The sequence below is a fragment of the Blastochloris viridis genome, assembly GCF_001402875.1.
Classification (GTDB): domain Bacteria; phylum Pseudomonadota; class Alphaproteobacteria; order Rhizobiales; family Xanthobacteraceae; genus Blastochloris; species Blastochloris viridis.
In genome coordinates this window covers 3,088,120-3,314,611 of the sequence record NZ_CP012946.1, presented here as the reverse complement: position 1 = coordinate 3,314,611, position 226,492 = coordinate 3,088,120, and the positions used below count along the sequence as shown (strand labels likewise).

197 protein-coding genes, 2 tRNA genes, 5 pseudogenes and 2 other annotated features (2 of these 206 running past the window's edge) are annotated in these 226,492 nt (G+C 67.3%); of the genes and pseudogenes, 82 read left to right on the top strand and 122 right to left on the bottom strand.

Annotated elements, in window-relative coordinates:
- The 6 genes from BVIR_RS14425 to BVIR_RS14400 form a co-directional block, all read right to left on the bottom strand.
- Window positions 1–1,660: the 5' portion of a ligase-associated DNA damage response DEXH box helicase gene (locus BVIR_RS14425; RefSeq protein WP_055038277.1), read on the bottom strand. The gene continues 848 nt to the left of window position 1, outside the view; only the first 1,660 of its 2,508 coding nucleotides appear in the window; its start codon is at window positions 1,658–1,660; the stop codon falls past the left edge of the window.
- 58 nt (window positions 1,661–1,718) lie between these two features.
- The gene (gene frdD, locus BVIR_RS14420) at window positions 1,719–2,084 is read right to left on the bottom strand and encodes a fumarate reductase subunit FrdD (RefSeq protein WP_197604373.1); all 366 of its coding nucleotides are present in this window, start codon (window positions 2,082–2,084) and stop codon (window positions 1,719–1,721) included.
- A complete protein-coding gene (locus tag BVIR_RS14415; RefSeq protein ID WP_055038276.1) occupies window positions 2,081–2,533 on the bottom strand; it encodes a fumarate reductase subunit C in 453 nt (150 codons plus the stop codon). Before BVIR_RS14415 ends, frdD begins: the two co-directional genes overlap by 4 nt.
- Window positions 2,533–3,279, bottom strand: coding sequence for a succinate dehydrogenase/fumarate reductase iron-sulfur subunit (locus BVIR_RS14410; protein ID WP_055038924.1), 747 nt, complete (start codon window positions 3,277–3,279; stop codon window positions 2,533–2,535). Before BVIR_RS14410 ends, BVIR_RS14415 begins: the two co-directional genes overlap by 1 nt.
- Before the next feature lie 7 nt (window positions 3,280–3,286).
- Window positions 3,287–5,053: a fumarate reductase (quinol) flavoprotein subunit gene (gene frdA / locus BVIR_RS14405; RefSeq protein WP_055038275.1), complete on the bottom strand. Its 1,767-nt coding sequence runs from the start codon at window positions 5,051–5,053 to the stop codon at window positions 3,287–3,289.
- Between the two features lie 286 nt (window positions 5,054–5,339).
- Window positions 5,340–6,371 carry a patatin-like phospholipase family protein gene (locus BVIR_RS14400; protein WP_055038274.1) on the bottom strand — a complete coding sequence of 344 codons (1,032 nt, stop codon included), beginning with the start codon at window positions 6,369–6,371 and terminating at the stop codon, window positions 5,340–5,342.
- A gap of 137 nt (window positions 6,372–6,508) precedes the next feature.
- On the opposite strand from BVIR_RS14400, the gene aroQ reads away from it, so the two are divergent.
- Complete coding sequence (gene aroQ / locus BVIR_RS14395; protein WP_055038273.1) at window positions 6,509–6,970, top strand: type II 3-dehydroquinate dehydratase; 462 nt, start codon at window positions 6,509–6,511, stop codon at window positions 6,968–6,970.
- On the top strand, window positions 6,967–7,947 hold the full coding sequence (locus BVIR_RS14390) for an ABC transporter substrate-binding protein (protein ID WP_055038272.1): 981 nt from the start codon (window positions 6,967–6,969) through the stop codon (window positions 7,945–7,947). The genes aroQ and BVIR_RS14390 overlap by 4 nt, the downstream gene beginning before the upstream one ends.
- 168 nt (window positions 7,948–8,115) lie before the next feature.
- On the opposite strand, the gene BVIR_RS14385 is transcribed toward BVIR_RS14390, so the two are convergent.
- From BVIR_RS14385 to BVIR_RS14375, 3 genes are all read right to left on the bottom strand, one after another.
- Window positions 8,116–9,966 carry a [FeFe] hydrogenase, group A gene (locus tag BVIR_RS14385; RefSeq protein WP_082417183.1) on the bottom strand — a complete coding sequence of 617 codons (1,851 nt, stop codon included), beginning with the start codon at window positions 9,964–9,966 and terminating at the stop codon, window positions 8,116–8,118.
- Complete coding sequence (locus BVIR_RS14380; protein ID WP_236823617.1) at window positions 9,963–11,882, bottom strand: FAD-dependent oxidoreductase; 1,920 nt, start codon at window positions 11,880–11,882, stop codon at window positions 9,963–9,965. Before BVIR_RS14380 ends, BVIR_RS14385 begins: the two co-directional genes overlap by 4 nt.
- 256 nt (window positions 11,883–12,138) lie before the next feature.
- Window positions 12,139–12,960, bottom strand: a complete 822-nt coding sequence (locus BVIR_RS14375; protein ID WP_055038270.1) for a hypothetical protein — start codon at window positions 12,958–12,960, stop codon at window positions 12,139–12,141.
- Between the two features lie 152 nt (window positions 12,961–13,112).
- On the opposite strand from BVIR_RS14375, the gene BVIR_RS14370 reads away from it, so the two are divergent.
- Complete coding sequence (locus BVIR_RS14370) at window positions 13,113–13,835, top strand: type 1 glutamine amidotransferase (RefSeq protein WP_055038269.1); 723 nt, start codon at window positions 13,113–13,115, stop codon at window positions 13,833–13,835.
- Between the two features lie 145 nt (window positions 13,836–13,980).
- Here BVIR_RS14370 and olsB read toward each other — a convergent pair whose 3' ends face one another.
- The 3 genes from olsB to BVIR_RS14360 form a co-directional block, all read right to left on the bottom strand.
- Window positions 13,981–14,895, bottom strand: coding sequence for a l-ornithine N(alpha)-acyltransferase (olsB, locus tag BVIR_RS14365; RefSeq protein WP_236823616.1), 915 nt, complete (start codon window positions 14,893–14,895; stop codon window positions 13,981–13,983).
- A 302-nt stretch (window positions 14,896–15,197) separates the two neighbouring features.
- Entirely contained in the window at window positions 15,198–15,413 is a 216-nt protein-coding gene (locus BVIR_RS17070) for a hypothetical protein (protein ID WP_145911948.1), read from the bottom strand.
- 306 nt (window positions 15,414–15,719) lie between these two features.
- Window positions 15,720–17,681, bottom strand: a complete 1,962-nt coding sequence (locus tag BVIR_RS14360) for a response regulator (protein ID WP_055038267.1) — start codon at window positions 17,679–17,681, stop codon at window positions 15,720–15,722.
- 168 nt (window positions 17,682–17,849) lie between these two features.
- Between BVIR_RS14360 and BVIR_RS16970 the strand changes: the two genes are divergently transcribed.
- Window positions 17,850–17,996 carry a GrpB family protein gene (locus tag BVIR_RS16970; protein ID WP_169788617.1) on the top strand — a complete coding sequence of 49 codons (147 nt, stop codon included), beginning with the start codon at window positions 17,850–17,852 and terminating at the stop codon, window positions 17,994–17,996.
- 28 nt (window positions 17,997–18,024) lie between these two features.
- Here the strand turns inward: BVIR_RS16970 and BVIR_RS14355 are convergent.
- Window positions 18,025–19,560, bottom strand: a pseudogene (locus BVIR_RS14355) (YifB family Mg chelatase-like AAA ATPase); the annotation flags it as partial.
- Between the two features lie 398 nt (window positions 19,561–19,958).
- On the opposite strand from BVIR_RS14355, the gene BVIR_RS14350 reads away from it, so the two are divergent.
- A complete protein-coding gene (locus BVIR_RS14350; RefSeq protein ID WP_055038266.1) occupies window positions 19,959–20,501 on the top strand; it encodes an outer membrane protein in 543 nt (180 codons plus the stop codon).
- Between the two features lie 234 nt (window positions 20,502–20,735).
- Here the strand turns inward: BVIR_RS14350 and gshB are convergent, their stop codons facing one another.
- The 3 genes from gshB to rsmI all read right to left on the bottom strand — a co-directional run bounded on the left by gshB (window position 20,736) and on the right by rsmI (window position 23,128).
- Entirely contained in the window at window positions 20,736–21,677 is a 942-nt protein-coding gene (gene gshB / locus BVIR_RS14345; protein WP_055038265.1) for a glutathione synthase, read from the bottom strand.
- A gap of 4 nt (window positions 21,678–21,681) precedes the next feature.
- Window positions 21,682–22,032 (bottom strand): YraN family protein, encoded by a 351-nt coding sequence (locus BVIR_RS14340; protein ID WP_417852060.1) that lies wholly within the window; start codon window positions 22,030–22,032, stop codon window positions 21,682–21,684.
- Window positions 22,033–22,219: 187 nt separating this feature from the next.
- Entirely contained in the window at window positions 22,220–23,128 is a 909-nt protein-coding gene (rsmI, locus tag BVIR_RS14335; protein ID WP_055038921.1) for a 16S rRNA (cytidine(1402)-2'-O)-methyltransferase, read from the bottom strand.
- Between the two features lie 119 nt (window positions 23,129–23,247).
- On the opposite strand from rsmI, the gene BVIR_RS14330 reads away from it, so the two are divergent.
- Window positions 23,248–24,453, top strand: a complete 1,206-nt coding sequence (locus tag BVIR_RS14330; RefSeq protein WP_055038264.1) for a penicillin-binding protein activator — start codon at window positions 23,248–23,250, stop codon at window positions 24,451–24,453.
- Between the two features lie 21 nt (window positions 24,454–24,474).
- Here BVIR_RS14330 and hemW read toward each other — a convergent pair whose 3' ends face one another.
- Genes hemW through rph form a run of 3 tightly spaced genes read right to left on the bottom strand, consistent with a single transcriptional unit; the run spans window position 24,475 to window position 26,988 of the window.
- Complete coding sequence (gene hemW, locus BVIR_RS14325) at window positions 24,475–25,635, bottom strand: radical SAM family heme chaperone HemW (RefSeq protein ID WP_055038263.1); 1,161 nt, start codon at window positions 25,633–25,635, stop codon at window positions 24,475–24,477.
- Window positions 25,622–26,272 (bottom strand): RdgB/HAM1 family non-canonical purine NTP pyrophosphatase, encoded by a 651-nt coding sequence (rdgB, locus tag BVIR_RS14320; protein ID WP_055038262.1) that lies wholly within the window; start codon window positions 26,270–26,272, stop codon window positions 25,622–25,624. Before rdgB ends, hemW begins: the two co-directional genes overlap by 14 nt.
- A 2-nt stretch (window positions 26,273–26,274) precedes the next feature.
- Complete coding sequence (rph, locus tag BVIR_RS14315; protein WP_055038261.1) at window positions 26,275–26,988, bottom strand: ribonuclease PH; 714 nt, start codon at window positions 26,986–26,988, stop codon at window positions 26,275–26,277.
- 151 nt (window positions 26,989–27,139) lie between these two features.
- Here rph and hrcA point away from each other — a divergent pair, with 151 nt between their 5' ends.
- A complete protein-coding gene (gene hrcA, locus BVIR_RS14310; protein ID WP_055038260.1) occupies window positions 27,140–28,240 on the top strand; it encodes a heat-inducible transcriptional repressor HrcA in 1,101 nt (366 codons plus the stop codon).
- 65 nt (window positions 28,241–28,305) lie between these two features.
- Complete coding sequence (gene grpE, locus BVIR_RS14305) at window positions 28,306–28,938, top strand: nucleotide exchange factor GrpE (RefSeq protein WP_055038259.1); 633 nt, start codon at window positions 28,306–28,308, stop codon at window positions 28,936–28,938.
- A gap of 286 nt (window positions 28,939–29,224) precedes the next feature.
- Here the strand turns inward: grpE and BVIR_RS14300 are convergent, their stop codons facing one another.
- On the bottom strand, window positions 29,225–30,154 hold the full coding sequence (locus BVIR_RS14300) for a hypothetical protein (RefSeq protein WP_055038258.1): 930 nt from the start codon (window positions 30,152–30,154) through the stop codon (window positions 29,225–29,227).
- A 72-nt stretch (window positions 30,155–30,226) separates the two neighbouring features.
- On the opposite strand from BVIR_RS14300, the gene BVIR_RS14295 reads away from it, so the two are divergent.
- Entirely contained in the window at window positions 30,227–30,637 is a 411-nt protein-coding gene (locus BVIR_RS14295; RefSeq protein WP_236823615.1) for a VOC family protein, read from the top strand.
- 154 nt (window positions 30,638–30,791) lie between these two features.
- Here the strand turns inward: BVIR_RS14295 and lepB are convergent, their stop codons facing one another.
- Window positions 30,792–31,502 (bottom strand): signal peptidase I, encoded by a 711-nt coding sequence (lepB, locus tag BVIR_RS14290; RefSeq protein WP_055038257.1) that lies wholly within the window; start codon window positions 31,500–31,502, stop codon window positions 30,792–30,794.
- Between the two features lie 635 nt (window positions 31,503–32,137).
- Here lepB and dnaK point away from each other — a divergent pair.
- The 7 genes from dnaK to BVIR_RS14255 all read left to right on the top strand — a co-directional run bounded on the left by dnaK (window position 32,138) and on the right by BVIR_RS14255 (window position 38,828).
- Window positions 32,138–34,051, top strand: coding sequence for a molecular chaperone DnaK (dnaK, locus tag BVIR_RS14285; RefSeq protein ID WP_055038256.1), 1,914 nt, complete (start codon window positions 32,138–32,140; stop codon window positions 34,049–34,051).
- Window positions 34,052–34,206: 155 nt separating this feature from the next.
- Window positions 34,207–35,340, top strand: a complete 1,134-nt coding sequence (dnaJ, locus tag BVIR_RS14280) for a molecular chaperone DnaJ (RefSeq protein WP_055038255.1) — start codon at window positions 34,207–34,209, stop codon at window positions 35,338–35,340.
- 87 nt (window positions 35,341–35,427) lie between these two features.
- On the top strand, window positions 35,428–36,024 hold the full coding sequence (locus tag BVIR_RS14275; protein ID WP_055038254.1) for a class I SAM-dependent methyltransferase: 597 nt from the start codon (window positions 35,428–35,430) through the stop codon (window positions 36,022–36,024).
- A 113-nt stretch (window positions 36,025–36,137) separates the two neighbouring features.
- Window positions 36,138–36,842, top strand: coding sequence for an orotidine-5'-phosphate decarboxylase (gene pyrF, locus BVIR_RS14270; RefSeq protein ID WP_055038253.1), 705 nt, complete (start codon window positions 36,138–36,140; stop codon window positions 36,840–36,842).
- A 152-nt stretch (window positions 36,843–36,994) separates the two neighbouring features.
- Window positions 36,995–37,297, top strand: coding sequence for a DUF1330 domain-containing protein (locus tag BVIR_RS14265; RefSeq protein WP_055038919.1), 303 nt, complete (start codon window positions 36,995–36,997; stop codon window positions 37,295–37,297).
- Window positions 37,298–37,376: 79 nt separating this feature from the next.
- Window positions 37,377–38,192, top strand: coding sequence for a 4-hydroxy-tetrahydrodipicolinate reductase (dapB, locus tag BVIR_RS14260; protein ID WP_055038252.1), 816 nt, complete (start codon window positions 37,377–37,379; stop codon window positions 38,190–38,192).
- A 12-nt stretch (window positions 38,193–38,204) separates the two neighbouring features.
- The gene (locus BVIR_RS14255; RefSeq protein ID WP_055038251.1) at window positions 38,205–38,828 is read left to right on the top strand and encodes a 2,3-bisphosphoglycerate-dependent phosphoglycerate mutase; all 624 of its coding nucleotides are present in this window, start codon (window positions 38,205–38,207) and stop codon (window positions 38,826–38,828) included.
- Window positions 38,829–38,902: 74 nt separating this feature from the next.
- Here BVIR_RS14255 and BVIR_RS14250 read toward each other — a convergent pair whose 3' ends face one another.
- Window positions 38,903–40,045, bottom strand: a complete 1,143-nt coding sequence (locus BVIR_RS14250; protein WP_082417068.1) for an ISAs1 family transposase — start codon at window positions 40,043–40,045, stop codon at window positions 38,903–38,905.
- 425 nt (window positions 40,046–40,470) lie between these two features.
- Here BVIR_RS14250 and BVIR_RS14245 point away from each other — a divergent pair, with 425 nt between their 5' ends.
- Window positions 40,471–42,048, top strand: coding sequence for a 2-isopropylmalate synthase (locus BVIR_RS14245; protein ID WP_055038250.1), 1,578 nt, complete (start codon window positions 40,471–40,473; stop codon window positions 42,046–42,048).
- Between the two features lie 284 nt (window positions 42,049–42,332).
- On the opposite strand, the gene BVIR_RS14240 is transcribed toward BVIR_RS14245, so the two are convergent.
- A complete protein-coding gene (locus tag BVIR_RS14240; RefSeq protein ID WP_156415953.1) occupies window positions 42,333–43,346 on the bottom strand; it encodes a hypothetical protein in 1,014 nt (337 codons plus the stop codon).
- Between the two features lie 28 nt (window positions 43,347–43,374).
- Between BVIR_RS14240 and BVIR_RS14235 the strand changes: the two genes are divergently transcribed.
- On the top strand, window positions 43,375–43,629 hold the full coding sequence (locus BVIR_RS14235) for a hypothetical protein (RefSeq protein ID WP_055038248.1): 255 nt from the start codon (window positions 43,375–43,377) through the stop codon (window positions 43,627–43,629).
- Window positions 43,630–43,678: 49 nt separating this feature from the next.
- Here the strand turns inward: BVIR_RS14235 and BVIR_RS14230 are convergent, their stop codons facing one another.
- Window positions 43,679–44,641 (bottom strand): alpha/beta hydrolase, encoded by a 963-nt coding sequence (locus BVIR_RS14230; RefSeq protein ID WP_055038247.1) that lies wholly within the window; start codon window positions 44,639–44,641, stop codon window positions 43,679–43,681.
- A gap of 141 nt (window positions 44,642–44,782) precedes the next feature.
- On the opposite strand from BVIR_RS14230, the gene BVIR_RS14225 reads away from it, so the two are divergent.
- The gene (locus tag BVIR_RS14225) at window positions 44,783–45,238 is read left to right on the top strand and encodes a secondary thiamine-phosphate synthase enzyme YjbQ (protein WP_055038246.1); all 456 of its coding nucleotides are present in this window, start codon (window positions 44,783–44,785) and stop codon (window positions 45,236–45,238) included.
- Between the two features lie 16 nt (window positions 45,239–45,254).
- On the opposite strand, the gene BVIR_RS14220 is transcribed toward BVIR_RS14225, so the two are convergent.
- From BVIR_RS14220 to BVIR_RS14210, 3 genes are all read right to left on the bottom strand, one after another.
- Window positions 45,255–45,626: a hypothetical protein gene (locus BVIR_RS14220; protein WP_055038245.1), complete on the bottom strand. Its 372-nt coding sequence runs from the start codon at window positions 45,624–45,626 to the stop codon at window positions 45,255–45,257.
- 341 nt (window positions 45,627–45,967) lie between these two features.
- Entirely contained in the window at window positions 45,968–46,291 is a 324-nt protein-coding gene (locus BVIR_RS14215; RefSeq protein WP_055038244.1) for a hypothetical protein, read from the bottom strand.
- Window positions 46,292–46,300: 9 nt separating this feature from the next.
- A complete protein-coding gene (locus tag BVIR_RS14210) occupies window positions 46,301–46,603 on the bottom strand; it encodes a hypothetical protein (RefSeq protein ID WP_055038243.1) in 303 nt (100 codons plus the stop codon).
- A gap of 322 nt (window positions 46,604–46,925) precedes the next feature.
- On the opposite strand from BVIR_RS14210, the gene BVIR_RS14205 reads away from it, so the two are divergent.
- Window positions 46,926–47,750 carry a DeoR/GlpR family DNA-binding transcription regulator gene (locus BVIR_RS14205; protein ID WP_082417172.1) on the top strand — a complete coding sequence of 275 codons (825 nt, stop codon included), beginning with the start codon at window positions 46,926–46,928 and terminating at the stop codon, window positions 47,748–47,750.
- Window positions 47,751–47,982: 232 nt separating this feature from the next.
- On the opposite strand, the gene BVIR_RS14200 is transcribed toward BVIR_RS14205, so the two are convergent.
- The 7 genes from BVIR_RS14200 to BVIR_RS14170 form a co-directional block, all read right to left on the bottom strand.
- The gene (locus BVIR_RS14200; RefSeq protein WP_055038242.1) at window positions 47,983–48,447 is read right to left on the bottom strand and encodes an Lrp/AsnC family transcriptional regulator; all 465 of its coding nucleotides are present in this window, start codon (window positions 48,445–48,447) and stop codon (window positions 47,983–47,985) included.
- 473 nt (window positions 48,448–48,920) lie between these two features.
- On the bottom strand, window positions 48,921–50,414 hold the full coding sequence (locus tag BVIR_RS14195; protein ID WP_055038241.1) for a DegQ family serine endoprotease: 1,494 nt from the start codon (window positions 50,412–50,414) through the stop codon (window positions 48,921–48,923).
- Window positions 50,415–50,692: 278 nt separating this feature from the next.
- Entirely contained in the window at window positions 50,693–50,878 is a 186-nt protein-coding gene (locus BVIR_RS14190) for a DUF2065 domain-containing protein (protein ID WP_055038240.1), read from the bottom strand.
- 49 nt (window positions 50,879–50,927) lie between these two features.
- Window positions 50,928–51,824: a protease modulator HflC gene (gene hflC / locus BVIR_RS14185; protein WP_055038239.1), complete on the bottom strand. Its 897-nt coding sequence runs from the start codon at window positions 51,822–51,824 to the stop codon at window positions 50,928–50,930.
- Entirely contained in the window at window positions 51,821–52,936 is a 1,116-nt protein-coding gene (gene hflK, locus BVIR_RS14180) for an FtsH protease activity modulator HflK (protein ID WP_055038238.1), read from the bottom strand. The genes hflC and hflK overlap by 4 nt, the downstream gene beginning before the upstream one ends.
- Window positions 52,937–53,193: 257 nt before the next feature.
- Window positions 53,194–53,415: a ribbon-helix-helix domain-containing protein gene (locus BVIR_RS14175; RefSeq protein WP_055038237.1), complete on the bottom strand. Its 222-nt coding sequence runs from the start codon at window positions 53,413–53,415 to the stop codon at window positions 53,194–53,196.
- A gap of 1 nt (window position 53,416) precedes the next feature.
- Entirely contained in the window at window positions 53,417–53,623 is a 207-nt protein-coding gene (locus BVIR_RS14170) for a DUF4169 family protein (RefSeq protein ID WP_055038236.1), read from the bottom strand.
- Window positions 53,624–54,021: 398 nt separating this feature from the next.
- Here BVIR_RS14170 and fumC point away from each other — a divergent pair, with 398 nt between their 5' ends.
- Window positions 54,022–55,422: a class II fumarate hydratase gene (gene fumC, locus BVIR_RS14165; RefSeq protein WP_055038235.1), complete on the top strand. Its 1,401-nt coding sequence runs from the start codon at window positions 54,022–54,024 to the stop codon at window positions 55,420–55,422.
- Window positions 55,423–55,598: 176 nt separating this feature from the next.
- On the top strand, window positions 55,599–56,243 hold the full coding sequence (locus BVIR_RS14160; RefSeq protein WP_055038234.1) for a TetR/AcrR family transcriptional regulator: 645 nt from the start codon (window positions 55,599–55,601) through the stop codon (window positions 56,241–56,243).
- Between the two features lie 97 nt (window positions 56,244–56,340).
- Here BVIR_RS14160 and BVIR_RS14155 read toward each other — a convergent pair whose 3' ends face one another.
- Both BVIR_RS14155 and traF read right to left on the bottom strand, forming a co-directional pair.
- Complete coding sequence (locus BVIR_RS14155) at window positions 56,341–56,988, bottom strand: cytochrome c biogenesis CcdA family protein (RefSeq protein WP_055038233.1); 648 nt, start codon at window positions 56,986–56,988, stop codon at window positions 56,341–56,343.
- 7 nt (window positions 56,989–56,995) lie between these two features.
- Window positions 56,996–57,391: a conjugal transfer protein TraF gene (gene traF, locus BVIR_RS14150; RefSeq protein ID WP_169788616.1), complete on the bottom strand. Its 396-nt coding sequence runs from the start codon at window positions 57,389–57,391 to the stop codon at window positions 56,996–56,998.
- A 417-nt stretch (window positions 57,392–57,808) separates the two neighbouring features.
- Here traF and BVIR_RS14145 point away from each other — a divergent pair, with 417 nt between their 5' ends.
- The 3 genes from BVIR_RS14145 to BVIR_RS14135 all read left to right on the top strand — a co-directional run bounded on the left by BVIR_RS14145 (window position 57,809) and on the right by BVIR_RS14135 (window position 60,634).
- Window positions 57,809–59,131 carry an ABC1 kinase family protein gene (locus BVIR_RS14145; RefSeq protein ID WP_055038231.1) on the top strand — a complete coding sequence of 441 codons (1,323 nt, stop codon included), beginning with the start codon at window positions 57,809–57,811 and terminating at the stop codon, window positions 59,129–59,131.
- A gap of 116 nt (window positions 59,132–59,247) precedes the next feature.
- Window positions 59,248–59,877, top strand: a complete 630-nt coding sequence (locus tag BVIR_RS14140) for a class I SAM-dependent methyltransferase (protein WP_055038917.1) — start codon at window positions 59,248–59,250, stop codon at window positions 59,875–59,877.
- Between the two features lie 244 nt (window positions 59,878–60,121).
- Window positions 60,122–60,634: a DUF2852 domain-containing protein gene (locus tag BVIR_RS14135; protein ID WP_055038230.1), complete on the top strand. Its 513-nt coding sequence runs from the start codon at window positions 60,122–60,124 to the stop codon at window positions 60,632–60,634.
- A gap of 129 nt (window positions 60,635–60,763) precedes the next feature.
- On the opposite strand, the gene BVIR_RS14130 is transcribed toward BVIR_RS14135, so the two are convergent.
- Both BVIR_RS14130 and BVIR_RS14125 read right to left on the bottom strand, forming a co-directional pair.
- The gene (locus BVIR_RS14130) at window positions 60,764–61,135 is read right to left on the bottom strand and encodes a type II toxin-antitoxin system RelE/ParE family toxin (protein ID WP_055038229.1); all 372 of its coding nucleotides are present in this window, start codon (window positions 61,133–61,135) and stop codon (window positions 60,764–60,766) included.
- A complete protein-coding gene (locus tag BVIR_RS14125) occupies window positions 61,122–61,412 on the bottom strand; it encodes a ribbon-helix-helix domain-containing protein (protein WP_055038916.1) in 291 nt (96 codons plus the stop codon). The genes BVIR_RS14130 and BVIR_RS14125 overlap by 14 nt, the downstream gene beginning before the upstream one ends.
- Before the next feature lie 432 nt (window positions 61,413–61,844).
- On the opposite strand from BVIR_RS14125, the gene tolQ reads away from it, so the two are divergent.
- The 4 genes from tolQ (at window position 61,845) to tolB (ending at window position 65,466) form a co-directional block, all read left to right on the top strand.
- Complete coding sequence (gene tolQ, locus BVIR_RS14120; protein ID WP_055038228.1) at window positions 61,845–62,540, top strand: protein TolQ; 696 nt, start codon at window positions 61,845–61,847, stop codon at window positions 62,538–62,540.
- Between the two features lie 82 nt (window positions 62,541–62,622).
- A complete protein-coding gene (gene tolR / locus BVIR_RS14115) occupies window positions 62,623–63,084 on the top strand; it encodes a protein TolR (protein WP_055038227.1) in 462 nt (153 codons plus the stop codon).
- Entirely contained in the window at window positions 63,084–64,109 is a 1,026-nt protein-coding gene (locus BVIR_RS14110; protein ID WP_055038226.1) for a cell envelope integrity TolA family protein, read from the top strand. Before tolR ends, BVIR_RS14110 begins: the two co-directional genes overlap by 1 nt.
- 25 nt (window positions 64,110–64,134) lie before the next feature.
- Window positions 64,135–65,466: a Tol-Pal system beta propeller repeat protein TolB gene (gene tolB, locus BVIR_RS14105; RefSeq protein WP_055038225.1), complete on the top strand. Its 1,332-nt coding sequence runs from the start codon at window positions 64,135–64,137 to the stop codon at window positions 65,464–65,466.
- A gap of 30 nt (window positions 65,467–65,496) precedes the next feature.
- Here tolB and BVIR_RS14100 read toward each other — a convergent pair whose 3' ends face one another.
- The 7 genes from BVIR_RS14100 to BVIR_RS14070 form a co-directional block, all read right to left on the bottom strand.
- Window positions 65,497–66,039, bottom strand: coding sequence for a gamma-glutamylcyclotransferase family protein (locus tag BVIR_RS14100; RefSeq protein WP_055038915.1), 543 nt, complete (start codon window positions 66,037–66,039; stop codon window positions 65,497–65,499).
- Window positions 66,040–66,089: 50 nt separating this feature from the next.
- On the bottom strand, window positions 66,090–66,731 hold the full coding sequence (gene anfO / locus BVIR_RS14095) for a Fe-only nitrogenase accessory protein AnfO (protein ID WP_055038224.1): 642 nt from the start codon (window positions 66,729–66,731) through the stop codon (window positions 66,090–66,092).
- A 36-nt stretch (window positions 66,732–66,767) separates the two neighbouring features.
- On the bottom strand, window positions 66,768–68,210 hold the full coding sequence (gene anfK / locus BVIR_RS14090) for a Fe-only nitrogenase subunit beta (RefSeq protein WP_417852035.1): 1,443 nt from the start codon (window positions 68,208–68,210) through the stop codon (window positions 66,768–66,770).
- An 11-nt stretch (window positions 68,211–68,221) separates the two neighbouring features.
- A complete protein-coding gene (anfG, locus tag BVIR_RS14085) occupies window positions 68,222–68,638 on the bottom strand; it encodes a Fe-only nitrogenase subunit delta (RefSeq protein ID WP_055038222.1) in 417 nt (138 codons plus the stop codon).
- A 24-nt stretch (window positions 68,639–68,662) separates the two neighbouring features.
- Entirely contained in the window at window positions 68,663–70,231 is a 1,569-nt protein-coding gene (gene anfD / locus BVIR_RS14080; RefSeq protein WP_055038221.1) for a nitrogenase iron-iron protein, alpha chain, read from the bottom strand.
- A 66-nt stretch (window positions 70,232–70,297) separates the two neighbouring features.
- Window positions 70,298–71,125 (bottom strand): nitrogenase iron protein, encoded by an 828-nt coding sequence (gene nifH / locus BVIR_RS14075; RefSeq protein ID WP_055038220.1) that lies wholly within the window; start codon window positions 71,123–71,125, stop codon window positions 70,298–70,300.
- 955 nt (window positions 71,126–72,080) lie between these two features.
- Window positions 72,081–73,691: a sigma-54 interaction domain-containing protein gene (locus tag BVIR_RS14070; protein WP_055038219.1), complete on the bottom strand. Its 1,611-nt coding sequence runs from the start codon at window positions 73,689–73,691 to the stop codon at window positions 72,081–72,083.
- Window positions 73,692–73,917: 226 nt separating this feature from the next.
- On the opposite strand from BVIR_RS14070, the gene BVIR_RS14065 reads away from it, so the two are divergent.
- Window positions 73,918–74,565, top strand: a complete 648-nt coding sequence (locus BVIR_RS14065; protein WP_055038218.1) for a pyridoxamine 5'-phosphate oxidase family protein — start codon at window positions 73,918–73,920, stop codon at window positions 74,563–74,565.
- Window positions 74,566–74,766: 201 nt separating this feature from the next.
- Here the strand turns inward: BVIR_RS14065 and BVIR_RS14060 are convergent, their stop codons facing one another.
- The 5 genes from BVIR_RS14060 to BVIR_RS14040 form a co-directional block, all read right to left on the bottom strand.
- Window positions 74,767–75,867 (bottom strand): alkene reductase, encoded by a 1,101-nt coding sequence (locus tag BVIR_RS14060; protein ID WP_055038217.1) that lies wholly within the window; start codon window positions 75,865–75,867, stop codon window positions 74,767–74,769.
- Between the two features lie 153 nt (window positions 75,868–76,020).
- Window positions 76,021–76,422, bottom strand: a complete 402-nt coding sequence (locus BVIR_RS14055; RefSeq protein ID WP_055038216.1) for a PTS sugar transporter subunit IIA — start codon at window positions 76,420–76,422, stop codon at window positions 76,021–76,023.
- Between the two features lie 73 nt (window positions 76,423–76,495).
- Window positions 76,496–77,041, bottom strand: coding sequence for an HPr kinase/phosphorylase (locus tag BVIR_RS14050; protein ID WP_082417170.1), 546 nt, complete (start codon window positions 77,039–77,041; stop codon window positions 76,496–76,498).
- A 15-nt stretch (window positions 77,042–77,056) separates the two neighbouring features.
- Entirely contained in the window at window positions 77,057–78,862 is a 1,806-nt protein-coding gene (locus BVIR_RS14045; protein ID WP_055038215.1) for a sensor histidine kinase, read from the bottom strand.
- A 49-nt stretch (window positions 78,863–78,911) separates the two neighbouring features.
- Window positions 78,912–79,613, bottom strand: coding sequence for a response regulator transcription factor (locus BVIR_RS14040; RefSeq protein ID WP_055038214.1), 702 nt, complete (start codon window positions 79,611–79,613; stop codon window positions 78,912–78,914).
- A 246-nt stretch (window positions 79,614–79,859) separates the two neighbouring features.
- Here BVIR_RS14040 and BVIR_RS14035 point away from each other — a divergent pair, with 246 nt between their 5' ends.
- Window positions 79,860–80,645, top strand: a complete 786-nt coding sequence (locus BVIR_RS14035; protein WP_082417168.1) for a HugZ family pyridoxamine 5'-phosphate oxidase — start codon at window positions 79,860–79,862, stop codon at window positions 80,643–80,645.
- Between the two features lie 97 nt (window positions 80,646–80,742).
- Here the strand turns inward: BVIR_RS14035 and BVIR_RS14030 are convergent, their stop codons facing one another.
- A complete protein-coding gene (locus BVIR_RS14030) occupies window positions 80,743–81,717 on the bottom strand; it encodes a threonine dehydratase (protein ID WP_055038912.1) in 975 nt (324 codons plus the stop codon).
- A gap of 223 nt (window positions 81,718–81,940) precedes the next feature.
- Window positions 81,941–83,287 carry an oxygen-independent coproporphyrinogen III oxidase gene (gene hemN / locus BVIR_RS14025; protein WP_055038213.1) on the bottom strand — a complete coding sequence of 449 codons (1,347 nt, stop codon included), beginning with the start codon at window positions 83,285–83,287 and terminating at the stop codon, window positions 81,941–81,943.
- A gap of 338 nt (window positions 83,288–83,625) precedes the next feature.
- Here hemN and ccoN point away from each other — a divergent pair, with 338 nt between their 5' ends.
- From ccoN to ccoP, 4 genes are read left to right on the top strand one after another with little or no spacing between them, the layout of a single operon-like run.
- Window positions 83,626–85,278: a cytochrome-c oxidase, cbb3-type subunit I gene (gene ccoN, locus BVIR_RS14020; protein WP_055038212.1), complete on the top strand. Its 1,653-nt coding sequence runs from the start codon at window positions 83,626–83,628 to the stop codon at window positions 85,276–85,278.
- Window positions 85,279–85,288: 10 nt separating this feature from the next.
- A complete protein-coding gene (gene ccoO, locus BVIR_RS14015) occupies window positions 85,289–86,026 on the top strand; it encodes a cytochrome-c oxidase, cbb3-type subunit II (RefSeq protein WP_055038211.1) in 738 nt (245 codons plus the stop codon).
- Between the two features lie 5 nt (window positions 86,027–86,031).
- Window positions 86,032–86,184 carry a CcoQ/FixQ family Cbb3-type cytochrome c oxidase assembly chaperone gene (locus tag BVIR_RS14010; protein WP_055038911.1) on the top strand — a complete coding sequence of 51 codons (153 nt, stop codon included), beginning with the start codon at window positions 86,032–86,034 and terminating at the stop codon, window positions 86,182–86,184.
- A 4-nt stretch (window positions 86,185–86,188) separates the two neighbouring features.
- A complete protein-coding gene (gene ccoP / locus BVIR_RS14005) occupies window positions 86,189–87,085 on the top strand; it encodes a cytochrome-c oxidase, cbb3-type subunit III (RefSeq protein WP_055038210.1) in 897 nt (298 codons plus the stop codon).
- 253 nt (window positions 87,086–87,338) lie between these two features.
- On the opposite strand, the gene BVIR_RS14000 is transcribed toward ccoP, so the two are convergent.
- Window positions 87,339–87,992, bottom strand: a complete 654-nt coding sequence (locus tag BVIR_RS14000) for a DUF4142 domain-containing protein (RefSeq protein ID WP_169788615.1) — start codon at window positions 87,990–87,992, stop codon at window positions 87,339–87,341.
- Window positions 87,993–88,225: 233 nt separating this feature from the next.
- On the opposite strand from BVIR_RS14000, the gene ccoG reads away from it, so the two are divergent.
- The 4 genes from ccoG (at window position 88,226) to ccoS (ending at window position 92,837) form a co-directional block, all read left to right on the top strand.
- On the top strand, window positions 88,226–89,677 hold the full coding sequence (gene ccoG, locus BVIR_RS13995) for a cytochrome c oxidase accessory protein CcoG (RefSeq protein ID WP_055038208.1): 1,452 nt from the start codon (window positions 88,226–88,228) through the stop codon (window positions 89,675–89,677).
- A 59-nt stretch (window positions 89,678–89,736) separates the two neighbouring features.
- Window positions 89,737–90,285 (top strand): FixH family protein, encoded by a 549-nt coding sequence (locus BVIR_RS13990; RefSeq protein ID WP_055038207.1) that lies wholly within the window; start codon window positions 89,737–89,739, stop codon window positions 90,283–90,285.
- Between the two features lie 114 nt (window positions 90,286–90,399).
- A complete protein-coding gene (locus BVIR_RS13985; protein ID WP_055038206.1) occupies window positions 90,400–92,634 on the top strand; it encodes a heavy metal translocating P-type ATPase in 2,235 nt (744 codons plus the stop codon).
- Window positions 92,634–92,837, top strand: coding sequence for a cbb3-type cytochrome oxidase assembly protein CcoS (ccoS, locus tag BVIR_RS13980; protein WP_055038205.1), 204 nt, complete (start codon window positions 92,634–92,636; stop codon window positions 92,835–92,837). The genes BVIR_RS13985 and ccoS overlap by 1 nt, the downstream gene beginning before the upstream one ends.
- An 8-nt stretch (window positions 92,838–92,845) precedes the next feature.
- On the opposite strand, the gene BVIR_RS13975 is transcribed toward ccoS, so the two are convergent.
- Window positions 92,846–93,619, bottom strand: a complete 774-nt coding sequence (locus BVIR_RS13975) for an SDR family NAD(P)-dependent oxidoreductase (protein ID WP_055038204.1) — start codon at window positions 93,617–93,619, stop codon at window positions 92,846–92,848.
- Window positions 93,620–93,908: 289 nt separating this feature from the next.
- Here BVIR_RS13975 and BVIR_RS13970 point away from each other — a divergent pair, with 289 nt between their 5' ends.
- The 3 genes from BVIR_RS13970 (at window position 93,909) to BVIR_RS13960 (ending at window position 98,128) form a co-directional block, all read left to right on the top strand.
- Window positions 93,909–95,267 carry an alpha,alpha-trehalose-phosphate synthase (UDP-forming) gene (locus BVIR_RS13970; RefSeq protein WP_055038203.1) on the top strand — a complete coding sequence of 453 codons (1,359 nt, stop codon included), beginning with the start codon at window positions 93,909–93,911 and terminating at the stop codon, window positions 95,265–95,267.
- 228 nt (window positions 95,268–95,495) lie between these two features.
- On the top strand, window positions 95,496–96,320 hold the full coding sequence (gene otsB / locus BVIR_RS13965) for a trehalose-phosphatase (RefSeq protein ID WP_082417164.1): 825 nt from the start codon (window positions 95,496–95,498) through the stop codon (window positions 96,318–96,320).
- On the top strand, window positions 96,317–98,128 hold the full coding sequence (locus BVIR_RS13960; RefSeq protein ID WP_055038202.1) for a glycoside hydrolase family 15 protein: 1,812 nt from the start codon (window positions 96,317–96,319) through the stop codon (window positions 98,126–98,128). Before otsB ends, BVIR_RS13960 begins: the two co-directional genes overlap by 4 nt.
- 613 nt (window positions 98,129–98,741) lie before the next feature.
- Here the strand turns inward: BVIR_RS13960 and BVIR_RS13955 are convergent.
- Both BVIR_RS13955 and glk read right to left on the bottom strand, forming a co-directional pair.
- The gene (locus BVIR_RS13955; protein WP_210165873.1) at window positions 98,742–99,035 is read right to left on the bottom strand and encodes an SWIB/MDM2 domain-containing protein; all 294 of its coding nucleotides are present in this window, start codon (window positions 99,033–99,035) and stop codon (window positions 98,742–98,744) included.
- Window positions 99,036–99,220: 185 nt separating this feature from the next.
- On the bottom strand, window positions 99,221–100,195 hold the full coding sequence (gene glk / locus BVIR_RS13950; protein ID WP_055038201.1) for a glucokinase: 975 nt from the start codon (window positions 100,193–100,195) through the stop codon (window positions 99,221–99,223).
- 505 nt (window positions 100,196–100,700) lie between these two features.
- Here glk and BVIR_RS13945 point away from each other — a divergent pair.
- The gene (locus BVIR_RS13945) at window positions 100,701–100,970 is read left to right on the top strand and encodes an SEL1-like repeat protein (protein ID WP_055038200.1); all 270 of its coding nucleotides are present in this window, start codon (window positions 100,701–100,703) and stop codon (window positions 100,968–100,970) included.
- 128 nt (window positions 100,971–101,098) lie between these two features.
- Here the strand turns inward: BVIR_RS13945 and BVIR_RS13940 are convergent, their stop codons facing one another.
- Window positions 101,099–102,283 (bottom strand): ISAs1 family transposase, encoded by a 1,185-nt coding sequence (locus tag BVIR_RS13940; protein WP_055038199.1) that lies wholly within the window; start codon window positions 102,281–102,283, stop codon window positions 101,099–101,101.
- 139 nt (window positions 102,284–102,422) lie between these two features.
- On the opposite strand from BVIR_RS13940, the gene BVIR_RS13935 reads away from it, so the two are divergent.
- Window positions 102,423–102,516: transfer RNA gene (locus BVIR_RS13935), tRNA-Ser, on the top strand.
- A gap of 260 nt (window positions 102,517–102,776) precedes the next feature.
- Here BVIR_RS13935 and BVIR_RS16965 read toward each other — a convergent pair.
- Together BVIR_RS16965 and BVIR_RS13930 are read right to left on the bottom strand one after the other, a co-directional pair.
- Complete coding sequence (locus BVIR_RS16965) at window positions 102,777–103,148, bottom strand: hypothetical protein (protein ID WP_145911951.1); 372 nt, start codon at window positions 103,146–103,148, stop codon at window positions 102,777–102,779.
- A gap of 564 nt (window positions 103,149–103,712) precedes the next feature.
- A complete protein-coding gene (locus BVIR_RS13930; protein ID WP_055038198.1) occupies window positions 103,713–104,300 on the bottom strand; it encodes a TetR family transcriptional regulator in 588 nt (195 codons plus the stop codon).
- A gap of 382 nt (window positions 104,301–104,682) precedes the next feature.
- On the opposite strand from BVIR_RS13930, the gene BVIR_RS13925 reads away from it, so the two are divergent.
- From BVIR_RS13925 to car, 4 genes are read left to right on the top strand one after another with little or no spacing between them, the layout of a single operon-like run.
- Window positions 104,683–105,306, top strand: coding sequence for an isochorismatase family protein (locus BVIR_RS13925; RefSeq protein WP_055038197.1), 624 nt, complete (start codon window positions 104,683–104,685; stop codon window positions 105,304–105,306).
- The gene (locus BVIR_RS13920) at window positions 105,303–107,333 is read left to right on the top strand and encodes an anthranilate synthase family protein (RefSeq protein ID WP_082417162.1); all 2,031 of its coding nucleotides are present in this window, start codon (window positions 105,303–105,305) and stop codon (window positions 107,331–107,333) included. The genes BVIR_RS13925 and BVIR_RS13920 overlap by 4 nt, the downstream gene beginning before the upstream one ends.
- Complete coding sequence (locus tag BVIR_RS13915) at window positions 107,314–108,783, top strand: MFS transporter (RefSeq protein WP_055038196.1); 1,470 nt, start codon at window positions 107,314–107,316, stop codon at window positions 108,781–108,783. Before BVIR_RS13920 ends, BVIR_RS13915 begins: the two co-directional genes overlap by 20 nt.
- Window positions 108,674–112,327, top strand: a complete 3,654-nt coding sequence (gene car, locus BVIR_RS13910) for a carboxylic acid reductase (RefSeq protein ID WP_335338129.1) — start codon at window positions 108,674–108,676, stop codon at window positions 112,325–112,327. The genes BVIR_RS13915 and car overlap by 110 nt, the downstream gene beginning before the upstream one ends.
- Before the next feature lie 72 nt (window positions 112,328–112,399).
- Here the strand turns inward: car and BVIR_RS13905 are convergent.
- Window positions 112,400–113,631, bottom strand: a protein-coding gene (locus tag BVIR_RS13905) for an IS3 family transposase (protein ID WP_145911952.1) whose coding sequence is annotated in 2 segments (ribosomal slippage) — window positions 112,400–113,340 and window positions 113,340–113,631 — 1,233 coding nt in all. Because the reading frame shifts where the segments join, the coding sequence is not laid out codon by codon here.
- Window positions 113,231–113,347, bottom strand: a sequence feature (AL1L pseudoknot). Its footprint overlaps the gene before it by 117 nt.
- On the bottom strand, window positions 113,597–114,205 hold the full coding sequence (locus tag BVIR_RS13895; RefSeq protein WP_055038193.1) for a helix-turn-helix domain-containing protein: 609 nt from the start codon (window positions 114,203–114,205) through the stop codon (window positions 113,597–113,599). Before BVIR_RS13895 ends, BVIR_RS13905 begins: the two co-directional genes overlap by 35 nt.
- 73 nt (window positions 114,206–114,278) lie before the next feature.
- Between BVIR_RS13895 and BVIR_RS13890 the strand changes: the two are divergent.
- Window positions 114,279–114,572 (top strand): annotated as a pseudogene (locus BVIR_RS13890) (DUF3363 domain-containing protein); the annotation flags it as partial.
- A 6-nt stretch (window positions 114,573–114,578) separates the two neighbouring features.
- Here BVIR_RS13890 and BVIR_RS13885 read toward each other — a convergent pair.
- Window positions 114,579–114,947, bottom strand: coding sequence for a type II toxin-antitoxin system RelE/ParE family toxin (locus BVIR_RS13885; RefSeq protein WP_055038192.1), 369 nt, complete (start codon window positions 114,945–114,947; stop codon window positions 114,579–114,581).
- Between the two features lie 4 nt (window positions 114,948–114,951).
- A complete protein-coding gene (locus BVIR_RS13880; protein ID WP_055038191.1) occupies window positions 114,952–115,245 on the bottom strand; it encodes a type II toxin-antitoxin system ParD family antitoxin in 294 nt (97 codons plus the stop codon).
- Between the two features lie 195 nt (window positions 115,246–115,440).
- Here BVIR_RS13880 and BVIR_RS13875 point away from each other — a divergent pair, with 195 nt between their 5' ends.
- From BVIR_RS13875 to BVIR_RS16530, 3 genes and pseudogenes are all read left to right on the top strand, one after another.
- Entirely contained in the window at window positions 115,441–115,791 is a 351-nt protein-coding gene (locus tag BVIR_RS13875; RefSeq protein ID WP_055038190.1) for a transposase, read from the top strand.
- The gene (locus BVIR_RS13870; RefSeq protein WP_145911953.1) at window positions 115,791–116,588 is read left to right on the top strand and encodes an IS3 family transposase; all 798 of its coding nucleotides are present in this window, start codon (window positions 115,791–115,793) and stop codon (window positions 116,586–116,588) included. Before BVIR_RS13875 ends, BVIR_RS13870 begins: the two co-directional genes overlap by 1 nt.
- A gap of 167 nt (window positions 116,589–116,755) precedes the next feature.
- Window positions 116,756–116,971: pseudogene (locus BVIR_RS16530) on the top strand (transposase); the annotation flags it as partial.
- A gap of 84 nt (window positions 116,972–117,055) precedes the next feature.
- On the opposite strand, the gene BVIR_RS13865 reads toward BVIR_RS16530, so the two are convergent.
- From BVIR_RS13865 to BVIR_RS13800, 14 genes are all read right to left on the bottom strand, one after another.
- Window positions 117,056–118,429 (bottom strand): aminotransferase family protein, encoded by a 1,374-nt coding sequence (locus BVIR_RS13865; RefSeq protein ID WP_055038908.1) that lies wholly within the window; start codon window positions 118,427–118,429, stop codon window positions 117,056–117,058.
- 83 nt (window positions 118,430–118,512) lie between these two features.
- On the bottom strand, window positions 118,513–119,943 hold the full coding sequence (locus BVIR_RS13860; RefSeq protein WP_055038188.1) for a KamA family radical SAM protein: 1,431 nt from the start codon (window positions 119,941–119,943) through the stop codon (window positions 118,513–118,515).
- A 286-nt stretch (window positions 119,944–120,229) separates the two neighbouring features.
- Window positions 120,230–121,000, bottom strand: coding sequence for an acyl-CoA dehydratase activase (locus tag BVIR_RS13855; protein ID WP_055038187.1), 771 nt, complete (start codon window positions 120,998–121,000; stop codon window positions 120,230–120,232).
- A 13-nt stretch (window positions 121,001–121,013) separates the two neighbouring features.
- The gene (locus BVIR_RS13850) at window positions 121,014–122,231 is read right to left on the bottom strand and encodes a 2-hydroxyacyl-CoA dehydratase subunit D (protein ID WP_055038186.1); all 1,218 of its coding nucleotides are present in this window, start codon (window positions 122,229–122,231) and stop codon (window positions 121,014–121,016) included.
- Between the two features lie 9 nt (window positions 122,232–122,240).
- Window positions 122,241–123,371 (bottom strand): 2-hydroxyacyl-CoA dehydratase subunit D, encoded by a 1,131-nt coding sequence (locus BVIR_RS13845; protein WP_055038185.1) that lies wholly within the window; start codon window positions 123,369–123,371, stop codon window positions 122,241–122,243.
- The gene (locus BVIR_RS13840) at window positions 123,368–132,661 is read right to left on the bottom strand and encodes a non-ribosomal peptide synthetase (protein WP_082417160.1); all 9,294 of its coding nucleotides are present in this window, start codon (window positions 132,659–132,661) and stop codon (window positions 123,368–123,370) included. Before BVIR_RS13840 ends, BVIR_RS13845 begins: the two co-directional genes overlap by 4 nt.
- Window positions 132,645–135,857 (bottom strand): non-ribosomal peptide synthetase, encoded by a 3,213-nt coding sequence (locus tag BVIR_RS13835; RefSeq protein WP_055038183.1) that lies wholly within the window; start codon window positions 135,855–135,857, stop codon window positions 132,645–132,647. The genes BVIR_RS13840 and BVIR_RS13835 overlap by 17 nt, the downstream gene beginning before the upstream one ends.
- Entirely contained in the window at window positions 135,854–139,159 is a 3,306-nt protein-coding gene (locus BVIR_RS13830) for a non-ribosomal peptide synthetase (RefSeq protein WP_055038182.1), read from the bottom strand. Before BVIR_RS13830 ends, BVIR_RS13835 begins: the two co-directional genes overlap by 4 nt.
- A 12-nt stretch (window positions 139,160–139,171) precedes the next feature.
- A complete protein-coding gene (locus tag BVIR_RS13825; protein WP_236823614.1) occupies window positions 139,172–140,302 on the bottom strand; it encodes an acyl-CoA dehydrogenase family protein in 1,131 nt (376 codons plus the stop codon).
- Between the two features lie 23 nt (window positions 140,303–140,325).
- Window positions 140,326–142,143: an asparagine synthase (glutamine-hydrolyzing) gene (gene asnB / locus BVIR_RS13820; RefSeq protein ID WP_236823613.1), complete on the bottom strand. Its 1,818-nt coding sequence runs from the start codon at window positions 142,141–142,143 to the stop codon at window positions 140,326–140,328.
- Window positions 142,107–143,138: an adenine nucleotide alpha hydrolase family protein gene (locus BVIR_RS13815; protein WP_055038179.1), complete on the bottom strand. Its 1,032-nt coding sequence runs from the start codon at window positions 143,136–143,138 to the stop codon at window positions 142,107–142,109. The genes asnB and BVIR_RS13815 overlap by 37 nt, the downstream gene beginning before the upstream one ends.
- Complete coding sequence (locus tag BVIR_RS13810; RefSeq protein WP_055038178.1) at window positions 143,138–144,706, bottom strand: class I adenylate-forming enzyme family protein; 1,569 nt, start codon at window positions 144,704–144,706, stop codon at window positions 143,138–143,140. The genes BVIR_RS13815 and BVIR_RS13810 overlap by 1 nt, the downstream gene beginning before the upstream one ends.
- Window positions 144,699–144,971 (bottom strand): acyl carrier protein, encoded by a 273-nt coding sequence (locus BVIR_RS13805; protein ID WP_055038177.1) that lies wholly within the window; start codon window positions 144,969–144,971, stop codon window positions 144,699–144,701. Before BVIR_RS13805 ends, BVIR_RS13810 begins: the two co-directional genes overlap by 8 nt.
- Before the next feature lie 169 nt (window positions 144,972–145,140).
- Window positions 145,141–145,614, bottom strand: coding sequence for a hypothetical protein (locus BVIR_RS13800; RefSeq protein ID WP_145911954.1), 474 nt, complete (start codon window positions 145,612–145,614; stop codon window positions 145,141–145,143).
- A 528-nt stretch (window positions 145,615–146,142) separates the two neighbouring features.
- On the opposite strand from BVIR_RS13800, the gene BVIR_RS13795 reads away from it, so the two are divergent.
- The gene (locus BVIR_RS13795) at window positions 146,143–146,838 is read left to right on the top strand and encodes a 4'-phosphopantetheinyl transferase family protein (RefSeq protein WP_055038175.1); all 696 of its coding nucleotides are present in this window, start codon (window positions 146,143–146,145) and stop codon (window positions 146,836–146,838) included.
- A 142-nt stretch (window positions 146,839–146,980) separates the two neighbouring features.
- Here BVIR_RS13795 and BVIR_RS13790 read toward each other — a convergent pair.
- Window positions 146,981–148,212, bottom strand: a protein-coding gene (locus BVIR_RS13790; protein ID WP_145911955.1) for an IS3 family transposase whose coding sequence is annotated in 2 segments (ribosomal slippage) — window positions 146,981–147,921 and window positions 147,921–148,212 — 1,233 coding nt in all. Because the reading frame shifts where the segments join, the coding sequence is not laid out codon by codon here.
- Window positions 147,812–147,928, bottom strand: a sequence feature (AL1L pseudoknot). It overlaps the preceding gene by 117 nt.
- On the opposite strand from BVIR_RS13790, the gene BVIR_RS17090 reads away from it, so the two are divergent.
- Window positions 148,190–148,528 (top strand): hypothetical protein, encoded by a 339-nt coding sequence (locus tag BVIR_RS17090; RefSeq protein WP_179944853.1) that lies wholly within the window; start codon window positions 148,190–148,192, stop codon window positions 148,526–148,528. The genes BVIR_RS13790 and BVIR_RS17090 overlap by 23 nt on opposite strands.
- 129 nt (window positions 148,529–148,657) lie before the next feature.
- On the opposite strand, the gene BVIR_RS13780 is transcribed toward BVIR_RS17090, so the two are convergent.
- From BVIR_RS13780 to BVIR_RS13770, 3 genes are all read right to left on the bottom strand, one after another.
- Window positions 148,658–149,950, bottom strand: coding sequence for a DUF4062 domain-containing protein (locus BVIR_RS13780; RefSeq protein WP_055038174.1), 1,293 nt, complete (start codon window positions 149,948–149,950; stop codon window positions 148,658–148,660).
- A gap of 322 nt (window positions 149,951–150,272) precedes the next feature.
- Entirely contained in the window at window positions 150,273–150,491 is a 219-nt protein-coding gene (locus BVIR_RS13775; RefSeq protein WP_055038173.1) for a conjugal transfer protein TraD, read from the bottom strand.
- A gap of 1 nt (window position 150,492) precedes the next feature.
- Window positions 150,493–150,867, bottom strand: a complete 375-nt coding sequence (locus BVIR_RS13770; protein ID WP_055038172.1) for a conjugal transfer protein TraD — start codon at window positions 150,865–150,867, stop codon at window positions 150,493–150,495.
- A gap of 171 nt (window positions 150,868–151,038) precedes the next feature.
- Between BVIR_RS13770 and traA the strand changes: the two are divergent.
- Together traA and BVIR_RS13760 are read left to right on the top strand one after the other, a co-directional pair.
- Window positions 151,039–153,395: pseudogene (traA, locus tag BVIR_RS13765) on the top strand (Ti-type conjugative transfer relaxase TraA); the annotation flags it as partial.
- 322 nt (window positions 153,396–153,717) lie between these two features.
- Window positions 153,718–154,776, top strand: coding sequence for an IS630 family transposase (locus BVIR_RS13760; protein WP_055038171.1), 1,059 nt, complete (start codon window positions 153,718–153,720; stop codon window positions 154,774–154,776).
- A 227-nt stretch (window positions 154,777–155,003) separates the two neighbouring features.
- Here BVIR_RS13760 and BVIR_RS13755 read toward each other — a convergent pair whose 3' ends face one another.
- Window positions 155,004–156,080: a helix-turn-helix domain-containing protein gene (locus BVIR_RS13755; RefSeq protein WP_055038170.1), complete on the bottom strand. Its 1,077-nt coding sequence runs from the start codon at window positions 156,078–156,080 to the stop codon at window positions 155,004–155,006.
- Between the two features lie 365 nt (window positions 156,081–156,445).
- A tRNA-Ser gene (locus BVIR_RS13750) sits at window positions 156,446–156,535 on the bottom strand.
- An 88-nt stretch (window positions 156,536–156,623) separates the two neighbouring features.
- On the opposite strand from BVIR_RS13750, the gene BVIR_RS17425 reads away from it, so the two are divergent.
- Window positions 156,624–157,004, top strand: a complete 381-nt coding sequence (locus BVIR_RS17425; RefSeq protein ID WP_055038169.1) for a hypothetical protein — start codon at window positions 156,624–156,626, stop codon at window positions 157,002–157,004.
- A gap of 414 nt (window positions 157,005–157,418) precedes the next feature.
- Here BVIR_RS17425 and BVIR_RS13740 read toward each other — a convergent pair whose 3' ends face one another.
- Window positions 157,419–160,250 carry a [protein-PII] uridylyltransferase gene (locus BVIR_RS13740; protein ID WP_082417155.1) on the bottom strand — a complete coding sequence of 944 codons (2,832 nt, stop codon included), beginning with the start codon at window positions 160,248–160,250 and terminating at the stop codon, window positions 157,419–157,421.
- 274 nt (window positions 160,251–160,524) lie between these two features.
- On the opposite strand from BVIR_RS13740, the gene BVIR_RS13735 reads away from it, so the two are divergent.
- Window positions 160,525–161,304: a hypothetical protein gene (locus BVIR_RS13735; RefSeq protein ID WP_145911956.1), complete on the top strand. Its 780-nt coding sequence runs from the start codon at window positions 160,525–160,527 to the stop codon at window positions 161,302–161,304.
- Here BVIR_RS13735 and mutS read toward each other — a convergent pair.
- Window positions 161,279–163,993, bottom strand: a complete 2,715-nt coding sequence (gene mutS, locus BVIR_RS13730; protein WP_055038166.1) for a DNA mismatch repair protein MutS — start codon at window positions 163,991–163,993, stop codon at window positions 161,279–161,281. The genes BVIR_RS13735 and mutS overlap by 26 nt on opposite strands.
- A gap of 235 nt (window positions 163,994–164,228) precedes the next feature.
- Here mutS and BVIR_RS13725 point away from each other — a divergent pair, with 235 nt between their 5' ends.
- Both BVIR_RS13725 and BVIR_RS17060 read left to right on the top strand, forming a co-directional pair.
- Entirely contained in the window at window positions 164,229–166,508 is a 2,280-nt protein-coding gene (locus BVIR_RS13725) for an NADP-dependent malic enzyme (protein WP_055038165.1), read from the top strand.
- Window positions 166,509–166,739: 231 nt separating this feature from the next.
- Complete coding sequence (locus BVIR_RS17060) at window positions 166,740–166,904, top strand: hypothetical protein (RefSeq protein ID WP_169788614.1); 165 nt, start codon at window positions 166,740–166,742, stop codon at window positions 166,902–166,904.
- Between the two features lie 214 nt (window positions 166,905–167,118).
- Here BVIR_RS17060 and BVIR_RS13720 read toward each other — a convergent pair whose 3' ends face one another.
- Complete coding sequence (locus BVIR_RS13720) at window positions 167,119–167,334, bottom strand: hypothetical protein (RefSeq protein ID WP_055038164.1); 216 nt, start codon at window positions 167,332–167,334, stop codon at window positions 167,119–167,121.
- Window positions 167,331–167,744: a TetR family transcriptional regulator gene (locus BVIR_RS13715; protein WP_055038163.1), complete on the bottom strand. Its 414-nt coding sequence runs from the start codon at window positions 167,742–167,744 to the stop codon at window positions 167,331–167,333. Before BVIR_RS13715 ends, BVIR_RS13720 begins: the two co-directional genes overlap by 4 nt.
- Window positions 167,745–168,005: 261 nt before the next feature.
- Here BVIR_RS13715 and BVIR_RS17440 point away from each other — a divergent pair.
- From BVIR_RS17440 to BVIR_RS13700, 3 genes and pseudogenes are all read left to right on the top strand, one after another.
- Window positions 168,006–168,227, top strand: a pseudogene (locus tag BVIR_RS17440) (efflux RND transporter permease subunit); the annotation flags it as partial.
- Window positions 168,228–168,256: 29 nt separating this feature from the next.
- Entirely contained in the window at window positions 168,257–169,102 is an 846-nt protein-coding gene (locus tag BVIR_RS13705) for a universal stress protein (protein ID WP_169788613.1), read from the top strand.
- A 45-nt stretch (window positions 169,103–169,147) separates the two neighbouring features.
- On the top strand, window positions 169,148–169,450 hold the full coding sequence (locus BVIR_RS13700; protein ID WP_055038160.1) for a DUF3861 domain-containing protein: 303 nt from the start codon (window positions 169,148–169,150) through the stop codon (window positions 169,448–169,450).
- Between the two features lie 166 nt (window positions 169,451–169,616).
- On the opposite strand, the gene BVIR_RS13695 is transcribed toward BVIR_RS13700, so the two are convergent.
- The 4 genes from BVIR_RS13695 to BVIR_RS13680 all read right to left on the bottom strand — a co-directional run bounded on the left by BVIR_RS13695 (window position 169,617) and on the right by BVIR_RS13680 (window position 172,793).
- Window positions 169,617–170,240, bottom strand: a complete 624-nt coding sequence (locus BVIR_RS13695; RefSeq protein ID WP_055038159.1) for a TetR family transcriptional regulator — start codon at window positions 170,238–170,240, stop codon at window positions 169,617–169,619.
- A gap of 408 nt (window positions 170,241–170,648) precedes the next feature.
- Window positions 170,649–171,317 carry an outer membrane protein gene (locus BVIR_RS13690; protein WP_055038158.1) on the bottom strand — a complete coding sequence of 223 codons (669 nt, stop codon included), beginning with the start codon at window positions 171,315–171,317 and terminating at the stop codon, window positions 170,649–170,651.
- 511 nt (window positions 171,318–171,828) lie between these two features.
- Entirely contained in the window at window positions 171,829–172,305 is a 477-nt protein-coding gene (locus BVIR_RS13685) for a phasin (RefSeq protein WP_082417153.1), read from the bottom strand.
- Window positions 172,306–172,418: 113 nt separating this feature from the next.
- Window positions 172,419–172,793, bottom strand: a complete 375-nt coding sequence (locus tag BVIR_RS13680) for a phasin (RefSeq protein WP_055038157.1) — start codon at window positions 172,791–172,793, stop codon at window positions 172,419–172,421.
- 259 nt (window positions 172,794–173,052) lie between these two features.
- Here BVIR_RS13680 and BVIR_RS13675 point away from each other — a divergent pair, with 259 nt between their 5' ends.
- The 3 genes from BVIR_RS13675 (at window position 173,053) to bfr (ending at window position 177,631) form a co-directional block, all read left to right on the top strand.
- Window positions 173,053–176,271, top strand: coding sequence for a sensor histidine kinase (locus BVIR_RS13675; protein WP_055038156.1), 3,219 nt, complete (start codon window positions 173,053–173,055; stop codon window positions 176,269–176,271).
- Between the two features lie 322 nt (window positions 176,272–176,593).
- Window positions 176,594–177,004 carry a (2Fe-2S)-binding protein gene (locus tag BVIR_RS17350; protein WP_055038155.1) on the top strand — a complete coding sequence of 137 codons (411 nt, stop codon included), beginning with the start codon at window positions 176,594–176,596 and terminating at the stop codon, window positions 177,002–177,004.
- A gap of 147 nt (window positions 177,005–177,151) precedes the next feature.
- Window positions 177,152–177,631, top strand: a complete 480-nt coding sequence (bfr, locus tag BVIR_RS13665; protein WP_055038154.1) for a bacterioferritin — start codon at window positions 177,152–177,154, stop codon at window positions 177,629–177,631.
- 682 nt (window positions 177,632–178,313) lie between these two features.
- Here bfr and BVIR_RS13660 read toward each other — a convergent pair.
- The 4 genes from BVIR_RS13660 to aroA form a co-directional block, all read right to left on the bottom strand.
- The gene (locus BVIR_RS13660; protein ID WP_236823612.1) at window positions 178,314–179,213 is read right to left on the bottom strand and encodes a DMT family transporter; all 900 of its coding nucleotides are present in this window, start codon (window positions 179,211–179,213) and stop codon (window positions 178,314–178,316) included.
- A gap of 166 nt (window positions 179,214–179,379) precedes the next feature.
- The gene (gene rpsA, locus BVIR_RS13655) at window positions 179,380–181,080 is read right to left on the bottom strand and encodes a 30S ribosomal protein S1 (protein WP_055038153.1); all 1,701 of its coding nucleotides are present in this window, start codon (window positions 181,078–181,080) and stop codon (window positions 179,380–179,382) included.
- 217 nt (window positions 181,081–181,297) lie between these two features.
- On the bottom strand, window positions 181,298–181,942 hold the full coding sequence (cmk, locus tag BVIR_RS13650) for a (d)CMP kinase (RefSeq protein ID WP_055038152.1): 645 nt from the start codon (window positions 181,940–181,942) through the stop codon (window positions 181,298–181,300).
- Window positions 181,942–183,285, bottom strand: coding sequence for a 3-phosphoshikimate 1-carboxyvinyltransferase (gene aroA, locus BVIR_RS13645; protein WP_055038151.1), 1,344 nt, complete (start codon window positions 183,283–183,285; stop codon window positions 181,942–181,944). The genes cmk and aroA overlap by 1 nt, the downstream gene beginning before the upstream one ends.
- Before the next feature lie 152 nt (window positions 183,286–183,437).
- Between aroA and BVIR_RS13640 the strand changes: the two genes are divergently transcribed.
- The 5 genes from BVIR_RS13640 (at window position 183,438) to yihA (ending at window position 187,352) form a co-directional block, all read left to right on the top strand.
- Window positions 183,438–183,845: a TIGR02300 family protein gene (locus BVIR_RS13640; RefSeq protein WP_055038150.1), complete on the top strand. Its 408-nt coding sequence runs from the start codon at window positions 183,438–183,440 to the stop codon at window positions 183,843–183,845.
- 323 nt (window positions 183,846–184,168) lie between these two features.
- Entirely contained in the window at window positions 184,169–184,303 is a 135-nt protein-coding gene (rpmH, locus tag BVIR_RS13635) for a 50S ribosomal protein L34 (RefSeq protein ID WP_055038149.1), read from the top strand.
- 39 nt (window positions 184,304–184,342) lie between these two features.
- A complete protein-coding gene (rnpA, locus tag BVIR_RS16520; protein WP_082417151.1) occupies window positions 184,343–184,729 on the top strand; it encodes a ribonuclease P protein component in 387 nt (128 codons plus the stop codon).
- Window positions 184,719–186,518, top strand: coding sequence for a membrane protein insertase YidC (gene yidC / locus BVIR_RS13625; protein WP_055038147.1), 1,800 nt, complete (start codon window positions 184,719–184,721; stop codon window positions 186,516–186,518). The genes rnpA and yidC overlap by 11 nt, the downstream gene beginning before the upstream one ends.
- Before the next feature lie 177 nt (window positions 186,519–186,695).
- Window positions 186,696–187,352: a ribosome biogenesis GTP-binding protein YihA/YsxC gene (yihA, locus tag BVIR_RS13620; RefSeq protein WP_055038905.1), complete on the top strand. Its 657-nt coding sequence runs from the start codon at window positions 186,696–186,698 to the stop codon at window positions 187,350–187,352.
- 52 nt (window positions 187,353–187,404) lie between these two features.
- Here yihA and BVIR_RS13615 read toward each other — a convergent pair whose 3' ends face one another.
- On the bottom strand, window positions 187,405–187,881 hold the full coding sequence (locus BVIR_RS13615) for a hypothetical protein (protein ID WP_417852034.1): 477 nt from the start codon (window positions 187,879–187,881) through the stop codon (window positions 187,405–187,407).
- A gap of 170 nt (window positions 187,882–188,051) precedes the next feature.
- Here BVIR_RS13615 and BVIR_RS13610 point away from each other — a divergent pair, with 170 nt between their 5' ends.
- Window positions 188,052–188,549 carry a MarR family winged helix-turn-helix transcriptional regulator gene (locus tag BVIR_RS13610; RefSeq protein WP_236823611.1) on the top strand — a complete coding sequence of 166 codons (498 nt, stop codon included), beginning with the start codon at window positions 188,052–188,054 and terminating at the stop codon, window positions 188,547–188,549.
- 98 nt (window positions 188,550–188,647) lie between these two features.
- Here BVIR_RS13610 and BVIR_RS13605 read toward each other — a convergent pair whose 3' ends face one another.
- On the bottom strand, window positions 188,648–189,202 hold the full coding sequence (locus tag BVIR_RS13605) for a TIGR00645 family protein (protein ID WP_055038146.1): 555 nt from the start codon (window positions 189,200–189,202) through the stop codon (window positions 188,648–188,650).
- Window positions 189,203–189,356: 154 nt separating this feature from the next.
- On the opposite strand from BVIR_RS13605, the gene BVIR_RS13600 reads away from it, so the two are divergent.
- Together BVIR_RS13600 and BVIR_RS13595 are read left to right on the top strand one after the other, a co-directional pair.
- Complete coding sequence (locus BVIR_RS13600) at window positions 189,357–189,869, top strand: tyrosine phosphatase family protein (protein ID WP_055038145.1); 513 nt, start codon at window positions 189,357–189,359, stop codon at window positions 189,867–189,869.
- A gap of 63 nt (window positions 189,870–189,932) precedes the next feature.
- Entirely contained in the window at window positions 189,933–190,910 is a 978-nt protein-coding gene (locus BVIR_RS13595; protein WP_055038144.1) for an NUDIX hydrolase, read from the top strand.
- A 147-nt stretch (window positions 190,911–191,057) separates the two neighbouring features.
- On the opposite strand, the gene BVIR_RS13590 is transcribed toward BVIR_RS13595, so the two are convergent.
- The 5 genes from BVIR_RS13590 to BVIR_RS13570 all read right to left on the bottom strand — a co-directional run bounded on the left by BVIR_RS13590 (window position 191,058) and on the right by BVIR_RS13570 (window position 196,547).
- The gene (locus tag BVIR_RS13590) at window positions 191,058–192,377 is read right to left on the bottom strand and encodes a glucose-6-phosphate isomerase (RefSeq protein WP_055038143.1); all 1,320 of its coding nucleotides are present in this window, start codon (window positions 192,375–192,377) and stop codon (window positions 191,058–191,060) included.
- A gap of 263 nt (window positions 192,378–192,640) precedes the next feature.
- Window positions 192,641–193,450 (bottom strand): ABC transporter permease, encoded by an 810-nt coding sequence (locus BVIR_RS13585; protein WP_055038142.1) that lies wholly within the window; start codon window positions 193,448–193,450, stop codon window positions 192,641–192,643.
- Window positions 193,447–194,367, bottom strand: a complete 921-nt coding sequence (locus BVIR_RS13580; RefSeq protein ID WP_055038902.1) for an ABC transporter permease — start codon at window positions 194,365–194,367, stop codon at window positions 193,447–193,449. Before BVIR_RS13580 ends, BVIR_RS13585 begins: the two co-directional genes overlap by 4 nt.
- A 115-nt stretch (window positions 194,368–194,482) precedes the next feature.
- Window positions 194,483–195,364 carry a DMT family transporter gene (locus tag BVIR_RS13575; protein WP_055038141.1) on the bottom strand — a complete coding sequence of 294 codons (882 nt, stop codon included), beginning with the start codon at window positions 195,362–195,364 and terminating at the stop codon, window positions 194,483–194,485.
- A 16-nt stretch (window positions 195,365–195,380) separates the two neighbouring features.
- Window positions 195,381–196,547, bottom strand: coding sequence for an ABC transporter ATP-binding protein (locus tag BVIR_RS13570; RefSeq protein ID WP_055038140.1), 1,167 nt, complete (start codon window positions 196,545–196,547; stop codon window positions 195,381–195,383).
- 244 nt (window positions 196,548–196,791) lie between these two features.
- Between BVIR_RS13570 and BVIR_RS13565 the strand changes: the two genes are divergently transcribed.
- Window positions 196,792–198,189, top strand: coding sequence for a glutamine synthetase family protein (locus BVIR_RS13565; protein ID WP_055038139.1), 1,398 nt, complete (start codon window positions 196,792–196,794; stop codon window positions 198,187–198,189).
- A 6-nt stretch (window positions 198,190–198,195) separates the two neighbouring features.
- Window positions 198,196–198,657, top strand: coding sequence for a GNAT family acetyltransferase (locus BVIR_RS13560; RefSeq protein WP_055038138.1), 462 nt, complete (start codon window positions 198,196–198,198; stop codon window positions 198,655–198,657).
- Here BVIR_RS13560 and BVIR_RS13555 read toward each other — a convergent pair.
- Window positions 198,620–199,174: a response regulator gene (locus BVIR_RS13555; RefSeq protein WP_055038137.1), complete on the bottom strand. Its 555-nt coding sequence runs from the start codon at window positions 199,172–199,174 to the stop codon at window positions 198,620–198,622. The two genes, BVIR_RS13560 and BVIR_RS13555, sit on opposite strands and share 38 nt — an antisense overlap.
- A 197-nt stretch (window positions 199,175–199,371) precedes the next feature.
- Between BVIR_RS13555 and BVIR_RS13550 the strand changes: the two genes are divergently transcribed.
- Window positions 199,372–200,742 carry a glutamate--cysteine ligase gene (locus BVIR_RS13550; RefSeq protein ID WP_055038136.1) on the top strand — a complete coding sequence of 457 codons (1,371 nt, stop codon included), beginning with the start codon at window positions 199,372–199,374 and terminating at the stop codon, window positions 200,740–200,742.
- Window positions 200,739–201,650: a DMT family transporter gene (locus BVIR_RS13545; protein WP_236823610.1), complete on the top strand. Its 912-nt coding sequence runs from the start codon at window positions 200,739–200,741 to the stop codon at window positions 201,648–201,650. Before BVIR_RS13550 ends, BVIR_RS13545 begins: the two co-directional genes overlap by 4 nt.
- Before the next feature lie 45 nt (window positions 201,651–201,695).
- On the opposite strand, the gene BVIR_RS13540 is transcribed toward BVIR_RS13545, so the two are convergent.
- Window positions 201,696–202,577 (bottom strand): LysR substrate-binding domain-containing protein, encoded by an 882-nt coding sequence (locus BVIR_RS13540; protein WP_055038135.1) that lies wholly within the window; start codon window positions 202,575–202,577, stop codon window positions 201,696–201,698.
- A gap of 253 nt (window positions 202,578–202,830) precedes the next feature.
- Here BVIR_RS13540 and BVIR_RS13535 point away from each other — a divergent pair, with 253 nt between their 5' ends.
- Window positions 202,831–203,121, top strand: a complete 291-nt coding sequence (locus BVIR_RS13535) for a DUF1127 domain-containing protein (protein ID WP_055038134.1) — start codon at window positions 202,831–202,833, stop codon at window positions 203,119–203,121.
- 191 nt (window positions 203,122–203,312) lie between these two features.
- On the opposite strand, the gene BVIR_RS13530 is transcribed toward BVIR_RS13535, so the two are convergent.
- The 8 genes from BVIR_RS13530 to BVIR_RS13495 form a co-directional block, all read right to left on the bottom strand.
- Complete coding sequence (locus BVIR_RS13530) at window positions 203,313–204,122, bottom strand: DUF937 domain-containing protein (RefSeq protein WP_055038133.1); 810 nt, start codon at window positions 204,120–204,122, stop codon at window positions 203,313–203,315.
- Window positions 204,123–204,313: 191 nt separating this feature from the next.
- Window positions 204,314–205,942 (bottom strand): ABC transporter ATP-binding protein, encoded by a 1,629-nt coding sequence (locus BVIR_RS13525; RefSeq protein ID WP_055038132.1) that lies wholly within the window; start codon window positions 205,940–205,942, stop codon window positions 204,314–204,316.
- Window positions 205,939–206,421: a type II toxin-antitoxin system VapC family toxin gene (locus BVIR_RS13520; protein ID WP_082417149.1), complete on the bottom strand. Its 483-nt coding sequence runs from the start codon at window positions 206,419–206,421 to the stop codon at window positions 205,939–205,941. The genes BVIR_RS13525 and BVIR_RS13520 overlap by 4 nt, the downstream gene beginning before the upstream one ends.
- Window positions 206,414–206,653: a hypothetical protein gene (locus BVIR_RS13515; RefSeq protein WP_055038130.1), complete on the bottom strand. Its 240-nt coding sequence runs from the start codon at window positions 206,651–206,653 to the stop codon at window positions 206,414–206,416. The genes BVIR_RS13520 and BVIR_RS13515 overlap by 8 nt, the downstream gene beginning before the upstream one ends.
- A gap of 38 nt (window positions 206,654–206,691) precedes the next feature.
- The gene (locus tag BVIR_RS13510) at window positions 206,692–207,861 is read right to left on the bottom strand and encodes an ABC transporter permease (protein ID WP_055038129.1); all 1,170 of its coding nucleotides are present in this window, start codon (window positions 207,859–207,861) and stop codon (window positions 206,692–206,694) included.
- Window positions 207,861–208,976, bottom strand: a complete 1,116-nt coding sequence (locus BVIR_RS13505) for a microcin C ABC transporter permease YejB (protein WP_055038900.1) — start codon at window positions 208,974–208,976, stop codon at window positions 207,861–207,863. Before BVIR_RS13505 ends, BVIR_RS13510 begins: the two co-directional genes overlap by 1 nt.
- A 59-nt stretch (window positions 208,977–209,035) precedes the next feature.
- Window positions 209,036–210,898: an extracellular solute-binding protein gene (locus BVIR_RS13500; protein WP_055038899.1), complete on the bottom strand. Its 1,863-nt coding sequence runs from the start codon at window positions 210,896–210,898 to the stop codon at window positions 209,036–209,038.
- Between the two features lie 23 nt (window positions 210,899–210,921).
- Complete coding sequence (locus BVIR_RS13495) at window positions 210,922–212,820, bottom strand: extracellular solute-binding protein (protein WP_417852033.1); 1,899 nt, start codon at window positions 212,818–212,820, stop codon at window positions 210,922–210,924.
- A 389-nt stretch (window positions 212,821–213,209) separates the two neighbouring features.
- Between BVIR_RS13495 and BVIR_RS13490 the strand changes: the two genes are divergently transcribed.
- Window positions 213,210–213,971 (top strand): 3-deoxy-manno-octulosonate cytidylyltransferase, encoded by a 762-nt coding sequence (locus BVIR_RS13490; RefSeq protein ID WP_055038128.1) that lies wholly within the window; start codon window positions 213,210–213,212, stop codon window positions 213,969–213,971.
- Window positions 213,971–214,843: a prephenate dehydratase gene (locus tag BVIR_RS13485; protein ID WP_055038127.1), complete on the top strand. Its 873-nt coding sequence runs from the start codon at window positions 213,971–213,973 to the stop codon at window positions 214,841–214,843. The genes BVIR_RS13490 and BVIR_RS13485 overlap by 1 nt, the downstream gene beginning before the upstream one ends.
- A 538-nt stretch (window positions 214,844–215,381) precedes the next feature.
- On the opposite strand, the gene BVIR_RS13480 is transcribed toward BVIR_RS13485, so the two are convergent.
- The 3 genes from BVIR_RS13480 to BVIR_RS13470 all read right to left on the bottom strand — a co-directional run bounded on the left by BVIR_RS13480 (window position 215,382) and on the right by BVIR_RS13470 (window position 218,052).
- Window positions 215,382–216,251: a C40 family peptidase gene (locus BVIR_RS13480; protein ID WP_055038126.1), complete on the bottom strand. Its 870-nt coding sequence runs from the start codon at window positions 216,249–216,251 to the stop codon at window positions 215,382–215,384.
- Window positions 216,248–216,598, bottom strand: a complete 351-nt coding sequence (locus tag BVIR_RS13475; RefSeq protein WP_055038125.1) for a MarR family transcriptional regulator — start codon at window positions 216,596–216,598, stop codon at window positions 216,248–216,250. The genes BVIR_RS13480 and BVIR_RS13475 overlap by 4 nt, the downstream gene beginning before the upstream one ends.
- A gap of 74 nt (window positions 216,599–216,672) precedes the next feature.
- Window positions 216,673–218,052 carry a leucyl aminopeptidase family protein gene (locus BVIR_RS13470; protein ID WP_055038124.1) on the bottom strand — a complete coding sequence of 460 codons (1,380 nt, stop codon included), beginning with the start codon at window positions 218,050–218,052 and terminating at the stop codon, window positions 216,673–216,675.
- 288 nt (window positions 218,053–218,340) lie between these two features.
- Between BVIR_RS13470 and BVIR_RS13465 the strand changes: the two genes are divergently transcribed.
- Entirely contained in the window at window positions 218,341–219,216 is an 876-nt protein-coding gene (locus BVIR_RS13465; protein ID WP_082417147.1) for a tetratricopeptide repeat protein, read from the top strand.
- Between the two features lie 250 nt (window positions 219,217–219,466).
- Here BVIR_RS13465 and BVIR_RS13460 read toward each other — a convergent pair whose 3' ends face one another.
- The 7 genes in view from BVIR_RS13460 to cpaB are tightly spaced (at most 17 nt apart) and all read right to left on the bottom strand, a layout consistent with a single transcriptional unit that may run on beyond the window.
- Window positions 219,467–220,447, bottom strand: a complete 981-nt coding sequence (locus BVIR_RS13460; RefSeq protein WP_055038123.1) for a type II secretion system F family protein — start codon at window positions 220,445–220,447, stop codon at window positions 219,467–219,469.
- A gap of 8 nt (window positions 220,448–220,455) precedes the next feature.
- Window positions 220,456–221,439, bottom strand: coding sequence for a type II secretion system F family protein (locus BVIR_RS13455; RefSeq protein WP_055038122.1), 984 nt, complete (start codon window positions 221,437–221,439; stop codon window positions 220,456–220,458).
- A 3-nt stretch (window positions 221,440–221,442) separates the two neighbouring features.
- Window positions 221,443–222,927, bottom strand: coding sequence for a TadA family conjugal transfer-associated ATPase (locus BVIR_RS13450; protein ID WP_055038121.1), 1,485 nt, complete (start codon window positions 222,925–222,927; stop codon window positions 221,443–221,445).
- Between the two features lie 7 nt (window positions 222,928–222,934).
- The gene (locus tag BVIR_RS13445) at window positions 222,935–224,212 is read right to left on the bottom strand and encodes a CpaE/TadZ family protein (protein ID WP_055038120.1); all 1,278 of its coding nucleotides are present in this window, start codon (window positions 224,210–224,212) and stop codon (window positions 222,935–222,937) included.
- A complete protein-coding gene (locus tag BVIR_RS13440) occupies window positions 224,209–224,952 on the bottom strand; it encodes a CpaD family pilus assembly protein (RefSeq protein WP_055038119.1) in 744 nt (247 codons plus the stop codon). Before BVIR_RS13440 ends, BVIR_RS13445 begins: the two co-directional genes overlap by 4 nt.
- 17 nt (window positions 224,953–224,969) lie before the next feature.
- A complete protein-coding gene (locus tag BVIR_RS13435) occupies window positions 224,970–226,463 on the bottom strand; it encodes a type II and III secretion system protein family protein (RefSeq protein ID WP_055038118.1) in 1,494 nt (497 codons plus the stop codon).
- Window positions 226,464–226,478: 15 nt separating this feature from the next.
- Window positions 226,479–226,492 carry the 3' portion of a Flp pilus assembly protein CpaB gene (gene cpaB / locus BVIR_RS13430; protein WP_055038117.1) on the bottom strand. Its footprint extends 745 nt past the window's final position, so 14 of the gene's 759 nt are visible here — the last part of the coding sequence; the start codon falls outside the window, past its right edge; its stop codon occupies window positions 226,479–226,481.

Genomic DNA, 226,492 nt, shown 5'->3' with positions numbered 1-226,492 from the left:
CATAGACCTGATCCTCGACGATGGCCTCGAACGCGACAATTTCGCCGGCGAACACGAAGGAATCGCCCGCGGTCAGCGTCTCGACGAAGCTCTCCTCGACCGTGCCCAGCGCCCGGCCGCCGCGGCCAAGCGGCCCGGTGGAGCCCTCGGCGCGGCGGCGGCCGCGCACCAGCCGCACCGTCAGCAGGTCCGATTCGACGATGGTGCCGATATTGAGCCGGTACTGCTGGGCAAAGCGCGGGTTGGCGATGCGCCACAGGCCATCCTTGCGCTGGCGCAGCTTGGCGAACCGCTCATAGCTCTTCAGCGCGTAGCCACCGGTGGCGGCAAAGCTGAGGGTGGCGTCGAAGTCGGCGCGGGAGAGATCGGCGTAGGGCGCAGCCCGGGTCACCTCGGCAAACAGGCCGTCGGCGGAAAACGGCGCCGCGCACGCCGTGCCGAGAATGTGCTGGGCCAGCACGTCGAGCCCGCCGCGGCGGGGCAGCTCGGTATCCTGGGCGCCGGCGGCGACCGCCTCCTGGGCGGCGCGGCATTCCAGCACCTCGAAGCGGTTGGCCGGCACCAGGACGGCCTTCGACGGCTCATCGAGCCGGTGGTTGGCGCGGCCGATGCGCTGGATCAGCCGCGAGGCGCCCTTGGGCGCGCCGACATTGATGACAAGGTCGATGTCGCCCCAATCGATGCCGAGGTCGAGCGAGGAGGTCGCCACCACCGCCTTGAGCCGGCCGTCGGCCATCGCCGCCTCGACCTTGCGGCGCTGGGCGACGTCGAGCGAGCCGTGATGCAGCGCGATTGGCAGATTGTCGTCATTGGCTTCCCACAGCAGCTGGAACACCAACTCGGCCTGCATGCGGGTGTTGACGAACACCAGCGTGGTGCGGTGACGCCTGATCAGGTGGTAGACCTCGCCGACGGCGTGGCGCGCCGAATGCCCGGCCCACGGCAGCCGCTCGGCGGTGTCGAGCATCAAAACCTGCGGCGAAGCGCCGGGCGGCGCCTCCACCAGGTCGGCCAGTTCGCTGGCGGCGGTCTGCGGCACCAGGTAGCGGCGCAGCGCCTCCGGCCACGCCACCGTGGCCGACAGCCCGATGGTCTGCAGCCTTGGCGCCAGCGCGTGGAGCCGGGCGAGCCCGAGCGCCAGCAACTCGCCGCGCTTGGAGATCACCAGGGCGTGCAGCTCGTCCAGCACCACGCGTTTCAGCGTGGCGAACAGGTACGGCGCATCCGCGGTGGAGAGCAGCAGCGCCAGCTGCTCCGGGGTGGTGAGCAGGATGTCGGGCGGGTCGCGACGCTGCCGCTGGCGCTTGGAGGACGGGGTGTCGCCGGTCCGGGTCTCGATGCGGATCGGCAGGCCGATCTCGGCAACCGGGGTTTCGAGATTGCGGGCGATATCGACCGCGAGCGCCTTCAACGGCGAGATGTAGAGGGTATGGAGCCCACGCTGCGTCTCGGGCGGGCCGGCTGCCAGCTCGGCCAGGCTGGGCAGAAAGCCCGCCAGGGTCTTGCCGGCGCCGGTCGGCGCGATCAACAGCGTCGAGCGGCCGGCCCGCGCCTTGTCCATCAGCGCGAGCTGATGCGGGCGCGGCGCCCAGCCGCGCCCGGCGAACCAGCGCCGGAACGGCTCGGGCAACCGATCGTCGGTCGGGGTGACGGGTTCCACGCCGAAGGCCTAAAGCGGTTTTGCCGCCGGCGCGATCAGGGTTTGCGCGTGCTCCGCCTCAGCCGATGCTGAACACCAGCACGGCGCAGGCCACGGTCGCCACCGCGGCGATACCGCGCAGCACGATCTGCGCGGTATGGGCGCTGGCGAGGCCGACATGGTGCGCGCTCGCCGCCATGCGGTGCACGCCGTGCCACAGTAGCAGCGCGATCACCAAGAAGATCACCGCCTTGCCAAACGGCGCCGCGGCAAAGGCGTGCATGGCGGCATAGCTCATGGTGTCGGCCGCAACGCCGGTACCGGTCGGCACCAGGATCCCGGTGATGACGATCAAGGCGACGCCGACCAGCGCGGCCAGCGTGCCGCCGCCGCCGAACAGCAGCCAGAAGATCGGCTCCTGCGAACGCTTCAGCGGCTTGGTCATGACGCGCCTCCCGCCGGGACGAGCATGCGGACGATATCGGCCAGCCACGGCGGCAACAGCCCGGCGATCCAGCCATAGACGAACAGTGAAATTGCCGCCGCCGCGGCAACGCCGATCACCACCACCGCGAGGTCGGGCACCACCCGGCCGCCAAACCGCAGCGTCGGCGCGGTCTTGGGCAGCACCATGAACCACGTCACCGTGTGCAGCAGCGCGAACGCTGCCGCCACGACGTGGAACGCGATCATGGCCGGCGTCGCCAGCATCGCGCGCCAGCCGTCATAGGCGGCCTCGCCCAAGCTCAACGTATAGAGCCCCCACAGCAGCACCAGCGCGTAGAGGAAGAAGAACACCGCGGAGGCTTCGCGCACCATGTAGACGAGATAGAACGGGTTCCGCAGCCACCACGTCGCCGGCATCGCCCGGCGATAGGTTTTCACCTCGGTCATCACCGGCCTCCCACAAGGCGCTTCAGCCCAATATAGTCGAGCGCCGAATTGACCTTGTTCTCGTTGATGGCGTGCATCGGGTCGACGCCCTTGGGGCAGACCTCGGAGCAGTATCCGACCACGGTGCACTCCCACACCCCGATGTCGGCGTTGGCGACGTCGGCGCGCACCGACCAGCCGACGTCGCGCGAGTCGAGATTGTAGCGCTGCAGCAGCGACAGCGCCGCCGGGCCGACGAACTGATCGTTCAGCCCGAACTGCGGGCAGGCGGCGTAGCAGAGTAGGCAGTTGATGCACTGCGAGTACTGGTAATAGGCCTCAAGCTGCGCCGGGGTCTGGCGGAAGGTGCCTTCCGACAGCGGCTTGTCCTGCTTCGCCACGATGTAGGGCTTGATCATGGCCAGCTTGTCGAGGAAGCCGGTTTGGTCGATGGCGAGGTCGCGCTGGATGGGGAAGTTGTCGAGCGGCGCCACCTTCACCGGCCCGGGGTAGAGGTCGCGCAGGAAGGTCTCGCACGACAGCTTCGGGGTGTCGTTGATCATCATGCCGCACGAGCCGCACACCGCCATGCGGCACGACCAGCGGAAGGTGAGCGAGCCGTCGAGATGGTCCTTGATGTATTGCAGCCCTTGCAGCACCGACATGTCGGGTGTGAACGGCACGTCATAGCTCTGCCGGCGCGGCTCTTGGTCGGTCTCGGGGTTGAAGCGCACGGCTTCGATGCGGATAGTGCGGGTGTCGGTCATGGCCATCTCACGTCAGCTCGGCTTTGCTGCCGGCGCCGCCATAGACGCGCGCGCCCGGCCGCGACTTGGTGATCGTCACCGGCGCCGACTTGATCGACGGCGTGCCGTCACCGCCGGATTTGGCGATGGTGTGGACGAGGTAGCGCTTGTCGTCCCGCGTCGGCAGATCGAGCCGCTGGTGGGCGCCGCGCGATTCCTTGCGCCACAGCGCCGAGTGCGCCATCGCCTCGGCGACCTCCAGCATCGCGCCCAGTTCGACGGCGGCGAGCCACTCGGTGTTGAAGGCGCGGTTGGTGTCGTCGAGCTTGACGCCGCGGCGGTAGCGCTGGCGCAATTCGGCGAGCTTGGCGCAGGCCGCCTTGAGCCCGTTCACGGTGCGGAAAAGCCCGACCCCCGCCTCCATCGCGTCCATCATTTCGTCGCGCAGCGTGACGGTGCGCTCGCCGCGCTCGCTGTCGATCAGTCGGACCAGCCGGGTGGCGGTGGCGTCGGCCTGGCGGGCGGTGCGCTCCGCGCTCGCCGGCCGCACCGACCTCGCATGCTGGGCGGCGCGTACACCGGCCACCTTGCCGAACACCAAAAGCTCGGCCAGCGAGTTGGAACCGAGCCGGTTGGCGCCATGGATGCCGACGCTGGCGCATTCGCCGGCGGCGTAGAGGCCGGCGACCGCGGTCTCGGTGTGAACGTTGGTGGCGATGCCGCCCATGGTGTAGTGCACCGCCGGCCGCACCGGGATCGGTTGCTTGACCGGGTCGACGCCGGCGAAGGTGCGCGCCGCTTCCGTGATCAGCGGCAGGCGCTCCAGGATCTTCTTCTCGCCGAGGTGGCGCAGATCGAGGTTCACCGCGCTGCCGTACGGCGTCTGGATGGTATTGCCCTTGTTGTCCTCGTGCCAGAACGCCTGCGACAGGCGGTCGCGGGGCCCGAGCTCCATCGCCTTCGCCCGCGGCCAGGGGTCGAGCGGGCCGAGGCCATAGTCCTGCAGATAGCGGTAGCCGTCCTTGTTGGTGAGGATGGCGCCCTCGCCGCGGCAGGCCTCGCTCATCAGGATGCCGGTACCGGGCAGGCAGGTCGGATGCCACTGCACGAATTCCATGTCGCGCAGCACCGCACCCTTGCGGAACGCCAGCCCCATGCCCTCGCCGGTGACGATGCCGGCATTGGTGTTCTGGCGGAACACCCGGCCGGCGCCGCCGGTGGCGAGAATGACGGCGTTGCAGGCAAACAGCACCATCTCGCCGGTGGCGATCTCGATGGCGAGAACGCCGCGCACACGGCCGTCCTCGACCAGGAGGTCGGCGCAGAAATACTCGTCAAATCGCTTGATCGAGGGGTATTTGTACGAGGTCTGGAACAGCGTGTGCAGGATGTGAAAGCCGCTCTTGTCGGCGGCGAACCAGGTGCGCTGCACCGTCATGCCGCCGAAGAAGCGGACATTGACGCTGCCGTCGGGCTTGCGGCTCCACGGACAGCCCCAGCGCTCCAGCTGCACCATCTCCTCGGTGCAGTGCCGGACGAAATACTCCACCGCGTCCTGGTCGCACAGCCAGTCGCCGCCGGCGACGGTGTCGTGGAAATGCTGCTCGAGGCTGTCGTCCTCGCGCACCACGCCGGCGGAGCCGCCTTCGGCGGCCACGGTGTGGCTGCGCATCGGCAGCACCTTGGAAACCAGCGCGATGGAGAGGGCCGGGTCGGCCTCGGTGGCGGCGATGGCAGCGCGCAGGCCGGCACCGCCGCCGCCGATCACCACGACGTCAGTTGAGATGATTTGCATGGTCTCCGCCTGGTCGCATCGTCAGTAAACGGCACGGCGCATCTTGGTTCCGCATCTTGGTCGCAGCGTTGTTTCCAGGAGCCGGTATTTGCGGAAATTCGCTAAGGTCCAATGGTTTGGTTCCGAAGATATGCGGGCCGGAGAACGGTCTGGCATAGCCGGCAACCAATTCTGCATTATCGAGCTTAAATGGTGATGCCGATGGTGCGGGTTTGGCAAGGCGGGGTTGCCCCAGCTGGCTGTGGCGCGGAGCCATCCTATGGCAGCCGTTGTGAGCGCATCGCGGTCACGCCTTGATCGCGACATCGAGCAGCGCCGCGACGCGGCGCTTGACCTCGTCCTTCACCGGTTCTGCCGCGCGCAGGATGGCGTGGGTCTGCAAAAAGTCGATCAGGCCGAACACGTCGACGTTCGGCCTCACCAGAATGTCGGGCGGGTGGCGGCGCAGCTTTTCCGCCGCGATCACCGCCTGCATGATCTGGGCGGCGGCGAACGTCGCCTCCAGCGCCGCCGGCATGGCGCCGACATCGCCGGTCGGCCGGCCGGTGACGTCGACCGCCAGCACGTAGCGCGCCCGGCCGGCGACGGCGGACACCGGCACCGGATCGGTGGCGGCGCCGTCGATGAAGATGCGGCCGCTGATCTCGAGCGGCCGCACCAGGCCCGGCACCGCGGCCGAGGCCGCGACCGTCGGCAGCAGCGGCCCTTCGGTGAACGACACCGCGGCGCGGGCGTAAAAATCGGTCGCCACCACCGCCAGCGGAATCGTCAGCTCGGCGAAATCGCTCTTCAGCCCGTCCGGCAGGAACGCGGCGAACAGCGTCTCGCCATTGACCAGCACCGGATTGCCGAGCCCGGCCGAGAGCAGATCGACGAAGCGCCCGACCCGGGCGGCGATCAGCTTTTGCAGCATGCCGCCGCGGTCGCGGAAGCTGTGGACGAGATGGTGGCGGATGTCCTTGGCCGGGATGCCGGAGGCGTAGGCCGAGCCGATCAGCGCGCCGATCGAGGTGCCGGCGATCATAGCCGGCACCACGCCGAGCTCGTCCAGCGCCTCCAGCACGGCAAGGTGGGCGAGGCCGCGCGCGCCGCCGCCGCCGAGCACCAGCGCTAGCGATTGGGGGTCGTTCGCCGGCTCCAGCCTGGGCTGGGCGGGCGGGGCGGCGGCGGTGGGCTTGGGCAGATCGGCGATCGGCTCGGCCGCCGGCAACACGGCGGTGCCGCGGCGCCGGCCGGCCCGCGCCGCCTTGGCCGGCTCGCGACCGGGGGGCGTGGTGCCCGGCGGGGTATTGCCGGGCGGGGTTTTGCCGGAGGTCATGGAGCAACTCGGGGATGATGGTCAGGCACTATAGACCAGTTCGTGCCGCCGAGCTTCAGCGGATCGCCGGGATGGACTTCTGCCCGCGGCCGGCCAATGCTGGCCCGTTAGCCCTGTCAGCCAATTGCGATCGCACCATGACCCCGTCCGTCCTCATCCTCAATGGGCCGAACCTCAACCTGCTGGGCACCCGGCAGCCGGAGGTCTATGGCCGGGCGACGCTCGCCGACATCGAACGCGACTGCCGGGCCAAGGCGGACACGCTCGGCCTTGCCGTCGATTTCCGCCAGTCGAACGGCGAAGGGACCCTGATCGACTGGATCCACGCCGCGCGCGGCACGCATGCCGGCATCGTCCTCAACGCCGGCGCCTACACCCACACCTCGATCGCCATCATGGACGCCATTTCCAGCGTCGAGCTGCCGGTGATCGAGGTCCACCTGTCGAACATCCACCGGCGCGAGCCGTTCCGCCACCAATCCTACATCTCCAAGGTGGCGGTGGGCATGATCTGCGGCTTCGGGCCGTTCGGCTACCAGATCGCGCTCGAGGCCATCGCCAACCACCTCGGCATCGCCACGCCGCGAGGCACGGCATGACCGCATCGCGCGCCTTCACCCGCCGCGCCGCGCTCGCCGCGCTGGGTGGCCTCGCCGCCGCCCCGCTCGCCGCCGCCGCGGCGCCGGGCCTGTCGATCCTGGCGGCGCCGAGCACCGCCTCGATCCTGATCGCGCGGGCGGTCGAAAGCGCCGCCCTGGCGACCGCGGGCGCCTCGTTTGCGGTGTGGCGCAGCCCCGACCAGCTGCGCGCCGCGCTGGTGTCGGGCGAGGCGACGGCGGTCAGTTTGCCGACCAACGTTGCCGCCAACCTCGACAGCCGCGGCTTGAAGCTGAAGCTGGTGTCGGTGATCAGCGCCGGCCACATGCACGTGCTCAGTGTCGACCCGGCGGTCAATCGCCTTGCCGACCTCAAGGGCAAGCACGTCCAGCTCTATTTCCGCAATGATATGCCGGATGTGTCGCTGCGCTGGCTGTTGAAGACGGCCGGGCTGGTGCCGGACCAGGACGTGACGCTCGATTATGCCGGCTCGGCCACGGAGGCAACGCAGCTGGTGCTGGCCGGCCGCGCCTCGACCGTGCTGCTCAACGAGCCGATCGCGAGCGCGGCGCTGCTGGCAGCGGCGAAAGCCGGCCTCAAGCTGCGGCGGGCGTTCACGCTGCAATCGGCCTGGGCCGAGCAGACCGGCAGCGCGGCCTTTCTGCCGATGGCCGGGCTGGCGGTGACGGCATCGTTTGCCGACCAAGCACCCGATGCGGTGCGGGCGCTGCACCGGGCCACGGCCGACGCGGTCGCGTGGGTGAAGGCCGAGCCGGCGGCAGCCGCGGCGCTGGCTGAGGCGCGCATGGGCTTTCCTGCCGCCGCGACCAAACTGGCGTTGGCGCAAGGCGATGCCACCGTCATCGCTGCGCGTGAGGCGCGGCCGGCGATCGAGGCGTTCCTGTCGGCGCTGGCCGAGCTGTCGCCGGCCTTGATCGGCGGCCAGCTTCCGGGGGACGGGTTTTATTTCGAGGGGTAAGCTTCGCGCTGGTCGTCCTCGACAAGCCGAGCGCTCGGCTTGTCGAGGACTCATGATCCGCGATGCGGACAATTCGATTGAACGGGCGCCGATAGGCCATCGGCGTCGTGGATCATGGGTCCCGGGTTCTCGCTGCGCGAGCCCCGGGACGACAAAGAACGCGCCCCCTCAATACACCTTTCCCGTCATCTTGATGTCGGCCCAGATCTCACGGACGGTCTGGTTCATCTCGATCCTGCGGTCGCTGTACCAGGTGTGCAGCAGCTCGTGGGCCTTGTGCGAGTTCGGGCTGCCGAGGAAATCGCGATAGAGCGCCTGCACCTGCTTGTTGTGATGGGACTGGCGCACCGCGCGCTTGCGGTCGATGCCGAACAGCGTCTCGCGGCGCTTCAGCGCGTGCGGCAGGTATTGCTTCTTGGAGCGCAGCGAGCCGCCGCCGTCGACGCAGCCGCCGGGGCAGGCCATCACTTCGATGAAGTCGAAATCGGCGCTACCGCTGCGCACCGCCTCGACGATCTGTCGCGTCGGCTTGAGGCCATGGCACATCGCCACCTTCACCTCGCCGACATCGCCGCCGAGGTCGACGGTGGCGGTGCGCACGCCGTCGAAACCGCGCAACTGCTCCAGCTCGACGCTCGGCAGCTCGCGGCCGTTGACGACGTAGTACATCGTCCGCACCGCCGCCTCCATCACCCCGCCGGTGGTGCCGAAGATGGCGCCGGCGCCGGTGTATTCGCTCATATAGGGGTTGTCGAACGCCGACGGCTCCAGCGTCTTGAGGTCGATGCCCTCGCGCCGGAGCAGGCGCGAGAACTCACGGGTGGTCAGCACCACGTCGACCTCAGCAATGCCGTCGTGGCGGAGCTGGCGGCGGGCGATCTCGTCCTTCTTTGCGGTGCACGGCATGATCGAGATGACGCGGATGCGTCTGGGATCGATGCCCATCTTCTCGGGCAGATAGGTCTTGGCCAGCGCGCCGACGCATTGCTGCGGCGACTTGGTGGTCGAGAGCAGCGGCAGGATGTCCGGGTAATGCCGCTCGGCGAAATTGATCCAGGCCGGGCAGCACGACGAGAAGGTCGGGCGCTTCTTCTCGGCGAGGCGTTGCAGCAGCTCGGTGCCTTCCTCCATGATGACGAGGTCGGCGCCGAAATTGGTATCGAGCACGATGTCGGCGCCGAGCTTGCGCAGCGCGGTGATGATCTGGCCCTCGACATTGGTGCCGGGCGGCAGGCCGAACTCCTCGCCGAAGCCGACCCGCACCGCCGGCGCGAACTCGGCGACGGTGACCAGTTCGGGATCGTACATCATCTCCAGCGCGCGGTCGGTTTCGTCGCGCTCGCCCAGCGCGCCGGTCGGGCACACCAAGACGCACTGGCCGCAACTGACGCAGGCCGAGTTCTTCTGCGTCAGGCCGTGGCGCAGCCCGACCGCAGTGTCGAGCCCGGTGCCGATCTGGATCAGCGCGTCGACGCCCTGGCCGTCGCGGCACACCGCGATGCAGCGCTGGCAGCGGATGCAGCGCTTCATGTTGCGGATCAAGGCGGGCGAGGAATCATCGATCGGCCGCATCGCCACCCGCGCCGGGTCATGAAAGCGGTTTTGGCGCAGGCCGACGAACTGGGCGACGTCCTGCAGGTCGCAGCGGCCGTGGCGGATGCAGGTGGCGCAGTCCTGGTCGTGATCGGCGAGCAGCAGCTCGACCTGCAGGCGCTGCTTCTCGCGCACCTCCGGCGTGCGGGTCCAGATCTCGAGCCCGACCTGCATCGGCGTGGTGCAGGAGGTGACGAGGTGGGTCTTGCCGCTGCCCTGGGTTTGGATCTCGACCAGGCACACCCGGCAGGTGCCGGGGGTGTGGTCGATATCGGCGAGTTCGCACAGCGTCGGGATATAGACGCCGTGGCGACGGGCACAGGCCAGGATCGATTCGTCGGAGCGGCCGGTGATCGGCGCGCCGTTGATGGTGGCCTCGAAATAGGTCACCTCCGCCGCGGCAACGGTGTGGGTGGCCATGGTCATGCTCCCTCCGGGATCGGCTGCTCGGTGATCACCGAGTAAATGCGGTAGCAGCGCATGCAGCGCTTGGCCTCGCGATAGGCCTCCTCGGCGCAGATGGTCTGCTCGACCTCCTCGAACATCCCTGTTCGCACATTGGGGTCGAGCTCAGGGTGGTGGACGCGGTACTGCGGCTTCACCGGCACCTCGACGGCGTCGTCGGCCAGCATCCTGTTGTCGTTGAGCAGCCGTCGCATCCGCGAGCGCGGACGGAAGCGCACGTAGCCGAGCCGGATCCAGTCGTCGATGCTGCGCGTCGCCTTGAGGCCGGCGGCCATGGCGTGGATCAGCGTCGAGGGGCCGGACGAGCAGTCGCCGCCGGCGAACACGCCGGGCCGCGAGGTGGCAAGATCCACCGGATCGACCGCGACGCAATTCCAGCGGTCGAGGCTGATGCCGTCCTCCGGGCGCAGCGCGTCCTTCTTGATCTGCTGGCCGATGGCGGCGATCAGCGTGGTGCAGGGCAGGATGGTCTCGGTGTCCGGCTCCGGCTCGACGTTGCGCCGGCCGCGGCCGTCCGGCGCGGTGCGCCGCATCCGGATCAGCTCCACCCCGGCGATGCGGCGGTCCTCGACCAGGATGCGCATCGGGGTGGCGAGGTAGTGGAAGCGAATGCCCTCGGCCAGCGCCGCCTCGATCTCGTCGGCATCGGCGGGCATGTCCTCGCGGGTTCGGCGATAGACGATGTGGACGGTGTCGGCGCCCATGCGCAGCGCCGAGCGCGCGCAGTCCATCGCCACGTTGCCGCCGCCGACCACCACCACGTCGCCGGACAGCGTGATGGTGCGGGTGCCGGCGACGTGGTCGTGCACGTCGAGCAGGAAATCGATGCCGGATTCGTAGCCGGCTACAGTTGGGTCCTCGCCGGCGACTCCGAGCCGGCTGCCCTGCTGGCAGCCCAGCGCCAGGAACACCGCGCGGTAGCCGCGCGCGAACAGATCGTCGATCGAGACGTCGCGCCCAAGCTCGTGGTTGAACAGGAAGCGGCCGCCGAGCGCGGCGATGATGTCGGTCTCCGATCGCAGCACGTCCTTGGGCAGGCGGTAGCTCGGGATGCCGATGGCGGCCATGCCGCCGGCTTCGCCCATCGCTTCCAGAATGTCGACGCGATAGCCGTGCAGGAGCAGGTGGTAGGCGCACGACAGCCCCGCCGGCCCGGCGCCGACCACTGCCACCCGCATGTCCTGGCTCAGGGGATGGGCGATCAGCTCGCGGCCGAAGGTGAGCGCCTGACCACTCTTCTGCTGGTCGGCAACGTAGCGCTTCAGCGTCTTGATGCCGACCGCCTCGTCGACCATCTTGCGCCGGCACGCCATCTCGCAGAACCTGACGCAGACGCGGCCGCAGGTCGCCGCCATCGGGTATTTCTGCAAGATCACGCCGAGCGAATGCTCCGGCTTGCCGTCGCGGATGAAGTCGATGTAGCGCGGCACGTTGATGCGCGAGGGGCAGGCCTCGATGCACGGCGCGGTCAGGTAGGTCAGGCCATTGGGCTCGCGCTGCGGGCCGCGCTTGAGTTCGCCGTCGACGACATCGCGAAAATGGCGCAGTGCCGCCAGCAGCGGCTTGGCGCAGGTCTGGCCGAGGCCGCACATCGAGGTCGCGGTCATCTGCTCGGCCAGCGTCGCGATCTCGTCGAGCGACAGCCTGGCCTTGCCGCCGTGGCGGATGGTGTCGAGCGCATCGCGCACCAGCACGGTGCCCATCCGGCACGGCGTGCATTTTCCGCAACTCTGGTCGGCGGCCTCCGCCATCTGCCGCCACAGCGCGTCGATCAGGCCGACGCCGGTGTCGAAGATGAAGAAGCCCCGGTCGCCGAAGAAGGCGCGAATGCGGTTGTCGTCGTCGAACACGTCGAAATTGGTCAGCGTCGGCGGCACGGGACGGTCCGCGGACGCCAACATTCCCGGGCGGTTGTCGTACACGACACCGTCCCAGACTCCATATGCGATCTCGGTCATGGATCCTCGCGCAAGTGTTCAGCGCGGGGCTTCGGGCGCTGGTTGGGTGGGCGGCCGGTTGGCCGCGGCCACCTTTCAGTGCGACGCGTTGAAACAATCCTAACCTTCGGGCCTGGGTCCACCGCGAGCTATGCGTTGCAGCCTCAATCGTGGAGATACGGACCTTGCGCCGCGCTCAGCCACCGGAAATTCCGTCCGGTGTAAAGGGCAGGTCCAGCATCCGCCATTGCGGATATTTGCCAGGCGGCAGCACGGCGTAAGGCTGGCAGCGGCGCAGCGCGTCCTGGGCCGCGCGCATCAAGGCCGGCCCGAACCTGGACGCGGTGCCCGCGATCAGCGCCGGCTCGCCGGCGAGCGCGCCGTTGCGCTTGAACGACACCCGCATCATCACCCGAAGCTTGGTGTCGCCGGCAATGCCGGGCGGAGCCGCCCAGCATTTCTGCACCGACGCCTTCAACGCGGCGATCTCGTCCGGCGTAAGCTTGGCCTTTTCGGTGGCAGCCGCGTCGAAATCGCCGGGCCGGTTGAGCTGCGCCATCTGCGTCATCATCTCCGCGTCGAACGGCTCCGGCACCTCCGCGGCAGATGGCTCGGCGGTGGGCACCTCGCCGGCGGGCGGAGCGGCGGCGCCTCCGGCCGGTGACGCCTGTGGCGGCTGTCCCGCATCCGGTGGGGTGCCGCCGGGCTTATCTTCGCCGGCGTCCGCGGCCGGGGCGGGCGGGGTCTTGCCGTCATCCTTGGCGCCGGGGCGAGCGTCGGGCGGGGTGTCGCGCTTGGGCGTTTCATCCGGCGCCGGATCGTCCTTCGGCGGCTCAACCTTGGCGGGCTCCATTTTGGGCGCCGCGGTCTGGTCCGGCGGCGCAGCATCGGACGGCACCAGCTCGACCTCGATGCCCGCTTCCGGCTCGACCGCGAACGGCGCCGGCCCGGCGAACACGATGGCGGCGGTCGCGATAACCAGATGAGCGGCCGCGGAAATCGCGAGGCCCTTGCGCATGACGGCCCTGTCGGTTGCAGCAGGGGTGTTTACGCGATCCGCCCGGCGCCGCCAATGGCGCGCGGCGCCGATGGCGGGCGATGCGGCGTTGGCATTGGACAGCCGCGCCCCGACGTGTCATCGAACGGTGTCTGTCCGGGTATGAGGCCTCCATGCGCTTTTTGGTTTTCCAACACCTCGACGTCGAGCACCCCGGCACGTTTCGCGAGCTGTGGCGCGAGGCCGGCATCGAATGGGATGCCGTCGAACTCGATGTCGGCGAGCCGATCCCGGCGCTGGAGCGCTATGACGCGCTGATCGTGATGGGCGGGCCGATGGACGTCTGGCAGGAGGCCGAACATCCCTGGCTGAAGCCGGAGAAAGCTGCCATCCGCCGCTGGGTGCGCGACCTCGGCCGGCCCTATCTCGGCGTCTGCCTCGGCCACCAATTGCTTGCCGAGGCGCTCGGCGGCACGGTCGGCCGTGCCAAGGCGCCGGAGGTCGGGCTGGGCACCGTCGAGCTGACCGCGTCCGGGGCCGCCGACCCATTGTTCGCCGGCTTTGCCAACCCGGTCGAGACCTTCCAGTGGCACGGCGCGGAGGTGACGCGGGTGCCGGAGGGCGGCGAGGTGCTGGCTGCGAACGGGCTGTGCGCCGTGCAGGCGCTCAAGTTCGGCCGGGCGGCCTATGGCGTGCAGTATCACGTCGAAATCGGCGAGGACACCGTGTCGGACTGGGAGGACATCCCGGAGTATGCGGCCTCACTCGAGGCGGCGCTCGGCAAGGAGGGCGTCGACAAGCTCGCGGTCGACACCATGGCGCGGCTGCCGCAGTTTGCGCTCGCCGCCCGCCGCTTCAACGACAATTTCCTGCAGGTGGTCGCGGCGAGCCGCTGACGCGCCGCCGCCGGTCCGAGACCCATCGCGCCACGTCACGCCGCGGCGAGCGGGGTCTGCCGGTTGCGCCGATAATCCGTGATCGAAACCAGGATTGTCGGCGACCCGGACGACGAAGCTCCGGCCGGATCGGCCGGAGCTCGTATTATGCCGGCTGGCGGTTGGCGGTCGGGCCGAAATGCTCGATGTAGCGCGGGCTGATTGCGGTGCGCGGCAGGATGATCAGCACGTCGGTGGTGCCGAACTGATGATCGACCACCGCGCCGTCGCCGACATAGCCGCCGAGCCGCAGATAGCCCTTCACCAGCGGCGGCAGCGCGTGCAGCGCCGCTTTGGCGTCGATCGCCTCTTTCGGCATGCGGTTCATCTCGACGTAACGGCTGGGCAGCGCGCGCGCCTGCCATTCCTCCGGCGGCCGGGCGAAATGGTGCAGGAACGACAGCTGCAGCGCCTGCGCGTCGGGATTGGTGCCCTCCAGCGAGGCGCAGCCGATCAGCGCGTCGATATTGTTGCGCACCACGTAGCGCCAGATGCCCTGCCACAGCAGTTCGACCGTGCGCTTGTTGCGGTAGGGCTTGAGCACGCACGAGCGGCCAAGCTCCAGGAAATTGAGCGTGGGGTGGCGGCCGATCAGGCTGCCGATGTCGAATTCGCCCGCGGTGTAGAACCCGCCATGGCGCATGGCGATGCTCTGGCGCAGCAGCCGATAGGTGCCGACCACCTTGGGCTGCGGCCGGCCGAACACGTTCACGGTGGCGTCGTGGTCGAACACCAGCAGGTGGTCGCACAGCGCGTCGAAGCCGTCGACGTCCCGGCGCGACAGCTTGGCCGCAGCGTCCGGAACCGCCGACATCTCGTCGTAGAACACCTTGTAGCGCAGCCGTTGGGCGCGCCGCACGTCGGCCGATTTACGGGCGAGGCGCACCTCCAGCGGTCCGATCCGGCCGAGCACGTCGGAATCGGACGGCTGCTGGCGGGTGTCGCGATGGCGAAACCCGCTATAGGCGCGCAACAAGGGAATGAAACCGCCGGCATGTTGGCCGGGCATGAATTTCGCCATGATTGCCTTCGGGCTCATTCCGTGAGCTCGCTTTGGCATGCCGTTTTCCCCCACCCGGTCCGCCGCCGTTCGCGTCGGTCGACCAGCCATCATCGGCACGGTCACGGAGACGACGAATCATCGGAAGAAATGCCAGTAAAGCATTTCGATGCGACGGTTAGAGCATAGGTGTCGGACAGTTCCGTGACAACTGCCGCCGCGCCCAACCAACAGCCTTGTGTGGGCGTAGAAGCAAGATTGTGTCGAGCGCGGCCCGGCGCCGGCCGGCGCAAATCTGTCACAGGTGTTTTGGCCGGCCGCCGTCAGGTTCCCGCAATAGGCGCTCGCAAAACTGCAGACAAAGCGCTGAATTTTTTTGGCATCGGCGCGCAGCCGCGCCGCATGCCGCTTAATTCCGCGTCAAAAATCGCGTAGTCGCCGGTGCGCCGGTTCGGTTGTGCTGGTGGCGCCTCGGCGCGGCCGGGGACGTCGGGGCGCGGCGGCGCCAACGCGGCGGCAAATTTGCGTGGATTTTGCATTGCACATCGTCGCCGTCTCCGGCGGCGATACTGCCGCGCGGGCAAGGACCACTGTGCGTGGTTTTCCTGGCGATGGCAAAAAGGCCGGGGAACACCGCGCCCGAATGAGTGTTCGTCTTTCGGTTCTTCACCTTTGGTCGGTGCCGGTCTTTCGTCTGCACGGCGGCGGCTGCGGATGGTCCACGCCCGCCGGATACGAAATCCGACCGATCAGGCCGGAAACCTGAATCCGGTCAACGAAACCTTCTGATCTGGGCTCTCGACAAACCCGCTTCCGACCCACGACGCGAGGCTGACCCGGCCGGCTCACGCCGCTGCGCGCTGTTCGCGGCTCGCCTCGGCCAGCGCCGCCTTCAGCTTGTCGGGGTCGAGCGGCTTGGTCAGAAAGCCGTCCATGCCGGCGGCCTGCGCGTCGGCTCGGTCCTCGGCGAAGGCATTGGCCGTGAGTGCGACGATGCGCACGCGGCCGGCCTCGCCCAGCGCCCGAATCCGCGTGGTTGCTTCCAGTCCGTCGACGTTCGGTAGGGACACGTCCATCAGCACCAGGTCGAACGGCGTACCGCTGGCGTGGGCTTCGCCGACCGCGGCGATGGCCGCCTCGCCGTCGCCGACCACCTGCACCCGGTGGCCAAGCTTGACCAGCAGGGTGCGGGTCAGGAATGCGTTGATCTCATTGTCCTCGGCTACCAGCACCGACAGCGGGCCGATCGCCTCGGCCCGGCCCGCGGTCTTGCTGTCGTCGTCCGCCGCCATCAATGCCGGCGCCAGCGCCGCCGGCAGGTTCGGCAACAGCCGCTCGGCGAGCGAGGTCGGCCGCACCGGCTTGACCAGATAGCCATCGAAGCCGGCCGCCTGCAGGTCGGCGAGTTCGGGCCGCTCCAGCGGCGTGACCAGCACGATGCGGCGCGGCGCGCGCGGGCGGGCTGCGGTGCCGAGCGCCTTGGCCTCGCCGAGGCCGAGGCCGCGGTCGACGATCACCGCGTCCCAGTCCCGATCCGACAGCACCGCCGCGGCGACCGTGGCGTCGGCGGCAACCACCACCGTGGCGCCCCAGGCGGCCAGCCGCGTCTTCAGCACTGGCGCCAGCACCGGCGAGGCGGTGGCCAGGAGATAGACCTTGCCGGCGAGGTCGGGCCGTGCGGACGGGTCGGCCTCGGCCGCCGCCGGCAGCGCCGCCACGAACGAGAATATCGAGCCCTGGCCCGCCTCGCTTTCCAGAGAGATCGAGCCGCCCATGCCGCGCACGATGCGCTCGGCGATGGCGAGGCCGAGGCCTGCGCCGCCGTGGCGGCGACTGGCGCGGGACTCGGCCTGTTCGAACTCGGCGAAGATGCGGGCGCGGTCCGCGGCGACGATGCCGGGGCCGGTGTCGGCGACCTTGAAGGCCAGCCGGCCATCGGCGGCGGCGGCGAGCGCGACGCTCACGCCGCCGCTCTCGGTGAACTTCACGGCGTTGCCGATCAGGTTGAGCAGCACCTGGCGCAGCCGCGCCGGATCGCCCAGCACGCGCCGCGGCACGTTGTCGTCGAGGTCGGCGACCAGCTCGATGCCTTTCATCTGGGCTCGCGGCGCCATCAGCTCGACCGTCTCCAGCACCAGTCGCGCCGGGTTGAACGAAATGAGCTGCAGGTCGAGCCGGCCGGCCTCGATCTTGGAGAAGTCGAGGATCTCCTCGATCAGTCCGAGCAGCGCCTCGCCGGAGGTTTTTACCGCCGAGGCATAGGTCTGCTGCTCCGGCGTCAGCGGCGTTTCGAGCAGAAGGTCGGTCATGCCGAGGATGCCGTTGAGCGGCGTGCGGACCTCGTGGCTGACGATGGCAAGAAAGCGGGTCTTGGCCTGGCTGGCCGCCTCGGCGCGCTCACGGGCGTCGGCGAGCTGGGCCAGCACCATGTCCGGCGTCGTCGGCGGCTGTGTGTCGGCCAACATCACCGAGGTGCCGGCTCGCAGCGACTGCTCGGCCACCACCAAGCGTTGGGTGAGGCTTCCAATGGCGCGGTCGCGCGCCGCGAGGCGCTGGTTGAACTTCATGCGCACGATCGCCAGCGCGCCGCCGAGCCCGACCGCCACCGCCACCGCCATCAGCCCGGCGGCGATCGCCACCCCGGTGCCGGCGGAGCCGCTCTCGGCCGCGCCGGCCGGTGCCGCCATCGCGACGATCGCCCACGCGCCGGCGGCGGCCGGTACCGCAAGCCGCCGGGCGCTGCATCCAGCCATGCGGCCGAACCGGCCGGCCGGTTCAAGGCGCGTGAGGGTCGTCAGACGTCGCATGAGGCTTCTCCGTAGCGTCGCGATGCAGCCTCGCCGATCAACCTTGCGCGGACGTATCGACCAGGCCGGGATACGCCCTGCCGCTGCCGTTGACTTAACGTCTTAGTTAGCGAAAGGTTGGCGTGCCGCTGACGCCGACGCGCGAAAAACCGTCGATGGGCGATAAGCTTGATCACCGACCCGGACCGCACCGCCGCCGATGCCGCGCTGAAACGGCGGCTGGCAGCGGATCATCCGGGCAACCGCATCGCCTACGGCCGCGGCAAGGCTGCATTCATCGAGGAGACCATGCGGCGGATCCGGTCGCCCCGGTAGCGCCGGCCTGGGTTGGCGTTTTGCCCAGGGCCGCCTGCATCGCGCCGTCCGCCGGCGGCCGGTAGGACAGCGCCTCGGCGAGGTGAAGGCGGCCGACGGTGTCGGCGCCGTCGAGGTCGGCGATGGTGCGGGCGACCTTCAGCACCCGGTGGTAGGCGCGCGCCGACAGCCGCAGCACGTCGGCCGCCTCGCGCAGCAGCGCGACGCCGGCGCCGTCGAGGCGGGCGATGTCCTCCAGCACCGCGCCGTTCGCCTCGGCATTGGTGAGGAGCTGCGGCAGGCCGAGCGCGGCGAAGCGCTCGATCTGCCGCGTCCGGGCGGCGGCGACGCGGGCGGCGACCTCCTTCGAGCCCTCGGCGGCCGGCGGCAGCACCAGATCGGCGGCGGAGACGGCGGACACCTGGATGGTGAGGTCGATGCGGTCGAGCAGCGGCCCGGACAGCCGGCTCTGGTAGTCGGCTTTGCAGCGCTCATTGGCGCCGCGCCGGCAGGTGTAGCCGGGGGTGTCCGCCTCGCCGCAACGGCACGGGTTCATCGCCGCCACCAGCATGAAGCGGGCGGGATAGGTGACGCGGTGGTTGGCTCTCGCAATCACCACCTCGCCGGTCTCGATCGGCTGGCGCAGCGAATCGAGCACCTGCGGCTGGAACTCCGGCAGTTCGTCGAGGAACAGCACGCCCTTGTGGGCGAGCGACACCTCGCCCGGGCGGGCGCGCAGACCGCCGCCGACCAGCGCCGCCATCGAGGCGGAGTGGTGCGGCGCCCGGAATGGCCGGCGGTCGGTGAGCGCGCCGCCCTGAAGCTCGCCGGCAACGCTCATCACCATCGATACCTCGAGCAGCTCGGCCGGGGCGAGCGGCGGCAGGATCGAGGGCAGGCGCTGCGCCAGCATCGACTTGCCGGCGCCGGGCGGGCCGACCATCAGGAGGTTGTGGCCGCCGGCGGCGGCGATCTCCAGCGCGCGCTTGGCACTCTCCTGGCCCTTGATGTCGGCGAGGTCCGGCAGCGGTGCGCCGGCGGTCATCACCTGCGGCGCCGGGCGCGACAGCACCTGGGTGCCCTTGAAGTGGTTGGCAAGCTGGATCAGCGACGATGGCGCCAGGATGTCCATGTCGGGGCTGGCCCAGGCCGCCTCCGGCCCGCTCGGGCCGGGGCAGATCAGGCCGCGGCCGCTGGCATTGGCGGCGATCGCCGCCGGCAGCACCCCGGCGACTGGCGCGATGCGGCCATCGAGCGCCAGTTCCCCCACCACCGAATAGCCGTTGAGGGCGTCGGACGGGATGGCGCCGATCGCCGCCATCAAGGCGAGCGCGATCGGCAGATCGTAGTGCGAGCCTTCCTTGGGCAGGTCGGCCGGCGCCAGATTGACGGTGATGCGGCGGGCCGGCAAGGCGAGGCCGGAGGCGATCAGCGCGGCGCGCACCCGCTCGCGCGCCTCCGACACCGCCTTGTCGGCGAGGCCGACAAGGTGGAACGCCGGCAGGCCCGGCGCGACCTGGACCTGGACATCGACCGGCAGGGCCTCGACGCCCTGGAACGCCACCGTCGCCACACGCTGGACCATGCCCGCCCCCGCATCTGCTATGCAAGGTAGCGTGCGGCCGAGCCGGGAGGCAACAATCACCGCCGCCGCAGCGGCTGGCACCCGCCGCGGCATCGCGGTTAATAATGAGTTTCCGCAAAGTCCAGCAGCGGCGGGCGATACGGTCTAGGGGCTTGAAACCGGCGGATTTGCCGAGCACTATCCAGTCGCTAACCGAAACCTCAGAGTGTCTAAGGGATTTGCGCACTGACGATGGCCGCGAATCGTCGTAATAAATTCAACTTGGCGCTGTTGCCAATTCGCAGTTCCGCCCTCACGGCATCGTTGAACCCGCACCAAGCGCGAAAACTCGACGGAAGAGGGGGTGTGCCGGTATGATTAGAGCGGGGTTCGCAGCGGCCTTGATCCTGGTCGCAGCGATGGACGTTGGATTCGCCATCGAGGTGCAGGAACGCCCGCCTGCCGAGGCGAGCGAGGCGTCGGCGCCGGAGATGGTGACGAAGCCGACCGGGTGGACGTTCCAGGGCGGCAGCAGCGCCGGCTATGATTTCCAGTTCGGCGCCCTCCTCCTTGGCATCGAGGGCGATTCCTATTTCGCCCACGCCGGCATCGACCACAACATCTGGGACGGCCAGACCTATCGCGGCGAGTTCGGCGGCGGTTGGGGCACCGTGCGCGGCCGCGCCGGCCATACCCTGGGCGGGGTGCTGCTCTACGGCACCGGCGGTGTCGCGATCGAGGATTCCGCGATCGAGGCCAGCGACGCGGCCGCCGGCAAGACGCGGGCCGGCTGGGTGGTGGGCGGCGGCGCCGAGCGGTCGTTCACGACCAACCTGTCGGCCCGGATCGAATTCCTGCGGCTCGATTTCGGCAGCTTCCGCGACGTCGGCGGGGCATCGCAGCCCAATCTCGACAAGAGCGCCGTCGACATGCTGCGGGTCGGCTTCAACTACCGCTTCTGATACGGTTCCTGGTTGATCAGTTCGGAATCGCCGTTGGCCAGGGCCGCGTCTTTTCCCTCTCCCCTTGCGGGAGAGGGTGGCGAGGATCAGCGAAGCGAAATCCGAGCCCGGTGAGGGGTATTTCAGCCTCCTCGGCGCGGGCACCCCTTGTAACTTGAACCGTCCGCGTTCGGGTAGAGTCCCCGGCTCGTGTGGCCGGTGGCAACCGGCAAATCGCCCTGCGAAGGCGGGCGCTCAGCGCCGCTTTGCCTCGATCGCATCCCAAGCCCCAGCGGCGAGATCGGGCCCGCCAAGCGCCTTGATGGCGCGGATGCCAGTCGGCGACGTGACGTTGATTTCAGTGAGATAGCCGTCGATCACGTCGATGCCGACCACGATGAGGCCGCGCGCTTTCAGCGCCGGGCCGATGGTTGCGCAGATCTCGCGCTCGCGCGGGGTGAGGTCGGTCGCCACCGCGGCGCCACCGCGCACCATGTTGGAGCGGATGTCGTCGACCTGCGGCACCCGGTTGACCGCGCCCGCCGCCTCGCCGTCGATCAGGATGATGCGCTTGTCGCCCTCGGCCACCTTGGGCAGGAACGCTTGCGTCACCCACGGCTCGCGGAAGGTGGCCGAGAACAGGTCGAAGAACGAGCCGAAATTGGCGTCCTGCGCATGGAGCCGGAACACCGCCGCGCCGCCGTGGCCGTAGAGCGGCTTCATCACCACGTCGCCGTGCCGGGCGCGGAACGCCTGGATCTCGTCGCGATCGCGGCTGATCAGGGTCGGCGGCATCAGCTCGGGAAACTCGGTGACGAACAGCTTCTCGGGCGCGTTGCGCACGGCCGCCGGATCGTTGACCACCAGCGTTTTGGGGTGGATGCGCTCGAGGAAATGGGTTGAGCTGATGTAAGCAAGGTCGAACGGCGGGTCCTGCCGCATCAGGATGACGTCGAAGGTCGAAAGATCGACGCGCTCGGCCGTACCCAGCGTGAAATGCTCGCCCTGGACATCCTTGACGGCGAGCGGCTGGACCGCGGCGAACACCTTGCCGCCCGCCATCGCCAGCCGGTCGGGCGTATAGTAGCCGAGCGCATGGCCGCGGGCCTGCGCCTCCAGCAGCAGCGCAAACGTGGAATCGCCGCGGATGTTGATCCGCTCGATCGGGTCCATCTGCACGGCAACGCGAAGAGTCATGGCTTTATCCATCGATATCGAATGCGGCGGGGATGTGCCGCGGCAGCGAGCGCGGTGCCACCAGCACCACGTCGAACCGCACGTCGAGCCCGTTGAGATCCGGCCGCGCCGCCAGCCAGGCCGAGGCGGCGTCAATGATGCGGCGGCGCTGGCGCGGCGTAACCGCATAGGCGGCATCATCCAGCGCGCCGCGCCCCTTGACCTCGACGAAGATCACGGTCGAGCGGTTGCGCGCGACGATGTCGATCTCGCCAAACGGCGAGCGCCAGCGCCGCGCCAGGATGCGGTAGCCCTTGCCGACCAGCAGCGCCGCCGCGACGCTTTCGGCCGACAGGCCGAAGCCGTGCGCGGCCAGCCTAGCCGGCGCCGGCTCGCCCGGCGCGGAGCTCTCGCGCCGACCGGCGTCGGGCTTGCCAACCTCGCCGGGGCCGACCAGCCGGCGGCCGCCGGAGGCCACCGCTTGGTCGGCCGTGAGCTGCGCCTTGATGTCGCCGGGCTTCACCAGGGTGCGGGCGGGGGTGACTGGGGACGGCCGCTTGCGCTCAGCCATGGTGGGGCTCGCGGGTCAGTTCGAGCGCGCGCTGATAGACTTGCCGCCTGGGCAGGCCGAGCGCACCCGCCACCTCGGCGACGGCGTCCTTCAGCGAGGCGGCGGCCAGCGCCGTCGCCAGCGCGGCGTCGATGTCGCTGTCGGCCGGGGCCGCCACCGGCAGCGGCGGGCCGACCACCACCACGATCTCGCCCTTGGGCTCAAGGCCCGCGATTGCCTCGGCCAGCTCGGCCAGCGTGCCGCGGCGGACGTCCTCGTGCAGCTTGGTCAGCTCCCGGCACACCGCCGCCGGGCGGCTCGGGCCGAGCGTCTCGGCCATGTCCTTCAAGCTGTCGGCGAGGCGGGGGCCGGTCTCGAACACCACCAGGCTCGCCGGCACCGCGGCGAGCTCGGCCAGCCGGCCGCGCCGCGCCGCCGATTTCGGCGGCAGGAAGCCCTCGAACAGGAAGCGGTCGGTCGGCAGGCCCGACACCACCATCGCCGCGAGCAGGGCGGAGGGGCCGGGCAGCGCCTCGACGGTGTGGCCGGCCGCGACCACCTCGCGCACCAGCTTGTAGCCGGGGTCCGACACCAGCGGGGTGCCGGCATCCGAGATCAGCGCCACCGCCGCGCCTTCGGCCAGCCGGGCGAGCAGGCGCGGGCGCATCTCGGCGGCGTTGTGCTCATGATACGGCAGCAGCGGGACCCGGATGTCGTAGCGGGCGAGCAGGCGGCTCGAGATGCGGGTGTCCTCGCAGGCGATCAGGTCGGCGCCGGCCAGCGTTTCCAGCGCGCGCAGCGTGATGTCGCCGAGATTGCCGATCGGGGTCGCCACCACGTGCAGGCCGGCCCGCGCCTTGGGGGCGTGAATTGAGGTGTTGCCGATCAGAAACGATCGCGCCTGATCGTGGGGGTTCGCCATCGGATACCGCTTGTCCACAGCCGACGCCCCCTTTACGGATGGGACGTAACCGTCGTTTTGACAGAATTCCGTGGTGATCGCACGCTTAACCGTCGGCGCCACCAACGCGGAGCAAGGGAATGTGCATCGCGACCCGTGCCAAGCAAAGGCAGGTCTCGCGCCGCGGCGCGCTGCAGTTGGCGGGCGCTGGCGCAACCCTCGGCCTCGCCGCTTCGCTCGGGGCGTGCCAGAGCAGCACCGTGTTCAGCGACGCGCCGGCGCCGCCGCCGGAGGCCAAGCCGGCGTCGACCGCGATCGGCAGCGGCTCGGTTCGCGTCGGCCTGATCCTGCCGCTGACGGCCAGCGGCAATGCCGGCGCAGCGGCGCAATCGCTGCGCAACGCCGCCGAGTTGGCGCTGGCCGAGTTCAACGCCCCCGATATCTCGCTCATCGTCAAGGATGACGGCGGTTCCGCCCAGGGCGGCCAGAGCTCGGCCGAGCAGGCGCTGGCCGAGGGCTGCGAGATCCTGCTCGGGCCGCTGTTCGCGGTGGCGGTGCGGCCGGCCGGCCAGGTGGCGCGGCAGCGCGGCGTGCCGGTGATCGCGTTTTCCACCGACGCCCAGGTCGCCACCCGCGGCGTGTTCCTGCTCAGCTTTCTGCCGGCCTCCGATGTCGACCGCATCGTCAGCTATGCGGCGGAGCAGCGCCGCAAGTCGTTCGTCGCCCTGCTGCCGGACAATGCCTACGGCCAGGTGGTCGAGGCCGAGTTCCAGCAGGCGGTGGCCCAGAGCGGCGGGCGGGTGCTCGGCTTGGCGCGCTATCACGCCGGCCAGACCCAGAGTGCGGTCGCGCAGGTCGCGGCGGTGGCGCGGCAGGCCGACTGCGTGTTCTTGCCCGACAACCGCGACGCCGCGCTCGCCGTGATCAACCAGCTCAAGGCGGCCGGGGTCGATACCGCCAAGACCGTGCCGATCGGCACCGGCCTGTGGGACGATCCCGGCGTCCATCGCGACGCGGCGTTCAACGGCGCCTGGTACGCCGCTCCGGACAATGCCGGCTTCCGCGGCTTTGCCCAGCGCTACCATGCCAAGTTCGGCAGCGAGCCGGTGCGGACGGCGTCGTTGTCCTATGACGCGGTGTCGCTGGTGGCGGCGCTGGTCAAGACTCAGGGCTCGCAGCGCTTTTCGGAAGGCGTGCTGACCAATCCGTCCGGCTTCTCGGGGGTGGACGGCATTTTCCGGTTCCGGTCGGACGGTACCTGCGAGCGCGGGCTCGCCGTGCACCAGATCGGCGCCGGCACCTCGCGCATCATCTCGCCTTCGCCCAAGGCGTTCGTCACGACCTGAGCCGCCCGGCAGCGGGGCGGCTTACGCGGCGAGGTCCGCTACCACGGCATCGAGGATCGGAAACCCCGCCTGGGTGACGCGCAGGCGGCGGTCGCCGATAGTCTCGACGAAGCCGAACTCGATGAGCTGGGCGATTCGCTCCGGATCGATGCGGCGGTCGGCCATGTCCGAATAGCGGCCGAGGTCGATGCCCTCGGCGAGCCGGAGCCCCATCAGCAGGAACTCGTCGCCGATCTCCTCCCGGCTCAGCACGTCGTCGACCACGGTGCCGGTCGCACCGGCCTCGACCCGCTGAAGCCAGGCCTCGGGGTTCCGCTCGGCGGCGAGCGCCCGCCGCCGACCGCCGACCGCCAGCCGGCCGTGGGCGCCGGGGCCGATGCCAGCATATTCGCCCGAGTGCCAATAGATCAGATTGTGCCGGCTCTCCGCCCCTCGCCGGGCGTGGTTGGACACCTCATAGGCCGGCAGACCGGCATCGCGCGTCACCGCCTGGGTGAGGTCGAACAGTTCGCGGGCAAGGTCGGCGTCGGGCGGCACGATCTTGCCGGCCGCATTGAGGGCGAAGAACGGCGTGCCCTCCTCGATGGTGAGCTGGTAGAGCGACAGGTGCTCGGTGCCGAGCGCGAGCGCGCTGGTGAGTTCCTGCTGCCAAAGGTGCGGGGTCTGGCCCGGCCGGGCGTAGATCAGGTCGAACGACACCCGCCCGAACACGCCCTGGGCGATCTCGAGCGCCGCCAGCGCCTCCTTCGCGGTGTGCATGCGGCCGAGCGCCCTAAGGTCGGCGTCGTTCAGCGCCTGCACGCCGAGCGAGGCGCGGTTGACGCCAGCGTCGCGGTAGCCGCGGAACCGGGTCGCCTCGACCGAAGTCGGGTTGGCCTCGATGGTGATCTCGATGTCGTCGTCGAACGACCACTGCTCGGCGATCGCTTCGAGCAGCGCCGCCACCGTGGCCGGCTGCAACAGCGAGGGTGTGCCGCCGCCGATGAAAATCGACCGCACCGTGCGCGGGCCGATGCGCTGGGCGGTGGCGGCAATCTCGCGGGTGAAGGCGCGGGCGAACCGCGCCTCGTCGATATCGTCGTGGCGGACGAAGCTGTTGAAGTCGCAATAGGGACATTTGGCCAGGCAAAACGGCCAGTGCAGATACACGCCGAAGCCCGGACCTGCATCATTCTCGGACAAATGACGCCTCCGCCAGTTTCAGGAAGGCGCGGGCACGGTGCGACAGGCCACGGCCGGCCGTCCAATCGACGCCGTGCTTTTCCTCGGCGCTCATTTCGCCGAATGTCCGCGTCTCGCCATCGGGAAGAAAGATCGGATCATAACCGAACCCGAGTTCGCCGCGCGGCGGCCACACGATGGCGCCGTCGATGGCGCCCTCGACCGCCACCACCTCGCCGTCGGGCCAGGCCAGGCAGAGCGCGGCGACGAAGCGGGCGATGCGCGCCTGCGGCGTCAGCGCGTTGCGGGCGGCAAGCTCGGCCTCGATTCTCGCCATCGCCGGCATGAAGTCCTTGCCCGCGCCCGCCCAGCGCGCCGAGAACACGCCGGGGGCGCCGTGCAGCGCCCACACCGCGAGCCCGGAATCGTCGGCCAAAGCCGGCAAGTTCGCGGCGACCGCGGCCGCCTGGGCCTTGATGCGGGCGTTCTCGGCAAAGGTGGTGCCGGTCTCGGCCGGTTCGGCAAGGCCGAGGTCGGCCGCCGAGACCGGCTCGATCTTGAACGGGGCGAGCAGTTCGCCGATCTCGCGCAGCTTGCCGGCATTGTGGGTGGCGACGACGAGGCGGCCCTCGCAGCGGCGCGCGGGGTGATGACCCATGATCAGGCCACCGCCTGCTTCTGCAACGCCACCAGTTCGCCGATCCCGGTGCGGGCCAGCGCCATCAGCGCCAGCAATTCGGCCTCGGAGAAAGGCTCCTTCTCGGCGGTGCCCTGGATCTCGACGATGCCGCCGGCGCCGGTCAGCACGAAATTGGCGTCGGTGTGGGCGTTGGAATCCTCAAGATAGTCGAGGTCGAGCACCGGCACGCCGTCATGGATACCGCACGACACCGCGGCGACGTGGTCCTTGAGCGGGATACGCGAAATCATGCTCCGCGCCTTCATCCAATTGAAGCAGTCGTGCAGCGCCACCCAGGCGCCGGTGATGGCCGCGGTGCGGGTGCCGCCGTCGGCCTGCAGCACGTCGCAATCGATGGTGATCTGGCGCTCGCCCATCAAAGGCAGGTCGACCACCGCGCGCAGCGCGCGGCCGACCAGACGCTGGATTTCCTGGGTGCGGCCGGAAGGCCGCCCGGTCGAGGCCTCGCGCCGGGTGCGCTCGTGGGTGGCTCGGGGCAGCATGCCGTATTCGGCGGTGATCCAGCCGCGGCCCTGGCCTTTCAGCCACATTGGCATCTTGTCCTCAAGCGTCGCCGCAACCAGGACGTGAGTTTCGCCGAACTTCACCAGGCAGGAGCCCTCGGCGTAACGCGCAACGCCGCGCTCAAGGGACACCGGGCGCATCTGGTCGGGGGCGCGGCGGGACGGACGCATGGAACGACTCCTGGGCTAAGATCGTGTTCTTCTAAGCAGGATTTTCCGACTGCGCCACCGCGCACGGCGCTCGCCGGAGGCACCGACCGCGCCAGCGGCCTTGCGGCGAGCGCCCGCGGACGACACATTAGGGGCGAAGGAGTTCAGTCCCTTGTCGATCGAACGTCCCGTCGTCGTGCCACACGCCACCTTGTCGCAGCTCGATCAGCGCTCGCGCGAAATCTTCAAACAGATCGTCGAGAGCTACCTTGCCACCGGCGAGCCGGTCGGCTCGCGCAACATTGCGCGGCTGATCACGACCCCGCTGTCGCCGGCCTCGGTGCGCAACGTCATGGCCGACCTCGAACACGCCGGCCTGGTTTACGCCCCGCACATCTCCGCCGGGCGGCTGCCGACCGAAACCGGCCTGCGGTTCTTCGTCGATGCCCTGCTCGAGGTTGGCGACCTTTCGGCCGAGGAGCGCTCCTCGATCGAGGCGCAGGTGGCCGGCGAGGGCCGCACCATGGCCGGCATCCTCGCCGAGGCCTCGACGCTGCTGTCGGGGCTGTCGCGCGGCGCCGGCGTGGTGCTGGTGGCCAAGTCCGACACCCGTATCAAGCACATCGAGTTCGTCGGGCTCGACCCCACCAAGGCGCTGCTGGTGCTGGTGGCCGATGACGGCCAGGTCGAAAACCGGGTGGTGATGCTGCCGCCCGGCCTGCCGGCGTCGGCGCTGGTCGAGGCCTCGAACTTCCTGTCCGCCCGCATCCGCGGCCGCACCCTGGCCGAAGCCCGCGCCGACATTGCGAGCGGGCTGGCGGCCGGCCAAGCCGAGCTCGACCAGCTGACGCAGCGTCTGGTGCAGGCCGGCCTCGCCTCCTGGTCCGGCGGCGCGGCGGGCGAGCGCCAGCTGATCGTGCGTGGACAGGCCAACCTGTTGGAAAACCTTAAGGCGCTGGAGGATCTGGAGCGCATCCGCAGCCTTTTCGACGACCTTGAGGCCAAGCGCGGCGTGATCGACCTTCTCAACCGCGCCGAGGTGGCCGAGGGCGTGCGCATCTTCATCGGCTCGGAGAACAAGCTGTTCTCGCTGTCGGGGTCATCCACCATCGCCGCGCCCTACCGCAACGCCGAGGGTCAAATCGTCGGCGTGATCGGCGTGATCGGGCCGACCCGGCTCAACTACGCCCGCATCATCCCGATGGTCGACTATACCGCCAAGGTGGTCAGCCGGCTGATGGGTGCGTCGATGCCGGACCCGACGCTGGCTTGATTTTTCACGATTCTCCGCCGATATCCCGGCGGGAATTGGTTAATTTCAGAGACAGGATCGCCGTTATGACGACGTCCGGACACCCGTTGAATCCCGAGCAGGCTGCCGAGACCGCCGCGGACGCCGCGCCGGCGGACCGCGCGGCCCCGGCGGATGCGACTCAAGCGAGCGCACCCCAGCCGAACCTGGAGGCCCTGGCCGCGGAGGCGGCCGACCTGCGCGACAAGCTGCTGCGCACCCTGGCCGAGATGGAGAACCTGCGCCGGCGCACCGAGCGCGAGGTCGCCGACGCCAAGAGCTATGCCATCGCCGCGTTCGCCCGTGACGTGCTCAACGTCGCCGACAACATGGAGCGCGCGCTGGCCGCGGTGCCGGCGGATGCGGTGTCGGGCGATGCCGCGTTGACGACCTTGGTGGAGGGCGTCGAACTCACCGAGCGCGAACTGGCCAAGACGCTGGAGAAGCACGGCGTGCGCCGGGTGGAGGCGGCCGGCGGCAAGTTCGACCCCAATCTGCACCAGGCCATGTTCGAAATTCCCAACCCCGACGTGCCGACCGGCACCGTGGTGCAGGTGGTGCAGACCGGCTACGTGCTCGGCGAGCGCATCCTGCGGCCGGCGCTGGTCGGCGTCGCCAAGGGCGGCCCCAAGGTGGCGCCCGAGGCGCCGCCGCCGAGCGAGCCTTCGGATCGGGGCTGAGAGACCGTTTGGAAACTCGGACGGCAGGCCGCGTTGTGGCGCGAACTGCCGGACGCCAGGAGGAAAGCAAGACCGATATCGGGGCGTACCTACGAGCTTTTTGACGCCGCGACCGGCGTTCGCCCCGCAACCCGAAGGGCCGGGCCGCTTTCGGGCGCCCGGTTCGTCGCCGATCTCGACCGTACTCCCCGGTACGCTCTTCGATCGGCTCCTGCCGGAGCGCCCGAAATCGGCTCCGGCGCGGCCCCGTCGGAGTTTCCAAACGGTCCTTTGAGACCAATCCGGGTCAGTTGAGTTCGATGCCGTCGCGCAGCGCGCGCAGGCGCGGCATCACCGCGTCGAACTCGGCCTCCGGCGTCACCGCGACGACGCGGACATAGCTGCCGCGCTCGACCCGGATCCACTGCACCAGCTTGACCGGGTTGCCGGTGGCCGCATCGACGCCGCTGGCGCGGATCTCGTGGCCCGGCACGCCGCGCACCCGCTGCGGCTCCGAACGGTCGACCCGCAGCTTCTTGACGGTCGGCATCCCGCCAACCAGACGGCGGGCGAACATGTCCATCTTTTCGCTGTCGGGGACGCCGCCGGCGCGGCCGACCACGATCAGGGTCTCCTTGCCGCCATTGTCATCGCCGCTGCCGGCCGAAAGATAGAGCGTGGTGCCGCCCAGCGTCCGCACCGGCTTGAAGCCGGCCAGCTCGCCGACCTGGAACGGCAGCGCGGCGACCTGCTGTTCGATCGGCGCCGGGGTTCTGAAGACAAGTGACAGCAGCGCCTCGCGCATCGCCTCCACCGGATAGGCTTCCCCGTTCGCGGTCGGCACCTCGGCCGTCGCCATCACCGCGCTCATCGGGCCGCGCGCGATCAGGATCCACTTGTTGACGGTCTCCGCCCCCACCGACTGCCGCCCCGACAGCAGCAGCGCCGGGCCGTTCGCCAGCGTCGACGTCGCGCGCGTTACCTCCGTCAGGCCCTTGGCGGTCAGCGACTCGTCGGTCATTTCCTGCGTCAGCACGCCATATGCCTCGCGCGGCAGATCGATGATCAGAATGCGCGCCCGCTTCTGGCTGTCCTGGAAGGCGGCGATGCCCGGCACCTGGGTCATGCCGGCGGGCGGCACCAGGCCGGCGGCGGTGCCCGGCGGAAACACCGGGCCCGCGGCGGCGGCCGGCCCCGCGAACACGGCGACAAGGGCGGCGACGGCGAGCGGACGCATGGGGTGTCTCCTCAGAATCGAGTTGGAATTGGCCGGACAGTCGTTCGAATCGTCATGACGCCGTCGAGGCGAATGGCCTACCTTCAGTATGAACCGATGGAGGCAGCGATGTGGACCCACGGCCATTTTTACTGGAACGAGCTGATGACGCGCGATCCCGATACCGTGCGGGCATTCTACGAGGCGACCGTCGGCTGGCGGTTCGCCGAGCATAACCTGACCGACGGTTCGCTCTATTGGGTGGCGTTCGCCGGCGACACGCCGGTGGCGGGCGTCTTCGCCATGTCGGGACCCGACTTCGAGGGCGTGCCGGATAACTGGATGCCTTATCTCGCGGTCGATGACGTCGAGGCGCGCCTCGAGGCGGCGGTCGCCGCCGGCGCGACGGTGATCCGGCCGGCGTTCACGGTGCCGGCGGTGGGCCGCTTTGCCATCCTGCGCCAGCCGGGCGGCGGCGCGATCGGCTGGATGACGCCGGCCTGATGCGACGGCGGTTGTCGGGCTCCGGTTGCTCCGTTCGGGGCCCGGAAACCACCTCGCCGAAATTCCCTCGATCAGGGACGAGTTGTCGGGGCCGGCAGCCGGAATACGGGGTTCCGACCGCACCGGCGGACCCCGCGTCACGCCGGATTTTGGCTCATTCGACCGACTGCAGCCAGCGCGGCGGCGGGCAGCGCAGGCCGGGCTCCGGCTCGCAGGCGCTGATCGAGTACATCACCGCCTCGACCCGGCCGATCAGGTTCTCGAACGGCACGGTACCGACTTCGGCGAACCGGCTGTCCTCGGAATTGTCGCGGTTGTCGCCCATCGCGAAGAAATGGCCGGCCGGCACCGTCATCTCCGCCATGTCGTTGCCGGGGCCGGAATCGGTGCGCTTCAGGATCGGGTGGCTGCGGCCGGCCGGCAGCTGCTCGCGATACTGCGCCACCCGCACCACCCAGCCCTCCGGCGCCCGGTAGAAGAACGGGCCCTCCGGCGCCCGTGCCGCCGGGGTGTCGTTGACGATCAGCAGGCCATGTTCGATGCGAACACGGTCCCCCGGCAGCGCCACCACCCGCTTCAACAGGTCCACGTCGGTGGTGGGGTGGCGGAACACCACGACGTCGCCGCGCGACGGCAGGCTGCCGAACAGCCGGCCGTCGGGTAACGGCAACCGCGGCAGCAGGGCGCCACCCGGCAGCGAGAACCGGCTGTAGCCATAGGCGGCCTTGTTCACGGCGATGCGGTCGCCGATCTCGATGGTCGGCACCATGCTCTCGGTCGGCACGTGATAGCTGGCGAGGGCGAACGACCGCAGCACCAGAAAGGCGGTGAGCGCACCGAGGACGGCCTTGATCTGGTTGCGCACGGAACGCCCCGAGGAATCTCTGCCGCCTTGAAGCAGAGGATTGTGACCCGACCGGGACCATATCGCCGGAGGGAAGATTTGCCAGAACCACGCGAAGGCGGGTTGCGGCAACGGCACCGGTTGACGTGGTGTGCGGCGATCGGCCGCGGCGGCGCCGATGTCGAAACCGCCTGGCCCTCGGTTGCCGCCCGCCGTTCGGCATTGCTGTCTTCAGCCAGCGCGATCGGCCCGCTGCCCGAGCAGGTTACCGGCGTTTCGGCTTGCCGTATTGTCAAGAAAATCCACTGCGCGAGACCCGGCCGGCGATCATCGACTCGGTGCGCGGCTGGCGGATGGCAAATGCCGGCCCGGAGGCCCGGCGAGGCGCTCCGCGACAACCTCCGCTCGATCACCACGCTGCACCCGAAGCCGTTCAATGGACGGTCGTGCCGTACCTCGGTGTGGCCGTCTCTGCTGCCCGGCTGAGAACGCGCCCCTTGTGGGGTGGAACCCCGCTCCTTATATAGCCGCCGAACCCTTGAGGGGCCGCGCTTTGGTCGGCCGCGGGGGCACGCAACGCCACTCCGCGACTTAAAGCCAATATCCGGGTGCTCTAAAGGCCCGGCCGGTCCGCTGCAGAAGGAAGGTTTACCGCAATGTCGAAAGTCATCGGCATCGATCTCGGCACCACCAATTCTTGCGTCGCCGTCATGGAAGGCAAGACGCCGAAGGTGATTGAAAACGCCGAGGGCGCCCGCACCACGCCCTCGATCGTCGCCTTCACCGACGATGGCGAGCGTTTGGTCGGCCAGCCCGCCAAGCGCCAGGGCGTCACCAATCCGGAGCGGACCTTCTTCGCGGTCAAGCGCCTGATCGGTCGCCGCTACGACGATCCGATGGTCGAGAAGGACAAGAAGCTCGTCCCCTACAAGATCGTGCGCGCCGGAAACGGCGACGCCTGGGTCGAGGCCGACGGCAAGGCCTATTCGCCCTCGCAGATCTCGGCCTTCACGCTGCAGAAGATGAAGGAAACCGCCGAGGCCTATCTCGGCGCCACGGTCGACAAGGCGGTGATCACCGTCCCGGCCTACTTCAACGACGCCCAGCGCCAGGCCACCAAGGACGCCGGCAAGATCGCCGGCCTCGAAGTGCTGCGCATCATCAACGAGCCGACCGCGGCCGCGCTCGCTTACGGCCTGGAGAAGAAGGGCAACGGTGTCATCGCGGTCTACGACCTCGGCGGCGGCACCTTCGACATCTCGATCCTCGAGATCGGCGACGGCGTGTTCGAGGTGAAGTCGACCAACGGCGACACCTTCCTCGGCGGCGAAGACTTCGACATGCGGCTGGTCAACTACCTGGCCGACGAATTCCAGAAAGAGCAGGGCATCGATCTGCGCGGCGACAAGCTGGCGCTGCAGCGTCTGAAGGAGGCGGCGGAGAAGGCCAAGATCGAACTCTCCTCGACCACCCAGACCGAGATCAACCTGCCGTTCATCACCGCCGACAAGAGCGGGCCGAAGCACCTTGCGCTCAAGCTCACCCGCGCCAAGTTCGAGGCGCTGGTCGACGACCTCGTCCAGAAGACCGTCGAGCCGTGCCGCAAGGCGCTGAAGGACGCCGGCCTCACCGCCGGCGAGATCGACGAGGTGGTGCTGGTCGGCGGCATGACGCGCATGCCCAAGGTCCAGGAGATCGTGAAGCAGTTCTTCGGCAAGGAGCCGCACAAGGGCGTCAACCCCGACGAGGTGGTGGCGATCGGCGCGGCGATCCAGGCCGGCGTGCTGCAGGGCGACGTCCGCGACGTGCTGCTGCTCGACGTCACCCCGCTGTCGCTCGGCATCGAGACGCTGGGCGGCGTGTTCACCCGCCTGATCGACCGCAACACCACCATCCCGACCAAGAAGAGCCAGGTGTTCTCGACCGCCGAGGACAATCAGGGCGCGGTCACCATCCGCGTCTTCCAGGGCGAGCGCGAGATGGCGGCCGACAACAAGATGCTCGGCCAGTTCGACCTGATGGGCATTCCGCCGGCACCGCGCGGCATCCCGCAGATCGAGGTGACGTTCGACATCGACGCCAACGGCATCGTCAATGTCTCGGCCAAGGACAAGGGCACCGGCAAGGAGCAGCAGATCCGCATCCAGGCCTCGGGCGGCCTGTCGGAGGCCGACATCGAGCGCATGGTCAAGGACGCCGAGGCCCATGCCGACGACGACAAGAAGCGCCGCGAGGTGGTCGAGGCCAAGAACCAGGCCGAGGCTCTGGTCCACTCGACCGAAAAGTCGCTGGCCGACTACGGCGCCAAGGTGTCGGAAGCCGACCGCAAGGTGATCGAGGACGCCCTGGCGGATCTGAAGACCGCACTCAAGGACGACGATGCCGAGACCATCAAGGCCAAGGCCAATACCCTCGCCCAGGTGTCGATGAAGCTTGGCGAGGCGATGTATGCCGCCAGCCAGGGCGGTGAGGCTGGGGCCGGCGAAGGCGGTGCCAAGCAGGACGACGTGGTGGATGCGGAGTTCACCGAGGTCGACGACGACAAGAAGAACAACAAGAAGTCGGCCTGACGCGCGGAGCAGACCATGGCCCTCACCCGGCGAGACCAACAGAAGTCTCCGGGTGGGGGCTTTTCCCTTTCCTGTCCGGTCCGATCCTGTCTGGTTCAGGCCCCGACGGCGGCCGATTGCGCCGCCGGAGCCGGGAGCACCCGCACATAACCGCCATGTCCAAACGCGACTATTACGAAATTCTCGGCGTTGCGCGCGAGGCCAGCGAGGGCGACCTCAAATCGGCCTTCCGCAAGCTCGCGATGAAGTGGCACCCGGACCGCAACCCGGGGGACGATCAGGCCGAGCACCGCTTCAAGGAGCTCAACGAGGCCTACGACGTCCTCAAGGATGAGCAGAAGCGCGCCGCCTACGACCGGTTCGGCCACGCCGCCTTCGAGCACGGCATGGGCGGACCCGGCCCGGCCGGGTTCGGCGCCGATTTCGCCAATACCTTCGCCGATATCTTCGACGATCTGTTCGGGGTGGGCGGCAGGGCACGCTCGCGCGCCTCCGGCCGCGAGCGTGGTGCCGACCTCCGCTACAACATGGAGATCTCGCTCACCGAGGCTTACAAGGGCAAATCGGCCCAGATCCGCATCCCGACCACGGTGTCGTGCGAGGCCTGCTCCGGCTCGGGCGCCAAGCCGGGAACCAGCCCGACGCCCTGCCGCGCCTGCGGCGGCGCCGGCCGCATCCGCCACCAGCAGGGCTTCTTCACGCTGGAGCGCACCTGCCCGACCTGCCAGGGCCGCGGCACGGTGATCGACGACCCCTGCCAGGTCTGCGGCGGCGCCGGCCGCATCACCCGCGACCGCACGCTCGGCGTAAACATCCCGCCCGGCGTCGAGGACGGCACCCGCATCCGCCTCTCCGGCGAGGGCGAGGCCGGCGTACGCGGCGGGCCGAGCGGCGATCTCTACATCTTCCTGTCGATTCAGCCCCACGCCTTCTTCCAGCGTGAGGGCTCGGACCTGTATTGCCGGGTGCCGATCTCGATGGTGACCGCGGCACTGGGGGGCGAGTTCCAGGTGCCGACCATCGACGGCGGCAAGACCAAGGTGAAGGTGCCGGAGGGCACCCAGTCCGGCAAGCGCTTCCGCCTGGCGGGGAAGGGCATGCCGGTGCTGCGCTCGAAAGCCTATGGCGACATGTACGTCCAGGTGGTGATCGAGACGCCGCAGAAACTCTCGAAGCGGCAACGCGAACTGCTACAGGAGTTCGACAAGGCGTCATCCAAGGAGAACCATCCTGAATCCGCAGGCTTTTTCGCCAAGGTTCGGGAATTCTTTGACGGGATGCGCGAGTGATGCGACGTTTGGTCGAACCCCGCCTTGACCGGCCTGTTACCGCAGTTTAAGCCTGTTCCACCTCGCCGGGCCGTCCGGAAACCGGTTATGCTCCAGAAAACGCTCCAACAGAAGAAGCCGCTGCGCCTCGACGATGAGCTGCGCTTTCTGCAGTCGTGGTTCCAGCGGCCATTGACCACCGGTGCCGTCGCGCCGTCAGGGCGCGCGTTGGCCAAGGCCATGGCCGAACAGGTCGATCTGGCCCGGCCTGGGCCCGTGGTCGAACTTGGTCCCGGCACCGGCGCAGTTACCGAAGCGCTGATCGCCCGCGGCCTCGACCCCAGCCGTCTGGTCCTGGTCGAGTTCAACACCGAATTCAGCCACCTGATGTCGCGCCGCTATCCCACCGCCACGGTGGTGCATGGCGACGCCTACACCTTGACGCGGACGCTGCGGCATCAACTGGCCGAGCCGGCCGCCGCGGTGGTGTCGTCGCTGCCGCTGTTCACCAAGCCGTTGCTGCACCGCCTGACCCTGCTCAACGCCGCGTTCCGGCTGATGCAGCCCGGCGCGCCGTTCATCCAGTTCACTTACGCGGTGGTGCCGCCGATCCCCAAGGACGCCGGCGACTACACCGCCACCGTAACCCGGCGTATCTGGCTGAACGTGCCGCCGGCGCGGGTCTGGGTTTACCGCCGAGCTTGAGCTAAAAGCGGAAGCGGTCGCGTATCAGCGTCCAGCCGGCGCGACCGACGGCACCGCGTGGTGCCCGACCGCCGACATCGGTCCGCCGTCGAGCCTCAAGGGATCTGCGCTTCATGATCGTACCGGCCCGCGAACGCCTGATCGTTGCGCTCGACGTTCCGAGCGTCGCCGAAGCTGAGCATTTGGTCGAGACGCTCGCCGAATCGGCGGTGTTCTACAAGATCGGGCTTGAGCTCGCGATCGCCGGCGGCATCGACTTCGCCGGCGAGCTGATCGCCGCCGGCTACCAGGTGTTCCTCGATCTCAAGCTGCACGACATCGCCAACACGGTGGAGCGCGCCACCCGTAAAGCCGCCGAGCTCGGGGTGTCGTTCCTCACCGTTCATGCCTATCCGCAGACCATGCGCGCCGCGGTCGCCGGGCGAGGCGATTCGGAGCTGAAGATTCTCGGCGTCAGTGTTCTCACCTCGTGGGACCAGAGCGACCTCGCCGCCGCCGGTGTCGAGGCCTCGGTCGCCGCCACCGTCGCCCGCCGTGCCGCCCAGGCCAAGGAAGCCGGCGTCGACGGCCTGGTGTGCTCGGCCGAGGAGGTCGCGGCGGTGCGCGCCGTGGTCGGGCGCGACATGGCGCTGGTGACGCCGGGCATTCGCCCGACCGGCTCCGCCGTCGGCGACCAGAAGCGGGTGATGGGTCCGGGCGCGGCGATCCGGGCCGGCGCCGACTTCCTCGTCGTCGGCCGGCCGATCATCGCAGCGCCCGATCCCAAGCGCGCCGCCGACCTTATCGTCGGCGAGATCGCCGCGGCCGCCGCGATCTGAAGGCAGAAACCGTCGTCGCCCCGGCCGCAGCGAAGCGGAGAGCCGGGGCCGTGCGCAGGTTCTACTCTGTCCTGCTCCCGGTCCGGCTCGCGCGGCGGATGCGACGCATGCCGCCGCGTGGCCGGGACGACGATGCTCAATCGGAGGTGACGATGGCCAAGGGTTACTGGATCGCGCGGGTCGCGGTGAATGAGCAGGCGCTTTACGACGAGTACCGCCGGCGCAACGCCGTAGCGTTCGCCAAATTCGGCGGACGCTTCATCGTCCGCGGCGGCCCGTTCGAGGGGCTGGGCAGCTCCAAGCCCCACAACGTGGTGCTGGAATTCCCGAGCTTTGAAGCGGCGAAGGCCTGCTACGCCTCCACGGAATACCAGGACGCCAAGCAATACCTGTTGCGCGGCTGCGAGGTCGATCTGGTGATCATCGAGGGCTATGACGGGGCGCAGCCGGCCTGACGGTTTGGCCGCCGGTCCGGGACCTTGACTCATCAGGACGCCGCGCGACAGTGCCAAGCGTCAACCCTGGAGGATTTGGATGGCCGATCTGCGGCTGGTGGTGGTGGGTGCCGGCGGGCGCATGGGGCGCGCTCTGGTGCGGGCGATTTCGGAGGCGCGCGGCGTCATGCTGGTTGGCGCGATCGAGCGGGCCGGGGCGCCGACGCTCGGGCGCGACGCCGGTGTGCTGGCCGGGCTGCCGGCGCTGGGCGTGCCGGTGCTGGACGATCCCGCCGCCGCCTTCGCCAAGGCGGACGGCGTGCTCGACTTCACCACGCCCGCGGTGAGCCTTGCCTACGCCGCCCTCGCGGCGAAATCCGGCCTCGTCCACGTCATCGGCACCACCGGCTTCTCGGCGGAGGAGGCGGCACAACTCGAACCGGCGTCCCGCAGCGCGGTGCTGGTCAAGTCCGGCAACATGAGCCTCGGCGTCAACCTGCTCGCCGCGCTGGTGAAGCGTGCCGCGGCGACGCTGGGGCCCGAGTTCGACATCGAGATCGTCGAGATGCACCACCGCATGAAGGTGGACGCCCCCTCCGGCACCGCGCTGCTGCTGGGCGAGGCGGCGGCCGCGGGCCGCGGCACCGCGCTCAACGACCACGCCGCCCGCGGCCGCGACGGCATGACCGGCGCACGGCGCGAGGGTGACATCGGCTTTGCTTCGCTGCGCGGCGGCACCGTGGTGGGCGACCACGACGTGGTGTTCGCAGGTCCGTTCGAGCGCATCGTCCTCGGCCACAAGGCCGAAGACCGCATGATCTTCGCCCGCGGCGCGCTCAAGGCCGCGCAATGGGGCTTCGGCAAGGCGCCGGGCCTTTATTCCATGGCCGACGTGCTCGGCCTCACGGATATCTGAGAAGGACCTTCCATGAGCGAGCGCCTCCTCGTGCTCTGCCGTCACGGCCAGAGCGAGTGGAACCTGAAGAACCTGTTCACCGGCTGGAAAGACCCCGGCCTGACCGAACTCGGCGTCGCCGAGGCCAAGACCGCCGGCCAGAAGCTGAAAGCGCTCGGCCTTCAGTTCGACATCGCCTTCACCTCGGCGCTCAGCCGCGCCCAGGAGACGCTGCGCCTGGCCCTCGACGAGATCGGCCAGCCGAACCTCGAGACCATCCGCGACTGGCGTCTCAACGAGCGCGACTACGGCGATCTCACCGGCCTCAACAAGGACGATGCCCGCAAGAAGTGGGGCGAGGAGCAGGTTCACGTCTGGCGCCGGTCCTACGACGTGCCCCCGCCCGGCGGCGAAAGCCTGAAGGATACCGTCGCCCGCACCCTGCCATACTACGTGCAGGACATCCTGCCGCAGGTGCTGCAGGGCAAGCGCGTCTTGGTTTCCGCCCATGGCAACTCGCTGCGCGCGCTGGTGATGGTGCTGGAGCGGCTCACGCCGGAAGGCATCCTGAAGCGCGAACTCGCCACCGGCGTGCCGATCGTCTACCGCCTTAAGGCCGACTCCACGGTCGAGAGCGTGCACGATCTGGCCGGCTGACGCCGGGACGTGGCCGTCCCGTCGTCGCGGGGCGGCCGATCGTTCCCTTCGCCCCAGGGCAATCGGGTGAAAAATCACGCTGCCAGGAGACTTGCGAGGAAGTCGTCGTCCCAGGCGGCGACTTTTCGCTTGAGGCGGAGAGAATCCTTGCCCGGGGCCTTGCGGATGAGATTGAGGGCCATGTGCTTGAGGGTGGTGAAATTGGCGGGGGCGTGATCGGTGCGGACGCGGCAGTCGTCATCGCGGAACACCATGTCCATGATCCAATGCAGGCTGTTCTCCACCGCCCAATGGCTGCGGATGACGGGTCCGAGCTGGTCGGCCGGGGACGCCAGCGAGGCGATGTAGAAGCGGGTCTCCTGCTCGCACTTGGCGCCGATCTCGCGCATGCTTTCGACCATGACGACACTGGTCAGGCCGGGCCAATCGTGACGGTCTCGGAGCCAAGCCACGTCGTGCATCACCGTGGTGGTGCGGGTCTCGATGCGGCCGTGATCGCCATCGACGCTGTGATGGCGGCTGATCGCTGTGTCCTTGAAACCATTGGCTTTCTGCTCGGCGGCGAACAGCTCGACGTCCTCTCGCAAGCTGCCCTGGTTGCCTTTCAGGGCCAGCACATAGTCGGCCTTCTGGGCGAGGATTTGCGCGGCGATGGCGCGCTGGCAGCCCATGGCGTCGATGGTGACGATGGCGCCCTCGATCGACAGCAGAGCGAGCAGTTGGGGGATGGCGACGATCTCGTTCGACTTGTCGGCCACCTTGACCTGGCCGAGCACCAGGCGCTGGCGCGCCGCGAAGGCGGACACCATGTGGACCGCCGCCTTGGCGTCCCTCTTAGCCGAGCGGCGCAGCGTCTTGCCGTCGATGGCGATCACGTCTGCGGGCGCCCCGGTCACCGCCGCCACCCAGGCGACGAAGCAACGCTGGAACTGCGCAGCATCGAGGGTGGCGAGGATGTCGCCGAGGTGGTCGTGCGAGGGGGTGCCATGGAGAAACGTGCGGAACCGGCGCAGCAGGTCGAGCTTCGTCTCGCCGAACCTTGCGATGTCGACGAAGGTCTCGGCGCCGGCCAGCACCGCCAGCAGGCACAGCAGCAGCACCTCCTCCAGCGAGTACATCACCTTGCCGCGCTGGCGCGGGTCGGGCATGTCCTTGAAATAGTCCAGGAAAACAAGAGCTTCCCCAAGCGCGGCAAAGTCCGGTTCCGCTGGCTCCATCGCCCATCCTCCGCATCCGAATCGGAGGAACCGACAGATTCAGCACTTCAGGCCTTTGTCACCCCTTTCTTCACCCGATCGCCCTGCCCTTCGCCCTTCGCGGCCTTGCCAGCGATTGGCGCATTCGCTAAAAGCGATCATTCGTGGTTTGCGGCGCCGACCCGATCGGCAGCCGATGGCGCGAGACCAGAGGGCATTTTGGTGATTCGCTCGACGACGAGCCACACCTGGAACCGGACCGCGATTGCGGACGTCCGGCATGCTCTGCTGCTCGGCGGGCTCCTGCTCCTTAGCTGCCCCTGAGGGCCGGCCGGGCTTTGCCTGGGCGCTCAGGGGATTTCGAGCACCTCTCGGAACCAAGCAAGACTGGACCTTTAGACGCGCCGAGGCCTCGCGCCCGCGCTCTGCACCATAAGGATGCCCCGATGACCGCCAACCCGCAGTCCGACGCCGCGACCGAGTCCACCGCCAAAGACCGCGTCATCATCTTCGACACCACGCTGCGCGACGGCGAGCAGTGCCCCGGCGCCACCATGACGCTGGAGGAGAAGCTGCAGGTCGCCGACCTCCTGGACGAGATGGGCGTCGACGTCATCGAGGCCGGCTTCCCGATCGCCTCCAACGGCGATTTCGAGGCGGTGTCGCTGGTCGCCGCGCGCATGAAGAACGCCTCGGTCTGCGGCCTCGCCCGCGCCGCCTTCAAGGACATCGACCGCGCCGCCGAGGCGCTGAAAGGCGCGCGCCGGCCGCGCATCCACACCTTCATCTCGACCTCGCCGGTCCATATGAAGTGGAAGCTGCAGAAGACCCCGGACGAGGTGCATGAGCTGGTGGTCGCCCAGGTGTCGCGCGCCCGCAACCACGTCGAAGACGTCGAATGGAGCTGCGAGGACGGCACCCGCACCGAGCACGACTTTTTGTGCAAGGTGGTCGAGAGCGCCATCAGGGCCGGCGCCACCACCATCAATATTCCCGACACCGTCGGCTATACGACGCCGGAGGAGTATTTCGCCCTGATCAAGATGGTGCGCGAGCGCGTGCCGAACTCCGACAAGGCGATCTTCTCGGTGCACTGCCACGACGACCTCGGCATGGCGGTGGCCAACTCGCTGGCCGGCCTCCGCGCCGGTGCCCGCCAGATCGAATGCACCGTCAACGGCATCGGCGAGCGCGCCGGCAACGCCGCCATGGAAGAGGTGGTGATGGCGATCCAGACCCGCGGGGACGTCCTTCCGTTCGCGAGTGGCATCAAGACCGAGATGTTGACGCGCGCCTCCAAGCTGGTGTCGGCGGTGACCTCGTTCCCGGTGCAGTACAACAAGGCGGTGGTCGGCCGGAACGCCTTCGCCCACGAGAGCGGCATCCACCAGGACGGCATGCTCAAGCACACCCAGACCTATGAGATCATGACGCCGGAGAGCGTCGGCGTGAAGCAGACCTCGCTGGTGATGGGCAAGCACTCCGGCCGCAACGCCTTCCGCGAGAAGCTGAAGCAGCTCGGCTATCAACTGGGCGACAACGAGTTCGAAGACGCCTTCAACCGCTTCAAGGATCTCGCCGACCGCAAGAAGGTGGTCTACGACGAGGACATCGAGGCGTTGGTCGACCAGGAGATCGCCACCGCGCAGGACCGCATCAAGCTGGTGTCGCTGTCGGTGATCGCCGGCACCCACGGGCCGCAGCGTGCCACCATGCGGCTCGAAGTCGACGGCGCGCGCGTGCTGGAGGAGGCCGAGGGCAACGGGCCGGTGGATGCGGTGTTCAACGCCATCAAGGCATTGGTGCCGCACGATGCCAAGCTCGAACTCTACCAGGTCCACGCCGTCACCGAGGGCACCGACGCCCAGGCCGAGGTTTCGGTCCGGCTCTCGGAAGGCGGCAAGACGGTGACCGGCCGCGGCGCCGACCCCGACACGCTGGTGGCGTCGGCCAAGGCCTACCTCTCGGCGCTGAACAAGCTGATCTTGAAGCGCGAGCAGCTGCACTCGACCGCTGCGGAATGATGTGGCGGGCGGCCGATCCGGCCAAAGTTCGGTAATCCGGTCGCCGGAAATCCTGGCCTCGGCCAGGGATTTTCGGCGACGCTCTTGCCGGATCGCGACGCGATCGGCCGCAACCCGGATGATTTTTCGAAATCTGCGCTCATTCCAACGGCCGGCTGCCGCCGCCGTTGGAATGATGTTCCGGAACCGCGAAGTCCGCCTGAGAAGTGCGCGACCCAAACGAAAAGCCCGGCACCACCATGCCGGGCTTTTCGCTGTTTGGCTCGCCGCAGTCGCGGCGTCCGTCAGTTCCAGAACACTTCGGTTTCCGGGCGCAGCAGCGGGCTCGAATTGTCCTCCGCCGGGCGGGCGGCATCGGCCGGCCGCGGGCGCGCGGCCCGCGGCCGCGCCGGCGGCACCGGAACCCGGGTCGCCGGCATGATCGGCTCGATCACCGAGCTCTCCGCCAGCGGCTCCGGCTGGGCAGCCTCGGCCGCCGGCATGGCGGCGCCGGCCGGCTCGGCCGCGCCGGGAGAGCTGACGGCCGGCGCGGGCGGCGCCGCGGCTTCGGCCGCCGGTGCAGCGGCCGGCTCGGGTGGCGGCGGGGCGGCTACCGGCGCCGCGGCTTCGGGCACCGCGGCTTCGGGCGTTGCTGCCGGCACGGACGCGGGAGCCTCAGCCTTGGGTGCGGAGGCTGGGTCGTCCGCCGGAGCGACCGCCTCGGCCGGTGCGGCCGCCGGTTCGGTCGCCGGGGCGGCCGCGCTCGGCGCCACCATTGCCGGCGCCGGGGTTGCCGGCAGCGCCGGCGGTGCGGCCTCGGTTGGAGCTGCCGGCGCGGCGCTGACCGGGATTGCCGGTGCGGCGGTTCCGGTGACGACCGCTGACGGCGGCTGCGCCATCCACCAGCTTGCCGCGACGCCGGCGCCACCGACCAGGCCGAGCGCCAGCACCGCCAGCACGGCATTGCGCAGCGTCGCCCCGGTGCCGCGCAGCGGCATCGGCAGGTCGTCGTCGAAAATCCCGCCGCGGGAGGGGGCATCTGCCGGGGCAGGGCTGGCGAAGGCGGATTTGCCGCGCGCGCGGCGGGCGAAACTGCGCTTGAACGGCGGCTGCCCGTCCAGAATGTGCAGAGGTTCAGCCGCCGAACTCCATTCGGGCCCGGTGCCGTAGCCCTTGTGTGTCGACCACATTCTGATACCCCCTGCCAAAACTTGCCAGGACGTTAACCTCTTGCCGCGCTGGTCTCCAGGGCCGGGTGCGACAGTTTTGTGGACGACGTCTCCGCCGATTGAAATGACTGCGAGGGCTTCCCATTTCATTCCCGGTCCCAGGGAGGGGCTCGCTGCGATGATCTACATACTCGCCATTCTCTTGCCGCCGCTCGGGCTGCTGTTCAACGGCCAGCCGCTCGCGGCAATCGGCAATGTGGTGCTGCTGGTGGTGTGCGGGGTGCTTGGCCTGCTCTTTCCAGGACTTTGGGCCGTTCCGTCGATCCACGCCGTGGTTTCGGTCTACATGACGCGCGAGGACCGGCGTCACCGTGAGATCGTCGATGCCATCGAGCGCCACGGCCCGCCGCCGCCGCCAAGCTGGCGGCGGTGACGGCCGATCCGGCCGAGGTTGGACGTCGCCGATGGCCGGCGACGTCCGCTTACGGCAGGCCGACCAGGAATGCCTCGCTGCGGGCGAGGCCGTCGACCGCAATGCCGCAGTCGAACAGCGTGAAGGCGTGGCAGCCGCCGGGATAGACCGCCAGCTCCGCCCGCAGCCCGGCTGCCGCCCAGCGCGCCGCCAGGAACAAGGTGTCGTCGAGCAGCGGGTCGCGGGTGCCGACCGTGAACAGCGCCGGCGGCAGGCCGGCGAGGTTCGCGCGCAGCGGCGAGACGTCGGCATCGAGCAGATTGCCGCCGTTGGACAAAAAGCTGCGCACGAACATGCGGATGTCGCGGGTGTTGATCACCAGCTTTTCATTGCCCCACCCCGCCGCGCTCGGCGTTAGCGCCAAGTCGTAGCAGCCCGCCACCAGGTTGGCGCCGCGGAACGGCGTCAGGCCGTGGCGGTCGCGCAGCCGCAACATCGTCACCACTGCGAGGTGGGCGCCGGCCGACTCGCCGCCGATGGCAAAGCGCGAGGTGCCGAACCGCCGGGCGCCTTCCTGCACCAGCCACAGCGCCGCCGCCTCGCAGTCGTCCGGTCCGGCCGGATAGGGCTGCTCCGGCGCGAGGCGGTAGTCGACCGACACCGCGACGAAGCCGGCGAAGGCGGCGCCGCGCTCCAGCTGCGGGTCCTGCTGGTCGGCGGCGCCCAGCGTCCAGCCGCCGCCGTGGAGATGAAGATAGACCCCGCGCGGCTGCCCGCGCGGCGCGATCACCCGCAGCGCGAGGTCGCCGCCCGGCCCCTTGATGACGACGGTCTCCGCCCGCGGGCTCTTGGGCGCCAGCGGAATCGGGCCGAGCCCCTGCGCCCGCCGCTCGCGCACAACCGCCGCCGGAAACGACCACGGGTCGGGCAGGCTGGCGAGCTTGCGAACGAGATCGGCGTTGAAGGCCTTGGTGTCGGGGCGGATCGCCGCGTCGGTGAACACGGTAGCATCGGGAAAGACGAGCGCGGCCATGACAACAACTCTGCCCAAACCAGTCTATACCGGGAACCGGGCGGGGCCGCCGGGTGTCTGTGTTGCGCCCGCCTGCTGATGCTTCGCAGCGTGGCACACGTTCAAAGCTGCCGCCAGCCTTGCGCAAGATCGGAGATCGCCGTGACCATTCGCCAAAGTGCCATCGCCCGCGGCACCGTCGACCGCTGGGCCGCGACCACGCTGGAGGTTGCGACGCGCGGCCGCGGCCTGGTGGAGATGACCGAGGCGGTGGCGGCGTTCGTCGCCGCCAGCGGCGTCGGCGAGGGGGTGGTGACGGTGTTCTGCCGTCACACCTCGGCTTCGCTCACCATCCAGGAGAACGCCGACCCGGACGTGCAGACCGACCTCGTCGCCGCGCTCGACCGGCTGGCGCCGGAGGACGCCGGCTGGGTGCATCGCTGCGAGGGGCCGGACGACATGCCGGCCCACGTCAAGGCCATGCTGTCCGGCGTCTCGCTCGCCGTCCCGATCCGGGGCGGCCGGCTCGCGCTCGGCACCTGGCAGGGCATCTATCTGATCGAGCACCGCGCCCGGCCGCACCGGCGCGAGGTGGTGCTCCACGCCATCGGGGCATGATGCGTTCGGCTGCCGGTCACCGCAACCCGGCGAGCCGGACCGCGAGCGCGGCGCCAAGCAACGCCGCCGCCAGCGCCGCCGAGCGCATGGCGAAGGTGATGTAGGCATCGTGCAGGACGGTGGTCACCGCCCATTTGGCGTGGGCCTCGGGCGGACGGTGGTGGCGCGGCAGCAGCAGCCACATCTCGGTGCGACGATAGTCCGCCCGCGCCGCGCCCCAGGCTTTCGCCAGCAGGATCATCGTCATCAGCAACGCCAGGAAGCCGCCGGCGCGGAGCGAGAAGGTCGGCACCGCGCTGAAGCCGAGCATGATCAGGAAAATCGCAAAGAGGCCGAACGCGCTGCCCTTGGCGACGGTGAAAAACGCGAGCTTGCGCAACTCCTCCATGGCCGCTCCTCCGCGCTGCCGAGCCGAGCCGACACGCGGACCCTCGTCATGACCTTGGCTGTTGCCGCGCCACCGCCCTGGTCCGCGCTGGGTTTTCGTCAGCAACACAGCGGTTCGCCGGCACGCCGTAAAGGTACCGCGACCGAGCTTACGGCCAGCCCGGCCGGCGGATCATACGAAATCCGCCCACGCCGGCAGAAGTTCCGCAGTGCGGTCTCCAAAAAATCCCTTCCCGATCAAGGGCGTTTCGGCGAGGCAGTTTCCCTTGCTCACCAAGCGGGCAATCGGAAACCGTATCATACGGTTGCCGGATGATCGGCTGGGTGCGGGCGCCTGGCCGTTCACAGGCCGATGGTGAGAAAGCGTCCCATCGCCGGCAGCGTGAGCAGCGCGGTGCCGGCCAGCCAGATCCACAGCGACACGTCGTCCGACTGGTCGAGCCCGCGCAGGCGCTCATAGAGCGCGGCCGGGATGCCGGCGACGATGATGGTCACGGTCGCGGTGATCAGCGAGGCGAACATGAAGGTGAGCGGCGCCGAGCCGAACAGGATCGCCGGCGCCAGCAGCAGCACATGGAAGAACACGAACGACAGCACGGCGCTGTTGAACAGGCCGTTGACGGTGGCGAAGAAGGCGATGGCGACGAAATAGGCGTTGCGCGGCATCGGAAATCCTCACCCGGTGGGCAGCAGGTTGGAGGTCGCCAGCGCGAAATAGAGCGCGACGCGGGCTGCGAACAGCCAGACCAGCGCGAACAGCCACACCACCACCGGCGCGGCCGCGCGCGGCGTCACCGCTGCCACCAGGCCGACCACCGGGTCGGTGAGGCGGCAGAAGAACCGCCAGATGAAATTGCTGGAATTGGCGTCGATCACCATGCCGAGCAGCACGCGGCCGAGCAGGGTGTAGAACAACGCCGCGAGGATGAAGTTCGGCAGGTGGAAATACCACTGGGAAAGGATCGTCCCGGTCGTCACAGCCGTCTCCCCATACTGCCCGCTCTGCCGGCGGCATTGTCCAGTCATAAGAGCACGTTCCGTAGCGACGGCAACTGGTTTTATGCCGTCGCGCATCGTTCGAAAGTCGAAGAATTTCCTTCGGCGGTCGTCGAGATTGCGACGGAAACGCCGTCCGCACTGGCGACGACGATCGACGGGGGTTGCGAAACCTCTTCTGAGGCCTCACCTAACGGGAGTGGAGGCTCGATTGCCGCCGGCGAGGTGGCGAAGTCTTCTTCTCCGGGGCAAGACGTGACACAAAACCGAAGATCCCGTCCGCAACCGAAAAGAGCCGCCGCTGATGGCTGACAGCGTGACCGTCCTGTCCGCGCCGCCTTTGGGGCGCACCGCCGCCGAGCCGGCCAGCGTCGAGGCGCGGCGCGACGGCATCGCCTCGCTGGTGCGCCAGCGCGGCTTCGTGCCGATCGAGGCGCTGGCGCGGCAATTCGGCGTCACCGTCCAGACCATCCGCCGCGACCTCAACAAGATGTCGGCCGAAGGCCGGCTCGAGCGCTACCATGGCGGCGCCGGGTTACCCTCCAGCGTCGAGAACATCGATTATTCGATGCGGCAAGTGATGAACCTTGCGGAAAAGGAGCGCATCGCCCGCCTCGTCGCCGCGCACGTGCCGGCGCACGCCTCGCTGTTCATCAATATCGGCACCACCACTGAGGCGGTGGCGCGCGCGCTGGTCGGACACCAGGACCTGCGGGTGATCACCAACAACCTCAATGTGGCGACCACCCTTGCCAACGCCACCGATTTCAAGATCATCGTCACCGGCGGGCAGGTGCGCAACCGCGACAATGGCCTGATCGGCCCGGTGGCGTGCGATACCATCGGCCATTTTCGGGTCGACTTTGGCATCATCGGTATCAGCGGCATCGACGCCGACGGCACGCTGCTCGACTTCGACTATGACGAGGTGCGCGTCGCCCAGGCCATTTTGCGCAACGCCCGCCAGACTTTCCTGGTGGTCGACCATTCCAAGTTCGGCCGAAGGCCGATGGTGCGGATGGGGTCGATCACCGAGGTCGCCGCGGTGTTCAGCGACGAAATGCTGCCGCCGGCGATCCGCACCCTCCTGGCCGACCACGGTGTCGCACTGCACGTAGCGTCGCACTGAGGTGCCGCGCACCGGTGCTGCGACGCACCGGCCCTTGATCCTGCTGCGCGCCGACGGCCGAACGCGGCACACCGTGGGGGCGTTGCGGCCGGCCGGATTGGCTGTCGGCGGGGGGTGGTGCACGATAAGACGGCGCAGAACTGCGGGCGTGGATCGCGGCGCCGGACGGGGGCGTTGGCGCCGGGGCACCGCACATGGAGCCTGCGCGCGGCAGGTCCGCGGCGCGCAACAGTCAGGTACCGTCCGCCGCCAGCGGAACCACTGAGGTCTCCTTGAGCGAGGACAGCGCGAGTTCGGTGTGGGTCTGCGTCACGCCCGGCGCCGCGGCGATGCCGCTGAGCAGCGCCTCCAGCGACTCCAGGCTCTCCGTGCGGATCTTGAGCAGATAAGACCAGCGTCCGGTCACGTGGTGACACTCCAGCACAGCGTCGTTGCGGCGGACTGCGTTGAGGAACGCGTCGACGTCGTCGCTGCGCGCGCCGGCGGTCAACACCTGGGTGTAGGCCAGGATCGGCCGGCCGACCGCCCTCGGATCGACGGCGGCGGACCAGAATTGGATCGCGCCGCAAGTATGAAGTTTTTTCAGCCGCTCGTTGACGGCTGAGATCGACAGCCCGACCGCGGCACCAATCTCGGCGTACGAATCCCGTCCGCCTTTTTGGACATAGGCCAGTATCTTGCGGTCGATCGCATCCATGAGCCCCTCCCCCAAATCCAACCGGCTCGTGGCAATCCACGCGTTTGTAGACAAGTTCACCGGGGGCGCGGGTTCAAGAGCAAAGTGTGAGAAAGTTCCGGAACCTACAAGAAAACGCACATTTGAGCTATCATATCATTACCAAGGGTGATCCGACACAAGAAGCCCGATGCTAGACCGCGTCGCTGCGGTTGGCGAGGAGGCCGCGACTGCGGAATTCGCGCAAAAATCTGCGGAATCCGACCTCCGGGACGGGAATTTTGTCATTAACGGCGGAAAATTTCTGCCATTTGCATATATTTTTCGGCGAAGACCCGATTCGACCGCAGGATTTAGTCTTTGTGGCCGGATCGGTGAAATGAATATGCGTAGGGCGATGTCTCCAGCCCGGCCCATCAAGCATAACGGCCCAGAACACGGGTGTTCTGGGCCGTTATGCTTGATGGGTCGGGCGTCGCCGCCGCCGTTCTCGGTTACCTTGCGGCGACCGCGACGAACCGCAACTCGCCGTCAGCGTTCGCAACCAGAATGAGAACTGACTTGCGGCCTTCCTTCTTGAGCGCGTCGAGCCGGCGCTGCACGTCGGCGGGCGAGGCCACCTGCTCCTGTGCCACCTCGACGATCACCTGACCGGGCTGCAGGCCCTTCTCCGAGGCCGGGGAATCGCGATCGACCCCGGTGACCGCCACGCCTTTGACGGTGTCCTTGATCTTGAAGCGCTTGCGCAGTTCGTCCGTCAGCGTCGACAACTCCAGGCCGAGCACCTTGCCGGGCTGCTCCGCCGCGGGCGCCTGTTGCGGCGCGGGCTTGTCGAGCGCGGCCTGCTTTTCGGCCTCTTCGAGCCGGTCCACCATGACCTTCGCGGACTGCTCCTTGCCGCCCCGCAGGAACGCGATCTCGACCGACTTGCCGATCGGCGTTGCCGCCACCACCCGCGGCAGGTCCCGCATCTCCTTCACGTCGCGGCCGTCGAACCGCACGATGACGTCGCCGGCCTTGAGCCCGGCCTTGGCCGCCGGCCCGTTGTCGGTGACGCCGGCGATCAGAGCGCCGTTCGCCTTGCCCATGGCGAGCCCCTCGGCGATCTCGTCGGTGACCTGCTGGATGCGCACCCCGATCCAGCCGCGGCGGGTCTCGCCGAAATTGCGCAACTGTTCGACCACGGGGCTCGCGGTTGCCGACGGCACCGAGAAGCCGATGCCGATCGAGCCGCCCGACGGCGAGATGATGGCGGTATTGATGCCGACCACCTCGCCCTTGAGCGAGAACAGTGGGCCACCGGAATTGCCGCGGTTGATGGCGGCGTCGGTCTGGATGAAGTTGTCGTAGGGTCCCGCGCTGATGTCGCGGTTGCGCGCCGACACGATGCCGAGGGTGACGGTGCCGCCGAGCCCGAACGGGTTGCCGATGGCGATCACCCATTCGCCGAGCCGGAGCTTGTCGGAATCGCCGAGCTTCACCGCCTTCAGCGGCTTGTCGGCCTTCACCTTCAGCACCGCGATGTCGATCTTGGAATCGCGCCCGATCACCTCGGCCTTGAGGCGGGTGGTGTCGTTGAAGGTGACGAAAATCTCGTCGGCCTCTTCGACCACGTGGTTGTTGGTGACGATGATGCCGGACGGATCGATCACGAAGCCGGAGCCGAGCGAGGTCTGCCGGCGCTGGCGGTGGGGATCGAGCGGGTTGTTGCCCTCGCCGCCGTGCTTCTTGAAGAACTCCTCGAAAAACTCCTCGAACGGAGAGCCCGGCGGCAGCTGGGGCATCTGGCCCTTGGCTTCGACGCGGGCGGTGGTCGAGATGTAGACCACCGCGTCGATCACCTTGTCGACGACGTCGGCCACGTCGGGAAGCTCGCGGCTCGCTGGCTGCTGGGCAGACGCGCCGAGGGGCGGCAGCAGGACGGCCACCGCGAGCATGGCTGCGAACCCGGCGCGCAGCAGGCGCGAGGCGCGGGCGGTTGAGGGCATGGCGCTCAGAACTCCTTGTTTCGAACAGGATAGACGCTGGCGCGGACGGGCGCCGAATTCAACCCCTGCCGAGGGACCTTCGGCAACCGCGCCCGTTGCACCGGGCGATCGGCCGGGCTTCGACCTCGGGAGGGTTTTCGCACAGCGCCGGGGCTCCGTGCGTTGAAAATCCGGCCGGCATCGGGCGCCGATGGCATTGGGCGGGCCGGACCTCAGGTCCGACCCGCCCATCGCGAAGCCAAGGATTGCGAGGCCCGGCCGACGTCGCCGGGCCCGCCTCAACCGCGTATCATCCACACCAGCGCGACGCCGAAGACCGCCATCGTCAGCCCGCCGATCCGCAACGCGACGTCGGGGGTGTCGAGAATACGCGCAACCGCCCGCCGCATGGCGTCGGGGGCTGCGGCATACAGCAGGCCCTCGATCGCCAGCATCAAGCCGAGTGCGACAACAAAGTCTCCCATGTCGATCAAGACCTTAGGGCCAGAGTCGTTGGTTCCGAAGGTCTTGCCGTCACGGCTTTGCCGGCGCGGCCGGCTTCCGATCCACCGGATCGTTGAAGAACCGGAAGAACGCCGAATCGGGCGAGATGATCAGGCGAGTGTCGCTGGCCTTGAGGCCGGCTTCGTAGGCCTGCATCGAGCGGTAGAACGCGAAGAAGTCGGGGTCGCGGCCGAACGCGTCTGCGAACACGCGGTTGCGTTCGGCGTCGCCCTCACCGCGCACCTGCTCGCCACGGGCATTGGCATCGCCGAGCAGCACGGTGACGTCGCGATCGGCGCGCGCGGTGATGCGCTGGGCCTGCTCGCGGCCCTGGGCGCGGATCTCGGCCGCCTCACGCTGACGCTCGGTCTTCATCCGCTCGAACACCGCCTGGCTGTTGGCCTCCGGCAAGTCGGCGCGGCGGATGCGGACATCCACCACCTCGACGCCGAGATTGCGGGCCTCGGGCAGCACCTGCTGGCGGATACGCGACATCAGCTGCGCGCGCTCGTCGCGCACGAGCTGGGTGAAGGTCGTCTCGCCGAGCACACGGCGGGTCGCCGAGTTGAGGATCACCGCCAGCCGGGTGTTGGCGCCCTGGATGGTGCCGACGGTCTGGAAGAAGCGCAGCGGATCGTTGACGCGGTAGCGCGCAAACGCATCCACCACAATGCGCTTCTGGTCGGCGGCGATCACCTCCTGAGGCGGCGCGTCGAGGTCGAGCACGCGGTTGTCGAAGAAAATGACGGTATCGACGAACGGCAGCTTGAAGGCGAGGCCGGGGTCGCGGATTATCCGCACCGGCTCGCCAAGGCGCAGCACCAGCGCCAACTGGGTCTGATGCACGACGAAGGTGGCCGAATAGCCGACGATCACCAGCGCTGCCAGGATGACGAACGCAATTCCAGCGAAGACTCCGCCCTTCATCGCGTTCCCCCCTGGGTTTGATTGGTGCGCCGCTGCAGGCTGTCGAGCGGGAGGTAGGGCACCACGCCCTGGCCCTGCTTCTGGTCGATGATCACCTTGTCCATATTGCCGAACACGCGCTCCATCGTTTCCAGATAGAGGCGCTCGCGCGTCACCTCCGGCGCCTTCTTGTATTCCTCATAGATCTGGGTGAAGCGGCTGGCGGCACCGCGGGCCTCGGTGACGGTCCGCTCGCGGTACGCTTCGGCCGACTGGGTGACGCGGGCGGCGTCGCCGCGCGCCTCGGGCACCACGCGGTTGGCGTAGCTCTGGGCTTCGTTCTGGGCGCGCTCGGCGTCGGCACGCGCCGCCTGCACGTCGCGGAAGGCGTCGATTACCTGGCTGGGCGGGTCGACCTTCTGCATCTGAACCTGGCGGATCAGCACGCCGGCGCCGTACTCGTCGAGGGTTTTCTGCATCAACTCCTGGACGCCGGCTTCGATCGCCTGGCGGGCGCCGGTCAGGATCGGCTGAATGTCGCGACGGCCGACCACCTCGCGCATCGCGCTCTCGGCCACCGCCTTGATGGTGCCTTCCTGGTTCTGGATGTTGAACAGGAAGTCTCCGGCCTTGGCGATCTGCCAGAACACCGTGAAGTCGATGTCGACGATATTCTCGTCGCCGGTCAGCATCAGGCTTTCTTCGGGAACGTCGCGCACCACGGTATTGCGCCGGGAGTCGTCGAACTGGCGCATGCCGACGTCGATGCGGTTGACGGTGGTCACCTTCGGGGTCAGCGCGGTCTCGATCGGCCAGGGCAGGTGGTAGTTCAAGCCCGGCTGGGTGGTCTGGACGTATTTGCCGAACCGCAGCACCACGCCCTGTTCGTCGGGTTCGACCCGGTAGAAGCCCGACAGCATCCAAAGGCCGACCAGGACGACGGCGCCGATGGCGATGCCCCGGCCGCCGAACGAGCCGTTGGGCAGCACGGTTCGCAGACGATCCTGCCCCCGCCGTATCAGGTCCTCAAGGTCCGGCGAGCTGGGTCCGCTGGGCTGGGGGCCGCTGCCCCAGGGGCCGCGCGGCCCCTGTCCCCACGGTCCGCCGCCGCCGCTCTGGTTGCTCCAGGGCATCGATCGTTCCTTCCTGTCATGCCGACGCCGGAAGTCGGCTCGCGACCCCGGCGCCCAATTCCGTCGAAAAACCCGATGGACAGCAGGCTTTTCAGCGAACGGATACGAAACACCGGCCGTGCGGCCGGGTTTCATCCTTGCCGTCGGCGCATGCGCGACGCGGTCTTGGCCGGGATATAGGAACGCAGCAAGCCCTTTCAACGGATCGCGGGCCCGAACGGCCACACCAGGGCGTTCTCGGACCGAAAATGCGACGATCAGCGCGGGCGGCTGCGGTAGTGGTCGAGCACGAACAGCCGGATGGCGGAGGACAGGTTGCCGTGGTTGCGGCCGCCGTCGATCGAGGCGACGAGGTCCGACAGCGTGGTCCTGCGCAGCAAGGCGATCTCCTTCAGCGCATCCCAGAACGCATCCTCGAGGCTGACGCTGGTCTTGTGGCCTGCGATCACGATCGATCGCTTCACCACCGGGCTCTTCATCTCATTCGCCCTTTTCGTGGTCATCGGCATCGCAGCCTTCACGTTTATGGGCGTCGAGGTCACGGACAGCTCTTTCACGCCGGGTCTCCTCAATCGCGCGCTCGGCCTTGGTGCGGCCGTGGCGCAGCCTGTTGCTTGACGCAATGGCATCGGCCTCGATGCGCGCCTTTTTCTTGCGCGCCCGCCGCAAATTGATCACCTCAACCATGGATGACGAATCCGAGGCCCCAATGCCAAGCTGGATGGGCCCGCAGCCATACCAGGGCAAGCCGAAGCTGGGCACATCCGTTGATGTGAGAATTTATACCAATTCCGGTCGATAGGAAAGTTCCGGAAATCATTTTCCTACAAATAGATCGGGCAGCGTTAAGCAATAGACATTGCTCGCATATTCGATTCGGCCGCGCGCGAACGGCGCCCTTAGCCAATTACCCGTACGCGTTCGATAGCGACCAAATGCCGGTTTCGCATTGTCAAATAACGCACAGTTGATCGGATGCAATTCCCAGCCGTCGGGCCACGGATTCCGGCCGCCGTGATTTGGGTCCCAATATCGCGCCGACGTGGTATGAGCGCGCGATCTTCACACCAGCGGACCTAATTGCCATGACGACGCGTCCTCAAACCCGCACCGAAACCGACACCTTCGGCCCGATCGAGGTGCCGGCGGATCGCTACTGGGGCGCCCAGACCCAGCGCTCGCTCGGCAATTTCAAGATCGGCTGGGAGCGGCAGCCGCTGCCGGTGGTGCGTGCGCTCGGCATCGTCAAGCGCGCGAGCGCCGAGACCAACCGCGACCTCGGCAGGCTCGATGCCACGCTGGCCGATGCCATCGTCAACGCCGCGCAGGAGGTGGTCGACGGCAAGCTCAACGACCATTTTCCGCTGGTGGTGTGGCAGACCGGCTCCGGCACCCAGTCCAACATGAATGCCAACGAGGTGATCTCGAACCGCGCCATCGAGATGCTGGGCGGGGTGCAGGGCTCGAAGAAGCCGGTCCACCCCAACGACCACGTCAACATGAGCCAGTCGTCGAACGACACCTACCCGACGGCCATGCACGTCGCCAGCGCCGAGCAGGTGGTGCACGAGCTGTTGCCGGCGCTGCGCCACCTTCAGGCCGCCCTCGACGCCAAGGCCAAGGCGTTCGCCCACATCATCAAGATCGGCCGCACCCACACCCAGGATGCCACGCCCCTCACCCTCGGCCAGGAGTTCTCCGGCTATGCCAAGCAGGTCGAGAACGGCATCGCCCGCATCGAGCTGACGCTGCCGGGCTTGATGCAGCTCGCCCAGGGCGGCACCGCGGTCGGCACCGGGCTCAACGCGCCGAAAGGCTTTGCCGAGAAGGTGGCCGAGCGCATTGCCGCCATCACCGGGCTGCCGTTCACCTCCGCGCCCAACAAGTTCGAGGCGCTCGCCGCCCACGACGCCATGGTGTTCACCCATGGCGCCATCAACACCGTGGCGGCCTCGCTGTTCAAGATCGCCAACGACATCCGCCTGCTGGGGTCCGGCCCGCGCTCGGGGCTGGGCGAGCTGTCGCTGCCGGAAAACGAACCCGGCTCATCGATCATGCCCGGCAAGGTCAACCCGACCCAGTGCGAGGCGATGACGATGGTGTGCGTGCACATCTTCGGAAACCAGACATCGATCACCTTCGCCGGCAGCCAGGGTCACTTCGAACTCAACGTCTACAACCCGGTGATGGCCTATAATCTGCTTCAGTCGATCCGGCTGATGGCCGACGCCGCGGTCAGCTTCGCCGACAATTGCGTGGTGGGCATCGAGGCCCGCGAGGACAACATCAAGGCGGCGCTCGACCGCTCGCTGATGCTGGTCACCGCGCTCGCCCCCAAGATCGGCTATGATGCCGCCGCCAAGATCGCCAAGACCGCGCACAAGAACGGCACCACGCTTCGCCAGGAGGCGGTCGGCGGCGGCTACGTCACCGACGCCGAGTTCGACGCCGTCGTGCGCCCGGAGAAGATGATCGGGCCGGAGTGATCCGGCGCCGATCATCGGGGCACCGGGCGGCGCGCCGGCGATCCGCAGCCAGATGGGCCGGGGCGATTGCCGGCCCGCCACCCCGGCCGGCGCAAGCCCGCCGCGGCACGGCCGGGGTCACGCCCAAGCCACGCGAATGTCGACGCTGCCGCCGCCGTCATGTAAGACACCATCACATGAACTGGTCCAAGGACAACGGTCGTTCGGGGTCGCGCGGCTATCATCACGGCAATCTCCGGGAGACGCTGATTCGCGCCGCCCTCGAACTGATCGCCGAGAAGGGGCCGGCCGGCTTCACCATCGCTGAAGCGGCACGCTGGGCCGGGGTCAGCCCGGCGGCGCCGTACCGCCATTTCCGCGACCGCGACGAGTTGATGGCCGAGGTGGCGCGCCGCGGCTTCGAGGGCCTGGCAACCCAGCTGGAGGCGGCGTGGGACGGCGGGCGGCCCAGCCCGTTCCTGGCGTTCGAGCGGCTCGGCAAGGCCTATCTGGCGTTCGCCCGCGCCGAGCCGGCCGCCTATTCGGCTATGTTCGAGGCCGGGGTGCCGCCGGACGATCCGCCGACGCTGCGCGAGGCGGGCGATCAGGCGTTCGCCGTGGTCCGCACCGCGGCCGAGGCGCTGGCCGCTACCGTGCCACCGGCCAACCGGCCGCCGGCGGCGATGGTAGCGTTGCACATCTGGTCACTGTCGCACGGCATCGCCTCGTTGTTCGGCCGCGGCGACCGTGCCCGCCGCAAGCTGCCGATGCCGCCGGAAGACCTGCTGGAGGCTGGCATGCTGGTCTATCTGCGCGGGCTCGGCCTGCCGGACGCGCGCTAGCGCATCCGACCTGACTGCACCAAGTCGGACGATCTTTGTGATCTCGCATTTTCTTTCGCACAACCGGATCCCACTTGTGCGGAAAATGCTCTGACTGTCAGAACGAAAACGCCAGCATGCCGGAGCTGGCAATGATGATGCCGAACACGATCAACACAGCGCCGCTGACGACGCGCACCACCGAGGGGTGCTTCTGCAGCGCGCGCAGGCGCTGGCGGGCTCCCTGCGACAGATAGCCGACTGCGAGCATCGGCACCGCGAAACCGGCAGCGTAAACCGTCAGCAGGGCAATGCCGTGGCTCATGTCGGCGCGGCTGGCGACCTGGGCCAGGATGCCGGACAGCATCGGGCCGACGCAGGGAATCCAGACCACGCCCAGCGTCATGCCGAGCAGCAGCCCGGACCCAAGGCGATCGCCGGCAACAAAATTAAGCCCAGAGAGAAAGCCGAGGCGCTTGAAAGGGTTGATGTCGAGCAGCAGCAGCACGCCGAACCCGGCGATCAAGACACCGGCACCACGTTCGACCTGCGGCATGACGGCGGCGACCAGGCCGCCGAACAGCGCGCTGGCAACGCCCATCAGGATGAACGTCAGCGCCAGCCCGAGCACGATCAGCACCGGCCGGGCGCGGTGGTCGTCGTTTCCGCCGGTGACGATGATCGGCAGCACCGGCAGCACGCACGGGCTGAGCACGCTGAGGAGCCCGGCGCCGAACGCGAACGGGGCTTCGACCAGGAAGGTCATGGCGGCATCAGGAGGTCTTGCCGCCGAGGGCGGCGATTTCCTTCAGGATTTCCTCAGCCGGCTGGATGCCGGGCGAGAAGCGCTTGATTTCCTTCTGGTCGTCGCCAACCAGAATCAGCAGCGGCAGGTAGCGGACGCCGTATTGCCGGAACCGGCTCATGCTGGCGGAATCGGCGGTGCTGACCGCAACGATGCGCGCCTTTTGCTCGATCTGCGGCCGGATGCCGTCGATGATCTGCGACTGGACCTGGCAGGGCTGGCCGTTCGGGTTGAGGAAGAACAGCAGCGTCGCGGCCGGGGCTTGTTCGCCGGCAACCGCGACATGAGGCAGCGCCAGCGGCAACGCCACGGCGAGGCAGAGAATGAACCGCTTGAGGGCATTTCCGACAACACGTATGCGCACCCTATCCTCCATGACGCAGTTCGAACGTGGTCACTCGACAGCTCGACGATCAGCGCCGCCGAGCGGTGCGAGCGCATTGCCGTCAACCTCCGGCGCCACGACGACACCGGGCGAGCGGAGTCATTGTGTAGGCCGAACCTCACGCCTCCACTGTGACAAAGTCACAGCGCACCACGGACAGCTCGATTAGGAACGTTCGGTGCGAAGAGACCGTTTGGAAACTCGGACGGCAGGCCGCGTTGCGCAACCTGCCGGACGCCAGGAGACCAGCGCGACCGATGGGCGCGTAGCGCCAGGACCTTCGGCCGCTGCACCACGCCCGCGACGACGGCCGCGAGGTCTGCGGCTGCTGCGGGGACTGTCCCTGGCCTCTTCCCACCCCCACATGTCGACGTTGCCCGCCCCGAAGGAGCCTTGATGCCGCACCACAAGATCGTGACGAGAGCCCTGCCCGTGCCCAGCTCGCGCCTGTCGCGCCTGGCCAAGCTCGGCGGCCTCGCCTCGTCCATCGCCGGCAACGTCGCCACCGAGGCGGCGCGGCAGCTGGCGCGCGGCCAGCGCCCGCGGATGGAGGATTTGCTGCTCACCCCCGCCAACGCGATGAAGGTGGCCGACAAGCTGGCGCGGATGCGCGGGGCGGCGATGAAGGTCGGCCAACTGATGTCGATGGACGCCGGCGACATGCTGCCGCCGGAACTGGCGCAGATTCTCGCCCGCCTGCGCGCCGACGCCCATCACATGCCATGGCTGCAGCTGCGGAGAGTGCTGATCAGGGCCTGGGGCGCCGACTGGCGGAGCCGGTTCGAGACGTTCGACGTCGATCCCATCGCTGCGGCCTCGATCGGCCAGGTCCACCGGGCGCGAACGAAAGACGGCCGCGACCTCGCGATCAAGGTGCAATACCCCGGCATCCGCCACAGCATCGATTCCGACGTGGACAACGTCGCCGCACTGATGCGCGTCGCGGGACTGATGTCCAAGGGCGTCGACCTCGCCCCGATGCTGGCCGAGGCCAAGCGCCAGTTGCACGAGGAAGCCGACTACGAACGCGAGGGCCGTTGCCTGTCGCAATTCGGCGCGCTGCTCGCCGACCGGCCGGCGTTCCTTGTGCCCGAGCTGCACGGCGACTTCACCACGGCGGACGTGCTGGCGATGAGCTACGTCGAAGGCCGGCCGGTGGACAGCATGGTCGCCGCGCCGCAGGCCGACCGCAACCGGGTGATGACGCTGCTGATCGACCTTCTGTTCCGCGAGCTGTTCGAGTTCCGCCTGATGCAGACCGATCCGAATTTCGCCAACTACCGCTATGTGCCGGCGACCGGACAGGTGATTCTGCTCGACTTCGGCGCCACCCGCGCCTTTCCCGCCGCGTTCGCCGACCTCTACCGCCGCCTCATGCGGGCTGGGCTTGAAGGCGACCGCGCCGGCATGCGCGCCGCCGCCCGTCAGATCGGCTTTCTGGGCGAAGATACGCCGGCGCGGCAGGAGCAGGTCATGCTCGACATGTTCGAGACCTCGCTCGAGCCGTTGCGCCAGGATGGGCCGTTCGACTTCGGCGCCTCCGACCTCACGTCGCGGATGCGCGAGTCCGGCATGGCCATTGCCGAGGACCATCAGCATCTGCGCATCCCGCCGGTCGACACGCTGTTCCTGCAGCGCAAGTTCGGCGGCATCTACATGCTGGCGACGCGGATGCGGGCCAAGGTCGACCTGCGCGCCCTGATCGCGCCGCACCTTTGATGCGGTTTCCGCCCCTCGCGATCGCGCCGGCGCTCGCCCAAAACCCGCGATGTGAAAGGGTTCTCGGCGACCGGAATGCCGGAGGCGGCATGACCACACCGCAGGAGAGAGAAGCGATGGCCAACGCCAGACACGTCAAGTTCTGGGACAGGATCGCCGACCGCTACGCCGCACGGCCGCTCAAAGACCCGGCGGCGTTTGACGCGATGCTGGCCGATGTCGCCAGCCGGCTCAGCCCGACCGACCGGGTGCTGGAGATCGGCTGCGGCACCGGCTCGGCCGCGATCCGCCTTGCGCCCCACGTGGCGGACTATACTGCGACCGATTTCTCGCCCGCGATGCTGCGCATTGCCCGCGCCAAGCCCGCGCCGGAGAACCTCACCTTTGTCCTCACCGACGCCGGGAGCGCGTTCGACGGCGGCCCGTTCGACGCGATCTGTGCCTTCCAGGTGCTGCACCTGGTGGAAGACCTGCCCGGCACGCTCGCCGGCATCCACGCGCATCTGAAACCGGGCGGCGTTATGATCGCCAAGACCTGGTGCTTCGCCGACATGGGGCTCAAGCTGCGCAGCCTGTTCCTGGTCCTGCGCCTGCTCGGCATCTTTCCCTCCGCCGCCTCGCTGACCAAGGCCGCCCTCCGCCAGGCCATCCGCGACGCCGGCTTTACCATCGTCGACGAGCGCGTGTTCGGCACCAACCCCCACGGCCCCTACATCGTCGCCCGGACGCCGGTCGAGCCCTCGTGAGCACGGCCGGCGCGGCGTTGCGGCATCGGCCAGAGCAGCGCCGCCGCCGACCGCAGCCCCTGCGTCAAAGTGCCAGCGGCGGGCAGCATCGTCCCTCCCCACATCAGTGCGCGAGACACCGGCCGCGGCGGCCCCGCCCGCACGCAGACGTGATCGCGCCATCGGCGGCCGGACCGTGCCGCTCTTGACATCCGGGCCGGCGATTCCCATCATGTAAATGCGATTAACATTCACGGAGACCACGATGACCGACGCTTCGCAACGTTGGGACCGCCCCTTCGCGGATGAGAGCGGCTGGCGCCCCGGACGCTTCCATCCCGGCCGGATCGTGCTGCTCGTGGTCACCTTTCTGATCTGGTGGCCGATCGGCTTTGCCACGCTGATCTATCTGATCTGGAGCGGACGAATGGACTGTGGTGGAACCTCACCGCGCTTTGAGCGCAAATTGAACCGGATGCAGGAGAGGGTGGACCGCATGCGTGCCAAGATGTGCGGCGGCAACGGGGGTGGTATTTGGAGCGGCGTCTGGCGCGGCGACTCCTCGAACGGCGCCTGGGGCAGCCCGAGCGGCAACAGAGCGTTCGACGAGTACAAGGCCGAGACACTACGCCGGCTCGAAGAGGAGCAGACCGACTTCCGCGACTTCCTGGAGCGGCTGCGTCAGGCCAAGGACAAGGCGGAGTTCGACCAGTTCATGGAGCAGCGCCGCCGCCCGGCCGAGCCGCGTCCGGAGACCGACCGGGGGCCGGTGGTCTGAGCGAAACCGCGAGCGTCAGCACGTCGTCATGTCCCGGCTTCGGCTGGGGCATGCCCGTCTTCGGCCAAAATTGTATTCACATCGCAGGGCTTTGAATTCCAGAAGCAACTCGACTTTCGACAGTTTGATTCATTCATCGGGTCGACCTCCCAATGCTCTCCGGGGAGGATCTAAATCGGATTCAGATTCGGACGCATTCCGGTACAGCGCTTCGTAATCTTTCCCGCCGTAGAAGATATTGGTGATGCGCACGCAATCGTCCTCGACCGTGTAGGCGATGACGGCGATGTGCTCGAAGGGCACCGTGCGCAACCCTGGTTCAAGGTCATCCCGGGCGCGTCCGCCCAACGGAACGAGGCCGATGCGCCGGCAACGCGCCCGGAGGCGGCCTACGAAATTTTGAGCCGTGACCTGGCTGGCGCTGATACGGAAAACGTAACGGAAGATGTCTTCGAGGTCGTCAACCGCCTCCGGACGGTAGCGGACCTTAAGCTGGCGCATCGCGGCGGGCTTTCGCCGTGTCGGCAAAGAGCGCTTGCAGCCGGGCCTCGACGTCCTCGTCCTCCAGATCGGAGCGGGGGTCGTGCAGTGACCGGCGCACGCGAGCACGAATGGCCGCAAGGCGCTCCGCATCCTCCAGCCGCTGGCGCTGCCAGATGCGCACGGCGTCGCGCATCGCTTCGCTGGTGGAGGCATACTCTCCGGCTTCCACGCTGTCCCGGATGGCGCGGAGCATATCTGGCGTCATGGTGACGCTGATTTTCTCAGCGGATGGCATCGCCAAATCCTCATCGTTGCACGCCATAGGGTAGCATAAAATCCCACCTACCACGATGGGGCTTCCTTCGACGTCAGGCTGCGGCGTTGCCGCCGTCATTGCGCGCCGCCGACTTTGAGCCCGGCGGTTTTCGTTTGCCGGCCCCTCCGTGCGCGCGCCGCGCCCCGCGCACCACCAGGCGCAGCGCGACGTTTGGCGCGGCCGTCATCGCATCATCGTTAACCGGCCGTTAAGCGGCGGCGCGGCATTTGAAGCGTGCGGACGTCCGGCGAGGCGCCCTTGTTCAGCCATATTCGCCAGCGATTCGAACGTTGCCTGCCGTTGTCGCAAGGTGCCGTAGCGCCTTCCGTTCATCGTCGACGGTGCGGGCCGTGATCTCGTCCGAGCGTGGTGCCGTGCGATGCCGGAGACGGACGACCGAAAGCAGTACCAATGAATCCTGCCGATATCACCGCTTCCGTCGACATGTCCCTGCTTGGCCTGTTCTGGCAGGCCAATTGGGTGGTCAAGGCCGTCATGATCGGCCTGATCACCGCCTCGGTGTGGGTGTGGGCGATCGCCATCGAAAAATGGTTCCTGTTCCGCCGCACCCGCGCCGCGGCCGATCAGTTCGAACAGACCTTCTGGTCCGGCCAGTCGCTGGAGGAGCTCTATCGTACGCTGGCGGCGCGGCCCAACGAGTCGGTTGCGGCGCTGTTCGTGGCGGCGATGCGCGAGTGGAAGCGCACGTTCGAGGGCGGTGCGCGCTCGTTTGCCGGCTTGCAGCAGCGCATCGACCGCGCGATGGACGTGTCGATCGCGCGCGAGGTCGAGCGGCTGGAAGCAAAGCTGCTGGTGCTCGCCACCGTCGGCTCCGCCGGCCCGTTCGTCGGCCTGTTCGGCACCGTCTGGGGCATCATGACTAGCTTCCAGTCGATTGCCGCCTCCAAGAACACTTCGCTGGCGGTGGTGGCACCGGGCATCGCCGAGGCGCTGTTCGCCACCGCCATGGGCTTGATCGCCGCCATACCGGCGACGATTTTCTACAATAAGTTCACCTCCGAAGTCAGCCGACAGGCCTCGCGGCTGGAAGGATTCGCCGACGAGTTCTCGGCGATCCTGTCGCGCCAGATCGACGAACAGGGGTAGGCAGATCGCCGCCCGACACGGACCCGGCCCCGGCACGAACGCGGGCTCGTCCAAGGGGCAGGTCGAGGAGAGGTTGAAGGCGATGGGTGCCGCTGCTCCCTCTGCGGGCAACACCAGGGCTGGACGGCGCCGCCGCAGAGGCGGCCGCGCCATCATGAGCGAAATCAACGTCACGCCGTTCGTCGACGTGATGCTGGTGCTGCTCATCATCTTCATGGTGTCGGCGCCGCTGCTGACCGTCGGCGTGCCGATCGACCTGCCGCAGACCCAGGCCAAAGGCATCGAGCAGAACACCGAGCCGGTGACCATCTCGGTCAACACCAAGGGCCAGGTGTTCCTGATGAACAGCGAGATCCAGATCGCCGAACTGGTGCCGAAGCTGCAGGCCATCGCCCAGGCCCGCGGCGGCGGCCAGGATGAGCGGGTGTTCGTGCGCGGCGACAAGACCGTCGACTACGGCACGGTGATGAAGGTGATGGGACGGCTGTCGGCCGCCGGGTTCCGGCGCGTTGCGCTGGTGACCGAAGTGGAGCAGGGGAGCTGATGCGCGACAGACGGAGCATCGCCGCCTCGGCCTCGCTCCACGCGGTGGTCTTCGGCATCGGGATCGTCACCTTCGACGCCCAGCCGATGACCGTCACGCCCACCGATTCCTTGAACGTCGACGTGATGTCGCTGTCCGAATTCACCCAGCTCACCCGCGGCCAGAAGACCGCGCCGAAGGCGGAAAAGCCGCGCCAGCTGGTCGAGAAGATCGCCGAGTCCAAGCCCCCGGAACACGAAGCCAAGAAGATCAGCGAGAAGCCGCCGGTCGACGCCGTTGCCCCTCCGCCGCCGCTGCCGCCCAAGGTCGAACGCCCGCCCGAGCCCGAGAAAAAGGCCGAGGCCAAACCCGAGCCCAAGCCCGAGCCGCAAAAGCCCGAGTCCAAGCCGGAGCCGAAGAAGGCCGAGCCCAAGCCGGAGATCAAGCCGGACGCCGAGGCGCTGGAGAAGCTGATCGCCAAGACCGAACCGAAGAAGCCCGACCCCAAGCCGGAGCCGAAGCCCGAGCCGCCCAAGAAGGTGGCCGAAAAGCCCAAGCCGCCGGAGCGGCCGAAGCAGGCGGCGCCGCAGCAGCAGACCGCGCCGCCGGACCCGAACAGCAAGTTCGATCCGACCCGGATCGCGGCGCTGCTCGACAAGCGCGAATCGACGCGTCAGGCCGCGACCGGCGCCGAGGTGTCGCGCACCGCTTCCCTCGGCACCGTCACCGGCGCTGCGGCGCAGCTGTCGCAGACCGAGATCGACGCATTGCGCGGTCAGATCCAACGCTGCTGGAACCCGCCGGTCGGCGTGTCCGACGCGCGCGATCTGATCGTTCGCATCCGCATTTCGCTCAACCAGGATGGTTCGCTCGCCGGCCAGCCGATGGTGGTCGACCGCGGCGGCGGCTCGACCTTCCAGATCGCCGCCGAAAGCGCGATGCGCGCCATCCGCCGTTGCGCGCCTTACACCCTTCCCGTCGCAAAATACGAGGCGTGGCGCGACGTCGAAGTCACCTTCGATCCGCGCGACATGTTCCGGGGCTGACGCCCGCCCATCGTCTGAGATTGAGATGCCCGTTTTTCACCCGACCCGACGAAACCTTCTCCTCGCTGGCGCCGCCGGCGCGACATCGCTCCTCCTGCCGCAGCCGGCGAGCGCCCTGCTCAAGCTCGACATCACGCAGGGCACGGTGCAGCCGCTGCCGATCGCGCTGCCGGACTTCATCGGCGCCAGCGGCGCCGATGGCGAGGTTGGGCGCAACGTCACCCAGGTGATCACCGCCGACCTCAAGCGCTCCGGCCTGTTCGCGCCGATCTCGCCGCAGGCCTTCATCGAGCGCATCACCAATTTCGACGTCCAGCCGCGCTATCCCGACTGGCGGGTGATCAACGCCCAGGCGCTGGTCACCGGCCGCATGACCCGCCAGCCCGACGGTCGGCTCAAGGCGGAGTTCCGGCTGTGGGACGTGTTCGGTGGCAGCCAGCTCACCGGCCAGCAGTATTTCACCACATCCGAGAACTGGCGGCGCGTCGCCCACATCATCGCCGACGCCATCTATGAGCGACTCACCGGCGAGAAGGGCTATTTCGACACCCGCATCGTGTTCGTCGACGAGTCCGGCCCCAAGGAACGCCGCGTCAAGCGCCTTGCGGTGATGGACCAGGACGGCGCCAACGTCCGCTATCTCAGCCGCGGCGACGAGGACGTCATCACGCCGCGCTTTTCGCCGTCGAGCCAGGACATCACCTACATGGCGCTGAACCGCGGCTCCTGGCGGGTGTTCCTGATGAACATCGAGACCGGCCAGCGCGAGGCGGTCGGCAACTTCCCCGGCATGACGCTCAGCCCGCGCTTCTCGCCGGACGGCCAGCGCGTGGTGTTCTCCGCCGAGCAGGGCGGCGTGACGTCGATCCACGTCATGGACCTGCGCTCAAAATCGGTGACGCGGCTGTCGAACTCCGGCGCCATCGACGTTGCGCCGTGCTACTCGCCCGACGGCCGCCAGATCGCGTTCGCCTCCGACCGCGGCGGCTCGGCCCAGCTCTACATCATGGGGTCGGACGGCTCCGGCCAGCGCCGGCTGTCGTTCGGCGACGGCAGCTACACCACGCCGGTGTGGTCGCCGCGCGGCGATCTGATCGCCTTCACCAAGCAGGGCGGCGGCCAGTTCGCCATCGGCGTGATGCGCACCGACGGCTCGGGCGAGCGCATCCTCACCGCCGGCTACCACAATGAGGGGCCGACCTGGGCCCCGAACGGCCGCGTGCTGATGTTCTGGCGCGATCCGGGCGGCGCCGGCGGGCCGCAGCTGTTCACCGTCGACCTCACCGGCCAGAACGAGCAGCGCGTGCCGACGCCGAGCTACGCCTCCGACCCGGCCTGGAGCCCGCTCCTGAGCTGAGGCGGGGCCGGCCGAAGCCGAACGCGCCCCTCAGCAGGCGCAGCCGACCGCGTGGCCGGCGCCGGCGCGGCGCAGCGGCACGCCGTAGCTCGCCGCGCGGGCCGGCAGGCGGCGCAGCCGGTCGATATAGTCCTGCGGCAGGTGGTGCGCCTCGGCGCCGGCGATGATGTGCGCGACATAGTCGGTGCTGGGCAGGCGCGGCTCGCCGTTGATGGAGCGCTTGTAGAACACCACGTCGTGGCGCTGCCGATCGGCGCCGAGCGCTTCGGTCGGGAAATGGAAATAGGGACCGCTGCCGTCCGCCTTGGCGCCCTGGTGGGCGTCGAGCCGGTCGAGGTCGGACGCCGACAGCCGGTAGAGCATGCCCCACGCCGTCGCGCCGGGGCGGCACACCAGCGTCTTCTCCGCGCCGTCCCAGGTGTCGGAATGGCCGAAGAACGCCAGCTCGTGGTCGGGTAGCGCAGCGGGCGCCACCGCCACGGCGCCGGGGCAGATCTCCGCCATCAGCGCCGGGTTCATGGTCGGGCCGTAGGCGAAATACAGGATCTTCGTCGGCTTGCGCTTTGACAGCATGGTCGCTCCCTCCGAATTGACGGCGCCCGCGCCGGTGCGCCGGCCGCGCTTCACTCCGCGCAGATGGTGATGGTGGACATCACCCCCTCGCGCATCACGATTTCACGCTTTAGCTTGAGGCCGAGCTCGCGCACCGTGCGCCACAGCCATTTCGGATTGTGGTCGCACACCAGTTCCAGTCGCCGGAAGCCGCGCTGTTGCAGGACCGGCAGCAGCACCGCCATCGAATCGTGCGAGCCGTCGGGATTCTGGAAGCGGGTGAGATCGGCGCGGTAGTGCTCGGCTCCGACCCGCTCCAGCACCAGCGTCGGCGGCTCGCCGGCGTCGTCCGCCACCGCCGCCGCGGCAATCTCCGCCAGGCGTTCGGATTCCTTCAGCGCCACCGCGTCGAGCACGTCGAGCGCAAACCCCTGGCTCTGCCAGGTCTGGAAGCCCAGCTCATCCTGCAGGATCGCGCTGAGCGCGCCTTTCGAGCCGGCCGAGACGAACACATTGCAATCGTCGAATTGCCCCACCGCCTGGATGAGGCGTGCCTTGAGGCCGGCGATGGTGGCCGGCACTCCGGCGCCTGGAAACGGGATGTCCCGCTGAACGGTCCAGGCGCCGGAGGCATCGTCATAGAGCACGATGCAGCCGTGCTGATGCAGACCGGCGAGGGCGCCGTTCTCGTCGATAAAGGCCGCGATCCGCATCGTCTCACGTCCGCTCAATCGAGTTGCCCGGTCACGTCACCACACGTTGAGCACCCACTCCTTGTTCTTCTTGTATTCCATGTCGGTGAACAGCGCGTTGGCCATCTGCTCGGCGAGCCAGGTGGCGCCGCCATAGCCGACCACCGGGTGACGGAACAGGCCGGCGCGGTCGTAGGTGGGAAAGCCCACGCGCACCATCGGGATGTTGTAGTCGATCGACACGAACCGTCCCTTGGAGTGGCCGAGGATCAGATCAAGCTCGATGTCGCCGTCCTTGATGCGCCGCTCCAGCTCCCAGAAGTCGGCGTTGGTGATGATCTCCATCGGGAAGTCGACGCCGGCCTGGATCGCCTGGATGCGCGGGTCCTTGCCGTAGGTCGAGTTGTCGTCGCCGAGCAGCAGCAGCACCGGCTTCATCTCGAGGTCGAGGCAGAATTCGGCGAGCCCGATGACGAGGTCGGGGTTGCCGTAGATCGCCACCTTCTTGTCGGCGAGGAACATGTGGGTGAGATCGGCCAGCGCGTCGAGCGCGATGCCGCGTTCCTTGACCAGCGACGGCGGGATCGGCTTGCCGGTCATCTCCTTGAGGTTCCGCAGGAAGGTGTCGGTGTTGCGGATGCCGATCGGGGTCGGGCCGATGATGGTCGGCATCTTGAACTTCTTCTGCAGGAACTGCGCGGCCTTGCCGCCCTCATAGCGATTGAGGGCGATGGTGCCGAGCGCGTTGCCGGTGTCCTGCAGGTCCTCGATGGTGGTGCCGCCGTGCGACACCGCGCTGCCGTCCGGCATGATCGGCGAGTCGAAATCCTCGATCTCGAACAGCACGGTGGCGTCGATATCCATCTCGGCGAGGAGGTGCTTCAGCTCCTTGACGTCGCCCGGATTGGCCCAGCCGGTGATGAGATTGATCTTGCCGTTCGGCTCGGTCTTGTGCGCGAACTTCTTGACGAAGTCGCGCACCGCGATGTCGTAGCCGCTCACCATCGACCCGACGAAGCTCGGCGTCTTGATGACGAGAAGATGGACGTCGCGGCCGGCGTACTTCTCCTGGAGCAGGCCCTCCTCCAGCTTGTTGACGACGCCGTCGCAGTCGTCGCCGATGATCTCAGTCGAGCAGGTGGTGATGATCGGGATGACGCGGACGTGCGGATAGCGCGCCAGCAGCACGTCGATGCCTTCCTCGACGCGGCCGGTGGCGCCGAACACCGCGCCATCCTCATGCACCGAGGAGGACGCGATCTCGAAGCTCTCCTTGAGGTGCTGCGAGATCAGGAGGCGCACGAACATCACGCAGCCCTGGCCGCCGTGGACGATGCCGATGCAGTCCTTGATGCCGATCGAGGCATACTGCGCGCCGGCCGGCTGGCAGGTGAAGATCGGATTGATGGTGCCGATACGCTCCTTGGTCTTGAGCTGGCAGAACTTGGTTTCGCAGGTTTCGATATCGCAGGAATCGCTGGACATTGCTTCGCTGGACATGATGGTTCCGATCAATAGTGCGGCACGGTGAGTTCTTCGTTCAGCGAGCCATCGACAACGAGATAGTCGATGCGCTCGTGCAGCCGTTGCAGCAGCGTCTTGATCTCCTCCTTGGTCATGTCGGCGAGCCACGGCATGCGCTCGCGGTAGGCTTCGGCGAGTGTCACCGCCTCGACCCAGTAGTAACGGTCGGACGGCGTCTCGCGCGCCACCTCCTCGCCGGTGAGAAGCTGCGCCGTCCTGGGGATGATGCCGGCATTCTGCTTCTTGCGGTCCCAGCCGCGCGAGTTGAACTGCCACAGGCAGTATTTCATGATGTAGTCGACCATCTGGTCGAGGCGTTCGGAGGTGACGGCGTCGACCGGAACCGTGAGGCCACCGATTGTCAGGCTGTCCGCGAGCGCGTTGGTTTTGGTGATGTCATCCATCTCGTTCGTCCTCGTCGCTCGTCGTCACTCGGCCGCGGCGACCACGACCTTCGCCGGCAATTCCGGATAGGTCTTGGTGCGCAGCCCGGCGATGATGTCGTACTTGCCGTCGTAGCGCTGCAGCGCCGGCGTGTTCTTGATGTCGTCGCTCAAGGTCGCATCCGACAGCATGCGCGCGGTGACGAAGCCGGTGCCGGTCGGAATCTCGTCCTTGCTGATGTCGAGGGCGGAGAGCTGGTGGATCGGCGAATAGATGCCGTTGTAGATGTCGCGGGCGAACCGCACCCAACCCTCGTAGCCCTTCCACGGACCGTTGTGATAGGCGTGGGCGTTGAGGTAGGGCACGCGCACTTTCTTCGCCACCTCGCCCGGCCGCTTGCCGGTGAAGATGATGTCGGGCTTCAGTCGCTCCAACGCCTCAAGCCCTTCGAGCTCGTTGGGATCGTCGATCGCTAGCGCCCCCTCGCTGCAGCGCGACACGCCCTTCTCCATGTCGCCCTGGTGGCCGAACTTGGTGTAGACCGACACCACATGGAGGCCCATTTCCTCCTCGATGGCGTGGGCCCAGTGCCACAGCTTGGAGCCGCCCGGCCACAGGCACACCTTCTTGCCGCGCAGCCGCTCCTTGTACCAATCGAGCTGCGGCTTCCACTTCGCGGTCTCCTCCGCGATGATCTTCTCGGCGCGGTCCTCGATGCCGAAGAAGCGGCCGATCTTGCGCAGCGAGATCGACAGCGGCTCGAAGCCGAAGCCGTCGATGTCCATGCGCGGGATGCCGTAGCGCACTCGCAGCTCGTCGCAGATGTATTCGGCCGAGCGGGCGCATTCGAGCACGTTGAGGTGGGCGCGGTGCATCGAGCGCAGGCCGTCATAGGTGCCGTTGCCGGTGAAGGTCGACAGCACCTGGATGCCCATGCGCTTGAAGAAATCGAGCATCACCTCCTGGTCGCCCTGGATGTTGTACTCGCCGACGTAATTGATGACGTAGTCGGAGGTGATCTCCGGCTCGAACGTGCCGACCTTGTTGTTGACCCAGGCGATGTTGATCTTGTGGTGGCCGCCGGACTGGCTGGGGCCGGCGAAGCCCGGCGAGTTGCACACGAAGATGTCGACGTCGGGCAATTCCTCCTTCACCTCGGCGGCGATGGCGTCGATGTCATCGCCGATCAGCGCGGTGGCGCAGGTCTGGTAGATCGTCATGCGCTTGATGTCGGGGAACGCCTTGAACGCCTCAAGCATGTTCTGCTTCAGCAGGCCTTCGGCGCCGAACACCACGTGCTTTTCCTTCACGTCGGTCGCGAAGGTGTATTTGAGCTGGAAGTTGTTGTTGTCGGAGATGTAGCGCTTGGTCTGCCAGGTGTCGTAGGTGCACCCGACCGGCCCGTGGCTGATGTGGATGACGTCCTTCATCGGCGTGCCGATCACGTGCTTGGCGCCGCAATAGGCGCAGCCGCGCTCCGAGATCGAGCCGGGGATGGTGTTGAGATAGCCGAGCGGCAGGCAGGAGGTGAGGTCCTCTCCCGGACCTTTCACCACGGCGTGTTTCTTGCGCTCGGGAATGCAGGTGCTGCAGTCGAATTCATGATACGGCACGTCCAGCTCTCCTTATGCGGGGACGATTGCGCGGGCTCAGGATCGGGTCGGGAGAGGAGGTCTGCGTCAGTCCCACAGTCCGTATTTGACGACCATCTTCTCAAGCTCGTCCATGGTCATCGGCTTGGGGATCACGAACATCTGGTTGTCGAGGATGTTCTGCGCGAGCTGCTTGTACTCGTTGGCCTGATTGACCGAAGGATCGAACTCGGTGACCGTCTTCTTGTTGAATTCGGCCTTCTGGACGATATTGTCGCGCGGCACGAAGTGGATCATCTGGGTGCCGATCGCCGCGGTGAACTCCTCCAGGAATTCGCGCTCGCCGTCGACGTTGCGGCTGTTGCAGATGATGCCGCCGAGGCGCACGCCGCTCTGCTTGGCGTATTTGACCAGGCCCTTGCAGATGTTGTTGGCGGCGTAAATCGCCATCATCTCGCCGGACGCGACGATGTAGACCTCCTGGGCCTTGCCGTCGCGGATCGGCATGGCGAAGCCGCCGCACACCACGTCGCCGAGCACGTCGAAGAAGATGAAATCGAGGTCGTCGGTATAGGCCTCGTTCTCTTCCATCAGGTCGATGGCGGTGATGACGCCGCGGCCGGCGCAGCCGACGCCGGGCTCCGGACCACCGGACTCCACGCAGCGGATGCCCTTGAAGCCGGTCTTCACCACCTTGTCGGTGGTGACCTTTTCCGCGCCGTACAGGCGCAGCGAGTCCATCACGGTTTCCTGCATCTGGCCGCCGAGGATCAGGCGGGTGGAGTCGGCCTTGGGGTCGCAACCATGAATGAAAACGTTCTTGTCGTGGAAATGGGCGAGGGCCGCGGCGGTGTTCTGCGTGGTGGTCGACTTGCCGATGCCGCCTTTGCCATAGATCGCAATCTTGCGGGTCATGGTTCAAAATCCCCTAGTCTGGCTTGCGAAGAATTTCGCGTCACGTTGAGCCGGTATCGCAACTGCCGTGCCAGACCGGGGTGGCGGCGGCAGAAAACCGGCACGCCCGCCGGAAAATCGGCCGGCGTGGCGAACGGCTGGGTTAAGCGGCTGTTCGATCCTTGTTTTTCGGCGCGACGCGGCGAGCGCCGACGCGCGGAAATGCGCGGCCGCGGTGCATTTCCAGCGGAATGTGCAATCCGGTAAATTTCAACGTTTCGCCGGTCGCGGCGGCTGCGTTGGCGGGAATTGACCGGTCCGGTAAATTCGCGCGGCATTGTTCGAGCGGGGTAGATTTCTGCGCGTCTGGCGCCAACGCACCGCGATGCCGGCGGCGTCGACGCTGCGGCGGATGGCGGATGGCGATGATGTTCAGTCCGCGGACTGGTGCGGATGGTTCGTATGAACCCGGCCGATCAGGCCGGCGCTTCGTCGTCCGGAAACCGGAAAACCCCGTCAGGTCGAGGAATGTTCGGCGAGATTGTTCCGGGAAACTCGCGTGGCCGCTCCGTACCGCCGAAGCTGCTGCTTGGCGATGATGCGGTTTCCGGTTGATCAGCTCGGAACGGCCGTTGGCCGAAGGGCGCGTCTTTTCCCTCTCCCCTTGCGGGAGAGGGTGGCGAGGATGAGCGCCGCGAAATCCGAGCCGGGTGAGGGGTATTTCAGCCTACTCGGCGCAGGCACCCCTCACCCGCCTCGCGATCTTTGCGATCGCTCGGCACCCTCTCCCGCAAGGGGAGAGGGAAGAAAGAGCCGAGCTGATAAAACGGAAACCGTATGACAGCGGCAAGCGGACAATGGTTTTCGTCGCCGCTCGGTACCGCCAACCGTGTCGCTCGGCCCGGCCGAGCCGATGCTTCGGACACCCGAGCGCCGGGCGTGGCAATGAGAGCCGCGGCCGATTACGGCGGCGCGCTCACGCCTCCGGGCCCCATTTGCGCGGATCGGCCGAACGGAAGCTCTTGTAGCTGATGCCGTAGCGCTCCATGCGCACGCCAAGCATGCGACGGGTGAGGCCGAGTTCCTGCGCCGCGTCGCCGATGTGGCCGTTCGAGGTCTTCAGCGCCTCGACGATCATTTCATATTCCACCGCCCGCAGCTTCGATTCCAGGCTGACGCCGAATGCGGTGCCGCTTTCCTTCGGCATCTGCAGCGAGGGCGGCAGGTCGTAGGCGTGAATGACGTCGTCCTCGGACAGGATCACCGAGCGCTCGATGACGTTCTCAAGCTCACGCACATTGCCCGGCCAGTGGTAGCTCATCAGCATGTTGAGCGCCGGCGTCGAGATGCGCTTGATCGACTTGCCGCTGGCCTTGGAGAAGCGCGTCACGAAGTGGTCGGCCAGCGTGATGACGTCGCTGCCGCGCTCGCGTAAGGGGGGCACGGTGATCGGGAACACGTTGAGGCGGTAGTAGAGATCCTCGCGAAACGTGCCGCGCTCGACCATTTCGGCGAGGTTGCGGTTGGTGGCGGCGATGATGCGGACGTCGACCTTGACCGGCTTCGAGCCGCCGACCCGCTCGAACTTGCGCTGCTGCAACACCCGCAGCAGCTTGGCCTGGATCGGGAGGCTGAGCTCGCCGACTTCGTCGAGGAAGATGGTGCCGCCGTCGGCCTGCTCGAAGCAGCCCTTGTGCTGGGCCAGCGCGCCGGTGAACGAGCCCTTTTCGTGGCCGAACAGCTCGCTCTCGGCGAGATTCTCCGGCAGCGCCGCGCAGTTGGAGGTGACCATCGGCCCCTCCGCGGTGGGGCTGTTGTAGTGGATGGCGTTGGCCACCAGCTCCTTGCCGACGCCGCTTTCGCCGAGGATCAGGACGGTGGCCTTGGTGGCGGCGACCTTCTCGATCAGGGCGTAGACATCCTGGATCGGCTTCGAGCTGCCGATGATGTTGGAGGGGCGGAAGCGCTCCTTGAGCGCGGCTTTGATGCGGCGGGCCTCGTGCTCCTGCCGCACCTTGTCGACGTTCTCCATCAGATAGAGCTCGGCCGCCGGCGCGATCATCGAGGCCACCATCGCCAGCAGCTCGACATCCTGGCGCAGCAGACGCGGGTTCATGTAGACGCGCTCGGCGCCGATGGTGCCGAGCACCCGCTTTGCGTGGACGATCGGCACGCAGAACAGCGCCGATTTGATGCGGCTGCTTTTGCGCTGCCCGTCGGCATCGGCGTCGCGGTGCTGCACCACCACCGCCTTGCCGCTTTCGACCACCTTCGCGGTGATGCCGCCGTCGGGAGCGTAAGCGCCGCTGGTCTTCTCCGCCTCGTCGAGCCCGAACGAATCCTGGATGAAGATCGAGCCGGAATGGCGATCGTACAATGTTACCATGCCGCGCTGCATCTTGAGGTGCTGTCGCATCACCCCGAGGATGATCGGCAGCGAGCGCGCCAGGTCGGCGGCATTCGCGTTGATCTGGCTGATCTTGTAGAGAACAGGCAGCACGCTCACCCGACATTCGCCGGTGAAGCAATGACTGAATTCCTCTACAAAGTCATCGACGTCGAATGTGAGGACGGTGGTATCGTCCATATAGGCCCTTCAAGCTGGAGCGGGGGAACCCAACTCCGGCGTACAAAGCAAAAAACAGGCCACACGCTGGCCGTGCCAGCCAGACCCCGCCGAACGATTAGCAGTATATAACCGAATTATATAACGCGAAATGCCGGCCGGCATGCAACGTGCAAGAGCCCAGCCGCTGGCCGGCCGGCATCGGTCCATGGCGACAGCACAGCGTGTCAGGAATGGAGGCTATCGGATGACGACCACCCCGCCGAGCGAGCGCACCCGCGTCAGGCGCTACAACTGGCTGGCGCGCTATGACCGCGACACCATCGTCGCCATTCTCGACGCCGTTCCGCTCTGCCACATCGGCTACGTCGCCGATGGCCAGCCGTTGGTGACGCCGACGCTGCACTGGCGCGAGGGCGAGCGCATCTATTGGCATGGCTCGGCGGCGAGCCGGATGATTCGGGCGATCGAGGGCGCGGAGATCTGCCTGACGGTCAGCGCCATCGACGGGCTGGTGATGGCGCGCTCGGCGTTCAATTTCAACATCAACCACCGTTCGGTGATGGTGTTCGGCCGGCCTTCGAGGGTCGTCGACCCCGCCGCCAAGGAGGCCCACCTGCGCACCATGGTCAACCGGCTGATTCCTGGGCAGTGGGAGCGGCTGCGGCCGATGAAGCCGAACGAGCTGGAGGCGACCACGGTGATGTCGATGCCGTTCGACGAGGCCTCCGCCAAGGTCCGGGTCGGGCCGCCGGAGGACGAGCCGGGCGACTATTCGTTCCCGGTGTGGGCCGGCGTCATTCCGATTCGGCAGACCGTGCTGCCGCCCGAGCCCGACCCGCGCAATCTGCCCGGCGTCGAGTTGCCGGCGGCAGCGCTGGCGTTCCGGCCGTGACACCAACGGCGGCGGCTGCCCGCCGTTGGTCCCGATCGCAGATTTCGGTGAAATCGTTGATTTCAGGGGCGAATATCTGCGCGCGTCAACGGCCCGTGCGCCAGCATCCGGGGCGGTTGGCATGAGGCGGTTTCCGGTGGCTCGGGCCGGAAACCCATCGGCACTTCCGGCGCGTCCGCGCCTACGGGACGCGCCGGCGGCTCACCCCAGCGTGGGGTAGTCGGTATAGCCCTCGGCGCCGCCGCCATAGAAGGTGGCGACGTCGGGCGCATTCAGCGGAGCGCCGCGCCGCAGCCGCTCGACCAGGTCGGGATTGGCGATGAACGCCTTGCCGAACGCGACCAGGTCGGCCGCGCCGCTCGTCACCGCCGCCGCGGCGGTCGCGCCGGTGTAGCCGTTGTTGGCGATGTAGGCGCCATGGAAGGCGCGGCGCAGCGCGCCGTAATCGAACGGCTGGCCGAAGTCGCGGTCGCCGCCGGTGGCGCCCTCGACCACGTGGACATAGACCGGCTTCAAGGCGTCGATCTTGGCGATCAGATAGCCGAACAGCGCCTGCGGGTCGCTGTCGGCGATGTCGTTCGACGGCGTCACCGGCGACAGCCGGATGCCGACGCGGTCGCCGCCGACCTCGGCAATGCTCGCCGCCAGCACCTCGAGCAGGAAGCGGGCGCGGTTCTCGATCGGGCCACCGTAGGCGTCCTCGCGCCTGTTGGCGCTGTCGCGCAGGAACTGGTCGATCAGATAGCCATTGGCGGCGTGGATCTCGATGCCGTCGAACCCGGCCGCGATGGCATTGGCGGCGGCCTTGCGGTAGTCGGCGACGACGCCGGCAATCTCGTCGAGCCGCAGCGCCCGCGGCGCCGAGGTTTCGACGAAGGCGCCATTGACGAAGGTCTTGGTGTTGGCCGCGATTGCCGACGGCGCCACCGGCGCCACCCTGCCCGGCTGCAGCGCGACGTGCGACACCCGGCCGACGTGCCAGAGCTGGATGAAGATGCGGCCGCCGTTGGCGTGCACCGCGTCGGTGACATGGCGCCAGCCGGCGATCTGCTCGGGCGAGTGGATGCCCGGCGTGGCCTGGTAGCCCTGGCCCTCGGGCGAAATCTGGCTGGCCTCGGTGATGAGGAGGCCGGCGCTGGCGCGCTGCTGGTAATAGCGCGCCGCCAGCGGCCCCGGCACGTTGCCCTCGCCGGCGCGATTGCGCGTCAGCGGCGCCATGACGATGCGGTTGGGCTGCTCCAGCCGGCCGAGCCGGAACGGCTCGAACAGCGCGCCTTCGGCCTCTTGACGATGCTCGCTCATCAAATCCTCGCAGGTTGCGGCAGTGAGACGCGGATGCCGGTGCGCCCCAACGCGGCACGGTCGCCGCAGCGATCATACCGGCGGCGGCGGCCGGCGGGGAAGCCAGACCGGAGATTAACCAAGGCCGGGCTGCACCGAGCCGGCGCGGTGGCGCTATTTTCCGTTCAGCAGCCGGCTGGCGATGTAAATATACTTGCGGCCGGCCTCCTGGGCCTGGCACACCGCCTCGGCGAGCGGCATCTCGTCCCGCACCGTGGCGAGCTTGACCAGCATCGGCAGGTTGATGCCGGCCACCACCTCGATGCCGGGCTTGTTCATCACCGAGATGGCGAGGTTCGAGGGCGTGCCGCCGAACATGTCGGTGAGCAGCACCACGCCTTCCCCGCTGTCGACGGCAGCCACCGCGTCGATAATCTCGCGACGCCGCTGCTCGATGTCGTCATCCGGACCGATCGTGATGGTTTCGATCTGCTGCTGGGATCCCATCACATGTTCCAGGGCGGCGCGGAACTCGACCGCGAGCCGTCCGTGGGTAACCAATACCAGACCGATCATGCCCCGCTCCGCCGGAAACGAAACATTCGTCCCGTCCCTCGGGCCGGCGGGCATCATTGCCGCAGCGTCTCCGTCAGCGCAAGAGGTGGGGCCAACGGAGTGCGGGGGGAAGCGTATATTTACTGGTGGCAACATCCGCAACCAAGCATAGAGGGATCGGTCCGGCCGAAATCGGCAGGCGTGGAAGATCGACGCCGAGCACCTCGGTCCGGATTGCCGCCGGCTCCGGCAGCCGGCAGGCGTCGGGGGCCGCAAGGTCGACGATCAGCCCGATCGCCGCCACCGGCTCATAGGGCAATTTCAGCACGCCGAGGCCGCGCGCCTCGATCAGCCCGGCGAGGGCAGGGGCCGGCGCGGCGAGCAGCCGCCCGCCGGCCGCGACCAGCGCGACGCGGTCGTCGCCGACCAGCCGGGCGAACCGCAGCCGGCCGCTGTCGGCAAGGCCGATCAGGTCGAGGGCGAGGCGGGATTTGCCGGAGCCGGAGGGGCCGCGAATCAAGATCGCGGTCTCGCCGACCAGCACGGCGGTGGCGTGGACGGTGCGGGCGCCGCCGAACGCGGCAATGGCGGGCGGCGCCGAATCGGCGGCCGCGGCATCGGAGGAGGCGGGGCGTATCATGTCCGGGCTCCGCCGTCAGGCCGCCGGCAGCCGCACGGTGAAGCGGGCGCCGAGCACGGTTCTACGGGCGGCGTCATAGCCGGCGTCTCGCCCGGCCTCCGGCTTGGACTTGGCCAGCCCCGGCCGATTCTCCGCCCAGATCTGGCCGCCGTGAGCCTCGACGATCTGGCGCGAGATCGACAGGCCGAGGCCGGAATTCTGGCCGAAGCCCTGCTCCTCCGGCCGGTCGGTGTAGAAGCGGGTGAAGATCTTCTCCAGCGCGTCGGGGCGGATGCCCGGCCCGTCGTCCTCCACCGCGATCTCAACCTCATCGCGCAGCCGCCGGCAGACCACCCGCACCGTGCCGCCCTGCGGCGAGAACGAGCGCGCATTGTCGATCAGATTGTGCACCACCTGGCCGAGGCGCGAATCGTGGCCCTGGATCGCGAACTGGCGTGCCGCCGGCAGGCCGGGATGCTCGACGAAGATCGGCAGCACCTTGACGCCGTCGTCGCGCCGCACCTCGTTGGCGATGGTGACCACCGCGGTCAGCAGCTTCTGCAGGTCGATCTGACCGGCCTCCTGGCGCTGCAGCTCGGCGTCGAGCCGGCTGGCGTCGGAGATGTCGGTAATCAGACGGTCGAGCCGTTTGACGTCGTGCTGGATCACCGCCAGCAGCCGGCCGCGGCTGTCCTCGCTCCGCGCCAGCGGCAGCGTTTCCACCGCCGATCGCAGCGACGTCAGCGGGTTCTTCAGCTCGTGGGCGACGTCGGCGGCGAAGCTCTCGATCGCCTCCATGCGCCGGTAGAGCGCCTCGGTCATGTCGCGCAGCGCGCCGGACAGGTGGCCGATCTCGTCGGTGCGGTCGGTGAAGTCGGGAATCTCGACCCGCCCCTTGATGCGGCGGCGCACTCGCTCGGCAGCGTCGGCGAGCTTGCGCACCGGGCCGGCGATGGTGCCGGCCAGCAGCACCGACAGCAGCACCATCACCAGCGCCGCCACCACGAACACCCGCACGATGACGAAGCGCTCCTGCTCGACCAGGTCGTCGATCTCGCCGCCTTGCGTCGACAGCAGCAGCGTGCCCAGCACGGCGCGGAAGCGCTGGATCGGCACCGCGACCGAGACGATCACCTCGCCGCGGTCGTTCATGCGCACCATGCTCGATTTGGCGCCGGCCAGCGCCTGGGCCACTTCGGGGTAGCTCCTGCCGGCGTTGGGCGGCAGATCCTTGTAGAACGGCAGCGAGCCGCGCGTGAACCAGCGCTGCACCTCGCCCCAGATCTTCTCCAGGCCGCTCGCCTTGTCGACCGGCGGCGGCAAATCGAGCCGCAGGATGTCGCCGCGCGCGTAGAGGCTGCGGCTGTCGAGCACCAGCATGCCGTCGCGGTCGTAGATGCGGGCGCGGGTCTTGGTCGGCAGCACCAGCCGGCGCAGCAGCGGCGCGACGCGCTCGGGATTGATGGGGAATTCCAGCGGCGAGGCGTAGTCGTCGGCGAAATTGTCGCCGAGTTGCTGCTCGAGCAGGCGGTTGGGATCGACGGTGATGGCGTTGGTCTCGACCGTGGCCGAGGCCGCCACCGCGCCGGCCATGATCTCGCCCTGGATCAAAAGGCTCTGGATGCGCGCGTCGATCAGCCCGGCGCGGAACTCCGACAGATAAAGGATGCCGGCGACCAGCGCCGCCAGCCCGCCGAGATTGAGCACGACGATGCGGCGGGTGAGGCTGGAGAACACCAGCGCCGCGGCACTGCGGCGCAGCCCCACCAGCCAGCCCCGCGAGCGGGCGGCACGATCGACACGGATCGCGTCGGCGGTGCGGTCGTCGACGTCGGCCTTCATCGCGGTCGTCCTGCCGGCCGCCGGGTCCGAGCGCGGGCCATCGGCACGGTCATTCCTTGAAGCGATAGCCGACGCCGTAGAGCGTCTCGATCATGTCGAAATTGTCGTCGGCGGATTTGAACTTCTTGCGCAGCCGCTTGATGTGGCTGTCGATGGTGCGGTCGTCGACATAGACTTGGTCGTCGTAGGCCGCGTCCATCAGCGCGTTGCGGCTCTTCACCACGCCGGGCCGCTGCGCCAACGCCTGCAGGATCAGGAACTCGGTGACGGTCAGCGTCACCGGCTCGCCTCTCCAGGTGCAGGTGTGGCGCTCGGGGTCCATGCGCAGCAGGCCGCGCTCCAGCACCTTGGCGGCGTCGGTCTCGCGCGGCGGCGTGACGCCGTCCTTGGGCGTGACGCGGCGCAGCACCGCCTTGACCCGCTCGACCAGCAGGCGCTGCGAGAACGGTTTGCGGATGAAGTCGTCGGCGCCCATCTTCAGGCCGAACAATTCGTCGATCTCCTCGTCCTTGGAGGTGAGGAAGATCACCGGCATGTCGGTCTTCTGGCGCAGCCTGCGCAGCAGCTCCATTCCGTCCATCCGCGGCATCTTGATGTCGAGAATGGCAAGGTCGGGCGGGCTGGTCTTGAAACCTTCGAGGGCTGACGCACCATCTGTGTACGTCATGATGCGATAGCCCTCGGCCTCGAGCGCGATCGAGACCGAGGTGAGAATATTCCGGTCGTCGTCGACGAGGGCGATGGTCGGCATGAACAAAACCTTTGCATCGCGGCGAGGAAGCGCCACCTGGGAAACACTGGGAAACCGCGTGGGCGACTGCTCTGTCAGACTGCCCGGCGGGGAAAAAAACCGCGATCAGGGCCGATCTGTGGCCGCGGCTGGTTGGTGCCGACTATACAGTCGGTTGAGGGTCGAGCGATACCCGTCGCGAAAAGCGCTGCCGGCGCACGGTTTTTGCGGCGGCGGAAAGGGAAAATACCTTGCAGGGAGAAGGTGATGAGCATTGACAGCCCTGGCGCCGGCCCGGCAATCACATCGAGCGCCATCGAACTGCCGGTCGATTCCGGCGCCGGGTTCGACGCCGCCGGAACGGCCAAGACTCTGCTTCGCACCACCCGCGCCGGCGCGCTGGCCACCAACGATCCGAAGTCCGGATTCCCGCTGACCACGCTGGTCAATGTCGCCACCGACGTCGACGGCGCGCCGCTGCTGCTGCTGTCGGGGCTGTCGCTGCACACCCGCAACCTCGCCGCCGACGGCAGGGCCTCGCTGCTGCTGGCCGAAGCCGGCAAGGGCGATCCGCTGGCTCACCCCCGGCTGTCGCTGGTCGGCATGGTCCGCAGAATCGACGACGCGCGGGCGCGCCGCCGGTTCCTCGCCAAGCATCCGAAGTCGCAGCTCTACGTCCAACTGCCGGATTTCACCTTTTGGCGCATGGAGTTGGCGGCGATCCACCTCAATGGCGGGTTCGGCCGGGCGGCGGCGATCGGGCCGGCCGACGTGCTCACCGACATCGCCGGCGCGGGCGCGCTGATCGAGGCCGAGCCGGACATCGTCGCCCACCTCAACGACGACCACGCCGAGGCGGTGCGGCTCTACGCGACGCGGCTCGCCGGCGCGCCCGACGGACGGTGGAGCGTGACCGGCTGCGACCCCGACGGGCTCGACCTCGCTTGCGGCGACCGCACCGCGCGGGTGGTGTTCCCGCAGCGGGTCACCGCGCCGGGGCCGCTCCAGCTTCTGCTCAAGACCCTGGCAACGGACGCCCGAAACACGCCGTAAGTTGCGTGAAAGGCGGCGGACGGCCGGCCTTGCCGCGGTGCCGCGTCGATATTCCGCAACGTCAAAACTCCGGCCTGATCGGGCGGATTTCGCAGAATCACGCCGGCGTCGGCGTCACCCCGCCCAGCACCGCGGCCGCCCAGGCGCGGTCGATGTTGCCGCCGGTCAGCACCACGCCGACGCGGCGGCCGCGCAGCCGGTCGCGCTCCGCGAACGCCGCGGCGAAGGCGGCGGCGCCGGCACCTTCGGCGATGTTATGGGTGTCCTCGAACAGCGCCCGGATCGCCTCGGCGATGGCGTCGTCGCCGACGGTGACGACGCGCGCCGCGCCAGCGCGGATGATCGCCAGCGCCTCGGGGTCGGGAACCCGCACGGCGACGCCGTCGGCGAAGGTGTCGGCGCGCGGGCTCGGCATCACCGTGCCGGCGGCGAACGAGGTAGCATAGGCCGGGGCGCGGTCTGACACCACGCCGACGATCTCGGTGTTGAGCCCGAGCGCGTCGCGCACATGGATGCAGGCGCAGATGCCCGAGCCGAGCCCGATCGGCACGTAGAGCACGTCGATGTCGGGGACGGCGGTCAAGAGCTCCAGCGCGTAGGAGGCGACGCCGGCGACCAGGTCGCGGGCGAACGAGGGCGCGAACAGCAGCCCTTCGTGCTCGGCGAGCGCGCGGGCGTGGTCCTTGGCGGCGTCGAAATCGCAGCCGTGCTCGACCAGACGGGCGCCGAACGCCCGCATCGCGGCGTTTTTCTCAATCGAGTTGCCGTGCGGCACCACGATCGTCACCGGCAGCCCGGCGCGGGCGCCGGCGAACGCCAGCGATTGGCCGTGATTGCCGCGTGTCGCCGACACCACGCCCGCCGCGTCCGGCCGCGCCGCCTTGAGGCGGCTGACGAAGACCAGCCCGCCGCGGACCTTGAAGGCGCCGGTCGGGGTGTGATTCTCGTGCTTGACCCACACCGCGGTGCCAAGCCGGCGCGCCAGCAGCGGCCAGCAATATTGCGGGGTGGGCGCCAGCGTGGCGTGAACCAGTGCGGCGGCCTGTTCGATGTCGTCGCGAGACAACGGCATGGTGCTCTCCAATGAGGACGCCATGCCAGACGACCGGCGCGTTGCGGTCAAATGCAAAAGGGCGATCGTTTCCGATCGCCCTTGGTGAACTTGCCGCGCGCATCGAGGATGTGCGCGATATGACACCAACTCCGGCCGACGTTTCGGCGTCCGGTCGCCGGAAAATCCCTTTCCGATCAGGGTTTTCTCGGCAGGGCCACCGCGCGGTCGCCCGCAGGCCGGATCACACCGCCATCGAGTGGCGGGCCTTGCCCTTGGAGAGGTAGGTGTCGAACGCCGCCGCGGCGAGGCGGACGAACGGCCGGCCGGCCTCGGTGACGGCGATGTGGCGGCCCTCGATCTCGATCAGGCCCTGGGTCGCCAGCGGCTCCAGCGCGGTGAGTTCGTCGCCGAACCGGAGGTCGGCGGCACCGAACGCCGCCGCCTGGGCGTCGAGATCGACCGAGAAGTCGCACATCAGCCGCTCGATGATGCTGGCGCGGAGCTTGTCGTCGGCCGACACCGCGATGCCGCGCACGGTGGCGAGCTTGCCGTCGTCGATCGCCCGGCTCCAGCCGGCGATGTCCGGCGCGTTCTGGATGAAGCCCTGCGGCACCCGGCCGATCGAGGACGCACCGATGCCGAGCAAGGCGTCGGCCTCGTCGGTGGTGTAGCCCTGGAAATTGCGGTGCAGCCGGCCGTCGCGGGCGGCGAGCGCGAGGTCGTCGTCGGGCCGGGCGAAGTGGTCGAGCCCGATCGGCACGTAGCCGACGCCCTGCAGCGTCTCGTGGGCGGTCTCGGCCTGCTCCAGCCGCTCGGCCGGGCTCGGCAGGTCGGCCTCCTCGATCAGCTTCTGGTGCGACTTGAACCACGGCACGTGGGCGTAGCCGAACAGCGCGAGGCGGTTCGGCTTCAGCGCCTCGGCCAGCACCACGGTGCGGCGGACGTCGCGCAGGGTCTGCTTGGGCAGGCCGTACATCAGGTCGACGTTGAGCTTGTCGATGCCGACCCGGCGCAGGTTCGCCACCGCCTGGTCGACCACGCTGAACGGCTGGACGCGCCCGATCACCTGCTGGACGTGGTCGGAGAAGTCCTGCACGCCGAGGCTGGCGCGGGTGACGCCCATCGCGGCCAGCGTGTCGGCCTGCTCCTGCGTCACCTGGCGCGGGTCGAGCTCGACCGCGTGCTCGGTGTTGCCGTCGACGACGAACAGCGACTTCAGCGTCGCGGCCACCCGCAGCATCTCGTCCGAGCCGAGCATGTTGGGGGTGCCGCCGCCCCAATGGATGTGGACGATGCGGCGCCCGCCCGCCCGCGCGCCGATCAGCTCGACCTCGCGCACCAGGCGATGGGCGTAGGCCTCGACCGGCTCGCGCCGCCGCACCACCTTGGTGTGGCAGCCGCAGTACCAGCACATCTGGGCGCAGAACGGCACATGGAGATAAATCGACAGCGTCGCGTCCGCCGGCAACGCTTCCAGCCAAGCGCCGTATTGCTCCGAGCCGACGTCGGTCGAAAAATGCGGGGCGGTTGGGTAGGATGTGTAACGGGGTACGGTGCGCTCGGCGAGCAGAATCGGCGTATCGGTCATGCTTCAACCTCGACCGCACTAGAACAAAAACAAGCTGCCAACCTAGCGGGACATGCCGGCGGCGGCACCTCAGGAAACTCCCGTACCTTCCCGAAGCGCGACCTTGCAACACAACAGGAAACGGGCGCGATGCTATCGACATGCCGCGGCATGGGTATTGGGACGGACGCGGATTGGCAGGCTGGCGCCATCGCCTTTCGTTTAGTAGGACTAATTCGCATCCAGTTTTTCCATATCCCCCAGCGGGGTGGCGAGTGATACGACTTGGTCCAAGTCCAAGGTGCCGGCGAGCGGCGCCTGGACCGGCATCGCCGCACCACGGGTTCACGGGGTCCACCATGGCAGCCGCAGTCAGCCGTCCTTCATTGACATTCGGGGAAGGAGGCGGCGCCGTCGCGTTCGCCGCCCTCGCGGTGCTGTGCGTCGTCGTCGCCACCCAGGCGGCCGACGACGTCATGGCGTTTCATGCCCTGGTTGGGGCGGCGGCCGCGGTCGGCGGCGTCGGCCTGATCGTCAACCGCTACTACACCGGCACCCGCGATTTCCGCGCCGAGATCGACGGCAAGCCCAATTACAACCTGGGGCCGATCAAGTTCTCGGCCGCCGCCGCGGTGGTGTGGGGGGTGATCGGCTTTCTGGTCGGCGACATCATCGCCTGGCAGCTGGCGTTCCCGGCGCTCAATCTCGATCTGCCGTGGACCAGTTTCGGCCGGATGCGTCCGCTGCACACCTCGGCGGTGATCTTCGCCTTCGGCGGCAACGTGCTGATCTCGACGTCGCTCTACGTCATCCAGAAGACCTGCCGCGCCCGGCTCGCCGGCGACATCGCACCGTGGTTCGTGGTGCTGGGCTACAACCTCTTCATCGTCATCGCCGGCACCGGCTATGTGCTCGGCGTCACCCAGTCGAAGGAATACGCCGAGCCGGAATGGTATGCCGACCTGCTGCTGACGGTAGTGTGGGTCACCTACCTCCTGTTGTTCCTCGCCACGCTGTGGAAGCGCAAGGAACCCCACATCTACGTCGCCAACTGGTTCTATCTCGCCTTCATCGTCACCATCGCCATGCTGCACCTTGGCAACAACGCCACGGTGCCGGTGTCGTGGTTCGGCTCGAAGTCCTACATCGCCTGGGCCGGCGTGCAGGACGCCATGTTCCAGTGGTGGTACGGCCACAACGCGGTGGGCTTCTTCCTCACCGCCGGCTTCCTCGGCATCATGTACTACTTCGTGCCGAAGCGGGCCGAGCGGCCAGTCTATTCCTACCGGTTGTCGATCATCCATTTCTGGACGCTGATCTTTCTCTACATCTGGGCCGGTCCCCACCACCTCCACTACACCTCGCTGCCGGACTGGACGCAGACGCTGGGCATGACGTTCTCGATCATGCTGTGGATGCCGTCCTGGGGCGGCATGATCAACGGCCTGATGACGCTGTCGGGGGCCTGGGACAAGCTGCGCACCGACCCGGTGCTGCGCATGCTGGTGGTGTCGGTCGCCTTCTACGGCATGTCGACCTTCGAGGGTCCGCTGATGTCGGTGAAGGCGGTCAACTCGCTCAGCCACTACACCGACTGGACCGTCGGGCACGTCCATTCCGGCGCGCTCGGCTGGGTCGGCTTCATCTCGTTCGGCGCGCTGTACTGCCTGGTGCCGTGGCTGTGGAACAAGAAGCAGCTCTATTCGCTGAAGCTGGTCAACTGGCACTTCTGGATCGCGACGCTCGGCATCGTGCTCTACATCACCGCGATGTGGGTGTCCGGCATCCTGCAGGGCCTGATGTGGCGGGCCTACACCTCGCTCGGCTTCCTCGAATACTCGTTCATCGAGACCGTGGAGGCGATGCACCCGTTCTACGTCATCCGCGCCACCGGCGGCCTGTTGTTCGTCATCGGCGGGGTGATCATGGCCTACAATCTGTGGATGACGGTGCGCCACGGCGAGTCCGAAGAGACCGCGCCCGCGCGTCCGGCGCTGCAGCCGGCAGAGTGAGGAGGATCGGATGTCCGCCTGGACCAAGCATCAGGTGCTGGAGAAGCACTCGATCCTTCTTCTGCTTGCGATTTTGTTCGTGGTCGCGATCGGCGGCCTGGTCGAGATCGCGCCGCTGTTCTACCTGAAGAGCACGATCGAGAAGGTGGAAGGGATCCGGCCCTATTCGCCGCTCGAACTCGCCGGCCGCAACATCTACATCCGCGAGGGCTGCTACAATTGCCACTCGCAGCAGGTGCGGCCGCTGCGCGACGAGGTGGAGCGCTACGGCCATTACTCGCTGGCCGCGGAGTCGATGTACGACCATCCGTTCCAGTGGGGCTCCAAGCGCACCGGTCCCGACCTCGCCCGCGTCGGCGGCAAGTACTCCGACGAGTGGCAGCGCGATCATCTGCGCAATCCCCGCGCACTGGTGCCGGGCTCGGTGATGCCGGGCTACCCGTTCCTGTTCAAGCGCGAGCTGACGGTCACCGACATCACCGCCCACATGAAGACGCTGCAGCTGATCGGCGTGCCCTACACCGACGAGCAGATCGCCGACGCCGAAAGCGACCTCACCGCGCAGACCCGGCCGGACGACAGCGGTGCCGCGGCCGCGCTCCAGGCCCGCTATCCCAAGGCGGTGGTGCGCGACTTCGACGGCGACTCCACCCGCGTCAGCGAGGGCGATGCCTTGATCGCCTACCTGCAGATGCTGGGCACGCTGGTCGACTTCAAGCTCTACGACAACAAAGCCAACCTCAGGTGACCGCCATGGAGATCTACACCGCGCTGGCCGGCTTCGCCCAAACCTGGGGCCTCGTCTATTTCGTCGCCATCTTCGTCGCGATCGTCATCTACGCGTTGTGGCCGAAAAACCGCGCCCGCTTCGACGATGCGGCGCAAATCCCGTTGCGCGAGGACTGATGCCATGGACGCCGAAAACAAGGACGCCGTCCACGTCGGCAAAGGGGTCGACGCGATCACCGGCACCGCCACCACCGGCCACGAATGGGACGGGATTCAGGAACTCAACACGCCGCTGCCGCGCTGGTGGCTGTGGATCTTCTATGCCTGCATCGTGTGGGCGTTCGGCTATTGGGTGGTCTACCCGGCATGGCCGCTGATCTCGACCAACACCAAGGGCGTGATCGGCTACTCCTCCCGCGCCGAGCTCGCCGCCGACATGGCGGCGCTGGCGGCGCAGCGCGGCGCGGCCAGCAAGGCGCTGGTCACCGCCTCGCTCGAGGATATCCAGAAGACGCCGGAGCTGCTCACCTTCGCGCTGGCCCAGGGCAAGGCGGCATTCGGCAACAACTGCGCGCCCTGCCATGGCCTCGGCGCCACCGGTGCCAAGGGCTATCCCAACCTCAACGACGATGACTGGCTGTGGGGCGGCTCGCTGAAGGACCTTGAGTTCACCATCACCCACGGCATCCGCGGCGACAGCTCGGACACCCGCCTCAACACCATGCCGGCGTTCGGCAAGGACGCCATCCTGGACAAGGACCAGATCGTCACGCTGGCCAATTTCGTGCTGTCGATCTCCGGCCAGACGCCCGATGCCGGCGCCGATCTGGCGAGCGGCGCGCAACTGTTCGCCGAGAACTGCGCGGTCTGCCATGGCGATGAGGGCAAGGGCAATCCCGAGCTCGGCGCGCCCAACCTCACCGACCGGATCTGGCTTTACGGCGGCGACCGCGCCTCGCTCGTCGACACCATCACCAATGCCCGCGCCGGCGTGATGCCGACGTGGAAAGACCGGCTCGACCAAACCACCATCAAGGCGCTTGCGATCTATGTGCACTCGCTCGGCGGCGGCAAATGATGCGGCAGCACGGCACGCCGGCGCCCGTCTTCGGCCGCCGGCTTATCACGTTGCAGCGGATTCGTGCACCGCAGCTCCCGGCACGGGTGGCGGGGGTGTCCCCGCCACCTGCCACCGGAGGCAAAGGCTGCCAGGCGTTTTCCGGGAGCGCACGGCGTGCTCCCGGAAACAGCAACGTCGAAAATCCGGCTGTAACGACAGGATTTCCGACGACGGGACGACGGTATTCCGGCGTGACCAGCCGGAACACTGGTCAGATCGGCTGATTGGGCTTGGCAGCCGGGGTTTGCGGCTGGACGGCCGGGCTGGGCTGCGGCTTGACGAGGTCATGCTGAAGCTGCTGGGCGTGCTCGAAATGAGCGCGAAGCTTGGGCACGTTCTGCTCGGCGAACTTCACCATGTACCAGTTGTCGCCGTATTTGGCGTAGTTCTCGAACAAGGTCACCGCCTGGTCGTGCGCGGCGATCTGCAGCGCAATGTACAAGGCGTCGAAATCGGCACCCTGGCTGTCCTTGAGTTGCTGGAAGTGGGCGGCCTGCTCGCCAGTGACATACCCGCCGGGGATCGCCGTCGCGCCCGGCAGGATGCCCGGCCGAATGCCGGTGCGAACGATCAGTTCGTCATCTGCTTCGGTATGATCGGCGATCATGCGCTGGGCGAAGTCCTTGATGCCCTGGTTCTGCGAGCGTTCGAGCGCGAGACGGCTCGTCGCGATCTCGAACGCACCGGAGAACGCCGCATGCTGTTTGAAGTCGGGGGTGGGCGGCGCGACCGGCGCCGAGGTGGAGGTCTGGCCGAACGCCGGCCCGCTCAAGGACAGCGTCGGGCCGAAGGCGAGCGCGCACGCCAGAGCGATGGCAACGCCGCGCGACGTTACCGCAAAGGGATTGACGGAAAGAGCTTTCACCGGCGTCTCCTCGATCAAAGGACGACACCCCCGCAGCCGCCCCATCAACCAGATTTGTCCGGACATGTTCCAGGTACGGCGTTCGTTACGATCAGATCACGATGCCGTTACACGGCTGGCACCGCCGTGAGCGGCGCAATATCGACAGAGGGGCAGCCGCCGCGCTCCGGCCGGCCGGGCGTGATCTCGACCGGCCCCGCCTCCTTCGCCAGGACGCTGCCAGGGACACTGTCATGAACATGCACGCGGCTCCCGACCCGGTCGAAGAGCTTCCGCTCTATGTGCCGCACAAGAAAATCTATCCGCAGAGCGTCAAAGGCCGCTTCCGCAACATCAAGTGGGCGCTGCTCGGCCTGTGCCTGTCGGTCTATTATTTTCTGCCGTTCGTGCGGTGGGATCGCGGCCCCGGCGCGCCGAGCCAGGCGGTGCTGATCGATTTTCCCGGCCGGCGGTTCTATTTCTTCGGCATCGAGATCTGGCCGCAGGAAGTCTATTACCTCACCGGGCTCCTCATCCTGGCGGCGCTGATCCTGTTTTTGATGAACTCGGTCGCCGGCCGGCTGTGGTGCGGCTATCTGTGTCCGCAGACGGTGTGGACCGACCTGTTCTATGCGGTCGAGCGCTGGGTCGAGGGCGACCGCCGCGAACGCATCAAGAAGGACCACGACAAGCTCACCGCCTGGCGGGTCGGCGAACTCGCGCTCAAGCATTGGCTGTGGCTGATGATCGCGTGGTGGACCGGCGGCGCGTGGGTGCTCTATTTCGCCGACGCGCCGACACTGATCAAATCGATCGCCACCGGCCAGGCCCCGTTCGTCGCCTATCTGTGGATCGGCATCCTCACCTTCACCACCTATTCGCTGGCCGGCTTCATGCGCGAGCAGGTCTGCGTCTACATGTGCCCGTGGCCGCGCATCCAGGCCGCGCTCACCGACGAATGGGCGCTCAACGTCACCTATCGCTATGATCGTGGCGAGCCGCGCGCCCACGTCAAAGAAGCCAAGAAGCTCAAGGCCGAGGGCAAGCCGGCCGGCGACTGCGTCGATTGCGGCCAGTGCGTCGCGGTGTGCCCGACCGGCGTCGACATCCGCAACGGCGCCCAGCTCGACTGCATCCAGTGCGGGCTGTGCATCGACGCCTGCGACCGGGTGATGGAAAAGGTCGGCCGCCCGACCGGCCTGATCGGCTACGACACCGACGACAACTGCCAGCGCCGCGAGCGCGGCGAGGCGCCGGTGTTCCGGCCGTTGCGGCCGCGCACGCTGATCTATGTCGGCGCCATCGTGCTGGTCGGCGCGGTGATGACGTGGTCGCTGGTCAACCGCATCACCACCTCCGTCAGCGTGCTGCACGATCGCAACCCGCTGTTCGTCGCGCTGTCGGACGGCGCGGTGCGCAACGGCTACACCCTGCGCGTGCTGAACAAGCAGGCCACCGAGCGCACCTTCGCGCTGACGGTGGACGGCGTGCCGTCGCCGCGGCTGGAGGTGATCGGCATCGAGGCGGCCGACGGCCCGCCGCTGATCGCAACCGGAGCGGACACCACCCGCGAGCTGCGCGTGCTGGTGGCGGTGCCGGCGGCGGCTGTGGCCACCATCGAGCGCTCGAGCGGCGTCACCTTCCGTATCACCGACGTCGACGGCGGGGGCGAGGCCAGCGTCGCCGATCACTTCATCGCCCGGTGAGACGGGCAGCGCCACGCCGGCGTGCCTGTCTTCCTTCCACGACACCAGGAGCGCGGATCATGCCCGTTTCGGCCACGCCCAAACCCAAGCAGGCCCAGCCTGGGCCCGAGTTGCCGCGCCGGCCGGCCGCGCGCACCCTCACCGGCCGCGCCGTGCTGGTCTGGCTGCTGGGCTTCTTCGCCTTGGTGTTCGGCGTCAACGGCGTGATGGCGTGGCTGGCGCTGTCGAGCTTCTCCGGCACCGTGGTCGACAGCGCCTATCGCGCCAGCCAGCGTTTCAACGGCGAGCTCGATGCCGCCCGCGCCCAGGCGGCACGGCACTGGGCGGTGACGCTCGACGTTCAGCGTGGCGCCGACGGCGCCGCCGAGGTGCGCCTGCTCGCCCGCGACGGCGCCGGCGTGCCGGTGTCCGGCGTCAACGCCCAGGTCGAGCTGCAGCGGCCGACCGACCGCCACGGCGACGTCGCGCTCGAGCTTGGCGAGCGCGGCGGCGGCGAGTTCGCCGGCCGCGTCGCCGAGCTGGCGGCCGGCCAGTGGGACGTGGTGATCGCGATCGCGGGGGCGGCGGGCCCGGTGTTCCGCTCGCGCAACCGCGTCGTGGTGCCGTAGGGCAGGGCGCGCCAAGGTGGGAGCCGGCGTTGCGAATGCAGCGGCCGGCTCGAACGCGAACCGACGGTGTGCCGGCGACGGTGCCGCAGCACACGAGGCTCTGGGGGCGGCAGAATGGCCGAAGCGCGCGACCTCTCGGTGTTCGTGACCCGACTCGACGGCGGCGTCTCGCGCATGGATCTCGCGGTCGAGGGCATCACCTGCGCCGCCTGCATGATCGAGATCGAGGGCGGTCTTTCCGCGCTCCCCTCGGTCACTCGTGCCCGCGTCAATCTCACCAACCGCCGCGTCGCGGTGGAATGGAAGGACGGCGAGGTCGACCCGGCGCGGCTGATCGACCGGCTGTCCGAGCTCGGCTACCGCGCCCATCCGTTCGATCCCGCCCAGGCCGAGGCGGAGGAGGCGCGCGAGGCGCGCTGGCTGCTGACATGCACCGCCGTCGCCGGTTTTGCGGCGATGAACATCATGCTGCTGTCGGTGTCGGTGTGGTCGGGCAATGTCACCGACATCACGCCGGAGACGCGGGATTTCTTCCACTGGCTCTCCGCGCTGATCGCCATTCCCGCCGTCGCCTATGCCGGCCAGCCGTTCTTCCGCTCGGCGATGCGGGCGCTGCTGCACGGCTCGCTCAACATGGACGTGCCGATCACCCTCGGGGTGCTGCTCGCGGTCGGCATGAGCGTGGTGGAGACGCTGCACCACGCCGAGCACGCCTATTTCGATTCGGCGGTGATGCTACTGTTCTTCCTGCTCACCGGCCGTTTCCTCGACATCAACATGCGCCGGCGCACCCGCGCCGTCGCCGGCAACCTCGCCGCGCTCAAGGCGGAAACCGCCGCTAAGTTCGTCAGCGCCAGCGAGATCGCCGAGGTGCCGGTGGCGGCGATCAAGCCGGGCGACCTCGTCCTGGTGCGGCCGGGCGACCGCATCGCCGTCGACGGCGTGGTCGAGGACGGCCGATCAAAGGTCGACGCCGCATTGGTGACCGGCGAGACCGGCCATGCTGCTGTCGGCCCCGGCGCCCGCGTCTATGCCGGCACCGTCAACGTCTCCGGCACGCTGCGGGTGCGGGTGGCGGCGGCCGCCTCCGGCACCTTGCTCGACGAGGTGATGCGGCTGCTCGACCACGCGGTGCAGGCGCGCTCGCAGTATGTCCGCCTCGCCGACCGCGCCGCGCGGTTCTACGCGCCGGTGGTGCATCTCACCGCGCTGGCCACCCTGCTTGGCTGGCTGGCGCTGGGCGCGCCCTGGCAGTGGTCGCTCACCGTGGCGATCACCGTGCTCATCATCACCTGCCCGTGCGCGCTGGCGCTGGCGATCCCCGCGGTCCAGGTCGTCGCCGCGGGCGCGCTGTTTCGCCACCAGGTGCTGCTCAACGCCGGCGACGCCATCGAACGCTTCGCCGAGGTCGACACCGTGGTGTTCGACAAGACCGGCACGCTGACCACGCCGGAGCCGGCGGTGGCCAATCTCGCCGACATTCCCGGCGACGTGCTGCAGCTCGCCGGCCGCCTCGCGCTCGGCAGCCGCCACCCGATGGCGGCGGCGCTGGCGCGCGCCACCGCGGCGCGGCAGCCGGTCGAGGGCGCGCGCGAGGAGCCCGGCCAGGGCGTGGGCGCAACCCTTGATGGCGTCGAGGTCAGGCTCGGCCGCCCCGCCTTCTGCGGCGCGGAGGCGGACGCCGCGGTGGTGGCGGCGTGCGACCCCGACGCCTCGCTGATCGCGTTCTCGCGCGGCACCGAGCGCTGGGTGTTCGCGCTGCGCCAGACCTTGCGGCGCGATGCCGCGGCGGTGGTCGGCGAGATTTCCGCGCGAGGCTACCGGGTGGAAATCCTGTCGGGCGACCGCGCGGCGGCGGTGGCGCGTGCCGCCGCCGAGCTCGGCGTCAAGGATTGGCGCGCCGGCCTGACGCCGGCGGCGAAAATCGCGCGGATTTCCGAGCTGAAGGCGGCCGGCCGCAACGTTCTGATGGTCGGCGACGGCCTCAACGACGCCCCGGCGCTGGCGGCGGCCGACGTGTCGCTGTCGCCGGTCACCGCGGTCCACCTCGCCCAGGCCGCGGCCGACGCGGTGTTTCTCGGCGAGCGCCTTGCGCCGGTCGCGGCGACGCTGGCCATCTGCGGCAATGCGCGGCAGCTGATGCGGCAGAATCTGGCGCTCGCCATCGTCTATAATGCCGTCGCCGTTCCGGTCGCCATCGCCGGGCTGGTGACGCCGCTGATCGCGGCGCTCGCCATGTCGGGTTCTTCGCTGCTCGTGACCGTCAATGCTCTGCGCGCGCGGGGGGCGACCGAAGGGTCGCCGCCTGCGACTGCCCCGGCGTGCCGGACGGCCGAGGAAGGCGGATAATGGACGTTCTGATCTATCTTGTACCGATGGCGCTGACGCTCGGGCTGCTCGGCCTGGTGGCGTTCCTGTGGTCGATGAAGACCGGCCAGTTCGACGATCTCGACGGCGCGGCCTGGCGCGCCATCATGGACGACGACGACGCGCAAAGGCACGCCGTCAAGGAGCCGCCGCCATTGGCGCCGCCGCCCAAGCCGGCGGAGTGAGCGCGCGGCTACTCCGCGCGTTTCACCACCGTCGGGCCGAAGCCTTGCGAGGTCGGCATCATCTCCATGCGGACGATGTCGAGGTGCGCCGGCAGCGTGGTGGTCCAGAACACCGCCTCGGCGATGTCGTCCGCGGTGATTGGGTCGGCGTTGCGATAAAGGCCGGCGGCGCGCTCGGCATCGCCGTGGAACCGCACCACCGAGAACTCGGTTTCGGCCAGTCCCGGCTCGATGTTGGTGGCGCGCACGCCGGTGCCGGCGAGGTCGGCGCGCAGATTCTGCGCCAGCAGCTTCACGAACGCCTTGGTGGCACCGTAGACGTTGCCGCCGGGATAGGCGTGGTCGCCGGCGATCGAGCCCAGCGTGACGACGTGGCCGCGGCCGCGCGCCACCATGCCGGGCAGCACGGCGTGGATGGTGGCGGCAAGCCCCAGGCAGTTGGTCTCGATCATCTGCCGCCACTCGTCGAAATCGGCTTTGTGCGCCGGCTCAAGACCCAGCGCCAGGCCGGCATTGGCGACGCAGACGTCGACCTCGTCGAACGGCGCCGGCAGCGTGGTGAAGGCGCCGCGCACCGCCGCGGTGTCGCGCACGTCGAGCACGATGGTGTGGCAGCGCTCGCCGAGCTCGGCCTTGAGCTGATCCAGCCGCTCGGCTCGGCGGCCAGTGGCGATGACGCGCGCGCCGGCGCCGGCGAAGCGGCGGCAGATCGCGGCGCCGAATCCGGCGGTGGCGCCGGTGACGAGGACGGTGAAGCGGGCGGGATCGAGCATCTGGTACATGGCTTTGGTGCCTTGGTGCAGCGGATGTTCGCCGGGCGGGCGAACGCGGGATGGCCCTGGACGTTTCAGGTCCTGGATAAAGCGTTTCGCCGCGAGGGGAAACCGGTCTGCCGACGCTTCGGGTTGCCGGTCAGTCCGGAAAACAGCAGTGCGGTCGCCAGGACGCCGCGATCAGGCATTTTCCGGCGAGATCGGTCCGTTTCCCCGAGGAGTCTGCCGGAATCTGCGCAAACCGCGATGAACTTTGGCCAAGCTGAAGCGTTGATTGTTCCGGCAATGAAATGGAGCCGTGATGCGTCTCGTTGTGGTGTCCAATCGCGTGGCCGCGCCCGACGGTGAGGGCAAGACCGCCGCGGGTGGCCTCGCCGTCGCCCTGCGCGCCGCGCTTCAGCAGCAGGGCGGCATCTGGTTCGGCTGGAGCGGCAAGGTCACCGACGAGCCGGCGGCCCAGCCCACCATCGTTCGGCGCGGCAAGGTCGGCTATGCCGTGGTCGACCTCACCGCGGTCGACCGCGACGAATACTATCTCGGCTTCGCCAACCGCGCGCTGTGGCCGAACATGCATTATCGGCTCGGGCTGACCCAGTTTTCGCGCGCCGAATATTCCGGCTACATGCGCGTCAACCGCCGCTTCGCGGAGGCGCTGGCCGCCATCCTGCAACCTTCGGACCTGGTCTGGGTTCACGACTACCACCTCATTCCGTTCGCGGCCGAGCTGCGCCGGCTCGGCGTCACCAACCGCATCGGCTATTTCCACCACATTCCCTGGCCGCCGATCGACGTGTTCGGCGCGCTGCCGGGTTGCCAGGATTTGTTGCTCGCGTTGACGGCCTACGACCTGGTCGGGGTGCAGACCGCGCGCGACGCCGGCAATCTGGTCCGCGCCATCGAGGAGGCCGGGCCGGAGGCGCGCCAGCGGCTCGATCGCGGCGCGCTCAAGGTGGCGGCATTCCCGATCGGCATCGACACCATGGCGTTCCACGCCGCCGCCCTGCGCGCCGAGGACAACTCGGTGGTTCAGCGCACCATGGACGGGCTCGCCGCGCGCGACCTGGTGATCGGGGTCGACCGGCTCGACTATTCGAAAGGCATCGTCGAGCGGCTGGAGTCGTTCGAGCGCTTCCTGATCGCCAACCCCGACCGCCGCGGCAACGTCGTGCTGCTGCAGATCTCGCCGCATTCGCGCAGCGAGGTGCCCGAGTACGAACAGCTCGACCGCCAGACCGATTCCGCGCTCGGCCGCATCAATTCCTCGCTGGGCGACCCGAGCTGGACGCCGATCCGCTTCATCAAGCAGGCCTACACCCGCCCGGTGCTGGCCGGGCTCTACCGCCACGCCGCGGTCGGGCTGGTCACGCCGATGCGCGATGGCATGAACCTGGTGGCCAAGGAATACGTCGCCGCGCAGCGGCCGGAGGACCCCGGCGTGCTGGTGCTGTCGCGGTTCGCCGGCGCCGCCGAGCAGATGACCGAGGCGCTGATCGTCAATCCCTATGACAAGTTCGAAGTTGCGATGGCGATCGGCGCCGCCTTGCTGATGCCAAAGGATGAGCGCATCTCGAGATGGCAGGCGCTGTTCGAGGGCCTGCGCCGACAGGATATCACGTGGTGGACCCGGACCTTCATCGATGCCCTCGCCCGCAAATGACCCGCCAGCGCGGTGTCCGGCAGCGCGGCCTGCGGCCGTGCTTCGGCTTTGCGGCCTCAGCCGCGCAGCAGCGGTCGGAGATTATTCAAATCCTGCCTCTATAATCCACATAATCCGCGGCCCGGCGTCACCGGACGTCGGCGGCCACCGCGATCGGACATTACGGCAACATGCGGGCGCCGGGGCCTTGGCCCGACCGCACCACGCCGCAGCCGGATGAGACCACCCATGACCGAGTTGACGACAGCGCTCGCCCACCCCGACTTGGCGGTCGATCCTGCGACCGGCTTTGCGGTGTTCCTCGATTTCGACGGCACGCTGGTCGATATCGTGGCGCGGCCGGATTGGGTGCGCGTCGAGCCGGCCACGCTCGACGTGCTGGCCCGGCTGCGCCGGCGGCTGAACGGCGCGCTCGCCATCGTGTCCGGCCGCAGCCTGGCGGTGCTGGACCAATTGCTGGCGCCGCACCGGTTCGATGCCGCCGGCCTGCACGGCGCGGAGAGCCGCATCGGCGATGACGTGTGGTGCGGCAGCCCGGTGGCATCGCCGCTCCGGCGCGCGGTCGACGAACTGCGTCGCCGCTTCGAGGCCGAGGCGGGCATGCTGGTCGAGGACAAGGGCAAGGCGGTGTCGCTGCATTGGCGCGAGGCGCCCGAGCGCGCCGACGACGCCGTGGCGGCGATGTCCGCCATCGTCGCCGACCTCGGCGGCGGCTACCGGCTGCAGCGCGGCAAGGCGGTGGCCGAGATCGTGCCGGCCGGGGCCTCCAAGGGCGTCGCCATCTCGCAGTTCCTGGCGGTGCCGCCCTATCGCGGCCGCCGTCCGGTCTTCATCGGCGATGACCTGACCGACGAGCACGGCTTCGAGGTGGTCAACGCCAATGGCGGGCTCACCGCCCATGTCGGCGCCGGCCCGAGCCGGGCGCAATTTCGCCTGGCCTCGCCAGCCGAGGTGCGCGCCCAGCTGGCGCGCTGGGCGCAGGGCGAGCCGATCGGCCTTGCGCCAGCCGACACCCGCACCGAAACGTCCCACAGTCCGACGGAGTCTCTATGAGTTCGCTAGATCTTGCAGTGATCGGCAACTGCATGGTTGCGGCGCTGATCGACCGCCGCGCCCGCATCGTATGGTGCTGCTTTCCGCGTTTCGACGGCGATCCAATCTTCAACGAGCTGCTCGACGGTGGCCGCAAGGACGACGATGGCAGCGGCAGCTTCGCGATGGAGCTGGTCGGGCAGGTGTCCTGCCAGCAGCACTATCTCGAAAATACCGCGGTGCTGGTCTCGGTGCTCGAAGACCGCGACGGCAATGCGCTCGAAATCGTCGATTTCGCGCCGCGCTTCTCCCATTTCGGCCGCACCCACCGGCCGCCTTTGCTGATCCGCCGGGTGCAGCCGCTGCGCGGCCGCCCGCATCTGGTGGTGCGGGTGCAGCCGACCTTCGAATGCGGCGCCCGCAAGCCGGAGATCACCCGCGGCGCCAACCACGTCCGCTATGTCGGGCCGAGCCAGACCGTGCGGCTGACCACCGACGCGCCGGTGTCCTATATCCTCGAACAGCGCCAGTTCGTGATCGACCGGCCGATATCGTTCTTCTTCGGTGCCGACGAGCCGCTGCGCTCGAACGCCGATTCGACCGCGCGCGAATTCCTGGGGTCGACCGTCGACCACTGGCGCGACTGGGTGCGGGCGCTGTCGATCCCGTTCGATTGGCAGGAGGCGGTGATCCGCGCCGCGATCACCCTCAAGCTGTGCAATTTCGAGGAGACCGGCGCCATCGTCGCCGCGCTCACCACCTCGATTCCGGAAGCGCCGGGCACGGAACGCAACTGGGACTACCGCTATTGCTGGCTGCGCGACGCCTACTTCGTCATCAACGCGCTGAACCGGCTCGGCCAGACCAGCACCATGGAGGCGTTCGCCACCTACATGACCAACATCGCCGGCGATCTTGGCCAATTGCCGGGCCGGCTCGACATGCCGCCGTTGTTCGGCATCACCCGCGAGGTCGAGCTCGAAGAGCGGTTCGCCCCGGCGCTGACCGGCTATCGCGGCATGGGGCCGGTGCGCATCGGCAACGCCGCCTACACCCAGATCCAGAACGATGCCTACGGCGCGCTCGTGCTGGCCGCGGTGCACGCATTTTTCGACCGGCGGCTGATCCGCCGAGGCGGCAGAGGCGAAAGCGACCTGTTCGCCGGTCTCGAACGGCTGGCCGCCCGCGCGGTGGCGGTGTTCGACGTGCCCGACGCCGGGCCGTGGGAATTGCGCACCAAGGCCTCGGTCCACACCTTCTCCAGCGTGATGTGCTGGGCCGCCGCCGACCGCATGGCGTTGATCGCGAACGGCATCGGCCGGCCGGAGCGCGCCGCGATCTGGCGCACCGAGGCCGACCGCATGCACGCGGTGATCACCGCGCGCGCGTTCAACCCGGAGCGCAACTCGTTCGTGTCGACCTTCGACGGCAACGAGCTCGACGCCACGCTGCTGCTGCTGAACGACCTCGGCTTCGTCACGCCGGACGACCCGCGGTTCGTGTCCACCGTCGAAGCAGTCGGCGCGGCGCTGCGCCGCGGCAAGCTGTTCCTGCGCTACGACACCGCCGACGATTTCGGCCACATGCAGACCGGGTTCCTGATCTGCGGCTTCTGGTATGTCGATGCGTTGTGGGCGATCGGGCGCCGGCAGGAGGCGCGCGAGCTGTTCGAGGAGATGCTGCGCCACCGCAACTCGTTCGGGCTGTTGTCCGAGGACGCCGATCTCCTTACCGGCGAATTGTGGGGCAACTTTCCGCAGACCTATTCGATGGTCGGGCTGATCAACAGCGCCGTTCGCCTCAGCCGAAGCTGGGAGGACGCGTTCTGACGCAGCGTCCGCGGGTCCGGCCGGAGCCCGCGAATCCCAAAGGCCCTGAAGGCTGACCTTTCGTGGCGTCATGGTGATCTTGGCTCATGGTGTCTTGGCCTCATGCTGAGGAGGCTGCCACCGGGTCGCGCCGCAGGCGCGCCCGATGACAGGCTCCGCAGCCGTCTCGAAGCATGGGCCGAAGGCCGCCGTCAGCGTCGCCTCATCCTTCGAGACGCGGTCTTGCGACCGCTCCTCAGGATGAGGCGAGCTGACGGTGGTGGAAGGTCAGGCGCAAACGCCGCGGGTTTAGGGTCACGCGTATCCGCAAGAGATCGCGCTGTGCGCCGGCCCGACCTCGGTTGGCGAGGGGAGGGGATTTCATCGGCCGTCGGGTCGAAAAGACGGCCGCCGAAAACGCCGGTTCCGACCACGGATTTCGGCGAGGCTGTTTGCGATCAGCCGTGATGGTCCGGGCGCGCACCCTGGGGCTTGCCGCAGATCACCGTCCGCAAGCCGCATCAACGCCGTGCGATACGCAAGAAGCCGCAATGGCCGGGACCAGCCCGGCCATTGCGAGAGAGCCTGTGCTAAAAATCGAGAGGAAGCGCGACCGCGACCTGCCGGTTTTGCGTCACTTCAGGTGCGCGGAGATGAACTTGTTCATCTCGAACATCGACACCTTGTCCCGGCCGAACACCTTCTGCAGCTTGTCGTCGGCCAGGATCTCACGCTTGTTGGCCGGGTTCTGCAGGTTGTTGGACTTGATGTAGTCCCAGATCTTGCTCACGACTTCTGAGCGGGCCAGGGGGCCGGCGCCGACCACCGCGGCCAGTTCCGGCGAGGGCTGCATCGGCTTTTGCAGGGCGTTGGGCTTTCCGGTCTTGGTGGTGGTCGCCATCGTGTCCTCCGATTGGTCCTTTTGCATCCCGAGCCTGTCGTCGGTTGGGTTGAAACCGCATCCAGTCTCTGGTCCGGGGGTATTCCGGCGCACCGCTCGACCGTCGAGCCCGCGTCCGAATTGGCGCACCATAACGCCTTCCCGGCAGATTTGAATGCCGATCCCCCGTTTTTTGCAGTTTCGTAATGTACGCGGCTGAGTTCGGGGCCGTCTCAGCCCGCCCGCGCGATCGCCGCCAGGCCGACGAACGCCGGATCGCCATGCAGAACGACGTGAACCGGAATCGGCTGGAGGTAGGCGCGGAAGCGGCCCTTGGCCTCGAACTGCGCGCGGAATGCCGACTGCTTGAGATAATCGACCAGACGCGGGGCGATGCCGCCGGCGACGAACACCCCGCCGCGCGCCCCGAACGACAGCGCGAGATTGCCCGCCACCATGCCCAGCATGGCGCAGAAGGCGTCGAGCGTGCTGCGGCACACCGGACAGCTGCCGGCCAGGCCGGCCGCGGTGATCTCCGGCCCGGTGCGCGCGGTGTGGCAGGCGCCGTCCAGGGTGGCGATGGCGTCGTGCAGATGCACCAGGCCCGGCCCGGACAGCACGCTCTCGGCCGAGACGTGGCCGAGCTTGGCGCGCAGCACCGCGATGATGGCGTCCTCGCGCGGCGAGGTGCCGGGCAAGGTGACGTGGCCGCCCTCGGTCGAGATCACGATGCCGCCGGCCGGCGTCGGCACCAGCGCGGCAACGCCGAGGCCGGTGCCCGGCCCCAGCACCACCATCGGCGCGCCCGGCACCGAAGCCTCGCCGCCGAGCGCAAACAGGTCGCCGCCGCCGAGGTGGGGCAGCGCCCAGGCCTGGGCGGCGAAATCGTTGACCAGCCGCACCGAGCTGAAGCCGAAGGTGCGGCCGAGCTGCTGGGCATCGGCGATCCAGTCGGCGTTGGTGAAAACGGCGCGGCCGTCGTCGACCGGGCCGGCGATCGCCAGCACCGCGCGGGTGGGCGGGTGCGCCGGCGCCGCCTTGGCCAGGAAGCTCGCGATCGCCGCCGGCAGGCTGGCGTGGTCGGCCACCGCCAAACGCACGATGGGGCCGACCTTGTCGGCGCCAAACAGGGCGAAACGCGCGTTGGTTCCGCCCAGGTCGGCGATCAGCGTGGTGTTCGGCGCCGGTGCGGTGGTGGTCGCGGTCATGGCTCTCCCGCCCGAGTGGCTGGCCCGCGCCGTCCCCGCCGCCGGACGCGGGCTGGAGCAGCGGAGCGAAAATCCCGGTCCGATCAATGGCTTGATGCGAGCGCGCCGCGAAGGTAGGCCGATGACGGACATCGACCACTAGGCCAGCGGCCGCGTTGGCGCAAGATGGTGGCGCCCGCACCAAGCGTCCGGCCGATGCCGGGTTCCCTCCCCGGCATCCGGTTAATCGGACAATAACGCGCGCCGACGTATCGTTAACCGAAGCTTTCAATCCGGAAGCGCGCCGGGATCTCGCGTCCCATCACGCGCATTCCGACCGCCAAAACGCGGCGCACGCATTTAATGACAGGTAAAGACGTCGGCACGGCTTTGTCGAAAGAAGTTTTTATTAGGCAAAACGCTTAAACAGCGATTCAATTGTTGCCATCATTATAATCCTGTCGGCGCTGGGAGGCGCACGGGCAACGATGCCGGCCAGTCCGCCGGCCTTCGACGGGAGAGCACGATGGCGCGTTACGAGATCGCCGAACTGGAGACCGCCGCGATCGCCGCCGGGCAGGCGTCGGGCGACATTTTCTACCGACTGGGCCTGATGTACTCGACGGGCGCCTCGGTGAAGACCGACCGGGTGACGGCCCACAAATGGTTCAATCTGGCGGCGATGCGCGGAAATGGCGAAGCGGCGCGGCTGCGCCGGGAGCTGGCGGCCGAGATGACCGACGCCGAAATCGCGACCGCCCTGCGCGCCGCCCGTGAATGGGCCAAGACGCATTAACGGTATCCCGTGACGGCTGACGCGGTCGCGATCGGTGCAGAAACCATCGCGCCGCCGACGAACAAGCGTCCGCCACCGCGCTGCGAACGGGACAATCGCCGAGTTTGAACCAGGGCACCGAATCCGGGTTAACGCGCCCTGTGTCCGAGAACTTGGGCGCAATATTGGGGGTCCCAGCCAGCGCGCTTTCGCCTGAGCCTGAGACTTTTCTTGTCGGTGACGGCGCGCAGGAGATTGAAGGCGAAGTGGCGGACGACAGCCATGTTCCTGGCGCCGTGTCCCTTGCGCAGGCGGGACTGGTCGTCGCCGAAGGTGACGTCGAGGACCCAGTGCAGGCTGTTCTCGATCGCCCAGTGGCTTCGCACGGCCTCGGCGGCAGCGGTTGCCGAGAGCGCGGCCGAGGAGACGTAGTATCGGGTCTCGAAACGGCAGCGGTCGGCGAGCTCGGCGCGCGATGCGACGCGCACGATGGTGGCGACGTCGGGCAGCCGCAATTCGCCGGGAAAACGCCGGTCCCCCTTCAGCCAATCGACCTCGCGGGCAACCGTGACGGTGCGGCTCTCGATGCGGCCATGGCCCTTGTCGAGGTCGGTGACGCTCTCGGTCTCGGCCGCGGGCGCCTCGGCGAAGAAGCTCTCGATCTCGGCCCGCAGGGTCGGCTGGTTGGCCTTCACGGCGAGCAGATAGTCGGCCTTGGCGCCTCGGATGGCGGTGGCGATGGTCGGATTGGTGGCGATGGCGTCGATCGAGATCAGGGTGCCGTCGAGGCCGCCGGCGGCGGCGAGCCGCTCGATCAGGAGGGGGATCGCCGTGGTCTCGCTGCTCTTGTCGGCGACCGCCTCCTGGCCGAGCACCAGGCGGCGGGTGGTGGCGAACGCCGAGACGAGATGGAGCGGCGCCTTGCCGGCCCCGCGGTCGTGGCTGCGCCGCGAGGTCTTGCCGTCGATCGCGACCAGGTCCGGGCGATCCGGCCAGCTCTCCCGAACCCACGCCGTGAACGCCGCCGCGAACAGGTCCGGGTCGATGCGGTTCATCAGCAGGGTCAGCCAGCGCGCCCCCGGTACCCCGTGGTGGTAGGGCAGGAAGCGGCGCAGAAACGACAGATGCGTCTCGCCCCACTCGGCGATCCCCTCGTAGTCGTCGCAGTCCGCCAAGGTGCCGCACACCACCAAAAGCAGCACCTCCGGCAGCGGGTGAGCCACCCGCCACGCCTCGCGTGGGTCCTCGATCACCGACAGGTGGTCGAGCAGCACCTTCAGGCGCGACTTCTCAGGGACAAGCAGGGCATCAAGGCTCAGGCCATCAAGGCTCATGGCGGGGCTCCGAATCGAGGCCCCTCATCGAATCAGACCTTCCGCAACCTCGAAACCGCCGTTAACCCGAGTTCGGCGCCCTGGAGTTTGAACAGTCGCGCTTGCCAGTCTCGCCATCGTCAGGCATAGCAGGCGTGATGGAGCTGTGGCCGAGAGGCTGAAGGCGGCGGTTTGCTAAACCGTTATAGGGTCGAAAAGCCCTATCGAGGGTTCGAATCCCTCCGGCTCCGCCATTGCCGCCGATTCGACGACACAGCACGCAATCAGCGACAGCGCCGCCAAAGCCACCACACCACACGCCGAATGCGCCAATGCCGCAATGGCCAGGGCTGGATGCTCGTGGATACGCTGGCTCGGTTTCCGCCGTGCGGAAAAGTCCAGAATCCGCGAAGGCTTTCCCTCACGGTCCGCAGATAGCCCGTCGCTCGTGCGGCGCTCATCGCCAAACCACCACGGGCGACGGATTTCAGAACAGGCGAGCGCGGCAACATTTTTACCGCAGGCCGAGCCCGATCACGATCCGATCGGGCTCGCGGGGACGATTTATCCAGATCCGCACACGCGTTCGCGGCGTCGGCGTCGAGGCGCATAAGACTTCTTCGTACTCGACGGTCGAGACAACAACGACTCCCGAAGGGGTCTCCAGATCTCCATCGAAGGCCGGCGGACCATTGGGCGCGACAGAACCGGCGGCCCCAAGCGTGATCTCCGTCTCACCGTCCATTTCAGCCAGACAGCCGACAGAAATGCAGGAGGACGTCGACAGGATGAGAGGGCCTAGAACCGGCTCGGGTGGAACGCCTCCATCGCGATCCGAGATGAAGATCAGCGAGTTTGGCGGCGAGATCTTGCACGTTTCAGTCATCGGGGTTGCTTGCTCCTGAGCTGACGGGTCCAGCCTCCTTGCCGGTAGCTGCAGGCGAGGCATTGTGGATACAGCCGTTGGGGCGTGCCAAGCGGCACGAGTGCGCTAGGGAGTTGATGGTCAGGTACAAAATTTCCAGAGCCAGTGCCAGGATCGGTCTTCCCGCAGGTGTGACATCCGCGGGCGCGACCGATTTCGTTGATGGATGCTCGTTCCTCAGATGTGTAATTGCGGTCAGTACCTCGCGCTGGAATCGATTCGCACGCAAAGGGTCCCGGGCCAATTCCGACGCTCCGCAATTTATGTTCGCGTGCTTCCGCCTCACGCGCAATAGCCTCGTTTGCCGCGACCTCTCCTTCGATAGTCTCTGTCAAACTTGGAGTTGGTCGCCAGGCGGGGTCGAGTTGCTGGACAGGGCGGATCGCAGCCTGCGCCTGTGCTTCGCTTGCTGCGAGGCGGGCTTGTTGCGCAGGAGTTGCATCTGAGAATCGGCCATCACCCCGCCCTGAACTTCCTCGCGGCTCACGCGGGGCAAACCCGGGGCGGTTCAGTTACAGGTAAAAATCAAGTTTTGATAAAATTGATTCCGCCTTCCAGCAACCCGAACACATCGTCAAGCACCTCGTAATACGAAACGCCCTGCGCCTGCGGCTGTCGCCATATGTCATAGGCCGCACTTGCCGCAAACTCTAAAACTTCTGCTAAGACACTAGCCTTGATGTCCGTTCTGGGATCGACGCCAAGTCGCTCGGCAATTACGGAGACCAACTCGCCTTTGCGGGAGTGTGCTTGCTCCAGGCTCCGTGCCCGTATGAGGGGATGGGTGCGAATAAGCGCCCGCAACGTGCGGAAACGGTCGCCATCAACGCCGTAAAAGCCCTCTTCGCACCCCTTGGTAACGGTGACGGTTGCCCGTCTCAAGGCGGTGATGATCGGCTCATCGATCGGGCGCTCCTTCAGCGCCGCGACGATCTCCTCGTGCTCGACGGCATAATAATCAAGAACGACGTCCTCCTTCGACGAGAAGTAACGAAAGAAAGTCCGCGCTGACACGTCAACGTCGTTGGTGATGTCATCGATTCGAGTCTCGTCAAATCCTTTCTCCTCGAACAGCGCATATGCTGCCTCGACTAGCGCTGCGCGCAGCTCCATCTTCTTGCGTTCTCTCCGGCCAAGGGCAGAACAATCTTTCACGACTACAAAAACTCCGTGTCTTTGTGGCCCTTCGCTCCATGAAAGGCACGATCTTATTTATGTGCTAGGCGCCGCCCCGCCACCACGCATGCCGTCCGCGGAATGTCGCCTCACACGGCAATTTTAGCGGAAAAATTCCCTCGGCCACCGCCCGGCATCAAAAAATTTCTCGCAATGCCAAATGTCAGTCAATGACGGTTTTCGCTTGCCGAAATATGCCATCAGGTGCTATTTTTCCTGCGCTTGGTATCGGAAGCTCGCTTCCTCCGCAACTGGTTTGCGCAACGCCCCGCAAGTTCAAAGGCAGCCGCATTGGACCCGGAACTTAAACGAGGACGCCATGAGCGCTATACCCTCGCTGATTTCCTACCCACTGCCGTCGGGAAGCAGCCTTCCCGCCAACATCACGCATTGGAAAGTGGACATGGAACGCGCCGTTCTATTGATCCACGACATGCAGCGGTACTTTGTCGGGTTCTTTGACGACCGTATGCGCTATCTGCTGATCAATAACATCAAGATACTTCGCCAGGTTCTGGTGAGCCATAAGGTCCCGATCGCCTATTCGGCCCAGCCTGGCGGAATGAACGACACCGAGCGGGGATTGCTGAAAGATTTTTGGGGCCCCGGCATGAAAGTCGCGCCCGAGGATCGTAACGTCGTTGACGAATTGAGGCCGGAGCCGGGCGACTGGATACTGACCAAGTGGCGCTATAGTGCCTTCTTCCGGTCCGATTTACTTGCCCGGATGAAAGCTGCCCGGCGCGACCAGATCATCTTATGCGGCGTCTATGCGCATGTCGGAGTCATCGCGACCGCTGTCGATGCCTTTTCGAACGATATCAAGCCTTTCCTGGTCGCCGATGCGACGGCGGATTTTTCGGAGGACTTCCATCGCTCAACGCTCACCTATGCGGCGCAGCGTTGTGCGCATGTGACAACGGTCGAAGAGGTGCTCCCTTGACGCCCTCAAGCCGAGACGCCGACGCCCTTCTTGATGCGATTATCTCCAGCGCGCCACCGCCATATGCGTTGATCCAGCGCAATCTGGCCGATGGTGGCGCCGGCCTCATCGATGTCTTGGTTGGGGACAGCGAAATCGCCGACACGCTCGCCGATCTTGCGACCGAAATTAGCCCCCCGAACCCGGTTCTCCCGGAGCACGGGGTGCTGGCCATCGTACCGTTCCGGCAAATTCGCGAACGTGGATATGACTATATCGATGACGGCGAGGCGCTCCGCCTGATCACTATCAAAGACTGTGCGCGGTTTCCGTTAGACGAACTTCTGCGCAGGCTTCCCGATTCCAAGATCGAACTTCGCAACGAACGATACGATCTCGATGACGAAGCATATGCGGGAATCGCGCGGAAAATCATTCACGACGAAATCGGCGGGGGAGCCGGCGCGAACTTCGTCCTGAAGCGGTCTTATCTCGCCACGATCGACGGTTTCGACAATCTCACCGCGCTCTCGGTGTTCCGAAGCCTGATGATGCTTGAAACCGGAGCGTATTGGACGTTCATCGCCCACACGGGCGATCGCACGTTCGTGGGCGCCTCGCCAGAAAGGCATGTCAGCCTTTGCCATGGCGTGGCCGTGATGAATCCGATCAGCGGCACTTACCGGTATCCCCCATCTGGCCCGACGCTGGAGGGCGTCCGGTCGTTCCTCGCCGACAGCAAGGAGGCCGACGAACTCTACATGGTCGTGGATGAAGAGCTGAAGATGATGGCTCGCATCTGCGACACCGGCGGCACCATCGACGGGCCGACGATCAAGCCAATGTCCCGGCTGGCGCACACCGAATATCACATCACGGGCGCCTGCTGCCTCCGGCCGGCTGAGATCCTCAAAGAGACGCTGTTTGCCCCCACCGTGACCGGCAGCCCGCTTGAAAACGCCTGCCGCGTTATCAAGAAGCACGAGCCCCACGGGCGCGGCTATTACAGCGGGATCATCGCCCTGATCGGCCGCAACAGCGTGGGCGGTCACGCGCTCGACTCGGCGATCCTCATCCGCACCGCCGACATCAGCTGTGAAGGCCATATTCGCATCGGCGTCGGCTCGACGCTGGTGCGGGACTCCAATCCGGCCTCGGAAGCGGCGGAGACGAAGACCAAGGCATCCGGCCTGCTGCAGGCGATGACCGGCAGCGGTACCGACCAGGCTGCACCTGCGGCAGCGGCGGCCAGCCGGATTGTAGGTCAATTTGCCGAATTCGCGCGCGATGGCGTCATTTGCAGCCTCCTGGCCGCCCGCAACAGCGAGATTTCCGCATTCTGGCTCAAGGACGGCCGACAGCGCGTCCGACCGCAATTCGACCTCGCTGGGTTGAACGCGGTGATCGTGGACGCCGAGGATGCCTTCACCTCAATGATACGGCACCAGTTGCAGTCGCTCGGTCTCGGGGTGGTGGTGCGACGTTTCGATGAACCGCTCGACCCGGATCAGTTCGACCTTGTCGTGATGGGTCCCGGTCCCGGCGACCCGTGTGACGTCGGCGATCCCCGCATCGCTTCTCTCGACAACACCATAGGGACGCTGCTCGCCGAACAGCGTCCGTTTCTCGCGGTGTGCCTGAGCCATCAGGTTCTTTCCCGGAGACTGGGGCTCGATCTGCTGCGGCGCGCCCAGCCCAATCAAGGGATGCGTCGGCGGATCGATCTCTTCGGCCAGCGAGAACTCCTCGGCTTCTACAATTCGTTCAATGCGCTGTGCGCGGCCGACGAACTGACGACGCCAAACGGCAACAAGGTCGATGTCAGCCGGGATGCCGAGACGAACGAGGTCTTCGCGCTCCGCTCCAGCTTCTTTGTGTCCTTTCAGTTTCACGCGGAGTCGGTGCTCTCGCAAGACGGCGACCGGATCTTCGGCGCGCATCTGCGCAACATCGTTCGTGAAAGAGCGCCCCGCGCGACGCACTGGTCGGGACATTTCCGCGCGTTTGGGAAAGAAAGGCAGGACGCCTATGACGAACACCACCGTTGACGCGACGATCAGCCGCCAAGCCTGGCTCGGGCTCCTGACCGTCCTCGGCCCTGTTCTGCTGGTGTCGATGGATGGCTCGGTTCTGTACCTTGCAATGCCGCGCATCAGCTCCGCGATCACACCGTCGGCTGATCAAGCCCTGTGGATTCTCGACATCTATGGCTTCGTGGTCGGCTCGCTGCTGATCACCTTCGGCAACATTGGCGACCGTTTCGGTCGCCTGAGGCTGATCATCGCTGGCGCCATTCTGTTCGGCATCGGATCAACCGGCGCAGCGTTCGCGACCGATCCGGAAAGCCTCATCGCGTTCCGGGCGCTGATGGGGCTCGGCGGTGCAACCCTGCTGCCCTCGGGCCTGGCAATCGTCGCGGCGCTGTTTCCCGATCCGCGGGAGCGCGCGCAGGCCATCGGCATCTTTGCCGCGACCTTCGCAACCGGGTTTGCCATCGGCCCGATGGTTGGCGGCTTCCTGTTGCGCTCGTTCCAGTGGTGGGGCGTCGTCTTCCTGATCAACGTGCCGGTCGTCATCGCCTTCATTATCGCCGCGCCCATTACGCTGAAGGAGGTTCGGTCGAGCCGCTATGGCCGGATCGACATCCTGAGCCTGTTTCTGTCGTTTGCCGGCATTCTGCTGTTCACCTACTCGGTGAAGCGCGCCGCGGCCTACGGGGTTTCGTCCGACCAGGTCCTTGCCGGCCTCGCGGGCGTCTTGGCCCTCGGGTGGTTCATTCGGCGCCAGGGCATCCTGCAGTATCCCCTCATGGACCTCACCTTGTTCCGCGACCGGGTGTTTACGGTGGCGATTTCGGCCGGGCTTCTCTCGCTCGTGGTGTGGTCTGCGGCGGGCTACATGACGGGCCTCTATCTTCAGTTGGTCCTGCGCTATGACGTCCTCACCACGGCACTCCTGACGCTTCCGGGCGCCGCCGTTCTCACCGCGACGTGCATCTTCACCCCCCGTATCGTCGAGCGCATCGGCAGACGCGCGGGCCTGATCGCCACCTACCTGCTGATCAGCGTGGGGGTGGCGCTGCTTCTGTTCGCCACCGCCGAGCAGGGCGTTGCGGTGTTCATTGCCTCGACCATCATCGCGGGGCTGGGATATGGCATTTCGTTCAGCCTGGTCGCGGAGGTCGCCGTGTCCGCCGTGCCGGCCGAGCGCGCGGGCGCGGCGAGCGCCATCGCCGAAACCAGCAACGAACTTGGCAACGCTCTCGGCATTTCGCTGCTCGGATCGGTGGCGGCCCTGGTGTTTCGTCTCCTTGGACCCGGTGTTGCGGGAACGCTGAACGAGACCCTTGATCACCCCGGCATCAGCTCGCAGGCGATCGTCCAGGCCAATGAGGCCTTCGTCACCGCGATGCATGCCGCGATGGGCATTGCCGCGGGGGTCATGCTCCTTGTCGGCGTCCTGGCCATTCTCTGGCTCCCGAGAAAGCTGCCCGAATAGTCGCAGCACGAAACGAACCGCCGCACAACTTGGGCCTTCGTCAGCGTCCCACATCGACCCTTGCAGGAAGGATGATGCCATGCGTCTTGCCCGAACGGTCGACCAAGTGATGTCCAGATTTGCCGATCGCCCGGCGATCGGCGAGCGGCCCAGACGTCCGGTCCGCAACGATGCGACGTCGCAAACCGTGCTCGACGACGCGCGGTCATACGACACCATCACCTATCGGGAGCTATGGGGGCGGGCGAACGCCATCGCCGCCGAGTTCCAGCAAAACGGGGACCACGCCCTGAGGCCTGGCGAGAGGGTGGCCTTCCTCGCCTTCACCAGCGGCGATTATGCGGCGATCGACCTTGCGTGCATCCGGCTGGGAGCGGTGACCGTTCCGCTCCAGACCACCGCGTCCGGCGCCGAGCTTGGTGCCATTGTCGCTGAAACCGAACCGGCAATTCTCGCGGTGAGCCCACAATACCTCGATGCCGCGATCAAGCTTGCGCTTGCCGGCCCATCGGTTCGGCGCGTCGTGGTGTTCGATTTCCATCCGCAGGTGGACGAACACCGCGACGCCTTCGAGGCCGCGATGGACATCCTCCGCCGGAATGCTGGCTGCGCCCTGACGCCGCTGGCGGAGGTCCTGGAACAGGCCGCCGGATTGCCGGGAGCGGCGTGGCCGGCGGACGACGATGCCAACGACCCCTTGGCGATGCTCATCTATACCTCGGGAAGCACCGGGTCGCCGAAGGGTGCGATGTACACCGAGACGCTCGCTGGCGGCATGTGGGGCGGGTCCTGGTCGCGAATATTCTCCGACGAACGCGCGAAGAGCATCCATTACATGCCGATGAGTCACGTTGCGGGGCACTCGGCACTGAAGAACACCCTGGCACGCGGTGGCACCTGCTACTTCACGTCGCGTAGCAACCTTTCCAGCCTTCTTGAAGACATCGCGCTGGCAAAGCCGACGGAACTGTCGCTTGTGCCGCGGGTGTGCGAAATGCTGTACCAGCGCTTTCACAGCGAAATGGCCAAGCGGCTCTCGCAGGGAGGGGAGGAGGCCGCCCTCGAAGCTGCCATCATGGAGGAGATGCGCACCGACATTCTCGGTGGCGATGTTAAGTGGGCGAGCTGCAGTTCGGCGCCGCTCTCGCGCGAGCTCAAGACCTTCACCGAGAGGTTGCTCGGTGTCGAGCTCCACAACGTCTACGGCTCCACCGAAGCAGGCGGCATCTGGGTCGACAACAAGCTGTTGCGACCTCCGATCACCGACTACAAGCTCATCGACGCTCCGGAGCTTGGCTATCACCTCACGGATCGGCCGTTCCCGCGGGGCGAGCTTCTGCTTAAGACCACCTCGATCATCCCCGGCTACTACCGACGCCCGGACCTGGCCGAGGAGCTATTCGACCCCGAGGGCTTCTACCGGACCGGCGACATCGTTGCAGAGACCGGGGAAGGCGAATTGCACTTCGTCGATCGCCGCAAGAACGTTATCAAGCTTGCCCAGGGCGAGTTCGTTGCCACGGCCAAGCTGGAAACAGTCTTCACCGCCAGTCCGCTCATTCGCCAGATCTTCATCCATGCCCGCAGCGAGTGGTCGAGCCTGCTTGCCGTTGTCGTTCCTGCGGCCCACATCCTCGGCCAGTTCGCCGAGCTGGAGCACGAGCTCAAGCGCCTGATCCACGAATCCTTCCGGGAGATCGCCAGGAAGGAGCAGCTCAGGCCCTACGAAATCCCGCGCGACTTCATCATCGAGCACGAGCCGTTCAGCCAACAGAATGGCTTGCTGTCGGACCATGGCAAGCCGATGTGGCCCAAACTCCGGGCGCGGTATGCCGCCGAGCTGGACAAGCTCCATGGCGACATCTCGTCTCGGGAGATCGAGAAGCTGCGGGATATCTACCGGAACCGCAGCGGGCAGACCGTCATCGAGACCGTCCAACAAGCTGTTCAAAGCATCTTTGGCAGCTCCGATATCGACGTCAAACCCACCGATTACTTCCGCGATCTCGGCGGCGATTCACTATCGGCTGTCCAGCTCTCGATCGTCCTTGAGGAGGCTTTCGATACGCGGGTTCCAATCGACATGATCATCAGCCGGGGGACGGACCTCAAAAGCCTCGCCGATTACATCGAGCAGAAGCGGCAGAAGGGCACCGATCGCCTCTCCGTCTCGTCCGTTCATGGTGTCGGCGCGACCGCCTACCATGCCAGCCAATTGACTTTGGATAAGTTTATTGCCCCGGCGGTGCTTGAACGCGCTGCCGCGCTTCCCGGTTCCGATGCGGCTCGACAGACGGTGTTGCTGACGGGCGCCAGCGGCTTTCTTGGGCGCTTCCTGTGCCTGACGCTGCTCACCAGCCTCGCCAGTACCGGCGGAAGGCTGATCTGCCTTGTTCGCGGAAAGGATAGGGCCGCAGCCTACGAGCGGCTCGCGAGTGCCTTCGAAGGACACGATCCGCGTCTGCGACATGAGTTTCGCCGCCTGTCGGCGCGGCATCTGGATGTCATTGCCGGCGACATCGCGCTCCCCCAACTCGGCCTCGACAACGATACCTGGGAGCGGTTATCCGGCGAGGTCGATGCGATCGTCCACGCCGGAGCCCTGGTCAACCACATCCTGCCCTACAGCCAGCTATTCGACGCGAATGTGCTTGGCACAACGGAGTTGATCGAACTGGCGTTGACCGGCCGGCTGAAGGAATTCGTCTTCATCTCCAGTATCGCGGTCGCTGCGCCGTCCGAGGGGCGCAACGCTCTCGATGAGGAGGGAGATATCCGGCAATCGCTTGCGAGCATGACCATCGACCGTGCCTATGCGAGCGGCTACGCCACCAGCAAATGGTCCGGCGAGGTGCTGCTGCGCGAAGCGCACGAGAAATTCGGCCTCCCCGTGACCGTCTTCCGGTCGAGCATGATCCTTGCGCACCGCGATTTCGAGGGGCAGATCAATCTGCCGGATGCGTTCACGCGCCTGCTTCTCAGCGTGATACTCACCTCGCTGGCGCCGCGGAGCTTCTATCGCACCGATGCGGCAATTCCGCCATCGAGGGCGCACTATGACGGCCTGCCGGTGGATTTCACCGCGAACGCTATCGTCACCTTGGGCCTCGGCTACCAATACGGCTATCGCACCTACAGCCTTGTCAATCCTCACGACGATGGCGTCTCCCTCGACACCGTGGTCGGTTGGCTTGAAGAGTCGGGCCACCGAGTTCGGCGCATATCCGATTACAAGGCGTGGCTCGAAGCTTTCGGCAATGCGTTGCGGGCGTTGCCGGCGCACAGTCAAAAGCACTCGGTGCTGCCGCTTTTGCATGGATACGAAAGGCCGCTCGACCCGGTCTCCGGCTCGCTGGTTCCGTCGAGCGAGTTCGAGCGGGCAGTGGCAAAAGCGCGTCTGCGGCTGGGAAAGATCCCGCAACTCTCGAAGTATTTGATAGTCATGTATATTTCCGAGCTGTTGAAGATGGGTCTGATCCCGGAGACATCAAGCTCAACCATGTTGTCGCCCCTGGCGCCAAGCCGCTCGTTCGATGTTGTATAGGCGAAGGCTCTTGCATGACGCGAAGGCCGCGACTGAACCGCCCCGGGTTTGCCGGAGGCGTTTTGGCTTGAGTTACGCGGCCATCGCTGTCTCTTCCAGCATGGCATAGTAGCGCGCCTCGGCTTCGGCCGGCGGAATATTGCCGATCGGCGCCAGCAGGCGGCGGTTGTTGAACCAGTCGACCCATTCCAGCGTGGCGAACTCGACGGCCTCGAACGACCGCCACGGTTCCTTTCGATGGATAACCTCGGCCTTGTAGAGGCCATTGATGGTCTCGGCGAGCGCGTTGTCATAGGAGTCGCCGACGCTGCCGACCGAGGGCTCGATGCCCGCCTCGGCCAGGCGCTCGGTGTAGCGGATGCTGACGTATTGCGATCCGCGATCCGAATGGTGCACCAGGCCGGCCTTGCGGGCGGGCCGCCGGTCATGAAGCGCCTGCTCCAGCGCATCCAGCACGAAGCTGGCGTGCGCCGTGCGGCAGACGCGCCAGCCGACGATGCGGCGGGCGTAGGCGTCGATCACGAAGGCGACGTAGACGAAGCCCGACCACGTGCTGACGTAAGTGAAGTCGGAGAGCCAGAGCATGTTTGGCGCCGGAGCATGGAACACCCGGTTGACGTGGTCGAGCGGGCACGGCGCCGCCTTGTCTGGCACCGTCGTCCGCACCGGCTTGCCGCGAATGACGCCGCGCAATCCCATGTCCTGCATCAGGCGCTCGACGGTGCAGCGCGCGACGTCGAAGCCCTCGCGCACCATCTGCCGCCAGACCTTGCGCGCACCATAGACCTCGAAGTTCTCGGCGAAGACGCGGGCAATCTCAGGACGCAAGGCCTGGTCGCGCTTTGCCCGCGCCGAGAGCTTCGCCGGATCGGCCCGCTTGGCGACATGGTCATGGTAGGTCGAGGGGGCGATCGGCAGCACCTTGCAGATCGGCTCGACCCCGTGGACCTCGCGGTGATCGTCGATGAACGCGATCATGTCTTGGACCGGCGGTCGAGCTCCGCCATCGCAAAATACGCCGACGCCTTGCGCAGGATCTCGTTGGCCTGCCGCAGCTCCCGGTTCTCCCGCTCCAGGGCCTTGAGCTTCTCGGCGACGTCGCTGGGCACGCCCACCCGCTTTCCGGCGTCGACCTCGGTCTTCCGGATCCACTCGTTCAGGGTCTGCGGCGTGCAGCCGATCTTGGTGGCGACCGACACCACCGCCGCCCAGCGCGAGGGGTGCTCACGCTCGTGATCCAGCACCATCCGCACCGCCCGCGATCGAACCTCAGGAGAAAACTTGCTGCTCGTCTGCTTGCTCATGGCTCCACCTTCTCAGGAGTTGGAGCCTCCGGCAAACCCGGGGCGGTTCAGCGTCGACAAAATAGAGCGGCGCCTCGGGGCCGGCGGCGTCCATCAGCGGCTTGAGCGTAGCGTCGAGGAAAGCCTGCTGCACCAAAGCGTCGGCCTTGGCCGGCACGCACTTCGGCTTCTTGTAGACAAAGCCGAGCCGCAGCAAGAGCTTGGCCATCGCGTGGGGCGTATAGTCCACCGCGAAGGAAGTGCGGACAAAGGCGCAAGCCTCCTTGGCAGTCTGGGGAACCTCGTCAGCGATCCAGGCCGACAGCTTCGCCTGCTGGGCGGCATCCAGCGGCGAGCACCGCCCGACATAGGCCAGCGCCTCCACCCCGGCTCGGCCGCGCTCGGCATAAAGCGCCCGGTGCTCCAGAACCGTGCTCTCGTTGAGATAGAGCGCGGCGGCGATCTGCGCCGGCGTCCAGCCATCGTCGAGCAGCAGCAATACGTTCACCCGCCGATGCACCGCGCTGTTGATCTGCCGGCGCATCAGCTTCAGGAAATACGATCGGTCCTCAGCCGTCAGAACCAGCCCTGCCATGCCGACAGGGAATCACCAAACCCGCGCCAGGAAAACCGAAAAATCCAAATCCTTCGGAGTCGCGGTATATGACCTCCTCGGCACGCTCCGGCAGCGCGAGTTGGACGCGCTCGGCCAGAGGCTCGCCGGCGAGATGAACATGCCGTTCCAGCAATCCGCCGGCGGCGAGTTTGTCGCCGGGACCTATCGCCAGCGCTTCGCGCTGTCCTCCGGCCGCTTCGCGAGGATCGGCGATGGGCTGGGCTTCAAGCTGGTGCTCTGGACGCCTTCGGTCGAGAAGCACATCGATCAGCACATCTCGGGCGTCGCCCGCGCCGATGGCGGCGTCGACTGGTCCTTCGGCCGCAGGCGCGGGCTCGGCTTGTGAGGCGGGCTATCCATCGCCGTAGTCGGTCGGGAGATGCCGTTCGATCTCCATAGCGTCGTGCAGCACACGCCCGACGCCGATCAGATCCAAACGGGCGAAGCGATAGAGCAGCAGATGACGCGGCCGCCGAACGACGCCGCTCTCGTGTCGCGCTCGATCCCGGCTATGGCGCAGATGGTAGCTTCGCACATTCGCGCCGAGTTCTGGACGCGCGACGCTGCCGGTTCGCTCCGGCTCAGTGGCCAGTTCACGTAGCGCGATGATGAGCAGACGTTCGTATCGCAGCCGGGCCAGCTCCCCGAAATGCTCGTGCGTCCATTCGAGAATCTCGACGAGATCGGCGCGCGCCGACGCGGACAGGCGAAAGTCGGCCATCCCGTCAGGCGCTGGCTTTGCGCGCCCGCACCGCGGCCTCACGCCCAAGACCGCCGATATAGTCCTCCAGCCTGTCGACCGGCACATCGTCGAACCGGCCTTCGTCGAGATCGGCGAAGCCGACGCTGGCAGCCTCGCGCAGCGCCTTGAGCTTTGCGGCCTCCCGCTCTTCCCGCTGCTCGATCATGCGCAGGCCCTCGCGCATCACCTCGCTGGCGTTCTGGTAGCGGCCGGACTTCACCAGCCGGTCGATGACCTTTTCATGATGATCGGTCAGGACGACATTGCGTGTCGGCATGACGGGGACCTCGCTGTTCGATTCCGATGCCCGACCATAGCACGCATGGCATATTATGCCAATGACGGCAGGTCGCACCCGGCGGGTTCCGCGCGTAGCGTGCAAGTATTTTCCGCGACTGGAGTGGGCCCTTTGGATCGGACAGTTTTGACGGCGTGAATTGACCGGGTCCGGGCTTTCGAAGGAAGAAAGCCCATGGCGAAGCATCGATCACATCGTGTCGAGTTCAAGCGTCAGGTTGCCCAGGAGTTTCTGGCTGGAGAGACTCTTCATGCGCTGAGCAGGCGCCATGATATCTGTCGCAACCTGATCCGGGTCTGGGTCGCCAAGTACGAGGCTGGGGACTTCGATGCCGACGTCGAGGCGGCGACCAAGATCCAGGCCTATGAAGCCCGGATCGGCGCGCTGGAGCGGCTCGTCGGCAAGCAGGCGCTCGAGCTTGAGTTTCTAAAGGGGGCGCTGAAAAGCGCACCACGGCCAAGAAGCGGGACTACGTCCGTTATTGTCGGCCCTGCGGCCTCTCTGTCGCCGAAGGATGCCGGCTGATGGGGATCGCGCGCTCCACCTATTACGAGCGGCCCTCCGGGACCTTGGACGATACCGCCGTCGTCGAAGCCATCGCGAGCATTTGCGAGGAGTTCGAGAGCTACGGCTGGCGCCGCGTCCGGGCCGCGCTCCGGCATCGGGGTATGGCTGTAAACCACAAGAAGATCAGGAGGTTGATGCGCGAGCACGACCTCCAACCGCGCTCTCGCCGCCGTCACGTGACGACCACCGACAGCAATCACGCCGAGCCGATCTTTCCCAACCGCGCCGCGCAGATGACGCCGACCGGTCCCGACCAGCTCTGGGTGGCCGACATCACCTACGTCCCCATCCTTGCCGGGTTCGTCTATGTCGCCATCATCCTCGATGGATGGTCGCGCCGCGTCGTCGGCTTTGCGATGGCCCGCACCATCGATGCCCGCCTGACCCTGGCGGCGCTGCAGGCGGCCGTCGCGCGGCGCAAGCCCCCGCCTGGTTGCGTCCATCATTCCGACCGCGGGGCCCAGTACGCAGCAAGGCTCGACCGTGCGGCGCTCGCCGAATACGAGCTCGTCGGCTCGATGGGACGCCGCGGCAATCCCTACGACAACGCCAAGGCGGAGAGCTTCATGAAAACGCTGAAGGTCGAAGCCGTCTATCCGATGGCTTACGAGACCTTCGAGGACGTGGCCGCCGACCTTCCCCGCTTCATCGACGACGTCTACAACAGCCGGCGCCTCCATTCGGCGCTCGGCTATCTGAGCCCCGCAATGTTCGAGGACCAACACGCCCGGACGATGGTCAATCCGGCCGCATGACCCTGTCCGATCCAAAGGGCCCACTCCACCGCCGGGCCGTCGACGCGCCGCCCGATCCCGCTTGACCCCTTCAACCGCCGAAAGGCACCATCACCCTGACCCGGGAGGTCCGCTCGGAGTGGCCGGCTTCAAATCGGAACGCCGGCCGGCTTCGTCGGAATCCGCACCTTGAGCCATGGTTGACGCGAGCCAGCGCGAGCCTGGTCGCATCGTTCGCCAACGGCGTCGCCAAGGATAAAGCGGCAGTCAGGGCCGCGATGACGTCGGCCTGGTCAAACGGACAAACCGAAGGCCAGATTACAAAGCTCAAGCTCGTCAAGCGTCAAATGTATGGACGCGCCAAGCTCGATTTGCTTCAGGCCAGACTAATCGGCGCCCCGTAGTGCGCCTGCACCAAAATTGCGTCAGAGCCAATATTGGGCGCCGATCGGGGGTCAATGTTCCGAGCCGATTGACATGGATGGGATCTAAAGGAGCCGAGCGGCCACTGCATCGGAGGCGACCCTGTCGAGCAAACGCGCGATCCGTTCCAGGATGAGGTCGGTATCCTCATGGGTCGCCACGAGGGGCGGGGCAACCATGAACCACTGCCCAAACCGGCCGCCCGCCGTCTCACGGGCGTAGATCAGGAGGCCGAGGTCGAGTGCGTGGCGGCGCAGCCGGTCAAGCGCCCGAAACTCCTGCTGCAAGGGGGCCTTGGTCGCCTTGTCTGCGACCAGTTCGACCGCGAGCAACATGCCCAATCCACGAACATCGCCAACCAGAGGGCAGGACTCTTTTAGCGCCTCAAGACCGGTCCGCAGCTCTGCTCCTCGCCTGATGGCATTGGCGCAAAGGTCGAGCCTGTCGAATTCGTCGAGGACCGCGAGTCCCACTGCGCACGACACCGGGTTTGCATTGTAGGAATAGCTGAAATTGAAGCCGGTCAGGCGCGCCAGCGTGTCGGCGTGGGTTGCCGACACCAGCATCGCGGCCAGCGGCGCGTAGCCGGCGCCCAGGCCTTTGGCCTGGACGATGATGTCCGGCCGGACGTCCGGCCAGTGATGGGCAGCGAAGAACGTCCCGGTCCGGCCGGCGCCGCAGATCGCCTCGTCGAAGATCAGGAACACGCCGTGACGGGTGCAGATGTCGCGGATGGCGGTGAAGAAGCCCGCCGGCGGCACCACTGCGCCCGTCGAGACACCACCCACCGGCTCGATCAGGAACGCCAGGACGGTCTCGGGACCGAGCGCGACGATCGTGTCCTCGAGCTCCCGGGCGCTGGCTGCGGCGCTTGATTCCGGGGTCTCGCCCGGATTCAGCCGATACGTCACGGGAGCCCGGATCGTTTGCGCCATCACAGCGAATCCGTCGAAAAATGGTCGCAGCGTGTCGTTGCCGCCGGCAGCCAGCGAAGCAATCGTTGCCCCATGGTAGGAAGGATCGAGCGAGATGATACGGCGTCGCGACGCCTGGTTGGTCGCAAGCGCATATTGGCGCGCAAACTTCAGCGCATTGTCGATCGCTTCGCTGCCGCCGGAGGCAAAGTTGACCCGTTCGAACCCGGGACCGGCCATGGCGCTCAGGCGCGCGGCGTAATCGAGGTTGCTCCGGCTTCGCGCGATCTGGGGGTAGGCGTAATCGAGCCGCAGGGCCTGGCGCGACATTGCGGCGACGACGTTGGGATTGCAGTGTCCGAGCGCGCTCACCATGGGACCGGACGAGGCGTCGATGTATTCTTTCCCGGCCTCGTCCCAGAACCGGATGCCCTCGGCACGCGCCATCATCGGGAGCGGCACGGCGGGCGGGCGGCCATAGAACACGTCCTGGGTCCCGCCGATTTCGGGGAATTCGGTCGACATGATCACCCCTCTTCGCCGAAGACCGGATCAAGCCGTGGCCTGACACGGCTCGTCGAATATCACCTCGTCGAGGCCGGCGCGGCTTAGTCCAGCAGGCATTCGGTGAACGCGTGAAGCGGCGCCGTGCGCTCCCCAGCTTGCTCAAACGAAAACCGCTCCTGCCCGAATGCCGGTCGCATTTGGTCGAGCCATGTCGCGCCAGGGTCGAAGGCAGCGAAGAACACCGTCTGGATCAAGCTGGCATCCCTCGCCTGAACGAAATCGCAGACGAGCAGCTGTTCGCGCGGATCGACCGCGGACGATGAGCCGTTGCGAAACGCCACGGTCCTTTGACGATCGGTCAGCTCGGTGCGGGTAACGACCCCCAGAATCCTGATCTTGCCGGGGAGTGCGGACATGGTCGGTCCTTGGGCGGAGCGCGCAAGGCCCGAGACGCTCGCGGCGGCACGGCGGAAGATCTCGTGGGCGCGCACGAGCGGCACCGCGAAATAGCTGTGGGGACCGGTGTCGCGCTCGATGAACATGTAGTAGGGGACGAGCCCGAGCCGCACGCCGGTACGCCACAGCTCCGACCATATTTCGGGAGCATCGTTCACGTGACGGATCAACGGCGCCTGCATCCGCACCTGGGCGCCGGTGTCGCGGATGCGCCGGATTGCCTCGCGTGCGAGAGCAGGCTGAAGCTCGATCGGGTGAGTGTAATGTCCCATGATTGCGAGATGCCGGTTCGCCGCGGCGACCTCCCCGAACAACCTGAGGCAGTCGTCGGCGTCGGCATCGGACACGAAGCGTTGCGGCCAATAGGCGAGTGACTTGGTGCCAATCCGAATGTTCTGGACGTGCTCGAGTTCGGGGGCGAGTAGTGGCTCGATATAGCGCCGAAGCGTTCGGGTCGCCATGATCATCGGATCGCCGCCGGTGATCAGGATATCGGTGACCTCTGGGTGCGCCTTGAGATAGGCGACAAGGTCGGCCGTGCTCCTCGCTTCGATCCGCATTCCTGGCATGCCGACGAATTGGGCCCACCGGAAGCAATAGGTGCAATAGGCGTGGCAGGTCTGCCCTTGAGCTGGAAAGAACACGACAGTCTCGCGGTACTTGTGCTGTACGCCCGGGAGCGGCCGGCCAGCGATCTTCGCGGTGTTGTGGGTAAGCTGCCCCGCGGGATGTGGGTTAAGGCCGCGGCGAATCCGCTCGACAGCACGCCCGATCGACTCGACGTCGGCGGCCGCCTCCACCAGCGTTCGCACGTCGTCGAAATCGGTCTTCGACAGCATGCCGAGCTGCGGGAACACCAACTGGAAGATCGGATCTCCTGGCACCCGCGACCAGTCGATCAGGTTCTCCACCACGTACCGGTTGGTGCGGAACGGCATTACCCGCGCGACGATGTCGATCCCGTGGCGAAGGTCCGAGTCCAGCCTCTGCCACTCCGGCATCCCGGAAACGGTTGAGCGGCCGATCGCATGATAGCGAGTCGAAACGGCCGAGCCGGGAAGCGTCACAGTCGCCATGGTCGGTCCCCGCGCAAGCGGTCGCTTCGCCCCCGCGCAGCGTCGCGGCGAAACCCTGTCCTTAGGTCGTTGCGCGTCGACTCGTACATCACCGCGCACGAACGGTGGCTGGAGTTGCGTCGCGCCCGAAGGACGCCGACCTCTCTTTCAATCGTCATTCCGCGCCAACCCATCCGCCAGCGCTCAAGAGCACCCGGCGATCTCGCGGCATCGAGCGGATACTCCGGTTTTCGCATTCCCGCCTCTTCCGTCGCAAAGCCGTCGCCCCCGTTTGCAGCAAGATGTTCTAAACTAGCCGCTGGGCGATGTAGGCGGCCCCGATCGCGCCCCGCACCTGGGGGTTGTCAACGATGTAGAGGTTCGTCTGCAGCTTACTTTCCAGGGCGCGGACCACGCCGCTGTTGAGTGCCACGCCGCCGCTCATCCCGACCGCCCCGCTGATTCCGACCTGGCGAAGCAGCACGACCGCGCGCTGGGCGATCGAGTCGTGTACGGCGCGAACGATGTCTGGGATCGGCGTTCCGACGGCGACGAGGGATACGATTTCCGTCTCGGCGAACACCGCGCAGGTGCTGCTGATCCGCAGCGGATTGCTCGCGCGCGCCGATACGTCGCCAAGCTCGCCGAGACCGAGGCCCATCGCGCGCGCGGTGACCTCGAGAAAGCGTCCGCAGCCGGCAGCGCATTTGTCGTTCATGGCGAACTGCTCGACCCGCCCGCTGTCGTCGATCCGGATGGCCTTGCTGTCCTGGCCGCCGATCTCCAATATGGTTCGGATGTCCGGGTTCCTGAGATGCATGCCAATTCCGTGACAAGTGATCTCCGACACGTGCTTGTCGGCGAACGGCAGGTTCTCCCGCCCGTAGCCCGTCGAGACGACGAATTTCACGTCGCCGCGCGTCACTCCGGACTTGGCGAGCACGTTCTCGATAGTGGTTTCGGCCGCCTTCCGGTTGGTGCCTCCGGTCAGGACCACGTCGAACGCCATCACCTCGTCGTTCTCCATCAGGACCGACTTGGTCGACAGCGAGCCGATATCGATGCCGAGCGTGATCATCGCGCTTCTCCGCTCACCGCAATGTCTCCAGAAATGCGTCGACGCGGTTCTTGATATGGGTGAAGACGTAGTTGTTCCGGTCGACGGGATCGATGCTGATGGTCAGGTGCTTGATCCCTTTGCGGGCTGCCAGGGATCGGAACCCCGGACCAATGGCCATCATGTTTCGACACCCCCAGGTGTTGGCGATGATGAACCCCTCGATCCCATAGGTGTCGGCAATGCGGTCGAGGTCGCGTTCCATTCGCTCGGCGCTCCAATGGTAACGGATCGCCCGCTCGGCGATGCTCCGGAACGGCTGTTCCTCGTCGAGCTCTGCCAAATTTGCTTCCCACAGTGCCGCCCAGTACAGAATGTCGACGGATTGGTCCAAGTGTCGGAGTAACTCGTCGGTATCGCCCGGCGTCTGGCCGATCCACATCACCCGCGGGCGCTTGGGCCCCCCGGTCTCGGCCAGCACCGCCGCCTCCTCGGACAAGGACTTGCAGAGCTCGACGTTTTCGGGGGCGCCGAAATAGTTCATCCCGAAGATCTCCAGAAGCTCGCGTGCCACGCCGGGCAGGGCGTGGCGTTCCAGGAGCCGGGCCGCCTTGCGATAGTACACACGGGCGCGATTTGAGTTCCGTACGCTGCTGCGCAGGCACTCCGAATCGAGCTCGGCCTGAAACACCTCGGCGATCCGGGTCAGCATTGTCTCGATCTGCTGAACGAGATAATCGAGCGCGTCGTTATCCAGCAGATTCGGTGTGTGCAGCGCGAAGGTCGGCGTGCCGTAGCGCTTGCCGGCCATGAAGATAGTCTTGAGCAGCCCCTCGCAGGGCTGGTCGTTGGTGAGCACGACGTCAGGCCGCGGGTAACACTCGGCGAGCATCATTCCGAATGGCCCGCGAAGGAACGAGCAGATGTCGCGGGAAAGCTCTCGCTCCTGGGTAAGACGGAAGACGTGGTCGATGTCGAGAGACTGCGCGAGCATGTTCGACATCGACTCGATATTCCACGGCAGCGCGCCGGCGGCAAACACGACCTCGGTCGGGAACTGCTCCGACACGTAGGCAACCTTCGAACCACCCTTGTAGGCCTCGGCGATCCGGTAGCAGTTGACGATGGAGCGCATCCGGGTCGTGGCGAGCAGCGATGCGGCCTCCTCTGTCGGGGCCCGCTGGCGGCCGATCAGATGCAGCATGTTCTCGTATTGCGTGGCGCGCTGTTGCGCGATGCTCTCCCGGTCCATCTCGCCTCCTCAGAAGAACCGCGGTTCCAGGAATGTCTCGATGCGTGTTTTGATGCTGGCAATATTGGTTCCGTTGTGCTCGCCTTCGATGAACAGAACGGGGACTTTCCGCTCTCGCAGCTTCTCTTTGATGTAGGGATAGTCGTGGAGGTTGGTGTCACAGAACTTCAGAGCGAAGTAGATAACTGAATCCACGCGATAGTCTCGCAACAGGTCAAACATGTGGCGCAGCCGGACGTCGGTATCGATACGGCGCGCGCTTGTGTGCTTCTCGAGGTAGTAGTCGGCGATGGCCGCGACCGGCTCGTTGTCGGGATCGATCCGGCCTTCGAAATATTTGACCCCGTTGCTGATGTCGGAGCAGACCACGTCGGCGCCGGTCGCCTCAATGACCTCAACGATCGCCGGCTGGTCGAAATAGCTGCCGCAAATCATCACGCGGTGGCGCTGGCGCCCAGCTAGGGGCTCGTGCGATGCGGTCGCGTCGAGAAGCGCCGCCATGCGGCCATTAAACTCGTCCTTCAGCCCAGTCGTCGCAGCCTTTACCACAGCGATCGATTGCTGCCCCGTCAGCAGCGGACGGCCGCGCCGGTTGCCATCCTGGAGCTGCTGCATCAGCTCGCGCGTACGGTTGCACCGCGCGATGGCCTCGCGAAGCGCTTCCTCGCCGACCACCCGGCCATAGCGTTGCTCCAGTCGGCGGATCAGCTTGCGGAGTTGGCCGGCGAAGAACGATTTGGACAGCGGGCTCGCATCACTGGGGAGTTCCACGAACCAGCTCTCGCAGCCGGGAACGGCCCGGGCCCAGGTTTCCCATAGACGCTTGCGCATGTCGCAAGCGTCGACGAACACCACTGCGTCGGCGAAGCCGTAGACGCCAGCGAGCCCTTCTCCGAGGCAGCTCAGCACGTAAGAGCAGTAGTTGCCGCCGAGGTACGTTATCGCGCCGTCGGGGTCGGCGCTAAACTCGCCGGTCAAGCGAAACGGGATCGCGCCGGCCGCTAGCAGAATCTCTTCTGGGGTCTGAATGGACACGTACCCGACCTTCGGCTGGTCGGTCGCGGCCAGGAGCGCGAGGCGGTCGCGGTCCAGGTCCAGGACATCCTGGAGCGCGGCGTCGATCGAAACCGGTCGAGTCATGACGGCGTTGTTTCCCCTGTCAGCGGGACGTTCCGGCGATCGCCGCGCAACGCCTCCGAGAGATGGTGGGACAGGCTCGCGATGGACGGTGCGTCCAGCCATTGGCACAGGTTCGGCGCGACGCCGAACCGGGCGGCAACGCGGGCATGCAGCGTCACCGCCGCAAGGGAGGTCATGCCGACGCTGCGCAGGTCGGTCGTGGCGTCGATCGGCGGCACGCCAACAAACTCCTCGACCATCGCCCGGATGGCCAATACCAGGCTTGGGTCCGCGTTCTCGTCCGCCACCGATAGCGGCGGACGTTGCGGCATCGGCAGCATGTCCGCCGCAACCCGGCCCGTTTCGTCGCGCGGAAGCGCGGCGACCGGAACGTACGCGTCTGGGATCATGTACGCCGGTAGCCACTCGGCAAGATGTCGCCTCAGGTCGCGGACCAAGGCCGCGGCCGAGCCCGGTAGCGCGCCCTTGACCACAATAAACGCGCACAACGCTGGCTGTCGGCGATCGCCGTGACCGTGCACAACGGCCGCGTCGGTGATGTTCGCGTGTTCGCGCAAGCGGCACTCGATCTCGGCGAGATGGACACGGCAGCCGTCGATGTGCACATCGACGCGATCCATCAGCTCGATCCCACCGTCCGCGAGCCGCCGTGCGCGAAGACCAGAGCGGAAGATCCGGGTGCCGGGGACGTGCGGATTCGGCGTGAAGCGGCGCGAGGTCGTCCCCTTATCGCCGAGATAGCCCCGCGCCAGGCCCGACCCACCGAGACAGAGCTCGCCGGTCACCCCGACCGGCAGCAGGCTGTCGTCGTGACCGATGATATAGGCCAGCGCGTCAGCGATCGGGGGGCCGACCAGGTTCTCGGCCGTTGCGGCCGTCACCGGCGTGCAGGTCGTCACGTCGATGTGCTCGGGCAGTCCGAAGCATGTGACGAATTCGTAGCCGCTGCGCCGCAGCGGGGAGGCAGCTCCGCCGGTCGTGATCAGGGTCCGCAGCGGCAGATCCGTAGCTACGGCGAGCCGTTCGCACAGCGCTGCCGGCAGCCAGGCGACCGTTACGCCGCGAAATCTCAAGCCTTCGAGTAGCGTCGTCGCGCACCACCGCGCCTCGTCCGGCGCGATCCAAACCGCCCCGCCGGCGCATAGCGTCGAGACCAGCGTGAGGAGGGCGGCACCCGACGTCAGATCGCCATACATCACCGTCTGGTCAGTCTCGCCGACCGCGAACCTATCGATGAACCAATGGGCCCGGTCGAGCAGCGAGCGATGCTCGATCATAACGTTCATCCGCGCGCCGTCGCGATCCGCAGCAGCACCCACGACGGCGAGCGTGTCGGGATCGGCCGGGCGATCGAGGGGGGCCGTGTCCGCTTCAATCGTGTCGTCGAGACGGACCACTGGGACCGGAAGCGCGTTCGATTCGGCGCCGCGGTCGCAGAGCAGCAGCGCTACACCGGTTTCGGCGAGCCGGGCCGCGACCCGTCGCGGCGGATCACAGGTGCCGAGCGGGACGCAGGCCGCGCCGGTCGCCCAGATCGCCAGCAGGGCGGACACCATCTCCACCGAGGGGGGCACAAGCAGGCCGACGATCGTTCCCGGCCCGGCTCCCTCCGCCGCCAGCCGCTGCCCGAGCTGCTGCGCCCGCCGGTGGAGGTCACGGTAGCTCACGGCAATGCCATCGTGGGCTACGGCGATGCGGTCCGGGGCGGCGCGAACCTGCCGTTCGAACAGGGTGACCACGGTCACAGCCGAAGCATCGTCCTCCCCAGCCGGAGCCTCATCCCGGACGGCGGGAAGCAGCGCGTCCTTCTCGGCCGGCGTCACGATCTCGATCTGTCGCAGCATCCGGCCGGGGTCTGCGACGATCTGGTCGAGAACGCGGAGATAATGCCCTACGATCCGCGTTGCGGTGCTGCGGCGGAACAGATCCGTGTTGTATTCGAGCTCGAAATCGAGACGCCCGGGGCGCTCGACCGCGCCCATGGTTAGATCGAACTTGGCAATGTTGTAGTGCGGGTCGATTTCCTCGATCTCAAGGCCGGGTATCTCGATGCTGGTGAAGGCTTGGTCCTGAACGACGAAGACGGCGCTGAACAAGGGCCGGCCGGTGGCGACCGTGTGCTCCACCATGAGGTCCCAGAGCTGGTACTCCTGGTGCTCGACGGCGCCGCGAACTCCGGCCTTGACCTCCCGGAGGAACTCATCGAAGCGGCGTTCGGCGCGCGGCCGGCTCCGGATCACATGGGTGCTCACGAACATTCCGACCACGTCGTGGACGTCCGCGAGATAGCGGCCGACCGTCGGCACGCCAATGACGATGTCCTCACGGCCGCTGTATTTGGAGAGAAGAACGTTGTAGGCGGCGAGCAGAAGCACATAAAGCGTGACGTCCTCACGCGCGCAAAGCGACCGCAACGCGCCGTGCAGCGGCGCGTCAGCGGTGACATTGATCCGACTGCCAGCGAACGCGAACCGCCCCTCGCGCGGAAAGTCGGCGTCGAGCCGGATCGGGGCCGGCGGCGCGTCGAGGATGCGGCGCCAATAGGACTCGTGGGCGCGGATCCGGTCGCTGCGCAAATGGCCATCGAGCCACTCGGCGAAGTCCTTGTAGGTTGTGGCGGGACGCGGCAATTGCACGCCGGCATAGAGTGCCGCGATCTCCTTGAGCAACAGGCCCATCGAGGTGCCGTCGCTCACCAAGTGATGCATATCGATGAGAAGAACATGGCGACCGGGCCCGCGCGGGACGACGGCCGCCCGGATCAGGGGTGGCAACGACAGGTCGAAGGGCCGGATGAAGTCGCGCGTGACCTCGCCGATCTCTGCCTCGTCGCAGGACGAAAGGCGCTCAATCGCGAAGCCCACGTTCGGAACGGCGTACTGGACGACGCGGCCATCCACGGCCAGGAAACCAGTGCGCAACGATTCGTGGCGGTCGATGACCTCGCGGAAAGCGCGTTCCAGCCGTGCGATGTCGAGCCCGCCACCGATCTGGAACGCCATTGGAAGATTGTATTCGATCCCGCCCCGGGCGGTGCAGACCGCATGGAGCAGTGCCTGGGTCGGCGTCGTGGCATAGTGCAGGCGGTTCTCCGCCGGTACCAGCGTCGTTGTCTCGCTCGCCAGGCCCGCGGCGAAACACACCGCGAGCGCGGCGATGGTCGGCCGGTCGAACACCGCGCCGAGGGCGACTGCGGTGCCGAGGGCCTTGTTGGCCTTGGCGATCATTATGGTGGCGCGTAGCGAGTCGCCGCCGATCGCAAAGAAATTGTCGTGAATGCTGATGCGGGCCCGGTCCAGAACCTGCCTCCAGATGGCGACGAGCCGCCGTTCGGCTGGGGTGCGGGGCGCCTCGCCGGCGGCCGCGGTGTCGCTGTCCTCGCGCGGTAGCGCCGCGAGGTCGACCTTGCCGCGCGCATTTAGCGGTATCGCGTCGAGCGTCACGAAGAAGGTCGGGCGCATGAAGTCCGGAAGACGCTGGCCGAGATGGGCCTTTAGGTCGCCGAGGCTCGTGGCGGCGCGCCAGACGACGTAGGCGTAGAGCTGCTTGTCGCCATTGCGATTTTCTCGGGCGACGACGACGGCGTCTTTCACCGCGTCGTGGGCGAGGATGGCCGCTTCGACCTCGCGCGGCTCGATGCGGCAACCGCGAATCTTCACCTGGCTGTCGGTGCGGCCGAGATAGTCGAGCGATCCGTCCGGCCGCCACCGCGCCACGTCCCCGGTCCGGTAGAGCCGTTCTCCCGGTTCGAACGGGTTGGCGACGAACTTCTCGGCGGTCCGCACCGGATCGCCGAGATAGCCTCGCGCGAGCCCCTGCCCAGCGATGCACAGCTCGCCCGGAACGCCGATGGGAACCAGCCTGTCGGCAGAGTCGAGCAGATAGACACGGGTATTGGCGATCGGCTTGCCGATCGAGATCGGTCCGTCGGCCGCGACGGGGCCGCTGGTCGCCACCACCGTGCTCTCGGTCGGCCCATAATTGTTGACGAGTTGGTAGGCGCCGTGGCCGCCGCGGCGCAAGCGGTCGCCGCCGGTCAGCAGCAGGCGTAGTGACCGGTTGTCGAACTGCAGGAAGAGTTCACAGACCTGTGTCGGCAGGAAGCCGACAGTGATGCCGGCGTCGTCGAAATAGCGCGCGAGCCGGGCGAGATCGAGGCGGATCTCGTTCGGGACGATGTGCAGCGCGGCGCCAGCCTGCAGCGAAGGAAGGATCTCCCACACCGAGGCATCGAAACTGAACCGGGCGTATTTGGTGGTCCGATCGGCACTGGACAGAGCGAAGGTCCGGATATGCCAGGCACACAGGTTGTTGACGGCGGCATGCTCGACCATGACGCCTTTCGGCGTCCCGGTCGTTCCGGAGGTGTAGATGACGTAGGCAAGGCTCCGGCTCGACGTGGTGATGCCGGGATTGCTGTCGTCGCCTCGGTAGAGCGCCGGCTGCCTGAGGTCGAGCGTCGGCGGTGCTGTCTCTCCCCACGGCTCGGCGCCGGCGAACAGAACTATTTTGGCCTGGCTGTCGGCCAGCATCGCGCGAGCTCGGTCGACGGGACAGTCGGGGTCGATCGGCAGAAAGGCTCCGCCGGCCTTGAGCACCGCCAGAATGCCGACCATCATCTCGAGCGATGGCTCCGCGACGATGCCGACCACGTCCTCGGCAGCGAGGCCGGTCCCGACAAGCGTGCGCGCGATCTGGTTGGCGTGCCGGTTCAACTCGCCGTAGGTGAGCGTCTGTGCCCCGTACACGACGGCCGGCGCGTCCGGGGTCCGGTCCGCCTGCTCCTCGATTAGGCCATGAACGGTCTGGTCGGCCGGAAAACTGGCCTCCGAGCGGTTGAACTCCACCAGGATTTGCCGGCGCTCGTCCTTGGTTAGCGGTTCGAGATCGCGCAGCTTGCGCGCCGGGTTGGACGCGATCTGCTCCAGGAGGTGCACAAAGTGTCGCGCCATCCGCTCGATGGTGTCGCGCCGGAACAGGCCGGTGCAGTACTCCAGTTCGAAGGCGATGGCATCGCCACGCTCCTCGGCCAGCAGAGTTAGATCGAACTTCGCGACCTTCCAGGGGACCTCCTCGACGCGGACGACGACGTCGTCGGCATGGAACGCCGTGCGCCCGCCATCGAGCGTCGTGAACACGGTATCAAACAGCGGATTCCGGCCAAGGTCACGTTCGATCTCGAGCGTGTCCACCAGCTCCTCGAACTGGTATTCTTGGTTGCCGTAGGCGTCGAGCGCGTGGGCCTTCACGGTGTCGAGATAGTCGCGGAACCGAAGCTCGCCGCGCGGCCGGTTTCGCGTCGCCAAGGTGTTGACGAACATTCCGACCACCCGTTGCAGCGCGGCAATCCTCCGCCCCGCCACCGGGATGCCGACGACGATGTCGTCCTGGCCGGCATATTTGGACAGCAGGACCGTGTACGCGGCCAGCAGCGTCATGAACAAGGTCGCGCCGGCCGCCCGTCCCACCGAGCGCAGGCGCTCAGCGAGCGCGGGATTGACCGTGAAGCGCACGAGGTCGCCCTCGAACGAGCGGACGGGCCCGCGCGGAAAGTCGGTCGGAAGCGCGAGAACCGGCACTTCCCCCTGGAACACCGCTCGCCAATAGGCCTGCTGGGCGCGGACGTCCGCGCTTGCGGAGCGGGCACGTTGCCAGGCGGCGTAGTCCTTGTACTGGACCACGGGAGCCTCCGGCGTCCGGCCTTCGTAGAGGGCGCGCAGATCGTCAACGAGGATCTCGATTGACAGCCCGTCGGCGACGATGTGGTGGACATCAATGAGAATCGTGTGTTCGACCGGCCCGACCTCCAGGATCGTTGCCCGGATCAGTGGCGCTCGGCCGAGGTCGAAGGGGCGGACGAAGCCTTCCGCTGCCTGCGCGAGCCGTACGGGCGCGCCGGGTGCGCGGTCCTCGAACGTGAAATCGACATCGGCATGCGTCTTCTGGACAATTTCATCGTCGACCAGCACGAACGACGTTCGCAGCGACTCGTGCCGTGCAATCAGGGCGCAAAAGGCGTGCTGCCAGCGTTGCCGATCGAATGGTCCGGCCACGTTCAATGCGAACGGGACATTGTACTGGACATCGCGCGGTGCAAGCTGGTGAACGATGAACAACCGTTTTTGGGCCGCTGAGACCAGGTGATGCTCGCGCGGGCCGACCTGTCCGATCTCTGCCCACGGGTCCTCCCGCGTTCCATCGACCAGGCCGGCAAGGCCGCGGATCGTGCGATGCACGAAGACGTCGCGCAGCGCGACGCCGGCGCGCAGCTCGCGGTTGACACGGGCGATCATGAGGGTCGCCTTCAGCGATTGTCCGCCGAGGTCAAAGAAGTCGTCGTCGAGGCCGATCCGCGGAACGCCGAGCACCTGCTCCCAAATTGCGGCGATGGCGAGCTCCACTGCGGAGCGGGGCGTGGCGGAGCTTCGGCTCCCGCCGGGCGGCTCGCCCGGATCGGGAAGCGCCGTCCGGTCGACCTTGCCGCTGCGCCCGATCGGAAGGCGATCGACGGCGACCACGCGCGATGGAACCATGTGCGGCGGCAGGTACTGTCCCAGCCGGCGTCGGAAGTCGGCGGCCTCGACCGCACCGGTCGCGACGACATAGGCGCACAGGTAGGGATCGCCGGCTGGGTCCACCCGCCGCGTCACCGCGGCGTCGGTCACCTCAGGATCGCGCAGCAGGGCCGCCTCGATCTCGCCGAGCTCGATGCGGAAGCCGCGGAGCTTGACCTGATCATCGTTGCGGCCGAGAAAATCGAGATCGCCGCTTGGCAGCACGCGGGCAAGATCACCGGTCCTATAGACGCGGATCTCGCGGCCACCGAGGCGCCGCACGACAAACCGCTCGGCCGTCATGTCGGGATTGTTGAGATAGCCGTCGGCCAGGCAGGCTCCGGCGATGTGCAGTTCGCCGATCGCTCCCCTGGGCGCCGGCAGCCCGTAGCGGTCAAGGACAAAGACCGCGGCGTTGTCGATCGCCCGTCCGATCGGCACTGACGATGCCGTATCCACCATCGGGTCGAACTTGTAGATCATGCAGCCGACCGTCGCCTCGGTCGGCCCGTACTCGTTGTAGAGCCCGACGCGACCGCCGAGGCCGGCGTGGACCTTCGCGGCGAGGCCGGTCTTGAAGTCCTCGCCGCCGACAATGAGCGTGCGAAGACGGGTATTGGCGGGCGCGCCGTCGCGCAGCGCCTCGGCGAGCAACGCCAGATGGGTCGGAGTCAGCTTGAGCGCCTCGACCTGGTCGTCGCGGAGAATGTCCCGCATCAGCGCCATTGCATCGTCGTTGCGGTAGACCACGATGCGGTTTCCCGAGACCAGTGGCGCGAACACCGAGGTAATGGTGAGGTCGACCGAAAGAGGCGAATGCAGCGCGAAGGCGGTGGGCGTGTCGCCGGCATAGGTCCGCACCGCCCACGTGACGTAATTGGAAAGCGCCCGGTGCGAGATCATCACGCCCTTGGGCGCGCCGGTCGAGCCGGAGGTATAGATCACATAGGCGAGGTCGCCGCCTGAGATTGGTGCGAGCTTTGGCAGGCGCTCGTGCGCCTCGGTGGCGGCGGGGTCGAGCGCGAGGTGGGCCGGTCCGAGGCCTGCGAACGGATGGGCGGCGCTTGGCAGCAACACGACTGACATTCCCGAGGCTGACGCGATGGAGCGGAAACGGTCGGCCGGGGTGATCGGGTCAATCGGAAGAAAGGCGGCGCCGAGCTTGAGAATGCCAAGAATCGCCGCGATGGCCTCGACCGAGGGCAATGCGACCAGGCCAACGATCGAACCACGGCTTACGCCGGTGGCGTGAAGCCGCGCCGCGATGGCATTCGCGCGACCATCGAGGGTCGCGTAATCCACCGTCTCCCCGCCAAACGAGATCGCCGCGGCCGCCGGGATCGTGCGCGCCTGGCGCTCGAATAGCTCCACCACGCTTTGCATCGTGCCAGTCGCTTGCGGCGAGCCTCTGGCAGCGGCACGCCGCTCCTCGGCGCTCGACACGTCGATTTCGCGCAGCCGGATGTCGGGCTCGGTGGCAACGACTTCCAGCGCAGTGAGGTAGTGGGTGGACAGCCGTTCGATCGTGTCGCGCCGGAATAAGTCGGAACAGAACTCGAACTCGAGTTCCAGGTCGCCATCCTGCCGCTCGATCGCGGTCAAGGTGAGGTCGAACTTCGCGATCTCGTAGTCGAGCTCGTAGCGGCTGAATTCGATGCCGCCGCCGACGGTCCGTACACTGTTCGCCGAAAGGGCGGTGAACATGGTGTCGAACAGTGGGCTTCGTCCGAGATCGCGCGGCGGCGCGATGCGGTCAACCAGGTCCTCGAACTGACAGTCTTGGTTCTCGAATGCCATGAGGCACTCGTCACGGACCTGTTCCAGATAGTCGGTGAACGGGAGGTCGCCGCAAGGCCGGCTGCGAAGCGCCAGGGTGTTGACGAACAGGCCGACAACGCCCTGAAACTGCTCGGCGTTGCGACCGGCGGCGAGCGTTCCCACGACGATGTCGTCCTGCCCGGTATATTTCGCGAGTACAACGTAGTAGGCGGCTAGCAGCAACATGTACATCGACACGCGGCTGCGGGCCGCGAGCGCACGCAACGCGGCGGCGAGCTGCGGGTTGGGACGAGCCGACACCCGGTCTCCATCGAACGATCGCGCCGCCGGCCGAGGGAAGTCGGTCGGCAGGTTCAGCGCCAGCCGCTCGCCGTCGAGCAGCTGGAGCCAATATTCCCGCTGCTGCTCGGCTTGCCCGCTCCCGGCGAACTTCTCCTGCCACAGTGCGAAATCTGTGTAGTCGGCCGGTAGTGGGGGCAGCATATCGCCATCGTAGAGCCGGCTTAGCTCTTCGCTCAGGATGTCGATCGAGACGCCGTCGCAGACAATGTGGTGCAAGTCGAGCAGAAGAACGTGCTTGAGGCGGTTCAGCCTGATCAGGCAGGCGCGGATTAGTGGCGGGCAATCCAGCTCGAACGGCCGAACGAAGCGTCGCTTGATTGCTTCGACCCCCTCCTTGCCGCGCGCTCTCTCGAAATCTAGCGGGACGCACATCGGCGCCTGCACGGTCTGGATTATGGTCCCGTCGGCAATCGCGAACGAAGTTCGTAGGCTACTGTGACGCGCCACCAGTGCCGAGAGCGCGCCCTGCAGGCGGGCAGCACTTAGCGCGCCGCTCAGTTGGATCGCGACCGGAACGTTGTACTCGACGCCATCGGGCGATAGCCGGTTCAGGACATACATCCGCCTTTGGTTCGCGGACGCCGGAAAGGAGGCCGGCTCAACCAGTGACGCCATCACGGTGCTCCGCTTGCGCTAGTGTGGCGACCAGTCGCGCCAACTCTGCCACGGTCGGCGCATCGAACACGTTTCTGAGCGTGATCTTCAATCCGAACATCCTGCTCAGCCGCGAGGCCAGCGCGCTGGCCTTCAGGGAATGGCCTCCGATCTCGAAAAAGTTCGCAGTTGCAGCGATGTTCCGGGCGTCGAGCAGCTCTTCCCAGACGCTTGCGATGGCGATTTCCGCCGCGTTCTCGGGCGGACGCGCTGAGCGACCTTCGGCCATCCACCGCGCTGGCTCAGGCAACGCGCTGAGGTCGATCTTGCCGTTGTCCGTGAGCGGCATGTGCTCGAGACGGCAATAGGCGGAAGGCACCATGTAGGCCGGAAGCCGCGCCGACAGGTGCTGCCGTAGCTCCTGCGGGCCGATGCCGGCGGCGGCGATATAATACGCGCAAAGGAAGGTACCACCGTCGTCCGCCTTCACCGGAATGACGCAGACCTCGCGAAGCCGGCGGTCCTCCAGAAGCCGGTTCTCGATCTCGCCGGGCTCGATACGGAAGCCGCGGATCTTGACCTGCCGGTCGGCGCGGCCCACGAACTCTAGCACCCCGTCGGCGCGGCGACGGACCAGGTCGCCGGTACGGTAGAGCCGCTCGCCCGCAACGTGAGGGTTCATGACGAAGCGCTCCGCGGTGAGGGCGGGGCGATGAAGATAGCCCCGGGCGAGACCGACGCCCCCGACATAAAGCTCGCCGACCACGCCAATCGGCGTCAGCGTCATGTGGCGGTCGAAGACATAGGCTGCCGAGTTCGGGATCGGCCGGCCGATCGGCATTGTTCGTCGTTCGGATCCGGTGACGACGTGGCAGGTCGAGTAGGCGGTGTTCTCGGTCGGGCCGTAGGCGTTGATCACTGTCAGGCGTGGGTTGGCGCTCCGGAGCCGCTCGATGTGGCGGATCGACGCCACGTCACCGCCGGTGATGAGATAGCGCAACTCGCCGAAGACCGTGGGGTCGGCGTCCGCCAGCTGATTGAGCACCGGCGTGACGAGGAAAAGGATCGTGATGCGGTGCCGGGTGAGTTCCTCGCCGAGTGCGGTGCAATCGAGCAGGATCTCGTCGTCGATCTGATGGAGCGTCAGCCCGTTGAGCAGCGCGCCCCAGATTTCGAACGTCGTCGCATCGAACGCGGGCGCCCCGGTCTGGAGCATCCGGTCGTCGGGACGAAATTCGAGATAATCGACATTGGTCACGAGGTTGACGACGCTGCGGTGCTCCACCATGACGCCCTTGGGCCGCCCGGTGGAGCCCGAGGTGTAGATGACGTACGCGAGATTTGACGGCCCGGTGACACGCTCCAGCGGCCCCTCGTCGACGCTCACGGCGTCCGCATCGCGCAGGCGCAGCACCGGGACGTTGAGAGGGAGCTTGCGCCGATCGTCATTCGGCATGATCACGGCGTGCGGCCGCGCGTCCTGGAAGATGTTGTCCAGTAAGCGGTGCGGGCTGTCCCGGCTGATCGGCAGGTAGGCGCCGCCGGCCTTGAGGACGGCCAGCATGGCGAGGACCATCTCGGCCGAGCGGCGCCCGACCACGGCCACAATGCTGTCCGGTCCGACCCCGTGGGCACGCAACAGCCGGGCGAGCCGATTGGTCCGGCGATCGGCGTCGCGGTAGCTGATCCGGTCGGCGCCGTCGACGAGCGCGATCGCCATCGGCTGGCGCCAGGCGTGCTGCTCGAACAGCTCGTGGATGCAGGCCTCCTCGGCGAAAGGCGACGGCGGCGGGTTGCACCCTTCGATCAGCCACTGCGCCTCGGCGCCGCCGACCACGGCGAGACGGTCGAGGCCGACGTCCCAGCCGCACGCCAGCTGGCCGAGCAAGGTGACGTAGTGGCGCCCCAACCGGGCAACCGTGCCGCGCTCGAAAATGTCGGTGTTGTGCTCGATGCGGATTTCCGCGCCGGCTGATCCCCAATGGATGTCAAAGATGAGATCGATCTGAACCGCGTTGGTCTGGGTGGCGACGTCGATCCATCGCGCCTGCGCAACGCCCTCGAATTCCGCGGTGTCCTCCGGCTCCGCCACGAGGTTGAACATCGTTCGGACCAGTGGAACGCGGCCGTTGCCGCGGGCCGGGCCGAGCTTCTGAATCAATCGCTCGAACGGATAGTCCTGCATGAAATAGGCTTCCTCGACCCGTTCATGCACGGCCTGCACCAGGCGCTCGAAGGTGTCGTCGAAGCGGACGTCCGCTCGTACCGCCACCATGTTGACGAAGAAGCCGACGGTGTTGGCAAGCTCCGGGCTGTAGTGCCGGCCCGAGAACAGCACGCCGGCCGTGATATCCTCCTGCTGGCAAACCTTCTGCAACAGCACCAGGTATGCGGCGAAAAGGCTCGAAAACAGCAGAACGCGGCTCTCCCAGCTCTGCTGCTGGAACGACTCGATCAGGTGGGGCGGAATAGCGACGATCTCCAATCCGCCGTTGAAGGACATCGCCGGTGACGGCGCGGCATCAGTGGGCAGGTCGAGGGCTGGCGGCTCGACCGGGAACCGGCCCAGCCAATAGGCCTCCTGCTCGCGGGTCTGCTCGGCGCCGAAATGGCGGCGCTGCCAATGCGCAAAATCCGAGTAGGTCAGCACCGCCGACGCCGGCGCTACCGCCTCGTTGCCTGCGAGCCGATTGTAGATCGACGTTAGGTCGCGCCACAGGATCGCCACAGAGGCGGCATCCGCGATGATATGGTGGACCCGCAGCATCAGGGCCTGATCGGCCGGGCCGAGCGTGACAAGTACGACCTCGAAGAACAGGTCGTCGGGTCTCCATTCCGAGATCGGTTTCCGGCAAATCGCGGCGATCTGCGCCGCCAGCGCGGCGTCGCGGTCCAGGCCGGCGTCCGCCGACGCGTCGATGTGACGGAACGCGCCGCCGAGGTCCTGATCGAAGGTCTGCACCGGCCCCTCGCTCTGCCGGGTCACCCGCGTGCGCAGCACGTCGTGCGCGGCGGCGAGCAGCTCGGCCGCCTGGCGCAACCGCCGCGGGTCGAGACGGCCTGCTAGCCGCTTGCAGGTGTTGATGTCCCAGATCGAACTGGCGGGATCGAGCTCGCAGAAATGAAGGACCCGCTCCTGCTGAAAGGTCAGCGGACAGGGAAGGGTTCGGTCGCCGGCACGGATCGGCGGATATTTGCGAATGCCGACGGCTGTCATGGCGAGGTGTCTCGACGTGAAACGTCGCCGTCCGGCGCCGGGCGCCCCCCGGTCGGGAGGAGGATGAGGCGCTCCTTGATCGGCACCGGCCGCCCGAGCATCGGCTCGATCAACTCGGCAATCTCGGCAATGGTCGGCAACCGGAGGAAATCCATCGCCCTCAGCCGCGTGCCAAGCGCCTGATCGAGCGCCGCGATGAAGCGAAGCGTCAGCAGCGAGTTTCCTCCGAGGCGGAAGAAATTGCTGGCGGGCGTCAGGCCCCGTAGGTCGAGCAGATCTTCGGCAATGGCGATGATTGTGCGTTCGAGCTCGCTCGCGGCGCGTTGTGGCGGCGCCTCGGGCGCGCCGTTTCGGGCTGGGGCAGGCAGGCGCTGCATGTCGACCTTGCCGCTCGGAAGCCGGGGCAGGCGGTCAAGCGCGACGAACGCCTCTGGAATCATGAACCTTGGCAGCCACGCTGCCAATTCGGCCGAGATCCGCTCTATCGAAGCCGGGTGGTCCTTTTCGAAGGCAAGATAGGCGACGAGGCTGTTCTGGCCGAGCGGGCCGTCCTTGACGGACACGGCGGCCTCGGCCACCCCCGCGCAGCCTAACAGCTTTTGCTCGACCTCGCCGATCTCGACGCGGAAGCCGCGGATCTTGACCTGCCTGTCGGCGCGGCCGAGATAGTATATCAGCCCGTCGTCGCCCCATTTTGCGAGGTCGCCGGTGCGGTAGAGGCGACCGCCTGCGGCATCGGGCGTCGCGCAAAATCGCTCCGCGGTCAGGTCGGGCCGATTGAGGTATTCTGCTGCGAGCCCGACGCCGGACAGGCACAATTCACCGACAACGCCGACCGGAACCGGACGAAGCGTCTCGTCAAAAATGTGCGCGAAGGTGTTCGCAATGGGCCTGCCGATCGGAACCCGCCTCGCCTCCGTCCCGCGCGGCAGGGAATGATAGGTGGCGTAGATCGCAGCCTCGGTCGGACCGTACAGGTTTTCGAGCCGGACATCGGGAACCATGCGATGGAAGCGGTTGACCAGGTCGGGCTTGAGCGCCTCGCCCGCCGCGAAGACATAACGAACCGTGGCGAGTGCCGAAACGTCGCCCGCCGACAGGGTCCCCAACAGCACGTCCAGCATCGATGGCACGAAATTGACGTGCGTCACCGCAAACGTCGCGATGGCGTCCAGCAAGGCCCGGCTGTCGCGTTCCGCGCCACGGTCGAGCACCGCGAGCCGGCCGTCGTCGAACAGCCAGCCGAACAGTTCGGCAGCCGACACGTCGAAGGTGAAGTTCGTCTTGAGCAGGATCGTCTTGGCGGCCAGCGGGTACGTCGCCTCCAGGAACGCGAGCGTATTCATCAGGGCGCGATGGGTGACCACCACCCCTTTCGGATCGCCGGTGGAGCCGGAGGTGTAGATCACATAGGCCGGCCGTTCGGGGTCAAATGTCCGCTTCGGATCGATGGCAGGCGCGGCATAGGACGTCGCGTCGTCGACGTTGATGACGGGCACGGGACCGAGGCGTCCCACCGGCACGGGCGGCGACTCGCTCGCAACGAGCAGGCAGCGGACGCCACCATCCTTCAGGATGTAGTCGATCCGCTGCTGCGGAAAGCCCGGATCAATCGGAATATAGGCCGCGCCGGCCTTGAGGGCGGCGAAGATCGCCACCACCATCGCCGGCGAGCGCTCCAGCATCACCGCGACGATGTCGCCGTCGGCGACGCCGGCCTCCATGAGGGCCGCGGCGAGCTGGTTGGCCCTCCGGTTCACCTCGCTGCAAGTGAGTGCGCCGGCCGATGTCAGCAGCGCCGGCTGATCTGGTGCGCGGGCCGCACGCTCCTCCAGCATCCCAACGATGCCGCGGCCGAGGACACACGGGGCGACATCGCCCTCTTCGAACAAGCGGATCAGCCGCTCCTCGTCCGCGTCGAACATCGGCAGATCGCGGGCGATCGCCTCCGGGCGCTCGATCATCGCAGTGAGCAGCACCTCGTAGTGACGTAGAATACGCTGAATAGTGGCCGCCTCGAACAGGTCGGTGTTGTACTCCAGGCGCAGCTCGGAGGCGCGGGGACCAGTGTGGAAATTGAGGAGTAGATCGACTTGCGTCGCGGTGATGTCCGGCTCCAGGACACGCTCCTGGCGGACGCCGTGAAACACGTGCGGCGCGTCGAATTCGGTGACCATGTTGAACATCGTCCGGAACAGCGGGTTGCGGCGATGCTCACGATCCAGCTCCAGTCGATCGACGAGGCGCTCGAGCGGGTAATCTTGCATGCGATGGGCGCCGGTCATCCGATCGTGGACGTGGCGCACGAAATCGTCGACGGTGGCTTGCGGATCGACCCGCAGCCGCAGCGCAACGGTGTTGGCGAAGAAGCCGGCGAGCGGCTTCAGTCTCGGGTCGTGATGGCGTCCGGCGAACACCGTGCCGATGACGATGTCGTCCTGCCGGCAATACTTGCAGAGCAGCAAAGCCTGCGCCGCAAGCATCGTCGAAAACGGGACGATGCGATGCCTCAGGCTGAACGACTGCACCCGGTTGACGAGATCAGGAGGCAGCGGGCGCCGTTCGGCGGCCCCTCGAAACGACAGCTCCGGCGGCGCCGAGAGGTCGGCGGGAAGATCGAGATCCGGTGGCCTGTCGGAGAATTGCGAGAGCCAATAGCTCTCCAATTCGTGGGTATTGCGGTCGGAGAACCGCTCCCGTAGCCAGCGCGCATAGTCGGCATAGTCGAGGGCAAGCGGAGGCGGTTCGTCCTCGCCCACCCGTCGTGCGTTGTAGAGTCGCGTCAGGTCGTTCCACAGAATGCGGATCGTGGTGGCATCGGAAATGATGTGATGCAGTTTTAGGATGAGCTGCCACTCCTCCTCCGCCCAGCGCACCAGCACGACCTTGAAAAGACGGTCGGTCTCGAGCGAAAAGGGACGCCCGTACTCCTGGTTCAGCAGGGTCTGCGCGCCGGCTTCGAACGCTGCGGACGGGTCGGCACCATCGCCACCTTGGGATCGGTCGACATACTCGAAGACCCCCTCCGTGCCCTTGAAGGGCGACTGGAACAGTGCACCGTTGACGAGGGTGATTCGGGTGCGAAGCGCGGCGTGGCGGTCAATCAGCACCGCCACTGCATCCTCCAAAGCGCGGACATCAAGCGGCCCTGACAGCCGCCGGCAGGACGCGCGGGTCCATATCGACTTCTGCGGCGAGAGCTCGTTCAGGAAGAAGATGCGCTCCTGCTGGAACGACAGCGGATCCAGCGCCTCATCGGAGGGCCGTCCGAGTTCCAGGCTCGCGGCGATGGTGGTGGGCATCCCCGTCTCCCTTCAGCGACCCGGAATCCGGGCCAGACGTTCCTTGATCATCTCGTCGGCGATGATCAGACGTTGGATTTCCGACGTGCCGTCGCCGATCTCCGTGAGCTTGGCGTCTCGATACAGGCGCTCCAGCGGCAGATCCCTGGAGTACCCGGAAGCCCCGTGAACCTGGATTGCATTGCGCGTGATCTCGACCGCCATTTCGGAGGCGAACAACTTGGCCTCCGACGCAGCCTTGGCCAGCGGGAGCCCGCGCTCCCGTAACTCGAGGCCGCGTGCGAGCAGCAGGCTCGCCGCGTCGATGCTCGTCTCCATGTCTGCGAGCATCTGCTGCACCAGCTGGAAGCGACCGATCGGCTTACCAAATTGCCGCCGGCCGACCGCGTGGTCGACGCACAGGTCGCGGGCTCGCTCGGAGATTCCGATCGCGATCGCCGCCATGTCGAGGCGGGCGGCTGGCAACGTCCGCTGCAGTATCGCAAAGCCACCATTCCGGCGGCCGATTAGGTTGTCCTTGGGGACCAGCGCGTCCGTGAACACAAGCTCACCGGTGTCGGAGGCCCGCATGCCGAGCTTCCTCTCGCGCCGCCCCGTCGCCTGGAATCCCGGGGTGCCTCTCTCGACTGCGAGCAAGCTCAGTCCGAGGATGCCGGCTGCGGGCGCGGTCTTGGCCACGACCACGGCCACATCGGCAACATTGGCGTTGGTGATAAAGACCTTCGAGCCGTTGAGAAGAAAGTGCTCGCCGGCATCGGTCGCGGTGGTGGCGATCGCGGCGATGTCGGAGCCGCTGCCCGCCTCGGTCATGGCGAAGGCAGCGATGGCCTCGCCGCCGATCAGCGCCGGCAGCAGGCGCTGCTTGAGGCGCTCCGACCCGCCAAGGAAAATTGGCAGCATCGCCAGCGTGGCGTGTGCGACGGCGCTCATCGCGGTCGAGGCGCAGGCCTGGGCGATCTCCCGGATCAGCCCGGTATAGACAGCCCAGCCAAGCGCAAGACCGCCATATTCGCTCGGAAAGCCGGCGCCGAACACGCCGAACCGCCCGGCCGCCCGAAAGACGTCGACGGGAAACTCCTCCCGTTCGTCGGCGGCCGCCGCGACCGGTGCCACAACCTGCCGGACGAAGGTCTGTGCGCTCATCAGAAGGTCGGTGTCCGGGCTCCTCATGCCGTCACCCCGAATGCCTGGTGCCACGCGTCGAGGGCGACAAGAGCATGAGCGGTCCTGAAGATGGCGAGGTTGTCGGTTGCCGCGAACTGGTTCTTCTTCCGGAAAAAGTCGTCGACCTTCTTCCTGTCGAAATAGCCGGCGATGCGGGAGTCGTGTGCCTGCACCAGCGCGTTGGCACGATTGCGCTCGGCCCAGACCGACTTGGGGTCGACCGGGATGGGAACCGGCCGCTTTTGCCGCGTGACAACGGCGGCGGGTAGCAAGTCGGCGGCGACGCTACGAAGCACCACCTTGTTGATGTCCGGCTTCGCCTTGTAGCACGCTGGCAGGTTGAGGACGTACTCGACCAGATGGTGGTCCAGAAATGGGACCCGCGATTCGACGCCCCACGCCATGCTGGTCTTGTCGAGACGTTCGAGCATCTCGACCAGATAGTATTTCAGGAACAGGTAGAGCAGCTTGTTGAGCGGGTCGTCGCTCTGGAAGCTGTCCATATCCGCCGAAAGCGTTGCACGGATACGATCGCGGCACCGCGTTCGTGCCACGAAGTCGGGATCAAGAAGCGCCCCGACCTCGTCGAGATAAGGCGCCCACGGGAACTCGGCCGGTGTGCCAGATCCGCAGCGATCGAGGAAGAAATAGTAGCCGGCGAACAGCTCGTCGGCGCCTTCGCCCGACATCACCACGGTCACATTGGGCTTGACCTCACGATAGAGTAGGAACAGCGAGGGCGATGTCAGGTCGACCGGCTTCTCGACGTGCCAGGTGACGCGGCTCATGGCGTCGCGGTAGTCCTCCGGCCGGAACACGAACTCGGTGTGCTCGGTGTGATAGGCGCGCGCCACCAGCTCGGCGTAGCGGCCGTCGATGTCGTCGGGCCGGAGCGTGGCGCCATGGTCGTAGCCCATCGCGAATGTCTTGAGGCGCCCGCCGACATGGCCGGCGGCGAGCGCGGAGACCACGCTGGAATCGAGGCCGCCGCTCAACAGCGTGCCAAGCGGAACGTCACTCACCACCTGCGCCGCGACCGCCGAGTTGAGCAGCCCGCGCACCGCATCCCGGCTTTCTTCGAGCGACGAGCCGGCATGGCGAAGCGCCGCGCGGGCCATCGACCAATAGATGTGAAGCCGCAGCTCGCCGTCGTGCACCGCCAGGATGCCCCCAGGCACAAGCGAGCGGATTCCCCGGAACATCGTTCTGCTGTCGAGCAGCGACGTGCACAGCAGATAGTCGGCGACCCCGTCGGGATCGATCTCACAGCGGGCCGCCGGGTGGGCCAGTATCGCTTTGATCTCTGAAGCGAATAGAAAAACGCCGCCGAAGACGCCATAGTAGAGCGGCTTGATCCCCAACCGATCGCGGGCCAGTACCAGCAGGCGCTTCGTGCGGTCCCACAGCGCGAACGCGAACATGCCGTTGAATTGCGACACGCAATCGAGCCCGTCCTCCTCGTAGGCGTGGACGATGACCTCGGTGTCGCAATCGGTGGCGAAGCGGTGGCCCTTGCGTTCCAAAGATGGTCGCAGGCCGCGGTAATTGTAGATTTCTCCGTTATAGGTGACCCAGACGGTGCCGTCCTCGTTTCGGAGCGGCTGACGTCCCCCGGAAAGATCAATAACCGACAGGCGCCGGTGACCGAAGCCGACGGCGCCGTCAAGGTAGACGCCGGCATCGTCGGGACCACGGTGGGACAGCTGCGCCGTCATTCCCGCCAGCGCCTCCGGCGAAACCGGCGCGTCGCGCATGTCGAGGATGCCACAGATGCCGCACATCGCTAGGCTCCAGGTCCGCAGCGACTGCAGGAGCGGCACATCAGGTCTCGTTCGACTGCGGATGCGACATCGACGACGGTGTCGTCGTGATCGTTCAGCTTGTCGAGCGCTGCCTCGCGGGTCAGTACTCCGAGCCTGACGAGCTGGCTCATCTCGTAGTCGTAGGGATGGAAACGGTACAGGTTCTTGTGCCGGATGATGCCGAACGCGTTCAGGCGGCAATTGGTCGAGCTGGGATCGACGTCCGTGGGCTTCGACCAGCCGAGGTCGGGGAGAACGCGGTAGATCTCATTCTCGTCGTAGCCGACGATAGGCAGCGGACTGACGATCCACGGAAACGGTCGCGTCTTGTACTCAACGGCCGACAGCGTCAGATAGTCATACGCCCAAGGCCCAGTCCGCTCCGCTAGCCTCGCGAACAACTGCCGGCGCAGGGGCAGGGGGATGACGTTGTCCTTGAAAATTAGCTCCTCGTCCGACGTGAGCACCTGGCCGGGCGTATTGCCGAGCATGACCATCGGCACGTTCTTTTCGATCGCGATGCGCAGCATCGTGGTGATAACGATGCGGATGCACGCGATACAAACGCCGCTGCCGAACCTGGTCAGATGGTCCGGGAAGACCCGCGACAGCGCGCTCTCCAGGAAGATTGCGTTCATATGATCCTGGCGGTGCCGGACGACGATATGGTCGACGGCAAGGGCGGACACCACGTTGCGCATGTTGGCGAAGCAGGCCGACGACACGAAGCCGTTGTCGAAGGTCACCGCCAGCAGCCTGAGGCCGAACCGCGACGCCAGTAGGTGGAGCAAGTAGGAGCTGTCCTTGCCGCCGCTGAACGCGACGACGGCGTCATAACGGTGGTTGCGTGCTTTGGCGTCTGCGAGGAGGCTCCACAGCGTATCCGTGAGGCGGGCGGACGGTGCCGGTGGATGCCTGGCGGTGAAGTCTCGGCACAGCGAGCAGACGCCGTCCTGGTCGATGGTGATGCCGGGGAAGTTCTCGGGAAGGACGCAAACGCTGCACCGCCGCATCACACCTGCTCCAGTCTCAGACCGGCGCGGTCGATCTTGCCGTTGGCCGTCGTCGGCAGGCTGGCAACGAAGGCGATGTCGTCCGGCACCATGTAGTGAGGCAGATGGCGCCGACAATGCTGCGTCACCGCCGACTTGGTGAGGGTCGAGCCGTGCCGGCACACGATGAAGGCCTGCAATGCAGGACCACCCCCGGAGTCCGCGCCACAGACCACGGCGGCCAGGGCAACCCCGTTGAGGGCGAGCAGGCACGCCTCGACCTCCTCCGGATAAAGCTGGTAGCCGAATCGCTTGACCATGGTGTCCTTCCGGCCGACGAAATAGAGGCAGCCGTCTGCGTCGAGCCTGCCAAGGTCGCCGGTGTGGACGCGACCGTTCCGGAAGGTCGCGGAGTGCGGGCGCTTCCAGTACCCCGGCGACACGAACGCGCCTGCATGCACGACCTCTCCGACGGTGCCGGTGGGGCATGGCTGTCCGTTCTCGTCAACGACAGTGATCGTCACCCCGGGCAGCGGCCTGCCGGCCGAGCCGAGCTTGGTGAAGAAATCCTCCGGCGCGAGACAGGTCGATCGGAACGCCTCGGTCGTTCCGTACATCATGTAGAAATCCGTCGACGCCAGAGCGCGCTTGAGCCGCAGCAGGTCGGGCTCGGAAAAGTGCTCCCCGATCAGCGACAGGTAGCGCAGGCACGGCAACGCCCTGTCCGCGAAGGCGGGGTAGCGCTCCTGCATCAGCCGCCAGAACGAGGGAACCGCATGAGCGCCGGTGATGCGCTCCGCGGCAAGGGTCGCGACGACGTCCTTCGGGAACAGCGAATCCTGCAGAACGAGCGTTCCGCCGACCAGCGTCATGGTGAAGAGCTGGCTAAGCGCGCCGTCGAACGAGAACGGCGTGAGGCTAATCAGGCGGTCGTCGGCCACGTTCCCAAGCACCTGTGCCGAGACGAGCGTTGCGTCCGACAGGATCTGATGGGTGACCATGATGCCCTTTGCCGACGCCGTAGTCCCCGAGGTGTAGATGATCGCGGCGAGGTCGTCCGCGGCGTTCGACCCTTCGGGAAACACCCCACCGGCCGCGGTGAGACCGCGCAAGATCGGCGAGAGTTCGATCGCCGGCACGAGGTTCGCGTCCGGAAAGGCGGAGGCAACGGCGCCTTCGGCGCTTAGCCGGATCACCAGGGGCGGCAGCACGGCGGCGCGGGCCGAGCGCTCGAGCATCACGTGTTTGCTAGGATGAAAGAAGAGGGCGGCGGGCTCACATTCCGTCAGCACGTGATTCAGCTTGTCGTCACGAAACGCCGGGTTGATGTGAACCAGGACCGCGCCGATCTTCATGACGGCAAAGATCGCCGCGACCTCCTCGATGCACTTCGCCGAGTAGATCGCAACACGCATGCCGCGCTCAACGCCGGCCTGGTGGAGGAAGGCGGCGATCCGGCTCGACGCCTCGTCCAGCTCCGCATACGTGACGCGCTGGCCATGCCAAGCGATCGCCTCCTTGTCCGGAAGGTCGAGCGCACTCCGGCGCAACATGGCGTTTACAGGCAGCATCACGGTGCGGTCACGCATGTGAACGCGCGGCAACCGCGCTCTGCGCATCGTTTGCCTGGAGCGTCGTGACCAGGTTCACCAGACCATCGACCGTGCCGAAACTCGCCATGTCAATCTCGTCGCCGGTGATTTCCAGGCCAAACGTCTCTTCGATGAACGCGACCAGCGACAGGACGTCAAGCGACGTCAGGACTCCGCTTTCAAACAGGTTGCTGGCAGGGTCGAAGCCGCGTTCGGATGAAATCTCTTCGATGTAGACGACGATGGAGTCGCGAATGCTCATAGGAAATTCCCCGGGCGGTTGCTCGGCCACGCTCGACAATTCGCATCCAGGTCCTGCTGCGGGACGCCGCGAAATCTCGGCGGTCGACACCGCTGACGGGACCAGCCGTTCGCAGGAGCATTCTTTGGTGAGCGCTCTGCGCGGAATTCGGCTTATCGGAGACGGCTTCTCAGGTGCTCGCAGTCTGCTCAGCCGCCTGGTCGCTAGGAACGATGGCGAGCCATGTCCCGGCGGCGGCGACCAGAATTGCAGGGACCTGAACATGTTGGATGAGAACTGCGGTCGGCTTGATCTTCACCAACGCCAACCGAGGACCCGACGTCGGCTCATCCTTGTCTGACCCCTCCTGCGCCGGTTGCCCTTCAGCCTCCTCCTTTGGAGGTGCTTGCTCGTTGGTGGAATCGGACGATTCCGCCGCGGGCGCGGGGGCGGAACTCAGCGCGGGAAACTGAATGTCGATCACGTCCTCGGAGGCGACCTCGTACCGCGTGCCGTTCAGGTCAATGAAGTGAGACGCGTCAGTGGCGTTCAGGAGCGTTGCGACGATCACAACATGAGCGGGTGACGAGTCTGCCGCACTGTCGGTGGTCGCTGCCGGCCTCGGGGTGGCCTGGAATCCGACTGACTGTTGATCGAGGTTCATTTGGTACTCCTTGAGTCTCGTTGAGGGAGCACGTGTCGGGACGCCTGCTACGGTTTCCGGTCGGAGAACCGCATTCCGTACGCCGAAATAGACCCAACTTCTCAGGGACGGCGCGGTGGGCCGTTCCTCTGAATTCAATGGGATCAACGATCGTGAGGTACCTAGTCTTATCGACCCCAAGAGACGACGAACAATGTCGCGAAATGCACGCCTCCGAAAACTTTCGAGGCGTAAATCTCCGTCGTGCTTTGCGCGCCTCTCGATATCGATCCGTGTCGCGTTGTTGGAGACGAAATCACGCTGTCCGAACGCCTAATTTCGGACGTTTCTGGTGGGCGCCATGAGCAGCTTACGGAAATCGAAACGCCCAGGCTGTAACTGATGCCATGCCACGGTCTTGATGGTGCCTTGAGCAACTATGCAACCAAGGATACCATGGTTCGGCGCGTTGACAACCGGTAACTGAACGTCAACGCGGCAGGATTGCCTGAGCCCGAGTTGTGGCTTGCGGCATGGATAGAGGCCGGAATGCGGACGCGTGTGAGCGAGGTGACAGGCGATTTTCCCGGCGATGCGCGGGTTTACCTTGTGCACGTCGGCAATTTCGCGCCATCGCATGCTGAAGAGACGGTTCTCAGCGTCGGCGAGCGGAGACGCGCAGACACGTTCGAGCTTGCGTTTGTGCGGAAGCGCTTCGTGTGGCGACGGATTATCCTGCGCACGCTGATCGCGGCGCGTCTCGGGTGCCGGCCTCACGAGGTCGACTTGCAGTCCACGCCCGCGGGGCGGCCGTTCGTGGCGGGTTCCGACCTCGACGTCAGCGTCAGCCATTCGCGCGATGTTGCGCTCATTGCGATGATAGGGGGCCGCAAGCGCATCGGCGTTGACGTGGAGGCGTTGGCACCGATGCCGGATCAGGAGCAGGTTGCCGAAATCGTGCTCACGCCGCAGGAGCTAACCGAATTCCGACGGTTCGACGTCTCATGCGACGTGTTCTACCGAATCTGGACTTGCAAAGAAGCCTGTCTCAAGGCGATCGGGACCGGCTTTCGGCTGGACCCGCGAGCAGTCGAGATCCGCCTCGCCGATCTGGCTGCACCGATGGTGCAACGCATTCCGGGATCGGTGCGGTACACCTTGACGTGTTTCGAGCCGATAACCGGATACATTGCCGCGTTGGCGGTTCAACTCGGCGAGGAACACAGCGAAGAGATTGCCAGGTAATCTGAACAGTCGCGTTTGAGTGTGGGCGTTGAGCCGCCGGAAGCCTTGAATCTTTGCCGGCTTCGATCATGGCGGCCGCCGTCCAACGCAGGGCCATGGCGACTGAACCGCCCCGGGTTTGCCGGAGGCGTTTTGGCTTGAGTTACGCGGCCATCGCTGTCTCTTCCAGCATGGCATAGTAGCGCGCCTCGGCTTCGGCCGGCGGAATATTGCCGATCGGCGCCAGCAGGCGGCGGTTGTTGAACCAGTCGACCCATTCCAGCGTGGCGAACTCGACGGCCTCGAACGACCGCCACGGTCCCTTTCGATGGATAACCTCGGCCTTGTAGAGGCCATTGATGGTCTCGGCGAGCGCGTTGTCATAGGAGTCGCCGACGCTGCCGACCGAGGGCTCGATGCCCGCCTCGGCCAGGCGCTCGGTGTAGCGGATGCTGACGTATTGCGATCCGCGATCCGAATGGTGCACCAGGCCGGCCTTGCGGGCGGGCCGCCGGTCATGAAGCGCCTGCTCCAGCGCATCCAGCACGAAGCTGGCGTGCGCCGTGCGGCAGACGCGCCAGCCGACGATGCGGCGGGCGTAGGCGTCGATCACGAAGGCGACGTAGACGAAGCCCGACCACGTGCTGACGTAAGTGAAGTCGGAGAGCCAGAGCATGTTTGGCGCCGGAGCATGGAACACCCGGTTGACGTGGTCGAGCGGGCACGGCGCCGCCTTGTCTGGCACCGTCGTCCGCACCGGCTTGCCGCGAATGACGCCGCGCAATCCCATGTCCTGCATCAGGCGCTCGACGGTGCAGCGCGCGACGTCGAAGCCCTCGCGCACCATCTGCCGCCAGACCTTGCGCGCGCCATAGACCTCGAAGTTCTCGGCGAAGACGCGGGCAATCTCAGGACGCAAGGCCTGGTCGCGCTTTGCCCGCGCCGAGAGCTTCGCCGGATCGGCCCGCTTGGCGACATGGTCATGGTAGGTCGAGGGGGCGATCGGCAGCACCTTGCAGATCGGCTCGACCCCGTGGACCTCGCGGTGATCGTCGATGAACGCGATCATGTCTTGGACCGGCGGTCGAGCTCCGCCATCGCAAAATACGCCGACGCCTTGCGCAGGATCTCGTTGGCCTGCCGCAGTTCCCGGTTCTCCCGCTCCAGGGCCTTGAGCTTCTCGGCGACGTCGCTGGGCACGCCCACCCGCTTTCCGGCGTCGACCTCGGTCTTCCGGATCCACTCGTTCAGGGTCTGCGGCGTGCAGCCGATCTTGGTGGCGACCGACACCACCGCCGCCCAGCGCGAGGGGTGCTCACGCTCGTGATCCAGCACCATCCGCACCGCCCGCGATCGAACCTCAGGAGAAAACTTGCTGCTCGTCTGCTTGCTCATGGCTCCACCTTCTCAGGAGTTGGAGCCTCCGGCAAACCCGGGGCGGTTCACAAACTCCGTCGACCAAGAACACGTTGGTCGGTTTCTGCCCGACAGCCTCGCAGGACTGACGAAGCTGTTGCCGTCCTTGGTGAGGCGCGAAGCGATCTTCGTTGGTGAGGCCGCTGCCATTCCTGCGAGAATTAAGATTCGCGAGCTGAACGACAATCAACTTCCAGATTCGAACGACATCAAATTCGCGGACGGCTGGGCGAAGCCTCCCATCAGTCTTGAGGCGATCGCAGCTGTAGTGAAGCGCTGGCGGCGTGAAGATTAAGAGGGCTGACCTGGGAGTCTGACCCGTCCTAGCATCTGATACCAACGGTCGGCTGCCGCCGCCGTCGGTATGATTTGCGGCGTATGGCCAGGGTTCGCTCCTGGCGCATAGGGTCGTATCCTGTTGCTCTTAAGGCTGCGTCCTCCAAAGGTAGTCGCTGGCCGAGCTTTCGACGCCCTCAAGGTTGAGCCCGTCCAGCAGCAAGCGCCCGTCGATGGGATCGATCACGGGTGCTACATAAACTCCCCGTATTTTCCGGTTTCGCCCGTTCATTAGGCTCAGGCTGTTCGCGTCGCGCATCGAGTGGCCGATGACAATTGGCCGGGATGTATTCATCACGTCCTCAACCGCGGCCCAAAAGGACCTGTCCATCCGCGCACGATTCGCGTCGCCGGGGCTCAAAACGAGAGTCGTCGGACGGTCGATCGACCCATCGATCTTGAAGATCGTGACCGCCGGCTTTGCATCGCCGCTCACATCGTCGCCTGGCGTCCGCACGGAGTATGGGATCTTGAGCATTTCACAGGCGCGCTCAAACAGCCGGTCGTAGTTGGTGGTCAGGATGATGGGAAACCGTCGCACCGCCGCCACGTGGGCCGGGGTGGGCTCGACGGGCAGGGGCGGATTAAGGAGTTTGCTGACGATGCTGAGGCTTCGGTCGCGTCCCAGCATCGTCTCGGCCACTTCGAACAACTGGGCTAGGCTGTGGCGTGACGTCTGGTCTGGATCAAGGCCGAGAGTTCGGCCGATAACCCCCGCCAAGGCGTTAGCACTCGGATAGCCGGCGCTGAGCGACAATCCTGCGCCGGCGAACAGGACCTCCGGCGGCGCGGAAGCGTCCGCCAGAGGCGGCGGCGGCACCCAGCTCGTGAAGGTGAACGCGGCTGGCGATTGCGCTGCTACCTTCGAAACTCTATTTTGCACGGCGGTGCGCAGGAATGAACTGGTGAACACGTCAAGCAAAGCCTGGAATGCCTTTTCCCGCAAGTCGGATGCGAGATTGAACTCGCAGCGAAATAAGCCGGTTTTCCAGTTACCGATTTCATTGCGAAACTTGTCCCTGAGAATCGCATCTTCGCTGGTCGAATCCGCTCCGTACTTTAGCTTTTTGAAGAAGGGCAAAATTGGAATCTCTTGATCCCGGGCGACGTCGATCTCGAGATGGGTGACGGATTTGCCCTTGCCGCCGCCGTAACCCTCCGTCGGTATCCAGCCATACCGTTCACCCTGGATCAGGATACAGATCAGAGAAGTCCGGATTTCCTGCTCCAGGACGGCCCAACTTGTCCCGCCGTTCGGGAGGATGCCTTCGGCGTTCACCGGCTCGAGATTCAGGCTCTTAATAGCACCGACGACTGCCTCCCGCTCGTTGGCGAGGTCGTCCATTGTGCTGCTCACAAACACTCGAATCTTCGCCGGCATGCGATGCCCCCAACCACACCCCCAACAGCATAGCATAACTTCCGACCTACCCGCGGTCGGCGTGGATCACCGTGTTGGTGCAGGTCGCTGCCATACCTGAAGTTCACCGACGCTTCCTTGACGGCTTCAAACGAGGCGAGTCGGATTGGAGAACTTCTCGGGATATCGGAGGCTCAGCATTTGCCTGCCGTCATGCGGAAACAGCGCAATCTCGCCGAATTGCCCGATGTCAAACGGCAGAGGTGGCTGATGCCTTGGAGCGCATTTCATTCTATAATCACGACACATTGAAGGTGCCGTCGTCGTTTGGCGAAACTGATGCTTAGTCATTCTCGAACGCCTGCTTCCCTTTCGCGGCCCAGAGCGCCAATGCCTTCGCGCGTTCTTCGCCTTTGAGCTTATCTGCCATCCAGAGCAGCGCGCCATAAAGGATCGTTCGGTCGTCGCTGGTGAGGTCGACGATGCCGGCTTTGACGACGAGGCCGCCGAGTTCGATCAGGTGCCGCGTGCGCTTGCGGCGCTCAACTTGCCAAGTGCGCATGTCATGCTGCGCCCGTGCCGCCTGATGGCGGCTGCGGGCCACCTGGAAGCGTTGAAGCGCTGCCGGTGTTGCGGTCAGGCGTCGATGCAGGCCGCGCCGTTGCGCCGCTGTCGCCTGGGGGCGGCTCTCCGGCACCGCCCGATCGGGATCGCCCCTGAAAAAACGCAGCGCCGCGCTTCGCCCAGGCCTCCCGCTTGCCGGCATCCTTGATCTCGGTCAGCACCATCAGCGCGCCGGCCAGTTCGTCGGCGGTGAGCGCGTCGGCGCCGGTGGCGATCACCAGTTCGCCAAGCTGCTGCACCTTGCGGCTCTTGAGATGTCGCGCCTTGTCTTCGAGCACCTTCAGCTCCGCATCGAAGTCCCGCGGCTTGCGCATCACGTCCTCCCTGCGCTGTTGATGGCGCGAGGGTAGTTGAGCGTCTGCCGGAATGCTGTAGGGTTGCCGGGACGGTTTGGAACCGCGCGGGCATTCCCGAGAAATTAGTTTCGAGGGCGCGCTTATACGTCGTTCCGACGTGCGCTTCGCCGTGCTGATGATCGGGTCGCGATGGCGATCTATCATCTGCACGTCAAGGTCATTGGCCGCACATCCGGCTCCAGCGCGGTGGCGTCTGCCGCCTACCGCTCGGCCTCGCGACTGCGCGACGATCGGCTGGAGCGCAGCCACGACTTCTCCGCCAAGCGTGGCGTCGTCCATTCTGAGGTTATGCTGCCGGACAATGCACCGGAGGCGTGGCGCGACCGCGAGCGGCTGTGGAATGACGTCGAGGCGTTCGAGCTGAGGCGCGACGCGCAGCTGGCCCGCGAGGTGGAATTCGCCCTGCCGCGGGAGTTGACCTCGCGCCAGGGCATCGACCTCGCCCGCGACTTCGTGCAGGCCGAATTCGTGGAGCATGGCATGATCGCCGACCTCAATGTGCATTGGGACATCGGCGCGGATGGCGTGCCGAAACCCCATGCCCATGTCATGCTGACCATGCGCGAAGTCGATGAGAGCGGCTTCGGCCGGAAGGTGCGCGAGTGGAACCGCACCGAGATGGTGGAACGTTGGCGCGAACGCTGGGCGGAGCTGGCCAACGAACGTCTGGCCGAGCTCGACATCGACGCGCGCATCGACCACCGCAGCCTGGAAGCGCAGGGCATCGCGCTGGAGCCGCAATGCCAGATCGGCGCGCCGGCCCAGCGCATCAAGGGCGAAGGAATCGAGACTGCCGACCGCGCGGCAATGGCGCGCGGATCATCGCCGATCCTTCCCTGGCGCTGGACGCGATCACCCATCAGCAATCGACCTTCACGCGCCGACACATGGCGATGTTCGCGCATCGGCACAGCGACGGGCTCGACCAGTTCAACGCGGTGATGGGCGCGATGCGCGGTGCGCCCGATCTGGTCGAACTCGGCCAGGACGGACGGGGCGAGGATCGCTTCACCACCCAAGCGATGATCGAGGCCGAACAGCGCCTGCACCGCGCCGCCGAACTGATGGCGGAGCGGCAACGCCACGAGGTGAACGACGCCGACAGAAAGGCGGCGCTGGCGCGGGCGGAATTGCGGGGCCTCGTTCTTTCCGGCGAGCAGGCCGACGCGCTGGCGCATGTCACGGACGGGCGCGATCTCGGCGTCGTGGTCGGTTATGCCGGGACGGGAAAGAGCGCGATGCTGGGCGTGGCGCGGGAGGCCTGGGAAGCGGCGGGCTATGAGGTCCGGGGCGTGGCGCTGTCCGGCATCGCCGCCGAGAATCTGGAAGGCGGATCGGGCATCGCCTCGCGCACCATCGCCAGCATGGAACATGGCTGGGGACAGGGCCGCGACGCGCTCACCGCGCGCGATGTTCTGGTGATCGACGAAGCAGGCATGGCCGGCACGCGCCAGCTGGAGCGCGTGCTCTCTCATGCCGCCGAGGCCGGCGCCAAGGTGGTGCTGGTCGGCGATCCGCAGCAGCTGCAATCCATCGAGGCGGGCGCGGCGTTCCGCTCGCTCGTTGAGCGCCACGGCGGCGCGGAAATCGGCGAGGTGCGCCGCCAGCGCGAGGGCTGGCAGCGCGACGCCACGCGCGATCTGGCAACCGGCCGGACCGGCGAGGCGATCCAGGCCTATGACACCCATGGCATGGTGCATGAGGCATCGACACGGCACCAAGCGCGCGAAAATCTGATCGGGCGCTGGGACCGCGACCGGCAGGCGTCGCCGGACCTCAGCCGCATCATCCTCACGCACACGAACGCCGAAGTGCAGGCCCTCAACGACGCTGCGCGCGAGCGGATGCGCGCCGCCGGCGATCTCGACGATGACGTGCGCGTCACGACCCAGCGCGGCGACCGCAGCTTTGCCCGCGGCGACCGCATCATGTTCCTGCAGAACGAGCGCAGGCTTGGTGGGGATGGACTTGGCGTGAAGAACAGCACGCTTGGCACCATCGAACACGTCAGCCCGCAATCCATCACCGTGCGCACCGACGATGGGCGTAGCGTCTCGTTCGATCTCAAGGATTACGATCGCATCGACCACGGCTATGCCGCCACCATCCACAAGGCGCAAGGCATGACCGTGGACCGCGCCCTCGTGCTGGCGACGCCGGGCCTGGATGCCCATTCGAGCTATGTCGCGCTGTCGCGCCACCGCGACAGCCTGGACCTGCATTACGGCCGCGACGACTTCGCCAGCGAGGAGCGTCTCGTCCGCACCCTGTCGCGCGACCGCGCCAAGGATATGGCGACGGATTACGAGCGGCTCGACCCGGCGCAAGGCTATGCCGAGCGGCGCGGCATCACCTTCCGCGAGCGTGTCGTCGAGATCGTGCGCAAGGTCGTGCCGGAGCGGACCGTGGCGGCCGATCCGGCGGCAGCGCTACGCGATGCCCGCCGCGATGCGCTCATCCGCCATGCCCGTGCGGCCGATGCCATATGATCGCCCGCGCTTGGTTTGAAGACGCAGGCGCTCGAGCGCCTGCGTCCGGAAAGGGCGCTCTATCGAACGCTTGACAAAACAAGGATAGCGCGGCGCGCCGTAGCGCAAGGTGGCGGGCCGCGGCCGATGATGACGAGCACTATGTTTACGCTATAGCCCTCCTAAATAGAGCTAAGGGCAAATGACTCAAACTAAGTAAGTTTCCAGCATCTTCTCAATCTATTCATGGCTGCAAGGCAAGGATACGTCATATACCGCGACTCCGAAGGATTTGGATTTTTCGGTTTTCCTGGCGCGGGTTTGGTGATTCCCTGTCGGCATGGCAGGGCTGGTTCTGACGGCTGAGGACCGATCGTATTTCCTGAAGCTGATGCGCCGGCAGATCAACAGCGCGGTGCATCGGCGGGTGAACGTATTGCTGCTGCTCGACGATGGCTGGACGCCGGCGCAGATCGCCGCCGCGCTCTATCTCAACGAGAGCACGGTTCTGGAGCACCGGGCGCTTTATGCCGAGCGCGGCCGAGCCGGGGTGGAGGCGCTGGCCTATGTCGGGCGGTGCTCGCCGCTGGATGCCGCCCAGCAGGCGAAGCTGTCGGCCTGGATCGCTGACGAGGTTCCCCAGACTGCCAAGGAGGCTTGCGCCTTTGTCCGCACTTCCTTCGCGGTGGACTATACGCCCCACGCGATGGCCAAGCTCTTGCTGCGGCTCGGCTTTGTCTACAAGAAGCCGAAGTGCGTGCCGGCCAAGGCCGACGCTTTGGTGCAGCAGGCCTTTCTCGACACCACGCTCAAGCCGCTGATGGACGCCGCCGGCCCCGAGGCGCCGCTCTATTTTGTCGACGCCACCCACCCCTCCTATACCGGCCGGCCCGCCCATGGCTGGCTGCGCAAGGGAAAGACCGTCGAGCTGAAGTCGAACCACGGCCGCACCCGGCTCAACATCAACGGGGCGCTGTCGTGGCCGACGCGCCAGCTGGTCCACCGCGAGGAAGACCTCATCACTTCCGCCGCGATGATCCGCCTGTTCGACGATCTCAGCGCCCATCATCTCGGCACGGCGACGATCACGGTCGTGCTCGACAATGCCAGGTACAATCACTCGCGCGAACTCACGGCCTATCTGGCCAGGCCGGGCTGCCGCCTGAAGCTGGTTTATCTGCCGTCCTACGCGCCCAACCTCAACCTGATCGAGCGGTTCTGGCACTTCATGAAGCGCAAGGTGCTGTTCAACAAGGCCTATGGCAAATTCGCCCTGTTCAAACAGGCCTTCGAGGACTTCTTCCAGAAACTGCCGACCTACGCCGCTGACCTCGCCAGCCGGATCACCGACCGCTTCCACCTCATCGGCAAGCCAAACTCGGGGATTTCATCGGCGTAGGGGTATACCAACGGCCTTTACGTTTGACCTTTGGCCGACGTCGGCTCGCCTCATCCCGAGGAGCGGTCGCAAGACCGCGTCTCGAAGGATGAGGCGACGCTGACGGCGGCCTTCGGCCATGCTTCGAGACGGCTGCGGAGCCTGGCATCGGGCACGCCTACGGCGCGACCCGGCGGCAGCCTCCTCAGCATGAGGCCGAGAAAGGTCGCTCCTCAGGGCCACTGGTATCAGTTCTCATTTCGTCCTCTCCCTCTTTTTTTGGTCTTCGGCAGCTTGATGACCATGGCATCGTCACTATTGGCTTCATCGCCATCGATCAGCCCATCGTCATAGCTCTCGACCTCACCCTCTTCGATTTTATGGGTCGGGAACGAAATATAATCCAGCACATCCGGGTTGAAGAACACAGTGCGGTGATAACCCTCATACGGTAAGCGGATCATGTTCGGTTCGTCGTTATCGTTTCCGCCATAGGGGTAATGGATATCAATAAGAGGCTCGATGCATTCGAAAAGATTGCAATCGACATAGGCGATTTCCCGCCGCTTGCCGGTCGAGAATTGGACCGTCACCGTGTGAGCTAGGGCCATAATCTCATCGGTTTCCGCCGCTCTCGCGGCTTTCTCAATTGCGAGGTTCTCGGGTTTGATAGCACCCTCGGCGACCAGTTCATCGAACTGCTCGTCGGTAATCATGATCTGGCGTTGGACGCGCTCAACATCGGCCTTAGCGAAATCTGATGTGTGGTCGCCCCCTCCAATCTCTTCATCTCGAATGGCCTCGACGATGGCCCAGTCTCGGGTGTCAGGCATCTGGATTGGCGTTGCCAGTTTGTAATAAGCATGATCCGGCCCGTAGGTGTCATAAGCCTCACTAGAAAAATAGAGCTCGGAAATCGCCTTGTGCCGGATCGCCACGGTGCGGTTGCCCAAGTCCTTCATAACGATGAACCGCTTGTCGCTCTGTAACTCTTCATAGGCTTGCGCGTGTGCCTCTTCCGAAATCGAAAGCACCAGCGGCTCGCCACCACCGACGAAATGCACCGCACACTCACCGTAATATTGCAGGTCCAGAGGAGCCTCGTCGTCATAGAACGCTGCCTTTTTCGGCGGGTGACGACCAAGCAATTCCAATTCGGTAGTCTTGAAGTGCTTTGCCAGCTTGGCAAGGTGGCTTTTCGGAATCTCGGTCTTGCCGGTTTCCCAGCGCTGATACGTTGGCTGCGTCACGCCCGCCGCCTTGGCGGCTTGGGTCTGGGTCTCCGCATTCATGACCCGGAAATGTTTCAGTCGATTGATCGTCATTCGACTCTCCTAAAGGCTAGAATAATTATTCGCATATATACGCATTATTATTCCAGCCTTGCAAGGGCACTTGCCCGCTAGCAGCTTGGCTACGCAATCCGCGAAATGAATTTGTCTACGCTTGTCTGCGGTAGCCGTAGACGCCCCAGCATTTTAGGCACGGATGCTGGCGTACAATCAGCGGCCATTTCGGCGAGAGCTATCCTGCCTGGTCGGGAGATGAGAACCCTCTATTGATCGTGCTGCAGAGGGCTATCGGCGGGACGCTTCGCGCAATAACCAAAAATATCGTGCGGTGATTGGCGGCTATGGGCGGCAATATCGGGCAATCGGCGGCTCTCGGCGTGCCCAGTTCTGTTCCGAAGTGGCGGAGAGGGAGGGATTCGAACCCTCGATAGAGTTTCCCCTATACACGCGTTCCAGGCGTGCGCCTTAAACCACTCGGCCACCTCTCCGTCGGGCCCAGCCATCAAGGCGCGTGCACTCTATTTCAAGAGAGGCGCAGGATTTGCCTGCGCTGGCCGCCTTAAACTGCCTTGCCCGTTGCGCGCACTGGGTCAGCTCCGACGGTCCTTCAGGACCGCCGCGCCTGCCCGTCCGTGCGGACTGCGGCGCTGCTTATGGCCGCCCCGCGGCAGGTTTGCAAGAGAACGGTCACATTTTCTTGTCAGTCACCCGCGCTCGGATGCGGCAAGGAAGACCGAGATCGCCCGCGAGGCGAAAACCCGCCGCGCCGCCGAATATCGCAGCGGTGAAGGCGGCCGCTACGACCAGCGCTCCAGCGCCGAGCGCGTCAACGTCAACCTGAAGGACAACCACGGCGGCTCGACGGTCCGGGTGAGCGGAGCCGCCAAGGTGATGTGCCACCTGATGTTCGGCATCCTGGTCGTCGCCGCCCTCCAGACCGTCCGTCGCCTCGTCTGAAGCCGGGGGTGCTGCCGTCGCGTCCCCGCTGCCAGACGCGCCGGAAGCCGGGCGATCGACCCGCCGTGTGCCCGCACAGCCCGAAACGCGCCGACCAGGCAAGATTTCGTGTGCCACCGCCACAAATCCGCCAATCCGGCCACGCCAGGCCAACCGAAAAACCCCGGACGTGCCCGAGTTCTGCAAGAGACTCATCGGAAAGGGATTTTCCGGTATCCGCCGAAAAAACGCCGGCCTGATCGGCCGGATTTGATATCACCCGAACCTGCCTCAGCCTGCCGCCGGACCTCGACCCGCCGAAGATGAAATCTTCGCGTCGCCGGGAGCGGGACGGCGGCTTTGCCCGGACACACCTGCCTAAAGGCCTCAGGAAATCGCCGGCCGGAGCCGACGGCAGGCTCCCACTGCCGGCTCTCAGCCGGCCTCGGTTCGCGCTCGGCGCGCCCGTTCCTCGGCCGGGGGCGCCAGCACCGACACCAGCGCGCGCTTGATCGCGGCCTGGCGCTGGGCGCTGGTGATCAGCGCGCCGGTGAGGTCGGTGACATAGAACACGTCCACCACCTTCTCGCCGAAGGTGGCGATGTGGGCGGAGGCGATGTTGAGGTTGAGTCGCGACAGCGTGGCGGTGAGGTCGTGCAAGAGGCCCGGCCGGTCGAGCCCGGTCACCTCGATCACGGTGAAGCGGTTGGACCAGGCGTTGTTGAGCGTCACCTCGGGCGGCACGTCGAACGCGCGCTGGCGGGTCTTGGGCGCGCCGCGCTGCACCATCGCCTCCGACACCGGCACGTCGCCCGACAGCGCCTTCTCGATGGCATCGCACACCCGGCCAATGCGGCGCGTCTCGTCGGCATCGTCCGGGAACTCGCGGGAGATGGCGATGGTATCGAGCGCGAGGCCGTCGGTGGTGGTGTAGATCTGGGCGTCGACGATGTTGGCGCCACCGGCGGCGCAGGCGCCGGCGATCACCGACAACAGCCGCGGGTGGTCGACCGCCAGCACCGTCACCTCGGTGACCCCGGCGCGGCCGGCGAGGTCGAACCGGGTTGCCGGCAGCCGGCTCGCCGCCTCCGAGGCGTGCACGAAGCGGGCGTGGGCGAGCTTGTGCGGAAGGTCGACCTTGAGCCAGTAGGGTGGGTAGTGGCGGGCGAGATAGGCGTCGATATCGGCGGCCGACCACTCCGCCATGGCGTTGCGGAACTGGCGCTGGGCGGCGGCGACGCGCTCGGAGCGGTTGACCTCGGAGAAGCCGCCGGTCAGCACCGGCTCGGTCTCGTAATAGAGCGTGCGCAAGAGCTGCGCCTTCCAGCTGTTCCACACGCCGGGACCCACCGCGCGAATGTCGGCGGTGGTGAGCACGGTGAGCATCTTCAGCCGCTCCAGGCTCTGCACCACGCCCGCAAAGGTCTCGATGGTCTTGCGGTCGGACAGGTCGCGCGATTGGGCGATGGTCGACATCGTCAGATGATGCTCGACCAGCCAGGCCACGGTGTCGGTCTCGGCCGGGGTCAGGCCGAGGCGCGGACAGAAGCGCCGGGCGACGCGGGCGCCGAGGATGGAATGATCGTCCGGCCGGCCCTTGGCGATGTCGTGCAGGAACAGCGCGATATAGAGCAGGTCGCGGTTCTGGATGCCCGCCATCAGCTCGTTGGCGAGGCCGAGCGAGGGGTCGGTGCCGCGCTCGATGGTCGACAACACGCCGATGCAGCGGATCAGATGCTCGTCCACCGTGTAGTGGTGGTACATCGAAAATTGCATCAGCGCGACGATGCGGCCGAATTCCGGCACGAAGCGTCCGAGCAGCCCGACCTCGTCCATGCGGCGCAGCACGGTCTCCGGGTCGTTCTTCGACACCAGAATGTCGCGGAACAGCCGGTTGGCTTCGTCGTTCGAGCGCAGTTCGTCGTTCACCAGCTTGAGCTGGCGGGTGATCAGCCGCATCGGGTCGGGATGGAAGGCGAGATCCTGGTGATCGGCCAGCCAGAACAGACGAATCAGATTGACCGGGTCGCGCTCGAACACCTCGTCGTCGGTGATGGTGATGCGGCCGTGGTCGACGATGAAGTCGCCGGCATCGCCCAGGCTCTTGCGACGCCTGGGGATCAGCCGCTGGACAAAGCGGTTGAGCACCGGCAGCGACTTGGCCTCGTTCTCCTCCAACTGGGAGCAGACGATACGGGTGAGGTCGCCGACGTCCTTGGCGGTCAGGAAGTAGTGCTTCATGAACCGCTCGACGTCGCGCTGGCCGGGGTGCTCGGTGTAGCCGAGCCGCTGCGCCATCTCGCGCTGGACGTCGAACGACAACCGCTCCTCGGCGCGGCCGGTGAGGAAATGCAGGTGGCAGCGCACCGACCACAGGAAGTCCTCGGCCCGGCGGAACGTGCTGTATTCGGCCTTGGAGAACACGCCCTGCTGCAGCAGGCCGGCCGGCTCGCGCACGCGGTAGACGTACTTGGCGATCCAGAACAGGGTGTGGAGGTCGCGCAGCCCGCCCTTGCCGTCCTTGACGTTGGGCTCGACCAGATAGCGCGAGGCGCCGACCCGGCGGTGGCGTTCGTCGCGTTCGGCAAGCTTGGCGGTGACGTATTCGGAGGCGGTGCCGGACACCACCTCGCGGTCGAACCTGGCGATCAGATCGTCAAAGAGCGTGCGGTCGCCGCACACGAACCGCGCCTCCAGCACCGCGGTGCGGATGGTGATGTCGGCCTTGGCCTGGCGGATGCACTCGTCGATCGAGCGGGTGGCGTGGCCGACCTTCTGGCCGATGTCCCACAGGGTGTAGAGGATCGATTCGGCGATGCTCTCGCCCCAGGCGGTCTGCTTGTAGGGCAACAGGAACAGCAGATCGATGTCCGAGCCCGGCGCGAGCAGGCCGCGGCCATAGCCGCCGGTGGCGACCACCGCCATGTGCTCGGAGGTGGAATGGTGGTCCGAGCCGTAGATGGCGGCGCCGACCCGCTCGTAGAGCATGCGGATCAGGGCGTCTTCCATATCGCACAGCCGGGCGGCGCAGGCGCGGCCCTGGCCGTCCTCGCGCAGCCACGCCTCGGTCTGGCGGCGGCCGTCGGCCAGCGCCTGCTTGGCGCGATGCACCACCGCCATGCGGAGCGCGGAGGGATCGCCGCGGTGCGTCTGGGCGATGGCGTCGAGATCGGCTCCGAACGCAGCTTCGTCGAACACCGCCTCGAACGGGCGGGGAGCACGACTGCGGAGGGGACTGCGTGGCTGGGCGCACGAGGTTCGCGGCATGGCGGCTTGGGATAGCTGACCGGCGCGGCGCTGTCATCCCAGGATGGGTCAGGCCGGCATCATAGGTGTTTGTGCGGGACAGGATGTCTCCGGGCAACCTTGATAATTGCCGCACCACCTGCGCGAAGCCATGACCTGGTTGCCGCGGGCGCGCGGATCGGGAATTCTCCGGCGCGGCGCCGACCCCCGGCACAGGAGTCGTCGACGGCGTTGGCTTCAACAAAAACGTTCCGATATGGCTTTTGATCCGTTTTGGTTTCCGCTCGCGGTCAAGATGGCGGCCACCGCCGCGGTGGTGGTCGCCGCCTCGCGGCTTGCCGAGCGCGCCGGGCCGCTGATCGGCGGCATGATCGCGACGCTGCCGATCTCGGCCGGCCCGGCCTACATCTTCCTCGCCCTTGGCCACGACGATGCCTTCCTCAAGGGCAGCGCCGTCGCCAGCGTTGCCACCAACGATGCCACCGCCCTCCTGGTGCTGACCTACGCCGCGCTGGCGCCGCGGGCGCCGCTGGCGGTGGCGCTGGGCGCGGCGTTCGTGGTGTGGTTCGCCGGGGCGTGGCTGGTGACGGTCTGGCACCCCAGCTTTGCCGAAGCGGTGGCACTATCGTGCGTGGTGCTGCCGCTGGCGGCGCTGGCGGCGCGGCCGCTGGCAAAAGCGGTGGCTCTGCCGCCGGCGGTGGCGCGATGGTGGGATGTGCCGTTTCGTGCCGGGCTGTGCGGTGTGCTGGTGGCAACGGTGGTGACGCTGTCGGCTCGCCTCGGCCCGGCGCTGTCGGGGATCGCCGCGGTGTTCCCGATCGTGCTGTCGAGCCTGATCCTGATCCTGCATCCCCGGATCGGCGGCAACGCTGCCAGTGCGGTGATGGCCAACTGCCTGGTCGGCATCATCGGCTTTGGCTTGGCGATGGCCGCGGTGCACCTCGCCGCGGTGCCGCTCGGCGGTGCGGTGGCGGTGTTCTTGCTGTTCGCGGTCTCGGCCGCCTGGAACGCTGCGCTAACGCTGCACAGTGTCGCCAGATCGCGGACGGTCAAGTCGCCGCCGCCGCCGCCTTGAGGCGGTAGAGCGCCTCGAGCGCATCCTTCGGCGTCATGTCGTCGGGGTCGAGCGCCGCCAGCAACTCGGCGACCGGGTCGGGTGCAGCCGCGGACGCAGGCTCGGCGGCCTTGGGCCGCAGCGCGGCGAACAGCGGCAGATCGTCGGCGAGACGGTGGATCGGTGCGCCGCGGTCGCTCTTCTCCAGCTCCGCCAGCACCACCTTGGCGCGCGCCACCACCGCCGCCGGCAGGCCGGCGAGCTTGGCGACCTGGATGCCGTAGGAGCGATCGGCCATCCCTTCGGCAACCTCGTGCAGGAAGATCACCTCGCCGTGCCATTCCTTGACCCGCACCGTGGCGTTCTTCAGCCGCTTGAGGCGGGTGGACAGCGCCGTCAGCTCGTGGAAATGGGTGGCGAACAGGGTGCGGCAACGGTTGGTTTCGTGGAGGTGCTCAAGGCTCGCCCACGCGATCGACAGGCCATCGAAGGTGGCGGTGCCGCGGCCGATCTCGTCCAGGATCACCAGCGCGCGGGGACCGGCCTGGTTGAGGATGGCGGCGGTTTCCACCATCTCGACCATGAAGGTCGAGCGGCCGCGGGCGAGATCGTCGGCCGCGCCGACCCGCGAGAACAAGCGGTCGACCACGCCGATGTGGGCGCTTTTCGCCGGCACGAACGCGCCGATCTGCGCCAGCACCGCGATCAGCGCGTTCTGGCGCAGGAAGGTCGATTTGCCGGCCATGTTGGGGCCGGTGATCAGCCACAGCCGGCCGGCGTCGCCGGCCGGTGTCGGCGGCGACAGGTCGCAGTCGTTGGCGACAAATGGGCCGCCGTCGCGGCGCAGCGCCTGCTCGACCACCGGGTGGCGGCCGCCGCTGATGCGGAACGCCAGCGACGCGTCGACCACCGGCCGCGTCCAGTCCTCGGTTGCCGCCAAGGTGGCGAGCGCGGTGGTGACGTCGAGCACCGCCAGCGCCCGTGCCGCCGCCTTGATGGCGTCGCCCTGATCGAGCACGCGCGTCACCAACTGCTCGAAGACGGCGAGTTCGATCGCCCGCGCCCGCTCGGCGGCGGTGGCGATTTTGGACTCAAGCTCGGACAGCTCGACGGTGGAAAAGCGCAGCGCGCCGGCCAGGGTCTGGCGATGCATGAAGGTGGCGTTGAACGGCGGCCCGAGCAGCTTGTCGCCGTGCTGGGCCGCAACCTCGACGACATAGCCGAGTTGGGCGTTGTGGCGAACCTTCAGCGACTTGACGGCGGTCTCCTCGGCGTAGCGCGCCTGGGTTTCGGCGATGACCCGCCGCGAATCCTCCGACAGGCGGCGCAGGCCGTCGAGGTCGGCGTCGTAGCCAGCCCGCACGAAGCCGCCGTCGCGCTTGAGCAGCGGCAGCTCGTCGGCGAGCGCGGCATCGATCACGGCCGCCACCGCCGGGTCGGGCGCGGCGAGGTCGTGCGTGGCCGCCGCGATCTCGGCCGGCGGCGCACGCGCGGCCACGGTGCGGGCGAGGTCGGCGGCAACGGTGAGGCCGCGGGCGAGCGCGAAAAGATCGCGCGGGCCGCCGCGGCCGAGCGCGAGGCGCGCCAGCGCCCGCTCGATGTCGGGCGCGGTCTCCAGCGTGCGGCGCAGCGCCTGGCGCAGGTCGCCGTCGGCGACGACCCACGCCACGGCGTCGAGCCGGGCGTTGACGGCAGCGCTGTCGGCGAGTGGGCTCGACAGCCGGTCGGCCAGCAGGCGCGCGCCGGCGGCGGTGACGGTGCGGTCGATGGCGGTGATCAGGCTGCCCTGGCGGGTGCCCGACAGCGCGCGCAACAGCTCGAGATTGACCCGGGTGGCGGCGTCGATCGCCATGGTTTCGCCCAGCGCCTCGCGCTGCGGCGGCGCCAGCGGCGGGCGCTTGCCGACCTGGGTGCGCTCGATATAGCCGGCGATGGCGGCGGCCGCGGTCAGTTCGAGGCGGGAGAACACCCCGAACGCATCCGCGGTGGCGATGCCGAAAAAGCCGGCGAGCCGGCGCTCCGCGGTCATGGCATCGAACAGATCCCGCCCGAGCGGGGTCACCGCTCGCTGCTCGCGCCAGAACGGCGCCAGATCCGTATCCGAATAGAGCGCGTCGGCGATCACGATCTCGCCGGGGTCGAGCCGCGCGACCTCGGCGGCGAGCCGGCCTCCCCCGACCTCGGCGACGTGGAAGGCACCGGTCGAGATGTCGGCCCAGGCCAGGCCGAAGCTCGCGGCCTCCGCCGAGGACGGCCGGGCGCGGGCCACCGCCAGCAGCCAGTTGTTGCGGCGGGAATCGAGCAGCTGCTCCTCGGTGATGGTGCCGGGGGTGACGAGGCGGATGACGTCGCGCTTCACCACCGACTTCGAGCCGCGCTTGCGCGCCTCCGCCGGGTCCTCCAGCTGCTCGCACACCGCGACGCGGAAGCCCTGCGCGATCAGCCGCTGCAGATAATCATTGGCACGCTCGACCGGAACGCCCGCCATCGGGATGTCGGCGCCCTTGTGCTTGCCCCGCTTGGTGAGGGCGATGCCCAGCGCGCGCGAGGCCAGCTCGGCGTCCTCGAAGAACATCTCGTAGAAATCACCCATCCGGTAGAACAACAAGCAGTCCGGATTGGCGGTCTTGATCTCGATATACTGCGCCATCAGCGGCGTGACGCGCTCGTCCGCCGCCTCCATGCCGCTGGTCTCCTCCACTCTGCTCATGGCCGGACGCTATCAGAGCCTCCGGCCGGATTCACCCGGCCGCCGCCGGTCGGCTGTGGGTAATACGAAAGAGCGGGGACTGGGCGGCGGATTGTCGAGCTTGCGCCATTGCCGCCGAACATTTCCGGCCCAAAACCCCGCCATGCCGTTGCGGACCCGGCGCCTTAGCTTGAGGGAGTGGTGCGAACCTCCTAGGGTGCCGGCCGATCCCCCCAAAGATTCGCCAGGAAACCCGATGCCGCCCAAGACCAACAAGCGCCGCCCGCGCCCGACCTTTACTGACCAGGAGGCGCTGCATTTTCACCAGATGGGGCGCCCGGGCAAACTCGAGATCACCCCGACCAAGCCGATGGCGACCCAGCTCGACCTGTCGCTGGCCTATTCGCCCGGCGTTGCCGTGCCGGTGCTGGCGATCGCCGAAGACCCGGACCGCGCCTATGACTACACGGCGCGCGGCAACATGGTGGCGGTGATCACCAACGGCACCGCCATTTTAGGCCTCGGCAATCTCGGCGCGCTGGCCTCCAAGCCGGTGATGGAAGGCAAGGCGGTGCTGTTCAAGCGCTTCGCCGACGTCGACGCCATCGACATCGAGGTCGATACCGAGGACCCGGACGAATTCATCAATGCGGTGAAGTATCTGGGGCCGTCGTTCGGTGGCATCAACTTGGAGGACATCAAGGCCCCCGAGTGCTTCATCATTGAGCAGAAGCTCAAGGAGTTGATGGACATTCCGGTGTTCCATGATGACCAGCACGGCACCGCGATCATCGCCAATGCCGGGCTGATCAACGCGCTCCGTCTGACAAAACGCGACATCAAGACCACCAAGCTCGTCGTCAACGGCGCCGGCGCCGCGGCGATCGCCTGCGTCGAAGTGCTCAAGGCGCTGGGCTTCACCTCCGACAACGTCATCATGTGCGACACCAAGGGTGTGATCTACCAGGGTCGCACCGCCGGCATGAACCAGTGGAAGTCGGCCCACGCGGCCCGCACCGAGGCGCGCACCCTCACCGAGGCGCTGGTCGACGCCGACGTGTTCTTCGGGCTGTCGGTCAAGGGGGCCTTGACGCCGGAGATGGTGGCCACGATGGCGCCGAACCCGATCATCTTCGCCATGGCCAATCCCGATCCGGAGATCACGCCGGAGGAAGTGGCAAGCGTGCGCAGCGACGCCATCGTCGCCACTGGCCGTTCCGACTATCCCAACCAGGTCAACAACGTCCTCGGCTTTCCCTACATCTTCCGCGGCGCGCTCGACGTGCGCGCCTCCACCATCAATATGGAGATGAAGCTGGCGGCGGTGCACGCGCTGGCGGACCTGGCGCGCGAGGACGTGCCCGACGAGGTCGCCGCCGCCTATGGCGAGCGGCCGATCTTCGGCCCCGACTACATCATCCCGGTGCCATTCGACCCGCGACTGATCCACGCCGTGCCGACCGCGGTGGCGAAGGCTGCGATGCAGACCGGCGTCGCCCGCCGGCCGATCGTCGACATGGAAGCCTATCGCCAGCAGTTGCAGCAGCGGCGCGATCCGGTGGCCGGCGTGCTGCACCGGGTGTTCGAGCGGCTGCGCCGCCGGCCGCGCCGCGTGGTGTTCGCCGAGGGCGAGGAGCAGCAGGTGATCCGCGCCGCCGCGAGCTTCGTCAACCAGCGGCTCGGTACCGCCGTGCTGGTCGGCCGCGAGGACAAGATCAAGGCTGCCGTCAAGGAGATCGGGCTGGAGTTGCCCGAAGGCATCGAGATCACCAATGCCGGGCTCTCCGCCCGCAGCCCCGTCTACGCCCAGCATCTCTATGAGCGGCTGCAGCGCCAAGGCCACCTCTTGCGCGACTGCCAGCGGATGATCAACAACGACCGCAACCACTTCGCCTCCTCGATGGTGGCGCTGGGCGACGCCGACGCCATGGTGTCGGGCGTCACCCGCAATTTCTCGGTGGTGCTCGACTATGTGCGGCAGGTGATCGACCCCAAGCCGGGGGCGCGGCTGATCGGGCTGTCGATGGTGCTGGCGCGCGGCCGCAACCTCCTGGTTGCCGATACCGCGGTGACCGAAATGCCGACCGCGAAAGACCTCGCCGAGATCGCGGTGCAGGCAGCCGCCGCCGCCCGCCGGCTCGGCACCGAGCCGCGCGTCGCGCTGCTCGCGTTCTCGACCTTCGGCCACCCGCAGGGCGAGCGCTCCGCCCACGTCATCGAGGCGGTGAAGCTGCTCGATTCCTGGGGCGTCGATTTCGAGTATGACGGCGAGATGAGCGCGGAGGTGGCGCTCAACCGCACCTTGATGGGCACCTACCCGTTCTGCCGGCTGTCGGGGCCGGCCAACGTGCTGGTGATGCCGGCGATCCACGCTGCCGGTATCTCGACCCGCATGCTGCAGGAGCTGGGCGGCGCCACCGTGATCGGCCCGCTGCTGGTCGGGCTGGAGAAGCCGGTGCAGATCGTGCCGCTGTCGGCGAAAGACACCGACATCGTCAACATGGCCGCGCTGGCGGCCTACAATATCGGCGGGTGAGCGCGGACATGAGGCCGGCCGGTTGTGCAGTTGGCGCTGCCCTTTGAACCTGGAGATGAAGTTTTTGTCACTTGGAACCGGCCGGCGAATTTTCTCTACTGGCGAAATCAGGTGTTGAGCCTGAGAGAAACAGATAGATGTTGCAGTGGTGCGCGGCGAACGGTACGCACAAGGCCGCCGTCTTCCAGAACGAGTCAGGAAGTGGTCGCTGCGCCCAAAAGGTGAATTTCAATGAACGAACAGTTGCAGGCGTTGCTCGAGCGGCTGAAGAACGCCCAACGCGAACTGCTGACTCAATGTGCCCAGGCCGATACGCTTCCGAGCGACAAGACGCTTCGAAAAATCGCCGACCTCGAAGGGGCCATATCGGCGGTTGAGATGATGCTCGGCGAATAGCCGCAGGCGGGCGGGTGCTCCGGACGGTGTTGCCGCCGCAGGGCGCGCATGCCGCTGTCAGGGTTGCGCCGACGGCGTGTTGCCGCGACCGTCGCCCGCCAAAATTCCTGTCCTAAAGCGATTGACGGCAGATCTTTCCGGCGCCGTGCCGTGATGCGCCACCGTTTGACCTCGGCGCTGGCCGGCCCGATTGCGCCGCTGCCATTGCGGTGTCTCAGCGCGAGAGCGAACCGGTCGCGCCCGACCACGCTTCGAGAAGGGTGTTGGCGGCGGCGACCGCGTCCGGCACCAGTTCGAAATCGGTCTCGCCGCGCGCCCATTCGTTGATCAATCCGCTCAGCATCGCATTGAAGGCGATCGCCGCGGCCTTGGGTGTCCAGGGTAGCGGCAACGTGCCGCCACGGGCCGCCGCCTCGAAAATTCGCGTCAATGCCGCCCTGAGTTCGCACTGGACGGTTTCGCCCGGCGGCGGCTGGCGCTGGGTGAGGTCCAATCCACCCGGAGCAGTTCGCGAAGGATGGTCCGTCGCCTGGGATCGGATTGCAGCTGGACCAGAAGGTCGGTCACGAACTCCGACAGCGCCCGCAGCGGCGCGACGGTGGTGTCGTTCTCAAGCCGCTCGGTCAGCTCGCGCATGGGCGAGGGAATCTCGTCACGAAGCGCCAGCAGCAGACCCTGCTTGTTGCCGAAATGCCAGTGCACGGCGCCGCGGGTCACCCCGGACGCCTCGGCGACCTCGTCGAGCGAGACGCTGTCGTAGCCGCGCTCCAGGAACAGCGTTTCGGCCGTCGACAGGATGGTGCGGCGCGTCGCTGCGGCCTGCTCTTTGGTTCGGCGCATCCATTCCCTCCTCAGCCCAGCACCGCCGCCGGGATGTGTCCGGGCGGTGGGCTCCGCGGCTCCGCGGTCGTGTCCCGTTTGATGGTGTAGCTCGGCAGTGGCGCGGAGCCGCCCGCGAGCGCGCCTTTTCTGGCGCCGAAGCGAGCGGGCGGCGTGGCGCTGAAGGCGATGGCGGAGGTGTCGGCGACGGCGCTGCCGCCGGGCTGCACCTTCGAATGGACCGGCAGCGCCTATCAGGAGGTCCGCGTCGGCGGCCAGACCGCCATCATCCTCGGCCTGTTGCCGCTGGTGTTCGCCAACGGCGCATCGATGATCGCCAGGCGCGACATTGCAACTCCGGTATTCGTTGGCATGACGGCGGCAAGCACGCTCGGCATCTTCCTCATTCCGATGTTGTACGTCACATTCCAAACGCTGCGGGAGCGGATGAAGCACCGGTTCGGCAAGCGCAACCCGGCGCATGGTGTTGACGCCAACGCATGACGAGCATGCAGAAATGGGTGGGGCGGGCCATGTCGCTGAAGACTGTGATCGTCTTGGTGGATGCGTCACCGGAAAGCATGGAGCGCGCGCGTCAGGCGGTGAGCATTTGCCAGCGGTTCGGCGCGCACCTGATCGGCGTGTTCGTCTCGCCGCCGGGTTGGGCGCGGGTGCCGGCGGAGTCCTTTGCGATCGGCAGCGCTGCGATCCAGGCGGTGATCCAGCGTTGGAAGGCGCTTCAGAACGACGCCACCGACGATGCGTTCCGGGCGTTCGAGACGTCGATCCGCAACGAGTCGGTGTCGTTCGAGTTCCGCGCGGTGCTGGAGAACGAGATCAGCGACTTCCTTTATCTGCACTGTCTGCACGCCGACCTTGTCATTGCCGGCGTCCGCCAGTTCAACGCCTTGCCGTCGTTTGCGCCCGCGATCGAAGCCCAGTTCGCCTCGAGCGGAACGCCGATGCTTCTGATCCCGGAGGACTGGAAGGGCGGCGATATCGGCGCGCGCGTCATGCTGGGCTGGAACGCCAGTCGCGAGGCGCGGCGGGCCATCATCGCGGCGATGCCGTTCTTCAACACCGCCCAGGCGATGCACGTCGTCGTGGTCGACGCCGCCAAGAACTCGCGTCTCGGCGAGGAGCCGGGCTCTGACGTCGCGCTGCTGCTCAGCCGCCACGGCATTGACGTGACGCTGAACAATCTGGTGTCGCACGGCCGGGCGATCGCCAACGTTCTGCTCGAGTTCGCCGCGCAGAATGCGCTCGATCTCATCGTCATCGGCGCCTACAGCCACTCGATGACCCGCGAGCGGCTGTTCGGCGGCGTGACGAAGACGCTGCTGCAGCGAAGCAGCGTGCCGCTGCTGGCGGTGTTTTGATAGCACGGGGCGCGGCTGCGGGCCGTGCGAGCGGAGGTCCGGAACATGAGCCGTAACTATAACTACCGCATCACCGTCACGCCGACCGGCGTGCCGGAGGACGGCATGGCATTGCGGCTGCCGTTCTCCTTTGATGCCACCAACCACGACGACATCATCGGCTTGATCGAGCGGGCGCGTGCCGCCTCCGGCTTGAGCCCGGATGCCGCGGCGTCGATGGTGGTCGGGCTCAAGCTTCTCAGCGAAGTCATGCTGCGGGAGAAGGCCAATCCGCTGTTCGATCCGCTGCGCGGCGGCGTCAAGGAGTTCATCGGCGCGCTGAAGGAACGTGGCCGCGACAGGCAGTGATACGACATCAGGCCGATCACGTCGGAGTTTCGTAGCCCGGTCGTTGAAAAAGCCATTCCCGATCAAGGATCTTTCGGCGAGGTTGTTTCCGGGATCACGACGTGATCATCCGAAAACCTATGACGTCGCGTCGCCGCAGACCTGTGGCTGCGGTTGCCGGACGGCCCTATGCCTCGTGGCGCCGCACGATGCCGGCGAAGAATGCGTCGAGACAGGCAAAGCCGTCGCGGCGCAGATCGAGGTCGTCCGGCGCCCGAAGCCAGCCATAGATCAGCCCGGTGATCAGCGCGTGCAGGCTTACCGCGGCGCTGCGCGGCGTCCACGGTGCTGCCAGTTGGCCGCGGGCGTCAGCCCGTTCGAACAGCCGTACCACGCGCTCACGCGAGCGCAGAATGGTGCGGCGGTGGATGTCGAGGGTCTCGGTCATGTCGTCGATCGGCTCACAGCGCTGCAGCAGGATGCCGGCGACGCGGCGCTGGCTGGGATCGTCGGCGAGCCGCTCCAGGATGGTGCGCGATGAGGCGCGCAGGCCGACGATCGGATCGGCAGTCTGGTCTGCTTCGATCTTGGCGAGGTCGTCGTCGTGGGGCAGCAGTCGCCGGTCGAGCAGCGTCAGGAGGAGGTCGTGCTTGTTCTCGAAGTGGTGATAGATGGCGCCGCGGGTGGTGCCGGCGGCGCGGGCGATCTCCTCCAGCGTGGTGCGGGCGACACCGCGCTCCCAGAACAGAACTTCGGCCGCGTCCAGCAGATCGCTCCGGGTCTGAAAGGCTTCTTCCTTGGTTCGGCGCATGGCTCCGGCTTGACGGCAATGGAGATTGGGACGCCGTTCGCTTACCACGCGAGGGGCGCGGTGGCCACGAAGGGCCACCGCGCCCGCCTGCACCCCTGGCCAAAGGCTCCGGCAGGCTACTCTGGCCGCGGCGTCAGCCTCGCCCGGCTCCGATGCGGCGGTGAACCGGGGACGCGCGCTCGCGGTCTGCCGGCCGCAGCCCGGCCAGGGTCCGGGCGGCCGTGATGGATCGGCCGCCCGGTGTGCAGGCGCCCGCACCAGTGACGCCGGGCAGGGTACGACAACCGGCGTCCTGGTGGCGGTGGCACGCCGCTCCCGGTCAAGGGAGCTCGCGTGGAATGATTTGCCGGCTTCGAAAGTCCATTCTCTGGAGTTCGAGCCGATCGAGCAGAAGACCTTCCGTCCCGGTCAGAAGGTGGAAAACTTGAAGTTCAGGCCGGCGCGGATGACGCCGAACTCCAGTTCCTTCTCGACATAGGCCGGGCGGCTGCCGTGGTCGTCGCGGTCGAGGCTGACATAGAGGCCCTCGATCCGGCCGGTGATGTTCGGCGAGAAGGCGTATTCGAAGCCGCCGCCGACGGTCCAGCCGGTCTTGGTGTCGTCGTTCTTGACGCCGTTGAAATAGGCGGAGTCGCCGCCGCCATAGGCGAAGCCGCCGGTGGCGTAGACCAAGAAGCGCTCGATGGCGAAGCCGGCGCGCGCCCGCACGGTGCCGAACCACTCCACGCCGTCCTCGTAGCCGGTGACGTATTTGGTCGTGAGGTCGGCATACTGGATGTCGGTCTCGACGCCGACGACCAACTGGTTGAACTGCCAGTTCACCCCGATCTGGCCGCCGCCGACAAAACCGCCGTCGTCGCCATAGCTATAGCCGTAATCGTCACCGTCCTCGGCGTTGAATCCGTAGCCGGCGTTGGCGCCGATATAGATGCCGCTCCAATTGTACAGCGGCACCAATTCGGCAGACTTTGCGACCCCTCGGCGCGCCAGATCGGCGGCCGACGCCGTCGTGGCAACCGCAGCGGTCGCGAGAACCGCGCCCGCGACCAGTGCCGCAACCCTCGTCGAGACTTTCATGAACGCCCTCCTTGTCCTTGAGTGAGGCGCTGCAGTGTGCATCAAACATTCATGGATGTATGTAACAAAAACGCCACACCCAAGGCCGTTGTGCAACTGCTCCCGATCAAGGATTTTTCACCGAGGCTGTTTCCGGTCTCATGAGGGAATCAACCGGAATCCGTATGATACTCTCGGCCCTCGGTGATAACCCGCCATCGTCATGGCCGGGCTTGTCCCGGTCACCCATGTCATTGATTTCAAAAGATTTTAAGGCGCGGATGCCCGCCACGAGCGCGGGCATGACGAGGCGAGGTCCGGGGCCGTCAGTATGAGTGGCTCAACGTCACCGCCTTCGTGGCTCCGGCCAGCGGCGCGGTGGTCTGGTTCCTCTCCAACGGCCTCAGCAAGCCGTTCTTCGCCGCGCTGCTTGCTGTGTTTCCGCGCGACGGCGGCGCCGGACGCAAACAGCAATGGCCGGGCGTCGGCCCGGCCATTGGTAATGGTGCGCGCTTGTGGTGTGGGTCGCCGATCAGTGGACCGGCTTGATGATCTTCTCGACGCTGGCCTTGATCGGCTCGGCGCTCTCGTTGGCGATCTTCTGGGCGATCTCGGTCAGCTCGCGGCTTTGGTCGATCAGCACCTCGAACTGCTTGCGGATGTGGCTGGAGGTCACCTCGACCGCCTGCGATACCGACTTCACCTGCAGGAGGGCGCGGGCGAAGTCGAACGAGGCGTTGACGTTGGTGCGGGCAGCTTCCAGCGCCTTCACGTTGAAGTCGGAGAAGCCCTTGCTCGCGGTCACATAGGTGTCTTCGATCAGGTCGGTGGTCTCTTCCGCCACCGACTTGATCTTGTCATAGGCATCTTTGGCTTGGGTCACGCTCTTCTCCGCGATGTCGCGAATCGTCGCTGACATGTCCAGTTCGGTTTCCGCGGCCGTCACCGCCTTTGCCTTCTGCGGCTTGGCTTCGGCCACGGGCTTGGTCTCGGTCTTGAACTCGGCCATGGTGATTGTCCTTCAGTTTGTCGCGGCGGCGCACTGCTTGCCGTCCCACCGCCGCAGGCAGCCCGGGGACAGGTCCGGTCGACGTCGTTGCCCGCGTCTGCGCGGGCCTTCGCTCAGGACGGCGTGTTCACCTTCATCGCCTTCTGGGCGATGGAGCCGAGTTCCTTGGCCTGCTCGGTGAGCACCTTGACCTGATCCTGCACGAACTCGGTCTGGATGCGCATCAGATCCTGCACGTCGCGGGCGCGGATCAGCCGCTGGGCGAGGTCGAAGCTCGCCGCCAGATTGGTTTCGGCGAAGCCCATGGCCTTCTTGCCGAGGTCTTTGACCGACGCCTGCACCGCGTCGGCGGAATCTTCGATGGTGCCGACGGCCTTCTGCGCGGCGCCGAGATAGCTGTCGACCGCCTTCTTGGTCTGTTCGACGCTCTTTTCCGCGAAATCGCGCAATTCCGGCGGGACGTCGAGTTGAGGGGCTTTGTTGACCATTGGAAACCTCCTTGGGTGCCCGAGTTCGTCAAGGTCCGGGCTGCAACGAAAAGGACGATAGCACCGCTTATTGTGCACTGCAACATAATTGTTGCGATGCGGGGTAGCGCGGGGCCGTCGTTGTGCCGGCAAAGTTAACCTTAAGAAAGTGTTTCGTGATCGGACGCCTGCCTTGACATGGACGCGACGTCGACGAGTTCCTAATAATATCGCGAGTAGAAAAGCTCGGAACGTTACAAAGAAGCGTCGGACGCGACTGATGATCGACCTTGATCGGCTGATCGCCGCCCTCAGCGACGCCACGCTCGCCGGGCTGCTTGTTCGGCGGGGACCGGCGTGGGCTTTGTTGCCCGACGCCACGGTGGTGCTTGCCAATGCCCGCGGCCTTGCCGCCCTCGGCGGGGCGGAGACGCTTGGGCGCGCGTTGCCGGAGGCCGCGCCGCTGCGCCGTGAACTCGGCCGCCTGCGGGGAGTGCTGTCGCGCGGCGGCGAAACCCGGCTGGAACGGCTGCGCCTGCCCGGCGCCCGCTTCGCCCCGGTCACCAGCGCCTGCCGCCGCCTCACCGCCACCGCGCTCGGCGACCTCATCGCCATCGCCTCGCTGGAGGAGGGCGGCGACGCCGCCGCGCCGCTGGCCGAGGTCGCCCGCCTCATCGCTGCCATCGCTGCGCCGCCGGTGTTCGTCGCCGATGCCGCCGGCACCGTGCTGGCGCGCAGCCCGGCCGCCGTGGCCCCGATCGATGCCGCCTCGCTGAACGCTTTGGTCGGCGATGCGCCGGCCTGGATCGCCGAAGCCGCCTCGGGTCCGGCCGTGCGGGAGGTCGCAGGACACCGCATCACGTTGCAGGCGCTCGCCGTCGGTGGCGCGCGCGTGCTGCTGGGATGGCTCAAGCCGGCCGCCGTGGCCGCGCCGCCGCCGGCCGCGCCGGTCCGGTCCGCTGCCGTGCCCACCGCGCCCATCGCGCCGGTCCGGGTTGCCGCGGGTGCCGACGTTGCCGCCGCCATTGTCGCGGAGCCGGTTGCCGCCGCGCTCGCGCCGGTGCCCGAACCGCCGGTGCCCGAACCGCCGGCCGAGCCGGCGACTGAACCTCCGGCCGAGCCGCCGGCCGAGCTGCCAGCCGAGGCGACGCCTGAAGCGGCGCCCGAGGCCGGCTCGCCGGCGCCGGAGACCGCCGCACCCACCGCTCCCGCCCTGCCGGTGACCGATATGCCGCCCATCGCTGCCACTGCCGCCACCGGGTCTGCGATCCCGGCCCGCCGCCTGCCGTTGCGGTTCGTCTGGCAGACCGACGCCGCCGGCCGGCTGACCCAGGTGTCGCCCGAACTGGCCGAGGCGGTCGGCCAGCGTGCCGCCGACGTGATTGGCCGCACCTTGGCCGAGCTTGCTGACCGGCTCGGTTTCGACGCCGACGGCCGCATCGGCCGCGCCCTTGCCAAGCACGACACCTGGTCGGGCGTGAACGTGATGTGGTCGACCGATTACGATGATCTGGCGCTGGTCGACCTCGCCGGCCTGCCGGTGTTCGACCGCGCCCGGGTGTTCCAGGGCTATCGCGGCTTCGGCGTCTGCCGTGCGCTGCGGTCTGCCGAGACGGCGCCGGCGCCGCTCGATCAGCCCGCGCCGCCGCCGGCCCGCAGCGCCGACGCCAACGTGGTGCAGCTGCGCACCCCGGCCGAGCCGGCGCCCGCCAAGCCGGCGAAGCCGGAGACGCCGCGTTCGGCGCTGTCGGCTGGCGAGCGGGTGGCGTTCCGCGAAATCGGCCGCATGCTCGGGGCGATTCCCGACCCCGCGGCCGCCGCGGCGCCAGAGCCCGCGCCTCCGCGGGCCGAAACCGCGGCCGAAACTGCGGATCGCACCGACCCGCCGGATCTTCGAGAACCCGAACCGCCGGTCTCCGCCCTCGCGGACTCGGAGAGTCCGGCGGCCGAGCCGCAACGGCCGGATGCGGCCGCCACCGCCGGGTCGGCGTCCGAGCCGACGATTGCGGTGCGCGCGGTCGCCAACGGCGAGCGCGCGGTGCTTGAGCGGCTGCCGCTGGCGGTGCTGGTCTATCGCGGCGACCGCGTGCTGTTTGCCAATCCGGCGCTGCTCGACTGGGTCGGCCTCGGTGCGGTCGAGGAGGTCGAGCGCGCCGGTGGCGTCGCCGCGGTGTTCGACCTCGGCGATCTTGCCGGTGCCGAGAGCGACGGCAAGGCGCTGTCGATCCGCGGTGCCGGCGGCCGGGCGGTGCCGGTCGAGGCGCGGCTGTTCTCCGCGCCCTGGCAGGGCGAGGTCGCGATGGTGCTGGTGCTGCGTCGCACCGACACCCCGGTCGACGAGCGGCTTCGCATGCTGGAACTGGCGCTGCGCACCGCCGAGGCGGCGGAGCGCGAGCTTCGCGCCATTCTCGACACCGCCACCGACGGCGTCGTCATCACCGACCGCGACGGCCGCATCCTCAGCATCAACGGCGCCGCCGAGGCGCTGTTCGGCTATGACGGCAGCGAACTCGCCAGCCGCTCGTTCGGCCTGCTGTTCGCGCCGGAGAGCCAGCGCGCGGCGTTCGACTATATCGACGGGCTGCTCCGCGGCGGCGTTGCCAGCGTGCTGAACGACGGCCGCGAGGTGATCGGCCGCGTCCGCGAGGGCGGGCTGATCCCGCTGTTCATGACCATGGGCCGCATCACCGAGGACGGCTCGAAGTTCTGTGCGGTGTTTCGCGACATCACCCAGTGGAAGCGCGCCGAGGAGGAACTGGTGACGGCACGCCAGGCCGCCGAGCGGGCGAACTCGCACAAGTCGGACTTCCTTGCCAAGATCAGTCACGAGATCCGGACGCCGCTCAACGCCATCATCGGCTTCTCCGAGGTGATGATGGAAGAGCGGTTCGGTTCGGTCGGCAATCCGCGCTACAAGGATTACCTCAAGGACATCCACACCTCCGGCACCCACGTCGTCTCGCTGGTCAACGATCTGCTCGATCTGTCGAAGATCGAGGCCGGCAAGCTCGACCTCGATTTCGTCAGCGTCGACCTCAACGACGTGCTGACGCAGTGCATGGCGTTGATGCAGCCGCAGGCTAATCGCGAGCGCATCATCATCCGCACCTCGCTGGCGCCGCGGCTGCCGCCGGTGGTGGCGGACGCCCGCTCGATGCGTCAGGTGGCACTGAACCTGCTGTCGAACTCGATTCGCTTCACCCAGCCGGGCGGGCAGGTCATCTTGTCCACCGCGCTGTCGGACGCCGGCGAGGTGGTGATGCGGGTGCGCGACACCGGTGTCGGCATGAGCGAGGCCGACATCGCCGCGGCGCTGGAGCCGTTCCGCCAGATCACCACGTCCAGCCGTGGCCCGCGCGGCGATGGTACCGGGCTCGGGCTGCCGCTGACCAAGGCGCTGGTGGAGGCCAATCGCGCTGCGTTCGCCATCCGCTCCAGCGTCAACGCCGGCACCATGGTCGAAGTGATCTTTCCGCCGACCCGCGTGCTGGCGGAATAGCACCAGCGGCGGCGGCAGCCGGCCGGCGGCGCCGAAAATCTGCGAGTCTCGGCGGCCCCATGCGTCAGCATCCGGGGCCGTTCGTTTAATTCGGCGTCCGTCTTGAGTGGCCCAAACCCGGAGGCCGCGGCCGCGCGCCCGGCGGCAAGATCGCTGCGCCCGAACGGCGCCGGCGTCGCCGGATGCGCCGCGCCGAATCGGGCACCGTGCAGTTCAGACAAATTCCAATTTGACGAGCCTGGGGGTGTTCTCGATGGACAGCGGGGCATTTCCATGGGACTGAGAATGCCAGTCGTTCGCAACGATGATTGGGAAGCGCCGCATGATCGTCTGCTCCTGCAACGTTCTGTCCGACCGCGACATCCGCTCGGCCGCCGCCGGCAACCCGGCGGTGCGTACCGTTGGCGATGTGTTCCGCACCCTCGGCGGCTGCGACGGCCAGTGCCACCGTTGCGCACGCTCGATCAAGGCGGTGCTCGACGAGGCCAAGCACTCCGGATGCGATTGCAACGGCGCCTGTCATCAGGACGGCCACGATCGGCACACCCCTCCCCACCACAACATCCACCCCCGCCACGACGCCCACCCACGCCAGCTTCATTCCCACGGCGCCCACCCGCACCACACCCATTCCCACCACACCCATTCCCACCACGGTCATTCCCATCATGACGCCGGCCGGCACGACACCCATCGGCCGGAACGGCCGCCGATGCTGGAAGCGGCGGAATAGGGCTTCCTCCGAAAGACGGTTCTGGCAGCACCTGCGCGAGTTCGGCTATAACGCAACTGGGTCGCACTGGCGGTGGAGTGCGCACCTTGCGTCTTGCGGCCCACTATATTAGAGTTATTCCAATTCGCAGGTGCGTCGGAGGAATGTATGAAAGGCGACCAGAAAGTCATTGAGTATCTCAACCGTGGCTTGCGCAGCGAGCTGACGGCGGTCAGCCAGTATTGGCTGCATTATCGGATGCTCGAGGATTGGGGATACAAGGATCTCGCCAAGAAGTGGCGGGCCGAATCGATCGAGGAGATGGCGCACGCCGACAAGTTCGTCGAGCGTATTCTTTTCCTGGAAGGGCTTCCCAACCTGCAGACGCTCGATCCGCTTCGCATCGGCCAGACCGTGAAGGAAGTGCTCGAGTCCGACCTCGCCGCCGAGCGCGAGGCGCGGGCGCTGTACCAGGAAGGTGCGGCCTACGCGGCGTCGGTTGGCGACTTCCCGTCGAAGAACCTGTTCGAGGAACTGATGGGCGACGAGGAGCACCACATCGACTTCCTCGAAACCCAGCTCGATCTGGTCAGCAAGCTCGGCCTTGAGCTTTACGCCCAGCATCACATCGGCAAGCTGGACGACTGATACCGCGGCCTTTGAGCTTGACCTTCCGCCAATGCCAGCTCGCCTCATCCTGCGGAGCCCGCGACAGCGGGTGCCTTGAAGGATGAGGCGGGACCTTAGCGCCGAGGTCGACCTCATGGTTCGGGACGGCAGCTCCGCAGTCTCGTTACCATGAGGCGGAGAAAGCTCAGCCGTCAGGGCTAGGCTATTGCCGACGGTGGCCGCGCCGGTCGATCTGCCAGCGCGGTTTCATCCACGGTGGACCGGAACTCCGGCGGCCAATCGATGCGGGTTATTGGGATCGCGCCGTGATTCCGCAACAGAACTCCGCGAAACACCGGCTTTCAATCCGTATTTTCGGCGCTCGGGATACGGGTTCCGGCTGATCAAGTCGGCGACCGAATGCCGTATGATTAAAGTAACAAGTCGTCGATTCCAATCGCGGGTTCTGGCGAAACCTTGAAGATTTCACCACCGAACGTCCGCGAATGCTGGTGGCTGGGTGTCAGCAACCTGGGCCGCTCGCAAATGCGCCTCTCATCGGCGCGGTCCTCCGCCATCGTCATGGTCGGGCTTCGGCTCGGCCGTGGCGAGGGTGGCCCCGGCGGGGGTGTTTCCGGGATCCCGGCGTGATCGACCCGAAGCCGTATGAGGCATCGCATTCGCTCTGGCAACGCCGGACTCCACGGTTGCGGAGAATGCTCTACCGCCGCAGTTCGGCCAGCGCGATGCCCCCCAGCACCAGCGCCAGGGCGGCGGCGTGGTAGACGCCGAACGGCTCGGCCAGGATCGCCACCGCGAACAGCGCGCCGAACACCGGAACCAGATTGACGAACAGCGATGCTCGGCCCGGCCCGATCAGTTCGACCGCGCGGATGAACAGCATCTGCGCGGTGAGCGAGGGCAGCAGGCCGACATAGAGGACGATCAGCAGGCCGGTGGCGTCCGGCCACATCAGGTCGCCGCTTGCCGCCTCGATCACCACCAGCGGCACCGACGTCACCGCCGCCACCACCGCCAGCGCCCCGAGCAGAGCGAGGCCGGAGACGGTGGGCCGGCTGCGCAGGCCGATGGTGTAGCCGGCATAGAGCAGGCAGGCGAGGATCATGCCGAGGTCGCCGACATTGAAGTCGAGCCCGATCAGGTGGGCGATCTCGCCCTGCGACGCCAGCACCGCGACCCCGACCAGGGTGACGGTCATGCCGAGCGCCTGCAGCCCGGTGATCGGGGTGCCGTACAGCGCCAGCGCGCCCAGCATCACGAACACCGGGATCGAGCCCTGGATGATGGTGAGGTTGACCGCCGAGGTGTGGTGGGCGCCCCAGTAGAACGGCACGTTGAAGCCGTTGAAGCCGATGGTGCCCATCACCACCAGATAGCCGATCCGCGGCTTCAACTGCGGCCAGGCCTCGACCACCGGTCGCCACGCGAACGCCGCCATGGCGGCGCAGGTGACGATCCAGCGCAGCGAGGTCAGTGCCATCGGCGAGATGTGGTCGACGGCAAGGCGGGCGGCGACGCCGTTGCCGGCCCACATCATCGCGGTCAGCACCAGCAGGAGAAAGGGATTGTGGTGGGCCCACGTCCCGGCACGTTTCAGCACTGAGGCCTCCGGCAGCACCGCCCGCAGCGGCGTTCACCAAGTCGCCGATCCCGGACTGGGCACCGGCAAAATTCAACGGCCCGCGGCGTTACCCCCGCGGGCCGTAACGACGACGGCCCCGGCGGAAATCCGCCGGGGCCGCTTGAATGAATCGCGAAGCCTCGCCTCAGCGGCGCTGCTTCTCGCGCTCCTTGAGGGCCGCGCCCAGGATGTCGCCGAGCGAAGCGCCGGCATCCTGCGAGCCGTACTGCGCCACGGCTTCCTTCTCCTCGGCGATCTCCAGCGCCTTGATCGACACCGTAACCTTGCGGGCACGGCGGTCGAGCAGGGTGACGCGGGCGTCGAACTTCTCGCCGACGGCGAACCGCTCGGGCCGCTGGTCGGCGCGGTCACGGGCGAGTTCGGCACGCTTGATGAAGGCGGTGAGGTCGGACCCGGCGATCTTCACCTCCAGGCCGGCTTCCTTCACCTCGGTCACTTCGCAGGTGACGATCGAGCCCTTGCGGACCTCGCCCGATGTGACGAATGGGTCACCCTGGAGCTGCTTGATGCCGAGCGAGATACGCTCCTTCTCGACGTCGACGTCGAGAACGGCCGCCTGCACCACGTCGCCCTTCTTGAACTCGTCGATCACCTGCTCGCCCGGACGGTTCCAGTCGAGGTCGGACAGGTGGACCATGCCGTCGACCTCGCCGTCGAGGCCGAGGAACAGGCCGAACTCGGTCTTGTTCTTGACCTCGCCTTCGACGGTCGAGCCGGGCGGATGCTTCTCGGCGAACAGCTCCCACGGGTTGCGCAGGGTCTGCTTGAGGCCGAGCGAGATGCGGCGCTTGACCGGATCCACCTCGAGAATCGCGACCTCGACCTCCTGGGAAGTGGAGACGATCTTGCCGGGGTGGACGTTCTTCTTGGTCCAGCTCATCTCGGAGACGTGGATCAGGCCCTCGATGCCCGGCTCCAGCTCCACGAAGGCGCCGTAGTCGGTGATGTTGGTGACGCGACCCTTGAAGCGGGTGCCGACCGGATAGCGCTTATCGATTCCCTCCCACGGATCGGCGAGCAGCTGCTTCATGCCGAGCGAGATGCGGTGGGTCTCGTGGTTGATCTTGATGATCTTGACCTTGACCTGCTGGCCGATGTTCAGCACCTCGGACGGGTGGTTGACACGGCGCCAGGCGATGTCGGTGACATGCAGCAGGCCGTCGATGCCGCCGAGGTCCACGAACGCACCGTAATCGGTGATGTTCTTGACCACGCCGTCGATGACCTGGCCTTCCTCGAGCGAGGCCACCAACTCCTGGCGCTGCCCGGCGCGGGTCTCTTCGAGAACCGTGCGGCGCGACACCACGATGTTGCCGCGGCGGCGGTCCATCTTGAGGATCTGGAACGGCTGGGGCTGATGCATCAGCGGGCCGACGTCGCGCACCGGGCGGATGTCGACCTGCGAGCGCGGCAGGAACGCCACGGCGCCGTCGAGGTCGACGGTGTAGCCGCCCTTGACGGTGGAGAAGATCACGCCGCTGACGTGCTGGTTGTTCTGGAATGCCTTCTCCAGCTTGCCCCAGCTCTCCTCGCGGCGGGCCTTGTCGCGCGAGATGACCGCTTCGCCGAGCGCGTTCTCGACCCGGTCCAGATAGACTTCGACAGTGTCGCCGATCTTGAGCGCGGCTTCGCGGCCGGGGCCGGCAAACTCCCGAAGCGGCACGCGACCCTCGGTCTTGAGGCCGACGTCGATGATGGCGAGGTCTTTCTCGATCCCGACGACGATGCCTTTGACGACCGTTCCCTCATTGAGCTCGGTATGGGCGAGGCTCTCTTCGAGAAGTGCGGCGAAGTCCTCCTTGGTCGGAGCGGCGACAGAGGTCATGCAGTGTCCTGAAATGGTTACGTTGGCGGCGCCGGCGTCACGTGTTGCAATACGTCCCGCTCAACGCGCGCCCGATAGCTGATCGGGCGAGCCGCCGGAGTTTCCGGCGGGCCGGCGCGTGAACCACGTCGATCGGGACAGGGTTCGATTCGGAGGACCGGTGACAGGAACGACAGGGAGCCGAGGGCGGCAGGGGAGTTGAACCCAGCCGCTCGCGCTACCTGCGACCGATGATGTCGAGGGCCGCCCGAAACGCCGCGTCTATATCCAAAGTGGTGGTATCGAGCAAGTGCGCATCCGCAGCGGCGACCAGCGGCGCGGTGGTTCGGCTCGAATCGCGTGCGTCGCGGCGCTCGATATCGGCCAGCACATCCTCGAACGTCACCGCCTCGCCGCGGCCGGCCAGCTCCTTGAACCGCCGCTCGGCCCGCACCTCCGGGGTGGCGGTGACGAAAATCTTCACCTTGGCGTCGGGGCAGATCACCGTGCCGATGTCGCGGCCGTCCAGCACCGCGCCGCCGGGCTGGGCGGCGAAGCGGCGCTGAAGGTCGAGCAGCACCACCCGCACCTCGGGGATGGCGGCAACCCGGCTGGCCGCCTCGCCCATCGTCGCGCCGCGCAGCCGGGCCTCGTCGAGGGCGGCGAGGTCGAGCTTTGCGGCCACCTCGATCGCCGCGGCGACGTTGCCGGGGTCGCCGCCGTGGTCGAGCACGCCGCAGCCGACGGCGCGGTAGAGCAGGCCGGTGTCCAGATGCGGCAGGCCGAATTGGCCGGCGATCTTCTTGGCCAGCGTGCCCTTGCCGGAGGCGGCGGGGCCGTCGAGCGCGATCACGAGGGCGTCGGGTCGAACGTAGGCGGACATCAGGCGATCTCCGCGCCGAGCCGGCGCATCATCGGAACGAAGTCGGGGAACGAGGTGGCGATGAAGGCGACGTCGTCGACCGTCATGCCGGCCTCGGCGGCGAGCCCCAGCACCAGCCCGCTCATGGCGATACGGTGGTCCATGTGGGTGGTGACGGTGCCGCCGCCCGGCACCGAGCCGGGGCCGCGGCCTTCGACGATCAGGTCGTCGCCCTCGATCGCAAAGGTGACGCCGGCGGCGCGCAGCATGTCGGCCACCGCCGCCAGCCGGTCGCTTTCCTTGACCTTGAGTTCGGAGAGCCCGCGCATCCGGGTCACGCCCCTGGCATAGGCGGCGGCGACGGCGAGGATCGGATATTCGTCGATCATCGATGGCGCGCGCTCGGCCGGCACGTCGACCCCGGTCAGCTCCGAAAACTGGACCACGAGGTCCTCGACCGCCTCGCCGCCCTCGCGGCGCTCGTCCAGCGTCTCGATGCGGGCGCCCATCTCGCGCAACGTGACCACGAGGCCGTTGCGCAGCGGGTTGGCCATCACCCCGTCGATCGCCAGCTTGGAGCCCTTGACCAGCAGCGCCGCCACCAGCGGGAACGCGGCGGAGGAGGGGTCGGACGGCACCATCACCTTGGCCGGCGTCAGCTCCGGCCGGCCGACCAGCGTGATGCGGCGGCCATGGGCGCCCTCAGGGACCACGCGGACGTCGGCGCCGAAATAGGCCAGCATCGCCTCGGTGTGATCGCGCGTCGCCTCGCGTTCGATCACGGTGGTCTCGCCTGGCGCTGCGAGGCCGGCCAGGAGCACCGCGGACTTCACCTGCGCCGACGGCACCGGGGTTTCAAAGGTCACCGGCAGCGGCTCGCGGGCGCCTTCGAGCACGAGGGGCAGCCGGCCGCCCTCGGCGCCTTCGAGCACGCGGGCGCCGACCAAGGCGAGCGGATCGAGCACGCGCTTCATCGGCCGTTTGCGCAGGGAGGCATCGCCGTCGAACCGGGCGGTGACGGGATGGCCGGCGACCACGCCCATCATCAGCCGGGCGCCGGTGCCGGAATTGCCGAAATCGAGCGTCTCGGTCGGGTTGAGCAGGGCGCCGACGCCGACCCCCTGCACCCGCCAGTGCCCCTCGCCCAGCCGGTCGACCTTGGCGCCGAGCGCCGCGCAGGCGCGGGCGGTGGCCAGCACGTCGGCGCCCTCCAGCAGGCCGCCGATCTCGGTGGTGCCGCAGGAGAGCAGGCCGAAGATCAAGGCACGGTGCGAAACCGACTTGTCGCCCGGCGCGCGAATCTGGCCGCGCAGCGGCCCGGATTTGCCGGCGGTGGCAGGTGTCGGTGCGGAATGAGCGTTCATCGGCGGGCCCTCGCGTCGGCCGGTAAGACTCGGCCGGGCTGTGACATGGGCGGCCTGGGCCGTCAACCGCGACGCGGGAGGGGATTGACGGGAACCGCAAGCGCCGCTAACCGCATCCATTCTCCGAAGACATTTTCGAAGGGACGTCCGCGGTGGCCAAAGATGAACTCGGCACCAAGCGGGTCTGCCCGGTCACAGGGCGCAAGTTTTACGACTTGAACAAAGACCCGATCGTTTCGCCCTATACTGGCGAGAGTTATCCGCGCAGCATGTTCGATCCGGTTGCCAGCCGGGTCGCCGCGCGCGGCCCGGTGGCGCGGGCGGCGCCGCCGCCTTCGCAGGATGAAGAGGCCGAGGTCGAAGAGGGCGCCGAGGTCGAGATCGTGCCGCTCGAGGAGGCCGAGGAGGATACCGGCAAGGCCGTGACCTCCGAGGACGACATCGAGATCGAGGACGAGACGCTCGACGACGATGACGAGGCCTTCCTCGAGGAAGAGGAAGAGGGCGACGACGACCTCTCCGACGTGATCGGCGACGTCGAGGACGACGAGGAACGCTGATCAACGTCGCGGCGAGGGCATGCGTCCGCCGCCGCGGCCGCCCGGTCCGGGACCCGGCTTTGCCGGGACCGGCACGCCGGCTTTGATTGACTTCGCCGGCAGCGCCGGTATAAGCCCGCCAACCCGCAGCCGGGGCGGCTTCCGGAGCCATGACCTGTGGCCTGAAAGCCAGCGCCCGGCTGAGCAACGTTTTCTGCAGCACCGGCGTCGTCCGCAGCCGCCGCCTCGGCGGCGCGACGGAGAGGCGCCATCAACGACCTCGGGCCTGATCCGCGTCCCTCGGGAGCGGAGGAGGCTCGCGCCGCAACTTCCGGAGATCGAACGTGAAGCGGACCTATCAACCGAGCAAGCTGGTGCGGAAGCGTCGCCACGGCTTTCGTGCCCGCATGGCCACCAAGAGCGGCCGCAAGGTGATCGCCCTGCGCCGCGCCCAAGGCCGCAAGCGGCTGTCCGCTTAAGGCTGGCGCCGACCCTGCAGCCCCGGATTCCGAGCTGCGATGGATCGACTTCGAAAACGCGCAGATTTTCTCGCCGCACAGCGTGGCGTGCGTGCGCACGCCCGCAGCTTTGTGCTACAGAGCCGCAGCCGCGGCGACGACGCCGGCCCGCGGCTGGGCCTAACCGTTACCAAGAAGGTCGGCACCGCGGTCGAGCGGAACCGTATCCGACGCCGTCTGCGCGCGATGGTGCGCCAGGAGGCGGATCGAATCCCGCCCGGGTTCGATTATGTCGTCGTGGCTCGGCGCGACGCCATCAACGCTCCGTTCGCGGAGCTGGCCCGAGAGTTCGCGCGGACGCTCAGCCGCGTCCACGCTGGCGACCGCCGGAGCCATCCCGGTACGGCGACGCCAGCGCGTACCGGAGAAGATCGCGATGAGCGATGACAACAAGAATTTAGCGCTGGCCATCGGCCTGTCGCTCATCGTGCTGCTGGCGTGGCAGTACTTTTTTGCCGTGCCGCAGGTCGAGAAGCAGCGGCAGATCGCCCAGCAGACCCAGCAGGTTCAGCAGACCCCGGCGCCGGCCGCCGGCCAGCCGCCTGCGCCGACCACTCCGAGCACGTCCGCCCCGTCGGCATCCGGCGCCGCGACGGCCCCGGCCGTCAGCCGCCCGGAGGCGCTCGCCGCCTCGCCGCGCGTCGCCATCGAGACCGCCCGGCTCAAGGGCTCGGTCAATCTGCGCGGCGGCCGCATCGACGATCTGGCGCTGCGCCGCTATCACGAGACCGTCGACCCCAAGAGCCCGAGCATCGTGCTGCTGTCGCCTTCCAATGGCGAGCACCCGTTCTATGCCGAGTTCGGCTGGGTCGCGCCGCCGAACGTCAACGTGCCGCTGCCGGGTCCTGACACCGAATGGACGCCGGCCTCGCGCGAGCCGCTCAGCGAGACCAACCCGCTGGTGCTGACCTGGGACAACGGCAAGGGCCTTCAATTCCGCCGCACCATCGCGGTCGACGAGCACTATCTGTTCACCGTCACCGACCAGGTCGAGAATACCGGCACCGATCCGGTCAGCCTCTACAATTACGGCCTGATCTCGCGCCACGGCACGCCGGCCGTCTCCGGCTACTACATCCTGCACGAGGGCCTGATCGGCGTGTTCGGCGACGCCGGCCTGCAGGAGGTCAGCTATTCGAAGGCGGCCGAGGCGCCGCAGTCGTGGAAGTCGACCGGCGGCTGGCTCGGCATCACCGACAAGTACTGGGCCGCGGCGCTGATCCCGGACCAGTCGACCCCGATGCAGGCCCGGTTCTCCTCCGGCCAGATCGGCCAGCTCAAGACCTACCAGACCGACTATCTGTCCGACGCCATCCAGATCGCGCCCGGCGCCAAGACCGAGGTCACGGGTCGGATGTTCGCTGGCGCCAAGGAGGTGCAGGTCGTCGATGGCTATGAGGTCAAGTACGGCATCGCGAAGTTCGAGCTGCTGATCGACTGGGGCTGGTTCTACTTCTTCACCAAGCCGCTGTTCTATGGCCTGGACTTCTTCTACAAGCTGGTCGGCAACTTCGGCCTGTCGATCCTCATCGTGACGGTGTTGATCAAGATCGTCTTCTTCCCGCTGGCCAACAAGTCCTATGCGTCGCTGGCCAAGATGAAGGCGGTGCAGCCGCAGATGATGGCGATCAAGGATCGCTACGCCGACGACAAGATGAAGCTGCAGCAGGCGATGCTGGAGCTCTATCGCAAGGAGAAGATCAACCCGCTGGCGGGCTGTTGGCCGGTGCTGATCCAGATCCCGGTGTTCTTCGCACTCTACAAGGTGCTGTTCGTCACCATCGAGATGCGGCACGCGCCGTTCTACGGCTGGATCCACGACCTTGCCGCACCTGATCCGACCACGGTGTTCAACCTGTTCGGCCTCATCCCCTGGGCGCCGCCGGCGATCCTGATGCTCGGCGCCTGGCCGCTGATCATGGGCGTCACCATGTGGGTGCAGATGAAGCTGAACCCGCCGGCGACCGATCCCACCCAGCGCATGATCTTCGCCTGGATGCCGGTGATGTTCACCTTCATGCTGGCGAGCTTCCCGGCCGGCCTGGTGATCTACTGGACCTGGAACAACGCGCTCTCGATCACCCAGCAGGCCTACATCATGCGCAGGAACGGCGTGAAGGTGGAGCTGTGGGACAACCTCAAGGGCACGTTGCGCAAGGACAAGGCGGCGAACTGACCGCGTCGCTGAGTTGTTCGACCTTTCGCGATGGCCGGGCTCGTCCCGGCCATCGGCGTCTTTGGGCGATGCCATTCGGGCGCGAAGGCTCGCGACCGGCGCAGCCACCCCGACCGGATGTTGCGAAAACCATATGAGGCGAGGTTCATGGCCACGGGTATGACGATCCAGCAGACCATGTCATCGAGCCAGCCGTTTTCGCCCGAAGAGATCGAGGCCGGGCGGCTGATGTTCGCCGCGCCGTGGGGGTTTGCCACTGCGGCCTCCAGCCTTGCCTCGCTGCCGGCGATGACCGGGCTCGAGGTGGCGTTCGCCGGCCGCTCCAATGTCGGCAAGTCCAGCCTCATCAACGCCCTGACCGGGCAGAACGCGCTGGCCCGCACCTCGCACACGCCGGGCCGCACCCAGGATCTGATCTTCTTTTCCGCCGGGGGCACGCTGACGTTCGTCGACATGCCCGGCTACGGCTATGCCGCGGTCGGCAAGGACAAGGTCGCGGCCTGGACCGGGCTGATCCACGATTTTCTGCGCGGCCGCGCCAATCTGGCGCGCGTGCTGGTGCTGATCGACGCCCGCCACGGCCTGAAGGATACCGACAAGCCGGTGCTGGACACGCTCGACCGCGCGGCGGTGTCCTATCAGGTGGTGCTGACCAAGGTCGATGAAACCAAGAAGGCGGCCCTGGACGACACCGTTGCCGCGGTGGCAGCGGCGCTGAAGAAGCGTCCGGCGGCGTTTCCGGACCTCGTCCTCACCTCCAGCCGCACCGGCGCCGGCCTGCCGGAGCTTCGCGCCTCGCTGGCCCGCCTCATTGCCGAGCGCGCGCCGGGGTAACGGCGGGGCGTGCCCTCGGCAATGACGCTTGGCATGGGGCGCGCCGCGGAGGTCAGCGCGGAAGGCGCCCGGCCAGCCGGAAGCCGTCGCGCGCCGACAGCGCCATCAGCGCGATGTTGAGGGCGCCGGCGATCAGTTCGACGGCTTGAACGGCGAAAAAGGTGTCGTCGAACTGGCCGCTGGCCGAACGCGCGGCGAGAAACACCGCCGATGGCACCAGCACCAGCAGCCCGTTGAGGGCAATGATGGGCATGCGGCGCTGCTTGGCCATCGCCAGCGGGTTGAGCGAGCAGCGGCCGAGGCGGAAGCCCGAGGCGCCGGCGAGCGCAATCGCCGGAATCAGCACCAGCATGCCCCACAGGATGGCGCCCTTGACGCGCGCAATGTCGGCATGGGTGCCGTTCAGTTCGACCGCGACGGTCGAAACCCAGAAGGTGGCGACGGTGGCGATGGCGAGGGCGCCGGCGATCGGGTGCGCCCGGCGCAGCAAAGGCGGGCTGGCGACGAGGTCGAAGGGAGCCTGGCTCATGACGGTCTCCTGCATTGACGGGATCGATCGTGACACGGACGGTTTCCCTGTCGTGGCGGTCCCCGCGGGCGCGTCCGCCCGCGGGGACGACACGCAGAAACATAGGAACCTATCTTTTATTACATAGGTCCCTATGTTAGGTCAAGGATGCACCTGAGCAGGAGACGACGATGGCCAATGAACAGGCGGCGCTGCCGGTCGCGCCGGGGGATCCTTCGCCGCCGCTGATGTCGCGCTATGGCTCGCTCGGCTATGTGATCAATCTGGCGGCCCGGCTGTTCGAGCGGGCGCTGGCCGAGCGCATCGCCCCGCTCGGGCTGACCACCGGACAGTTTCCGGTTCTGCTGGCGCTGTGGGAGCGCGATGGCCTGACGCAGACCGAGCTGGCGCAAATCGTGCGGGTCGAGCAGCCGACCATGGCGCAGACGCTGTCCCGCATGGAGCGCGACGGGCTGATCGTCCGCAAGCCCGATCCCGCCGACGGCCGCCGCGCAGTGGTGCGGCTCACCGAGCGAGGCCGAGCCGTTCAGGCGCCGGCGGTGACCGCCGCGCTCGAAATCAACCGTCGTGCCTCACGCGGCCTCAGTGCCGCGCAGCAGCAGGCGATGCTCGACACCATGATGATGATGGCGGCCAATCTGGTGTGCGAAAAGCCGCCGGCGCCGTGATGGCGCGCCATCCGCGATGGCGCGGGCGGGCGTTGCGAGGCGAAACCTGCCGCCGCAGACGGCGGGTTCCCGATCGCGCCAGCGGCCGGCGTGGCCGGTCAGTGCGCCGCGCTGTCGGCTTTGTCTTTGCTGTCGGTGTCGCCGTGCCCGGCCGAACTGATGCGGTCGGTCAAGGCCAGAATCACGCCCGACACCACGAACACCATGTGCACGATCACCAGCCACATCAGCGCATCGTTGTTGAAGCTGCTGGCTTTTGTGGTGTCGATGTGCATGAACGCCTTCAGCAGCTGGATCGCCGAGATCGCCACGATCGAGGCCATCAGCTTCTGCTTGAGGCCGGGAAAATCGACCTTGGTCATCCAGTCCGGCCAGTCGGGATGGCCGGTGGCGTCGATCTTGGAGACGAAGTTCTCGTAGCCGGAGAACACCACGATCAGCACCAGGTTGGCGGCCAGCGACAGATCGATCAGGGCGAGGATGCCGAGAATGATGTCGGCCTCACTGGTGTCGAGCACGTGGGTCAGCAGGTGCCAAAGCTCCTGCATGAAGGTCACCACCAGCACCGCCAGGCTGACGAGAAGGCCGAGATAGAACGGCACCATCATCCAGCGGCTGAGGAAGATGGCCTTTTCGATCGGTCTTTCGAGCATCGATTCCCTCGTGCGGTGGCGCCGGATGATGCTATGTCGGACGGGCCGCCGTCGAGTGCAAGTCCGAACCAGGTCGCGCTGGCACCGCGATCGGATCTTCACCATTTGGTAGGAGACTGTTGGCCGAACGGTTTCCAGCCGAAGGGGTTTCGGCATGATTCACGTCTGCTCGCTCGCGCGCCTCCACGACACCGTGGCCGCCTCCGGCGCCCGCCACGTGGTGACGCTGATCAATGTCGCGACGCCGGTCGAGCGGCCGGCGACCATCGCCGAACCGAACCACCTGTTCATCGGCATCAACGACATCGTCGAGGAGGTGCCGGGCTTCATCGCCCCCGGCGAGGCGCACGTCGCCCGGCTCCTGCAGTTCGTGCGGGGCTGGCATGCGGTGCGCGAGGCGCCGCTGGTGGTGCATTGCTGGGCCGGCATCAGCCGCTCGACCGCCGCGGCCTTCAGCGCGGTGTGTGCGCTGGCGCCCGAGCGCGACGAGCTCGACATCGCCCGCGCCATGCGCGCCGTCTCGCCGACCGCCACGCCCAATCTGCGCATCGTGCGCCACGCCGACGCCCTGCTTGGCCGCGGCGGCCGCATGGTGGCGGCGGTCGAGGCGATCGGCCGCGGCGTCGAACGCCCGGAGGGCGTGCCGTTCTACCTATCGCTCGATTGAGTGGCCGCCGCTCCTCGCGCATAACGGGGAGCTTTCCTCCGCGCCGTTTCCGACCCTGATGGCATGAGCGACCTTCGCACCGCCCTCGAAATCGGCCTCGCCGCGGCCATCGTCGCGCTCGACGCCGACGAGCCGACCATCCTGGCCGCCCGCAGCGGCCGCGAACTCGGCTTGCCGTACGGTCCGTTCGATCCGCTGGCGCACCGCACCTTCGAGATCGCGCTGCGCGCCTTCGTCGCCGAGCAGAGCGCGCTCGCCATCGGCTATGTCGAGCAGCTCTACACCTTCGGCGACCGCGGCCGTCACGCCCGCGAGGGCGACACCGGCCCGCACGTGGTCTCGGTCGGCTATCTGGCGCTGACGCGCCTGCCCGAGGACAAGGAGGCGGTCGCCGCCGCCGGCGCCGGCTTTCTGCCGTGGTACCGCTTCTTTCCGTGGGAGGACTGGCGGGGCGGCCGGCCGCGCATCCTCGACGAGGTGGTGCTGCCGGAGATCGAGCGCTGGGCCAAGGCGTCGCCGGCGTGCGATCCCGGCCGGGCGCTGGGCCGGCGCGAGCGGGCGCGGCTTGCGTTCGGCACCGAGCCGGGGCCGTGGGACGAGGAAAAGGTGCTCGACCGCTACGAGCTGCTTTACGAGGCCGGGCTGGTTGCCGAAGCCGCGCGCGATGGCCGCGAGGCGGCGCTGCAGCGCTCCGGCCTGCCGCCGCTCGGCGAGCCGATGCGGTTCGACCACCGCCGCATCCTCGCCACCGCCATCGCCCGGCTGCGCGCCAAGCTGAAATACCGCCCGGTGGTGTTCGAGCTGATGCCGGCCGAATTCACCCTCACCGCGCTGCAGCGCACCGTCGAGGCGATTTCCGGCCGCCACCTGCACAAGCAGAACTTCCGCCGGCTGGTCGAGGCCGCCGCGCTGGTCGAGCCGACCGGCGACACCTCGCTCACCACCGGCGGCCGGCCGGCGGCGCTCTATCGCTTCCGCCGCGAGGTGCTGCAGGAGCGCCCGGCGCCCGGCCTGCGCCTCGGCGGCAGCCGGGCGGGGTAAAGGACCGACGGACAGGCAACACATCAAACCTCACCCTGAGGAGCGGGCGTCAGCCCGCGTCTCGAAGGGTGAGGTTGCACGCCCCCATGCTTCGAGACGGCGCTGACGCGCCTCCTCAGCATGAGGGCGCCGCGGTCGTTGCAGGTATCACGCGCTCTCGGCGAGGTACTTCTTCGCCAGGATCTTGCCTTCCTCGACCGCCGGCTGATCGAAGGCGTCGATGCCGAGGATCTGGGCGGCGATGATGGTCTCCAGCATGAAGTGCATCAAGAGCGCGCCGAGCGCGCGTTCGTCGAGCCGCTCGACGTGGATGGTGCGGGTCGGCAGGCCGTTCTTCGCCAGGGTGTCGGCGGTGGCGCGGCCCTGGGCGGCGACGAGGTCGCCGATGGTGCGGCCGGCGAAGTCGGGCTCGCCGGCCAGCGCCGCCAGCCCGGCGTCGAGCTTGGGGCCTTTGCCGGCGACTTTGGTGGTGATCACGGTGAAGAACTTGTCCTTCGGCCCGTCGAGGTAGAGCTGGAGCTGGCTGTGCTGGTCGACCGGGCCGAGCGCGCCGACCGGCGTGGTGCCGTGGCCCTGCTTGCCCAGGCTCTCCGCCCACAGCTGCACGTACCACTTCGTGAACATCGCCAGCCGGTCGGCATAGGCCATCACCACGGCAATGGTCTTGCCGCGCTCCTCGGCCAGCGCCAGCGCCAGCGCCGCGCCGAGCGCGGGGGCGACCTGCGCCGCCGGAACGCCGGACAGCACGGTGTCCATCACCTCCTTGGCGCCGGCGCGAATCGCCAGCGCGTCGAGGCCGAGTGCGGCGGCGGGCAGAAGGCCGACATTGGTCAGCACCGAGAAGCGGCCGCCCACCCCGGTGTGGTGGTCCAGCATGGTGACGCCGTAGCTCTCCAGCAGCGTGCGCAGGCCGTTCTTCTTGCCGGGCTTGGCCGGCTCCGACAGCCCGAACACCAGCTCGGGGATGCGCGATTCGAGCCCGGCCCGCTTCAGCGCATCGAGCACGGCGATGGTCTGCATCAAGGTCTCGCCGGTGCCGCCGGACTTGGAGATGGCGACGAACCGCGCCGTCACCAGCGGCAGGTGCTCCAGGAACGAGGCGAAGGTGAGCGGGTCGAGATTGTCCATGAAGTGGACGCGCGCGCCCTCGCGGAACGGCGCGACGCCGGGCACGGCGTGGTCGGCGAGCTGCGCCACGGTCTGCCCGCCCAGCGCCGAGCCGCCGGTGCCGAGGAAGACGATGTCGTCGGCGTGCTGGAGCCGGGCGACCACCGGCCCGAGCGCCGTGACCTCGGCGGTGTCCTCCGGCAGTCGCAGCAGCGGCAGGGTGCCGTCGGCGTGCCATGAGCGCACCACCGCGAGCGCGTCCTCGGCTTTGGCGAGCATGGCGTCGAGCGCCGCTGCCGACACGCCTTCGCGGCCGATGGTTTCCTCGCGGGCGCGCTCGATGGACTGGACGTAGGACATGGACCCCCTCCGGGTTTGATACGATTTCCGTTTGATCAGCTCGGCTCTTCCTTCCCTCTCCCCTTGCGGGAGAGGGTGCCGAGCGATCGTAAAGATCGCGAGGCGGGTGAGGGGGCCTGCGCGCAGAAGGCTGACATACCCTCACCCGGCTCGGATTTCGCTTCGCTCATCCTCGCCACCCTCTCCCACCAGGGGAGAGGGAAAAGACGCGCCCCTCGACCAACGGCCATCCCGAGCCGATCAGCCGAAACCCGATGAACCCCTCACGCGGCGCGGCGCTCGGTCCGCTGGCGCTCGACCTCCGAGCGCTTGGTGACGAGCGAGAACGCAACCACCGCCACCGTGATGACGGCGATCAAGATGGTCGACGCGGCGTTGATCTCCGGCGACACGCCGAGTCGGACCGCGGAATAGATCTGAATCGGCAGTGTGGTCGCACCGGGGCCCGAGGTGAAGCTGGCGATCACCAGATCGTCGAGCGACAGCGTGAAGGCGAGCAGCCAGCCGGCGATCAGGCCGGGCAGGATGATCGGCAGGGTGATGCGGAAGAAGGTCTCGGCCGGCGGGCAGCCGAGGTCCTGCGCCGCTTCCTCCAGCGAGCGGTCGAACGACAACAGGCGCGACTGCACCACGATGGCGACGAAACTCAAGGTGAAGGTGACGTGGGCCAGCGTCACCGTCCAGAAGCCGCGGTCGAACTCCACCGCGACGAACAGCAGCAGCAGCGACAGCCCGGTGATCACCTCCGGCATCACCAGCGGCGCATAAACCAGGCTGGAGAACACCAGCCGGCCGCGGAACCGGCCGAGCCGCACCAGCACGATGGCGACCAGCGTGCCGAGCACGGTGGCGATGCTCGCCGACACCGCCGCCACCATCATGCTGACGCGGGCGGCGTCGATCAGCTGGGTGTTCTGCCACAGCGTCTGGTACCAGTGGGTCGAGAATCCGGCCCACACCGTGACGAGGCGCGAGGCGTTGAACGAGTAGACCACCAGCAGCAGGATCGGCAGATAGAGAAACACGAAGCCGACCACCAGCACCACGATATGGAACGCGCCGAACCGTTTCATCGGCTCGCCTCCAACTGGCGGGCCTGGACGTTCTGGTAGATGCCGATCGGCACCAGCAGCGCCACCAGCAGTACCACCGCCACCGCCGAGGCCACCGGCCAGTCGCGGTTGGCGAAGAACTCGGTCCACAGCGTCTTGCCGATCATCAAGGTGTCGGAGCCGCCGAGCAGGTCGGGGATCACGAACTCGCCGACCGCAGGAATGAACACCAGAAGGCAGCCCGCCACCACGCCGGGCAGCGACAACGGCACGGTGATGCGCCAGAACGCCTGCCAGGGCGGGCAGCCGAGGTCGGCGGCGGCTTCCAGCAGCGTCTCGTCCATCTTCTCCAGGCTGGCATAGAGCGGCAGCACCATGAACGGCAGGTAGGAATAGACGATGCCGATCATCACCGCGCTGTCGGTGGACAGCAGCTCGATCGGCTCGGAGATCACGCCGAGCCCGATCAGCGCCTGGTTCATGTAGCCGTCACGCGCCAGGATGCCCATCCAGGCGTAGATGCGGATCAGGAACGAGGTCCAGAACGGCAGCACCACCGCCGTCACCAGCAGCGGCTGCAGCCGCCGCGGCGCCCGCGCCATGGCGTAGGCGAGCGGATAGCCGATGGCGAGCACCAGCACCGTCGACAGCCCGGCGATGCGGATGCTGGAGAGGTAGGATTCCAGATAGAGCGGGTCGGTGGTGAGGAAGACGTATTTGTCGAAATCGAGCTGGCCGAGCGCCTCGGCGAACGCGGCGAGGCCGGCCGAGAGATCGAACACCGGCTCGAACGGCGGCATCGCGATCGCGCTTTCCGACAGCGACAGCCGCACCACGATGACGAACGGCACCAGCACGAACAGCGTGAGCCACAGCGCTGGCACGCCGATCAGTGCGAGCCGGTCGAGGCGGGCGTTGCGGCGATGCGTCTGGTTCATCCGGTCGTCCCCATCGCCGCGCCGCGAGCGGCACGGCGCCATCCTATCGTTTCAGCAGATCGCCCACTTGGCCAGGACCAATGGCCGGTACCCATGGCATGGCGTCGCGACTCGTTCATGAAGGCCGGGTGCGGGTGGCGGTCCACACCCCCGACATCACGATGACGATGGCGGCCAGCGTGGTGAGGTCGAAGCTGTCGCCGAGCAGCAGTACCGCCGCCGCCACGCCGGACGCCGGCTGCAGGAACTGGAACACGCTTACGCGCTGGATGCCGCCCCGGCCGAGCGCCCAGTACCAGCAGATGTAGCCGACCACCGACACCCCGACCACCAGATAGAGCAGGCCGATCCAGGCCGATCGCGGCATGGCCGCCCATGCGACGCCGGACACCACGCCGGGCAGCAGCGGAACCAGGATCAGCGAGGCGATGACCAGCGCCCAATAGGTGGTGCCCTGGGCCGGATAGCCCCTCTCCTTCAGCTTGGCGCCGGCAACATACCCCGCCGCGGCGAACACGCCGCCGCACAGCACCAGCAGGTCGCCGAACAGATCGCCGCCTCCCGCGCTGAGATCGCTGCGCGAGCCGATCAGCAGGGCCTCGCCCGCCGCCGCGATGGCGCAGCCGAGCCACCAGCGCAGGGCGGGCGGCCTTCGATCGACGATGCCGGCGATGGCGCCGGTGACCATCGGCAACAGCGCCAGGATCATCGCGCCATGCACGCCCGAGGTGCGCGCCATGCCGAAGCTGAACAGCAGCGGGTAGAGAATGAAGCCGCTGACCGCGGAAATGGCGAGCACCAGCCTGTTCGCCCAGCCTTCGGGCGGCGGAATGCGCAGGGCGAGCGCCAGGATCAGCGCCGGCCCGCCCGCCAGAACGGTGCGCAGAACCGCGGCGGCCAGCGGCGACATGCCCTCGACGGCAAACTTGGTGCCGACCGGGGCCGGCCCCCACAGCAGAACCGTCAGCAGGGCGCAGGCAATGACGGCGGGGCTCATGACAGGATCACGTGTGTCAACGCGTCAGCAGCACCCCGGCTTCCGGCGCGAACGACAGCCATACCTTGTCGTCCCAGCCGATCGGCCGTTGCACCAGACGCGTCGCATTGGGCTGTGACGCTTTCATGAAGCCGCCGTCCGGCCGGCGCACCTTGTACACCGACAGATCGCCGAGATAGGCGATGTCGAACACCTCGCCGGCCAGCACGTTGGGGGTCGCCGTCGGCAGCGGGTCGGGCGAGAGCTTGGTCTTCTCCGGCCGCACCGCGATCCACACGGTTGCGCCCGGCGCGGCATCGGCCGTGCCGGCGTGCGCGCGCAGCAGCGCGCCCGACGCCCGCTCGCGCACCACCGCGACCTCACCCTCGCGCCCCTCCAGCGTGCCCTCGAACAAGGTGACATCGCCGATGAAGTCGGCGACGTAGCGGGAGTTGGGCTGCTCGTAGATCTCGGCCGGGGTGCCAACCTGGACCAGCCGGCCCTTGTCCATCACCCCGATGCGGTCGGCGACGGTCATCGCCTCCTCCTGGTCGTGGGTGACGATGATGAAGGTCATGCCCAGCTCGTACTGCAGGTGCATCAGCTCGAACTGGGTTTCCTCGCGCAGCTTCTTGTCGAGCGCGGCCATCGGCTCGTCGAGCAGCAGCACCTTGGGCGATTTGGCGAGCGAGCGGGCCAGCGCCACGCGCTGGCGCTGGCCGCCGGAGAGCTGGTTGGGCCGGCGCTCGCCGAGCCCTTCGAGCTGCACCAGCTTCAGCATCTCGGCGACCCGGGCCTCGATGCGAGACCGCGCCAGGCCGTCCATCTTCAGCCCGAACGCGATGTTGCCGGCCACGCTCATGTGCGGGAACAGCGCGTAGGACTGGAACATCATGTTGACCGGGCGCAGGTAGGGCGGAACCGCGGTGATGTCCTCACCGCCCAGCACCACCCGGCCCTCGCTCGGCGCCTCGAAGCCGGCCAGCATCCGCATCAAGGTGGTCTTGCCGCAGCCGGAGGGGCCGAGCAGGGCGAAGAACTCGCGCTCGAAGATGTCGAGCGAGACGGCGTCGACCGCAGTGACCTCGCCGAACCGCTTGGTCACGGCGTCGAACCGAATCAGCGTCTTCGCGCCGGGATCGGCCCAGGGCGCGAACTCCCGACGGACGCTGCCGAGCTGCTGTTGCTTGATGACGTCCGCCATCGCCGCCCCGTTGGTGAGGTGGCAGGCCGGCCCGGATCGGACCTTGGGTCCGACCGAGGCGAACCTGCAGAACTTCGAATCCCGGCAGGATGCCGCCGACCCTCCCGGCCGGCGGGAGCGGAAATCGTGCCGATGTTGCCCGTTTAGCGGGGGGGCGCCTTGCGTTCAACTCTGGTGTTGCCGCGTCTGGCGGCTTGACCCCGGCGCGGCCGGACCCGATCCTGCCGGCCTCACCGGAGGAATCATGGCTAAACCGAAGGATCCCAAAAGCGGATCGCCCAGCGGACGCGGCGTTGCGTCGGCTGAGGAAGGCCGCGCCTGGGCAAAGAAGCGCGGCATCGAGGAAATCGAGTGCGTGCTGCCCGATCAGGCCGGCGTCGCCCGCGGCAAGATCATGCCGGCGGCGAAGTTCTTCGCCAAGCCGCAGCTCGCGCTGCCGAGCTCGATCTTCTGCCAGACCATTTCCGGCGAATATCCCGACAGCGACGACAAATGGCAGGCCGACCCCGCCGACGGCGACCTGATGCTGGAGCCGGACTGGTCGACGCTGGCGGTGGTGCCGTGGGCATCGGACCCCACCGCCCAGCTCATCCATGACGCCTTCCACGGCGACGGCCGGCCGGTCGAGGTGGCGCCGCGCCAGGTGCTGCGCCGCGTCACCGAGCTTTACGCCCACCATGGCTGGACGCCGGTGGTGGCGCCGGAGATCGAGTTCTACCTCGTCAAGCCCAATGCCGACCCCGACTATCCGCTGGAGCCCCCGATCGGCCGCTCCGGCCGGCCGGAAATCGGCCGCCAGTCCTATTCGATCCAGGCGGTCAACGAGTTCGACGCCCTGTTCGAGCGCATCTACGACTATTCGGAGGCGCAGGGGCTGGAGATCGACACCCTGATCCACGAGGAGGGTGCGGCGCAGATGGAGATCAATCTGCGCCATGGCGAGCCGCTGCAGCTCGCCGACCAGGTGTTCATGTTCAAGCGCACCATCCGCGAGGCGGCGCTGCAGCACCAGATCTATGCCACCTTCATGGCCAAGCCGATCGCCCGCGAGCCCGGCTCGGCCATGCACATCCACCAGTCGGTGCTCGACACCGAGACCGGCAAGAACATCTTCTCCGACGAGAAGGGCCGGCCGACCGCGGAGTTCTTCTCCTTCATCGCCGGGCAGCAGAAATACCTGCCGGCGGTGATGTGCATGCTGGCGCCGTACGTGAACTCCTACCGGCGCCTCACCCGCGATTCCACCGCGCCGATCAACACCCGCTGGGGCTACGACAACCGCACCACCGGCCTGCGCATTCCGCCCTCGGACTCCGACGCGCGGCGGGTCGAGAACCGGGTGCCGTCGTCCGATGCCAACCCCTATCTGGCGGTGGCGGCGTCGCTGGCTTGCGGCTATCTCGGCATGATGGAGGGGCTGCCGGCCACCGAGCCGACCGAGGGCTCCGCCCACGGCCTCGACTTCGAGCTGCCGCGCGGCCTGTTGGAGGCGGTGGCGGCGTTCGAGGATTGCGAGCCGCTGATCGAGGTGCTGGGCGAGGCGTTCGTGGCGACCTACGCCGCCATCAAGCGTACCGAGTTCGAGACCTATATGCGGGTGATCTCGCCGTGGGAGCGCGAATATCTGCTGCTCAACGTGTGAGGCGCGATGACTCCCGATCAGCCGGAGCTGGACATCGGCGATCTTCGCCGGGACGAGGTCGCTTGCGCCGTCGCGCTGTGGACGGCGGCGGGGCTGACCCGGCCGTGGAACGACCCGATGGCGGACATCGAGCTGGCGCTGGCGACGCCAAACTCGACCGTCCTGGCCGGGCGGGCCGGCGGCGCCCTGGTTGCCACCGCCATGGTCGGCTCGGACGGCCACCGCGGCTGGGTCTATTACCTTGCGGTGACGGATGCCTGCCGCGGCCAGGGCTTCGGCACCGCGATGATGGCGGCCTGCGAGCGCTGGCTGACCGCGCGCGGGGTGCCGAAGCTCCACCTGCTGGTTCGCCGCGACAACACCCGGGTGATCGAGTTCTACGGCCGCCTCGGCTTCGAGGTGTCGGACAGCGTGATGCTGACGCGCTGGCTCACGGCGCCGGCGGCGCCGCCTGCCGCGACGCCTTGAGTTCGGCCATGCGCTGGCGGCGGGCGTAGTCGATGGCGGGGTCGGGCACCGAGCGGCGCGGCTCGGGGCCGTAATAGTCGCCGAGCCGCACCATCGGCCGCGGGTTGGCCAGGATCGAGATGATCCGCTCCAGCAGCGCCTTGCCGGACACCGGCTTTTTGAGGAATTCGTGGACGCCGAGCCGCGTCGCCTCGACGATGCGCCAGCGCTCGACGTGCCCGGTCAGCATGATGATCGGAATGTCGGGCTGCGGGAATACGCCGGGCGAGCGCACGATGCGCACCAGCTCTGCGCCGTTCAGCAGCGGCATTTCCCAGTCCAGCACCACGATATCGGGCGCGAACATCCGGATGGCTTCGATGCCGGCCAGCCCGTCTGCCGCTTCCAGCGTCGTCTTGACTCCGATATTGGTCAGGATGTTGCGGACGAGCTTGCGCATGAACGCATTGTCGTCCACCACCAGCACCGAGATGTTCTGGAGAAGATTTTCGTATTTCTTGGGAATTGCGGTCTGCATTTCGTAATTGGGGTTTCAGTCGGAGGAGCCGGCTTCGAAGCCCACAGACTGCCTCACCTTCGTCAAAACCAACTTTACGAATTTGGGAAAATTGTTCGAAGGTGCGCAAACCCGTGGCCGGCGGATCGCGGTCGCCTCCCGGTTTGCGCTGGGCGCGGCGTTGTGTAAGGTCCGCCTCCCATTCGCCGGAGCCCTGGATGGCGCGCGATACCATCGATTTGATTCCCATCTCCGGGCGCGACGAACTCGTGTCCTATCTCGAAGCGGGCTGCAAACCGCCGTCAGCGTTCCGAATCGGTACCGAGCACGAGAAGTTCGCCTTCACCCTCGCCCGACACGAGCCGGTGCCCTATCAGGGCGCACGCAGCATCCGGGCGCTGCTCGACGGCATGCGTTTGCTGCTGGGCTGGGAGCCGATTTTCGACGGCGACAACATCATCGGCATGGCCGACGTCACCCATGGCGGCGCCATCTCGCTGGAGCCGGGCGGCCAATTCGAGCTGTCGGGCGCGCCGCTGGAGACCGTCCACGAGACCTTCACCGAGCTTTACGCCCACCTTGCGCAGCTCCGCGAGGTCGCCGCGCCGCTCGGCATCGGCTTTCTCGGCCTCGGCATGAGCCCGAAATGGACGCTGGCGGAAACGCCGGTGATGCCCAAGGGCCGCTACCAGATCATGGCGAACTACATGCCCAAGGTCGGCAGCCGTGGCCTCGACATGATGTTCCGCACCTGCACCGTGCAGGTGAACCTCGACTTCGCCTCCGAAGCCGACATGGTGAAGAAGCTCCGGGTGTCGCTGGCGCTGCAGCCGATCGCCACCGCGATCTTCGCCAACTCGCCGTTTACCGAAGGCAAGCCGAACGGGTTTTTGTCGGCGCGCTCGGAGATCTGGCGCGACACCGACAATGACCGCGCCGGCATGCTGCCGTTCGCGTTCGCAGGCGGCATGGGGTTCGAGCGCTACGTCGATTATGCGCTCGACGTGCCGATGTACTTCGTCAAGCGCGGCGACGCCTACATCGACGTCGCCGGCGCCTCGTTCCGCGACCTGATGGCCGGCCGGCTGGCGCAGATGCCGGGTGAGGTCGCGACGCGCTCGGACTGGGTCAACCACCTCTCGACCATCTTCCCCGAGGTGCGGCTGAAGAAGTTCCTGGAAATGCGCGGCGCCGACGCCGGGCCGTGGCGGCGGCTGCCGGCATTCGCGGCGCTGTGGGTCGGCGTGCTCTATGACGATGTCGCGCTCGACGCCGCCTGGGAGTTGGTGAAGGGCTGGACCGCCGAGCAGCGCCAGCGCCTGCGCGACGAGGTGCCCCGGCTCGGCTTCAAGGCCGAGATCGCCGGCCGCAGCGCCCACGATATCGCTCGTGATATGCTGGCGCTGGCCCGCGGCGGCCTTGCCCGCCGCGACCGGCTCGACAATTGCGGCTGCGACGAGAGCAAGCATCTGGAGGCGATCGCCCCGTTCGTCGAGGCCGGGCGTACCCCGGCCGAAGACCTGCTCGAGGCCTATCACGGCCGCTGGAACGGCTCGGTCGAGCCGGTGTTCGACGAGTACGTCTATTGAGCGATCCGCTGGCGCGCTCACCGGCGCTGACCGCGCTCGACCTCGGTCTCTACGGTCTCACCGTGTTCGGCTGGGGCACCAGCTGGTACGCCATGAAGCTGCAGGTCGGCACCGTCGCCCCCGAGGTGTCGGTGATGTGGCGCTTCGTGCTGGCGGCCTTGGTGATGTTCGCGTGGGCGGCGCTGAGGCGGCTGCCGCTGCGCTATCCGCCGGCCGACCATGCCCGCTTCGCGCTGCTCGGCCTGCTGCTGTTCTCCACCAACTTCGTGCTGTTCTATCACGGCGCGCGCTGGCTGCCGTCCGGCCTGCTGTCGGTGATCTTCTCGCTGTCGAGCGTCGGCAACGTGCTGCTGGCGGCGGCGCTGTTCGGCACTCGGATCGAGGCCAAGGTGGTGGGCGGCGCGTTGCTCGGCGCCGGCGGCGTCGCGCTGATCTTCTGGCCGGCGCTGGCCGGCACCCGGCTCGACGCCGGCACCGCGGCCGGGCTGGCGCTGGGCGTGGTCGGCACGGTGTCGTTCTGCCTCGGCAACATGGTGTCGGCGCGCCTGCAGCAGTACCGGGTGCCGGTGATCGCAGCGACCGCCTGGGGCATGGCCTATGGCGTGCTGCTGCTGGCGGCGGCCTCGCTGGTGGCCGGCCATTCCTTCGCCATCGATCTGTCGCCGGCCTATGTCGGCTCGATGCTGTGGCTGGTCGGGCCGTCCTCGGTGCTGGCGTTCGCCGCTTATCTGACCTTGCTCGGGCGCATCGGCCCGGCCCGCGCCGGCTACGTCACCGTGCTGTTTCCGCTGGTGGCGCTGGCGGTGTCGACCGCGGTGGAAGCCTATGTCTGGACGCTGCCGGCGATCGCCGGCGTCGTCCTGGTGCTGGGCGGCAACCTGCTGGTGCTCACGAGCCGGCGGGGCTGAGAGACAACGCGGCCTGCCGTCCGAGTTTCCAACGGTCTCTGACTGCTACTCCGCCGCCGCCACTGTCTCCGACATGTTGTCGAGCGAGGAGATGATGTGCTCGGCCAACGCATCGGCCAGCGCCGAGCGCTCGTGCGGGCTGCGGGCGAGGCCGATGTCGACGGTCGGCAGGGTGGGAAAGCCGTCGGCGTGGCCGAGAACGCGCATGCCCGGCCGCATGCCCGATTCCGGCAGCACCGAGATGGCGAGGCCGGCCAGCACCGCGGCGGCCACCGCCCCGGCGTTCCAGCTCGAATAGAGCACGCGGTGGCGGCGGCCGGTCTCCTCGATCCGCTCCAGCGCGATGCGCCGCCAGGAGCAGTTCGGCCGGCCCAGCGCCAGCGGCAGCGGCTCGATCTCGTGGGTGGCGTGGCGCATCGAGCCGACCCATAGCAGCCGCTCGCGCCGGAAGGTCTCGACCGGGAACTTGCCCTCGGTGTTGGTGATGATGGCGAGGTCGATCTCGCCGCCCTGGATGCGCTCGATCAGGTCCGGGGTCGGCTCGCACATCACGGTGAGTTCGACGCTGGGGTAGGAGCGCGAGAATCGCGCCATGATTTCCGGCAGATAGCGGTCGGCGTAGTCGTCGGGCACGCCCAGCCGGACGTTGCCGGTCAGCGCCGCGCCGGAGAACGCGCTCATCGCCTCGTGGTTCAGCCGCACGATGCGGCGGGCGTAGTCGAGCAGGCGCTCGCCGCTCTCGGTCAGCTTGGAGCCGCGGCCGTCACGGGCGAACACCGCCTGGCCGATGCGCTCCTCCAGCCGCTTCATCTGCATCGACACCGCAGACTGGGTCTTGTGCACCACCTCGCCGGCGCGGGTGAAGCTGCCGGTTTCGGCGATGGCGACGAAGGTACGGAGTTGGTCGATGTCGAGCAAATGGGCCATCCGGCACCTGGCAAGCATCAAAGGTGGTGATGCCAGAGATTAGGAACATTCGCTCGCCTGATCAATTCATTTCGTGCATAGTCCGCCCACATTCCTTCACGTTCGTTAATGCCCTGGGGTCCGGCGGCGGTGCCGTACCGATCCCGTGGCGCCGTCCCGCAGGGGCGGGGCCGACCCCGCGAACTTTCGACCCCTCGCGGCCGAAGTCCGCCTGATCTGCCCGCGGTGCGGGCAAGACCTTGAGGAAACCACCATGACGATCGCCCGCGCTCCCTCCGCCGCGCATCTGTCGCAAAGCCTGGCGGCGACCTTCATTCACAAGCTGGCTCAGCCGATCCTCGCCGTGGTGCGCGCGCTGGAGGCAAGGCGCCAGATCGCGCAGATGGCGGCTCTGAGCGACATCATGCTCAAGGACATCGGGCTTCAGCGCCAGGACCTGCAGGACGCCGCCAGCCTGTCGCCGTTCTCGGACCCGACCCGGCTTCTGGTGTCGCGGGTGTCGGAGCGGCGCGCCGCCCGACTCCAGGCCCGTCCGCGCCCGTGATCGGGTTGCCGGCCGCTCAAGCCTGAGCCACGCCGTTCGCCTGCCTTGCGGGGTCGGTGCCCCCGCGGCCCCGCAATCGAGCGCCCGCCCACACTTGGTTGTGGGCGGGCGCTTTCGCGTCTGGACGCTCGATCACGAGTCCTGGCGCCGGATTCAACGGCCATGGGCGTCGGCATCCGGGGCCGTTCGTTTCAGGCGTCATGGCTCTTGGTACCCGCGGCCTGACGGGCCGGGGCGTGATCGAGGAAGCTGTCGAAGATCTGGTTGATGCGGTCGAGATTGGCCTTCTGGGCGTCGACGCCGGCCTCGAACAGCTTGCCGAACGTTGCGTTGCCGGAGCGTCCGAGGTCCTGCACCTGCTCGGCCATCGCGGTGAAATCGGGCACCGGCGACGGCGGCGCCTTCGGCGGGCTCTGGCCCAGCATCGATTGCATCAGGCTGGTCCACGCCGCGGCGACCTCGGCCGGCCCCGGCGGCGGCGGCGGCTCGGGCGCGCGCTGCGGCGCCATTGCCGCAAAGAAGCCCTGGAACGCCTCGGCCATGCCGGCCTGGGCCTGCGCCGCCTGCGGCATGCCGCCGGCGATCAGGGCACCGACCGCCGGCATCATCGCCTTGGTCGCCTCAACCCCGACGCCCGACAGCGCCGCGGCATGGGCCGCCACCGCGCGGCTGGCCTCCTTGGAGCCGAACAGCAGCGTCAGGATGTCCTCGCCCGGCGTCGGCGGCGCTGGTTGCTGGAAGCCCATCGCCTGCTGGGCGGTGGCGAACAGCCGCCCGGCGCTTTCGAACCAGTCGGCATAGGGGTTGCGCGCCATGATGTTGAAGAACTGGCTGAGGCCGTCCGGCGTTTCGGTCGCGCGCTTGAAGCCGAGCGCGAACGCCGGCAGCATCGCCTCCACCGCCGCCCGCGTCTGCTCGGGCGAGAGCCCGTACATTCGGGCGAGGTTTGCCATCGCGGCGCCGCCCTGGGCCTTGGCGATGATCTCGTAAAGATTGAACATGGAGTCCTCCCTGCCGGCTTGTTGTGTGCCAATGTAGGGCACAACGGCCGCTTGCCCAATCGTCTGCAGCAGGGATGATGCGCCGCGCGGGCGCCTGCCCGGACGGGTTGCCGGATGATCACGCCGCGATCCCGGACATGACCGCGCCCGGCCATCTTGATCGGCTCCGGCCGGATCGGCCGGAGGCCAAATCACTGGCTGACGGCACCGCTGTCGGCGGTTTCCAGCGAGAACGCGGCGGCGAACAGCGCGCGGGTGTAGGGCGAGGTCGGCGCCCGGAACAGCCGCTCGGCCGGGCCCTCCTCCACCACCTTGCCGGCTTTCATCACCATCACCCGGCTGGCAAGCGCCGCCACCACCTTGAGGTCGTGCGAGATGAACAGGTAAGTGAGGTCGCGCCGCCGCTGCAGGTCGCGCAACAGGTCGACGATCTGGGCCTGCACCAGCATGTCGAGCGCGCTGGTCGGCTCGTCCAGCACCACGAACGAGGGCTCCAGCACGATGGCGCGCGCCACTGCGATGCGCTGGCGCTGGCCGCCGGAGAATTCGTGCGGGTAGCGGAACCGGGTCGAGGGATCGAGCCCGACGTCGTGCAGCGCCGCCACCACTTTTGCGGTTCGCTCGGCATCGGATAGCTTGGGCTGGTGGACGCGCAGGCCCTCGGCGACGATGTCCTCGATGGTGAGGCGTGGGCTGAGCGAGCCGTAGGGATCCTGGAACACGATCTGCATGTCGCGGCGATGCGGCCGCATCTGGTTGAAGCTGAGTTCCTGGACTTCCTGGCCCATGAACACGATCGGGCCAGCGGAGGAGATCAGCCGCAGGATGGCGAGGCCGAGCGTGGTTTTGCCGGAGCCGGATTCGCCGACCACGCCGAGGGTCTCGCCCCTGCGGATGGCGAGCGAGACGCCATCGACCGCCTTGATGTGGCCTTTGACGCGACGCAGCACGCCGCGCCGGATCGGGAACCACACCTTGAGATCGCGGGTCTCGACCATCACCGGCGCCTCGGGCCGCATCGGCGCCGGCTCGCCTTTGGGCTCGGCTTCCATCAGCGCCTTGGTATAGGGATGCGCCGGCGCCTCGAACACGGTCTCGACCGCGCCCTGCTCGACGATCTGGCCCTTGTTCATCACGCAGACGCGGTCGGCAATCTTCCGCACGATGCCGAGGTCGTGGGTGATGAACAAGATTGCCATGCCGAGCCGGCGCTGCAATTCCTTCAGCAGCGTCAGGATCTGGGCCTGCACCGTGACGTCGAGCGCGGTGGTCGGCTCGTCCGCGATCAAAAGGTCGGGCTCGTTGGCGAGCGCCATCGCGATCATCACCCGCTGGCGCTGGCCGCCGGACAGCTGGTGCGGATAGCTGGCGAGCCGGCTCGCCGGGTCGGGGATGCCGACCTGGCTCAGAAGCTCGATGGTGCGGTTGCGCACCGCCTCGCCGCGCAGCGGCCGGTGCAGCTCGATGATCTCGCCGATCTGCCGCTCGATGGTGTGGAGCGGGTTGAGCGAGCTCATCGGCTCCTGGAACACCATGGTGATGTCGTCGCCGCGGACCCGCCGGATATCGCGCTCCGAGAGGTCGAGCAGATCCTCGCCCTTGAAGCGCACCCGGCCCGAGGGGTGGAAGGCGGAGGGGTAGGGCAGGAGCTTCAGGATCGACAGCGCCGACACCGACTTGCCCGAGCCGGACTCCCCGACCAGCGCGACGGTCTCGCCCTTGTTCACGGTGAAGGAGATGCGGTCGACCGCCAGCGTCTCCCGCGTGCCCTGGCGGAAGGCGACAGACAGGTCTTCGACGGCGAGGAGGGGAGGGGTCATGCGAGCGTCCTCAGCAGGTCTTCGATGTCGTTCGCAGACGTCGTGAACTGGCGAAACCCCGCGGGTAGCCTGAATCGGGTGTCGTTGGTTACAATGGAGCGACATTTCGCGCGGATGGCAGAGACGGCGTGGATTGCGTCAGGTAGCTTTGGCATCGCCAGTTTGCCGTCGTCCCGTGTCCAGGATGCCGCGCGCCGATAATCCGCGGTTTCGACGAGGATGCCGCGCGTAACCGGCAGGAGCCTGATCAGCCCACTCCAGACGATAAGGTTCACGAACTGGCGGCGGTGGTCCGGCGTTCGGGCTTTCGGAAGCACCTCGGCAAGCGTCAATTCGCTGGTCACGCCCAGACCCGGACGCTCTCGAAGCCGACGAAACACCGCGTCCATTGCTTCAGCTACGTGATCTTCTCCCTCAATATAGTAAATAAACGGATTTGCATCGAAATAGACGGCTGGACGATCGACACTATCAATCATCCCACATGTCCCGGTCTCGGCGAACGTCGTCGTCGATTTCTTCCTTGGTGAGATAGGGAGGTCGGCGAAGGGCGAATATTTCCTCAAGCGTCATGAGTTGATCCGGACGCTGCTCACCGCCGGTCGTATCCTCTTCGATCGTCACCGTGACGACGGCGTTCAGGTCTGTCGTCGGACGCAATTCCTCCGGCAATTTTGAAACCGGGTAGTTCTCGCGCACGATCCTGTTCATCGCACCACTCCGTCGCTCGGCCGCATCCTACCGCACTCTCACCCGAACGTCTTTCTCGGGTCGAAGGCGTCGCGCACCGCCTCGCCGATGAAGATCAACAGCGACAGCATGATCGCCACGGCGAAGAAGCCGGTGAGGCCGAGCCACGGCGCCTGAACGTTGGCTTTGCCCTGGGCCAACAGCTCGCCCAGCGAGGGCGAGCCCGGCGGCAGGCCGAAGCCGAGAAAGTCGAGCGCGGTCAGCGTCATCACCGCGCCGGACAGGATGAAGGGCAGGAAGGTCAGCGTCGCCACCATGGCGTTGGGCAGCAGATGCCGGAACATGATCGCGCGGTTGGAGACGCCGAGCGCCCGGGCCGCCTGGACGTATTCGAAGTTGCGCCCGCGCAGGAACTCCGCCCGCACCAGACCGACCAGCGCCACCCAGGAGAACAGCAGCAGGATGCCGAGCAGCACGAAGAAGCCCGGCACCAGCACCGAGGAGATGATGAGCAGCAGGTAGAGCGAGGGGATCGCCGTCCAGATCTCGATGAAGCGTTGGAACAGAAGGTCGGTCCAGCCGCCGAAATAGCCCTGCACCGCGCCGGCGGCGACGCCGATGGCGGACGAGATCAGCGTCAGCGTCAGCCCGAACAGCACTGAGAGGCGGAAGCCGTAGATCAGCCGCGCCACCAGGTCGCGGCCCTGGTCGTCGGTGCCGAGCCAGTTGGCCTCAAGGTCGGTGCAGCCGGCAACGCCCTTCTTCTCCGCCACCGCCTTGCACTGCGCCTCGGTCAGCATCCAGGTCGGCGGCGAGGGCGCCGGCGTCGGCAGGTCGAGGTTGTGTGTGTCGTAGCTGTAGCGGATCGGCGGCCAGATCATCCAGCCGCCCTTGTCCGCGATCAGCTTCTTGAGGAACGGGTCGCGGTAGTCGGCCTTGGTCTCGAAGTCGCCGCCGAACGCGGTCTCCGGATAATCGACCAGCACCGGCACGTAGTAGTGGCCCTCGAACTTCACCAAGAACGGCCGGTCGTTGGCGACCAGCTCGGCGAACAGCGACACCACGAACAGCACCATGAACAGCCAGAACGCCCAGTAGCCGCGCCGGTTGGCGCGGAAATTCGCAAGCCGGCGCTTGTTGAGCGGCGACAGGGCGAACCGGCTCCGGTGCGGGGTCGGTGCAGCGGCGAGCGGATCGGGTTCGGATTTGACGTCGGTGGTTACGTCCATCACACCTCGCGCGCCTCGAAGTCGATGCGGGGATCGACCCAGGTGTAGGTGAGGTCGGAGATCAGGTTCACCACGAGCCCGACCAGCGAAAAGATGTAGAGTGTGGCGAACACCACGGCATAGTCACGGTTCAATACGCTCTCGAAGCCGAGAAGGCCGAGCCCGTCGAGCGAAAAGATCGTCTCGATCAACAGCGATCCGGTGAAGAAAGCGCTGACGAAGGCGCCGGGAAAGCCGGCGATCACGATCAGCATGGCGTTGCGGAAGACATGGCCGTACAGCACCCGCGTTTCGCCGCAGCCCTTCATCCGCGCCGTCAGCACGTATTGCTTGCGGATCTCGTCGAGGAACGAGTTCTTGGTCAGCAGCGTCATGGTGGCGAACGACGACAGCGCCATCGACACGATCGGCAGCGTCAGGTGCCAAGCATAGTCGGCGATCTTGCCGCCGAGCGACAGCTCGTGCCAGTTGTCGGAGGTGAGGCCACGCAGCGGGAACCACGAGAAGAACGAGCCGCCGGCGAACACGATGATCAAAAGGATGGCGAATAGAAACCCCGGCACGGCGTAGCCGACCACGACGACGGCCGAGCTCCAGACGTCGAAGCGCGAGCCGTCGCGGATCGCCTTTCTGATGCCGAGCGGGATCGAGATCAGATAGGTGACGAGGGTCATCCACAACCCGAGTGAGATCGAGACCGGCAGCTTCTCCTTGATCAGGTCGATCACGCGGATGTCGCGGAAATAGCTCTTGCCGAAGTCGAACATGGCGTAGTTCGACAGCATGATCAGGAAGCGCTCGTGCGCCGGCTTGTCGAATCCGAACTGGGCCTCGAGCTGCTTGATGAAGTCGGGGTCGAGGCCCTGGGCGCCGCGGTATTTCGCCTGCGTGCCGTCCGCCCCGCCGGCACCCTCGCGCCCCATCGTGGCGCCGAAATCGCCCGAGCCCTGGCCGGTGAAGCGCGCGGTGGCGGAGACGTCGGTGCCGGACACCTGAGCGATGATGCGCTCGATCGGCCCGCCCGGTGCGAACTGAACCACCGCGAACGACACCAGCATGATTCCGAGCAGCGTGGGGATCATCAGGAACAGGCGGCGGATGATGTAGGCCGTCATGTCGTGTCTTTCCTTGGCGCTCCGGCCGGCTTCTCCCGGCTCGAAGCGAAAGCGTCCCGTCACCCGCGGCCGATCCGCGCCGACTTCTCGGCGTTCCGCCACCAGGTTTCCGGCGCGCCGCGGCTGTAGCGCGGCGTCACCTGCGGCCGATCGTACACGTCCCAATAGGCCAGCCAGTGGTTGGGCTTGTACCAGTGCGGCACCCAGTAGCGGCCAGCGCGCAGCACGCGGTCGAGCGCGCGGCAGGCGGCAATCAGCTCCTGGCGGCTGTTCGCGGCGATCGCGGTCTCGATCAGCGCGTCGACCACCGGGTCGTCGATGCCGGGCAAATTGAGCGAGCCGCGGGTCGCCGCGGCGTGGCTGGAGAAGAAGGTGCGCAGCGTGTCGCCCGGCGTCTGCGGGAACACGAAGCGCGAAATCGTGATGTCGAAGTCGAAATCGTCGAGCCGGGAGCGGTATTGCACCGCGTCGACCAGACGGAGGCTGACCTGGATGCCGAGCTGTTCCAGCCGCTTGGCGTAGGTCTGGTGGAGAGGTTCGAACACCCGCTCGAACATCAGGAACTCGACCGTGAGCGGCTCGCCCTGCGGGCCGACGCGGCGGCGGTCCTTGATGGTCCAGCCCGCCTGATCGAGCAACTGCCCGGCGTGGCGCAGCGACGCGCGGTCCTGGCCCGAACCGTCGGTCACCGGCGGCGTCCACGGCTCGCCGAAGACGTCGTCCGGCACCTTGCCGCGATAAGGCTCCAGGAGCTTCAGCTCGCCCTCGCCCGGCACTCCCGTCGCCATCATCGGCGAGTTCTGGAAATAGGAGTGGGTGCGGTGGTAGGAGCCGAACATCAGATTGGCGTTGGTCCACTCGAAGTCGAACGCCAGCGCGAAGGCCTCGCGCACCCGCGGGTCCTTGAACTGGGTCCGGCGGGTGTTGAACATCCAGCCCTGTGCGCCCGACGCCCGTTCGTCGGCGATGATGTCACGCTTGATGCGGCCGTCGCGCACCGCCGGCACGTCATAGCGGGTCGCCCAGACGCGGGAGGTATACTCCTCGCGGAACAAATAGTTGCCGGCGGTGAAGCCCTCGAACGCGGTGTCGCGGTCGCGGTAGTATTCATAGCGGATGACGTCGAAATTGAAGTGGCCGCGGAAGGCCGGCAGCCCCTCGCCCCACCAGTCCTTGACGCGCTCGAATTCCAGGAACCGGCCCTGCTCGAAGCGGCCGACCCGGTAGGGCCCCGAGCCCAGCGGCGGCTCCAGCGTGCTCTCCTCGAACGGATGGCTGGCGTAATAGGCCTGCGACAGGATCGGCTGCACCGCAGCGCTGAGGGCGGCGTCGCGGCCGCGCCGCGGGTTGAACACCAGCCGCACGGTGCGCGCGTCCTCGGCCTCGACGCTGTCGAGGTCGCGCAGTGTGGCGCGGATGTTGGGATGGCTCTTGGTCTTGAGCGTGGTCAGCGAGAAGGCGACGTCGCCGGCGGTGATCGGCGTGCCGTCGTGGAACCTCGCGGTTGGCCGCAGCCGGAATCGAAGGGTGAGGCCGTCGTCCGACACCTCGACGGTCTCGGCCGCAGCGGCATAGACCGCATCGGGCTCGTCGAACGCCCGCACCATCAGCGAGGCGAAGGTCAGCTCCATGCCGATCGCCGGGTCGCCCTTGAGGATGAAGGCGTTGAGGGTGTTGAAGGTGGTGGTGCCGGCCCCGGCCAGCTCGATGAACGTGCCGCCTTTTGGCGCCAGCGGGTTGACGTAACCGAACTGCGCGAAGTCCGGCGGGTATTTGAGGTCGCCGAATGCCGAGAGGCCGTGGCGCGCCGACGCCGGGCGGGCCGGCGGCTCGGCGCGGCCCGGCACCGGGAGCAGGGGGCTGGCGGCGGCGCCGGCGAGCGCCGCCAGCGTGCCGCGCCGGGTGAGGCCAAACCGGATCATGGGCGGCTTTCCGCGGCCGAAGGTCAAGGCTTCGCCTCGGCCGCCGGCGTGGCGTCGGCCTTCCACCACCAGATGGTCGGGAACGCGGCGGCGGCGTAGGCCGGCATGCGCTCGGGTTTGCCGAAGCGGTCCCAGCGTGCGGTGCGCTGCTTGCCGTAGGTCCATTGCGGCACGACGTAGCGGTTCCACATCAGCACGCGGTCGAGCGCGCGGGTGGTCGCCACCAGTTCCTCGCGGGTCTTAGCGAAGATGATGCGCTCGATCAGCGCATCGACCGCCGGGTTCTTGATGCCGCCGATATTGCCGGTGCCGGGCACGTCCGCCGCCTCCGAGCCCCAGTAGTAACGCTGCTCGTTGCCCGGCGACAGCGACTGGCCCCAACTGTTGACGACGACGTCGAAATCGAACTGGCGCACCCGGTTCTGATATTGGGTGTCGTCGACGGTGCGCACCGACATCACGATGCCGAGCCGCTCCAGGGTCGGTTTGTAGCGCAGCACCACCCGCTCGAAACTGGGCTGGGAGATGAGGAACTCGACCATGAACGGCTCGCCGGTCTTGATGTTGGTCAGGCGGCGGTCCTTCACCTCCCAGCCGGCCTCGCCCAGCAGCTTTTGCGCCTCGCGCAGGTTGGCGCGCATCGCTTCGGGGCCGCTGCCGCTCGGGGTGCGGTAGGGCTCGGTGAACAGCGCCGGCGGCACCTTGTCGCGAACGCTCTCCAGGATTTCCAGTTCCAGCCCCTGCGGGACGCCGGACGACGCCAGCTCGGTCCCCTCGAAGAAGCTGGCGATGCGGTGGTATTGGCCGAAGAACAGCGTCTGGTTCATGTCCTCGAAATCGAAGGCGAGATCGAAGGCGAGCCGCACCCGCGGGTCCTGGAACTTGTCGCGGCGCAGGTTGAACGCAAACGCCTGCATGATGCCCATGCTGCGGATCGGGAACTCCTCCAGCACCACCCGCTTGTCGCGCACCGCCGGGAAATCGTAGGCGGTGGCCCAGTCCTTGGCGCTCGATTCGGTGCGCCAGTCGAGCTGGTCGGCCTTGAATGCCTCCAGCGCCACCGTCGAGTCGCGGAAATACTCGAAGCGGACCTCGTCGAAATTGTTGATGCCGACATTGACCGGCAGCTTGTCGGCCCAGTAGTCCGCCACCCGCTCATAGACGATGGTGCGGCCGGGCTCGGCCGACTTGATGCGGTAGGCGCCGCCGCCGAGCGGAAACTCCAGCGTCGAGGTGGTGACGTCGCGCGGCTTGCCGGAGGGGTCGGTGCCCTCCCACCAGTGCTTGGGCAGAATCTGGAACTCGCCGACGATCTGCGGCAGTTCGCGGTTGCCGGGCTCGTCGAAGACGAAGGTCACCTCGCGCTCGCCGGTCTTTTCGACCGATTTGACGTGGCGGTAATAGCGCTGGGAGGTCGGCGAGTTCTTGCGCCACACCTCGAACGACCAGATCACGTCCTCCACCGTCACCGGCTTGCCGTCGTGCCAGCGCGCTTGCGGGCGCAGGCGATAGCTGACCTGGGAATAGTCCGCAGGATAGGACACCGCCTCGGCCAGCAGGCCGTAGGAGGTGCCGACCTCGTCCAGCGACGGCGTCATCAGCGTGTCGTACAGCAGGTCGAGCCCCAGCGCGATGTTGCCGCGGACATTGGCGACCACCTGGTTCAGGTTGTCGAACGTCCCCATCGCGGCGAGGCGGGCGGTGCCGCCCTTGGGGGCGTCCGGGTTGACGTAGCCGAAATGGGCGAACCCCGGCTGTTCCTTCGGCTCGCCCAGCAGCGACAGGGCGTGCCGCCACGCTTTGTCACCGGCTTTTGCGGCATCCTCGGCTTTTGCGGGCGCGATCGTCAGCGCGGCGGCGAGGGCAGCCGCGGCAACGGCGGCGACAGGCAGGCGAACAGCGCGGAAATCGAGCCAGGCCACGCGAAATGCTCCAAATGGTTCAGGTTCCGTCGGAATCGGGTGGTGGTGTCTGATCGGACGATTATGGCGCGTTTTTATGTCTTGGCCATTTTATGTCTTCACCACGCCGCGAACGCCAAGCGGCAAACGATGCTGGAGATGGCCGATTGGCGCAAGGAAACCGGCCCGCGGTGCCTGCGTTCGGGGCCAACCACGTTGCGCGGGGCGAGCCAGCCCTTATAAGCGGCGCCAGTCGTTTCCGAACGATCCGGCCCCCGGCATCCGAATCGGCGAATGCCGGGGGCCGGATCGTAACCTGTTGATGCCGCGGATCGAACGCTGCCGAGGCCGGGCACCGCGCTGGTGCCGGCTGCCGGCTTTCCTCCGCATGGGCCACGAAAGGGGCCGCCATGTCCGCCGACCGCGTCGTCCTGCTCGTTCCGGCTCGTTTCGCCTCGACCCGCCTGCCCGGCAAGCCGCTGGCGGACATCAACGGCCGCCCGATGATCGCCCACGTCGTCGACCGCGCCCGCGAAGCCATGCTCGGCGAAGTGGTGGTGGCGACCGATGACGACGCCATCGCCCGGGCCGCCGAGGCCGCCGGCGCGACGGCGGTGATGACGCGGGCCGACCACGCCTGCGGCTCCGACCGCATCTTCGAGGCGTTGAGCAAGATCGACCCGCACCGCAACATCGACGTCGTCGTCAACGTCCAGGGCGACCTGCCGACCATTTCGCCTGCCACCATCCGCGCCGCGCTGGCGCCGCTGGCCGACCCCGCCGTCGACATCGGCACGCTGGCCGCCGAGATCGTGCGCGAGGAGGAGAAGACCGACCCCAACGTGGTCAAGGTGGTGGGTTCGCAGGTGGCGCCCGGCCGCCTGCGCGCGCTCTATTTTACCCGCGCCACCGCCCCGTCCGGGGACGGGCCGCTCTACCACCACATCGGGCTTTATGCCTACCGCCGGGCGGCGCTCGCCCGGTTCGTCGAGCTTCCGCCCTCGCCGCTGGAGCGGCGCGAGCGGCTGGAGCAGCTTCGCGCGCTGGAGGCCGGCATGCGAATCGACGTCGCCATCGTCGATGCCGTGCCGCTTGGCGTCGACGTCGCAGCCGACCTGACCCGCGCCCAATCCCTGCTTCAGGGCGCGGCATCCAACCGAGAAGACGCGTGATGTCCAAGAAAATGATCGTGTTCCAGGGCGAGCCCGGGGCGAACTCGCATATCGCCTGCCAGGAGGCCTTCCCGGATTTGGTGGCGCTGCCGGCCGCGACCTTCGAGGACGCCCTGGCGGCGGTGAAGGATGGCTCGGCCGCGCTCGGCATGATCCCGATCGAGAACTCGGTGGCCGGCCGCGTCGCCGATATCCATCACCTGTTGCCGACCTCCGGCCTCAACATCGTCGGCGAGCATTTCCTGCCGGTGCGCCACCAGTTGATGGCGGTGCCGGGCGCGACCCTCGCCACCCTCAAGACGGTGGAAAGCCACGTCCAGGCGCTCGGCCAGTGCCGCCGCACCATCCGCAAGCTCGGCCTTCGCGCCATCACCGCCGCCGATACCGCCGGCTCCGCGCGCCACGTCGCCGAATCGCGCGATCCCTCCCGCGCCGCCATCGCCTCCCGCCTCGCCGCCAAGATCTACGGCCTCAGCATCCTGGCCGAGGACGTCGAGGACGAATCGCACAACACCACGCGCTTTTTGGTGATGTCGCCGGAGCCGGACTGGGCGCCGGCCGACAACGGCCCGACCATGACCACCTTCGTGTTCCGGGTGCGCAACGTGCCGGCGGCGCTCTACAAGGCGCTCGGCGGCTTCGCCACCAACTCGGTCAACATGACCAAGCTGGAAAGCTACATGGTCGAGGGCAGCTTCTCCGCCACCCAGTTCTACGCCGACATCGAGGGCCACCCCGACCACCGCCCGGTCAAGCTGGCGCTGGAGGAGCTGGAGTTCTTCTGCGAGGAGCTGAAGGTTCTCGGGGTCTATTCCGCCGATCCGTTCCGCAAGACCCTGAACGGCAAGGCGAGTGACACCGTCTCCGGATGAACTCGCCGCAGATCTCCGTGAAATGATTGATTTAAAAGACGAAAATCTGGCGACGTCCAGCGGCTCCAGGCATCAGCATCCGGGCCGTTGGAATAGTACCCGGCCTATGAGCTTGACCTTCCACCAACGCCAGCTCGCCTCATCCTGATGAGCCCGCGATAGCGGGCGTCTCGAAGGATGATACGGTTTCCGGCTGATCGGCTCGGAATGGCCGTTGGTCGGGGGCGCGTCTTTTCCCTCTCCCCTTGCGGGAGAGGGTGGCGAGGATGAGCGCAGCGAAATCCGAGCCGGGTGAGGGGTATGTCAGCCTTCTGCGCGCAGGCCCCCTCACCCGCCTCGCGATCTTTACGATCGCTCGGCACCCTCTCCCGCAAGGGGAGAGGGAAGAAAGAGCCGAGCTGATCAAACGGAAATCGTATGAGGCGGACCAGCGAGGTCGGCCCATGGTTCGAGACGGCTCTGCGCAGCCTCCTCACCATGAGGCCAAGAAAGGTCAGCCTTCGGGGCCACAGTATAACGCAGCCGGTTGCGCCCGCGCTTACTCCACCCAGGCCGGCAAGCGGCACACCGCGTTCACCACCGCCCCGGTGCGGACGATGCGCGAGAGCGCCTGCGCCAGCGGCTCGATCGCCACCATCATGTGCCAGGCATTGGCGTGGACCAGCGTCTGCGGGTCGCTGACGATGGCGACGTGGCCGGGCCAGAACACCAGGTCGCCGCGCTGGACGTTGGCGAAGTCGACGCCGGGGTCGATCGGCTTGCCCAGCGTCGCCTCCTGCTGGTCGCTGTCGCGCGGCGCCTTGATGCCGGCGGCGTCGAGCGCGACCTGAACCAGGCCGGAGCAGTCGAAGCCGAGCGGGGTCTTGCCGCCCCACAGATAGGGCACGCCGAGCAGCCGCTCGGCGACGGTGACGAAGTCGCGCTCCAGCGGTCCGGCCAGCGGGCGGACGTGATGGGCGGGGATATAGCCGCCCTCGGCGGTGACGACGAACCGCCCCTCGGTGCCGGTGATGGCGAGCCGCGCGCCGAGCGTCGGCGCCGCCAGCGGCGGCAGCTTGATGTTGGGCGCGGGGAAGATGAAGGTGCGCGGCACCCGCACGCAATGGGTCGGCGCCGGCCCCGGCGGGGCCAGCGCGCTCGACGGCAGCCAGCCGACATAGCCGTCGGATTCGATCTGGCCCCAGGCCCAGCCCTCCACCGTCGCCTCGTAGATGGTGACGCGTTCGCCGTAGAGCACCTCGGTCGCCAGCGGCTGGTCGGCGACCGGCTCGCGCCGCAGCGGCGCGGCCGGAACGATCACCTGGCACACCGTGCCCGCGACGTAGCGCGCCGCAGGCACCTTGCCTTCGAGATGAAGGGCCGCGAGATCCGGCCGTGCGGGCGTCAGCCGCGGATCGTATCCGGTCATGCATGAAGCTCCCTGGCGCGCGCCACCACGAGGTCGCCGAGCCGCTCGACATAGAGCGAGCCCCGGACGGTGCGCTGGATAATCACGTTACGGCGGTCGGCCTCGTCGCGGCGGCGGGTCACCAGCCCGAGCTTGCCCATGGTGTCGAGGGCGCGGGTAATGACCGGCTTGGTGACGCCGAGCTTGGCGGCGAGGCCGCGGACGGTATGGGGCGGCACTTCCAGATAAACCGTCAGCAGGATCGCGAGCTGCCGCTGGGTTAAATCCGGCTCGCTGTCGCGGACCTGGCCGAGCGCCAGATCGTGCAACAGTTTGAGTGCCTGGGTGGGGCGGAGTTCGACGGCCATCGGCTGCGGAGATTGTTACGCCTGCGTATTATTCTCCACCATGGGATTGGCACGCAAGATTTCACGTGGCGGAATCACAATTTGAATCGATCCTGAAGCAGCGCATCGAGCGCCCGCAGGGTCTGGGCCTCGCCGCCCTCCGGCCGGCCGGGCTTCGGCTTGGGCGTCCAGGCATAGATGTCGAGGTGCAGCCAGCACTTCGCCGCCTCGACGAAGCGCGCCAGGAACAGCGCCGCCATGATCGACCCGGCAAAGCCGCCCGGCGCCACGCTGGAGAGGTCGGCCACCTTTGAGTCGAGGCCGCTGGCATAGGGCCGCCACAGCGGCAGTCGCCACACCGGGTCGGCGGTCGCGGCGGCGTGGCGCGCAAGCGCGGCCGCCAGGTCGTCGTCGTCGGTGAACGCCGGCGGGATGTCGGGCCCGAGCGCGACGCGGGCGGCGCCGGTCAGGGTGGCGAAATCGATCAAAAGGTCGGGGGCCTCGGCATCGGCCAGGGCGAGGGCGTCGGCCAGCACCAGCCGGCCCTCGGCGTCGGTGTCGCCGACTTCGATCGAAAGGCCCTTGCGGCTGGGATAGACGTCGCCCGGTCGGAATGCGGTGCCGGAGATGGCGTTCTCCACCGCCGGCACCAGCAGCCGCAGGCGCACCGGCAGCGCGCGCTCCATCACCAGCTTTGCCAGCGCCAGCGCGGTGGCAGCGCCGCCCATGTCCTTTTTCATCAAGAGCATGGCGGAGGCCGGCTTGATGTCGAGCCCGCCGGTATCGAAGCACACCCCCTTGCCCACCAGCGTCAGCTTGGGATGGGCGGGGTCGCCCCAACGCAGCTCGATCAGGCGCGGCGCCCGCGCCGAGCCCTTGCCGACGGCGTGGATCAGCGGAAAGCCGGCGGCGAGCAGGTCCTCGCCAACGATGCTGGTCACTTCGGCGCCGTGCGGCGCGGCCACCGCCCGCACCGCGTCCTCGAGTTCGGCCGGGCCGAGGTCGTTGGCCGGGGTGTTGACGAGGTCGCGCACCAGGAACACCGCCTCGGCCAGCCGAGACACCTCCTCGGCATCGACGCCGTCCGGCACCACCAGCCGGAACTTGGCCGGGCTGGCACTGCGATAACGCGTGAAGCGATAGCTGCCGAGCAGGATGGCGAGCACCGTCAGAGCCGGCTCCGGCGGCGGCACGGCGAGGCGCCACGCGCCGGCTGGCAACACCTCGGCCAGCTTGCCGGCGATCAGCCGGTCGGCCGCCTCGGTGCCGCGACCCAGCCCGAACAGAAAGCCACCGAGCGCGCCGTCGGCGTCCGGCAGCGCGACGTGCCGGCCGGGCTCGGGCGCAAAGCCGGCCGCCTCGGCGAACGCCGCGGCGGGGGCGCCGAGCGCCTCACGCACTGCCGGCCAGTCGTTGGCGGTGACCAGCCACAACGGGCGGGCGGCGGGGTCGGTTGCGATCAGCGCGGCATGCATCGGCGGGTGCTCATACGAAATCCGGCCGATCGGCCGGAGTTTCGTATTCCTGTCGCCGATAAATCCCCCTCCGATCAAGGTTTTTTCGGCGAGGTTGTGTCCGGGCTCACGGAGCGATCAGCCGGAAACCGTATCAACCACGGAAACTCAAGGGAAATCCGATCACCAATGGCAGTCACCACGCTGGCCCGGAAGCCGCGTCTCGCCGTCACTTAACCTCACGTTAGGGTTAATAACCCATGTTCGAAGCTCAGAAGACGGGATTCGAAGCCCGTGTCGGAGCGTGTCATGTACGACGGTCGGCCTAATTCCCCTGGCGGTTTCTGCCGTGGTTCGTTGCTGGCCTTGACGGTCGGTCTCGGGCTGTTGGCCGGCGGCTGCGCCAGCACTGGCAACGTGACAGGATCGGTGGCGCCCTCATCCGACACCGGGAAGGGCGATTGGCGCCAGCGCGTCGACAGCCTGTCCGGGCGCTACCGCCAGAACCCGGGCGATCCGCGCGTCGCGGTCGACTACGCGCTGGCGCTGCGCGCCACCGGGCAGCGCGAGCAGGCAGTCGCGGTGCTGCAGCAGGCGACGCTGCGCAACCCCAAGGACAAGGCCGTGGCCGGTGCCTATGGCCGCTCGCTCGCCGATAACGGTCAGTTCGAACCCGCGCTGGAGGCGCTGTCGCGGGCCCATTCGCCCGACCAGCCGGATTGGCGCATCCTCAACGTTCAGGGAGCGGTGCTCGATCAAATGGGACGCAATGCCGACGCACGAAAAGTCTACCAGCAGGCCTTGACGATCAGCCCTGAGGAGCCTGCCGTGCTGTCCAATCTTGGATTGTCGCACATGTTGTCGCGGGAATTATCGCAGGCGGAAGCGGTGCTGCGCCGGGCGGCGGAACAGCCGCGGACGGACGCCCGCATTCGGCAAAACCTTGCTCTCGTGATCGGGCTGCAGGGTCGGTTCGAAGAGGCCGAACGGCTGGTGAGCAAGGACCTGCCGCCGACCGAAGCCCAGGCCAACGTCGCCTATCTGCGCACGATGCTGTCCCAGCCGAACAACTGGCAGAAAATCGGCGCCGCCGGCGAGACGTCGGCTTCGGCCGGCAAGCCGGCCCCGCGTCCGGGAGCCGCGGTTGTCGCCGCGCACGCGCCGGCCAGCACGTCGACCCATTGAGGGCTGGCGGCCGGCGACCGCCACCTGGATCGTCGCGAAACGCCAATCTCCGCAACGCCGGCCGCCGGTTTGCGGAGATTTCGGTTTTTGGGGATCGGATGTCCGCGCCGCACCGCTTCGTGATCCCGGAAACGGCGTCATCGAGACCCCGGCTTCGAGAATGGGATTGTCGCGATCGGCAGCCGGCGCTCCGGCTTGACCAGCGGAGAACCGGAGCGGTGGCGAGGAGCCGGCCCGGCCGGCGCGGCGCTCACCCCCGCATCTTGATGATCTGGATCGCGGCCGGTCCGAGGATCACGACGAACAGCACCGGCAGGAAGAACAGGATCATCGGCACCGTCAGCTTCGGCGGCAGCGCCGCGGCCTTCTTTTCCGCCTCGGTCATGCGGATGTCGCGGTTTTCCTGGGCCATGACCCGCAAGGTCTGGCCGAGCGGGGTGCCGTAGCGCTCGGACTGGATCAACGCCATGCACACCGCCTTGACGCCGTCGATGTCGACCCGGTTGGCGAGGTTCTCGTAGGCGGCGCGGCGGTCCGGCAGGTAGGACAGCTCCGCGGTGGTGAGGGTGAACTCCTCCGCGAGCGGCACCGATTGCGTGCCGATTTCCTCGGAAACCTTGCGGAATGCCACCTCGATCGACATACCGGCCTCGACGCAGATCAGCAGCAGGTCGAGCGCGTCGGGAAAGGCGCGCTTGATCGAGGCATGGCGCTGCTGGATCCGATTCTTCAGGAAGATATCGGGCGCCTTGATGCCGAGATAGGCCGCCACCACGCAGATCATGATCTTCACCGTCGCCGGGAGGTCCAGCGGCACGATCGCGAAGATGTAGAGTGCGGTGAACAGGAACAGCCCCACCGGCGCCACCAGGCGGAAGAACAGAAAGACCACATAGGGACCGTGGCCGCGGAAGCCGGCCCGCCGCAGCTTTTCGCGGACATCGTCCTCGCCCAGCCATTTGCGCAGGTTGAGCTGTTCGACCGTAACCCGCATGTAGTCCTTCGGGCTGCGGCCGCGCAGGTCGATGCGCTCGCTGTGCGCCAGCCGTTCGCGCTCGCGCTGGCGGATCGCGGCGCGCTCGACGGCGACCGCCTTCATCCGCTTCTCCAGCCCGTCCGCCGGCACCAGCGTGGTGATCAGCGTCCAGGCTGTCGCCGCGACCGCGATCGCCGTGAACAGCGCCGTCAGGAAGGTGGTGTCCTGCAGCTTTTGAATCACGAGTTCGAGCATGCGGCGCCTCAGAAGTCGAAATTGATCATGCGCTTCATCACCAGGATGCCCATGGTCATCCACACCGCGCTGCACACGAGCAGAACTTGGCCGATTGGCGTGGTCCACAGCAGCTCGATGTATTTCTGGCTGGTGAGGTAAATCAGAAATGCCACGATCACCGGCAGCGAGCCGATGATCCACGCCGAGGCCTTGGCCTCCATCGACAGCGCGGCGATCTTGCCCTTCATCTTCTTGCGGTCGCGCAGCACGCGCGAGAGGTTGCCGAGAACCTCGGACAGGTTGCCGCCGGTGCGCTGCTGGATCGCGACGACGATGCCGAAGAAATTGGCTTCTGGCAGCGGCACGCGCTCATAGAGCTTCGTCACCGCCTCGGGCAGCGTCACGCCCAGCGTCGTCGCCTCGACGATCAGCCGGAATTCGGTGCGGACCGGCTCCTGCGCCTCGTTGGCGATGATGGTGATGCAGTCGCCGAGCGGCAGGCCGGCCTTGACGCCGCGAACGATGACGTCGATGGCGGCGGGAAATTCCAGCACGAACTTCGCCTCGCGCCGCTTCTTGAGGTAGCTCAGCAGCCAGCGCGGGATGCCGAAGCCGCCGGCGAAGGCGGCGCCGAGCGCCACCAGCAGGTGCTGCCCGGTCAGGAGGGCGATCAGCCCCAGCGTCAGGCCGATGCCGGCGCTGATCAGATAATACTGCTGCTTGGACCAGCTGACGCCGGCCTGGTTCAGGCGGATCGCCAGCGAGGGATTGTTGGCGTTCTTCTGGCGCTCCTCGAGCGCCTTCAGCGAGTCCTCGACCTGCTGGCGGCGGTTGATGGTCGGCTCGTCGCGCCGGGCCCGCCGCGCGGCGGCGACGTCGTGGGCGGAGACCTGCGACATCCGCCGCTCGGCCTGGCGCTCGCCCGACAGCAGCGGATAAAGGAACACCCAGGCAATGCCGCCGGCCGAGATCGAGGCCAGCGTGATGACGGCGATCGAGTCGAGTGCCATCGCTCAGCTCCGGACCGGCGTTTCGGCGGCCTCGGATGCGTCCAGCGCGGCGGCGAGCCGGCGTTCCTCGCCGAAATAGCGGGCCCGCTCCCAGAACCGCGGCCGGCCGATGCCGGTCGAGCGGTGGCGGCCGATGATCTTGCCGCCCGCGTCCTCGCCCAGCAGGTCGTACACGAACAGGTCCTGCGAGATGATGACGTCGCCCTCCATGCCCATCACCTCGGTGATGTGGGTGATGCGGCGCGTGCCGTCGCGCATGCGGGCGGCCTGGATGACGACGTCGATCGATGCGACGATCATCTCGCGGATGGTCCTGGAGGGCAGCGCATAGCCGCCCATCGTGATCATCGATTCGATGCGCGACAGGCACTCGCGCGGCGAGTTGGCGTGCAGCGTGCCCATCGAGCCGTCATGGCCGGTGTTCATCGCCTGCAACAGGTCGAACGCCTCCGGCCCGCGCACCTCGCCGACGATGATGCGCTCCGGCCGCATGCGCAGGCAGTTCTTGACCAAATCGCGCATGGTGACCTGGCCCTCGCCTTCGAGGTTCGGCGGCCGGGTTTCGAGCCGAACCACGTGCGGCTGCTGCAGCTGCAGCTCGGCGGCGTCCTCGCAGGTGATGACGCGCTCGTCATGGTCGATGTAGTTGGTGAGGCAGTTCAGCAGCGTGGTCTTGCCCGAGCCGGTTCCACCGGAGATCACGGTGTTGCAGCGGACACGGCCGATGATCTTGAGGATCTCGGCGCCCTCCGAGCTGATCGAGCCGAGGCGGACCAGTTGGTCGAGGGTGAGCTTGTCCTTCTTGAACTTGCGGATGGTCAGGCTCGGACCGTCGATCGCCAGCGGCGGCGCGATGACGTTGACGCGGGAGCCGTCCGGCAGGCGGGCGTCGCAGATCGGGCTCGATTCGTCGACGCGGCGGCCGACCTGGCTGACGATGCGCTGGCAGATGTTCATCAGCTGCTGGTTGTCGCGAAAGCGCACCGACGTCTGCTGAATCTTGCCGTGGGTCTCGATGTAGACGGTCTCGGCGCCGTTCACCATGATGTCGGCGATGTCGTCGCGCGCCAGCAGCGGTTCGAGCGGTCCGTAGCCGAGCACGTCGTTGCAGATGTCGGTGAGCAGGTCTTCCTGCTCGGCGATCGACATCACGATGTTCTTGATCGTGATGATTTCGGCGACGATGTCGCGGATTTCCTCGCGTGCGCTCTCGCCGTCGAGCCGGGCGAGCTGGGTGAGGTCGATCGCCTCGATCAGCGCGCCGAAGATCTGGCTCTTGACCTCGTAGAAGCGCTCGGAGCGGCGCGCGTCGTGGGGCGGCGGCGGTGGCGCCGGGGGCAGCATCCGCCCCGGCTCAAGCGGCCGGCCCGCCTCGGGGCTGCGCGCGGGCACCAGGGTCGGCGCGGTCAACACCGTCGTCACAGGCGTCGGGCTGAGCCCGACCCCGCCGGTCTGCCCCGGTCCGACACCTGCACGCTTGCCGAACATGGCGACCTCAGCTCTTGACCAGTTTTGTCCGCATCTTCTCGATCAGCGGCGTCAGCAGCGCCGACGCGCGCGTTTTCTTCGGGTCGTTCTTGCCGGTGATGGTCTGGGCCAATTGGCGGAAGGTATCGGTGACGCGGTGCTTGGCGTCGACCTCGGCGACCATCTGGCCGTTGTTGGCGGCGACGCCGAACAGTTGCGGCTCGAATGGCATCGACACGATCGGCGAGGTTTCGAGCGCCTTGGCGAAGTCGGCAGCGCGGATCTCCGGCCGCTTCGGCACGCCGACCTGGTTCAGCATGTAGAGCGGCGGCCGGTCGTTCGGCCGCGCGGCGCGGATCAGGTCGATCAGGTTCTTGGCATTGCGCAGCGAGGCCAAATCGGGCGTGGCGACGATGAGGATCTGGTCCGCCGCGATCAGCGCTCGCTTGGCCCATCCGGTCCACAGATGCGGCACATCGAGCACGATCCACGGCACGGTGGTGCGCAGCACGTCGAGCACCGGGTCGACCGCCTCGGCGTCGAAATCATAGGTGCGCTCGAGCGTCGCCGGTGCGGCCAGCACCGACAGGTGTTCGGCGCATTTGGACATCAGCCGGTCGATGAAGGCGGAATCGACCCGCTCGGGCGCGAACATCGCATCCGCCACGCCCTGTGGCGGGTCCTGGTTGTAGTCGAGGCCGGCGGTGCCGAACGGCAGGTCGAGATCGACCACCACGGTGTCGATGACGATGTCGCGGGCGATCGACCACGCGATGTTGTGGGCGACGGTCGAGGCGCCGGCGCCGCCCTTGGCGCCGACCACGGCCAGGGTGCGGCCGACCGGCTCGGCGTCGGGTGCGGTGAACACCGCGGAAATCGCGCGGATGATGTCGATGCGGCCGATCGGCGCGATCAGATAGTCCGACACGCCGCGGCGGGTCAGCTCGCGGTAGAGCTGGACGTCGTTGAGGCGGCCGATCACGATCAGCTTGGTGCCGAGGTCGCAGCACTCGGCGAGGCGGTCGAGGCCGTTCAGCAGGTCCTCGCGCGCGCCGGAATGCTCGATGACGATCACGTTCGGCGTCGGCGCCCCGCGATAGGCCTCCAGCGCCGCGGCGATACCGCCGGCCTGCACCTTGAGATGGGCCTTCGCCATGCGGCGGTCTTCGGCGGCGGCGGCAATGGTGGCGCTGGCGTCGTGGCTTTCGCAGAACGCCTGGATCGAGATGCGCGGCACCGGCGCGATGTGCTCCTCGCCCGGCTCGGGCGCGGGGAATGACGGGGCAAGCGCAACCTGTCGCGTCATTTCGCCACCTCGCTGATTTTTTCGCCGTCCTTGTCACGAACCTCGGTCGAGGTGTCCTGGCCGCGCACATAGGCGTCGATGACGGTTCTGCGCCGCGCTGCGCTCTGCGCCTGCACCGAGCGCGGCTGCACCAGATCGGCGGGATTGTCGATCATGGCGGCCATGGCCTTCTGGTTGGCGCACCCGAAGTTCCAATAGGGCCGGTTCTCGACCTGGAGCCCATAGTCCGCCACGCCGAGATCGTCCGGCCACACGCCGCACGGGCCGGCTTCCGCCTTGACGGTGGGATAGACCACCCTGAGCGGCGCCAGGGTGTTCTCCGGCAGCGGCACGTAGGAGGCGACGGCGATGCCGTGGGGCGGGATGCCGGCGGCGGTGAGCACCGCGCGCACCTCGCGGGTGGCGGCGTGGGCGGCCTGCTCGTTGACGCTGCCGGCCGGCACCTCGATGGTGACGCCGCCGGTGCCGCGGCGGCGCCAGCTTCCGGCGAACGAGGTCAGCTCGGCGCGCTGCAGCGGCGTCAGCGAGCCGCGGCCGGTGCCGATCAGGATCTCGTGGACGGCGCCGCCCTCGGCGATGCGGATGGGGTGGCGCTCGGCATAGGGCATCGGATAGCCGCTCTCGACCACGCGGTCGGCGTGGCAGCCCGCCAGCAGCGCGGCGAGCGCGGTGCCGGCGGCAGCGCGGGCGAGAACGGAGCTGCGCCAGACGGGCCGGGCGATCTTGGGTGATCTCGACATGGTGGTCTCCGGTCCGCTCAATCGATGATGAAGCCGTAGGTGCCGTGATAGGGCCGGGTCGGATCGACCTTGCCGGCGACGCCGTAGATGCGGTTGATCCGCCCGAGCAGGATGGTGGAGGGGTCGGACGCCGGCGCGAAGCCCTCGTCGGGGGTCTGCAGCTCCGAGCGCGCCACCGCGTTCACGATGTAGGGCGTCACCATCACCATCAGCTCGGTCTGCCCGCTCTGGTAGTCGCGCGAGCGGAACAGCGTGCCGAGCACCGGCAGGCTCTGCAGGCCCGGCGTGCCGTTGACGCTCTGCTTGGTCTCCTCCTTGATCAGGCCGGCCATCATGATCGAGCCGCCGGAGGGCAGCTCGACGGTCGAGCTGGCGCGGCGCACCTTCAGGGACGGGATGATGCCGGCGGTGGTCTGGACGGTGTTGTCGGACGACAGCTCCGACACCTCGGTGCCGACCCGCAGGCTGATGCGTCCTTCCGACAGCACCACCGGGGTGAAGTCGAGCCCGACGCCGAACGGCTTCCACTGGATGTCGACGGTGCAGTAGCCCGAGGTGTCGCAGTTGCGGCCCGCCGCCACCGGGAACTCGCCGCCGGCGAGGAACTTGGCCTGCTCGCCGGAAATCGCCGTCAGCGTCGGCTCCGCCAGCGTGCGCATCACGCCGGCCTGCTCCATCGCCTGGATGATGGCCGCGACCGTGCCGCCCGAGCCGTTGAATACCGGCGCGATGCCCGAGCCGCCGGCATTGCCGAGCCCGCCATTGGCGATGGCGCCGCCATTGACCGGGAACACGTTGGTGTAGTTGCGCAGCGCGATGTCGGTGCCGACCGTCAGCGTGCCGTTGAGGTCGACGCCGAGCTGCTTGACCACGGTGCGCTTCACCTCCGCCACCACCACCTTGAGCATCACCTGCTCCTTGGCGCGGATGGTGAGGCGGTTGATGACGTTCTTGGTGCCGTCGTCGCCGGAACTGGCCGGCTTCGAGTCGCCCGATCCGCTGCCTTTCGCGTCGGCGAGGAAGGTCGCGGCGATGCTGACGGCCTGGGCCGCGTCGGCGGCGTTGGCGACGGTGCCCGACAGCACCACGGCCTTGCCGGCGGCATCGACCCGGATGTCGCCGTTCGGCATCAGCCGGCGCAGCGTGGCCTGCAGCGCGGCGGTGTCGACGCCGACGGTGATGTCGAAGGCGGCGATCTGGCGTCCGTCGGTGTCGAAGAACACGATGTTGGTCTGGCCGGCCTTGACGCCGACCACGAACACGCGCCGGGCCGAGCGCACCACCGCGTTGGCGACGTCGGGATCGACCACCAGCACGTCCTTGGCGTCGCGCGGCAGCTCGATCGCGACCGATTTGCCGCGGCCGAGCGCCAGCATGCGCGATCCGGAGTCGCCGTCGGCGACCCGGACGACAGGCTCGGCGGCGGCGACCGGCGAAGGTGCCGCCGGCACCAACAGCAAGGTCGCGGCGAGCGTCGCCGGAACCGCGCGGTGCAACCATGTGGTCTTCATCTCAGTTCCCGGTTCTCAGTGGCCCGCGC

What these genes read in the sequence shown, in the direction of transcription:
- BVIR_RS14145 (WP_055038231.1), top strand. Translation starts at nt 57,809, where the DNA reads ATGCCGCACCACAAGATCGTGACGAGAGCCCTGCCCGTGCCCAGCTCG.
- dapB (WP_055038252.1), top strand. Translation starts at nt 37,377, where the DNA reads ATGGCCGATCTGCGGCTGGTGGTGGTGGGTGCCGGCGGGCGCATGGGG.
- BVIR_RS13485 (WP_055038127.1), top strand. Translation starts at nt 213,971, where the DNA reads ATGTCCAAGAAAATGATCGTGTTCCAGGGCGAGCCCGGGGCGAACTCG.
- grpE (WP_055038259.1), top strand. Translation starts at nt 28,306, where the DNA reads ATGACGACGTCCGGACACCCGTTGAATCCCGAGCAGGCTGCCGAGACC.
- BVIR_RS14030 (WP_055038912.1), bottom strand. Translation starts at nt 81,717, where the DNA reads ATGCCGTTGTCTCGCGACGACATCGAACAGGCCGCCGCACTGGTTCAC.
- BVIR_RS13975 (WP_055038204.1), bottom strand. Translation starts at nt 93,619, where the DNA reads ATGTACCAGATGCTCGATCCCGCCCGCTTCACCGTCCTCGTCACCGGC.
- BVIR_RS13555 (WP_055038137.1), bottom strand. Translation starts at nt 199,174, where the DNA reads ATGCAGACCGCAATTCCCAAGAAATACGAAAATCTTCTCCAGAACATC.
- BVIR_RS14040 (WP_055038214.1), bottom strand. Translation starts at nt 79,613, where the DNA reads ATGCCGACCATCGCCCTCGTCGACGACGACCGGAATATTCTCACCTCG.
- BVIR_RS13575 (WP_055038141.1), bottom strand. Translation starts at nt 195,364, where the DNA reads ATGAGCCCCGCCGTCATTGCCTGCGCCCTGCTGACGGTTCTGCTGTGG.
- BVIR_RS13865 (WP_055038908.1), bottom strand. Translation starts at nt 118,429, where the DNA reads ATGTCGACCGAATTCCCCGAAATCGGCGGGACCCAGGACGTGTTCTAT.
- ccoO (WP_055038211.1), top strand. Translation starts at nt 85,289, where the DNA reads ATGTCCGCCTGGACCAAGCATCAGGTGCTGGAGAAGCACTCGATCCTT.
- BVIR_RS13435 (WP_055038118.1), bottom strand. Translation starts at nt 226,463, where the DNA reads ATGAAGACCACATGGTTGCACCGCGCGGTTCCGGCGACGCTCGCCGCG.
- BVIR_RS14255 (WP_055038251.1), top strand. Translation starts at nt 38,205, where the DNA reads ATGAGCGAGCGCCTCCTCGTGCTCTGCCGTCACGGCCAGAGCGAGTGG.
- tolB (WP_055038225.1), top strand. Translation starts at nt 64,135, where the DNA reads ATGCCCGTTTTTCACCCGACCCGACGAAACCTTCTCCTCGCTGGCGCC.
- BVIR_RS13565 (WP_055038139.1), top strand. Translation starts at nt 196,792, where the DNA reads ATGGCTAAACCGAAGGATCCCAAAAGCGGATCGCCCAGCGGACGCGGC.
- BVIR_RS13875 (WP_055038190.1), top strand. Translation starts at nt 115,441, where the DNA reads ATGGCGAAGCATCGATCACATCGTGTCGAGTTCAAGCGTCAGGTTGCC.
- BVIR_RS13940 (WP_055038199.1), bottom strand. Translation starts at nt 102,283, where the DNA reads ATGAGCCTTGATGGCCTGAGCCTTGATGCCCTGCTTGTCCCTGAGAAG.
- BVIR_RS13925 (WP_055038197.1), top strand. Translation starts at nt 104,683, where the DNA reads ATGAGCGCTATACCCTCGCTGATTTCCTACCCACTGCCGTCGGGAAGC.
- BVIR_RS13810 (WP_055038178.1), bottom strand. Translation starts at nt 144,706, where the DNA reads ATGCGTGACCGCACCGTGATGCTGCCTGTAAACGCCATGTTGCGCCGG.
- BVIR_RS14230 (WP_055038247.1), bottom strand. Translation starts at nt 44,641, where the DNA reads ATGGCCGCGCTCGTCTTTCCCGATGCTACCGTGTTCACCGACGCGGCG.
- BVIR_RS13795 (WP_055038175.1), top strand. Translation starts at nt 146,143, where the DNA reads ATGCGGACGCGTGTGAGCGAGGTGACAGGCGATTTTCCCGGCGATGCG.
- BVIR_RS13570 (WP_055038140.1), bottom strand. Translation starts at nt 196,547, where the DNA reads ATGGCGGACGTCATCAAGCAACAGCAGCTCGGCAGCGTCCGTCGGGAG.
- anfO (WP_055038224.1), bottom strand. Translation starts at nt 66,731, where the DNA reads ATGCGGATCGCGGCCTTTATCGACGAGAACGGCGCCCTCGCCGGTCTG.
- BVIR_RS13450 (WP_055038121.1), bottom strand. Translation starts at nt 222,927, where the DNA reads ATGTTCGGCAAGCGTGCAGGTGTCGGACCGGGGCAGACCGGCGGGGTC.
- otsB (WP_082417164.1), top strand. Translation starts at nt 95,496, where the DNA reads ATGACCGAGTTGACGACAGCGCTCGCCCACCCCGACTTGGCGGTCGAT.
- BVIR_RS14375 (WP_055038270.1), bottom strand. Translation starts at nt 12,960, where the DNA reads ATGCGCAAGGGCCTCGCGATTTCCGCGGCCGCTCATCTGGTTATCGCG.
- BVIR_RS14330 (WP_055038264.1), top strand. Translation starts at nt 23,248, where the DNA reads ATGTGCATCGCGACCCGTGCCAAGCAAAGGCAGGTCTCGCGCCGCGGC.
- BVIR_RS13945 (WP_055038200.1), top strand. Translation starts at nt 100,701, where the DNA reads ATGGCGCGTTACGAGATCGCCGAACTGGAGACCGCCGCGATCGCCGCC.
- BVIR_RS14140 (WP_055038917.1), top strand. Translation starts at nt 59,248, where the DNA reads ATGGCCAACGCCAGACACGTCAAGTTCTGGGACAGGATCGCCGACCGC.
- BVIR_RS13550 (WP_055038136.1), top strand. Translation starts at nt 199,372, where the DNA reads ATGGCGCGCGATACCATCGATTTGATTCCCATCTCCGGGCGCGACGAA.
- BVIR_RS13510 (WP_055038129.1), bottom strand. Translation starts at nt 207,861, where the DNA reads ATGGACGTAACCACCGACGTCAAATCCGAACCCGATCCGCTCGCCGCT.
- BVIR_RS13760 (WP_055038171.1), top strand. Translation starts at nt 153,718, where the DNA reads ATGGCAGGGCTGGTTCTGACGGCTGAGGACCGATCGTATTTCCTGAAG.
- BVIR_RS13705 (WP_169788613.1), top strand. Translation starts at nt 168,257, where the DNA reads ATGTCGCTGAAGACTGTGATCGTCTTGGTGGATGCGTCACCGGAAAGC.
- nifH (WP_055038220.1), bottom strand. Translation starts at nt 71,125, where the DNA reads ATGACCCGCAAGATTGCGATCTATGGCAAAGGCGGCATCGGCAAGTCG.
- BVIR_RS14050 (WP_082417170.1), bottom strand. Translation starts at nt 77,041, where the DNA reads ATGATACGCCCCGCCTCCTCCGATGCCGCGGCCGCCGATTCGGCGCCG.
- BVIR_RS14300 (WP_055038258.1), bottom strand. Translation starts at nt 30,154, where the DNA reads ATGCGTCCGCTCGCCGTCGCCGCCCTTGTCGCCGTGTTCGCGGGGCCG.
- BVIR_RS13780 (WP_055038174.1), bottom strand. Translation starts at nt 149,950, where the DNA reads ATGCCGGCGAAGATTCGAGTGTTTGTGAGCAGCACAATGGACGACCTC.
- BVIR_RS17350 (WP_055038155.1), top strand. Translation starts at nt 176,594, where the DNA reads ATGATCGTCTGCTCCTGCAACGTTCTGTCCGACCGCGACATCCGCTCG.
- BVIR_RS13895 (WP_055038193.1), bottom strand. Translation starts at nt 114,205, where the DNA reads ATGGCAGGGCTGGTTCTGACGGCTGAGGACCGATCGTATTTCCTGAAG.
- BVIR_RS14390 (WP_055038272.1), top strand. Translation starts at nt 6,967, where the DNA reads ATGACCGCATCGCGCGCCTTCACCCGCCGCGCCGCGCTCGCCGCGCTG.
- anfG (WP_055038222.1), bottom strand. Translation starts at nt 68,638, where the DNA reads ATGGATGACATCACCAAAACCAACGCGCTCGCGGACAGCCTGACAATC.
- frdA (WP_055038275.1), bottom strand. Translation starts at nt 5,053, where the DNA reads ATGCAAATCATCTCAACTGACGTCGTGGTGATCGGCGGCGGCGGTGCC.
- BVIR_RS14065 (WP_055038218.1), top strand. Translation starts at nt 73,918, where the DNA reads ATGACGACCACCCCGCCGAGCGAGCGCACCCGCGTCAGGCGCTACAAC.
- BVIR_RS13690 (WP_055038158.1), bottom strand. Translation starts at nt 171,317, where the DNA reads ATGAAAGTCTCGACGAGGGTTGCGGCACTGGTCGCGGGCGCGGTTCTC.
- BVIR_RS13685 (WP_082417153.1), bottom strand. Translation starts at nt 172,305, where the DNA reads ATGGCCGAGTTCAAGACCGAGACCAAGCCCGTGGCCGAAGCCAAGCCG.
- BVIR_RS13530 (WP_055038133.1), bottom strand. Translation starts at nt 204,122, where the DNA reads ATGTTCAATCTTTACGAGATCATCGCCAAGGCCCAGGGCGGCGCCGCG.
- BVIR_RS14110 (WP_055038226.1), top strand. Translation starts at nt 63,084, where the DNA reads ATGCGCGACAGACGGAGCATCGCCGCCTCGGCCTCGCTCCACGCGGTG.
- BVIR_RS13465 (WP_082417147.1), top strand. Translation starts at nt 218,341, where the DNA reads ATGTACGACGGTCGGCCTAATTCCCCTGGCGGTTTCTGCCGTGGTTCG.
- BVIR_RS13460 (WP_055038123.1), bottom strand. Translation starts at nt 220,447, where the DNA reads ATGCTCGAACTCGTGATTCAAAAGCTGCAGGACACCACCTTCCTGACG.
- rnpA (WP_082417151.1), top strand. Translation starts at nt 184,343, where the DNA reads ATGGATCGACTTCGAAAACGCGCAGATTTTCTCGCCGCACAGCGTGGC.
- BVIR_RS14410 (WP_055038924.1), bottom strand. Translation starts at nt 3,279, where the DNA reads ATGACCGACACCCGCACTATCCGCATCGAAGCCGTGCGCTTCAACCCC.
- BVIR_RS17060 (WP_169788614.1), top strand. Translation starts at nt 166,740, where the DNA reads ATGAACGAACAGTTGCAGGCGTTGCTCGAGCGGCTGAAGAACGCCCAA.
- BVIR_RS14055 (WP_055038216.1), bottom strand. Translation starts at nt 76,422, where the DNA reads ATGATCGGTCTGGTATTGGTTACCCACGGACGGCTCGCGGTCGAGTTC.
- pyrF (WP_055038253.1), top strand. Translation starts at nt 36,138, where the DNA reads ATGATCGTACCGGCCCGCGAACGCCTGATCGTTGCGCTCGACGTTCCG.
- BVIR_RS13440 (WP_055038119.1), bottom strand. Translation starts at nt 224,952, where the DNA reads ATGTCGAGATCACCCAAGATCGCCCGGCCCGTCTGGCGCAGCTCCGTT.
- glk (WP_055038201.1), bottom strand. Translation starts at nt 100,195, where the DNA reads ATGACCGCGACCACCACCGCACCGGCGCCGAACACCACGCTGATCGCC.
- fumC (WP_055038235.1), top strand. Translation starts at nt 54,022, where the DNA reads ATGACGACGCGTCCTCAAACCCGCACCGAAACCGACACCTTCGGCCCG.
- BVIR_RS13580 (WP_055038902.1), bottom strand. Translation starts at nt 194,367, where the DNA reads ATGAACCAGACGCATCGCCGCAACGCCCGCCTCGACCGGCTCGCACTG.
- BVIR_RS13740 (WP_082417155.1), bottom strand. Translation starts at nt 160,250, where the DNA reads ATGCCGCGAACCTCGTGCGCCCAGCCACGCAGTCCCCTCCGCAGTCGT.
- BVIR_RS14155 (WP_055038233.1), bottom strand. Translation starts at nt 56,988, where the DNA reads ATGACCTTCCTGGTCGAAGCCCCGTTCGCGTTCGGCGCCGGGCTCCTC.
- BVIR_RS14295 (WP_236823615.1), top strand. Translation starts at nt 30,227, where the DNA reads ATGGCCTACCTTCAGTATGAACCGATGGAGGCAGCGATGTGGACCCAC.
- tolQ (WP_055038228.1), top strand. Translation starts at nt 61,845, where the DNA reads ATGAATCCTGCCGATATCACCGCTTCCGTCGACATGTCCCTGCTTGGC.
- BVIR_RS13840 (WP_082417160.1), bottom strand. Translation starts at nt 132,661, where the DNA reads ATGGCGTCACTGGTTGAGCCGGCCTCCTTTCCGGCGTCCGCGAACCAA.
- BVIR_RS14360 (WP_055038267.1), bottom strand. Translation starts at nt 17,681, where the DNA reads ATGCGACGTCTGACGACCCTCACGCGCCTTGAACCGGCCGGCCGGTTC.
- rsmI (WP_055038921.1), bottom strand. Translation starts at nt 23,128, where the DNA reads ATGGCGAACCCCCACGATCAGGCGCGATCGTTTCTGATCGGCAACACC.
- BVIR_RS13845 (WP_055038185.1), bottom strand. Translation starts at nt 123,371, where the DNA reads ATGACTCGACCGGTTTCGATCGACGCCGCGCTCCAGGATGTCCTGGAC.
- BVIR_RS13770 (WP_055038172.1), bottom strand. Translation starts at nt 150,867, where the DNA reads ATGCGCAAGCCGCGGGACTTCGATGCGGAGCTGAAGGTGCTCGAAGAC.
- BVIR_RS14220 (WP_055038245.1), bottom strand. Translation starts at nt 45,626, where the DNA reads ATGGAGGAGTTGCGCAAGCTCGCGTTTTTCACCGTCGCCAAGGGCAGC.
- BVIR_RS13915 (WP_055038196.1), top strand. Translation starts at nt 107,314, where the DNA reads ATGACGAACACCACCGTTGACGCGACGATCAGCCGCCAAGCCTGGCTC.
- yihA (WP_055038905.1), top strand. Translation starts at nt 186,696, where the DNA reads ATGTCATCGAGCCAGCCGTTTTCGCCCGAAGAGATCGAGGCCGGGCGG.
- hflC (WP_055038239.1), bottom strand. Translation starts at nt 51,824, where the DNA reads ATGAAGGGCGGAGTCTTCGCTGGAATTGCGTTCGTCATCCTGGCAGCG.
- rpsA (WP_055038153.1), bottom strand. Translation starts at nt 181,080, where the DNA reads ATGACCTCTGTCGCCGCTCCGACCAAGGAGGACTTCGCCGCACTTCTC.
- BVIR_RS13815 (WP_055038179.1), bottom strand. Translation starts at nt 143,138, where the DNA reads ATGCGGCGGTGCAGCGTTTGCGTCCTTCCCGAGAACTTCCCCGGCATC.
- BVIR_RS16965 (WP_145911951.1), bottom strand. Translation starts at nt 103,148, where the DNA reads ATGACTGAAACGTGCAAGATCTCGCCGCCAAACTCGCTGATCTTCATC.
- BVIR_RS13445 (WP_055038120.1), bottom strand. Translation starts at nt 224,212, where the DNA reads ATGACGCGACAGGTTGCGCTTGCCCCGTCATTCCCCGCGCCCGAGCCG.
- BVIR_RS13990 (WP_055038207.1), top strand. Translation starts at nt 89,737, where the DNA reads ATGCCCGTTTCGGCCACGCCCAAACCCAAGCAGGCCCAGCCTGGGCCC.
- BVIR_RS13755 (WP_055038170.1), bottom strand. Translation starts at nt 156,080, where the DNA reads ATGACGATCAATCGACTGAAACATTTCCGGGTCATGAATGCGGAGACC.
- hflK (WP_055038238.1), bottom strand. Translation starts at nt 52,936, where the DNA reads ATGCCCTGGAGCAACCAGAGCGGCGGCGGCGGACCGTGGGGACAGGGG.
- mutS (WP_055038166.1), bottom strand. Translation starts at nt 163,993, where the DNA reads ATGAGCAGAGTGGAGGAGACCAGCGGCATGGAGGCGGCGGACGAGCGC.
- olsB (WP_236823616.1), bottom strand. Translation starts at nt 14,895, where the DNA reads ATGGCGAAATTCATGCCCGGCCAACATGCCGGCGGTTTCATTCCCTTG.
- BVIR_RS13850 (WP_055038186.1), bottom strand. Translation starts at nt 122,231, where the DNA reads ATGGACCGGGAGAGCATCGCGCAACAGCGCGCCACGCAATACGAGAAC.
- tolR (WP_055038227.1), top strand. Translation starts at nt 62,623, where the DNA reads ATGGGTGCCGCTGCTCCCTCTGCGGGCAACACCAGGGCTGGACGGCGC.
- BVIR_RS13725 (WP_055038165.1), top strand. Translation starts at nt 164,229, where the DNA reads ATGCCGCCCAAGACCAACAAGCGCCGCCCGCGCCCGACCTTTACTGAC.
- BVIR_RS13500 (WP_055038899.1), bottom strand. Translation starts at nt 210,898, where the DNA reads ATGATCCGGTTTGGCCTCACCCGGCGCGGCACGCTGGCGGCGCTCGCC.
- BVIR_RS13475 (WP_055038125.1), bottom strand. Translation starts at nt 216,598, where the DNA reads ATGGCCGTCGAACTCCGCCCCACCCAGGCACTCAAACTGTTGCACGAT.
- BVIR_RS14195 (WP_055038241.1), bottom strand. Translation starts at nt 50,414, where the DNA reads ATGCCCTCAACCGCCCGCGCCTCGCGCCTGCTGCGCGCCGGGTTCGCA.
- BVIR_RS14415 (WP_055038276.1), bottom strand. Translation starts at nt 2,533, where the DNA reads ATGACCGAGGTGAAAACCTATCGCCGGGCGATGCCGGCGACGTGGTGG.
- BVIR_RS13595 (WP_055038144.1), top strand. Translation starts at nt 189,933, where the DNA reads ATGAGCGACCTTCGCACCGCCCTCGAAATCGGCCTCGCCGCGGCCATC.
- BVIR_RS13835 (WP_055038183.1), bottom strand. Translation starts at nt 135,857, where the DNA reads ATGACAGCCGTCGGCATTCGCAAATATCCGCCGATCCGTGCCGGCGAC.
- BVIR_RS13680 (WP_055038157.1), bottom strand. Translation starts at nt 172,793, where the DNA reads ATGGTCAACAAAGCCCCTCAACTCGACGTCCCGCCGGAATTGCGCGAT.
- BVIR_RS13860 (WP_055038188.1), bottom strand. Translation starts at nt 119,943, where the DNA reads ATGGCGACTGTGACGCTTCCCGGCTCGGCCGTTTCGACTCGCTATCAT.
- BVIR_RS13675 (WP_055038156.1), top strand. Translation starts at nt 173,053, where the DNA reads ATGATCGACCTTGATCGGCTGATCGCCGCCCTCAGCGACGCCACGCTC.
- BVIR_RS13800 (WP_145911954.1), bottom strand. Translation starts at nt 145,614, where the DNA reads ATGAACCTCGATCAACAGTCAGTCGGATTCCAGGCCACCCCGAGGCCG.
- BVIR_RS13605 (WP_055038146.1), bottom strand. Translation starts at nt 189,202, where the DNA reads ATGCTCGAAAGACCGATCGAAAAGGCCATCTTCCTCAGCCGCTGGATG.
- BVIR_RS14175 (WP_055038237.1), bottom strand. Translation starts at nt 53,415, where the DNA reads ATGAAGAGCCCGGTGGTGAAGCGATCGATCGTGATCGCAGGCCACAAG.
- BVIR_RS13560 (WP_055038138.1), top strand. Translation starts at nt 198,196, where the DNA reads ATGACTCCCGATCAGCCGGAGCTGGACATCGGCGATCTTCGCCGGGAC.
- BVIR_RS14275 (WP_055038254.1), top strand. Translation starts at nt 35,428, where the DNA reads ATGCTCCAGAAAACGCTCCAACAGAAGAAGCCGCTGCGCCTCGACGAT.
- dnaK (WP_055038256.1), top strand. Translation starts at nt 32,138, where the DNA reads ATGTCGAAAGTCATCGGCATCGATCTCGGCACCACCAATTCTTGCGTC.
- BVIR_RS13505 (WP_055038900.1), bottom strand. Translation starts at nt 208,976, where the DNA reads ATGACGGCCTACATCATCCGCCGCCTGTTCCTGATGATCCCCACGCTG.
- anfK (WP_417852035.1), bottom strand. Translation starts at nt 68,210, where the DNA reads ATGTCCAGCGAAGCAATGTCCAGCGATTCCTGCGATATCGAAACCTGC.
- BVIR_RS13525 (WP_055038132.1), bottom strand. Translation starts at nt 205,942, where the DNA reads ATGACCCCTCCCCTCCTCGCCGTCGAAGACCTGTCTGTCGCCTTCCGC.
- BVIR_RS14370 (WP_055038269.1), top strand. Translation starts at nt 13,113, where the DNA reads ATGCGCTTTTTGGTTTTCCAACACCTCGACGTCGAGCACCCCGGCACG.
- BVIR_RS14265 (WP_055038919.1), top strand. Translation starts at nt 36,995, where the DNA reads ATGGCCAAGGGTTACTGGATCGCGCGGGTCGCGGTGAATGAGCAGGCG.
- BVIR_RS13490 (WP_055038128.1), top strand. Translation starts at nt 213,210, where the DNA reads ATGTCCGCCGACCGCGTCGTCCTGCTCGTTCCGGCTCGTTTCGCCTCG.
- BVIR_RS14385 (WP_082417183.1), bottom strand. Translation starts at nt 9,966, where the DNA reads ATGACCATGGCCACCCACACCGTTGCCGCGGCGGAGGTGACCTATTTC.
- BVIR_RS14035 (WP_082417168.1), top strand. Translation starts at nt 79,860, where the DNA reads ATGAGCATTGACAGCCCTGGCGCCGGCCCGGCAATCACATCGAGCGCC.
- BVIR_RS13960 (WP_055038202.1), top strand. Translation starts at nt 96,317, where the DNA reads ATGAGTTCGCTAGATCTTGCAGTGATCGGCAACTGCATGGTTGCGGCG.
- ccoP (WP_055038210.1), top strand. Translation starts at nt 86,189, where the DNA reads ATGGACGCCGAAAACAAGGACGCCGTCCACGTCGGCAAAGGGGTCGAC.
- BVIR_RS14245 (WP_055038250.1), top strand. Translation starts at nt 40,471, where the DNA reads ATGACCGCCAACCCGCAGTCCGACGCCGCGACCGAGTCCACCGCCAAA.
- BVIR_RS13535 (WP_055038134.1), top strand. Translation starts at nt 202,831, where the DNA reads ATGACGATCGCCCGCGCTCCCTCCGCCGCGCATCTGTCGCAAAGCCTG.
- BVIR_RS13470 (WP_055038124.1), bottom strand. Translation starts at nt 218,052, where the DNA reads ATGCATGCCGCGCTGATCGCAACCGACCCCGCCGCCCGCCCGTTGTGG.
- BVIR_RS14190 (WP_055038240.1), bottom strand. Translation starts at nt 50,878, where the DNA reads ATGGGAGACTTTGTTGTCGCACTCGGCTTGATGCTGGCGATCGAGGGC.
- BVIR_RS13825 (WP_236823614.1), bottom strand. Translation starts at nt 140,302, where the DNA reads ATGAGCGCACAGACCTTCGTCCGGCAGGTTGTGGCACCGGTCGCGGCG.
- rdgB (WP_055038262.1), bottom strand. Translation starts at nt 26,272, where the DNA reads ATGGGTCATCACCCCGCGCGCCGCTGCGAGGGCCGCCTCGTCGTCGCC.
- BVIR_RS13585 (WP_055038142.1), bottom strand. Translation starts at nt 193,450, where the DNA reads ATGAAACGGTTCGGCGCGTTCCATATCGTGGTGCTGGTGGTCGGCTTC.
- yidC (WP_055038147.1), top strand. Translation starts at nt 184,719, where the DNA reads ATGAGCGATGACAACAAGAATTTAGCGCTGGCCATCGGCCTGTCGCTC.
- frdD (WP_197604373.1), bottom strand. Translation starts at nt 2,084, where the DNA reads ATGACCAAGCCGCTGAAGCGTTCGCAGGAGCCGATCTTCTGGCTGCTG.
- BVIR_RS13885 (WP_055038192.1), bottom strand. Translation starts at nt 114,947, where the DNA reads ATGGCCGACTTTCGCCTGTCCGCGTCGGCGCGCGCCGATCTCGTCGAG.
- BVIR_RS14200 (WP_055038242.1), bottom strand. Translation starts at nt 48,447, where the DNA reads ATGGATGCGATCGACCGCAAGATACTGGCCTATGTCCAAAAAGGCGGA.
- BVIR_RS14135 (WP_055038230.1), top strand. Translation starts at nt 60,122, where the DNA reads ATGACCGACGCTTCGCAACGTTGGGACCGCCCCTTCGCGGATGAGAGC.
- BVIR_RS14235 (WP_055038248.1), top strand. Translation starts at nt 43,375, where the DNA reads ATGATCTACATACTCGCCATTCTCTTGCCGCCGCTCGGGCTGCTGTTC.
- BVIR_RS13480 (WP_055038126.1), bottom strand. Translation starts at nt 216,251, where the DNA reads ATGACCGGATACGATCCGCGGCTGACGCCCGCACGGCCGGATCTCGCG.
- BVIR_RS14100 (WP_055038915.1), bottom strand. Translation starts at nt 66,039, where the DNA reads ATGCTGTCAAAGCGCAAGCCGACGAAGATCCTGTATTTCGCCTACGGC.
- BVIR_RS13855 (WP_055038187.1), bottom strand. Translation starts at nt 121,000, where the DNA reads ATGATCACGCTCGGCATCGATATCGGCTCGCTGTCGACCAAGTCGGTC.
- gshB (WP_055038265.1), bottom strand. Translation starts at nt 21,677, where the DNA reads ATGACTCTTCGCGTTGCCGTGCAGATGGACCCGATCGAGCGGATCAAC.
- BVIR_RS14010 (WP_055038911.1), top strand. Translation starts at nt 86,032, where the DNA reads ATGGAGATCTACACCGCGCTGGCCGGCTTCGCCCAAACCTGGGGCCTC.
- BVIR_RS13695 (WP_055038159.1), bottom strand. Translation starts at nt 170,240, where the DNA reads ATGCGCCGAACCAAGGAAGAAGCCTTTCAGACCCGGAGCGATCTGCTG.
- BVIR_RS14205 (WP_082417172.1), top strand. Translation starts at nt 46,926, where the DNA reads ATGGCTGACAGCGTGACCGTCCTGTCCGCGCCGCCTTTGGGGCGCACC.
- ccoN (WP_055038212.1), top strand. Translation starts at nt 83,626, where the DNA reads ATGGCAGCCGCAGTCAGCCGTCCTTCATTGACATTCGGGGAAGGAGGC.
- BVIR_RS13590 (WP_055038143.1), bottom strand. Translation starts at nt 192,377, where the DNA reads ATGTCCTACGTCCAGTCCATCGAGCGCGCCCGCGAGGAAACCATCGGC.
- BVIR_RS14160 (WP_055038234.1), top strand. Translation starts at nt 55,599, where the DNA reads ATGAACTGGTCCAAGGACAACGGTCGTTCGGGGTCGCGCGGCTATCAT.
- car (WP_335338129.1), top strand. Translation starts at nt 108,674, where the DNA reads ATGAGGCCTTCGTCACCGCGATGCATGCCGCGATGGGCATTGCCGCGG.
- BVIR_RS14215 (WP_055038244.1), bottom strand. Translation starts at nt 46,291, where the DNA reads ATGCCGCGCAACGCCTATTTCGTCGCCATCGCCTTCTTCGCCACCGTC.
- BVIR_RS13715 (WP_055038163.1), bottom strand. Translation starts at nt 167,744, where the DNA reads ATGCGCCGAACCAAAGAGCAGGCCGCAGCGACGCGCCGCACCATCCTG.
- BVIR_RS13830 (WP_055038182.1), bottom strand. Translation starts at nt 139,159, where the DNA reads ATGCCCACCACCATCGCCGCGAGCCTGGAACTCGGACGGCCCTCCGAT.
- cmk (WP_055038152.1), bottom strand. Translation starts at nt 181,942, where the DNA reads ATGTCCGCCTACGTTCGACCCGACGCCCTCGTGATCGCGCTCGACGGC.
- ccoS (WP_055038205.1), top strand. Translation starts at nt 92,634, where the DNA reads ATGGACGTTCTGATCTATCTTGTACCGATGGCGCTGACGCTCGGGCTG.
- BVIR_RS13540 (WP_055038135.1), bottom strand. Translation starts at nt 202,577, where the DNA reads ATGGCCCATTTGCTCGACATCGACCAACTCCGTACCTTCGTCGCCATC.
- BVIR_RS13455 (WP_055038122.1), bottom strand. Translation starts at nt 221,439, where the DNA reads ATGGCACTCGACTCGATCGCCGTCATCACGCTGGCCTCGATCTCGGCC.
- BVIR_RS14240 (WP_156415953.1), bottom strand. Translation starts at nt 43,346, where the DNA reads ATGAAATGGGAAGCCCTCGCAGTCATTTCAATCGGCGGAGACGTCGTC.
- BVIR_RS13880 (WP_055038191.1), bottom strand. Translation starts at nt 115,245, where the DNA reads ATGCCGACACGCAATGTCGTCCTGACCGATCATCATGAAAAGGTCATC.
- hemN (WP_055038213.1), bottom strand. Translation starts at nt 83,287, where the DNA reads ATGACCGATACGCCGATTCTGCTCGCCGAGCGCACCGTACCCCGTTAC.
- BVIR_RS14400 (WP_055038274.1), bottom strand. Translation starts at nt 6,371, where the DNA reads ATGACCTCCGGCAAAACCCCGCCCGGCAATACCCCGCCGGGCACCACG.
- BVIR_RS13520 (WP_082417149.1), bottom strand. Translation starts at nt 206,421, where the DNA reads ATGATTGATAGTGTCGATCGTCCAGCCGTCTATTTCGATGCAAATCCG.
- BVIR_RS13735 (WP_145911956.1), top strand. Translation starts at nt 160,525, where the DNA reads ATGGCGGCCACCGCCGCGGTGGTGGTCGCCGCCTCGCGGCTTGCCGAG.
- BVIR_RS13870 (WP_145911953.1), top strand. Translation starts at nt 115,791, where the DNA reads ATGGGGATCGCGCGCTCCACCTATTACGAGCGGCCCTCCGGGACCTTG.
- bfr (WP_055038154.1), top strand. Translation starts at nt 177,152, where the DNA reads ATGAAAGGCGACCAGAAAGTCATTGAGTATCTCAACCGTGGCTTGCGC.
- BVIR_RS17070 (WP_145911948.1), bottom strand. Translation starts at nt 15,413, where the DNA reads ATGCAAAATCCACGCAAATTTGCCGCCGCGTTGGCGCCGCCGCGCCCC.
- ccoG (WP_055038208.1), top strand. Translation starts at nt 88,226, where the DNA reads ATGAACATGCACGCGGCTCCCGACCCGGTCGAAGAGCTTCCGCTCTAT.
- BVIR_RS14130 (WP_055038229.1), bottom strand. Translation starts at nt 61,135, where the DNA reads ATGCGCCAGCTTAAGGTCCGCTACCGTCCGGAGGCGGTTGACGACCTC.
- BVIR_RS13775 (WP_055038173.1), bottom strand. Translation starts at nt 150,491, where the DNA reads ATGCGCACTTGGCAAGTTGAGCGCCGCAAGCGCACGCGGCACCTGATC.
- aroQ (WP_055038273.1), top strand. Translation starts at nt 6,509, where the DNA reads ATGACCCCGTCCGTCCTCATCCTCAATGGGCCGAACCTCAACCTGCTG.
- BVIR_RS14170 (WP_055038236.1), bottom strand. Translation starts at nt 53,623, where the DNA reads ATGGTTGAGGTGATCAATTTGCGGCGGGCGCGCAAGAAAAAGGCGCGC.
- dnaJ (WP_055038255.1), top strand. Translation starts at nt 34,207, where the DNA reads ATGTCCAAACGCGACTATTACGAAATTCTCGGCGTTGCGCGCGAGGCC.
- BVIR_RS13930 (WP_055038198.1), bottom strand. Translation starts at nt 104,300, where the DNA reads ATGGAGCTGCGCGCAGCGCTAGTCGAGGCAGCATATGCGCTGTTCGAG.
- aroA (WP_055038151.1), bottom strand. Translation starts at nt 183,285, where the DNA reads ATGAACGCTCATTCCGCACCGACACCTGCCACCGCCGGCAAATCCGGG.
- BVIR_RS13955 (WP_210165873.1), bottom strand. Translation starts at nt 99,035, where the DNA reads ATGCAAAAGGACCAATCGGAGGACACGATGGCGACCACCACCAAGACC.
- BVIR_RS13515 (WP_055038130.1), bottom strand. Translation starts at nt 206,653, where the DNA reads ATGAACAGGATCGTGCGCGAGAACTACCCGGTTTCAAAATTGCCGGAG.
- BVIR_RS13615 (WP_417852034.1), bottom strand. Translation starts at nt 187,881, where the DNA reads ATGAGCCAGGCTCCCTTCGACCTCGTCGCCAGCCCGCCTTTGCTGCGC.
- BVIR_RS14350 (WP_055038266.1), top strand. Translation starts at nt 19,959, where the DNA reads ATGGACGTTGGATTCGCCATCGAGGTGCAGGAACGCCCGCCTGCCGAG.
- BVIR_RS13600 (WP_055038145.1), top strand. Translation starts at nt 189,357, where the DNA reads ATGATTCACGTCTGCTCGCTCGCGCGCCTCCACGACACCGTGGCCGCC.
- BVIR_RS13985 (WP_055038206.1), top strand. Translation starts at nt 90,400, where the DNA reads ATGGCCGAAGCGCGCGACCTCTCGGTGTTCGTGACCCGACTCGACGGC.
- BVIR_RS14045 (WP_055038215.1), bottom strand. Translation starts at nt 78,862, where the DNA reads ATGAAGGCCGACGTCGACGACCGCACCGCCGACGCGATCCGTGTCGAT.
- BVIR_RS13805 (WP_055038177.1), bottom strand. Translation starts at nt 144,971, where the DNA reads ATGAGCATTCGCGACTCCATCGTCGTCTACATCGAAGAGATTTCATCC.
- BVIR_RS13700 (WP_055038160.1), top strand. Translation starts at nt 169,148, where the DNA reads ATGAGCCGTAACTATAACTACCGCATCACCGTCACGCCGACCGGCGTG.
- BVIR_RS14125 (WP_055038916.1), bottom strand. Translation starts at nt 61,412, where the DNA reads ATGCCATCCGCTGAGAAAATCAGCGTCACCATGACGCCAGATATGCTC.
- rph (WP_055038261.1), bottom strand. Translation starts at nt 26,988, where the DNA reads ATGCGTCCGTCCCGCCGCGCCCCCGACCAGATGCGCCCGGTGTCCCTT.
- BVIR_RS13610 (WP_236823611.1), top strand. Translation starts at nt 188,052, where the DNA reads ATGGCCAATGAACAGGCGGCGCTGCCGGTCGCGCCGGGGGATCCTTCG.
- BVIR_RS14070 (WP_055038219.1), bottom strand. Translation starts at nt 73,691, where the DNA reads ATGGACGATACCACCGTCCTCACATTCGACGTCGATGACTTTGTAGAG.
- BVIR_RS14060 (WP_055038217.1), bottom strand. Translation starts at nt 75,867, where the DNA reads ATGAGCGAGCATCGTCAAGAGGCCGAAGGCGCGCTGTTCGAGCCGTTC.
- BVIR_RS14250 (WP_082417068.1), bottom strand. Translation starts at nt 40,045, where the DNA reads ATGGAGCCAGCGGAACCGGACTTTGCCGCGCTTGGGGAAGCTCTTGTT.